General features: G+C 59.7%; 203 protein-coding genes and 3 pseudogenes (1 of these 206 cut by a window edge). 105 read left to right on the top strand and 101 right to left on the bottom strand.

The annotated features are described in order from the left end of the window. Both lspA and CTR2_RS13380 read right to left on the bottom strand, forming a co-directional pair. On the bottom strand, positions 1-234 hold the 5' end (the start) of the coding sequence (gene lspA / locus CTR2_RS13385) for a signal peptidase II (protein WP_041744141.1). The gene continues 273 nt to the left of window position 1, outside the view; the window shows 234 of its 507 coding nt (coding positions 1-234); the start codon lies at positions 232-234; its stop codon lies beyond the left edge, outside the window. Beyond that, complete coding sequence (locus CTR2_RS13380) at positions 224-3,151, bottom strand: heavy metal translocating P-type ATPase (protein ID WP_176391720.1); 2,928 nt, start codon at positions 3,149-3,151, stop codon at positions 224-226. Before CTR2_RS13380 ends, lspA begins: the two co-directional genes overlap by 11 nt. Before the next feature lie 186 nt (positions 3,152-3,337). On the opposite strand from CTR2_RS13380, the gene cadR reads away from it, so the two are divergent. Then, a complete protein-coding gene (gene cadR / locus CTR2_RS13375; RefSeq protein WP_012838500.1) occupies positions 3,338-3,757 on the top strand; it encodes a Cd(II)/Pb(II)-responsive transcriptional regulator in 420 nt (139 codons plus the stop codon). Between the two features lie 229 nt (positions 3,758-3,986). Here cadR and CTR2_RS13370 read toward each other — a convergent pair. Next, positions 3,987-4,516: pseudogene (locus CTR2_RS13370) on the bottom strand (IS110 family RNA-guided transposase); the annotation flags it as partial. A 59-nt stretch (positions 4,517-4,575) separates the two neighbouring features. Beyond that, positions 4,576-5,509: pseudogene (locus tag CTR2_RS13365) on the bottom strand (IS5 family transposase). Positions 5,510-5,764: 255 nt separating this feature from the next. Between CTR2_RS13365 and CTR2_RS13360 the strand changes: the two are divergent. Then, positions 5,765-6,109: a CzcE family metal-binding protein gene (locus CTR2_RS13360; RefSeq protein ID WP_176391648.1), complete on the top strand. Its 345-nt coding sequence runs from the start codon at positions 5,765-5,767 to the stop codon at positions 6,107-6,109. Positions 6,110-6,274: 165 nt separating this feature from the next. Here CTR2_RS13360 and CTR2_RS13355 read toward each other — a convergent pair whose 3' ends face one another. Further along, positions 6,275-7,678, bottom strand: coding sequence for a heavy metal sensor histidine kinase (locus CTR2_RS13355; protein ID WP_087083417.1), 1,404 nt, complete (start codon positions 7,676-7,678; stop codon positions 6,275-6,277). Next, on the bottom strand, positions 7,675-8,349 hold the full coding sequence (locus CTR2_RS13350; protein ID WP_087083419.1) for a heavy metal response regulator transcription factor: 675 nt from the start codon (positions 8,347-8,349) through the stop codon (positions 7,675-7,677). The genes CTR2_RS13355 and CTR2_RS13350 overlap by 4 nt, the downstream gene beginning before the upstream one ends. Before the next feature lie 193 nt (positions 8,350-8,542). On the opposite strand from CTR2_RS13350, the gene CTR2_RS13345 reads away from it, so the two are divergent. Further along, positions 8,543-8,815 (top strand): hypothetical protein, encoded by a 273-nt coding sequence (locus CTR2_RS13345; protein ID WP_087083421.1) that lies wholly within the window; start codon positions 8,543-8,545, stop codon positions 8,813-8,815. Between the two features lie 258 nt (positions 8,816-9,073). On the opposite strand, the gene CTR2_RS13340 is transcribed toward CTR2_RS13345, so the two are convergent. Then, positions 9,074-9,508, bottom strand: a complete 435-nt coding sequence (locus tag CTR2_RS13340; RefSeq protein ID WP_000414383.1) for a mercury resistance transcriptional regulator MerR — start codon at positions 9,506-9,508, stop codon at positions 9,074-9,076. 71 nt (positions 9,509-9,579) lie between these two features. Between CTR2_RS13340 and CTR2_RS13335 the strand changes: the two genes are divergently transcribed. From CTR2_RS13335 to CTR2_RS13295, 8 genes are all read left to right on the top strand, one after another. Beyond that, complete coding sequence (locus CTR2_RS13335; protein WP_001294666.1) at positions 9,580-9,930, top strand: mercuric transport protein MerT; 351 nt, start codon at positions 9,580-9,582, stop codon at positions 9,928-9,930. A gap of 15 nt (positions 9,931-9,945) precedes the next feature. Further along, entirely contained in the window at positions 9,946-10,221 is a 276-nt protein-coding gene (merP, locus tag CTR2_RS13330; protein ID WP_087083423.1) for a mercury resistance system periplasmic binding protein MerP, read from the top strand. Between the two features lie 71 nt (positions 10,222-10,292). Further along, positions 10,293-11,978, top strand: a complete 1,686-nt coding sequence (gene merA / locus CTR2_RS13325; protein ID WP_003090700.1) for a mercury(II) reductase — start codon at positions 10,293-10,295, stop codon at positions 11,976-11,978. 17 nt (positions 11,979-11,995) lie between these two features. After that, the gene (gene merD / locus CTR2_RS13320; RefSeq protein WP_003090698.1) at positions 11,996-12,361 is read left to right on the top strand and encodes a mercury resistance co-regulator MerD; all 366 of its coding nucleotides are present in this window, start codon (positions 11,996-11,998) and stop codon (positions 12,359-12,361) included. Then, positions 12,358-12,594 (top strand): broad-spectrum mercury transporter MerE, encoded by a 237-nt coding sequence (gene merE / locus CTR2_RS13315; protein ID WP_003090697.1) that lies wholly within the window; start codon positions 12,358-12,360, stop codon positions 12,592-12,594. Before merD ends, merE begins: the two co-directional genes overlap by 4 nt. Further along, complete coding sequence (locus tag CTR2_RS13310) at positions 12,591-13,580, top strand: DUF3330 domain-containing protein (RefSeq protein ID WP_001276635.1); 990 nt, start codon at positions 12,591-12,593, stop codon at positions 13,578-13,580. The genes merE and CTR2_RS13310 overlap by 4 nt, the downstream gene beginning before the upstream one ends. A gap of 130 nt (positions 13,581-13,710) precedes the next feature. Next, a complete protein-coding gene (locus CTR2_RS13300; protein ID WP_003124096.1) occupies positions 13,711-14,271 on the top strand; it encodes a recombinase family protein in 561 nt (186 codons plus the stop codon). 2 nt (positions 14,272-14,273) lie between these two features. After that, entirely contained in the window at positions 14,274-17,240 is a 2,967-nt protein-coding gene (locus tag CTR2_RS13295) for a Tn3 family transposase (protein WP_001138070.1), read from the top strand. A 145-nt stretch (positions 17,241-17,385) separates the two neighbouring features. Here the strand turns inward: CTR2_RS13295 and CTR2_RS13290 are convergent, their stop codons facing one another. Continuing rightward, a complete protein-coding gene (locus CTR2_RS13290) occupies positions 17,386-18,183 on the bottom strand; it encodes an IclR family transcriptional regulator (protein ID WP_087083425.1) in 798 nt (265 codons plus the stop codon). Between the two features lie 286 nt (positions 18,184-18,469). Here CTR2_RS13290 and CTR2_RS13285 point away from each other — a divergent pair, with 286 nt between their 5' ends. The 22 genes and pseudogenes from CTR2_RS13285 (at position 18,470) to CTR2_RS13175 (ending at position 41,438) form a co-directional block, all read left to right on the top strand. After that, positions 18,470-19,447 carry a tripartite tricarboxylate transporter substrate binding protein gene (locus CTR2_RS13285; RefSeq protein WP_087083427.1) on the top strand — a complete coding sequence of 326 codons (978 nt, stop codon included), beginning with the start codon at positions 18,470-18,472 and terminating at the stop codon, positions 19,445-19,447. A gap of 34 nt (positions 19,448-19,481) precedes the next feature. Beyond that, a complete protein-coding gene (locus CTR2_RS13280; protein ID WP_087083429.1) occupies positions 19,482-20,273 on the top strand; it encodes an enoyl-CoA hydratase/isomerase family protein in 792 nt (263 codons plus the stop codon). Between the two features lie 4 nt (positions 20,274-20,277). Beyond that, positions 20,278-22,371: an acetate--CoA ligase family protein gene (locus CTR2_RS13275; RefSeq protein WP_087083431.1), complete on the top strand. Its 2,094-nt coding sequence runs from the start codon at positions 20,278-20,280 to the stop codon at positions 22,369-22,371. Further along, the gene (locus CTR2_RS13270; RefSeq protein ID WP_087083433.1) at positions 22,371-24,425 is read left to right on the top strand and encodes a 3-hydroxyacyl-CoA dehydrogenase NAD-binding domain-containing protein; all 2,055 of its coding nucleotides are present in this window, start codon (positions 22,371-22,373) and stop codon (positions 24,423-24,425) included. The genes CTR2_RS13275 and CTR2_RS13270 overlap by 1 nt, the downstream gene beginning before the upstream one ends. A gap of 72 nt (positions 24,426-24,497) precedes the next feature. Next, positions 24,498-25,514, top strand: coding sequence for a tripartite tricarboxylate transporter substrate binding protein (locus CTR2_RS13265; protein WP_087083435.1), 1,017 nt, complete (start codon positions 24,498-24,500; stop codon positions 25,512-25,514). Next, positions 25,511-26,341, top strand: a pseudogene (gene pcaD / locus CTR2_RS27540) (3-oxoadipate enol-lactonase). The gene CTR2_RS13265 and the pseudogene pcaD overlap by 4 nt, the downstream one beginning before the upstream one ends. Positions 26,342-26,554: 213 nt before the next feature. Further along, the gene (locus tag CTR2_RS13250) at positions 26,555-27,556 is read left to right on the top strand and encodes a tripartite tricarboxylate transporter substrate binding protein (RefSeq protein ID WP_254913348.1); all 1,002 of its coding nucleotides are present in this window, start codon (positions 26,555-26,557) and stop codon (positions 27,554-27,556) included. Positions 27,557-27,588: 32 nt separating this feature from the next. Then, positions 27,589-28,380, top strand: coding sequence for an alpha/beta fold hydrolase (locus tag CTR2_RS13245; protein WP_087084603.1), 792 nt, complete (start codon positions 27,589-27,591; stop codon positions 28,378-28,380). A 14-nt stretch (positions 28,381-28,394) separates the two neighbouring features. Then, the gene (locus tag CTR2_RS13240) at positions 28,395-29,729 is read left to right on the top strand and encodes an MmgE/PrpD family protein (protein WP_087083437.1); all 1,335 of its coding nucleotides are present in this window, start codon (positions 28,395-28,397) and stop codon (positions 29,727-29,729) included. A gap of 396 nt (positions 29,730-30,125) precedes the next feature. Then, the gene (locus CTR2_RS13235; RefSeq protein WP_087083439.1) at positions 30,126-30,857 is read left to right on the top strand and encodes a DUF3577 domain-containing protein; all 732 of its coding nucleotides are present in this window, start codon (positions 30,126-30,128) and stop codon (positions 30,855-30,857) included. A 388-nt stretch (positions 30,858-31,245) separates the two neighbouring features. Continuing rightward, positions 31,246-31,920, top strand: coding sequence for a DUF3275 family protein (locus tag CTR2_RS13230; RefSeq protein WP_087083441.1), 675 nt, complete (start codon positions 31,246-31,248; stop codon positions 31,918-31,920). Positions 31,921-32,374: 454 nt separating this feature from the next. Beyond that, positions 32,375-32,665 (top strand): hypothetical protein, encoded by a 291-nt coding sequence (locus CTR2_RS13225; RefSeq protein ID WP_087083443.1) that lies wholly within the window; start codon positions 32,375-32,377, stop codon positions 32,663-32,665. Between the two features lie 208 nt (positions 32,666-32,873). Continuing rightward, the gene (locus tag CTR2_RS13220) at positions 32,874-33,107 is read left to right on the top strand and encodes a hypothetical protein (RefSeq protein WP_087083445.1); all 234 of its coding nucleotides are present in this window, start codon (positions 32,874-32,876) and stop codon (positions 33,105-33,107) included. 194 nt (positions 33,108-33,301) lie between these two features. Next, positions 33,302-33,769, top strand: a complete 468-nt coding sequence (locus tag CTR2_RS13215) for a hypothetical protein (protein WP_254913349.1) — start codon at positions 33,302-33,304, stop codon at positions 33,767-33,769. An 86-nt stretch (positions 33,770-33,855) separates the two neighbouring features. Further along, a complete protein-coding gene (locus CTR2_RS13210; RefSeq protein ID WP_087083448.1) occupies positions 33,856-34,974 on the top strand; it encodes a DUF6094 domain-containing protein in 1,119 nt (372 codons plus the stop codon). A 115-nt stretch (positions 34,975-35,089) separates the two neighbouring features. Continuing rightward, the gene (locus tag CTR2_RS13205) at positions 35,090-35,416 is read left to right on the top strand and encodes a hypothetical protein (protein ID WP_087083450.1); all 327 of its coding nucleotides are present in this window, start codon (positions 35,090-35,092) and stop codon (positions 35,414-35,416) included. Positions 35,417-35,776: 360 nt separating this feature from the next. After that, complete coding sequence (locus tag CTR2_RS13200) at positions 35,777-36,124, top strand: hypothetical protein (RefSeq protein ID WP_254913350.1); 348 nt, start codon at positions 35,777-35,779, stop codon at positions 36,122-36,124. A gap of 222 nt (positions 36,125-36,346) precedes the next feature. Next, entirely contained in the window at positions 36,347-36,694 is a 348-nt protein-coding gene (locus CTR2_RS13195; RefSeq protein ID WP_029158312.1) for a hypothetical protein, read from the top strand. Next, complete coding sequence (locus tag CTR2_RS13190) at positions 36,687-36,938, top strand: hypothetical protein (RefSeq protein WP_087083457.1); 252 nt, start codon at positions 36,687-36,689, stop codon at positions 36,936-36,938. The genes CTR2_RS13195 and CTR2_RS13190 overlap by 8 nt, the downstream gene beginning before the upstream one ends. A 60-nt stretch (positions 36,939-36,998) precedes the next feature. Next, positions 36,999-37,595 carry a hypothetical protein gene (locus CTR2_RS13185; RefSeq protein ID WP_087083459.1) on the top strand — a complete coding sequence of 199 codons (597 nt, stop codon included), beginning with the start codon at positions 36,999-37,001 and terminating at the stop codon, positions 37,593-37,595. Positions 37,596-37,697: 102 nt separating this feature from the next. Continuing rightward, positions 37,698-40,091: a DEAD/DEAH box helicase family protein gene (locus CTR2_RS13180; protein WP_087083461.1), complete on the top strand. Its 2,394-nt coding sequence runs from the start codon at positions 37,698-37,700 to the stop codon at positions 40,089-40,091. 300 nt (positions 40,092-40,391) lie between these two features. After that, entirely contained in the window at positions 40,392-41,438 is a 1,047-nt protein-coding gene (locus CTR2_RS13175) for a CAP domain-containing protein (protein WP_140401037.1), read from the top strand. A gap of 472 nt (positions 41,439-41,910) precedes the next feature. Here the strand turns inward: CTR2_RS13175 and CTR2_RS13170 are convergent, their stop codons facing one another. From CTR2_RS13170 to CTR2_RS13115, 12 genes are all read right to left on the bottom strand, one after another. Further along, a complete protein-coding gene (locus tag CTR2_RS13170; RefSeq protein WP_087083463.1) occupies positions 41,911-43,275 on the bottom strand; it encodes a methylation in 1,365 nt (454 codons plus the stop codon). 44 nt (positions 43,276-43,319) lie between these two features. Further along, complete coding sequence (locus tag CTR2_RS13165) at positions 43,320-43,964, bottom strand: prepilin-type N-terminal cleavage/methylation domain-containing protein (RefSeq protein ID WP_254913351.1); 645 nt, start codon at positions 43,962-43,964, stop codon at positions 43,320-43,322. Continuing rightward, positions 43,939-45,063 (bottom strand): general secretion pathway protein, encoded by a 1,125-nt coding sequence (locus tag CTR2_RS13160; protein ID WP_087083465.1) that lies wholly within the window; start codon positions 45,061-45,063, stop codon positions 43,939-43,941. Before CTR2_RS13160 ends, CTR2_RS13165 begins: the two co-directional genes overlap by 26 nt. Further along, positions 45,063-46,853 carry an ATPase, T2SS/T4P/T4SS family gene (locus tag CTR2_RS13155; protein ID WP_087083467.1) on the bottom strand — a complete coding sequence of 597 codons (1,791 nt, stop codon included), beginning with the start codon at positions 46,851-46,853 and terminating at the stop codon, positions 45,063-45,065. Before CTR2_RS13155 ends, CTR2_RS13160 begins: the two co-directional genes overlap by 1 nt. Positions 46,854-46,863: 10 nt before the next feature. Continuing rightward, positions 46,864-47,184 (bottom strand): hypothetical protein, encoded by a 321-nt coding sequence (locus tag CTR2_RS13150; RefSeq protein WP_254913352.1) that lies wholly within the window; start codon positions 47,182-47,184, stop codon positions 46,864-46,866. Between the two features lie 118 nt (positions 47,185-47,302). Then, positions 47,303-48,646 carry a type 4b pilus protein PilO2 gene (pilO2, locus tag CTR2_RS13145; RefSeq protein WP_087083471.1) on the bottom strand — a complete coding sequence of 448 codons (1,344 nt, stop codon included), beginning with the start codon at positions 48,644-48,646 and terminating at the stop codon, positions 47,303-47,305. Between the two features lie 7 nt (positions 48,647-48,653). Then, entirely contained in the window at positions 48,654-50,444 is a 1,791-nt protein-coding gene (locus tag CTR2_RS13140; RefSeq protein ID WP_087083473.1) for a hypothetical protein, read from the bottom strand. Next, on the bottom strand, positions 50,441-51,079 hold the full coding sequence (locus CTR2_RS13135) for a TcpQ domain-containing protein (RefSeq protein WP_254913353.1): 639 nt from the start codon (positions 51,077-51,079) through the stop codon (positions 50,441-50,443). Before CTR2_RS13135 ends, CTR2_RS13140 begins: the two co-directional genes overlap by 4 nt. Before the next feature lie 173 nt (positions 51,080-51,252). Further along, a complete protein-coding gene (locus CTR2_RS13130) occupies positions 51,253-51,765 on the bottom strand; it encodes a lytic transglycosylase domain-containing protein (RefSeq protein WP_254913354.1) in 513 nt (170 codons plus the stop codon). A gap of 76 nt (positions 51,766-51,841) precedes the next feature. Further along, a complete protein-coding gene (locus tag CTR2_RS13125) occupies positions 51,842-52,738 on the bottom strand; it encodes a hypothetical protein (protein ID WP_087083480.1) in 897 nt (298 codons plus the stop codon). A 2-nt stretch (positions 52,739-52,740) separates the two neighbouring features. Then, entirely contained in the window at positions 52,741-53,214 is a 474-nt protein-coding gene (locus CTR2_RS13120; protein ID WP_254913355.1) for a hypothetical protein, read from the bottom strand. Between the two features lie 95 nt (positions 53,215-53,309). Beyond that, entirely contained in the window at positions 53,310-54,071 is a 762-nt protein-coding gene (locus CTR2_RS13115) for a DsbC family protein (protein ID WP_087083483.1), read from the bottom strand. A gap of 216 nt (positions 54,072-54,287) precedes the next feature. On the opposite strand from CTR2_RS13115, the gene CTR2_RS13110 reads away from it, so the two are divergent. Further along, positions 54,288-55,256 (top strand): tyrosine-type recombinase/integrase, encoded by a 969-nt coding sequence (locus tag CTR2_RS13110; protein ID WP_254913356.1) that lies wholly within the window; start codon positions 54,288-54,290, stop codon positions 55,254-55,256. A gap of 97 nt (positions 55,257-55,353) precedes the next feature. On the opposite strand, the gene CTR2_RS13105 is transcribed toward CTR2_RS13110, so the two are convergent. After that, positions 55,354-56,244: a LysR family transcriptional regulator gene (locus tag CTR2_RS13105; RefSeq protein ID WP_087083486.1), complete on the bottom strand. Its 891-nt coding sequence runs from the start codon at positions 56,242-56,244 to the stop codon at positions 55,354-55,356. 102 nt (positions 56,245-56,346) lie between these two features. On the opposite strand from CTR2_RS13105, the gene CTR2_RS13100 reads away from it, so the two are divergent. The 10 genes from CTR2_RS13100 to CTR2_RS13055 all read left to right on the top strand — a co-directional run bounded on the left by CTR2_RS13100 (position 56,347) and on the right by CTR2_RS13055 (position 67,934). Then, the gene (locus tag CTR2_RS13100) at positions 56,347-57,327 is read left to right on the top strand and encodes a Bug family tripartite tricarboxylate transporter substrate binding protein (protein ID WP_087083488.1); all 981 of its coding nucleotides are present in this window, start codon (positions 56,347-56,349) and stop codon (positions 57,325-57,327) included. Positions 57,328-57,625: 298 nt separating this feature from the next. Further along, complete coding sequence (locus tag CTR2_RS13095; protein ID WP_087083491.1) at positions 57,626-59,350, top strand: tannase/feruloyl esterase family alpha/beta hydrolase; 1,725 nt, start codon at positions 57,626-57,628, stop codon at positions 59,348-59,350. A 65-nt stretch (positions 59,351-59,415) separates the two neighbouring features. Next, entirely contained in the window at positions 59,416-60,513 is a 1,098-nt protein-coding gene (locus CTR2_RS13090; protein ID WP_087083493.1) for a porin, read from the top strand. A gap of 286 nt (positions 60,514-60,799) precedes the next feature. Beyond that, positions 60,800-61,777, top strand: a complete 978-nt coding sequence (locus tag CTR2_RS13085; protein WP_087083495.1) for a PDR/VanB family oxidoreductase — start codon at positions 60,800-60,802, stop codon at positions 61,775-61,777. A gap of 23 nt (positions 61,778-61,800) precedes the next feature. Next, positions 61,801-62,910, top strand: a complete 1,110-nt coding sequence (locus CTR2_RS13080; protein WP_087083497.1) for an aromatic ring-hydroxylating oxygenase subunit alpha — start codon at positions 61,801-61,803, stop codon at positions 62,908-62,910. Between the two features lie 8 nt (positions 62,911-62,918). Beyond that, positions 62,919-63,758 (top strand): gallate dioxygenase, encoded by an 840-nt coding sequence (locus tag CTR2_RS13075; protein ID WP_087083499.1) that lies wholly within the window; start codon positions 62,919-62,921, stop codon positions 63,756-63,758. After that, positions 63,755-64,126, top strand: coding sequence for a protocatechuate 3,4-dioxygenase (locus CTR2_RS13070; RefSeq protein WP_087083501.1), 372 nt, complete (start codon positions 63,755-63,757; stop codon positions 64,124-64,126). The genes CTR2_RS13075 and CTR2_RS13070 overlap by 4 nt, the downstream gene beginning before the upstream one ends. A gap of 93 nt (positions 64,127-64,219) precedes the next feature. Then, the gene (locus CTR2_RS13065) at positions 64,220-65,572 is read left to right on the top strand and encodes an MFS transporter (RefSeq protein WP_087083503.1); all 1,353 of its coding nucleotides are present in this window, start codon (positions 64,220-64,222) and stop codon (positions 65,570-65,572) included. 185 nt (positions 65,573-65,757) lie between these two features. Further along, on the top strand, positions 65,758-66,954 hold the full coding sequence (fdhA, locus tag CTR2_RS13060; RefSeq protein WP_087083505.1) for a formaldehyde dehydrogenase, glutathione-independent: 1,197 nt from the start codon (positions 65,758-65,760) through the stop codon (positions 66,952-66,954). A gap of 263 nt (positions 66,955-67,217) precedes the next feature. Beyond that, a complete protein-coding gene (locus tag CTR2_RS13055; RefSeq protein ID WP_087084604.1) occupies positions 67,218-67,934 on the top strand; it encodes an alpha/beta fold hydrolase in 717 nt (238 codons plus the stop codon). A 348-nt stretch (positions 67,935-68,282) separates the two neighbouring features. Here the strand turns inward: CTR2_RS13055 and CTR2_RS13050 are convergent, their stop codons facing one another. After that, positions 68,283-69,107 (bottom strand): SprT-like domain-containing protein, encoded by an 825-nt coding sequence (locus tag CTR2_RS13050; RefSeq protein WP_087084605.1) that lies wholly within the window; start codon positions 69,105-69,107, stop codon positions 68,283-68,285. 85 nt (positions 69,108-69,192) lie between these two features. Here CTR2_RS13050 and CTR2_RS13045 point away from each other — a divergent pair, with 85 nt between their 5' ends. The 8 genes from CTR2_RS13045 (at position 69,193) to CTR2_RS13010 (ending at position 76,707) form a co-directional block, all read left to right on the top strand. Next, complete coding sequence (locus CTR2_RS13045; protein WP_087083507.1) at positions 69,193-69,408, top strand: DUF2191 domain-containing protein; 216 nt, start codon at positions 69,193-69,195, stop codon at positions 69,406-69,408. Then, a complete protein-coding gene (locus CTR2_RS13040) occupies positions 69,408-69,794 on the top strand; it encodes a type II toxin-antitoxin system VapC family toxin (protein WP_080750557.1) in 387 nt (128 codons plus the stop codon). Before CTR2_RS13045 ends, CTR2_RS13040 begins: the two co-directional genes overlap by 1 nt. Positions 69,795-69,984: 190 nt before the next feature. Beyond that, positions 69,985-70,785, top strand: a complete 801-nt coding sequence (gene imuA, locus CTR2_RS13035) for a translesion DNA synthesis-associated protein ImuA (protein ID WP_254913357.1) — start codon at positions 69,985-69,987, stop codon at positions 70,783-70,785. Continuing rightward, entirely contained in the window at positions 70,730-72,040 is a 1,311-nt protein-coding gene (locus CTR2_RS13030; RefSeq protein WP_254913358.1) for a Y-family DNA polymerase, read from the top strand. Before imuA ends, CTR2_RS13030 begins: the two co-directional genes overlap by 56 nt. A gap of 15 nt (positions 72,041-72,055) precedes the next feature. Continuing rightward, positions 72,056-75,169, top strand: coding sequence for an error-prone DNA polymerase (locus CTR2_RS13025; protein WP_087083511.1), 3,114 nt, complete (start codon positions 72,056-72,058; stop codon positions 75,167-75,169). An 83-nt stretch (positions 75,170-75,252) separates the two neighbouring features. Beyond that, positions 75,253-75,963, top strand: a complete 711-nt coding sequence (locus tag CTR2_RS13020; RefSeq protein WP_140401038.1) for a hypothetical protein — start codon at positions 75,253-75,255, stop codon at positions 75,961-75,963. A gap of 101 nt (positions 75,964-76,064) precedes the next feature. Beyond that, positions 76,065-76,274, top strand: coding sequence for a hypothetical protein (locus tag CTR2_RS13015; RefSeq protein ID WP_140401039.1), 210 nt, complete (start codon positions 76,065-76,067; stop codon positions 76,272-76,274). 196 nt (positions 76,275-76,470) lie between these two features. Further along, the gene (locus CTR2_RS13010) at positions 76,471-76,707 is read left to right on the top strand and encodes a hypothetical protein (RefSeq protein ID WP_254913359.1); all 237 of its coding nucleotides are present in this window, start codon (positions 76,471-76,473) and stop codon (positions 76,705-76,707) included. 7 nt (positions 76,708-76,714) lie between these two features. Here the strand turns inward: CTR2_RS13010 and CTR2_RS13005 are convergent, their stop codons facing one another. From CTR2_RS13005 to CTR2_RS12900, 22 genes are all read right to left on the bottom strand, one after another. Beyond that, positions 76,715-78,331, bottom strand: coding sequence for a conjugal transfer protein TraG N-terminal domain-containing protein (locus tag CTR2_RS13005; RefSeq protein WP_087083515.1), 1,617 nt, complete (start codon positions 78,329-78,331; stop codon positions 76,715-76,717). A 5-nt stretch (positions 78,332-78,336) separates the two neighbouring features. Next, complete coding sequence (locus CTR2_RS13000; protein WP_087083517.1) at positions 78,337-78,750, bottom strand: hypothetical protein; 414 nt, start codon at positions 78,748-78,750, stop codon at positions 78,337-78,339. Continuing rightward, positions 78,747-80,129: an integrating conjugative element protein gene (locus tag CTR2_RS12995; RefSeq protein WP_087083519.1), complete on the bottom strand. Its 1,383-nt coding sequence runs from the start codon at positions 80,127-80,129 to the stop codon at positions 78,747-78,749. The genes CTR2_RS13000 and CTR2_RS12995 overlap by 4 nt, the downstream gene beginning before the upstream one ends. A 20-nt stretch (positions 80,130-80,149) precedes the next feature. Next, positions 80,150-81,379 carry a TraU family protein gene (locus CTR2_RS12990; RefSeq protein ID WP_087084607.1) on the bottom strand — a complete coding sequence of 410 codons (1,230 nt, stop codon included), beginning with the start codon at positions 81,377-81,379 and terminating at the stop codon, positions 80,150-80,152. A 62-nt stretch (positions 81,380-81,441) separates the two neighbouring features. Beyond that, a complete protein-coding gene (locus CTR2_RS12985) occupies positions 81,442-81,888 on the bottom strand; it encodes a TIGR03757 family integrating conjugative element protein (protein WP_087083522.1) in 447 nt (148 codons plus the stop codon). Beyond that, entirely contained in the window at positions 81,885-84,734 is a 2,850-nt protein-coding gene (locus CTR2_RS12980; RefSeq protein WP_087083524.1) for a conjugative transfer ATPase, read from the bottom strand. Before CTR2_RS12980 ends, CTR2_RS12985 begins: the two co-directional genes overlap by 4 nt. Beyond that, positions 84,731-85,216, bottom strand: a complete 486-nt coding sequence (locus CTR2_RS12975; RefSeq protein WP_087083526.1) for a TIGR03751 family conjugal transfer lipoprotein — start codon at positions 85,214-85,216, stop codon at positions 84,731-84,733. The genes CTR2_RS12980 and CTR2_RS12975 overlap by 4 nt, the downstream gene beginning before the upstream one ends. After that, the gene (locus tag CTR2_RS12970; protein WP_087083528.1) at positions 85,203-86,621 is read right to left on the bottom strand and encodes a TIGR03752 family integrating conjugative element protein; all 1,419 of its coding nucleotides are present in this window, start codon (positions 86,619-86,621) and stop codon (positions 85,203-85,205) included. Before CTR2_RS12970 ends, CTR2_RS12975 begins: the two co-directional genes overlap by 14 nt. Positions 86,622-86,628: 7 nt before the next feature. Beyond that, positions 86,629-87,717, bottom strand: coding sequence for a TIGR03749 family integrating conjugative element protein (locus CTR2_RS12965; protein WP_087083531.1), 1,089 nt, complete (start codon positions 87,715-87,717; stop codon positions 86,629-86,631). 5 nt (positions 87,718-87,722) lie between these two features. Then, positions 87,723-88,463, bottom strand: coding sequence for a PFL_4703 family integrating conjugative element protein (locus tag CTR2_RS12960; protein WP_087083533.1), 741 nt, complete (start codon positions 88,461-88,463; stop codon positions 87,723-87,725). Continuing rightward, complete coding sequence (locus tag CTR2_RS12955) at positions 88,463-88,891, bottom strand: TIGR03750 family conjugal transfer protein (RefSeq protein WP_254913360.1); 429 nt, start codon at positions 88,889-88,891, stop codon at positions 88,463-88,465. Before CTR2_RS12955 ends, CTR2_RS12960 begins: the two co-directional genes overlap by 1 nt. A 1-nt stretch (position 88,892) precedes the next feature. Next, positions 88,893-89,276, bottom strand: coding sequence for a DUF2976 domain-containing protein (locus CTR2_RS12950; protein WP_003055198.1), 384 nt, complete (start codon positions 89,274-89,276; stop codon positions 88,893-88,895). Positions 89,277-89,302: 26 nt separating this feature from the next. Further along, a complete protein-coding gene (locus CTR2_RS12945; protein WP_087083535.1) occupies positions 89,303-89,545 on the bottom strand; it encodes a DUF3262 family protein in 243 nt (80 codons plus the stop codon). A gap of 18 nt (positions 89,546-89,563) precedes the next feature. After that, entirely contained in the window at positions 89,564-89,878 is a 315-nt protein-coding gene (locus CTR2_RS12940; protein ID WP_087083536.1) for an integrative conjugative element protein, RAQPRD family, read from the bottom strand. A 23-nt stretch (positions 89,879-89,901) separates the two neighbouring features. Beyond that, on the bottom strand, positions 89,902-90,678 hold the full coding sequence (locus CTR2_RS12935; RefSeq protein ID WP_176391650.1) for a DUF4400 domain-containing protein: 777 nt from the start codon (positions 90,676-90,678) through the stop codon (positions 89,902-89,904). Then, complete coding sequence (traD, locus tag CTR2_RS12930) at positions 90,675-92,906, bottom strand: type IV conjugative transfer system coupling protein TraD (RefSeq protein ID WP_087083540.1); 2,232 nt, start codon at positions 92,904-92,906, stop codon at positions 90,675-90,677. Before traD ends, CTR2_RS12935 begins: the two co-directional genes overlap by 4 nt. A gap of 11 nt (positions 92,907-92,917) precedes the next feature. Further along, the gene (locus CTR2_RS12925) at positions 92,918-93,088 is read right to left on the bottom strand and encodes a hypothetical protein (RefSeq protein ID WP_176391651.1); all 171 of its coding nucleotides are present in this window, start codon (positions 93,086-93,088) and stop codon (positions 92,918-92,920) included. After that, the gene (locus tag CTR2_RS12920) at positions 93,085-93,624 is read right to left on the bottom strand and encodes a PFL_4695 family integrating conjugative element protein (RefSeq protein ID WP_087083542.1); all 540 of its coding nucleotides are present in this window, start codon (positions 93,622-93,624) and stop codon (positions 93,085-93,087) included. Before CTR2_RS12920 ends, CTR2_RS12925 begins: the two co-directional genes overlap by 4 nt. Position 93,625: 1 nt before the next feature. Beyond that, on the bottom strand, positions 93,626-94,156 hold the full coding sequence (locus tag CTR2_RS12915; protein ID WP_087083544.1) for an integrating conjugative element protein: 531 nt from the start codon (positions 94,154-94,156) through the stop codon (positions 93,626-93,628). 3 nt (positions 94,157-94,159) lie between these two features. Next, on the bottom strand, positions 94,160-94,861 hold the full coding sequence (locus tag CTR2_RS12910) for a hypothetical protein (protein ID WP_254913362.1): 702 nt from the start codon (positions 94,859-94,861) through the stop codon (positions 94,160-94,162). Between the two features lie 665 nt (positions 94,862-95,526). Then, the gene (pilL2, locus tag CTR2_RS12905; protein WP_087083546.1) at positions 95,527-96,033 is read right to left on the bottom strand and encodes a PFGI-1 class ICE element type IV pilus protein PilL2; all 507 of its coding nucleotides are present in this window, start codon (positions 96,031-96,033) and stop codon (positions 95,527-95,529) included. Positions 96,034-96,559: 526 nt separating this feature from the next. Further along, positions 96,560-100,828 (bottom strand): hypothetical protein, encoded by a 4,269-nt coding sequence (locus tag CTR2_RS12900; RefSeq protein WP_087083548.1) that lies wholly within the window; start codon positions 100,826-100,828, stop codon positions 96,560-96,562. 300 nt (positions 100,829-101,128) lie between these two features. Here CTR2_RS12900 and CTR2_RS12895 point away from each other — a divergent pair, with 300 nt between their 5' ends. The 3 genes from CTR2_RS12895 to CTR2_RS12885 are packed head-to-tail and all read left to right on the top strand — an operon-like array spanning position 101,129 to position 105,475. Then, entirely contained in the window at positions 101,129-101,677 is a 549-nt protein-coding gene (locus CTR2_RS12895; protein WP_087083550.1) for a hypothetical protein, read from the top strand. Further along, positions 101,674-104,361 (top strand): MobH family relaxase, encoded by a 2,688-nt coding sequence (gene mobH / locus CTR2_RS12890; RefSeq protein ID WP_087084610.1) that lies wholly within the window; start codon positions 101,674-101,676, stop codon positions 104,359-104,361. The genes CTR2_RS12895 and mobH overlap by 4 nt, the downstream gene beginning before the upstream one ends. 1 nt (position 104,362) lies before the next feature. After that, on the top strand, positions 104,363-105,475 hold the full coding sequence (locus CTR2_RS12885) for a hypothetical protein (RefSeq protein WP_087083552.1): 1,113 nt from the start codon (positions 104,363-104,365) through the stop codon (positions 105,473-105,475). A 635-nt stretch (positions 105,476-106,110) separates the two neighbouring features. Here the strand turns inward: CTR2_RS12885 and CTR2_RS12880 are convergent. Next, positions 106,111-106,749: a hypothetical protein gene (locus CTR2_RS12880; protein ID WP_140401040.1), complete on the bottom strand. Its 639-nt coding sequence runs from the start codon at positions 106,747-106,749 to the stop codon at positions 106,111-106,113. A gap of 376 nt (positions 106,750-107,125) precedes the next feature. Between CTR2_RS12880 and ilvD the strand changes: the two genes are divergently transcribed. Further along, positions 107,126-108,823 (top strand): dihydroxy-acid dehydratase, encoded by a 1,698-nt coding sequence (gene ilvD, locus CTR2_RS12875; RefSeq protein WP_087083556.1) that lies wholly within the window; start codon positions 107,126-107,128, stop codon positions 108,821-108,823. Between the two features lie 139 nt (positions 108,824-108,962). Beyond that, the gene (locus tag CTR2_RS12870) at positions 108,963-109,982 is read left to right on the top strand and encodes a Bug family tripartite tricarboxylate transporter substrate binding protein (protein ID WP_087083558.1); all 1,020 of its coding nucleotides are present in this window, start codon (positions 108,963-108,965) and stop codon (positions 109,980-109,982) included. 59 nt (positions 109,983-110,041) lie between these two features. Here the strand turns inward: CTR2_RS12870 and CTR2_RS12865 are convergent, their stop codons facing one another. The 7 genes from CTR2_RS12865 to CTR2_RS12835 form a co-directional block, all read right to left on the bottom strand. Beyond that, a complete protein-coding gene (locus CTR2_RS12865; RefSeq protein WP_254913363.1) occupies positions 110,042-111,031 on the bottom strand; it encodes a tripartite tricarboxylate transporter substrate binding protein in 990 nt (329 codons plus the stop codon). 97 nt (positions 111,032-111,128) lie between these two features. Beyond that, on the bottom strand, positions 111,129-112,268 hold the full coding sequence (locus tag CTR2_RS12860; RefSeq protein WP_087083562.1) for a porin: 1,140 nt from the start codon (positions 112,266-112,268) through the stop codon (positions 111,129-111,131). 255 nt (positions 112,269-112,523) lie between these two features. Then, positions 112,524-113,510, bottom strand: a complete 987-nt coding sequence (locus tag CTR2_RS12855; RefSeq protein WP_087083564.1) for a Bug family tripartite tricarboxylate transporter substrate binding protein — start codon at positions 113,508-113,510, stop codon at positions 112,524-112,526. A 189-nt stretch (positions 113,511-113,699) separates the two neighbouring features. After that, the gene (locus CTR2_RS12850) at positions 113,700-114,155 is read right to left on the bottom strand and encodes an aconitase X swivel domain-containing protein (RefSeq protein WP_087083566.1); all 456 of its coding nucleotides are present in this window, start codon (positions 114,153-114,155) and stop codon (positions 113,700-113,702) included. Then, positions 114,152-115,435, bottom strand: a complete 1,284-nt coding sequence (locus CTR2_RS12845) for an aconitase X (RefSeq protein WP_087083568.1) — start codon at positions 115,433-115,435, stop codon at positions 114,152-114,154. Before CTR2_RS12845 ends, CTR2_RS12850 begins: the two co-directional genes overlap by 4 nt. Further along, complete coding sequence (locus CTR2_RS12840) at positions 115,432-116,292, bottom strand: IclR family transcriptional regulator (protein WP_176391653.1); 861 nt, start codon at positions 116,290-116,292, stop codon at positions 115,432-115,434. The genes CTR2_RS12845 and CTR2_RS12840 overlap by 4 nt, the downstream gene beginning before the upstream one ends. Before the next feature lie 125 nt (positions 116,293-116,417). Next, positions 116,418-117,869 (bottom strand): FAD-dependent oxidoreductase, encoded by a 1,452-nt coding sequence (locus CTR2_RS12835; protein ID WP_087083572.1) that lies wholly within the window; start codon positions 117,867-117,869, stop codon positions 116,418-116,420. Between the two features lie 267 nt (positions 117,870-118,136). Here CTR2_RS12835 and CTR2_RS12830 point away from each other — a divergent pair, with 267 nt between their 5' ends. From CTR2_RS12830 to CTR2_RS12820, 3 genes are all read left to right on the top strand, one after another. Further along, positions 118,137-118,283: a hypothetical protein gene (locus CTR2_RS12830; protein WP_176391654.1), complete on the top strand. Its 147-nt coding sequence runs from the start codon at positions 118,137-118,139 to the stop codon at positions 118,281-118,283. A gap of 195 nt (positions 118,284-118,478) precedes the next feature. After that, the gene (gene gloA, locus CTR2_RS12825) at positions 118,479-118,895 is read left to right on the top strand and encodes a lactoylglutathione lyase (protein ID WP_003070839.1); all 417 of its coding nucleotides are present in this window, start codon (positions 118,479-118,481) and stop codon (positions 118,893-118,895) included. Between the two features lie 147 nt (positions 118,896-119,042). Next, positions 119,043-119,570 carry a nuclear transport factor 2 family protein gene (locus CTR2_RS12820; protein WP_087083574.1) on the top strand — a complete coding sequence of 176 codons (528 nt, stop codon included), beginning with the start codon at positions 119,043-119,045 and terminating at the stop codon, positions 119,568-119,570. A gap of 85 nt (positions 119,571-119,655) precedes the next feature. Here the strand turns inward: CTR2_RS12820 and CTR2_RS12815 are convergent, their stop codons facing one another. Next, positions 119,656-120,180, bottom strand: a complete 525-nt coding sequence (locus tag CTR2_RS12815) for an OmpA family protein (protein ID WP_087083576.1) — start codon at positions 120,178-120,180, stop codon at positions 119,656-119,658. A gap of 300 nt (positions 120,181-120,480) precedes the next feature. Here CTR2_RS12815 and CTR2_RS12810 point away from each other — a divergent pair, with 300 nt between their 5' ends. Together CTR2_RS12810 and CTR2_RS12805 are read left to right on the top strand one after the other, a co-directional pair. Then, the gene (locus CTR2_RS12810; protein WP_087083578.1) at positions 120,481-121,110 is read left to right on the top strand and encodes a gamma-glutamylcyclotransferase; all 630 of its coding nucleotides are present in this window, start codon (positions 120,481-120,483) and stop codon (positions 121,108-121,110) included. A gap of 93 nt (positions 121,111-121,203) precedes the next feature. Then, entirely contained in the window at positions 121,204-121,815 is a 612-nt protein-coding gene (locus CTR2_RS12805) for a superoxide dismutase family protein (RefSeq protein WP_087083580.1), read from the top strand. A 142-nt stretch (positions 121,816-121,957) separates the two neighbouring features. Here the strand turns inward: CTR2_RS12805 and CTR2_RS12800 are convergent, their stop codons facing one another. Further along, positions 121,958-122,626 carry a nucleotidyltransferase family protein gene (locus tag CTR2_RS12800; protein ID WP_087083582.1) on the bottom strand — a complete coding sequence of 223 codons (669 nt, stop codon included), beginning with the start codon at positions 122,624-122,626 and terminating at the stop codon, positions 121,958-121,960. Between CTR2_RS12800 and pdxH the strand changes: the two genes are divergently transcribed. Both pdxH and CTR2_RS12790 read left to right on the top strand, forming a co-directional pair. Next, a complete protein-coding gene (pdxH, locus tag CTR2_RS12795) occupies positions 122,625-123,272 on the top strand; it encodes a pyridoxamine 5'-phosphate oxidase (protein ID WP_087083584.1) in 648 nt (215 codons plus the stop codon). The two genes, CTR2_RS12800 and pdxH, sit on opposite strands and share 2 nt — an antisense overlap. Positions 123,273-123,415: 143 nt before the next feature. After that, a complete protein-coding gene (locus CTR2_RS12790) occupies positions 123,416-124,495 on the top strand; it encodes a tyrosine-type recombinase/integrase (RefSeq protein ID WP_087083586.1) in 1,080 nt (359 codons plus the stop codon). A 60-nt stretch (positions 124,496-124,555) separates the two neighbouring features. Here CTR2_RS12790 and CTR2_RS12785 read toward each other — a convergent pair whose 3' ends face one another. The 3 genes from CTR2_RS12785 to msrA form a co-directional block, all read right to left on the bottom strand. Then, the gene (locus tag CTR2_RS12785; RefSeq protein ID WP_087083588.1) at positions 124,556-126,691 is read right to left on the bottom strand and encodes a TonB-dependent receptor domain-containing protein; all 2,136 of its coding nucleotides are present in this window, start codon (positions 126,689-126,691) and stop codon (positions 124,556-124,558) included. Positions 126,692-126,850: 159 nt separating this feature from the next. Continuing rightward, positions 126,851-127,276 carry a hypothetical protein gene (locus tag CTR2_RS12780; RefSeq protein WP_087083590.1) on the bottom strand — a complete coding sequence of 142 codons (426 nt, stop codon included), beginning with the start codon at positions 127,274-127,276 and terminating at the stop codon, positions 126,851-126,853. Positions 127,277-127,448: 172 nt separating this feature from the next. After that, positions 127,449-127,985 carry a peptide-methionine (S)-S-oxide reductase MsrA gene (msrA, locus tag CTR2_RS12775; RefSeq protein ID WP_087083592.1) on the bottom strand — a complete coding sequence of 179 codons (537 nt, stop codon included), beginning with the start codon at positions 127,983-127,985 and terminating at the stop codon, positions 127,449-127,451. Between the two features lie 197 nt (positions 127,986-128,182). Here msrA and CTR2_RS12770 point away from each other — a divergent pair, with 197 nt between their 5' ends. From CTR2_RS12770 to CTR2_RS12750, 5 genes are all read left to right on the top strand, one after another. Continuing rightward, on the top strand, positions 128,183-129,469 hold the full coding sequence (locus CTR2_RS12770; protein WP_087083594.1) for an efflux RND transporter periplasmic adaptor subunit: 1,287 nt from the start codon (positions 128,183-128,185) through the stop codon (positions 129,467-129,469). Next, a complete protein-coding gene (locus CTR2_RS12765) occupies positions 129,470-132,724 on the top strand; it encodes an efflux RND transporter permease subunit (protein WP_087083596.1) in 3,255 nt (1,084 codons plus the stop codon). A gap of 22 nt (positions 132,725-132,746) precedes the next feature. After that, a complete protein-coding gene (locus CTR2_RS12760; RefSeq protein WP_004340917.1) occupies positions 132,747-133,457 on the top strand; it encodes a protein-L-isoaspartate O-methyltransferase family protein in 711 nt (236 codons plus the stop codon). A gap of 117 nt (positions 133,458-133,574) precedes the next feature. Continuing rightward, positions 133,575-133,922, top strand: coding sequence for a rhodanese-like domain-containing protein (locus CTR2_RS12755; protein ID WP_087083598.1), 348 nt, complete (start codon positions 133,575-133,577; stop codon positions 133,920-133,922). A gap of 72 nt (positions 133,923-133,994) precedes the next feature. After that, on the top strand, positions 133,995-135,461 hold the full coding sequence (locus CTR2_RS12750) for a TolC family outer membrane protein (RefSeq protein WP_087083600.1): 1,467 nt from the start codon (positions 133,995-133,997) through the stop codon (positions 135,459-135,461). Between the two features lie 81 nt (positions 135,462-135,542). Here CTR2_RS12750 and CTR2_RS12745 read toward each other — a convergent pair whose 3' ends face one another. From CTR2_RS12745 to CTR2_RS12730, 4 genes are all read right to left on the bottom strand, one after another. Next, a complete protein-coding gene (locus CTR2_RS12745; RefSeq protein WP_087083602.1) occupies positions 135,543-136,847 on the bottom strand; it encodes a 3-deoxy-D-manno-octulosonic acid transferase in 1,305 nt (434 codons plus the stop codon). Positions 136,848-136,865: 18 nt separating this feature from the next. After that, on the bottom strand, positions 136,866-138,254 hold the full coding sequence (locus tag CTR2_RS12740) for a phosphomannomutase/phosphoglucomutase (protein ID WP_087083604.1): 1,389 nt from the start codon (positions 138,252-138,254) through the stop codon (positions 136,866-136,868). A 244-nt stretch (positions 138,255-138,498) separates the two neighbouring features. Next, complete coding sequence (locus CTR2_RS12735; protein WP_087083608.1) at positions 138,499-140,391, bottom strand: propionate--CoA ligase; 1,893 nt, start codon at positions 140,389-140,391, stop codon at positions 138,499-138,501. 363 nt (positions 140,392-140,754) lie between these two features. Continuing rightward, the gene (locus CTR2_RS12730) at positions 140,755-141,357 is read right to left on the bottom strand and encodes an isochorismatase family protein (protein ID WP_004340903.1); all 603 of its coding nucleotides are present in this window, start codon (positions 141,355-141,357) and stop codon (positions 140,755-140,757) included. A gap of 374 nt (positions 141,358-141,731) precedes the next feature. Here CTR2_RS12730 and CTR2_RS12725 point away from each other — a divergent pair, with 374 nt between their 5' ends. The 6 genes from CTR2_RS12725 (at position 141,732) to CTR2_RS12700 (ending at position 146,874) form a co-directional block, all read left to right on the top strand. After that, on the top strand, positions 141,732-142,358 hold the full coding sequence (locus CTR2_RS12725) for a C40 family peptidase (protein WP_034349623.1): 627 nt from the start codon (positions 141,732-141,734) through the stop codon (positions 142,356-142,358). Between the two features lie 186 nt (positions 142,359-142,544). Beyond that, positions 142,545-142,796, top strand: a complete 252-nt coding sequence (locus CTR2_RS12720; protein WP_003079200.1) for a GlsB/YeaQ/YmgE family stress response membrane protein — start codon at positions 142,545-142,547, stop codon at positions 142,794-142,796. A gap of 66 nt (positions 142,797-142,862) precedes the next feature. Further along, a complete protein-coding gene (locus tag CTR2_RS12715) occupies positions 142,863-143,468 on the top strand; it encodes a hypothetical protein (protein WP_087083612.1) in 606 nt (201 codons plus the stop codon). Between the two features lie 30 nt (positions 143,469-143,498). Then, on the top strand, positions 143,499-143,987 hold the full coding sequence (locus CTR2_RS12710; RefSeq protein WP_087083614.1) for an EVE domain-containing protein: 489 nt from the start codon (positions 143,499-143,501) through the stop codon (positions 143,985-143,987). 288 nt (positions 143,988-144,275) lie between these two features. Next, entirely contained in the window at positions 144,276-145,688 is a 1,413-nt protein-coding gene (locus CTR2_RS12705) for an APC family permease (protein ID WP_087083616.1), read from the top strand. 115 nt (positions 145,689-145,803) lie between these two features. Further along, the gene (locus tag CTR2_RS12700) at positions 145,804-146,874 is read left to right on the top strand and encodes an FUSC family protein (protein WP_254913365.1); all 1,071 of its coding nucleotides are present in this window, start codon (positions 145,804-145,806) and stop codon (positions 146,872-146,874) included. Between the two features lie 65 nt (positions 146,875-146,939). Here CTR2_RS12700 and CTR2_RS12695 read toward each other — a convergent pair whose 3' ends face one another. The 3 genes from CTR2_RS12695 to CTR2_RS12685 form a co-directional block, all read right to left on the bottom strand. After that, complete coding sequence (locus tag CTR2_RS12695; RefSeq protein WP_087084611.1) at positions 146,940-148,685, bottom strand: amidohydrolase; 1,746 nt, start codon at positions 148,683-148,685, stop codon at positions 146,940-146,942. A 166-nt stretch (positions 148,686-148,851) separates the two neighbouring features. Continuing rightward, positions 148,852-150,072: an MFS transporter gene (locus CTR2_RS12690; protein ID WP_087084612.1), complete on the bottom strand. Its 1,221-nt coding sequence runs from the start codon at positions 150,070-150,072 to the stop codon at positions 148,852-148,854. Positions 150,073-150,316: 244 nt separating this feature from the next. Further along, on the bottom strand, positions 150,317-151,171 hold the full coding sequence (locus tag CTR2_RS12685; protein WP_176391655.1) for an aldo/keto reductase: 855 nt from the start codon (positions 151,169-151,171) through the stop codon (positions 150,317-150,319). A gap of 200 nt (positions 151,172-151,371) precedes the next feature. On the opposite strand from CTR2_RS12685, the gene CTR2_RS12680 reads away from it, so the two are divergent. The 3 genes from CTR2_RS12680 to CTR2_RS12670 all read left to right on the top strand — a co-directional run bounded on the left by CTR2_RS12680 (position 151,372) and on the right by CTR2_RS12670 (position 153,440). After that, the gene (locus CTR2_RS12680; RefSeq protein ID WP_087083620.1) at positions 151,372-152,223 is read left to right on the top strand and encodes a DUF2167 domain-containing protein; all 852 of its coding nucleotides are present in this window, start codon (positions 151,372-151,374) and stop codon (positions 152,221-152,223) included. Positions 152,224-152,311: 88 nt separating this feature from the next. Further along, on the top strand, positions 152,312-153,064 hold the full coding sequence (locus CTR2_RS12675; protein ID WP_087083622.1) for a hypothetical protein: 753 nt from the start codon (positions 152,312-152,314) through the stop codon (positions 153,062-153,064). 61 nt (positions 153,065-153,125) lie between these two features. Continuing rightward, positions 153,126-153,440, top strand: coding sequence for a DUF2322 family protein (locus CTR2_RS12670; protein ID WP_004340880.1), 315 nt, complete (start codon positions 153,126-153,128; stop codon positions 153,438-153,440). Positions 153,441-153,446: 6 nt separating this feature from the next. On the opposite strand, the gene CTR2_RS12665 is transcribed toward CTR2_RS12670, so the two are convergent. The 5 genes from CTR2_RS12665 to CTR2_RS12645 form a co-directional block, all read right to left on the bottom strand. Further along, a complete protein-coding gene (locus CTR2_RS12665) occupies positions 153,447-154,676 on the bottom strand; it encodes a GGDEF domain-containing protein (protein ID WP_087084614.1) in 1,230 nt (409 codons plus the stop codon). Between the two features lie 172 nt (positions 154,677-154,848). Beyond that, positions 154,849-156,009 (bottom strand): YbdK family carboxylate-amine ligase, encoded by a 1,161-nt coding sequence (locus CTR2_RS12660; protein ID WP_087083624.1) that lies wholly within the window; start codon positions 156,007-156,009, stop codon positions 154,849-154,851. Beyond that, positions 155,999-157,282, bottom strand: a complete 1,284-nt coding sequence (locus CTR2_RS12655; RefSeq protein ID WP_046462436.1) for a cation:proton antiporter — start codon at positions 157,280-157,282, stop codon at positions 155,999-156,001. Before CTR2_RS12655 ends, CTR2_RS12660 begins: the two co-directional genes overlap by 11 nt. A gap of 400 nt (positions 157,283-157,682) precedes the next feature. Beyond that, positions 157,683-158,858, bottom strand: coding sequence for a M20 aminoacylase family protein (locus CTR2_RS12650; protein ID WP_087083626.1), 1,176 nt, complete (start codon positions 158,856-158,858; stop codon positions 157,683-157,685). A gap of 15 nt (positions 158,859-158,873) precedes the next feature. Continuing rightward, entirely contained in the window at positions 158,874-160,217 is a 1,344-nt protein-coding gene (locus CTR2_RS12645) for a DUF3100 domain-containing protein (RefSeq protein ID WP_087083628.1), read from the bottom strand. Positions 160,218-160,421: 204 nt separating this feature from the next. On the opposite strand from CTR2_RS12645, the gene CTR2_RS12640 reads away from it, so the two are divergent. From CTR2_RS12640 to CTR2_RS12630, 3 genes are all read left to right on the top strand, one after another. Continuing rightward, positions 160,422-161,333 (top strand): LysR family transcriptional regulator, encoded by a 912-nt coding sequence (locus CTR2_RS12640; protein WP_012838320.1) that lies wholly within the window; start codon positions 160,422-160,424, stop codon positions 161,331-161,333. An 80-nt stretch (positions 161,334-161,413) separates the two neighbouring features. Next, on the top strand, positions 161,414-162,481 hold the full coding sequence (locus CTR2_RS12635; RefSeq protein ID WP_087083630.1) for an AAA family ATPase: 1,068 nt from the start codon (positions 161,414-161,416) through the stop codon (positions 162,479-162,481). After that, positions 162,481-164,337: a vWA domain-containing protein gene (locus tag CTR2_RS12630; protein WP_087083632.1), complete on the top strand. Its 1,857-nt coding sequence runs from the start codon at positions 162,481-162,483 to the stop codon at positions 164,335-164,337. The genes CTR2_RS12635 and CTR2_RS12630 overlap by 1 nt, the downstream gene beginning before the upstream one ends. 9 nt (positions 164,338-164,346) lie before the next feature. On the opposite strand, the gene CTR2_RS12625 is transcribed toward CTR2_RS12630, so the two are convergent. Together CTR2_RS12625 and CTR2_RS12620 are read right to left on the bottom strand one after the other, a co-directional pair. Beyond that, the gene (locus CTR2_RS12625) at positions 164,347-164,748 is read right to left on the bottom strand and encodes a hypothetical protein (protein WP_087083634.1); all 402 of its coding nucleotides are present in this window, start codon (positions 164,746-164,748) and stop codon (positions 164,347-164,349) included. Continuing rightward, the gene (locus tag CTR2_RS12620) at positions 164,745-166,094 is read right to left on the bottom strand and encodes an MFS transporter (RefSeq protein ID WP_087083635.1); all 1,350 of its coding nucleotides are present in this window, start codon (positions 166,092-166,094) and stop codon (positions 164,745-164,747) included. The genes CTR2_RS12625 and CTR2_RS12620 overlap by 4 nt, the downstream gene beginning before the upstream one ends. Before the next feature lie 88 nt (positions 166,095-166,182). Here CTR2_RS12620 and CTR2_RS12615 point away from each other — a divergent pair, with 88 nt between their 5' ends. The 3 genes from CTR2_RS12615 to CTR2_RS12605 all read left to right on the top strand — a co-directional run bounded on the left by CTR2_RS12615 (position 166,183) and on the right by CTR2_RS12605 (position 169,813). Then, on the top strand, positions 166,183-167,094 hold the full coding sequence (locus tag CTR2_RS12615) for a LysR family transcriptional regulator (protein WP_087083638.1): 912 nt from the start codon (positions 166,183-166,185) through the stop codon (positions 167,092-167,094). Positions 167,095-167,289: 195 nt separating this feature from the next. Further along, positions 167,290-167,646, top strand: a complete 357-nt coding sequence (locus tag CTR2_RS12610) for a zinc ribbon domain-containing protein YjdM (RefSeq protein ID WP_087083640.1) — start codon at positions 167,290-167,292, stop codon at positions 167,644-167,646. Positions 167,647-168,442: 796 nt separating this feature from the next. Next, positions 168,443-169,813 (top strand): MFS transporter, encoded by a 1,371-nt coding sequence (locus CTR2_RS12605; RefSeq protein ID WP_087083642.1) that lies wholly within the window; start codon positions 168,443-168,445, stop codon positions 169,811-169,813. A gap of 143 nt (positions 169,814-169,956) precedes the next feature. Here the strand turns inward: CTR2_RS12605 and CTR2_RS12600 are convergent, their stop codons facing one another. From CTR2_RS12600 to aceE, 9 genes are all read right to left on the bottom strand, one after another. Then, the gene (locus tag CTR2_RS12600) at positions 169,957-170,433 is read right to left on the bottom strand and encodes a GFA family protein (RefSeq protein WP_087083644.1); all 477 of its coding nucleotides are present in this window, start codon (positions 170,431-170,433) and stop codon (positions 169,957-169,959) included. A gap of 231 nt (positions 170,434-170,664) precedes the next feature. Then, on the bottom strand, positions 170,665-171,948 hold the full coding sequence (locus tag CTR2_RS12595; protein ID WP_087083646.1) for a type II toxin-antitoxin system HipA family toxin: 1,284 nt from the start codon (positions 171,946-171,948) through the stop codon (positions 170,665-170,667). After that, on the bottom strand, positions 171,938-172,198 hold the full coding sequence (locus CTR2_RS12590; RefSeq protein ID WP_087083648.1) for a helix-turn-helix transcriptional regulator: 261 nt from the start codon (positions 172,196-172,198) through the stop codon (positions 171,938-171,940). The genes CTR2_RS12595 and CTR2_RS12590 overlap by 11 nt, the downstream gene beginning before the upstream one ends. A 928-nt stretch (positions 172,199-173,126) precedes the next feature. Then, positions 173,127-174,170, bottom strand: coding sequence for a DUF262 domain-containing protein (locus CTR2_RS12585; RefSeq protein WP_087083650.1), 1,044 nt, complete (start codon positions 174,168-174,170; stop codon positions 173,127-173,129). Position 174,171: 1 nt separating this feature from the next. Beyond that, positions 174,172-174,939: an FRG domain-containing protein gene (locus CTR2_RS12580; RefSeq protein WP_087083652.1), complete on the bottom strand. Its 768-nt coding sequence runs from the start codon at positions 174,937-174,939 to the stop codon at positions 174,172-174,174. Positions 174,940-175,149: 210 nt separating this feature from the next. Then, complete coding sequence (gene lpdA / locus CTR2_RS12575) at positions 175,150-176,988, bottom strand: dihydrolipoyl dehydrogenase (RefSeq protein ID WP_087083654.1); 1,839 nt, start codon at positions 176,986-176,988, stop codon at positions 175,150-175,152. Positions 176,989-177,079: 91 nt separating this feature from the next. Continuing rightward, positions 177,080-177,955, bottom strand: a complete 876-nt coding sequence (locus CTR2_RS12570) for a hypothetical protein (RefSeq protein ID WP_087083656.1) — start codon at positions 177,953-177,955, stop codon at positions 177,080-177,082. Positions 177,956-178,069: 114 nt separating this feature from the next. Beyond that, positions 178,070-179,764, bottom strand: a complete 1,695-nt coding sequence (gene aceF / locus CTR2_RS12565) for a dihydrolipoyllysine-residue acetyltransferase (RefSeq protein ID WP_087083658.1) — start codon at positions 179,762-179,764, stop codon at positions 178,070-178,072. 18 nt (positions 179,765-179,782) lie between these two features. Further along, entirely contained in the window at positions 179,783-182,497 is a 2,715-nt protein-coding gene (gene aceE / locus CTR2_RS12560; protein ID WP_012838308.1) for a pyruvate dehydrogenase (acetyl-transferring), homodimeric type, read from the bottom strand. A gap of 309 nt (positions 182,498-182,806) precedes the next feature. Between aceE and CTR2_RS12555 the strand changes: the two genes are divergently transcribed. The 5 genes from CTR2_RS12555 to CTR2_RS12535 all read left to right on the top strand — a co-directional run bounded on the left by CTR2_RS12555 (position 182,807) and on the right by CTR2_RS12535 (position 190,189). Then, positions 182,807-185,374, top strand: coding sequence for a PAS domain-containing sensor histidine kinase (locus CTR2_RS12555; protein WP_087083660.1), 2,568 nt, complete (start codon positions 182,807-182,809; stop codon positions 185,372-185,374). Beyond that, positions 185,371-186,024, top strand: coding sequence for a response regulator transcription factor (locus CTR2_RS12550; RefSeq protein WP_003055354.1), 654 nt, complete (start codon positions 185,371-185,373; stop codon positions 186,022-186,024). Before CTR2_RS12555 ends, CTR2_RS12550 begins: the two co-directional genes overlap by 4 nt. Before the next feature lie 148 nt (positions 186,025-186,172). Then, positions 186,173-187,027, top strand: a complete 855-nt coding sequence (gene folD / locus CTR2_RS12545) for a bifunctional methylenetetrahydrofolate dehydrogenase/methenyltetrahydrofolate cyclohydrolase FolD (RefSeq protein WP_087083663.1) — start codon at positions 186,173-186,175, stop codon at positions 187,025-187,027. A 199-nt stretch (positions 187,028-187,226) separates the two neighbouring features. Beyond that, the gene (locus CTR2_RS12540; protein ID WP_087083665.1) at positions 187,227-189,278 is read left to right on the top strand and encodes a M3 family metallopeptidase; all 2,052 of its coding nucleotides are present in this window, start codon (positions 187,227-187,229) and stop codon (positions 189,276-189,278) included. Between the two features lie 212 nt (positions 189,279-189,490). After that, complete coding sequence (locus CTR2_RS12535; RefSeq protein ID WP_254913367.1) at positions 189,491-190,189, top strand: glutaredoxin family protein; 699 nt, start codon at positions 189,491-189,493, stop codon at positions 190,187-190,189. 119 nt (positions 190,190-190,308) lie between these two features. Here the strand turns inward: CTR2_RS12535 and rpiA are convergent, their stop codons facing one another. Next, a complete protein-coding gene (gene rpiA, locus CTR2_RS12530; RefSeq protein ID WP_087083669.1) occupies positions 190,309-191,007 on the bottom strand; it encodes a ribose-5-phosphate isomerase RpiA in 699 nt (232 codons plus the stop codon). Between the two features lie 34 nt (positions 191,008-191,041). Between rpiA and CTR2_RS12525 the strand changes: the two genes are divergently transcribed. After that, entirely contained in the window at positions 191,042-192,100 is a 1,059-nt protein-coding gene (locus CTR2_RS12525; protein ID WP_087083671.1) for a quinone-dependent dihydroorotate dehydrogenase, read from the top strand. 78 nt (positions 192,101-192,178) lie between these two features. Here the strand turns inward: CTR2_RS12525 and CTR2_RS12520 are convergent, their stop codons facing one another. Genes CTR2_RS12520 through CTR2_RS12510 form a run of 3 tightly spaced genes read right to left on the bottom strand, consistent with a single transcriptional unit; the run spans position 192,179 to position 193,293 of the window. After that, positions 192,179-192,553: a hypothetical protein gene (locus CTR2_RS12520; RefSeq protein ID WP_087083673.1), complete on the bottom strand. Its 375-nt coding sequence runs from the start codon at positions 192,551-192,553 to the stop codon at positions 192,179-192,181. A gap of 1 nt (position 192,554) precedes the next feature. Continuing rightward, positions 192,555-192,956 carry a phage holin family protein gene (locus CTR2_RS12515; protein ID WP_087083675.1) on the bottom strand — a complete coding sequence of 134 codons (402 nt, stop codon included), beginning with the start codon at positions 192,954-192,956 and terminating at the stop codon, positions 192,555-192,557. A gap of 25 nt (positions 192,957-192,981) precedes the next feature. Beyond that, positions 192,982-193,293, bottom strand: coding sequence for a DUF883 domain-containing protein (locus CTR2_RS12510; protein WP_004340823.1), 312 nt, complete (start codon positions 193,291-193,293; stop codon positions 192,982-192,984). A 595-nt stretch (positions 193,294-193,888) separates the two neighbouring features. Here CTR2_RS12510 and dsrO point away from each other — a divergent pair. The 6 genes from dsrO (at position 193,889) to CTR2_RS12480 (ending at position 202,169) form a co-directional block, all read left to right on the top strand. After that, a complete protein-coding gene (dsrO, locus tag CTR2_RS12505; protein ID WP_087083677.1) occupies positions 193,889-194,737 on the top strand; it encodes a sulfate reduction electron transfer complex DsrMKJOP subunit DsrO in 849 nt (282 codons plus the stop codon). A gap of 13 nt (positions 194,738-194,750) precedes the next feature. Then, positions 194,751-195,791, top strand: a complete 1,041-nt coding sequence (gene nrfD / locus CTR2_RS12500; protein WP_087083679.1) for an NrfD/PsrC family molybdoenzyme membrane anchor subunit — start codon at positions 194,751-194,753, stop codon at positions 195,789-195,791. Positions 195,792-195,898: 107 nt separating this feature from the next. Next, entirely contained in the window at positions 195,899-199,093 is a 3,195-nt protein-coding gene (locus CTR2_RS12495) for a tetrathionate reductase subunit A (protein WP_087083681.1), read from the top strand. Positions 199,094-199,816: 723 nt separating this feature from the next. Beyond that, on the top strand, positions 199,817-200,491 hold the full coding sequence (locus tag CTR2_RS12490) for a hypothetical protein (protein WP_087084615.1): 675 nt from the start codon (positions 199,817-199,819) through the stop codon (positions 200,489-200,491). Positions 200,492-200,570: 79 nt separating this feature from the next. Further along, positions 200,571-201,278, top strand: a complete 708-nt coding sequence (locus CTR2_RS12485; protein WP_176391657.1) for a hypothetical protein — start codon at positions 200,571-200,573, stop codon at positions 201,276-201,278. Positions 201,279-201,629: 351 nt separating this feature from the next. Further along, positions 201,630-202,169: a DUF1697 domain-containing protein gene (locus CTR2_RS12480; RefSeq protein WP_087083685.1), complete on the top strand. Its 540-nt coding sequence runs from the start codon at positions 201,630-201,632 to the stop codon at positions 202,167-202,169. Positions 202,170-202,257: 88 nt separating this feature from the next. Here CTR2_RS12480 and CTR2_RS12475 read toward each other — a convergent pair whose 3' ends face one another. Further along, the gene (locus tag CTR2_RS12475) at positions 202,258-202,887 is read right to left on the bottom strand and encodes a DUF2625 domain-containing protein (protein ID WP_087083687.1); all 630 of its coding nucleotides are present in this window, start codon (positions 202,885-202,887) and stop codon (positions 202,258-202,260) included. Positions 202,888-203,002: 115 nt separating this feature from the next. Then, on the bottom strand, positions 203,003-203,428 hold the full coding sequence (locus CTR2_RS12470; RefSeq protein WP_087083689.1) for a VOC family protein: 426 nt from the start codon (positions 203,426-203,428) through the stop codon (positions 203,003-203,005). 421 nt (positions 203,429-203,849) lie between these two features. Here CTR2_RS12470 and CTR2_RS12465 point away from each other — a divergent pair, with 421 nt between their 5' ends. Continuing rightward, the gene (locus CTR2_RS12465) at positions 203,850-204,752 is read left to right on the top strand and encodes a LysR family transcriptional regulator (protein WP_087083691.1); all 903 of its coding nucleotides are present in this window, start codon (positions 203,850-203,852) and stop codon (positions 204,750-204,752) included. Between the two features lie 168 nt (positions 204,753-204,920). Next, positions 204,921-206,552: an ATP-binding cassette domain-containing protein gene (locus CTR2_RS12460; protein WP_176391658.1), complete on the top strand. Its 1,632-nt coding sequence runs from the start codon at positions 204,921-204,923 to the stop codon at positions 206,550-206,552. Between the two features lie 182 nt (positions 206,553-206,734). Here CTR2_RS12460 and CTR2_RS12455 read toward each other — a convergent pair whose 3' ends face one another. The 4 genes from CTR2_RS12455 to CTR2_RS12440 all read right to left on the bottom strand — a co-directional run bounded on the left by CTR2_RS12455 (position 206,735) and on the right by CTR2_RS12440 (position 208,567). Continuing rightward, complete coding sequence (locus CTR2_RS12455) at positions 206,735-207,145, bottom strand: hypothetical protein (RefSeq protein ID WP_087083695.1); 411 nt, start codon at positions 207,143-207,145, stop codon at positions 206,735-206,737. 160 nt (positions 207,146-207,305) lie between these two features. Beyond that, on the bottom strand, positions 207,306-207,563 hold the full coding sequence (locus CTR2_RS12450) for a hypothetical protein (RefSeq protein WP_140401043.1): 258 nt from the start codon (positions 207,561-207,563) through the stop codon (positions 207,306-207,308). An 18-nt stretch (positions 207,564-207,581) separates the two neighbouring features. Beyond that, positions 207,582-207,863 (bottom strand): YkvA family protein, encoded by a 282-nt coding sequence (locus CTR2_RS12445; RefSeq protein WP_087083697.1) that lies wholly within the window; start codon positions 207,861-207,863, stop codon positions 207,582-207,584. A 170-nt stretch (positions 207,864-208,033) separates the two neighbouring features. After that, entirely contained in the window at positions 208,034-208,567 is a 534-nt protein-coding gene (locus tag CTR2_RS12440; protein ID WP_087083699.1) for a GNAT family N-acetyltransferase, read from the bottom strand. 145 nt (positions 208,568-208,712) lie between these two features. Between CTR2_RS12440 and CTR2_RS12435 the strand changes: the two genes are divergently transcribed. Continuing rightward, the gene (locus CTR2_RS12435; protein WP_087083702.1) at positions 208,713-209,138 is read left to right on the top strand and encodes a TOBE domain-containing protein; all 426 of its coding nucleotides are present in this window, start codon (positions 208,713-208,715) and stop codon (positions 209,136-209,138) included. Beyond that, on the top strand, positions 209,138-209,620 hold the full coding sequence (tsaA, locus tag CTR2_RS12430) for a tRNA (N6-threonylcarbamoyladenosine(37)-N6)-methyltransferase TrmO (RefSeq protein WP_087083704.1): 483 nt from the start codon (positions 209,138-209,140) through the stop codon (positions 209,618-209,620). The genes CTR2_RS12435 and tsaA overlap by 1 nt, the downstream gene beginning before the upstream one ends. Before the next feature lie 81 nt (positions 209,621-209,701). On the opposite strand, the gene CTR2_RS12425 is transcribed toward tsaA, so the two are convergent. Genes CTR2_RS12425 through CTR2_RS12415 form a run of 3 tightly spaced genes read right to left on the bottom strand, consistent with a single transcriptional unit; the run spans position 209,702 to position 215,078 of the window. Continuing rightward, entirely contained in the window at positions 209,702-210,829 is a 1,128-nt protein-coding gene (locus CTR2_RS12425) for a suppressor of fused domain protein (RefSeq protein WP_087083706.1), read from the bottom strand. Positions 210,830-210,885: 56 nt separating this feature from the next. Beyond that, positions 210,886-213,321, bottom strand: a complete 2,436-nt coding sequence (locus tag CTR2_RS12420; protein WP_087083708.1) for an ATP-dependent DNA helicase — start codon at positions 213,319-213,321, stop codon at positions 210,886-210,888. Beyond that, positions 213,318-215,078, bottom strand: coding sequence for a VRR-NUC domain-containing protein (locus CTR2_RS12415; protein ID WP_087083710.1), 1,761 nt, complete (start codon positions 215,076-215,078; stop codon positions 213,318-213,320). The genes CTR2_RS12420 and CTR2_RS12415 overlap by 4 nt, the downstream gene beginning before the upstream one ends. 126 nt (positions 215,079-215,204) lie before the next feature. Between CTR2_RS12415 and CTR2_RS12410 the strand changes: the two genes are divergently transcribed. Continuing rightward, on the top strand, positions 215,205-215,534 hold the full coding sequence (locus CTR2_RS12410) for a carboxymuconolactone decarboxylase family protein (protein ID WP_004340750.1): 330 nt from the start codon (positions 215,205-215,207) through the stop codon (positions 215,532-215,534). A gap of 51 nt (positions 215,535-215,585) precedes the next feature. On the opposite strand, the gene CTR2_RS12405 is transcribed toward CTR2_RS12410, so the two are convergent. Beyond that, positions 215,586-217,499: a potassium transporter Kup gene (locus CTR2_RS12405; protein ID WP_176391659.1), complete on the bottom strand. Its 1,914-nt coding sequence runs from the start codon at positions 217,497-217,499 to the stop codon at positions 215,586-215,588. A gap of 219 nt (positions 217,500-217,718) precedes the next feature. On the opposite strand from CTR2_RS12405, the gene CTR2_RS12400 reads away from it, so the two are divergent. The 3 genes from CTR2_RS12400 (at position 217,719) to CTR2_RS12390 (ending at position 220,143) form a co-directional block, all read left to right on the top strand. Beyond that, positions 217,719-218,501 (top strand): type 1 glutamine amidotransferase, encoded by a 783-nt coding sequence (locus CTR2_RS12400; protein WP_087083712.1) that lies wholly within the window; start codon positions 217,719-217,721, stop codon positions 218,499-218,501. Between the two features lie 126 nt (positions 218,502-218,627). Then, positions 218,628-219,392, top strand: coding sequence for a YwqG family protein (locus CTR2_RS12395; RefSeq protein WP_087083714.1), 765 nt, complete (start codon positions 218,628-218,630; stop codon positions 219,390-219,392). Between the two features lie 37 nt (positions 219,393-219,429). Beyond that, a complete protein-coding gene (locus CTR2_RS12390) occupies positions 219,430-220,143 on the top strand; it encodes a ribosomal protein L7/L12 (protein ID WP_087083716.1) in 714 nt (237 codons plus the stop codon). Positions 220,144-220,189: 46 nt separating this feature from the next. Here CTR2_RS12390 and CTR2_RS12385 read toward each other — a convergent pair whose 3' ends face one another. From CTR2_RS12385 to CTR2_RS12355, 7 genes are all read right to left on the bottom strand, one after another. Continuing rightward, complete coding sequence (locus CTR2_RS12385) at positions 220,190-221,638, bottom strand: efflux transporter outer membrane subunit (protein WP_087083718.1); 1,449 nt, start codon at positions 221,636-221,638, stop codon at positions 220,190-220,192. Further along, on the bottom strand, positions 221,635-222,858 hold the full coding sequence (locus tag CTR2_RS12380) for an HlyD family secretion protein (protein ID WP_087083721.1): 1,224 nt from the start codon (positions 222,856-222,858) through the stop codon (positions 221,635-221,637). Before CTR2_RS12380 ends, CTR2_RS12385 begins: the two co-directional genes overlap by 4 nt. Before the next feature lie 16 nt (positions 222,859-222,874). Beyond that, on the bottom strand, positions 222,875-225,055 hold the full coding sequence (locus tag CTR2_RS12375) for an efflux MFS transporter permease (RefSeq protein ID WP_087083723.1): 2,181 nt from the start codon (positions 225,053-225,055) through the stop codon (positions 222,875-222,877). A 5-nt stretch (positions 225,056-225,060) separates the two neighbouring features. Beyond that, positions 225,061-225,609: a TetR/AcrR family transcriptional regulator gene (locus tag CTR2_RS12370; RefSeq protein WP_034352504.1), complete on the bottom strand. Its 549-nt coding sequence runs from the start codon at positions 225,607-225,609 to the stop codon at positions 225,061-225,063. 84 nt (positions 225,610-225,693) lie between these two features. Next, a complete protein-coding gene (locus CTR2_RS12365; protein ID WP_087083725.1) occupies positions 225,694-226,611 on the bottom strand; it encodes an RluA family pseudouridine synthase in 918 nt (305 codons plus the stop codon). Between the two features lie 85 nt (positions 226,612-226,696). Further along, positions 226,697-227,692: a Bug family tripartite tricarboxylate transporter substrate binding protein gene (locus CTR2_RS12360; protein ID WP_087084617.1), complete on the bottom strand. Its 996-nt coding sequence runs from the start codon at positions 227,690-227,692 to the stop codon at positions 226,697-226,699. Between the two features lie 29 nt (positions 227,693-227,721). After that, positions 227,722-228,837, bottom strand: coding sequence for an aryl-sulfate sulfotransferase (locus CTR2_RS12355; protein ID WP_087083727.1), 1,116 nt, complete (start codon positions 228,835-228,837; stop codon positions 227,722-227,724). A gap of 112 nt (positions 228,838-228,949) precedes the next feature. Here CTR2_RS12355 and CTR2_RS12350 point away from each other — a divergent pair, with 112 nt between their 5' ends. Further along, on the top strand, positions 228,950-229,900 hold the full coding sequence (locus CTR2_RS12350; RefSeq protein WP_087083729.1) for a LysR family transcriptional regulator: 951 nt from the start codon (positions 228,950-228,952) through the stop codon (positions 229,898-229,900). The last annotated feature ends 196 nt before the right edge of the window (positions 229,901-230,096 follow it).

The raw sequence follows: 230,096 nt of genomic DNA, 5'->3' as shown, positions 1-230,096 counted from the left end.
AGAAGCAGCGATGCCAAGAGCAACTAAAAAGCTGCGTTGCCATCCACCCGCCTGCGCCAAGAAGCTGAAGGCCGCACCTGGATTCAGCCAATGCCCGATGTTGAACCATGGTGTGATTTCATGGGAGCCATACAAAGGAATCCACGCGACGATGGCCGCCTTGGTCGCTATGTCGGCGGTAAGCACAGTCACGGCCAGCAGGTATACCCACAAATTAGTCCTCTTAATGGCCATGGGGCTTGATTTCCTCAGACGACCGCAGCAAGCGCATCCCATTGAAAACGACGGCCAGGCTAGCCCCCATGTCGGCCAGAATCGCCAGCCACAGACTTGCATGTCCAGTAAAGGCCAAGGCCATGAACACCGCCTTTGTCCCAAGCGCAAACACGATATTGGCCGTCAAGATGCCCGCAACGCGTTGCGATAGCCGGATGAACTCCGGAAGCTTACGGAGGTTGTCTTGCATCAATGCGACGTCAGCCGTTTCGATCGCTGTATCGGTGCCAGCAGCGCCCATCGCAAAGCCAATGCTCGACTTGGCCAACGCTGGCGCATCGTTAACGCCATCCCCCACCATACCGACTGGCCCGCGCGCGAGTAGCCCTTCGATTGCCAACAGTTTGTCCTGCGGAAGTAGTTCGCCCTTGGCGTCGGTGATGCCCACCTGCGCAGCCACGGCTTGCGCGGTTTTCGAATTATCGCCAGTCAACATGACTGGCTCGATCCCCAGCGACCTGAGTTCGGCGATCGCTTGCCGGCTGGTGTCGCGCACCGTGTCGGCCACGGCCAGCAGGGCGAGTACTTGCTGGTCAGTTGCGAGGAGCACAACGGTCTTGGCCTCGTTCTCCAACGCATCGAGCTGAGTCTCGATCTCGAGTGTTGAAAGTCCCAGCTCTTTGATCAGCCGGTGGTTGCCGACGTAATAGACATCTCCATCGACGTTGCCTTTGACGCCTCGTCCAGGGATCGCTTCGAAATTGCCCACCTGAGCATGCGGTTGGTTGTAGCCGGCCACGATGGCAGTGGCCACAGGATGCTCCGACAGCGCATCGATGCTCGCTGCAATGCGCAGAACTTCTTCCGTCGGCTGGCCACGCAACGGTATGACATCGGTCAGAGAAGGGCGACCATGGGTCAGGGTCCCCGTCTTGTCCAAAGCCACCGATTTCAGGTGCCGCCCCTGTTCGAGGTAAAGACCGCCCTTGACGAGGATGCCCCGGCGTGCGGCAGCTGCCAGGCCGCTGACCACGGTAACCGGCGTGGAGATCACCAATGCGCAGGGGCAGGCAATGACCAGCATCACCAGCGCTTTGTAGACCCATTCGAACCAGGGCTGCCCGAAAGCGAACGGAGGAATGACTGCAACGGCGAGAGCAACCGCGAAGACCGCCGGTGTATAGATGCTGGCGAACTTGTCCACGAAGCGCTGCGTGAGTGCGCGTTGCCCCTGCGCTTCCTGCACCGATCGTGCAATACGGTCGAGGGTGGTTTCACCCTTTCGAGAGGTGACGCGGAACTCCAGCGTGCCGCGCTCGTTGATGGTGCCGGCGAAGACCGTGGCACCGGCGGTTTTCTCCACGGGCATGCTCTCACCGGTGATCGGCGCCTGGTTTACCGATGATTGGCCCGCGACGACTTCACCATCCAATGCGATGCGTTCGCCCGGACGCACCCGCACAACACTGCCGAGTGGCACGGAATCCGCCTTGACTTCACGCCATTGCCCGTCCGGCTGGCGTACCAATGCGTTCTCCGGCGCCAGATCCATCAGCTTGCGGATGGCATTGCGGGCCCGATCCAGGCTCAAGGCCTCAATCATCTCAGCGATACCGAAGAGCCAGATGACCACCGCCGCCTCAGGCCACTGGCCAATCAGGGCCGCACCGATGACGGCGACCGTCATCAACAGGTTCATGTTCAGCGAGCGCGTCTTCAGCGCAATCCAGCCCTTCTTGAGGGTCTCGACCCCACCCAAGCTGATGGCCGCGAGGCAAGCAAGAATGATGGGCCAGGAGGCCTCGGATGCCCCCGCGAAGACCATGGCCTCTGCGCCGAGCGCTAGTACGCCGGAGACCGCCATCCGAATCCATTGCCCGCGCGAGATACTGGTGCCGAAATCACGGGGCGCGGATGGCTCTGGGTCGGAGGTGCTTTGGAGCACTGGAGCCATGCCGAGTCGCTCAATCGCGGTCGTCACCGGAGCCAGATCGGCAAGATCGTGGCTCACCGTGAGCATACGGCCCATCAGATTGAAATTCAGGGCTTTCACCCCTGGCATGCCTTCGAGCGCCTTGCGCAGCAGCCCCTCCTCGGTTGGACAGTCCATTTTTTCGATGAGGTAGACGGCCTGGCCCTGCGGCGCGGTGTCGCCGCTGCGCTCGATGCTGGCCTTCATGCCGACATCGTTCAGCGCCTTGAGGATCGGCGCAGGGTCCGGCAAATGATGCAGCACATCGAGCCGTCGCCCCATCAGGTTGAAATCCAGTCGCTCGATACCGTTGATTGCACCCAGGCGCTTGCGGATCGTTGCCTCGTCGGTGGGGCAATCCATATTCGGAATAAGGAAGCGTGTACCGTTTCCTGTCGCCGGTGTCCGGATTGACGACGCCACCATGCGAGGGGTGAGGGCTTCGACAGCGATTGGCATGCTACCCGCCGTCTTTTCTACCGGCTGCATACCCAGATTCACGATGGCCTGGGCAATCGGAGTGGTATCGGTGAGCGTATGGGATACCGTCAACGTGTGGGCCTTCAGGTCGAAGTCCAACTTCTGTACCTCCTCCAAAGGCTCCAGCGTTGCGCGCAACTGGCGTTCTTCGCTGGGGCAATCCATTTGCTGGATGAGATAGACAAGCTGCGAAGACCTGGGTTGCACGACCGCCTGCATGCCAATGTCGTGGAGTGCACGCAGGATTGCATTTTGGCCGGCAGGTTCATGCACTACTTCCAAGTAATGACCGGGTAAGTCAAAAACTACATCTTGGATGCCATCAATTTGCGCTAGCCGCTTGCGGATCTGGGCTTCCTCACTAGGGCAGTCCATATTGCGGATGAAAAAACCAGTCACGAGCGATTCAACTGTCGCTTTCATGGTTCCTGAAGAGCACCCACATGCTGAGCCGCAAGTTGCTTGCGTCATTGCATTTTTCATAGTCAGTTGTCCTTGAATTTCTGATCTTTGGTTCGCTGCACGAAGCAACGGCATCTGGTGCGGCTGCGCACTCTGGTAGGTCATCACGCCGTCACTTGACCTCGGAGGCCATCTAGCGCATGATTAAAAACCCTAAAGTAGATTGAGAGTCAAGGGAAACCCGCAATTAGCGTCTGGGAATACATAATGAAGATCGGTGAATTGGCCAGTGCGACTGGGGTGCAGATCCCAACAATTCGTTTCTACGAGCAGGAGGGATTACTGCCGCTTGCAGCGCGCACGGCAGGCAACTACAGGCGATATGACGAATCGCACGTCCAGCGACTAGCGTTTGTGCGAAATTGCCGCTCGCTGGATATTGGGCTGGACGATATCCGGTCTTTACTTCAATTGAAAGATAGGCAGCGTGAACCTTGTGGCGAGGTAAATGAGCTTCTGGACAAACATATCCTCCAGCTAGTCAAACGCATTGAGGAGCTGAAGGCTCTTGAGGGACAGTTGATCGCCCTCAGAGCGCAATGCTGTTCCGGGCAGGTCGTCGAGCTGTGTGGAATACTCGATGGCCTGTCGTCGGCGTTGCAAAGTCCGGAGCCAAGGATGTTATGAAAGATATCGGTCGTCTACTCAGCGAACCCAAGAGTTCTACTCGGAAGAGATTTGTACAGACGAGGTTAGGCACGAGGTGTGCGCCCCCAGAAACAAACCGCGCAGCAGGGCTCCATTCATATCTCGTGACGTCTTGCGACTCACAATGCAACAACCGAGCTTGCCTGCTGCTGGTCTAACCTGTTCATTGCATCTTTGATTTCACGTCTGGCATGTTGAAGTGCCTGTCTCAGGCAACGGCAGAGACGGGTGGCCTGGGACTTTCGCTGATATGGGCTGCTTCGTAGGTACGCTCCTGTGTCATGAGCGCCCACAGGATGCGTGCATTTTGTTGGCTAAAGCCACGACGGCCTTTTGCCAGCCACTGCGCTGCCTCAAGGCCATCACCCATTGAGAGATGGGATCAAGGTTGTGTTTGCCGGTCAGCACTACGGCCTTGGCTCCTTGCACCAGTAAAGTGCGCAGGTAACTATCGACTCGTTTGGTGATGGCACCTAGATTGGATTTGCCCCCGCTGGAGTTTTGCCGAGGTGTCAAGCCAAGCCTGGCGGCAAACTGTGCACCGTTCTTAAACTGCTTGAAGTCGCCCACAGTGGCGACCATCGCTGATGCAGTGAGTGGCCCCAAGCCCTTGATGGCGGCAGCTCGCTGCACCTGTGCATCTTCTTTACAGTGAGCGGTAATACGATGCTCACACCAGTGAAGATGTTCATCGAGCTCTTTCCAATGCATGAGTGCACGCTGCAGCGCAATGCGGGCTGCGCGGCGCTGTTGCACAAATCAGCTCGGGGCCAGATTTCCCCTAACCCCAGACGTGGCTATGCCACAGCCACCGTCTGGGGACAGCCCAGTTCAGTGAATCGATTCAGTATGGCAACTCGGACATGTAGTTCATTGACTTGGCGTTCGAACGTTCTGGACATCACCCGCTCGCCCAGTCGCTTGATTCAGTACATCTTGGTTTCCACCAAACTGCGGCGGTGATACCCACTCCAGCTTTTCCATAACTTGCGTCCGAAGCGCTGGCATGCGGCGATAGCCGCATTGCGGTGAACAAAGGCAGCGCCTTTGCGCATCCGGGCATTCTTTCTCGGAGGAATGATGGGCATGGCGTTGCATCCCATCACTGCAGCGTATACCGGCTGAGTGTCATAAGCACCATCGCCTGTGACACTCAGCAAGGGCTCATCTGTCGGCAGCTGCGCCAACAATTGCGGCACGACCGCAGCATCGGTCACGTTGTTGGAGGTGACGCAAGATAGCCCGCACCTGCAGTGTCTGAGCATCAATACCGATGTGCAGCTTGCGCCATTGACGTCGACGTTCTGCTCCATGCTTCTTGCACTTCCATTCGCCTTCCCCCAGGAACTTGATTCCCGTGGAGTCGAGCAGCAAGTTCAGTCCAGCCGAGCTGGGTCGGTACGCCACCTGTACATCCAGGCTACGCTGCCGACGGCACAGCGTGCTGAAGTCCGGAGCAAACCACGACAACCCAGACAAGGCCAGTAGAGATTGCACAAAACCGGTGGTTTGCCGCAAAGCCAAGCCAAACAGGTTCTTTATGGTCAGGCAAAACTGGATGGCGGCATCGGAGAACTGCGGACTGCGCCCGCGCTTGCCGCTGGCAGCGGCAAACCATGACATACCTTTGTCCAGCCAAATAGTCAGAGAGCCTCGCGCTTTGAGCGCAGCGTTGTACTGCTTCCAGTTGGTGGTGCGGTAGCGGGGCTTGGAATGCGGTGGCTGACTCATCACCCAAGGCTACCTGACGGCAAGTGACGATTTATGCAACAGCGCCTCTTGGCTCTGACACTCAGGAGAAGGCCAGAACATTCTCAACTCGTCGGTTGTTCATCTTTCACTGAATCTCTGGCTTCAAAAAAGGACGAATTTGTCATTTGACGGACTCCGTTTTGTTTGGGTCAGCAATCTAAAGTTCATTCCAGTGCCGTTACGGCTACTTTCCCCTCAGCAATGAGGCCACCTGACCAACCAATGGGAGTTTCCATGAACAACTTTCACATCATTCGTCAAGCCGCCTTCGCAGTAGCGGTCGCTGCTTCCCTTGGCAGTGCTGCCGCCGCCGACACGTTTCGAAACGGTGAGTCGCTTTATGGCCAACCGGCGACTGCCGGCGCCACTGCCCGTGTGGTCGACTTGAATACCACGAAATACGCCAACGTCAACTATGGCGAAACGCTCATCTTCCGCGCAGATGGCGCCAAGCAATTTGCGTGGACCTTCAATGGCCTTCCTAGCCGCGCGTTGGATTTGGCAAAAATTGCACCGGCCGGATTCAGCGCCAAAGACTACAAGGTGTATGTGGGCCGCAACGTCCTCAATCGTCACTGACACATCCGGCGCTGACGAAAACCAAACGGCCCTTCATCTGGAGCGCATCCACCGCAGGGCCAGCCCAAAAGTTTAGTTGGGAGGGTCTCTTCGCATGCAGCGCTACTTCTCGATTCGACTCGGGCTGGTATGTTCCTATGCGAAATACATAAGCCCGAGGATCGGTCACAGACCCTGGTTCCCCCGCGGAAGGTAGAGCGTGAAGCGCGTTTCGCCACTGGCACTGCTGTTGGCCGTAACCCTCCCGCCATGAAGTCCCATGATTGCTTTAACGATTGCCAGCCCGAGTCCGGTGCCGCCCAGATCGCGGGCACGCGAGTTGTCCACGCGGTAGAAGCGATCGAAGAGCCGCTCCAGCTGTGCGGGCGGGATCGGTTCCCCGTAATTGGTCACCACCAGCACCGCATCGAGATCGTCGGCATAGGACACATTTACGGTCACCGGCATGCCCAGCGCACCATGGCGCACGGCATTGGACAGCAGGTTGGTGATCGCCCGTTGCACCAGACCGCCGTCGACTATCACGCGCGCGCTACCTTCCACCAAGATCTCGATGCCGCGCTCGTCGGCCAGCAGTTGCAGAAACTCGGCGACGATGCGCGCCTGGTCAGCCAGATCAAGTTCGCGCCGCTCCAGGGCCGTTTGCGCATTGTCGGCCTGTGCCAGAAACAGCATGTCTGAAACCAGTCGCCCGAGCCGCTGCAATTCGTCGACGTTGTTTTCAAGCAGGTTCGTCAGTTGCTCGACTGAGCGCGGATGCGACAGCACGACCTGAGTGCGCCCCAGCAGCGTTGCCAGAGGCGTACGCAGCTCATGCGCTAGGTCTTCCGAAAACTCGGACAGCCGGTGCATGCCGTTATCCAGGCGCTCCAGCATGGTATTGAACGCGTGGCAAAGGCCTTGCAGCTCGGTGGGCAGGCCCCTCGAGTCAATCCGCGCCGAGAGGTTGCGGGCCGTGATGTCGGTGGCAGTCTTCTGGAAGCGTCGCAACGGCCGCAGGCCAAAAATGACGATGGCCAGAGCACTGCCGATCACCACAGCCAAGCCGAATGGTGCCGCGGTCAGCGCGGTGACCAGCAAGCTGCGCAACAGCCGCTGGTCTTCGCTGCGCTCGACGGTGACGACGATCTCGTAGGCTTCACCACTTTTAAGTTGCACGGCTCCGGCCTGCGACAGCATCGGCGCACCGCTGGTTTGCGCGCGCCATTCCAGGAATGCGTCGGTTCCCCAGATGTCGTCCTTCAACCGCTTCAGCGATTCACTGGCTTCGCGGCTGAACGCGACCGTCGGCTCGGTGGACCCTTGTCGCGCAATCGCCAGATGCAACTCGGCGTGTCCAGTGACGAGATCCACAAGCTCGAAGGCCTTTCCGCGAATGGCCGCATCGTCAGGCATGTCGCCGATCAATTGTTGGGCCTGGTCGACCTTGTCACGCAGCACGAGCCGCCGTTGCGACCCCAGCTCCTGCTGCATCGTGAGATAAGAAAACCACAGAACACCGGCCCCCTGCAGCAGGCCCAACAGGCCGACCCACAGCGCGAGCCGTACCGACAGGCTTTTTAGCCTCATGACCGAGGCTCGAAGACATAGCCCACGCCACGCACGGTATGGATCAGTTTCGTCTCGAAGGGGTCGCTGATCTTGATGCGCAGGCGTCGCACCGCCACGTCCACGACGTTCGTGTCAGAATCGAAGTTAATGTCCCATACCAGCGAAGCAATCTGCGTTCTGGATAGCACCTCGCCGCTCTTGCGCATGAACAGCACTAGCAAGGCGAACTCCTTGGCCGTCAAATCGATGCGCTGGCCGGCCCGGGTCGCGTGGTGCCTGACGGAATCGACCTCTAGATCCGCGATGCGCAGTACGTCGTCGAACGCCACCTTGGTCCCGCGCTTGAGGAGTGCGCGGATGCGCGCGATCAGCTCCGGGAATTGGAACGGCTTGACCAGGTAGTCGTCGGCGCCGAGATCGAAGCCCTTGAGCTTGTCATCGACCTTGGAGCGTGCAGTCAGCATTAACACCGGTGTTTGCTTGGACGTTCGAAGCGCGGACAGCACCGCGAAGCCGTCGATGCCGGGGAGCATCACGTCCAAGACCACCAGGTCATGGTCGCCGGTCATAGCTGCGTGCAGGCCATCGCTGCCATTGGTGGCAACCTCCGCCGTGAATCCGCTCTCGGTGAGGCCCTGCTTCAGGTAGGCCGCGGCACTCGCTTCGTCTTCGATCAACAGGATTTTCATGTTCTTGAACGGCTTTGCGGGCGCTCCCAAAGCGGAGTTTTCCCAGATTACAAAAATGTCATCGACGCATCACATTCTGGTGGCTCGCCGGATTCCAAACTTCCTCTCATCTCGACGCACACCAATCGCTTGGGTCCGAGTGAGGTCGTCAGTCTGCTGACGTTTTCGTCAACCAATGATGAGGGTTGAGACCATGTCCAACAAACTTTTTGCTTCCATCCTTGCCGCGGCACTGTCGCTGGCTTCCGCGGCATCTTTCTCCGCGCCCACCGACAACGAAGTGCGCGATCAAGCGTCTCCGGCCAAAGTGCAGGCCGCGAAGGGAAAGGCGCGCTACTGGAGCCACCCCCGGCTCGGCCTGGTGAAGGTCGACGCGGCCGGTCGCATGCTAACCGCGCGCTCAGCCGCAGATGACGCCGCACGCCGCGCTGCACCATCCGGACATCCCTCCACCCGCACGCCTTAAGCCGTCGATTCGAGACCGTCGAGCGTTTGTCCGACGCCCAAGCTCGCAGCCAGGGCGCTTGATCTGCCTTACAACCGTGTGGCAGCATGCGCGGCGGACGCGGCGAGTTCCAGTCTGAGAGGTGGACCGGAAGGCGCCGCGGCTCGATCATTGTTCTTACTTCACTGAAGTAATGACGTATTTTCCGCCTTCCTGAACAAACTCGGGGTCGTCTCAGAAAACGGAAAATAAAGCACGCTAAGGCGTAACTACCCTCGGCTACACCGCGTCGGCACCACGCGGCTCTTTCTCCCCTTGCAGCGAAGCAATCAGCGGGCAAGAAACGTTCCCTTGCCGCGCATGGCAGGCGAACACAAGTTCGGATAGCACGGTTTCCATGCGCGCCAGGTCGGTCATTTTTTCGCGCACGTCCTGAAGCTTGTGCTCGGCCAGGCTGCTGGCTTCCTCGCAGTGGGTGCCGTCATCCAGCCTCAGCAGCTCTGCGATCTCGTCGAGGCTGAATCCGAGCCGCTGGGCTGATTTCACGAAGCGCACCCGCGTCACATCCGCCTCGCCATAGCGGCGGATGCTGCCATAGGGCTTGTCCGGCTCCGGCAACAAGCCCTTGCGCTGATAGAACCGGATTGTTTCCACGTTGACCCCGGCCGCCTTGGCGAAAACGCCAATAGTCAGATTCTCCAAATTTTTTTCCATATCGCTTGACTCCGTACATTGGTACGGAAGTAAGCTTAAGCTATCCAATCCAGATTTGAAAGGACAAGCGTATGTCTGAACCTCAAAACGGGCGCGGGGCGCTCTTCACTGGCGGGCTAGCCGCCATCCTCGCCTCGGCTTGCTGCCTGGGGCCGCTGGTTCTGATCGCCCTGGGGTTCAGCGGCGCTTGGATCGGCAACTTGACGGTGTTGGAACCTTATCGCCCGATCTTCATCGGCGCGGCGTTGGTGGCGCTGTTTTTCGCCTGGCGGCGCATCTACCGACCGGCGCAAGCCTGCAAACCAGGGGATGTGTGTGCGATTCCCCAAGTGCGCGCTACTTACAAGCTCATTTTCTGGGTCGTGGCCGCGCTGGTTCTGGTCGCGCTCGGATTTCCCTACGTCATGCCATTTTTCTATTAATCACAGGAGTTCATCATGAAAAAACTGTTTGCCTCTCTCGCCATCGCTGCCGTTGTTGCCCCCGTGTGGGCCGCCACCCAGACCGTCACGCTGTCCGTACCGGGCATGACCTGCTCCGCTTGTCCGATCACCGTCAAGAAGGCGATTTCCAAGGTCGAAGGCGTCAGCAAAGTTAACGTGACCTTCGAGACACGCGAAGCGGTTGTCACCTTCGATGATGCCAAGGCCAGCGTGCAGAAGCTGACCAAGGCCACCGAAGACGCAGGCTATCCGTCCAGCGTCAAGAAGTGAGGCACTGAAAACGGCAGCGCAGCACATCTGACGCCCTTGTCTGCTACCACAAACGAAAAAGGATCTGTCGCATGACCCATCTAAAAATCACCGGCATGACCTGCGACTCGTGCGCGGCGCACGTCAAGGAAGCGCTGGAAAAAGTACCCGGCGTCCAATCTGCCATAGTGTCCTATGCCAAGGGCGCGGCCCAGCTCGCCCTTGATCCAGGCACAGCGCCGGACGCACTGACCGCCGCCGTGGCTGGCCTGGGCTACAAAGCGATGCTCGCCGATGCCCCGCCGACCGACAACCGCACTGGGCTGTTCGACAAGGTGCGCGGCTGGATGGGTGCCGCCGACAAGGGCAGCGGCGGCGAGCGCCCGTTGCAAGTCGCCGTGATCGGCAGCGGTGGAGCCGCGATGGCGGCAGCACTGAAGGCCGTCGAGCAAGGCGCGCAGGTCACGCTGATTGAGCGCGGCACCATCGGCGGCACCTGCGTCAACGTCGGTTGTGTGCCGTCCAAGATCATGATCCGCGCCGCCCACATCGCCCATCTGCGCCGGGAAAGCCCATTCGACGGCGGCATGCCACCCACACCGCCGACGATCTTGCGCGAGCGGCTGCTGGCCCAGCAGCAGGCCCGTGTCGAAGAACTCCGTCATGCCAAGTACGAAGGCATCCTGGACGGCAATTCAGCCATCACCGTTCTGCACGGTGAAGCGCGTTTCAAGGACGACCAGAGCCTTATCGTTAGTTTGAACGAGGGTGGTGAGCGCGTCGTGATGTTCGACCGCTGCCTGGTCGCCACGGGTGCCAGTCCGGCCATGCCGCCGATTCCGGGCCTGAAAGAGTCACCCTACTGGACTTCGACCGAGGCCTTGGTCAGCGACACCATTCCCGAACGCCTGGCCGTCATCGGCTCGTCGGTGGTGGCGCTGGAACTGGCGCAAGCCTTCGCCCGGCTGGGTAGCCAGGTCACGATCCTTGCGCGCAGCACGCTGTTCTTCCGCGAAGACCCTGCCATCGGCGAGGCCGTCACAGCCGCCTTCCGTGCCGAAGGAATCAAGGTACTGGAACATACGCAAGCCAGCCAAGTCGCCCATGTGGACGGCGAATTCGTGCTGACCACTGGACAGGGCGAAGTGCGCGCCGACAAGCTGCTGGTCGCCACCGGCCGGACACCGAACACGCGCAGCCTGGCATTGGAAGCGGCGGGGGTAGCCGTCAATGCGCAGGGGGCCATCGTCATCGACAAGGGCATGCGCACCAGTAGCCCGAACATCTACGCGGCCGGCGACTGCACCGACCAGCCGCAGTTCGTCTATGTGGCGGCAGCGGCCGGCACTCGTGCGGCCATTAACATGACCGGCGGCGACGCCGCCATCAATCTGACCGCGATGCCGGCCGTGGTGTTCACCGACCCGCAAGTGGCGACCGTGGGCTACAGCGAGGCGGAAGCGCACCACGATGGCATCGAAACCGACAGCCGCACGCTGACGCTCGACAACGTGCCGCGTGCGCTCGCCAACTTCGATACCCGCGGCTTCATCAAGCTGGTCATCGAGGAAGGCAGCGGACGGCTGATTGGCGTACAGGTGGTGGCCCCGGAAGCGGGCGAACTGATCCAGACGGCTGTTCTCGCCATTCGCAACCGCATGACGGTGCAGGAACTAGCCGACCAGTTGTTCCCCTACCTAACGATGGTCGAGGGCTTGAAGCTCGCGGCGCAGACCTTCAGCAAGGACGTGAAGCAACTGTCCTGCTGCGCCGGATAAGGAAAAGGAGGTGTTCGATGAACGCCTACACAGTGTCCCGACTGGCCCTTGAGGCCGGGGTGAGCGTGCATATCGTGCGCGACTACCTGCTGCGCGGATTGCTGCGGCCAGTCGCCTGCACCACGGGCGGCTACGGCTTGTTCGATGACGCCGCCTTGCAGCGGCTGTGCTTTGTGCGGGCCGCTTTTGAGGCGGGCATCGGCCTGGACGCATTGGCGCGGTTGTGCCGGGCGCTGGATGCGGCGGACTGCGATGAAACAGCCGCACAGCTTGCCGTGCTGAGTCAGTTCGTCGAACGCCGACGCGAAGCGTTGGCCGATCTGGAAGTGCAGTTGGCCGCGATGCCGACCGCGCCGGCCCAGCAAGCGGAGAGTCTGCCATGAACAGCCCCGAGCGCTTGCCGACCGAGACACACAAGCCGTTCACCGGCTACCTGTGGGGTGCGTTGGCGGTGCTCACCTGTCCCTGTCATTTGCCGATTCTCGCCATTGTGCTGGCCGGCACGACGGCCGGCGCGTTCATCGGCGAGCACTGGGGTATTGCAGCCCTCACGCTGACCGGCTTGTTTGTCCTGTCTGTGACGCGGCTGCTGCGGGCCTTCAGAGGTCGATCATGAGCGCTTCCCAGCCAATTGAATGGACAGTGGCGCAACTGGCGCAGGCGGTCGAGCGCGGGCAGCTTGAGCTGCACTACCAGCCGATTGTCGATTTGCGCAGTGAGCAGATTGTCGGCGCGGAAGCCCTGTTGCGCTGGCGTCATCCGACGCTCGGACTGTTGCCGCCGGGCCAGTTCCTGCCCGTGATCGAATCGTCCGGCCTGATGCCGGAAATCGGCGCATGGGTGCTGGGCGCAGCCTGCCGTCAAATGCGCGACTGGCGGGTGCTGGCATGGCAACCGTTCCGGCTGGCCGTCAATGTTTCGGCGAGCCAAGTGGGGCCAGATTTCGACAAGTGGGTAAAGGGCGTGCTGGCCGATGCCGGGTTGCCCGCCGCGTATCTTGAAATTGAGCTGACCGAATCGGTTGCGTTCGGTGATCCGGCGATCTTCCCCGCCCTGGAAGCTTTGCGACAGATCGGTGTGCGCTTCGCCGCCGACGACTTCGGCACCGGCTATTCCTGCCTGCAACACCTGAAATGCTGCCCCATCAGCACGCTCAAGATCGACCAATCGTTTGTCGCCGGACTCGCCAACGACCACCGCGACCAGACCATCGTGCGCACCGTGATTCAGCTTGCGCATGGGCTTGGCATGGAAGTAGTGGCCGAAGGCGTGGAAACATCGGCGAGTCTTGATTTGTTGCGACAAGCGGACTGCGACACAGGACAAGGCTTCCTGTTCGCCAAGCCGATGCCGGCGGCGGCATTCGCCGTCTTCGTCAGTCAATGGAGGGGTGCCACCATGAATGCAAATGATCCGACTGCCACCAGTTGCTGCGTGTGCTGCAAGGAAATCCCGCTCGATGCCGCCTTCACCCCGGAAGGCGCGGAATACGTCGAGCACTTCTGCGGGCTGGAGTGCTATCAGCGCTTCCAGGCGCGCGCCAAGACCGGGAGCGAAACCGATGCCGATCCGAACGCCTGCGACTCATCACTGTCAGACTGAGGCATACCCTAACTTGGCGTCAGACCATCCGGCGCTAAATCGTCAGAATAGAGTTGCCTTCCGAATTGATTGACATACGCCGTCAAGGGTCATAGATTTCTTCCTGACACATTTCCCTCAGGAGGATACCTTGCACGGTCAGCGCATCGGTTACGTCCGCGTCAGCAGCTTCGACCAGAACCCAGAACGGCAGCTCGAACAGATCCAGGTGGATAAAGTGTTCACCGACAAGGCGTCGGGCAAGGACACACGGCGGCCCGAACTGGAACGGCTGCTCGCCTTCGTGCGCGAAGGCGACACGGTCGTGGTGCACAGCATGGATCGTCTGGCGCGCAACCTCGACGACCTGCGCCGCCTGGTGCAGGGCCTCACCCAGCGCGGCGTACGCATCGAGTTCCTTAAGGAGCATTTGACCTTCACCGGCGAGGACTCACCGATGGCGAACCTGATGCTGTCGGTAATGGGCGCGTTCGCCGAGTTCGAACGCGCCTTGATCCGCGAGCGGCAGCGCGAGGGCATCGCGCTCGCCAAGCAGCGCGGGGCCTACCGTGGCAGGAAGAAATCCCTGTCGTCTGAGCGTATTGCCGAACTGCGCCAACGTGTCGAGGCTGGCGAGCAAAAGACCAAGCTGGCTCGTGAATTCGGAATCAGTCGCGAAACCCTGTATCAATACTTGAGAACGGATCAGTAAATATGCCACGTCGTTCAATCCTGTCCGCCGCCGAGCGCGAAAGCCTGCTGGCGTTGCCGGACACCAAGGATGAGTTGATCCGTCACTACACGTTCAGCGAAACCGACCTCTCCATCATCCGGCAGCGGCGCGGCCCGGCCAACCGGCTGGGCTTCGCCGTGCAGCTCTGTTACCTGCGCTTTCCTGGTGTCATCCTGGGCGTCGATGAGCCGCCGTTTCCGCCCTTGTTGAAACTGGTCGCCGACCAGCTCAAGGTCAGCGTCGAAAGCTGGGACGAATACGGGCAGCGGGAGCAGACCCGGCGCGAGCACCTGGTCGAACTGCAAACGGTGTTCGGCTTCCAGCCCTTTACCATGGGCCACTACCGGCAGGCCGTCCAGTTGCTGACCGAGATGGCCTTGCAGACCGACAAGGGCATCGTGCTGGCCAGCACCTTGATCGAGCACCTGCGGCAGCAGTCGGTCATTCTGCCTGCCCTCAACGCCGTCGAGCGGGCGAGCGCCGAAGCAATCACCCGCGCCAACCGGCGCATCTACGATGCCTTGGCCGAACCGCTGTCGGACGCGCATCGCCGCCGCCTCGACGATCTGCTCAAGCGTCGGGACAACGGCAAAACGACCTGGCTGGCCTGGCTGCGCCAATCGCCCGTCAAACCGAATTCGCGGCACATGCTGGAACACATCGAACGCCTCAAAGCGTGGCAGGCGCTCGACCTGCCTTCTGGCATCGAGCGGTCGGTGCACCAGAACCGCCTGCTCAAGATCGCCCGTGAGGGTGGCCAGATGACGCCCGCCGACCTGGCCAAGTTCGAGGCGCAGCGACGCTATGCCACCCTGGTGGCGCTTGCCATCGAGGGCATGGCCACCGTCACCGACGAAATCATCGACCTGCACGACCGCATCCTGGGCAAGCTGTTCAACGCCGCCAAGAACAAGCATCAGCAGCAATTCCAGGCGTCCGGCAAGGCGATCAACGCCAAGGTGCGGCTGTTCGGCCGCATCGGCCAGGCGCTGATCGAGGCCAAGCAGGCGGGCCGCGATCCGTTCGCCGCCATCGAGGCCGTCATGTCCTGGGATGCCTTCGCCGAGAGCGTCACCGAAGCGCAGAAGCTTGCGCAGCCCGAGGACTTCGATTTCCTGCACCGCATCGGCGAAAGCTACGCCACGCTGCGCCGCTACGCGCCGGAATTCCTTGCCGTGCTCAAGCTGCGGGCCGCTCCCGCCGCGAAGGACGTGCTCGACGCCATCGAGGTGCTGCGCGGCATGAACAGCGACAACGCCCGCAAGGTGCCCGCCGACGCGCCGACCGAGTTCATCAAGCCGCGCTGGCAGAAGCTGGTCATGACCGACACCGGCATCGACCGGCGCTACTACGAACTGTGCGCGCTGTCGGAGATGAAGAACGCGTTGCGTTCCGGCGACATCTGGGTGCAGGGGTCGCGCCAGTTCAAGGACTTCGAGGACTACCTGGTGCCGCCCGCGAAATTCGCCAGCCTCAAGCAGGCCAGCGAATTGCCGCTGGCCGTGGCCACCGACTGCAACCGGTACCTGAACGACCGGCTGACGCTGCTGGAAACACAGCTTGCCACCGTCAACCGTATGGCGACGGCCAACGAGCTGCCGGACGCCATCATCACCGAGTCAGGCTTGAAGATCACGCCGCTCGACGCGGCGGTACCCGACACCGCCCAAGCGCTGATCGACCAGACGGCAATGATCCTGCCGCACGTCAAGATCACCGAACTGCTGCTGGAGGTGGACGAATGGACGGGCTTCACTCGGCATTTCGCGCATCTGAAATCGGGCGACCCGGCCAAAGACAAGAACCTGTTGCTGACCACGATCCTCGCCGACGCGATCAACCTGGGCCTGACCAAGATGGCGGAGTCTTGCCCCGGCACGACCTACGCCAAGCTGGCTTGGCTGCAAGCCTGGCACATCCGCGACGAAACCTACGGGGCGGCGCTGGCCGATCTGGTCAACGCACAGTTCCGCCATCCCTTCGCCGAGCACTGGGGCGACGGCACCACCTCATCGTCGGACGGCCAGAACTTCCGCACCGGCAGCAAGGCCGAGAGCACCGGCCACATCAACCCGAAATACGGGAGCAGCCCAGGGCGGACGTTCTACACCCACATTTCTGACCAGTACGCGCCATTTCACACCAAGGTCGTGAACGTCGGCGTGCGCGATTCGACCTACGTGCTCGACGGCCTGCTGTACCACGAGTCCGACTTGCGGATCGAGGAGCATTACACCGACACGGCGGGCTTCACCGATCACGTCTTCGCCCTGATGCACCTCCTGGGCTTCCGCTTCGCGCCGCGCATCCGCGACCTGGGCGACACCAAGCTCTACATCCCGAAGGGCGACGCCGCCTATGACGCGCTGAAACCCATGATCGGCGGCACGCTCAACATCAAGCACGTCCGCGCCCATTGGGACGAAATCCTGCGGCTGGCCACCTCGATCAAGCAGGGCACGGTGACGGCCTCCCTGATGCTCCGAAAGCTCGGCAGCTACCCACGCCAGAACGGCCTGGCCGTGGCGCTCCGCGAGCTGGGCCGCATCGAGCGCACGCTGTTCATCCTGGACTGGCTGCAAAGCGTGGAACTGCGCCGCCGCGTGCATGCCGGCCTGAACAAGGGCGAGGCGCGCAATGCGCTGGCCAGGGCAGTGTTTTTCAACCGCCTGGGTGAAATCCGCGACCGCAGTTTCGAGCAGCAGCGCTACCGGGCTAGCGGCCTCAATCTGGTAACGGCTGCCGTCGTGTTGTGGAACACGGTCTATCTGGAACGGGCTGCGCACGCGCTGCGTGGCAACGGCCATGCCGTTGATGACGCGCTGTTGCAGTACCTGTCGCCGCTCGGTTGGGAGCACATCAACCTCACCGGCGATTACCTCTGGCGCAGCAGCGCCAAGATCGGCGCGGGCAAGTTCAGGCCGCTACGACCGCTGCAACCGGCTTAGCGTGCTTTATTTTCCGTTTTCTGAGGCGACCCCTGCTTGGAAATAGCGGCTTTTCTTCGCTGGATTTTTGGGATAACTCTAGCTTTGGCACTGTCGTCATCGCAATGGCTTCGATGCAGAGCATAAGCATGATGAAAAATCCCATTTACATCGATTGCAGAGCGTTCAGTCTTTTCTGGATTTCGTCTCGTAGTGCTATCAACGGGCTCCACAGGTCCTCCACGACTTTTGCCAGAGCCTCCTCTGTAGAGATGCTAAGGTTTAGAACATAGATTGCATCCGGCGTGACCAAGGGCGTTGCCAGGGCAACCACCTCAGGCTGCCATGCTGCGGCACAGAAGCCTCGCGCTCTCACGCTTTGGCGCGCGTCTTCGATCGCGTGCTCAAGGACTTCCCACTGTGCTGCTCTGCGGTGTTGAAATGTGGCTAGCAGTGCCTCACGTTTGGGTTCGGACGCGACCGCCAGATAGGCACGCCCCAAGGAAGTGAGCTCCATGGGGACTCGCTGGCCTGAAACCACATGGCGAAGCACCACGCGCCGGCTGTAGCGGATGGATTCCAGGTAGACCATTTCATCTCTGTCGGGGGCGGCTAGGCCAACGTTGATGCGTTGGGCCTCTGCAAGCGTCCGCATCAGCGGTGCGGCAATGGCTAGGACCTGCGAGCCGGTACGCATGGCATGTGCCAGGCTTAGAACAGCCGGCGCCAGGCGGTAGGCGCGCACAGATGTGTCTACCTGCAGCATCCCAGTTCCGACCAGCGTCTGAGTTAGTCGACTGACGGTAGACCTCGATAGCCCTGTTCGCTCTGCAATATCGCCATTTCCAAGCAGCTCCGATCCAGGTCGGAAAGCGCGAAGTATTTCTATTCCTCGCTCAAGCGATCGATTGGAGGGCGATTGACCCGGCTTGTCATTAAGGATGGCAGAGCGGCTTTTGATCATTAGCTTTTTGATGGTTCGGAGTTCACACCGGGATAGCGTCGGTTCTCAAGGAGGGCGCTGAATTAGTGCAATTTTGATCGCTCTTGCACCCACCCAACTGGCAAGGAGTGTTCCATCCCGTGGAATTCGAGACATGCCAACTTTGCCTGCAAATTCCATCTGTTGGAAATAGGGGGGTGCCAGGATTGCTATCTCTCCCTAAGCTTTAAAAGACCGACATCGAGAGCCGCGATGTTCCGGCTTTGAGAGACAGGCGGCAGATGCCGCATAACAAGGAGACAACTCAATGACTGCTTCCCTGGTTCGCCGAGGTGCGAGATCCATTGCACTTTTCATGGCCGTTGTTGCTTCAGCAGGATCTGCTATGGCAACGTTCCCAGATAAAACCATTCGCATGGTTGTTCCGTTTGCACCGGGAGGTGGCACGGATTTGATCGCTCGCACATTGGGGGCAGAAATGTCCAAGGACTTAGGACAGCCCGTCATAGTGGAGAACAAGCCTGGCGGAGGAACCATGATCGGAACCGACAACGTTGCCAAGAGCGCTCCTGACGGATATAGCATCGTCGTTGCATCATTCGCGCATGCGGTGAATCCAGCACTGCAACCCAGGCTTCCATATGGAAGCAACAAAGCATTTGCGCCGGTGATGCTCATTGGTAAAGGGCCCAACGTACTGGTTGTGCGGCCCAACAGTCAATTCAAGTCAGTAGCCGATGTCGTAGCAGCTGCCAAGGCTAGCCCGGGAAAACTGACGTTTGCTTCCCAAGGGGCTGGCACTTCAGCCCATCTCGCCGGAGAGCTGTTCGCCAATCTGGCCCAGATAAAGATCAACCATATCCCTTATCGCGGCGCAGGGCCGGCACTGACCGATCTGATGGGAGGTCAGGTGGACATGATGTTTGCAACAGCAGCTGCAGTTTCGCCATTTGTGGACGGTGGAAAGCTTAGAGCACTGGGTGTCACAACTTCTGAGCCTTCGCCGGCGTTCAAGGGAATTGCGCCTATTGCTGCCACGGTGCCTGGTTATGTCGTCGATAGCTGGTACGGACTGTATGTCCCCGCAGCCACCCCTCCAGCTGTGATAGAGCGCCTGAATGCAGCAGCTCGGAAGGCGGCGCGCTCACCTGATTTTGTCCGCAAGGTCGAACACGAAGGTCTGATTGTCAGCGCGGGCACTCCAGCCGAATTGGATGCATATGTACAAGCCGAGGAGCAACGTTGGGCTCGCGTGATCAAGGCAAGCGGCATCAAGCCGGACTGATCGGCATTGTGTCGAGTAATTTTTGGAGAAAACAATGAGCTATTCCCTAATAGAACTTCAAGTCAATGACGCGGTGGCAACGCTTACGTTGAATCGTCCGGACAAGCGCAATGCGATGAGCGATGACATGCGCACGGAGTTTATCGACGCGCTGGAACGTGTTGCAGCCGATAAAAGCATCAGGGCGTTGGTTCTCACCGGAGCAGGAAAAGGCTTCTGTGCAGGTGGAGACATCAGTGGCATGCAAAAGCGAATGAATGCACCGGCCGGCGAAGTTGGCTTTAACGGTTGGCATCGTCAGCAACGTGTGCACCGTACTCAAGCGCTGCTGCACACAATGCCTAAACCGGTGGTTGCCGCTGTCAACGGAGCAGCTTCTGGGCTGGGGGCCGACACTGCGCTGGCCTGCGATTTCATCATCGCCAGCGAGTGGGCAAGCTTCACCTGGTCTTACATTCACCGCGGCATCATTCCTGACGGCGGCGGCATGTATTTTCTGCCGAGACGCGTAGGTCTTTCAAAGGCCAAGGAACTGATCTTCACTGGGCGCCAAGTCAAAGTGGACGAAGCCCTCGATTTGGGCATCGTCGATCGAAAAGCCAGTGCCGACACCTTGCGGACCGATGCGCAGGCATGGGCTGCGGAGCTTTCCAAAGCCTCATCGACCGCATTGGCATTGACCAAGACCATCCTCAATCAAAGCTTCGAGTTGTCGTCCCACGACGTGTTCGCGCAGGGCAGTCAGGCACAAGGTATCTGCTACACGAGTAGCGAACACCGCGCCTCGGTAGAAGCCTTTTTAGCTAAAGCTGCAGCGAAGGAATGATTGTATGAACAGCGCCATTTCAAAGCTGCTTTCTCCACGAAGTGTTGCCGTCATCGGAGCCTCGGCTGACCCGAAGAAAACTACAGGCCGACCTGTCGCGTACCTGCGAAAGCATGGGTACTCCGGTCGAATCATGCCCGTGAACCCCAAGGTCGAAGCCATCGGTGATCTGCCATGTTACCCAGATGTTGCCTCACTTCCCGAGGTTCCTGATGTCGCAGTTGTGTTGCTGGGCGCAGAGCGAGCGCATCTTACGGTAAAGGAATTGTCGGAGCGCGGTTGTGCTGCGGCCATCGTGTTGGCCAGTGGCTATACCGAAACCGGTGAAGAAGGCGCTCGCCGTCAGCAGCAACTGGTCGAAGCGGCCGGCACGATGCGAATTCTGGGGCCCAATACGATCGGACTAGTCAATCTGACTGACAAGATAGTGCTTTCGCCTTCTGGTGCGTTGGAGATGGACGACTTTAAGGCCGGAGGGATCGGCGTCGTCTCGCAAAGTGGCGGCATCCTTGGGTCACTGCTGTCGCGTGCTTCAGCTCGCGGCATTGGTCTTTCCAAACTGATCTCTACCAGCAACGAAGTTGATCTGGAGCTTGCTGATTTTATTGACCACCTGGTCGATGACCCTGCCACCAAAGTGATTGCGCTGTACGTGGAGACGGTGCGCAATCCGTCGAAATTCCGCGCTGCCTGCCTGAAGGCAGCGCATGCGGGCAAGCCAGTCGTGGCCTTCAAGATTGGTCGCTCCGAGGCTGGCGCCCAAGCCGCTGTGTCGCACACAGGAGCGATGGCTGGTGCCGACAGCATGTACGACGCGCTGTTCAAGCAGGTCGGTGTGATCCGCGCACAGACTTTCTCCGACCTGCTCGACATCTCCGCCGCACTGACCACCGGCCGTCATCTGCGCGGTAAGCGCGTGGCAATCCTCACCTCCACCGGCGGTGCCGGCACGCTTGTTTCCGATGATTTGGGCGTGGCCGGGTTCGAGACGCCCGCGCCCGACCTTGCCACGGCCGACGCGCTGCGGGCGCTGCAAACCGGCAGCGAGGCGGTGCTGGACCGAAACCCTATAGACGTGACCCTAGCCGGGTTGCGGCCTGACCTTCTGCGCGGAGCCATCAATGCGCTGCTGGCCAGTCCGAGCTACGACGCTTTGGTCATCATCGTCGGATCGTCCAGCCTAGCTATGCCTGAGCTACTAGTGGGCGCCATTCAAGAGTGCTTGCCGAACTCCGACAAGCCTGTCTTAGCGTACGTAAGCCCGCACGCGCCCGAGATCGGTGCACTGCTGACAGAACGCGGGGTGCCGGCGTTCGGAGCAGCGGAAAGCTGCACTGCGGCGCTGGCAGGAATGTTGCGCGTGGCTAACTTCCAGGAACCAGCTCCGGCCGACGGTTGCGAGGCGGCTAAACCCGTTGCACTCGATACTCTACCGAGTGGATCACTGGACGAGGCCGAGGCCAAACAGCTGTTCACCCGCTTCGGCTTGCCATGCGCGGCTGAGCTAGTGGTCACCACTGCCGAAGAGGCGCAGGCTGCCGCACGCACCCTGGGTGGCCGCGTTGTACTGAAGATTCTGTCCGCCCAGATCACGCACAAAAGTGACGTAGGTGGTGTAGCTGTAGGCCTGTCACCCGAGACCATAGGAGCACGGCTCACTCAGATGGCCGCCGAGGTCGAAACCAAGGCCGGTGTGCGACCCCGGCGCTTCCTAGTACAGAAGATGGTCAGTGGCGGCACTGAGCTGATCCTGGGCATGCACCGCGACGCTCTGGGAACCGCCATTATGTTGGGTATGGGCGGCGTGGCGGCAGAGCTGTTCAAGGACACCACGCTGCGCCTGTTGCCGCCAAGCGGCGGCCTTTCGCGCGCCGACGCACTGACTATGGCCCAGGATCTCAAGACCTGGCCGCTGCTGGATGGCTTCCGCGGCCGGCCCAAGGCTGACGTGGAAGCGCTGGTCTCGGCCATCGTCGCCTTCTCGGAGATGGCGGCGCAGTTGGGCGACCGCTTGGTCGAGGCCGAAATCAACCCAGTGTTCGTATTGCCGCAGGGACAAGGTGTGTGTGCAGCAGACGGCGTGGTGGTACTAGCGTGATGGATCCCGCAGCTTTGGGCCAGGTACGCCTGGAGCGCGACGGCGACGTCGCCATCATCGGCATCGACAACCCACCCATTAACGCCGGTTCTGCGACTGTCCGTGCTGGACTTCTACAGGCCATTGATACAGTGGCACGCGACGACAGCCTGGTGGCCGCCGTACTAATCGGCGTCGGCACCACTTTCATGTCCGGCTCGGATATCCGCGAGTTTGGCCAGCCGCTTGCCGAGCCTCAGTTGCCCAGCGTGATAGCAGCCATCGATGCCTGCAGCAAGCCCTTTGTGGCCGCGCTGCACGGCGCGGCGCTGGGCGGCGGCTTTGAGCTGGCTCTGGGTTGCGATGCGCGCATCGCAGCGCCCGACACCGTCGTCGGCCTGCCAGAGGTCACGCTGGGCATCATTCCGGGCGCGGGCGGCACCCAGCGCCTGCCGCGTCTGGTCGGCGTACCTAGCGCCATAGAAATGATCTGCAGCGGCAAGCGGGTTAAGAGCCCATCCGCCTTGGCTGCGGGCCTTATCGACGCCGAGGCCATAGGCGAGCTTCGCTCTGAGGCGCTGGCCCTGGCACGAAGCCTGGTAGGGCGTAAGCGGCGCTTGCGAGATCGTTCCGTGCCTCCGGCCGATCCCAAAGCCGTGGAAGACGCTTCCACAGCCGCACTGAAAGCTGGCAAGTACCGCCCTGCCGTAGTTGCGGCGATCGAAGCCATCAAGGCCTCGGTTGTGCACGACTTCGACACCGCGCTAGCCGACGAACGCGCAGTGTTCCAGCAGTTGCGCAGGTCGCGCGAGGCCTCAGCTCTGCGCTATCAGTTCTTCGCCGAGCGTGAGAGCGCCAAACATCCTTCGCTGGCCGGCGTAACACCGCGTTCAGTGCGGGTCATTGCAGTCATCGGCGCCGGAACCATGGGCTCCGGCATTGCCATCGCGGCACTGGATGCTGGCTACGAAGTGCTGCTGCTGGAGCAGGACGGTGTGGCGCTGGAACGTGGAACAACTCGCATCCAGGACCACTACGCTGGCCGTGTGCGCGCAGCCAAGATGGCGTCCGATACAGCCCTGGCGCGCCAGGGGCGTCTACGCAGCAGCTTGCGATGGGACGACCTGGCCTCAGCAGACATTGTGATCGAGGCCGTTTTCGAGGATCTGGACGTCAAGCGGCAGGTGTTCGAGCGCATCGATTCTGTGGCCCGGCGCGGTGCTGTGCTTGCAAGCAACACGTCATACCTGGACCTGGACGCCATCGCTGCAGCTACGTCGCGCCCACAGGACGTGGTTGGTCTGCATTTCTTCAGTCCGGCCAACGTCATGCGGCTCATGGAAGTGGTGCGCGGCCAGGCGTCGGCGCCTGACGTTCTAGTCACAGGACTGACTGTGGCCAAGAGGCTCGGTAAGCTGCCGCTGCTGACCGGCAATGCCTTCGGCTTTATCGGCAACCGGCTGTATGCCGCTTACCGGCGCCAGTGCGAGTTCCTAGTCGAGGAGGGCGCTTGGCCTGAGCAGGTGGACGCAGCACTGCAGCGCTTTGGCTTCGCCATGGGCCCATTTGCGGTGGCCGACCTGTCTGGACTGGATATTGCTTGGCGCATGCGCCAGGCCCAGGCAGCAACACGTGATCCGCAAACGCGCTACGTTGACATAGCCGACCGGTTGTGCGAGACCGGGCGGCTGGGACGAAAGACTAACGCTGGTTACTACGCTTATGCAGAGGGTGGTAAGCCGGCGGTGGACCCGGAAGTGCATGCGCTAATCGAGCAGGCACGGGCTGATAAGGGTATTGCACCGCGTGTCATTACTGACGAAGAAATCGTGCGCCGTGCGCTACTGGCTCTGGCCAACGAGGCTGCACTGCTCCTGGCCGAAGGAGTTGCGGTCTATGCCACCGATGTGGACCTAGCTCTGGTCAATGGCTACGGCTTCCCGCGTTGGGAAGGCGGCGTGGTTTTTTGGGCCCGCGAACGCAGCGAAGCCAGCCTACGAGAAGATTTTGCCTGGCTGGCCGAGATCAGCGGCCCCGCAAGTAGGGTCGGTGACCCGCGATACCTACTGCTGTGACCAACTAACGCGGGCAGTCCCCGTGCTATTCCCATCAGACTGCCTTAAGGCAGCACAAATCCAGGAGACAACATGTCCTACACCTCTGTTCATACTCCGTCGCGCCGCGCACTGCTGAAGTGCGTACCGGCGGGCCTCGCCTGTGCCGCAGCTCCGGCTTGGGCGCAGTCACCTGCCGGCAGCGAACTTCCGGCGCCGGCTCTAGCCAGTTACCGCTTCATCGTGGGCTTCGGCGCGGGCGGTGTGCCCGATGCGGCTGCACGCTTGATCGCGGCGACCCTGTCCGAACGCTGGTGGCTACCAGCCATCGTGGAGAACAAGGTAGGCGTGGGCGGAACGCTGGCGGCACGTGCCGTACTGGCCGCGCCGGCCGACGGCAGTACTTTGCTCAGCGTGTCGCCCGCCCATGCGACGGCTCCGGCCGTTTTCCGCAACCCGGGCTACGACACGCTGCGCGATTTCGCCCCGGTCACGCTAATCGGCGAAGGCCCAGCGCTGATCGTGGTGCCCAAGGACCTTCCCGCCAAGAAGCTGTCGGAGCTAGTGGCGCAGGCCAAGGCGCGCCCTGGTTCGGTCAGCTACTCGTCGGCCGGAGTGGGAAGCAGCTCGCACTTCGCAGCCGCGCTGTTCTGCCAACAGGCTGGCATCGAGGCCGTGAACATTCCGTACAAGAGCGTGGGCGAGGCGATGACCGAAACCATCGCCGGGCGCGTGCAGTTTCATATCGCGCCCTACGTCTCGGCTGTCGGTATGGTTAAGGACGGGCGGGTGCGTGCGCTGGCGGTGACTTCAGCCTCACGCATCGCCGAGATGCCGGACGTGCCCACCACTGCACAGGCCGGCGTGCCAGGCTACGAATGGAGCTTCTGGTACGGGTTGCTGGCCTCTGCAAAGACCCCTGCGCCGGTAGTCGCCCAACTGAACAAGGACATCAATAACGTCCTGCGCCTGCCGCAGGTAAAGGCGCAACTGGCAGACATGGGCGTGAAGGTGGCGGCCGGCACTCCCGCCGAATTTCAAAAACTAATTGAATCGGAAGTGGCTAAGTACGCACGCATCGCTAAGGCAGCAAACATTACCGCGCAATGAAAGCAGACCCAATGAGCATGTTCGAACCGGCCGGTGCACCGGCCATCCACTACACCATCGACGGAACGCAAGGCCCCTGGCTTCTGCTGTCTCACTCCCTCGGCTGCGACGTTTCCATGTGGGATGCTCAGGTTGCGGCACTGGCCGGGCGCTATCGCGTGCTTCGTTACGACGCGCGCGGGCACGGACGCAGTGGTGCTGGCCAGGCTCCCTACACGTTGGACCAGTTGGCCGATGACGTCGCACAACTGATGGACCATCTTGGCATCACGGCGGTCACTTGGATCGGCTTCTCCATGGGTGGCATGATTGGCTAGACCTTTGCGCTCAAGTACCCGCATCGCGTGCAGGCACTTGTGCTTGCTGATACCACCAGTCAGCACGACGCAACACCCCAATCGGTCTGGTACGAACGCATCCGTGTCGCTCGCTCGCATGGCATTGCGCCCCTTGTGGATCCGGCCATCGGGCGCTTGTTCACGGCCGCATTCCGCGAGGCCGAGCCCGCTGTTGTGGCGGACGTGGCGCGCGTCATCGCGTCTACCACCATTGAAGGCTGGACCGGTGCCTGCGCAGCCATTGCCTCGGTGCATACCACGGAGGACCTCCCCCGGATCGACTGCCCGGCGCTTGTGATCGTTGGCGAGCACGACATCGGCACGCCTCTGGCTGCATCACTAGAAATGCACCGGCACCTTCCCCGATCCACGCTCGCCGTGATCGCTGACGCAGCACACATGACCTGCATTGAGCAGCCCGAGCGCTTCAACCGGGCGCTACGCATGTTCCTGGATAGTACGGTCGGTGCGACGTCCGAGGCCATCTGACGCTGAAGGTGCACAAGTGTCACTCCAGTACCTGCATCGAGTAGGCACGGGCAGAACTGAGGACGACACTTGCCTCGAACATCGCCGTGCAGAGGATGCATTGCGTACATGTGTACCGACGACAGCACCGGGATTCTCGCTGCGGAGCTGGATCATGCCTGAACAGGCCTTGACGCCGCTGCGTGCAGTCCCAGAAGTACAGGAAACCCTTGAATGAAACGAAACTCCACACAAACCGTCTCGACACTGCGTCGTAGCCTGTTGACGGGCACCGCTGCCAGCATGGCGTTGTACTTCACCGCACCTGCTAACGCACAGTCCTTTCCCAACAGGCCGCTGCGCCTTGTTGTTCCTTTTCCCGCTGGCGGCGGTACCGATGCGATGGCGCGAGCACTGGGAGACGCTCTGACGCGCGATCTGGGGCAGTCCGTGATCGTAGATAACAAGTCAGGCGCAGGTACCGTAATAGGCAATGATTCAGTCGCAAAGAGCCAAGCGGATGGCTACACGCTGCTCTTAAACACCAGTGCCATCGCCATCGTGCCCAGCCTGCACCCGAAACTTCCTTACCCATCAGAGTCGGCATTCGCGCCGGTCATTTTGCTCGGGCGTGCTCCCATCGTAGCAGTAGTTCGTACCAACAGTCCTCTCAAGTCGGCCGAGGACTTCTTGACGCAGGCCCGGGCCAAGCCTAGTCAATTTTCCTACGGGTCCGCCGGCAACGGAACCTCTACCCACTTGGCCGCTGAGCTGCTCAAAAGTACAGCGAACCTGTTCGTGCCACATGTCCCCTACCGTGGCGCGGCGCCTGCGATGAACGATGTAATGGCAGGCCAGATTGACCTGGCCTTTGGCACACTACCCAGCGTAGCGCCGCTGCTCGCCGGCGGCAAATTGCGAGCGCTGGCGGTGACGAGCAATAAGCGTTCGCCGTTGCTTCCGAACGTGCCGACTTTCGCCGAGGCCGGCGTAACAGGCTACGACGCCGACGTTTGGTATGGCGTGTTCGTGGCAGGCGCTACGCCTACCTCCATCGTTGAGCAGTTGCACGCCGCCGTCCGACGTGCAGCCCAGACCGATGCACTGCGGCGCCGAGCCGCCGCCGAGGGGTTAGCATTGACACTGGACGATCCACAGGAAACGGCTCGCATCGTGCGCGCAGAGGAAGCCAAGTGGCGCCAGGTGATCAAGTCACAGTCCATCAAGGCCGTATGATGGACGCGCTCGAACGGCTGCAGGAGCTCCAAATGGTGGACAGCCACGGTGGCCGTGTGGCATGGCGAATGTTTGGCCATGGCCGTCCTTTGGTACTGTTGCATGGTGGCCATGGGACATGGAGGCACTGGATTCGAAACATCCATGCTTTAGCCGAGCAGCGTATGGTCTGTGTGCCCGATATGCCTGGCTACGGAGATTCTGACCCGACCGATGAGTCCACGGTGAAGGCTCTGCTGGAACGTCTGGAAAGCTCTCTGACCATTTTGCTAGGCGCTGGTACGCGCATCGACCTGGGAGGATTTTCCTTCGGCGGCTTGATGGCGGCACACCTGGCTGCAAGCCGAGGCGACGTGGACCGACTGGCGCTTCTGGGTGCCGTTGGTCACGGCGGCACTCGTCGTCCTAGGGCTCCGTTGCTGGAGTGGCGTGCCCACGCGCAGACGGGCGACACGCAGGCTTTGCAGCAAGCTATGCGGCACAACCTGCTGGCCCACATGCTGCACGCAGAGGCCAGCATCGACGCGCAGACCCTGCAAATCCATACAGATGCTTGCCTGCGTACGCGCTTTCATAGCAAGCCCATCTCCCGATCTGGTGGCTTGCAGGCTCTGTTGAGCCGCACGGCGCCCAGACTGCTGCTTGTCTGGGGAGAGCATGACGTGACCGCCGATCCGATATCGCTTGCACCAGCCTTGGCTGCCTGCCACCCACACTGCATCACCGCCACCCTGCCAGACGCAGGACACTGGGTTCAGTACGAATCCGCCACCGCCATCAACACGCTACTTAGCCAATGGCTCGCAACCCCTAGCTCCGATTGAAGGAAATCCATCCCATGCACGCCACAGAAGTCTTCGGCCAGTATGCCGAGCAATTCCACAGCACCCGTTTGCCCGACGAGGTAGTTCACCACGCCAAACGTGCCGTAATCGACTGGTACGCCTCCCTGTTCCCCGGTCTGGCGGCCGCCCCTCTTGCTCAGCTCGAACAGGTTTTGGCCGAGGATCTGGACCATGGGCGCGCTCGACTGGGCAATGGCCGCACCGCCACGGCTCGCGCTGCCGCACTGTACAACGGCACAGCAGCCCATGCAGCTGAGGTGGACGACAGCTTCCGCGACGCCATGTACCATCCCGGCGCAGCGACCATCGCCGCGGCCCTGGCGGCCAGCCAGGACGCCGGTGTCAGTGGTCTGGACTTCCTGCGTGCGCTGGTGCTTGGCTACGAGGTCTCAACCCGCATTGGTGTGGTGATGGGACGTCCGCACTACCGCTTTTGGCACAACACAGGTACGGTTGGCACCTTCGGCGCGGCCGCAGCTTCCGCTGGCGTGTTGGGCTTGGGTGCGCTGCCTTTCGCGCATGCCTTGGCCACGGCCGCAACATTCGCGGCGGGACTACAGCAGGCCTTTCGCATGGATTCCATGTCCAAACCATTGCATGCGGGTCGTGCAGCCGAGGCGGGATTATTGGCTGCGCAGATGGCAGCGCGCGACGTGACGGGTTCGCTGGACGTGCTGGACGGAAAGTCAGGCCTGGGTCAAGCCATGAGCAACGGTCCGGACTGGTCAGAGGTCGGCGCCACGCTTGGGAGCGACTTTCACATCACGCGACTGACCTTCAAGAACCATATCGGCTGCGGCCACACTTTCGCTGCCATTGACGGCGCATTGGAGCTACGTGAGAAGCACGGCCTGCATGCAGAGGACATTGCCCACGTTCGTGTGGACACCTACAGGCCTGCACTGGACATAGCCTGTTACGAGAAACCGGCCAGCGCCAACGAAGCCCGCTTCAGCCTTCGTTACGTCGTCGCTACGGCGCTGACGCGTGGGAGCGTACGCTTGGCTGCCTACGAGCCTGCACAACTGGAGGATGCGCGTGTGCGCGAGCTGATGACCCGCATCGAACCGCGCGTGGACCCCGTGATCGACGCTGCGTTCCCGGGCCAGCGGTCGGCGCGCGTTGAGATCACCACCCATAGTGGTGCTAAGCTAGTGCATCTGCAGCCCAACCGCAAAGGTGACCCGGAGTTGCCGCTGTCCGATGCAGAACTAACAAGCAAGTTCCTGGAACTGTCGGAGCCGGTAATCGGTGCTGCGGGAGCCAAGAACCTGCTTGCTCATCTGTGGACGCTGGAACGTGCAGCCAGGCTGTTCGATATCCATTGACGCGGTACTATAGGCTGATCAGATCAACCTATAGTAGTCATCTATAGGGATGCCCTTGGGGACTGCTCACAGCCGCTCGCATCCGGTCAAGATCAATAGCCTAGTCACGCGTAACCTGCGCAAGTGGTCATTTCAACCGGAACACGGACTGGTTCTAAAGCCGGTGGGGCGCCAACTGTCAACACTGTTTGACGAGTTGAAATCCACCGTTTATTCTCAAGCCTGTGAAAGCCCTAGGGCACACATAGACGACTGAGCTTTTGAGAGTCGTTAGCCGATCCCCCAAGGATTGGTCAAAGCATTACCTCGCAACCCGGATGGGGATCATCGCCCCATCCAGACCTTGCGGTCAGGTGTGGCTGTGCTCCGTCCAAACTTTGGAAATTTGGAGTCATCATGCAGCAACAACAAGCACCTGCTCAACGTGAGTTTTTCAACCTGCACGCTAACGGCATTGGATATTTGTCCCGTGTTCGTTGGGTTACGCCCACTGGTCGTGGTCGCAAGGCTGAACCGTTCCTCGCTTGCGCTATCAGTGCGCTGCGTGGGGCAACGGATTCTCCCGACTACACCTACTTCGATTTGCGCGTGTCCTCTGCCGAGGCCATCGAGCTCATCGAAAGTCTGCAAAAGGAAGTTGATGAGCGCCGCAAGGTGCTGATCTCTTTCCGTATTGCTGACCTCTACGCTCACTCTTACGAGCGAGATGTGCGAGATCAAGGTGGACGCCCCACGGGGCAGAAGGAACTAGCCGGCCTCATCAAGGGCCGTCTGATACTTGTCAACTCCGTGAGGGTTGAAGGCGAGCTCGTGTATCAACGTGCCGAGTCGAATGTGGAGGCTGCTCATGTCGGCAGTCAACCGCATGGCGATGAGGCGTTCTACGAGGAACATGCTGGCAACTCTGAACAGGGTGGCCAAGATGAGCAACCACATGGACCTGCATCGCAGGAACGTGTACCAGCTCAAGCTCCACGTCAGCAACCTCAGTATCGTGCTCCTGCTCCGCAGGGCCGTACACCTTCGGCGCCTACGCGCCAGCCAGCTCGCTCAGGCGGGTACGGCAGTACGTCTGGCCAGCAACGGCAAGGCGGATATGCTGATCGACGCGAACATGATTACGCGTAATCAGCAGTAGCCACCCACCCCTGAATTGCGAAAGCAATTCAGGGCGTGATTTGTGGCCCGAATACCCTGGAATTGCGCTATGCTCTCAGCCTTTCCAAGTGTTTGCCGGTATCACTCAAACCAAACCGGATGCTAGGCAACTAGCGAAGCAGGTGAGCCTCTGAAACTTGCGCGCCCTACGGGCCGAGGCACTTATAGACCGTACACACTTCACTCGTTGACGCACACCTCGAACCGGTGTGTTCTGTCTCATTCCCAAAGGATCGGAAGTCCTTTGGTAATTCCAAACAGCACTCCACAGGCGCATGCGTGTGGAGTGTTTTTCTTTCACCCACGCGGGCCTGGCCCCGCGTTGGACTGGTGCTCCGCAATCTGATGGAGCAAAAGCTTGATAAAGCTCGAAAACGTGACGTTGCGTGTCAAACAAATTAGAGGTGGCCGCTACGGCGATTTCTGTGTCGGGGAGCTATTCCACGAGTGCTGCGAACTCAAGGTCAAGGATTCATTCCTGGATCAGTTCGCAGAAGGCGAGTATCACGGTACTGTGTGGATCAACAGAATCTTCCTGCATCAGTACATTGCGTACGGAAAAGCCGTGACGGAGATGAGAGCAACGCTGCATGACATGCAGCTCGATAGCGCTTCCGATGCTCCCGTCGAGACCGAATTGGCTGAGCCCGACCCACTACTTGAATCGCCATCCCTGGCGTCTCAAACGCCTGTGTGGCCAGCTCCGTTGCCCGCGCCGCGTACCCAGTCGAAGACAGAAGGGCCCACACGGTTGGGTGACCAGATGCGCGAGCGCATTGAGAGAATAAAGCGGAACACTGGGCAAACAACCCAAGCAACTGCACAAGCTTCATCAGTCGACGACGTAGGTCAGGTCGACACACCTGAACTTCCTGAAGTGCTTCGGGAATACTGGGCGCAGATCCGCAGTCTTCAACCAGTGAAGCTCGATCCCACTGTCGATCGCTCGATGTTGCGGGAGCAGACCAAGGCCATCGGCCAACTGGGCAGCTATCAATTCGGATTCCAAGATCAAACTTGGCGTCCAAAGTAAAGCCCATCGCCCGCATCAGCGGGCTGATCCATATGCGTGATCGCGCGTCTATGGATCAGCCTACTGCCTGGTAGCCAGGCAGCGGGAAAGTGGAATTAGGGTGGCTGCGACCTGATGCGCAGTGGCTTTGCGATAGTGCGTGTCCGGTGAAAGCCAAGCCGGCCTCGTGACCGCGCCGTTCCTTGGCTGTCTGAGCCCGTTGTGACAGCCGGCCAGCCTATAGGCGGCCTGGGTACTGTAATCTGGCAATGCCGGGAGCCCGATGGGTTCCCAGAGTGTCTGCAGCACTTGCGGATCTTCTGGGAAACCATCTGACCATCAATATGGTTTCGCGCACTTTGAGCCCTTGAAAAGTGCAGGCAGCAATGCCCTGGGCATCATTTTTTCTATAACCCTCGCGGGCACAACTGTCCGCAAGGGCTGGCGTGCCCGCTCCTTATCGGGAGGAGTCTCCATGGGCACACCTTCCAGTCTGAAGCTCATTGCTTGGTCTGAGGACCAGCGCATGCAAATGCATGACGCCTATCGCAAGTTCGTGGCGATGTGTACCGAGCAGGACTACGAAGCACTGATGCGACTGCGCGAGCAGGTTGCACCGGGGCAGGTTTGTTCGATCGTGACGCTGATCAGTTCTTGCTATCAAAAGCCGGAACTGCTTGACGGGATGCCGTCGAGCTTGGTTCAACTATTGAAAGAGCGGAATTTGCCGCCGCCGTCTGCTGGCGCATCCTCGTTCGAAGAATAGGTAGCGCATCTCGCGCATCCATTTCCTCGAAAAGATGCACAAGGTCCAGAGGCTCCTCATGGCGAGGAGTCCCTGTTATCACTCTCAACTGGGGACGCTTTTCAGTCATCTGGAAAGTGTCTCACGTTTTCAACCTCTCTCAACCCCGGATGGGCCGTGTCCCATTCGGGCGCGCTCGTCCTTTTCCCCCATCAACAGGAGAAAAGACATGACGCAAATCGTTCAATCGCAAGCAACTACTGGTGTGACTTTCGGCGTTCTCGCTGCTAAATGTGGCGAGGTTCTGCCGATGCAGGTTCTCCGTAGTGGAGGCGGGTTCTATCTCGGTACTTGTACCGAGCGTGGCCCGTTCACCCGTGAATCTCTGGAGACTTGGAATACCCAAGCCAAGGCTGAAAAAGCCTGGGCGAAGGGTCACTGGTCTCAGAAGGATCACCTTTAAACCCATGCCAGTCCCTGAGAAATCAGGGCTGGCATTTTCTTTCCCTATGGGGCTTCGGTCCCATTGGGCTGGAGTTCCCTGAGCCTAGTTTGGAGGACTCTATGTCCATTTGTGCAAATGAAGCTGCGTTCAAAGAGCTTCTCCTGTGGACTCAGAATGAGCCCGCACATCGGTATGAGGTCTACGACACGCGTATGGAGGTCACCTACCGGCTCTATATCGCGAAGGACGCTATTGCGAAGGCAACTGAGCTGAGCTCAACCGCATTCCAGTGTCGTCTCATGGACCGTACCGTGGAGCAGATCAGATGTGTCAATGGCATATGGATGCACGAAGGGGGCAACATGCTCTCGACCGTGCAGACGCTGTTCGATCATGAGGCGCTCTTTCATATCATGCGTCGCCTAGAGCTGCGTGCTGAGATTGACGAGCTGCAGTCGCCAGACGTAGAAGAAGTGATGGCGCTTGCCGATACCGTGGCCTTTCGCCGCATTCAAGACTTGCCTGCTCAGCAGTCGGCTGCGGCCGTTATCGCCGTGCATGCACGTTCTAACCCTCTCTATCGAGATGCTTTGAAACGCGCATTGCCGCGCCTCGACATCTACGGAAGGGTGCAAGAACTTACCGGCGTGGGCCTTGATCCCGACGAGATCCCGTTCTAAGCGGTACTGAAGTACCACCTCTTTAACCAAGCCAGTTCTCCATAAGGAGACTGGCTTTTCTATTTCTGGAGCTGCCCTTGGCCCTAATGTTTTCGCGCCTGGCGCACAACTATGTCAAAAACGGCTACTACCCCACGGACGAGGAGTCCATACGCCGGATCTCAAACTTGCTGCAGATGCCCGAGAAGGGTGGCATTCGCATGTTTGACCCTTGCTGCGGCGAGGGCAGCGCGCTCGCCGATGTACGGCAGCTTCTTACCGTCGATCGTGGCCACTCAGGTGGTGCCGAGGCCTTCGGCATTGAGCTCGACCGCGACAGAGCGCGCCACGCGAAGCGAATCCTTGACCGTGTGATTCATTCGGACGTGCACGATGTGGTGCTCAAGCCGAGAAGCATGGGCCTGCTGTTTCTAAATCCTCCATATGGCTTCGGCGTTGCAGATCAGTCAGCCCAGCGTTCGCTGTTGGCTGAGCCTGACAAGGCCGAGCGCCTGGAGCGAACCTTTCTGCGTAAAACCGTGCCTTACCTCGCCTACGGCGGTGTGCTGGTCTACATCATTCCGCACTACGCGCTCGACGACGAGATACGCAGCTACCTGGTGCGCAACTTCGAGGATCTGCAGGTTTTCATGGCACCAGTGCAGCAGTTTCGACAATGCATTGTGATTGGCAAGCGATGCCGAGCAACTCATGCCACCAAAGCGGCCCTGCAGCCACTGATAGAGGCCCAGGCCTCGGAGGAGGGCGCCCCTGTCATTCCAGACTCCTGGGAGTTGGAGCCATATGTCATTCCTGCCCTGCAGGCTGATCAGGAATTCGACTTCCATGCTGTGCAGATCGATGCCGAGCAGCTCGGCGACGAGCTGGCCAAGTTTGAATCCAGTCTCCTGTGGAGTGGGCTTTCCTCTCAGTTCAGCCAAGTCGGCGGCGCTTGTCGACCGCCGTTGCGCGATCTGACTCCATGGCACCTTGCGCTTGCACTTGCGGCTGGCCAGGTGGTCGGAATGATCCACGGCGCCGGCGGCAGAACTCTCCTGATAAAGGGGGATACCTACAAACGCAAGGAGCGCAAAGTGTCCGTTGACTTTGACGAGAAGGGTCAAGCCTCGCAGACCACGGTGATGTTGGACCGATTCGTCCCCGTCATCAATGCCATTGAGTTCACCCCCGATCACCGGCTGGGCCACATCGTCAACATCGCATAGCCATTCTGTAACCACTGCTGGCCTCGGCCAGCGCACCAGAACCCCCTGGGGACACTTTCCCAGGGAAGGTCGTCCTCGTTCATTCACTTGATTGGAGATGACTTTGAGAAATGCTGTGAAGCCAGCACAACCATCGCAGCGCTATGACACACCGCTGTTTCGACCGGGCCGATGCGTAGCAACGCTGGGTCTGGACAACCTAATTTGCCAGGGGACCATCAATCCCCACGAGCTGCTGCAGCGGCACATCTGTGGCGATCCAGGCGAGCTGGCCAACACCAAGTTGGTCATGCTTACGCGCGACTTGGAAGAAGCGCGTGGCCAGCGACTATCTGCATTCATCGTCAACAGCGAGTATGTATGGGTCGTGACAAGCGCTGACTGGTCGGTAACAAAACTGATGCTTCCATCCGAATGGCGCGCTGAAGCGCGCGCTGCGTAGTTCTATATCGAATTCACGCCGCACATCTTTTCAACCCTTGGGGACACCAGCCCCCTAGGGCCGGTGGTACCCGATTTACCAAACGAGATCCACCATGCAAACACATTTACAAGCAGCTACTACGGCAACAATTCCACTTTTTCAGTTGGGCCGCTGTGTGGCCACAGTTGGAGCCGACGATCTACTTCGTCGTCTTTCTCTCAATCCATACGACCTGCTGTCTAGGCATGTGTGCGGAGATTGGGGGGACTTGGACGAGTCAGATAAGTCATTGAATCAACGGGCGCTATTGGACAGAAGCCGTCTCATGTCTTCCTACTTGATAGGAGATAAGAAGGTCTGGGTCATAACGGATGCAGATTGGGCGGTCACCACCATTTTGCTGCCTTCGGAATATTGATGGTGAGCTCGATAAATACCGTCCAGCTGCTTGAACACATCCTCAGCCTCCATCTGCAGGGGCTGACCATGCAAGACGAGCCCATGCTCACCGCAATCGCCGAGCTGCCCGCCAAGATCCCCCAGATCCTGGATGCGCTCAACAAGGCGTGTGATGCATCTGCAAGTCTTGAGAACGTCATGCTTCACCTCGGGGAGCGCATGACGGAATCGGACCGGACGTTTCGCAATCTGGTTGCACTCGATCTCTCACTGGCGCTTGGCCTGCTTGGTTCCTCCAGCCAGCCATGCACCAGTGACGGTTCGTAAAACGCCCCATTAAACCCACGAGAACCGGCTGCAGCCGGTTTTCCCCAGCCCACCTGTAGGGTGAGCTGCGGAAAACCGTTTGACCTATCAGAAACGGTTTTAAGGCGCGCTGAGCCATGAAAGCGCACCAGGTCGAGAGACCTTGGCATTTCTTCAACCACCCGTGCGGGCCTTCCCCGCAGGGGAGGGGCTCGCTCTATCCACTTCAACCAGGAGCGATCCATGAATACATCTTTTTCTAACAACATCCGTGATGGTCACCGTGGGAACACCGAGATTGATCTCGGCGACCGGCGTGTGCTCACCGTCTCAACACGTAAGTTGAATAGCTCCCTCGTCACATCGGCCTCTGTGTCATTGGTAGAGGGAGGTTTCAAGCGCTTTGTCATGGGCTTCGGCGGCGATGGCGATTTCAGCAAGACGCTCGTGGCTTCAAAGCCTAAGCGTGTGACTGAGAAGGTTGTCCGCGAACAGCATACGCAAGCGTTGACGCAGATCGAGGACCTCAAACTGCAGGTCGAGATGCACTACGACGCTTTGGAAAAACGAAAGGCGGCTGCCCATGCATGAGCTGGAGGAAACAGCGCGGGATGTCGTTGACTCCTGGGAGTCGGGCGACCTTGCCGGTGCTGTCACACAGCTAGGCAGGCTTCTCAACAACCAGGATCTGAATCGCGCTGAGTGCGCCGATGCAATCGCCCGTGCCAGGGAGATCCACGCCGATGACCAATGCGTAATCGATCCCTTGCCGCTGGTTGCGCCGGCGGAAGACGGTACCTACGTCGCCGCCTGGCTCTGGATACCGAATCCGTAGTCTTTCATCAACCCACATGGGGCACGCCCCTTGTGGGCTGCTCCATAAATGGAGCATTTCATGCAAAGAGCGCTTCACCGTATAGAGGGTTTCGCGGATCTATGGGCCGACGCTTGCCTGCGCAACGATGAGGGCGAGCTCATGTTTCTCTCGTTCTATGGGCGCGATGCTTCTGCCATGCAGTTCATCGCGGCTATGGAGCTGGGCAGGACTGAGCACGGAATCACGGATTTCACGTTGGTGAGCCCTGAAGGAACGCGAAACCATGTCCAGGTTGGATCTGCGGAGCGCCTGGGAAAGTTCACCGGCCGTCTGCCGCGTCAGAACCTCTTTGGATCTTTGAACCATCTGTTCGTCTACGACAAACGCTTACAGGAGATCGACAAGCCCAACCGCATTGGCTGGATCGTGTCCAACGTCGACGCCGGCATCGAGGAGAAGGTGTGGGCCCTGGTGAAAACCTTGGCTCCCATTGCGCTGCTCGATCACTGGCAAGCACCCTTGATTGCCTGGTGTGGAGAGAAGGGCGCTGTCCACGAGCTCGGGGGGGGCCTCTATCCGCGGATCGGAAATCTTCGCGCAATGCGTGTGAGTATTTCTGATCACTTCATTCGGCATGTGAGCGAGGGCGTACGCAACCGCGTTCTCCTTCCTTAACTCCGTCAAGGCCTCGCCAGAGGCCTTTCTTACCCTCATTCATCTAACCGTTGAGCGCGCACTCCTTTGTGGGGTGTGCGCTTATTTTTTTTGGATCAAACTATGAACGATTTGGCAATTGCTGAGACCGCTGCGGAAGTGGCATCTACTACTTTGGCAGAGGCCGCCCCGGCGGTACAGGAAGTCGCTGACGAACTCGGCGCGATCGAGGGCGCAGGTTTTCTGGCCGAAGTGATTGATGAAACCCTGCCCCTTGGAGATTTCATCCGCGAGTTTGGCCAAGGCCTGCTCGATCAGGTTCGGTCACAGAACCCGCCTGTCTATCTACCGCAGCGCGATCAGCTGTCCGAGGCCTGGCAGGCCCGCCAGCAGATCCTAGACCATCTAAAGCGCAAGCCATTCAAAGAGCAATCCGAAGCGGTTCAGGCCATCGTGAAGCTTCTGGCTGATCGAGGCGAGCCAGCTGCTGTCCTGAACGCGGAGATGGGCACGGGCAAGACCATGATGGCCATCTGCGTGTCGGTGCTGCTGCAGCAGCTGCAGCGACGCAATCCGCGCACGCTTGTGATCTCACCTCCGCACCTTGTCTACAAGTGGCGGCGCGAGATTCTTGACACGGTACCCGGCGCTCGGGTCTGGATCTTGAATGGCCCGGACACGCTGCGCAAGTTACTGCAGATGCGTGCCCGCTTGGGCATTACAACAAGCCAGCCGGAGTTCTTCGTGCTTGGCCGTGTGCGGATGCGTATGGGGTTTCATTGGCGTCCGGCCTTCATCGAGCGCACCATCCTCGTTGGCGGCCAGCGTTTCGTGGCTGCATGCTGCCCTTGCTGCATGCGGCCGCTCGAATCGAAGGGCAATGACGACGAGACCTTGCCCATGTCCGTGCCCTTGGCCAAGCAGATCCTCAGTGACCGCCGGCGAAAGTGCGAACACTGCAACTCGACGCTGTGGACGCTCATTCGCAATGGGCGGCCCATGGACTCCATGTCCGACCTGGTGCTGAACGCACTACAGCAGATGCCAACCATCGGCCCGGTTTCTGCCAAACGGCTGCTCGGCAAGTTTGGGGAGAACACCCTAGCTGCGATGCTGGAGGACAACGTCTACGAGTTCTTGAACTTGATGGACGAGAACGGGGAGCTGGTATTCAGCGACAAGCAGGCGAAGCGCATGGAGCGCAGCCTGGCCACGTTCGAGTTTTCAATCGGGCAGGGGGGATATCAGCCCACCGAGTTCATCAAGCGCTATCTGCCGACCAACTATTTTGGTTTGCTGGTGGTCGATGAAGGACACGAGTACAAGAACGAGGGCTCGGCCCAGGGCCAAGCAATGGGCGTGTTGGCCAGCCAGTGCGAAAAGGTGCTGTTGCTGACGGGCACGCTTATGGGCGGCTACGCGGATGATCTTTTCCACCTGCTCTGGCGCGTCAATCCCAAGGTGCTGATCGAGGACGGCTTCAAGCCATCCAAGACCGGCTCCATGGCAGCCGCAACCATGGGTTTCATGCGCGTGCATGGGGTGCTCAAGGACATCTACAAAGAGACCGCAACGACTTCCCACCGCACGGCCAAGGGCAAAGGCGTGACTGTGCGTACAAGCAAGGCTCCAGGGTTCGGCCCCGTGGGTATCTTGCGCTATGTGCTGCCAATTACGGTATTCCTAAAGCTGCGGGACATTGGGCAGAAGGTGCTGCCGGCCTATGACGAGTCCTTTGTTGACGTGCAAATGCGCGATGACCAAGCTGAGGCATACGCCGATATGTCGAGGAAATTGGTGCAGATCCTGAAGCTGGCCTTGGCCATGAAAGACAGCACGCTGTTGGGGGTGGTCATGAACGTGCTGCTTGCTTGGCCAGAATGCTGCTTTCGTTCGGAAACGGTGAGGCATCCTAGAAGCAAGGAGCTGCTGCACATGCAGCCGGCTCTGTTCGATGATGTTGAATGCACTCCGAAAGAGGCCAAACTCATTCAGCTCTGCATGGACGAGAAAGCCCTCGGCCGCAAGGTTCTGGTCTATTCAATCTACTCAGGCACCCGCGACACCACGGCCCGGTTGCGCATGCTGCTCGAAGCCAGGGGGTTCAAGGTAGCTGTGCTGCGCGCCAGCGTGGATGCGGCCAAGCGTGAAGACTGGGTAGCCGACCAGGTAGAGCGGGGCATCGATGTGCTTATCACCAACCCCGAGCTGGTGAAGACTGGCTTGGATCTGCTGGAGTTTCCTACGATTGTTTTCATGCAATCGGGATTCAACGTCTACACGATGCTTCAGGCTGCCCGGCGCTCCTGGCGCATTGGTCAGAAGCACGATGTTCGCGTGATCTTCCTTGGCTACGCCGGCACTTCACAAATGGAATGCCTGCGACTCATGGCCAAGAAAATCGCAGTATCGCAGTCCACCTCTGGCGATATGCCCGAAAGTGGACTGGACGTTCTCAACGATAACGAGGGCGAAAGCATTGAGATGGCTCTCGCGAGAGACCTTTTGACGATGTAGCCCATTTTGACCACAAGCTGTTTTCACAGCTTGTGGCCATTTTTTTTATTTTGGAGTCACTTGACAAACATACAATTGTCACGCACAGTTACAAAAGGCTTCGTTGGAAATCTTCGCGTCACCCCTTGTGAGAAGCCCACAAGATATGTCCCACGCGGAGTACCAATGAAATAACGCCATATCGTTACCAAGCACAGTCCATACAGACTGTCGCATCTCTTCCAAGATTCCCATAAGTTCTTAGCACTCGATTACTTGATACATCGAGTGCGGCTTCCATATTTGAAACAGAGGTTCCATATGAAGATTTCTAGCACATTTTCCCTTGTCGCAATTGCCTGTGCACTCGCTGCATGCGGTGGTGGTGGTGGTGATAGTGGTAGCACTCCTTCTGAAGCCAAGCCGATCCCGGAAACTCCTAAAGCAAACTACCCAACGGAGATTCCTTCCAGCAATTATTCGGATGTGAATCGTGCGCAAATCTTCGACATTATCAACAGGAACCGCACGACATGCGGCTTCAGTTCCATCAAGCAAAACTCCTTGCTGGATATTTCTGCCCAGGGGCACGCCGGTTATTTGCAAGCAAATAAGACGATGGGACATAATCAAATTAGTACCAACCCAGGATTCACTGGGTCTGATCTTTTGGCGCGTGCGAAAGCTGCGGGATACCAGCCGAGCGTCTTGGGTGAGATTGCCGGCGGTGGTGACAGTGGGTCCTTGTTTGCAGGTACGAGTAACTCAGGGATTGAGGCGCCGGTTAACCCGGCTGGTCGAACCTATATTCGAGGGCTGTTTGCGACCGTCTATCATCTGGCAGGGGCGGTTAGCGAATGGAACGAAATGGGTGTGGGATATTCGATGTCCTCCAATCTGACCTCCATCCCAGGGAAAACGGTTTTCTATTCGGCAGCAGTAGTCAATTTTGGTACTCCTTCCGGCTCCAGTTCCCCGGTGTATGGCGGTGGTGAGATTCGATCGTTCCCTTGCGATGGAATCACAGACCTGTCACCAATCTTTACGTCAGAAGCACCGAACCCTTACCCAAATCGTGACTTCAATGTGTCTCCGATGGGGCATCCTGTCATCCTCACCTCAGGCAATGGAGGTGAGATCACTGTGACTTCTGCAAGCATGACAGATGTAGCATCTGGTGCTCTGGTTGATACTAAGATCTTTAACGCGTCAGATGATGTGCACAAGATGCTGACACTGGATCAAGCATTTGTGATCCCCAATCAGCCGTTAAAGCCGAACACTGCCTACAACGTGTCCGTTGACGGATCATCGGATGGCAAGAGCTTTAGAAAAGCAATCCGATTCACAACAGGTAATCAGAGCTAGTTTAGATGAAAAGTTCCCCCTTCAACAAGGGGGAGATTTTGTCAGATCTATTTATGAGGACTTAATTGCAGACGCCATGCCCACCGAGGGTTGTAATTGCATAACCTTCTGTATTCATGGGGCATGACGGTCCTTCTGGGTACTTCCGCCAGCCGTTAAACTCGTTTGGACCAGATCCAATAAACGTTTTTTTCAAGTATCCTTGAGCTCCTTGTTTAGCCGTGCAGACGCCTCGCTCGAATAGATTTCCACATTGTCCATCTTGGTAAAATGCCTCAAAGGTACTAACAACAGATCCTTCAGCGTAAGCACCATATCCAGGCACTACTATTTTTTCAGGGACGTAAGGTGGCGGATTTGGAGCCCATAATCTTGCTGACCCAGTCGAGTCATAATTTTGCGCGATAGCCAAGCCAAAGGCTCCAAAAGACGCGAACAGAATTATATATTTTCTAAATTTCATAGATCACCTTTAATATACGCAGTAGGTCTGTGCAATGGCTTCTCCTGATACTGCAATTCCGTTGTTATCGACAATAGATACAGCCCATGCCCATCCATAGTCCATTGCGTAGTGATTTAGTTTGAATGAGTCGGTACTTTGATTTTTAGGGGTAAGAATAATCATTGCGCCTCTTGTTCCAGAGGTACAAGCTGGCTTACTGATCCAGCTTCCATTCCATGCCGAATAGGAGTCAAAGAATATTTTTCTTCCAAATCGGTCAGCAAGCGTGACCCATTGATTCCCTGAGCAGTAAAGGGCGACATCTTGGCTATTCCAAGCCACGGCTTCGTTACTCGGACACCATCCTCCAGCAACGGCATCTTTTTGCGGGGATACTCCGATCCAATAACTACCGTTACACATCACCAAACCCATGCCATTCGAGTCCTGAGCGATATCGCCTTGCTGGTGTGTGCCTCCGCACCAGTTGCCCTTGATTTGAATGCTAGTTGGCTTGATGACTTGGCCATAGGCTCGACCAGATCCATCGCTCATCGAGATTCCGGCTGTGGGGACACCAGAGCCATTCTTAACAGTCAGGTCGCCGCTGCTGTTGATACTGGTGGTCTCGGTTGGTCCATTGCTGATTGACAACGACTGAGACGCGAGCGAACCTGATTTCACTTTCCCCACTACGCTCAGGTCGCCTTGCAGATCGGGATCGCGGTCGTCACGGATGCGTACAAATTGAGAATAGATCGCTGCAGTCCTGGTCGTGCAGACGCCATAAGTGGCTGGGCCAGCGCCCCCTGGAGCCGGATAGTCACAGCTGCTACCACGCAGGCGAGTGGGCGCAAGCAAGGTCACAGTAGTGCCATACCCCTGGCTTGCGGATCTGATCTCTTCTGCTTGCACATGCCAAACGGAGCCCGTTGCAGTCGCGCAGGCTCCATCGGTTGCATATCCGTTGCAGCTGGCGGTCAGTGGTAGGTGGCTATACGAATACGCGGTAAGCGAGCATGTCGATCCTGGGCAGCCAGATCGATCCACCGTGATGAGTTGCCTGCGTCTCATGGGGTCGATGAGAGGAAATGAGGCAGGCAAATACTTGGCAGTGCGCAACTCGTCGACCGTGGGGGCGAGGGGGTCGGAGAAGCCGACCACAACTGATCCCATGGCAAGGGCCTGGGCATTGAGGTTCAGGAATTTGTCCAGTCCATCCTTGAGCGTCGAAAGGTAGACGCCGGAGGCTTCTGCGCGGCCGCTGTTGATCTTGTCGATTGCCTCCTTGGATGCATAGACGCCAAGTACGGCGGTCAAGCCGAGCACTGCGACGAGCTCAAGCATGAGGAAGCCAGCCTGTTGTTTGCGATGAGGGCGCTTGCGCAGCATAGTGTCCTTTCGCCGTGCCAGATGCGGCACGGCGTGCAGGGGAGTTATTGGAAGGTGTACTCAATGTCGACGCCCGCCGGCACCGCGCAGCTGCTTTGCAGCGTCGCGATAGCAGGTTGGCCACCAGCGGCCTTTACGACGACCGTTCCCACCTTGATGCTTTCAGCAGCTCGTACCATCTGCGTAATCATCGGCATGCAGGCCTTTTCGTGAACCTTTGAGACCGTGACCAGCAGGTTGGCGCCAGGCGTGCCGGTTACGGCAATAGCCTGGGGGTTCAATCCGGTAGCTTGTATGGAGTGGGTCGCAGTAGCGCCGGAAACGCTGAAAGCAGAGTCTTTCAGTGCGCTGGCCAGCGTGGCCGTTGTCACGCCCGTATACGGCGTCGCGGTGGCCACGGTGTTTGCTGCACCCTGGATCGACGCCACGGCCTTGGCTAGATCACGTGCAAAGTAGGGCGCCCGGTATTCTCGATAGAGTCCTTGCAGCGCTGGAAATGCCAGCACCGCGAGGATCACGATAATGCCCGCAACGACCATCAATTCGATCAGCGTGAAGCCATCTTCTTTTCCTTTGCGTCGAAACGACTTGCGCAGGCGACGAGATTGATTGATAAAGCTTTGCATAGTTTGTTGCTCCTTGATAAAGCGGGTTGAAATAGACTTACAGGAAAACCATTTTTGCGGCATCGGTCATTTCCTGAATGGCAGAAAATGTGTTGAAAACAACCCAGCCGACTATTGCTAACGATACAAATAGAATGCTCCATCGGAGGATGAATGCGCGCTTTTTAATGCTCTTGCCCATATCTCGCTCTGTGCGGCGGCCTGTTAATTGAAGGCCGGCTTCTAAAGACTTTGCTTCAGAAATATCGAACAAGTAATAAAGCGCATCCGGCTCCATTAGGCCTACATCGAATAGCCTACCATCCACAAAGCCGAGCTCAATGTTTTCTTGAATGCGTTGGCAATACCATTGCAACCAAGGCTCAGCCTGCAATGAAATTGCCTGAATGCCTTCTCGAAGATTTAGGCCTGAGCCGCGCTTCACCAAAGTAGATAGGGTCGAAAGAAACATCGCGCCGCGATAATTTCGGTAGACGCGATAAATAATTATCTTTTCCGCCCATTGACGAGAACGACCGCTCCAGCGTGTCAAGGACCAACTAAATGCGATGCAAAGTATTAGTATTCCTATTGCTAGAGGAATGATGTATGAGGCGAAGACCTTGGAGAAATGATCCAGATCCAATGCATGCGGACCATATAGTGTTTCAGGAACAAAGTCGAAGGTCGCCTTAATTTGCGGCCACACAAAAGCAGGTACGCTTGTGAGAGTTGCAAGGACAACAATAATCGCGAATATTGCAACAGCAATGATTGAGAGAAACAGGCTGCGGGCCTCATCAACCACTCTCACCAAGCGCGCAGCCTCTTTCAATGCATCTGGTACTGATCCAGTGCCTCCGTGGTTAGCTGCTGAAGCAATAATCAGCATGTCTGCATCGGGCAGCGTGCCTCGCCAAGTTGCGCCAATGTCTGTGCCTGTGTCCAAAAATTTGCCTGCCCAGTATTCAGAAAGCACTGCTCGCGGATGGGGGCGGAGCTTCTGCCAACGGTTCTTTGGCGCGTAGCGTTGAGCATCCTTCACGAATATGTCGTGCATCAGGATTCGGCCATCGGAATCTGAAAGCACGTCTGCGAGATACTCGTAATAGTCCGCACGATGCCTTCTAAATTGACGTGCAGCGCGATTTAATGGCGAGAAAAACTCAAGTATGGAACGCATCACACAGCCTGCAACTTCTTGTTGGATGGAATATTTTTTGTGTGAACTGCAGCCATTTCGCGGCGTCTTTCTACTGTGACGAATGACATAAATCGAGGCTCGATCTCTCTAGGGTCTATTTCGCCTCTGCTCATTTTGTATATGGCGCAGTCCATTGCAGATTTTCCGGTCATATCTGGATCGTCATATCGCGAGGTGCGCAATGACGCCAGATACCGGCTCAGTTCAATTGTTTTCGAGTCGCGGATACATTCCAGGAAATAGTCGTCCGGCTCGACCAACTCGGCGACTACGGTGCGGCCAAGTAATCCATTCAATTCAGGTAATCCATCACGCCGGCATTGATCGCATCCATCGGGGTTTCTGACATATATTCCTTCTGGATCGATGTCGTAGAGACGTTTGATGCGCGAGAAATAGTCTTCCCACTCCATTGCGTCTTCACCTCGGAGGAGCTTTGTGGCCTTTAGCTTGCAGCCTGGGCAGTTTTTCGGAAGTAGCGCCTGATATCCCAGTAGCTTGAGGTTCCCTGGGGTGGAAACGACATCGATGTCAATGCCAATACCTGGCGATATCAAGCGTGCTGGTATACCCATGCAATTACGAGCGTGCACAGTCGTGTAGCAGTTAGTACCCGATTCGATAGCATCTTGAAGCAGTGCTGCGGTTTGCTGGTCACGAATCTCGCCGATGAATAGATCGTTAAGAGCGGTTCGCTTTAATGTTCTCTTCTTTGGCTTGAAAGGGTCCTCATCGCTTTCAAGGTCGCGACTCACTGTGTTCTGGTGGAAGTGACTGCCAGGCAAGATGTTTTCTCGCGGGTCTTCCACTGTCATCACTTTGCGCGTGCTTGGAACACCACTGAGTAGTGTCGATATCGTTGTCGATTTGCCCGAGTCAACGACCCCCGAGAGGATGATTGCACCGCCCTCGGATCGCATGGCTCGCATCAGCATGGCGATCTGCGTAGGGAGGTAGCCAAGTTGTTCCAGCGTCAGCGGTTCTTTCTTGGCATTAATGGGCGTGATCCGCATGGTGATCTGCGGGCCTTCGTCACAGGCCATCGACGCCCAGCGCAGCATGAACTGTCCAAGCTCGGCCAGATCGATGAAGATCCGGCACTGGGATTCGACAGTGCCATTGAAAACGGGGTCTTTGACGCCCTTGGCAGTTTGGTACGCGACTCCAGCGATGGACAGTAGCGTTGCAGTTGGCAAGTGGAAGCGTGGAGGGGCTACGTACTTGCCCTCGATGGTGAACCGGACCTCGCTGCGTGTTTGGGCAGTGAAGATGTTCAGGTGAATGTCAGAGGCGCGGTTGGTTACGCCGTAACGCACCAGTTCCTCGAACGACTGGTAGTAGCCGGCTTTTGCCCTGTCGCCCAAGATGTTGCGAAGGCGCTCCCCCTGGGTCCCGTCGATGTGGCCACGCGAGACGGCATGGATGATGGTTTCACTCTCGACCAGATAGACGTTGGCGCCTGGTGCGAGACGGTAGTTTTTGGACAGAAGGAGCTCGGTCGTAGCCCGTAGTTCCTGCGAGCTTCGGTGGCGGTTGCTCACGAGCAGAATGAACTGTTTGCTGTCTTTTCGTGTTTCGAGAGGACAGATGTGCTGGGCCAGACTTCCCGCCAGGTTGATGTCCTTGTCCTTCCCGAGCGGGCGATGGAAGCTCACTTCCTTGAGCAGCTCGGTCTCGGTCTTTATGACACGTTGACTGAGGACGAAAGTGGTCGCAGTCGGTGGAGCTGGGACTGTTGAGCGTTGACGTGAGAAGAATGGCCACTGCATCTTTGGTTCCTCAGCGGTCGCTGCAGAGCTTCTGCGGGAACTTGCTGTGCTGCAGTTCGATGCACCGCGCATCAATGCGCTTCGCTGTGTAGCCTGCCTTCGTCTCTGCAGGCATAAAGGCGTAGATTCGACCGTCGATAGCGACCTCGGCCGTCCAGCGGCCTCCGCGCCCGTAGATGCCATTGAGGGTAAGAAGTGGGCGAGGCTCCGGCGGGACTTCTACGGCTGGCTGCACCGTTGGTGCCGATGCTTGTGGAGCCGCGGCTGAAGGAGTGGAGCCGCCCGTTTGGCCGAGCGCAGCCTCAACGGCTTTATCGGCTTCGAGTTGCATGAGCTTCTTCACGGTTGGAGCAAAGCCATAGCCTGGCTGTGGCTGCGATGCGGCCGCAGCGAGATCCTGTGCGGCAGCATGCATAGCGAAGCCAATCAGCGCGGCTGCAACGGCGGGCTTAGTTCTTTGCATAGATTTCTCCGGCCAATGTGGCCGTCATGAGGCTTTTCTTGAGAGACGCTTCGCCGTTGGCCTGCCAGTCGTTGGGCAGTCGGGCAAAGTCAACCTTGAAAGAGGTCCATGCCACTGGCACCTCTGGAGCGATCAGCAGGTCCACGCTGAGCAGGGGGCCGCTAAGGTTGGTCAACGCAGCTTTGTAGATGGCCAGCCCTAGCTCTGCAGGCATGGACACGGGCTCTCCGACCTTGTTGAGCGGTGCTGGAACGGCTTCCGGCTGGAAGGGCCCAATGGTTTTTCCGCTGAAAGCGCGCAAGATCAGTTGCAGGGAACTGAGTCCACGTACTTGCTGGATGGCCAGCGGGGTCAGCTCATCGAAGTTGAGGCGACGTGCAGGGGCTGAAACTTGCATCACCGCCTCTATTTCATCCACTGTGGAATAGCGGACCGTCCACTCGCGAGGGCGCAAACGATCGAAGTCCTCGTTGGTGGGGTCGAGACCCACATCAGCGGTGCGCTCGAATTTCAGCGTGCAGCCCCAAGTGCTGCCAGCGCCTGGCTTGCAGTCCGTCTCCTTTAGGCGCCACCCGGCGATGCTGGTGGGTAGTTTTTCGGTGGCTTCGCGCAATGCACGTAGCGCTTCGTGCCCGTAGGAAGATTTCTCCTGTGCATATGCTTGGAAGGCTTGAGTCCATGCGGTCTTGGGGTCCAGCTCATTGGCGTTGGCCAAGAGCTCTGCTTGCCGTCTTTGCTCTAGTTGCCAATAGTCCCAAGCGCGTACGCCTCCGAGCAAAAGGAGCGCGCCGGCGACGGTGTAGAGCACAGCTGGAGGGATGCTGGTGCCGACCTTGGCCAAGGGCTCGCTGGCCTCATTACTGGCTGCTGCGCTGATGACCTGGCTCAGCGTTACGGGCTGAACCTGTGGGGCAGGGTAAAGTAAATCTGGCTCACTCGTGAACAGTGAGATGGACGAGGTGGCCAAGCGCTCAAATGCAGCCAGCCGCGCGCGAGCCGCTTCTTCGTCCGTCACAAGCGCATCGAAGCCAGTCGCTGGTGCTCCGTCGATTGCGGCGCAGATCCAGATCCCTTGCGGGAGCCTGATGGCTGCAAACACATGGCCATTGGCGAAGGCGGCCACGCCGGCAGCCAAGGCGATAAGCTTTTCCCCCTGGTTGGAGACTTTGAGTTTCGCGGTGCCTACGGTGGCTGGTGCGACCGTGCAGTAGTAGTCTGCCTTCGCCTTGCGAGCAAGTTGTTGTGCGTGCTTCTTGAGATTCACGGCTTGGACGGTCTGCTGCCAAGTCACGCCGATCACATAGCGCCGTTCGATGAGGTATGCGCTCATGGTGGCCTCAGTTCATGAGCACAGGACGAACCACAACGAGGAATTCCTCACGTTCCAGGCTTTGCGCGTCAGAACCACCAGCGAGCAAACTCCAACCTTCAGCCAGACGGCGGCGGTTGTCTTTGGCCTTGTAGCGGGCCATGCCGGTGAGGACCATGACTTGGCCAGCTTTGAGCATGACCGTCGATTGATCGTCGATGCCTGACCTTTCTGGGTTTTGGACCCTTGAGATCGAAGTTCCCTGGCCCGAGGTCGTCTCAGTCATCGCCACCAGGTTGGTCATGCTGATGCCGAATCTCAACTGCACTGAGCCGTCGTCCAAGATCGCGGGTTGGATCATGAAGCGATCGCCCGTAGTGACATTGGCAGTCTTCATGCCCACTGACCCTGAGCCGGCTGCAGTGGAGGTCGACGGCAGCGTCTCAGACACGTATGAACGGTCGTTGAGGTTGGTCTTTCGAGCCCATTGGCGGTTCATCGCCTGCATTTCAATGGGGCGATGCTGGATGTTGGTGCCATACTCGTTCAGCGCCTGAATGGCCGCCTGTGAGCCTCCCCAGCGTGCTACCGTGCCGCTGTTCGGGTTGCCTCCATTTGCCAAAGAGAGGATCGTCATCCCGAATTGGCCAGCCGTGTCGCCCACCAGCGAAGTGGGCGAATCAATGGTGGCGCCCCATTTGGAGGTCAGCGAATTGAGCACCACGCCCCAGTTCACGCCTTTCTCGTCGCCGTCTTTCGTCGTGATGGAGTAGATGTCCATCTGAATGCGGACCTGGCGTTTCAGTGACTCGTTCTCGGACTTGACCACTTGGCGAATGCGCTGCATGGCCTCCTTGGTCGTGGTCACGGCAAATCTACCGGTACCCTGGTTGACGGCGATGGATGATCCGGGGACTGCAGCCACCATCTGCTGCAGGCTATTCATGAATGAATTGAAGATGTCCAGTGATCCAGCTTCGTCGATGCGGAAATTGGACTGGGAATTGCCGGTGGCGCCGGTGGTGCTGCTTGCACCCGATGTTGAGCCGCCTTGCAAATTCATAGCAAAGTCCTTGCTTCCTTCAAGAGCTGCGATCTCAAAGGTTTCGGTGACGTAGCGCTCGATGATGATCACGCCATCGCGATACGCATACGACAGTCCCAGCCTGGCTGTCACGAACTCGGTGATGCCGCGCGGCGTGTTGTTCTTCCAGTCCATCTCAACCGTGTCGAGCATGAGGTTTGGACCAGGGCGAATGACCTCGACGCTCGCCTGGCCTGCAGCTGCCAGAGGTGCTGGCATGCTCATTCCTGCAACTGTGGCTGTCGCGGGTTTGGCAGGCTGGGCGGTGCTTGGGCTAGAGGCGACTGCCGATGACGCCGGGCTGTATACGTCCTGCTTGATGCGAAACGGAACACCCGTGATGCGGGACATGCGTTCGGCCCAAACTGCGATGCTGACCTTGCCGCCAGTGCTTTTGTCTTCAAAGCTGATGAGCTTGAAGGTTTCATCGAAGATGGCGGGAAGGGAGTCTTCGGAACTGATCTCGATCATCTCGGAGCCGATCCATGGACGCGAAGCACGGCGAGCAACGATGGGCGAGAGCTGACGGGCGGCCGCTGCATTTGTGGCAGCCTTGTGGCCCTGTGTGGACTCTTCGACGCGCAGACTCCGATTCATGACACCTGCGGCCGCCATGGAGCTGTCAATGTGGCCACGAACTTGCTGGGTGACTGCGGGCGAAACACATCCTGCGAGCAGCAGAGCAGAAACGAGGGCCGTGGGTACGACGCTGTGCTTTAGGTTGGCCAGAATCATTGGGTGCATTCCTTGTCTTGCTCGCCACGGCGGGTGATACGGGCCAAGGGCGGGTTATTTGGGTAGAAGCAGACATCGAGCGGGTATTCGCTCGCTTGAATGCCTGGTGACGACAGAGCGGCGGTCACGGCCTGCTCGAATGGCATTTCGTAGGTCTCGGGGCTTCCGATCACGACATGCTTGCGCGCATCCCAGCGCACCCGATAACCTGCTTCTGCGGCCCAGCGTGTGAAGGCCTTGTTCAGCGTTACGTCCTGGAGCTTGAGCTCCCAGCGACGTGCAGGCTGTCCAGAGCCTTCAGTGAAGGAGGCTTTCCAGTGTTGGCGTGCCTGGTCCACCCACGAGCCCGAGCCTGGAACTGCGCTGGTTGTGAACAGTCCCTCAATCTGCGTGCGCGATGGTGCGCTTCCCTGTACCACTGCAGTGGCCACCGCTGTAGTCGGCGCGCTCGCGGCTACTGCTTCCAGCTTGGTGCCGGCAGCAGTCTCCGTGAGCTGAAGCTTGATCCCAGGGGGGAGTTGGCTGTTGACCGTCGAGATCAGCGTGGCGACCGTGGAGCCCCCTGCCTGTTTGACGGACACCTGAGTGTCCAGTGGCACTGGGCTGGTGAAGGGAACGCCCAGTCGATCTGCCAAGAGTTGAGCCAGGCCTTGCGCCTTGTCCTGCCATGTGACTTCGATTTCTGATTGCAGGAGCGTTGACTTGGCGCTAGTGCCTTCAGCTTCCTGTGCCATGGTCGGCCAGGCAGTAAGCGCAACAGCGACAGCTGCCACACATCGTCCTAGGTGATGAAATTTCATTGCGTTCCTCATTTGCTTGCTCGGGCCATGGCGTCTGCCCAGGCAAACTCGCGGTACAAAGCGAGAACCATGGGGACGTAGGCTTGTGTTTCGCGGTACGGCGGAATGCCTTTGTGCTTACGCACGGCGCCAGGGCCGGCGTTGTATGCGGCGAGTGCCAGCTCCCAGTCTCGAAACTCGAACCACATCTTTCGCAGGTAGGCTGCGCCGGTGGCCAGCCCAAGCTCGGGCTGATACAAGTTCACCTTTGGGTCCTGCAAGCCTTCGCCACGGGCCGTATCTGGCATGACTTGAGTGAGGCCGAGCGCACCTGCAGGCGATCTCGCACGCGAGTTGAATTGGCTCTCGATAGCCACGAGAGCCATTAGCAGCGCAGGCTCCAGTCCGTAATGAACAGCGATCGCGCGAATGGCCGGCTCGTGCTGCCAATAGTTGCGGAGCAGTTGCTCACAGTGGGCAGACCTGGAGTTTCCGCGAAGGCAGTCGTAGGTCGGGAGCTTTTTCGGCGGCACCTGGGCCATGGACAGGCCAGGTGCGGCGACGAGGGCTGCTAGTAGCAGATTGCGAGTGATGTGGGCTAGGCTAAACATCCGCGCCTCACAGCATCGAGAGGGCCAACAGCCCAATGAGCAAGGTTGTTGTGCCTTTCACGAGATAGTGCACAAGCTCGCCCGTTGCAACACGTCCCGAGGTGTAGCGACCGTAAAGGCCGCTGAAGGCACTGGCTGTGACAAGAAAGAAAAACGCGCCGCTTCCTGCAAGGAGCATTTGCTTGAGGCTGGGCATCTGCATCCCGGAGCCCTGCAGGAAGCCTTGCTGCATTGCTGCCGAGACTTCCATGCATGCACCGGTGGCGTCTCGCGGGCAGCTGTTCCCCCCCAACCCGGTGCCACCGTTGCCACCCGTGCTTCCAGAGCCGTTTCCGGGCGGGTTGGTGTTGCCTGGGTTGGTAGGTCGTCCATTGGCCATCCTGTCGGCCATGTCGCATATAGATGTGCCATTGCTGTCGGCAAAGCCACGGCAAGACCCTGAGTTAATCATTCGCTGGCAGTTGCCGATGCCAAGCTGCACGCAAGCGAGCACCAGATTCCCGTCAACGGCGCGCCCATCAAAAGTGCCCAAGCCAATCAATTGGCGGACCACGCCGGAGCGCATGGCGTCGGCGGTCAGTTGGGACCAAGCATCGATCTGGGCCTGCAGGGGCAGTTGGCGATACTGTTCAGGTGTCACTCCTGCATACTTGGCGATGTTTGTCCTGTTCATCTGCAGGACGCCATAGCAGCAGCTGCCGTTGAATGCGCTGGTGTTGCCGCCCGATTCAACGTTGATAGCAAGGTTGGCCACGGCCTGCGCGTTCTGCTTGAGCCAGGCACTCGCATTTGGCGAGTTTTGAATGGCTTGGGTAATGTCTGCAGAGCTGACGATGGCGGCCAAAGCCACGGCTGGCAATAGCCACGCAAGCTTGGATAGACGCAGGAAAAAGCGGCAGCTCATGTCTAGCTCAGGCGCATAGCGCGATTACATGCGGGAATGACTTTGCCGAACTGCCATGCCCGGAATCGAATCGTCAGGGCTGGCTGGGACTGCTCTATGCGGTACTCGACGCGGTTCTGCGATCGGTCGGTATTGGCGTACAACATGCAGTAGCCGGGGAGTTCAATGGCGCGCAGTCCAGGTCTTGGCGGCCAAGCGATGACACGCATGGTGCAGACGCTGTAGATGTCCATGGCTGCCGCGCCATTTGGTGCATCCAGGCAAAGTGTGTTCCCCGCAGCGGCGAACATGCTGAAGATGACTTTGCCCTCAGCGGTTGCGGTGTCACCCAGCAGCGCGAACGCAGGCATGCGCTTTCCTGCACTGCCCAGTCGTGAAGCGGAAAGCTCTGTTGCCCAAACTGTCTTGAGGATCTCCCGGTCCTCCGCTGTACCCGTGGACGAAAACACCGAGCCGTCGAAGACGACTTCTCGCATGGTCTCCCAGGACTGCGCGTGAGCGCTTGTCGCCATGGCAATGGCAAGCGCAGGGAATAGGGCAGAAATGAGGGGGCGAACGGAGGCGGGCGCGATCATCGTTGGTCCGCCTTCAAACGACCGCCACGCTCCAACTCATCCATGAATTGCTCGGGCGGTGTGGCGCCAACCAAGCGCTTGCCGCTTGCCAGCACCACGGTGGGCGTGTTGTTCATGCCATAGCGCTCACCGAGCTTGAGGATCTCTACCAAACCGTCGGTGTTGCACGACTCGGGCAATTGCGGCCGTGCGCCGTCCATGATGGCTTTCCACACGCCGGCACGGTCGCGTGAGCACCAGGCCATCCGTGCAAGAGATTGACTTCGCCGATCAGTGATAGGGAAGATGAAGCGACAGATCGTCACGTTGTCGATCTGGTCGACAAACTTTGTGAAGACTCGGCAAATGGGGCAGAACGGGTCTTCGAAGAGCGCCATCACACGGCTTCCATCTCCGTGCACTTCCTTAATCGCGTGCTGCAGGGGAAGCTTGTTGAATGGAATGACCATCCTCTTGTCTTGTTGCAAGGCGGTCAGGTCTGTTTTGCTCTTCAAATCCATCAACGAGCCGCCGACAAAACTGTAACGACCCGTTTCATTCACATAGAATATCTCCCCTTCGGAAATCACCTCATAGATGTTGGTGAGCGGTGTTGTATTGATTTGCTCTACACGCACCGCTCCGTTCGTGTTTGCGTTGACGCCGGCCTTGATCTGCGCCGCAACCTTCTCTGATACGTCTGCAGCTATTGCTCCAGCGGTCAGGCCAACGAACAAAGCCGCGGCTGCGGCAAGCCTGCCTCTCACTACGCGAGGCATTGCTTTGATATGTGATTGCTTTTGCATGGACCGCACTTTAGGGAGCGGTCGGCGTTGCCTCCAGCGGAAACCGTGCGTTACATACATCATGGTTTCCGCTTGACATATCAATTCCGAATTGATCTATATTTTGAACTGTCGAGGTGTGTGTCTCGCCAGCCAAAGAAGGCGCCGATGAGGCGGCTTCTTCGTGCGGGCATTCACACGGGTAGATGAATGAATAATTTGCTTGTTGCCGGCACGATGGATGTTCCCGCCGGCTGGGATTTCCGTTTTGGAGATTTTCTAACTGATCTTTTTTTTCAAGATGGGCTTGCGGAAAGCACGCTCCAAGTGCTTCAGGTTCAGTTGAGGGCTTTCAACAATTGGCTTTTAGAAGCAACCGGACGATCTTGGGATCATGCTTCTGTCGACGATCTGCAAGTCTTCTTACTGAGCTGGAGGGGTATTAGATCTGTGTCGGCACTTCGACTAAAGCAATGGATGCTTCAACGACTATATGCTTGGGCGAAGGACACTGGCATTGTGGATCTCGGTATCCAACGCGCGCTGCTGCCTCTTCGTGGTGGCCTACGCCGTCCAAAGGTGCCGCCATCGAGTGGTGACATCGCGCAGTTGATGGAGCTGCCTGACACAACAACCGCCAAGGGCATGCGAGATCGAGCGGTTCTGGAGCTGCTTTATGGGTCGGGTCTTCGCGCGGCAGAACTGCTGAACCTCACTCTCGACCAGGTTCCTTCAAGGGGAAAACCCATGCAGATCTGGGGGAAGGGGTGCAAAGAGCGCCTGGTTGTCGTTGGAGAGCATGCATATTATTGGATCGCTCAATACAAAGCAGCGCGACAACTGATACTCAGGGCGGGAGGACACGGCAACCGGTCGACGGCGAAGTTGTTTGTGAGTAGCGGACGCTATCCTGACTACCGATACTACCAATTGCGACGTATGGTTAGTCGGTATGGACGCGAATGCGGTCTGCAACTGACGCCTCACACACTGCGCCACGCGTTCGCGTCTCACCTATATCAGGGCAGGGCGTCACTGCACACCATCCAGTTGTTGCTTGGCCATGAACGCCTAGAGACTACGGCACATTATGTCTCTCTCTTTCACAAGGACATTCATGCCATGGTGGAGCATCATCATCCTCGCAGTTCTAGCTACAAGCGCTATGTTCGCTGGTAGCGTTGCATCGCGTTGCGGTTGAATTGTTAATGTTGAAGCCGATTTGCAAAGGTGGGTTCATGCAAAAACGCTTTGCAAGTGGGGTCGAAGATGAAACTCATTGAGTGCCCACGTTTGACCAGTTGGCCTGAAGGTAGTCTAGCAACGCCCGAACTCTGGTAACACTCATCTTGCGACGTGGTACATAGGCCTTAAACCAATTCTCCTGGAGGGGGAACTTCGGGAGAACTTCGACTAGTGCACCACTATCAAGCGACGGGCCTGCAATGTATTGTGGAAGAGCCACTACACCCAGCGCTTGAAGCGCTGCCCTTAACAAAGTGCGGTTGTCATCAGCGATCAGACGCGGTCGCACATCGATCGTCAACGCGCCGCGATTACTCTGAAATGCCCAGGTCAAGCCGGTGGCCGAAAATGCCAGGCACGCATGGTCAGCCAGGTCCCGAGGATGGTTCGGCATGCCAAATTGTTCAAGGTAAGCAGGTGCCGCGCATAGCGTGAGGTTAACCGGGCACAGCGGTACATCTACGACTCCCTCATAGCTTGCAGCTCGACCGCTTATCGCTATGTCAAAACCGCTTTCGGCAGGGTTGGTCGAGCGGTCAACCAGCGAAATTTCCATAGTGATACGTGGATGGGCGGCTAAGAAGCAGCAGAAGACGCCCCCGAGTTGTTCCATTGTCAAAGTTGTTGGTGCCATCACGCGCAGATGCCCTTCCGGTTTTCCTTCGTCTCGACGTACGTCGTGCATCAATTCCTCGAATTCAGCTACAACGCTCGCTGCACGTGCGTGCAGGCGTTCACCAGCCTCCGTGAGCGTTACTCTGCGGGTGGTTCTGTCGAACAGCTTGATTTGTAGTTCCTGCTCCAGCTGAGAGACACGCTTGGCGATAACCGATGGCACTACATGCAACTGTCTTGCGGCTTCGGAAAAGCCGTTGCATCGAACCACTTCGACAAATGTCTGGATGTGGGTTGTGATATCCATTTGTTCAAAAAAGCGTTAATAGAAAACCAAAAAACAGTTTAATTGTGTTTGATCTCGATCAATAGAATTTTCTCACCGTAACAACAATTCCACGAGACAAATATGAAGAGACAAGGATTTTTCGGCGCAGTCCTATGCGCGCTGATCGCTCAAACAGCGCCCTCGCTGGCACAAGCGCAGACCTATCCCGTAAGGCCCATCAAGATCGTGACACCGTTCCCTGCGGGCCAGGGGCCCGACGTGTTGTTGCGCAACCTCGCGGAAAAACTCGGTCCTGTACTGGGGCAGCCCGTGGTGGTGGAAAACAAACCAGGAGGTAGTGGCTTCATCGCTTTCCAAGCTGCCAGGACGGCAGCTCCTGACGGCTACACACTGGTGCACATGGATAGCTTCCACATCGGTACTCAGCCGCATCTGTTCGACAAGCTTCCCTACAGCGCAACGCGTGACTTTGATCCAATCACTCCATTGGTGCGGAACTACTTCTTTGTTGCCGTGTCTGCAAACTCCAAGTGGCAGACCATGAGCGATCTAATTGCAGCCGCAAAGGCCAAACCCAAGAGCGTTTCCTATGGGTCCTGGGGAGTCGCCAGTCCCGCTCACCTGGGAGGGTTGATGTTGGAGGCTTCAACCGGAATACAGATGACCCATGTGCCTTATAAGGAGTCTTCACAACTCTATACGGGCCTCGCGATGGGAGAGACAGATTGGGCGATCGCCTCAGCAGCTACAGCTGGCCCTATGTTGCAATCTGGAAAGGTGCGATTCTTGGCTGCGGCAGGTCCACGACGCATCGGAGGCTACGACAAGGTGCCAACAGCCGCAGAATCGGGAGCCCCCAAGGACTGGACTGTTGGCGGCTGGAACGGCCTGCTGGCGCCAAAGGGCACTCCCAAAGACGTTATCCAACGCCTCAATACAGAGATCGCCAAGGTGATGCAGTCGCCAGAAATACGTGAGAAGCTCACGATCTTCACCTACGAGCCCTACACCATGTCTTCCTCTGAAATGTCCAAGCTCATGGAACAAGAGCAGGCCTACTGGGGCCCACTGATTCAGAGGTCGAAAATTAAGCTGGACTGACCCTCTTTTGGGTGCGCGGGAGCCTCCGCGCAGCTCCTCCTAAATAGCTGTAGAAACCCGCGCAAATGTTGCGCGAAAGAAATTCGGTTGGCTACACCGGAGGAGCTTGCTTGCGTCAAATTTGCCTTCCTCTTGGGCGCGCAAGTGCATCGACGCAGCACTCCAAAAATCCCCATATATAGACGCGCAAATGAGGCGCGACAGACTTCCGGCTGGCTGCACCGGAGGGGGTTGATCGCACCTAATTTACCTTCCACCGAATCAATCAGCGCAATGCATATAACAAAAGGAGACACTCATGAAACCAATCCACGTTGCAGTTGCATCTGCAATGGTCGTAGTTGCCGGATGCGGCGATGGGAGCGACGACCGGGGGGCCAGTCAGGACACTACAGGGCCGGCGCTTGCAAATGTTGAGCAGAAGCTTGCATGCAGCTCGTTGCGCGGCGCATTCATCCCGGCGGCGTTAATCGGTCTTCCCACCAAAGGAGCAAACGTAAGCGATGCCGTCGACACAAACGATGTGGATTCAGGAGGACAATCGCGAACGTATTGCTTGGTGACAGGCACTATTTTGCCGGTGGACTCGGCCGCTCAGCCGATTCGATTTCAGGTCAATTTGCCCAAAAGCTGGAACCAGCGGGTGCTTCAGTTTGGCGGTGGCGGCCTCAATGGATCGGTGGTAACGGGAACTGGCTCGTCATCTGGTGAACTGCCCAGCACACCAACTCCTCTGGCCCGTGGCTATGCGACCTTAGGCTCTGATTCTGGCCATGACGCAGCTTCAAACGCCAACGCGTCCTTTGCACTTAACCAAGAGCAATTGCTCAATTTCGGCCAGCATTCAATCAAGAAGACGATAGACGTCGCCAAGTACCTCGTGGACAAGATGTATGCGCAAAAGCCCAAGTACACCTATTTCAACGGAGGCTCGCAGGGAGGGCATGAGGCAGTGCAAGCTGCCCAACGCTATCCGGACGACTATGACGGAGTGATCGCGCAGTATCCAGTATTCAACGTTGTCCATATGTGGTCAGGACAGAATGCCACAGGAAAAGCCATCCACTCAGCAGGCTTGGGCGTTCCCAGCCCTTCATGGCTTTCTCCTAGCAAGGTGGCTACGCTGTTCAATGCGGTATTTGCGGCTTGCGATGGACTAGATGGTGTTACCGATGGCATTGTTAGCAATATTTCTGCCTGCAACAGCGCTTTCAATATCAACACCATCAAGACCACGATGCGCTGCGCGGGCGGTGCTGACACGGGAAACACTTGCTTTTCCGATGCCCAGATCACCGCGATTGAGAAGATCTCTTCGCCCGTGACTTTTGACTTCGCATACGCCGGTGGCTGGACCACTTTTCCGAAGTGGAACATCCTTGAGGGGGCGAACTGGAACGCGTCCTGGTTTGGCGCCAGTGATACTGTGACGATGGATTCAACGACGTTTGCGCTGAACGGGGCGTCCACGCCGATGGGACTGTCGACTGCTACTGTGCGCGGCATCATGACGCAAAACCTTGCTCTTGATCCTTTCACGTTCAATCCAAGCGACTACAAGGCGCGGATTCAGCAAGTTTCCGGTTGGCTGGACGACGTCAGCCTCGATTACAGTCGCTTCGCCGCAAAGGGCGGAAAGATGTTGATGAACCACGGGACCGTGGACAACTCCATCACTGGCGTCACCAATGTCGAGAACTGGAATCGCCTGGTTGCCGCGAACGGCCAGGCCGAAATGGATCGGTTTGCCAGGTTCTATTACATCCCTGGCTATGGTCACGGAAGTGGCCAGTTCAGTGCGCGTGCTGGTTGGCTAGCTGCTTTAGAGGAATGGGTGGAGAAGGGGACTGCACCTCAACGCATCATCGCAACCGACGGCAACTCGGCAGCAGCTACTGCAGCAACCAATGGCCGCACCCGTCCACTTTGCGCCTACCCCAGCTACCCACGCTATACAGGTCCAGCGAACGCTAATCAAGCTCAGGCTAACGACGCCGCGAATTTCACCTGCACACAGCCCTGATGGGTTGACGGATGACATCACACGCAACCCTCTCGAATGATTCCAAGACAACAGGAGACTCCTTTATGAAGAAAATCGCCTTGCTACCGCTTGCGGCAGCTCTTTGCGTGGCGTATACGTCCGCACATGCCCAAAGCAGCGTCACGATGTACGGTTTGGTTGATACCGCAGTAGAGCACTTAAGCAATACGCCTACTGGTAGCCTCACCCGAATGCCCAATCTCAGCGGCAGCCTGCCGTCTAGATTGGGATTTCGCGGGGCCGAGGACCTGGGCAATGGCATTCGCGCGATCTTCACTCTTGAGATGGGGTTTGGAGTGGACTCCGGGACGCTTAACCAGGGCGGCCGAGGTTTCGGCCGACAAAGTTTCGTCGGTGTCGCAGGCCCATGGGGTACGGTGACACTGGGTCGACAGTACACGATGCTGTATTGGTCCATGCTTGACTCTGACCTTCTGGGTCCGAATCTCTTTGGGTCAGGATCGCTGGACAGTTATTTTCCTAACGCCCGCGTGGACAACTCAATCGCCTACCGAGGAAAGTTTGGCGGTTTCGATGTCGGCGCAACTTACAGTCTGGGACGCGATACAGTCAACGCTGGCCCGAGCCCCTCAGGAACAAACTGTGCTGGGGAAAGCAGCACAGACAAATCTGCCTGCCGTGCTTGGTCTGCGATGGTGAAATACGACACAGAATCATGGGGCGTGGCAGGCTCGATAGACGAATTCAAAGGTGGTGCCGGTGCATTCGCAGGGCTGACCAGCAGCTCAAAGACTGATCGCCGGGCAATGATCAACGGGTGGGCAAAGATCGCTGGCGCAAAGCTTGGTGTCGGCCTTGTTGACCGGCATAACGACGGCAGCGCAGCCACGCCACGTAGTAAGTTGTGGTGGGTAGGTGTAGGGTATCCGATCACGCCACAGCTGAATGTTGAAGCTCAGTACTTTAAGCTCGACTATCGCAACTCTGCTAACCAAGCAAATCTGTGGGCAGTGCGTGGCACCTATGCTCTGTCCAAACGTACGGCGGTGTATGCAACTGCTGGACGTATCAGCAACGATGGAAGTTTGGCTCTTTCAGTGAGTGGCGCTGCAGCAGGCGGCGCACCAGCAGCTGGTGCTGGGCAGACGGGCATTGGCGCAGGCATTCGCCACTCGTTCTGATTTACCGTCTTATCGAGAAAGCATCTCCAAGGTTAATGGCGCCGTTCGCGGCGCCATTTTTTTATAAATCTCGCAGACGGGCCGCTTGACGTGCATAAAGATGCGTCATTGATTCTTTTTGTCGATAGCTGAAAACCAAAATTCAGTTTAATTATCTTTGATTTCGATAATTAGAATTCTGTACAGCATCACTACAAACACGAGACAAGCATGATGAAACTACGCATGAACTGCGCGGGCCACTTCCCACGCCATGTAATCACCTGCCAACGAGGCTGAGGCGCACATGGCAAGTCCAAATTTTGAAGTCCAGGTCGCGGCCGTTCGACAACTTACTGATCGCGTGCGTGAGTACCTGTTGATAAGTGTTAATGGTCGTGCATTGCCAACCTATTCGGCTGGTTCGCATATCGCAGTACACACGCATTCCCCAGAGAAGGGGTTGATAGTGCGGCATTACTCATTGGTTGGTGGCCCGGACCTGCAAGATGACGCCCGCAACATCTACCGCATTGCCGTTCAGCGTGAAGATCACGCACGAGGTTCGGCACACATCCATGCGACATTTGAGATCGGAACCCGCTTGCACATTGGTCCACCGATCAACAACTTTCCGCTTGATCGCCGCGACAAGAATGTGCTACTGATCGCGGGTGGCATCGGCATCACACCGATATTCTCGATGGCGCGAAGCCTTGCGCGTCGACGCTGCGATTACCGGGTGTTTTATTCAGGCCGCAACGCGGGCAGCATGGCATACCACGACGCCTTGCACCAACTGGCCGGCGAGCGCGCTCATTTTCATCACAGCGACAGCCACGGGCAGCCTGACCTGCTAGCGCTGCTCAGTACACAGCCTGAAGGCACCTCGGTCTACATCTGCGGCCCTAAGCCCATGATTGATGCAGCCCACGCAGCAGGAGCCGCGCTCGGGTGGGCTGCTGAGCGTGTCCGCAGTGAGATGTTCACTGCCTCAATTTCAGGCGATGCAAAGCCGTTTGAAGTGCATTTGCAGCGCTCCAATCGAACCGTGCACGTAGGCAGCAATGTGAGCATTTTGGATGCGCTACTGGCTGACGGAGTACCTGTGCTTTGGGACTGCCGGCGAGGCGAGTGCGGTCTGTGCCCTCTGCGCGTAATAAAGGCCGAAGGCGGAATCGAGCACCACGACCACTATTTGACAACCGAAGAAAAGGCCACTGACGAAAGCCTTTGTATCTGCGTATCCCGCGCACGCGGCACATCGCTGGTACTCGACGCTTAAGTGCTTTAAAGAAGGAGACCCACATGGACTTGATCGTTGAACGACCTATCGAATTCGAGATTCAGACGGAACGCGAATTCAAACTGGGCGGCTTTGCCGACCACACCACACCTCTCGTGCGCAACTGCTGGTACGTCGCTGCACTGGCTAGCGAAGTTTCGCGCGACATCATCAGCCGACGTCTGCTGGGCGTCGATGTCGCTCTCTACCGGACGCTGGCCGGTGAGCCAGTGGCCGTACGCAACCGTTGCCCTCACCGTTCGTTTCCTTTGTCTAAGGGCACTCTTGTTGGTGACGTTCTCGTATGCGGGTACCACGGCATGCAATTTGACCCGTCTGGTCGCTGTGTCAACATGCCGGCTATGCCTATCGTGCCGACGAATGCAAATGTTCGCAGCTTTCCGGTTGTTGAGCGCGGCGCACTCATATGGATTTGGATGGGTGATGCCGACCATGCTGACGAAGCAATGGTGCCAGACACCAGTTGGCTGGCCAGCCCAGAGTGGAAATCCGTAAGCGGCTTTTTCCACTTGAAATCTGACTACGTGGCCATGCATGAGAACCTACTGGATCAGACTCATTTCCCGTTCCTTCATCCCGGTGCTATCGGAACGCCCGAATATGCGCGCTCACGGTTGAAGGTCCGCGAGGAAGGCAATGCGGTCATCATTGATCGGGAGTTGCGTAACTCGCCACCGCCTGGTGTCTATGCCATGCCTACCGGCCTGACAGGCAAGCCGGTCGACCGCTTCTCCGACGCACGGTTTGTCTCACCTGCGCTGCATACAGCCTACGCTCGTATCGTGGATAACAACGACCCAAGTGGCACGCCGCGTACCTACCGTTTCAACATTAGTCACATCTTTACGCCCGAGAGCAACAACGCTATCCACTATTGGTGGTTTTGCAGCAGAAACTTCAAGCTTGAGGACAGCGCCGTTGATGAACATTTGCATAGTGCCTCTACCAAAGCCTACAAAGAGGATGTAGACGCACTTGAATGGATCATGGAGGGCATTCTGAATGATAGCGAGCCACAGTTTGACCTGAATTTCGCACCGGATAAGCCTGGCTTGATGATGCGCCAAATCCTGTACCGCATGGCAGCGGTTGAAGCGGGCGTGAAGCTTTGAGGCACGAAATGGCACAAATCATCGGCTGTATCGGCACATCACACGTGCCCACTATCGGAGTCGCTTACGACAAGGGCAAGCAAGAGGACCCGGCGTGGAAGCCTTTGTTCGACGGGTACAAGCCCGTGGCGCAATGGTTGAAGGAGCAAGAAGTCGACACACTGGTCGTCTTCTATAACGACCACGCCTCTGCCTTCTTCTTTGATCTGTATCCCACTTTCTCTGTGGGGATTGGCGAGCAGTTCGAGGTAGCGGACGAAGGGGCAGGGAAGCGTCCCTTGCCACCGATTCGCGGCGATCTCGATCTGCAGATGCATATCGCGGAATCGCTGGTAAATGACGAGTTCGACATTGCAACGTTCCAAGATCGTCCGCTTGACCATGGCTGTGCGTCGCCATTGCCGCTCTTGTGGCCGCATGCGCAGGGTTGGCCAGGTCGCGTTGTCCCAATTGCGATCAACGTGCTGCAGTTTCCGCTCCCAACCGCTGCACGTTGCTGGAAGCTTGGTCAAGCCGTTCGTCGCGCCGTCGAGAGCTTCAGTGGAGCGCGCCGTGTGGCTATCGTGGGCACGGGTGGTCTATCGCACCAGGTACATGGTGAGCGCACCGGATTCAACAATGAGGAATGGGACCACCAATTCCTGGATATGTTGCAGCACGATCCTGAAGCGCTGACAAAGATGACCCATGCCGACTACATGCGTTTGGGAGGCGCTGAGAGCGTTGAGCAAATCATGTGGCTTGCAATGCGCGGAGCCATGAAACCCAAGATCGAGCTGCTTCACCTCAACTATTACTTGGCGACCACGACTGCCATGACGGTAGCTTTGTATGAGGAGCGGGCATGACAACAGCCTCCAACCCACAACTGGCCGGCGCAGAGCATTTACAAGGTACGTATGCCTTCGACCTGCGCGCAAGTTACCGTGCGCTTCGCTTGAACCGCTTCTTCTGGCGCTTCACTGATCCCGTGTGGCGCGGGCGCTTCGCAGATGACCCCGAAGACCTGATGAAGGAGGCTGCTCTGACCGAGGAGGAAATGGATCTGATGCGCCGACACGATTGGATCGGCCTGATCCGCTATGGCGTCAGCTTCTTTCTACTGGAGAAGTACGCGCGCATCTCCAAATGGACGAACCTGGAAGTCTATGCCGCGATGCGCGGTGAGAGCTTCGAAACATTCATGCAGACCCGGCGGGTGCCTGACGCACGCTGAGCCGAATCTAAGACAAGAAGCGCTGAGGCGCACGCAAAAGTCATCCGTGAGGTATGGCTGGCTTGCGCGTGCACGACAGCAGAAGGAGACAAATTGAAAGCATCTTCAACAACGGTGAACGTTAAGGCGTTCATTGACGATCGAGGCATCGCACCGCGGCAATGGCTGTTGGTGGCGCTTTGCTTCCTAATAGTCGCCGCAGACGGCATGGACGTCGCAATCATGGGATTCTTGGCACCCTCCATCATCCATGAATGGGGCATTTCACGAGCTGGCTTTGGCTGGGTCATGACTGCAGCCCCCGTGGGATTGGTCATCGGCGCGCTCGCCGCAGGGCCTCTCTCAGATCGAGTTGGACGCAAGACCATGCTTCTGGCTTCGGTGTTTGTATTCGGCTTGTTCAGTCTACTGACCGCATTCACTCAGAGCGTCGAATCAATGGTCGTCATGCGGCTTCTGACAGGCATTGGACTCGGTGCGGCAATGCCCAACACTTCAACTTTGCTCTCCGAGTACCTTCCAGAGCGTCGCAGATCGTTGCTGATCACAGTTATGTTTATCGGCTTTGGTGTTGGTTCTGCCGTCGTTGGGTTTGCCGCAGGTTGGATGATTCCACACTGGGGATGGCGCTCTGTGTTGGTTGCCGGAGGAGTGCTACCTCTCGTCCTTCTTCCATTTCTTGCAATCTACTTGCCTGAGTCAGTTCGGCTCATGCTTGTTCAAGGGGTTTCGGCAGAGCGCATAGCCAAGACGTTGAGCAAAGTCTGCCAAGCGCGATTTGAACCGTCCACCGCGTTCTTCGCACCTGAACCTGCAGTCAAATCTCAAAAGCCGATCGGGGTGTTGTTTTCGACGGGCTATAGATTCCTCACGGTGTCGTTGTGGGTCACTTACTTCATGGGCTTGTTGGTGATCTACCTAATCACTGGGTGGTTGCCTACCCTGATGAAGGACGCTGGGCTGCCTATCTCTCAAGCCGCCAACATCGTAGCCATGTTCCAGACAGGAGGGATTGTCGGTGCTGTGTTAACCGGCTGGGTTATGGACAAGCTGAAACCGAGTCTCGTGATTGGTGCAGCATATGTCGGCGGAGCGATCTGTGTATTAGGCATGGGTAGCGCTGGAGCTACGTCGGATGCAATGCCACTTTGGATGTTGGCAGCGGGGTTCTTCATGAATGGTGCACAGACTGGACTCAATGCGTTTGCACCAGCGTGCTACCCCACCTTGGCACGTGCCACAGGGGTTAGTTGGATGCAAGGCATGGGACGCTTCGGCAGCATCCTCGGATCTGCGGTGGGCGGCATTTTGCTAAGCGTTGGCTGGGGCTTTGGTGGCATCGTGTCCGTGCTGGCAATACCCGCCGCATTGGCTGCTGTGGCCATGTTGGCAAATCGTGGGGCATCGTCGCACAGCGGCCGTACAAAAAACGAACTTGCACACTAGTTACGCTCACAGAAATCAGCGCTGTGCTCATCTACTGCGTCGTAATTGAACTCACCGGGAAGCGCTTCAACATCCTAGAAAGCTTCTCGGCCGTCTGAGTTCGAGCTGGCAGGCCAACAGGCTTGCGTGAGGGAAGTTGGACGCGCAATGCGTCCAAATCATTCAATTCAATCTGAAAGGCAACTATGACAGGAAATCGTGGAGTTGTGTACGCTGGTCCTGGCAAGGTCGAGGTCCAAACAATCGACACCCCCAAGCTTGTCAATCCAAGGGGGCGCCGCATCGAGCACGGCGTAATCCTCAAGGTGGTGTCGACGAACATTTGTGGCTCGGATCAGCACATGGTCAGAGGACGAACAACTGCGCCGTTGGGCCTGGTTCTCGGCCATGAGATCACTGGTGAAGTGCTTGAAGTAGGTCGCGACGTCGAGACATTGAGTGTTGGCGACTGGGTGTCAGTACCCTTCAACGTTGCTTGCGGTCGATGCCGAACGTGCAAGGAGCAGCACACTGGCGTCTGTCTAAGCGTGAACCCTGAGCGACCAGGTGGCGCCTATGGCTATGTGGACATGGGAGGATGGGTTGGAGGTCAAGCGGAATACGTAATGGTCCCTTATGCTGACTTCAACTTATTGAAGTTTCCGGATCGTGAACAAGCGCGTGCGAAGATCCGCGATCTAACTTGTTTGTCCGATATTCTTCCGACCGGATACCACGGCGCAGTGACGGCAGGAGTCCGCCCCGGCAGCACTGTGTATGTAGCAGGTGCTGGCCCCGTTGGCCTTGCAGCGGCAGCATCCGCACGTTTATTAGGCGCTGCGGTGGTCATCATTGGCGATGTCAACCCGGCTCGATTGATCCATCCCAAGAGCCTCGGATACGAAGTCGTCGATTTGTCCAAGGACGCCTCACTTGGAGAACAGATCGCGGAGATCCTACGCACCAACGAAGTGGATTGCGCCATTGATGCTGTTGGATTCGAGGCACGTGGCCATGGACATGAAGGTGCGCAACATGAGGCGCCAGCAACTGTGCTTAATTCACTTATGGAAGTGACCCGAGTTGCTGGAAGCATCGGGATTCCTGGGCTGTACGTCACAGACGATCCGGGTGCCAAAGACAAAGCTGCGCAACTTGGTTCCTTGAGCATACGGCTGGGTCTGGGCTGGGCAAAATCTCACAGTTTCTTTACGGGCCAAACACCAGTAATGAAGTACAACCACGCTCTTATGCAGGCCATCCTGTGGGACCGCATCAAGATCGCTGAGACCGTTGGCGTCGAAGTGATATCGCTGGATGAAGCCCCGCAAGGTTACGCGGCGTTCGATGCGGGCGCACCGAAGAAGTTCGTGCTTGACCCTCACGGGATTTTGCGAACTTAGTTGCAGCGATTCAATGCAAGTGACCTTTGAGGAGCTGTAAGCGCTTTAGAGGAGTACATGTGCATCAGCAACTGAGCTACGTTCAGCTTATTGATGCAGTTGATTCATTGCATCGACTCAGGTAAAGAGGTCACTCACGCCCGCATGTGAGTGACCCTTTGGTAAACCGTAGGGTGCGCTAAGTTATAAATAGATTGGAGATGATGGGAATGAGTCAATTGCTTGAGTCCCAAGGTAAGTTCGTGTCCGAGGTTCCGGTACAAATGACTACTTCCAGCACTTGCCTTGTTCTATTGCCAGGTTTGCTATGTGATGCCTTCGTATGGGAGGCCCAGTGTGAAGCGATCAGCTTCGTTGACTGCTTCATACCGTCCTATGGGGATCTATCTTCAATCACGAGTATGGCTAGACATGTTCTGGACACAGCCCCTGCCGAGTTGCTCTATCTTGCGGGGCATTCAATGGGCGGACGTGTTGCACTGGAGATTGCACGCCAAGCACCAAATCGAGTCCAGCGGATGGCTCTGCTCGACACCGGAATGGACCCCATTGTTCCCGGAGAGCCAGGCGCTGCCGAACGCGCAAAGCGGATGGCTTTGCTCGAGGTTGCCAAGTCTCAAGGGATGAGGAAGATGGGCCGTGATTGGGCGCGAGGAATGGTGCACCCAAGCCAGCTTGATTCACCACTGTTTGAGCAGATTCTTGAGATGATCGAGCGCCAGACACCTGAAACCTTCTTGTCACAAATCACTGCACTATTGGGGCGACCGGACGCGCGCGCCGTCCTCGCGGGACTGCAGTGCCCAACAATGTTCCTGTGCGGCCGCCAAGATGTCTGGAGTCCACTATCCCGCCATGAGGAGATGCATGCCATGGTTTCAGGATCAAGTCTCGTGGTTATTGAGGATAGCGGCCACATGACTACGATGGAGCAGCCCCTCGCTGTGTCCCGCGCACTGATCAACTGGTTGAGATCTTGATTGAAGAAAGGCCTCCATTTCAATAATGGTTGGGGTGTCAAAAGCTGGTGCTAAGTGCAAGGCAATGATTTCAGCATTGATCACCAAACTATTGCGAATCTGCAAACACTCGGTGAGGTCCTTAGACGTGATGGCTGTCGATGTATGAACAGCAGATCAACTCGCCCAAACGTCGGTCTTCATGTTGTAGGGTGCATGGCCGGATCATGGAGTCACTTTGCAGGTCAGCTCAACTTTGATAGGCACTTGAGATACCTCCTGTAGCCATTGCTGAGCTGTCTTTTCAATGCGTGGAATCCATTGACTGATATGAAGAACACCGCAGTCAGAAGCTTCCAACTATGGTCGTCACTGGGCGGTAAAGGATTGCTGGCACACTCCACAAATTATCCTTAGACCCGGTTTGCCCCAAACCGAGATTGCGTCTTGACAGCCTGTGCAGCTGTATTTCGCCCGGTTGGATTTGTTCTCGGGCGCGGCCAGCACTCCTCCGTGTTCCCCTGCTGTAGCAGCCATAGTAGCGAAGCCCGTTGGCCTAACGGCCTCAGCGAGGGCCGTGATACTTGCCATAGGCGGCTTGGTGCCCTCAATACCTTGAATATGGTTGGCCATGCTCGCTTGGCCGGCGAGAACATGATCTGCAGAAGGAAATCGGTCGTACCAGCTGAGCTTGAACTTTGCAGTCAGCAGCTCCTGGCATGCAGCCAGGAAGCGACCACCCTCGACGGCGTAGTCCGCCATGTAATCACCGGTTCGCGCACCACCAGGTTGCCCGGTGGAAGAGGGCATGAGCCCAATGCTTTCCATCTTTCGTGCCCATTCCTCGTTGTGATAGCGGCCGCGGCCCGGCTTGCCGAAATGGTGCTGCCACAAGTGCGTCATTTCATGGACTTGGGTCTGGAGTGTTTCGATGATGGGGACCACTGCAAAGTAGGTCGGGTTCAATGCAATCTCGTCGGTCGTTGAGCCGTCCACCGAGGCAAAGCGGGCGGCCGAGAAATACCCGAAAGTCCGCTTTTCCCGCTGCAAGGTGATCAAGCAGCTTGGAAGTTGTCCATCGAAAAGCCGCTCGTTGAAATGATCGTAGGCCATCTGTAGCTCGTTGTAGGTTTCCAGCGTTGGAGCCAGGCGGCGTGTATGCGCGAGGTCGAGCTCAGTAGACTTAGGTTGCATATTTGTATTGTGCAATACAAAACATGATTCACAAACATCGATCTTGATGCGAAAATGCATCAGTTTTGATGTTTAAGGAGTAGTTATGAGATCGACTTTCACGATCGATGACGATGTCGTAAACCGCGCACGCGCAGTCGCCGCGCCCGGTATTGCTGTGCCGGAACTGGTACGACTGGCACTGGAAACCTTCACACGTGTCGAGGCAGGTAAGCGTTTGGCTGCGCTCGGCGGTGCCACGCCAAATATGCCTGATGTGCCGCGCCGTGGCAGTGAGGCGGATGCAGAAGGCTCTCGCTGATGCCGGTGTCCGTTTTAGTCGATACATCGGTGTGGGTGAGGCATTTTCGGGAGGCCGACATTCACCTGCAGGAGCTCCTGGTGCAAGACAGCGTGCTGATGCATCCCATGGTGCATGCAGAGTTGGCCTGCGGCACGCCGCCAGCGCCGCGTGCCGATACGCTCGCAGCCCTGGCCATGCTGCGGCCGAGCCAGGAAGCTTCAATTCCCGAGACTTTGGCCTTCCTTGAGAAGAACAAGCTATTCGGTAAGGGCTGCGGCTTGGTCGATCTATCGCTGCTGGCCTCGACGCTAATCACACCAGGCGCTTTGCTTTGGACGGCAGATCGACGCCTCGCAGAGTTGGCCGCTCAGCTTGGCGTGGCCTATGCCATACCAACGCATTGAGAGTCGGGGAAGCCCTTCTTGGGCTCTCGGATAAGCAGAGACCGCCATGCACTGCCTCTTGAACTCGCGCGGACAACAGCTAGACCTGCAGTGCTGCTCCTCAATCCGCAGCACTGATTAAGCGCCGCCAACATCCAGGTGCAAATCTGCATCAAGGCTTTTATACTGTATGCCCATACAGGTAAAAGCCATGAATGCCGCAACCCACTCCATCACACACGATCCCGGTGACTTTGACCGCTGGCATCTGCCGTCGCACCTTGCGCAGGCGGTTTGGCGCGGCACAGAGGTAGCACGCTCGACCGGGCGAGCTTTCCCTACTGGCTTTACGGAGCTCAATGCCGCGTTGCCCGGTGGGGGCTGGCCAACTCATGGCTTGAGCGAGTTGCTGCTGCCCCAGGCCGCGTTGTGTGAATGGCGGTTGCTCGGGCCAGCCTTGCCTGAGTTGCTGGCGGACAAGGGTAGTCGGGTCTATCTGGTTGCTCCTCCGAAGACTCCACTCGCAATGGGCCTTGCTCAGCTCGGCCTTGCCCCAGAGCAACTTGTCTGGATTGATGCCAAAGGGCCGGCTGAACGGCTGTGGGCCGCAGAGCAACTCATTAAATCTGAGCCAGACGGTGCTGTGATTGCCTGGCTTCCTCAAGCAAGGCAGGACCAGATCCGACGCCTGCAGGTTCACGCGCATGCATGCGATGCACCAGTGTTCTTGATTCGTCCCGAGTCAGCCCTACGCGAGGCCTCTCCAGCACCGCTCCGGCTCTCTGCAGCTCTCGGCCAGGGCTGGGACATTGATGTGCAGATCCGCAAACGCCGAGGTGGTGCTGCCGTCGAAGTAATGCACCTGAATGCTGTTCCAGGCAATCTGAATTCCATCATTCCGCCTCGTATGCGCAACCTTGGCATTCCAGTGCCAAGCATTTCACAGGAGGTGCACCATGCATTGGGCAGCTCTCATACCCATATCGCTTCCAAGCTCCGCATCGCCCATTGATCTGCAGTCGTTGGCGGTCTGGGCTTTGCAGTTCACACCGCGCGTGGCCATGGTCGAAGAGGGCGTATTACTGGAGGTCGAGGCAAGTATGCGGCTATTCGGCGGCACAGCGGCGTTGCATTCGCTGGTGGAGGCCGGGGCGCAAGAACTCGGAGCCAGTGTTGCATGGGCACCGACAGGCCTGGCAGCCCTTGCGTTAGCACGACAAGGTATGAGCGATGGGTTCCACGAGCCGTTGGTGCGCCTGCTCGATCGGCTGTTGCTGGAGCGAATTACCGCAGTGGCCAAGCATCAGCCGACCCTGGCGAGGGTTGGATGCAGAACCCTTGGCCAAGTGCGTGCGCTGCCACGTGGCGGCATCGTGCGTCGCTTCGACAAAGAGCTTCTTGAAGCAATGGACCGCGCATATGGCCTGCGGCCAGAGGCTTACGCCTGGGCTACTGTGCCTGAGACCTTTCGAGCGCGACTGGAGCTCATGTGTCGCGTGGATCTGGCACCTGCCATGCTTTTCGGGGCGCGGCGGCTGCTTCTGCAGATGGCGGGCTGGCTCAGAGCTCGTCAGCTGGGAGCTACTGCGTTCACATTGCGGTGGTGTCATGACGACATGCGTGCTCGCGATGCCGGTACCGGAGGTGAGCTGACCATCCGTACAGCGGAGCCAACACAGAACGTCGAGCACTTCGCTCGGCTGCTCGGCGAGCATCTGGCCAAGGTCGAGCTGCTCGCACCAGCTGGTGAGCTGGAGATCCTGGCTACCGAGGTGCAGCCCATTGTTGAGGAAAGCCGCTCGCTGATCCCGGAGGTTGCAAATAGAGCTCAATCCACCAAGTTGGCCCTAGAGCGCATCCAGGCACGGCTGGGCGATGGCGCGGTGCGTCGGCCACAGCTGGCTGCCGATCATCGACTCGAATGGATGCAGGAGTGGGGCTCGACCGAAGCTCGCCGAGCTTCCAGGTCCCATCTAGTGCACGAGCTGCCGCTTCCCAGCTGGGTGCTGGACAAGCCCCTACGTCTTATAGAGCGTGCCAATCGCCCGATCTATCAAGGGACCCTGCAGCTCTTGCTTGGCCCTGATCGGGTAGAGGGAGGCTGGTGGCATCGTGGCCATGAAGAGGGAAATGAAGAAGAAATCCCACTGAACGTGCAGCGGGACTACTGGGTTGCCCGCAGCGATCATGCAGGTCTGCTCTGGATCTTCCAGGCACGCCTCGCCGGCGACCAAACCGCCTGGTTTCTGCACGGGCACTACGCCTGAGAAAGTGCGGCCGTCATGGAAAACGTCCTGCCTGCCTATGCGGAGCTGCGGTGCATCTCCAATTTCACCTTCCTGCGTGGAGCCAGCCGACCGGAGGAGCTCGTAGAGCGTGCCCAGGAGCTTGGCTACAGCGCACTGGCCATTACAGACGAGTGTTCGATGGCTGGCGTGGTGCGCGCACACGTGGCAGCCAAGCAAGCGGGCTTGCAGCTGCTACTGGGTTCTCAGTTCAGCATCCAACCGCGCGATAGCAGCGAAGCACCATTCACCCTGGTGGTCCTGGCCCAGAATCTCAACGGCTACGGCAACCTGTGCCAGTTCATCACCAAGCTACGCCGCTCTTCCGAAAAAGGGACCTATCGGCTAAATCTCAATGAGATCGACGGGAAGGAGCTTCGAGACAACCTGGTGCTGCTGTGTCCAGAGCGCTGCGCGACCGACCCACAGCTGGCAGCCATGGGCGGCTGGGCTTTGACACATTTCACGGGCCGCTGCTGGATCGGCGTGGATCTGGTGCGCCGACTGGATGATGAGCTGTGGCTCCATCGCATGCGGGAGCTGTCCGATCTGACCGCATTGCCGCTCGTGACCGTGGGCGACGTGCACATGCATGTGCGCTCGCGCAAACCCCTGCAGGACGTACTGACGGCCACACGCGTCGGCAAGCCGCTCACTGAATGCGGCTACGCGCTCCAGCGCAGCGCGGAGCGGCACTTGCGCAGCCGGCTTCGGCTGGCCCAGACATTCCCCGCCGAGCTGCTTGCTCAAACGCTTAGGGTCGCTGAGCGCTGCAAATTCAGTCTGGACGAACTGCGCTACCAATACCCAGATGAAGTCGTGCCTGCAGGGCACACGGCCGCCAGCTATTTGCGCCAGGCGACCTACGAGGGGGCAGGGCGGCGCTGGCCAGGCGGCATCCCAGAGAAGGTTCAGCATCAGATCGAGCACGAGCTGGAGTTGATTTGCGAGCTGAAGTATGAACCGTACTTCCTCACGGTCTATGACATCGTGGCCTTTGCCCGGTCGCGCAACATCCTCTGTCAAGGCCGGGGCTCTGCAGCCAACAGCGTGGTCTGCTACTGCCTGGGCGTTACGGAGGTAGATCCCGCGCGTATGTCTGTGCTTTTCGAGCGTTTTATCAGCCGGGAGCGCAATGAGCCACCCGATATCGATATCGACTTTGAGCACCAGCGCCGGGAAGAGGTCATTCAGTACCTGTACCAGAAGTACGGCCGCGACCGCGCTGCATTGACGGCTGCCGTCATTTCCTATCGGCCTCGATCCGCCATCCGCGATGTGGGCAAGGCCTTGGGCTTCGAGCTCGAAGTGGTCGACGCCATTGCCAAGGGGCAACAGTGGTTTGACGGCCGCAGCATTCGTCAGGAGCGTTTCGATGAGCTCGGCATGGACACGAGCTCGCTGGCCGTGCAGCAGCTCATCACGTTGACGGAGCAGCTGATCGGCTTCCCACGGCATCTTTCCCAGCACACGGGCGGCTTCGTGCTCACGCGAGATCTGCTGTGCAGGATGGTGCCGGTAGAAAACGCCTCGATGCCGGATCGCACAGTGATCGAATGGGACAAGGATGATTTGGATGCAGCAGGCCTGCTCAAGGTTGATGTGTTGGCCCTGGGTATGCTGTCGGCCATCCGCCGAGCATTGGAGTTCATCAGTCGGCGCCGTAGGTTCAATTTTTCGATGCAGGACATTCCTGCAGAGGACAAGGCTACCTACGACATGATTTGCCGTGCAGACACGGTTGGCGTGTTCCAGATCGAGAGCCGCGCGCAGATGACGATGCTGCCACGCTTAAAACCCAGGCGCTTCTACGACCTGGTGATCGAGGTGGCCATCGTGCGGCCTGGCCCGATTCAGGGCGGCATGGTGCACCCGTATTTGCGCCGACGCCAGGGCATTGACCCCGTAAGCTACCCGAGCGAAGCGTTAAAGGAGGCCTTGGGCCGCACCTTGGGCGTGCCCGTGTTTCAGGAGCAGGTCATGCAGGTGGCCATACTTGCGGCAGGTTTCACTGCAGGCGAGGCCGATGGCCTGCGCCGAGCCATGGCAGCATGGAAGCGCAAAGGCGGCCTCGAAAGGTATTACGACAAGATCGTGCGTGGCATGACCTCACGCGGCTACGAGCGCGAGTTCGCTGAGCAAATTTTTGAGCAGATCAAAGGTTTTAGCGAGTATGGCTTCCCTGAAAGCCACGCGGCCAGCTTCGCTCTGCTGGTCTATGCCAGCTGCTGGATCAAGCGCCATGAGCCTGCCGCCTTCCTTGCGGCCATGCTCAATAGTCAGCCGCTGGGGTTCTATTCCGCCAGTCAGCTGGTCCAGGACGCGCGCCGCCACGGCGTCGAAGTACTGCCCGTCGACGTGATGCACAGCGAGGTGGACTGCACGATCGAAAACATCGACACCAAACCAGCTGTACGGCTGGGCCTGCGCCTTGTCTCCAGCCTGCGCAGCAGCAGCGCGCAGCGCATTGCAGAGGAGCGTCATCGAGCACCATTCGACACCGCTGAGCAACTTGCCATGCGTGTGCGTCTACAGCAGCACGAGATGAAGGTTCTAGCCGCTGCGGGTGCCCTGGCCACGCTATCTGGGCACCGTCGCCAACAGGTGTGGGATGCGGCAGCCATGCACGCCGCGCCCGAGCTGCTGGAGGTGGCCACCGTTGACGAAGCTTTCCTTGAACTGCCGGCGGCGCCGGAAGGAGAGGAGGTGCTATGGGACTTCGCCTCGACAGGCTTGACGCTGCGCAGTCACCCCATGCGTCTACTGCGGCCGCGGCTGAATAGATACAAGCTCAAGACTTCCAGGCAACTGCGCACTGTCGTCAGCGGCGAGCGGGTACGAACTGCCGGCATCGTGACGCTACGGCAACAACCCGGCACGGCCAACGGCACTGTATTTGTGTCGCTCGAAGATGAGGAGGGCTGCACCCAGGTCATTGTCTGGCGCGATGTGCGCGATGACCAGCGGCAAGTGTTGCTGGGCTCTCGGCTACTGGCGGTCGAAGGCCGTTGGCAGCGGCAAGGTCAGGTATGCAACCTGATCGCTGAGCGACTGGCTGACCTGTCTCACTTACTAGGACGACTCGCAACGGAAAGCAGGGAGTTCAGGTGAGAGCCAATTGGAACCGGGACTTCCCCAGGGAACACCATCCTTCGGGCATGATCTCTGGTTTGCCTCATATCCTAGGAGATAAAGTGAAACCTACCTACGAAAATGTCTACATCGGAACCTTTCTCTTTACGCTTGGCTATATGTTCAGCGCAGTCTCAAAAGGGGCAAAAACTGCGGTCGGTATCGAGCTATATCAGCAAACACGAAAAGGCGAAAAAACCATTGGTGACCTTTTGACCTCTGTCGGAGGGCGGAATATTATTATTGAGTTCAAAAGAGAGTTTAAAGAAATTGCTGGCGAAAAAACCAAGGCAAGTAAAAAATCTCTCAGAGATAAATTGGAATCTTTCAAAGATTCACAGTTCAATGATATTTCAAAACGCTGCCATTTTTTGAGCGTTGCAAGCGAATATTCCGATAGTAAAAAGAAATGTCTTGCATTCTTGCCATATATTGAAATTATTACTAAGCCAGCCACAAATCATAAATGGATTGGCGATGGTAAATTTTGCTTAGACTACATTAGTACGGCGTCAACTGAAATTGGTGTTGATCACGAACAATTTAGATATTACGTCGACCAGTTAACGAAAGTGTCAAACGGAACGTGTGGTGGTCTTGCCGTTTCCGTTGATGCCGAAGGTTTGAAAGCTGCTGTTGTTTTCGACGACATTCGAGATCTACAGCGATCTATCTCCGAGGTGGAGCTGGCAGCGGAGAGGGAAATTCAAACCCTAGAAAAATCTATCGAGAATGAGCTGAATAAAACGAAAAGTAGGGGTTACGAGCGATAACCATTGTCAGAAAATAAATATAAGACGCAATTCCGTCAATCTACACTCACTCGCTATGGTTAAGCCGCTTCACAGCACCTACGGTGCATGATCGAGAACTCATGAAAATCAAAGCAGATACAAGCACATTCGTTCCTTCAGCGGTACTACGCTATGAGACATGGCTGGGCTACCCAGAAGAAATGGGCCTGCCGCTCACCGTTGAAAATTACCAAGTCACTCAAATGGACAATGACCGCTGGTCGGTCACCGACATAGCAGGTACGCAGGTCTACCTCGGGATTGGCCCAGTGGAAATTGCCGGTGCTTAGTTCACCTTTACATCAGTCATGGAACCCGTTACCATCTGACACGCTTGCGCTTTAACGGCCAAGATTTGGACTCGCCAGGTATGTGATCTGCTTGGCGCACATCCAGAAGGATGTGGAGGCCACTCAATTTGGGTCGTGTGTGATGCACGATCGCACAGGGAGCCACGAAGATCCATTTCACTTCGATGGAGTCCCTATGCTCAAACTCTTTACCGCGCTCATCGGCCTGCTTTGGCGAGTCTTCCTCATCGCTGGAGGTCTAGTTCTTGGTTCGCTCTGGAATGCTGCTTGGGCCTTCTTCACTTCGCCCATGACGGATGATGAGGAAAGCACCTCGATCGCCTGCGCTTACGATGCCCATACTGCATTCCAAAATGGCGAAATTGGTATGGGTGAACTTCAGTATTGGTGCGAACAAGAAGAAGACCTTTAACAAGCTGTCAACGTTTTAATCGAACGCCAGATCCCTTACCAGCTTTGTTAGAGAGGTTGTCTGCTTTATTAATGCTGTAGTTTTCAAACCCAAGGCGATAGCCCGCCCACGCCATCATGGAACTCCAGATGAGTGGAAGTGCAATGAACATCATTGCCAATAAAGTGTTAAGAATCATGCGCTTGTATAGTTGCGGCTGACCCGAACTCACGCTTTGCGTAATCTCTTGCATCAATGCAGATCCGGTCAAACCAGGGTACATCGCATCGATTAAATGGGCGTCAAGCCATCGGGCCACATACCACATGACGGCCCAAAACTTAACCGTGAATATTGCTAATCCACCAACCACCATCACTTTCAAATCGTAGCAACTAATCACTACGATCAATGGCAGGAACATATACAACGCCATCAGTACAAGTGCTTGGAGCATGGGAAGCATATTCAACAATGGGACCATGCCGAGTGAGGATTCAAATGCCTGTTTACCCACCCCGATGGTACTAATCCCCCCTGTGACAGTACGCCACGCGTTCGTGCCCTTGCCATAGTCATCGCCCAGCATCTTGTCAGGACTCACAAATGTCGGGTTGGCCTTCTCAAAGGCTAGCTTTGCCATGGCATCCTTGGCCTCATCTGTCGAACTAAACGTGATAGTGTTTTGGGCGACTTGCAAGAGACTCCGCCATGTCGAGGTGTTGCTGGTGAGGCGCTCTCGCACTCCTCCTGTAGAAGCGTCAGCTTCCCACCATTGCTTGCAGGTTGGGCGCCCCCAGTCCGGGTTCATAAAGCCCTGATCCGAAGCGCCACCTTGCATGTATTCGCTGTCGCGATTGAAGTCGATGCTCCAGCCAGGCACCGGGTTATAGGAGCGCATCACGTCATAGAAACCGGGCTCTGTTCGGAAAAACTGGCTGCCGACCCAGTCCACATCCGTGGGGCCATAGATGCTCCCCTCAGCGAGAATGCCTCGGCCATTTGCTGAGATCTGATTCTTGTCCATCGAGAAATACTGGCTCCGCGCCGGCACAAAGCACTCGCTGTAGAAGCGCTGCACATCGTGCAACAGAGCCGGATCTTCAATCGTGGCCATCCTGGCCAGATCTGCTACGACGCGCAGATCGCGTTCAGAGCTGGTCATGCCCGCCCGAAAGGCGCCATTGATGCCAGAGGACAGCCCCATGACGCTGTACCACCACAAAGGAACATAGGACAGGTTTCCAGATCGGGCAAAAGACCCATTCACCGCATCGGCCATCGCTCGGTCGTAGCCCGAGTTCGTCCCGCCCTGTGTCGACACGACCTGGGGCTCAGAACCATCTGCAGCTCTCTCTGGTTTGTAGCTGAGATTGATGTTGTGCAGCGACGTGAGCGGCGTGGTAGCGAAGCACAAGGCCATGACCAGCAATGCTGTAATCAGCTTGGTCTGTATGGACTCGATGAGAGCCAGCACGCCGTTAAACCCTGCGCCTTCTTCTTTAGCGCTATGCCACGCGCTAAACGCGATGAGCGCGAAGGGAAGGGCGGCCAGCCCTGTGCCCGTGAGGATCTCGCCAAGAAGGTTGGCGAATGCCCAGCCGTAGAGCGTCGTAAAAAGTTCAAGATAGCTATCGAGCTGCATATCGATCAGGAGATAAGGCCCATGATGAATCGGGCAATATTGCCCGCGCCTATTGGCACGAGTGCCAGGTACATAGCCAGCATGCCGGCAACGCGCCAGCGCATAGCCAGCACCGCCCGCAGCTCATGCTTGGCCACGTAACCGCGTCTGAGTCCCCAGGCCACGATCGGACGCCAGCTGACAATCACCCAACAGCACATGGCGGTCTGAGTAAGCGTCCCGAGTTGTGCGCCCTTACGAAACCACGCCGAGACAGAGACGACCTGAGAGGGCTCCAGCTTGAGCAGCCAGGTCAATAAGGTGCCGCCAATCAAAACGATCAAAGCACCGTAGATGAGCCAGGGCAGCCAACGACGAAGCCGCCCCTTACGCTTTGGAGCCGGCTCAGACGCTTCCACGACTTTTTCGGTGTCGGTCATCTTGTGCTCACACGTCCATCGACCAATGGCGCAGGATCTGCACGCGTGCCGCCTTGAACATCCATCGACGCGGCCCCAGCTTGCTGCTGGTTGCCCATGATCGACAAGGCTGTCTCGCCGGTCATTTCTTTGCGTATGCGGAACTCAAACATCATGTCGTTGATGTACTGAGTCAGGCGGTCAATCTTCGTCTGCACCTCGGATCGAACGGGCGCAGCTCCCGTGGCCTCTGGCAGGCTCATCCCGGAGATCAGCGCGTTACGTGCGATCAATGCCTTGTCGATGGTCTTGTAGACCGCAACCTCCTGGGCCAGGCGGTTGATGGCCACGGAACGCACATCGGTCGGCAGCTTGCGCACGGCATCCATCAGCTGAGGGCTCACGGCCATGCCGGGAGCGCTGACCTTGGCCAGGTCCGCATGGCTGCTGGAAGTGCTAAAGCCCATATTGCGCATCGTCGGCAGCACCTCGTCCAACTCTCGCTCAAATTTCGGAGCAAGGCCGGTGGCCGTTGATGTGATGGTGGGGCTCGGGCAGTCGGAGCCTTGGGTGCACATATAGATTTTCTGGTCGCCAAGGACTTCGGCACTCCAGCGAGCCAGGTCGTCCGGGGTCTTGAAGGCCTGGACCAGGCGCGTCGATGCCAGCGAGGAGCTGCCATAGTTCGCCGTCGACAGGGAGTTGGCTGCCTTGTTGATGGTGACGTTGTAGCCGGCGACGGCCAGGTCGCGGATTGGCTGGATAGGTAGGGTGCCAGCCCCACCAGCACGGCTACCAAATACCCATGGCAATCCAGCACGCTGGCCCGCCTCGTTCTTGTTGATATCGAGCTTGGCATTAACCACGCTGCCGCCCGTATTGGCCTTGACTTTCCAGGCATCGCCCTTGGCCAGGGCTATGTACTCCTCATACGGGTCCTGGCCGTTCTTAATCATCGCCTCCATGTCCTCACAGGTCTTCAGCGATGCAGAGACCAGAAGATCGGCCTTCTGGCTGAAGTTTTGGAACAGCTGGTAGAGGCCGGGCTGCGCGCGCTGGAGGAAATACAGCGGCAGGGCCGAGATACCTGCTTGCACGGCCCCGGTGATCGTCGCACCCAGGTTCTGGATGCTATTCATGAGATCCGACCAGGAGAGCCCGATGTCAAACTTCCCGCAGGAATAGTTCGCGCGGACGCCGGCACCCAACTGCATCGATAAGGCGCTGCGATGGGGGGCAGCGCTGATCGGCGAGCCCCCGCCCATCCGGTAGTAAAGGCCCGACGAGGTAATCGTCTGGGCGGCCGCAGGTGTCACGACCGAGGGAGCCAGCATGCAGGCCAAGGTCACGGCCGCGCAGATCCGCTTAAAGCGCAGGGAAGAGGAGTGTGCGATTGTCATAGTGAAATTGGAGTGGGAGGTCAGGGCACGGAGTAGAGATACACACCACGACGCCGGCAGCAGGTGTACTTTTGCCAAAGGTTCCAGGCATAGCCGTCATCGGAGCTGGTTGCACCGTCCCCGAAGGAGGCCAGCGACAGGGAGTCGTTTTGCCCAAACTGCTGGCACCCCGACCAAGCCTGCGGATACAACATCTGCCATTTGCGCTTCTCGCCATAGTTGAAGTAGCGATAGCCCCCGGAGGGCTGGACACGCGAGTAGATATGAGGCTGAGCTTCCTTGTAGATGATCGAGGCGACACGCTCAGCCAGCACTGCAGAAGCCTTCACGGGATGCGACTGGATGATTTCTCCGGTACGTGGGTACAGGTTGCCCCAGGTCTGCGTATAGCCCGAGCCGATCTCGCCCAGTCCGGGTACCCAGGCCTGCGGATAGATCATTTCCACAGGCACGATGCCGCGCCAGAAAGGCGCATCGAGCTCGCTTTGGAAGTGCAGGTTGAAATAGCTGGCTCCTCCAGGGCAGAAGAGTGCGCCCCCCGTGCTACCGGAGAGGATTTCGGAGAGTTGCTGCAGACCGGCGATGCCTGCCTGGATCTGCTGCACTGTCTCGGCGATCTCCATCACCTGCTTTACGCCCTCGATGGTCTTGAGGATCGTTCCAAGGCTGGCCAGCAATGATTCCGAGCTCAACAGGCTCTTGGCATCAGATGCCACGGTCTCCGCAATGCTGGCTGGCACTTGGGTCCACTGGCGTCCAATGTTGGGCAGCTCCTTCGACGGGAACTTGGCCAACTCGCTGACCGTGGGAAATGCGATGGACTTTGGCATCGTGAACATGCCGCCAGATGAGAGCATGCTCGCAAACATGCCGGCCGGATTGCCGATGGCATCGGCCCCCTTGAAGTTCGCCATAGCCGAATTGCTGTCCAGCCCGCCGGCGGACGAGTCCAGCAGTCGTCCCGTTAAGGCAGATCCAGCAGTGGTCAACGTGGTGGCCACGACCGTGCCGATGTCGGTCCAAGGGTGGCGCAGCGGCTCGTTGTATGTGCTGACCACCACGTCTGGCACATAGTGGGAGATCTTGATCGATGTCCGAATCCAGCATCCGGTCCAGCCGCAGCTCAAGAAAAAGCACACGCCTTCGACGGAGTACGACACACAAGACAAGGCAGCCTTGGCCGTATTCGCGATGATGGCCGGGGTGGTGGTTCCGGCCAGGGTCGTGGCCGGTGTGAGCACGGCGCACATCGAGGCCGTACTGACGGCCGCGACGAGGCGGCGCAGTCTGAGATTGAGGGAAGCTCGTTTTTTCATCGGGAAGGCCTTTGCTGAGCCGCGGCGAACAGTTCGATGGCGCGGTCCACATCCGCAACTCCATAAATGACTTTGGCGCGATTGATGACGATGGCCGGGAGCCGGTCCAATCGGTACTGGACGGCCAGCGTCATGCCGGAAGCCGCATTGGTGATCTGGTCCTTGTAACGGCGGCGGATCTCGGCCTCGTGCTGACGCATATAGGCCATGGCGTCGGCTTCGTTCTTGGGCAGCCCTGCATTGAGCTGCTGCTCAAGCTGAGCCATGGCGTCCACGCGATAGACCTTGAGCACGTAGCCAGGCTGGCGAAACGGCGGCCGCACCATCGTGGCCGAATTGGCGAAGACTTCCACGGTCGTCACCGAAGGACCGATGGAGCCTTGGGCCAGGGCGCTATGTGAGCAAAGGCCCAGTACCAGGGCAGTGAGGGATGACCGCATCATGCGCGCGCCTCCTGCAGGCGTGCCGCCACGCGGTAGGCTGCTTGAACCTCGGTGCATCCATGCTCGTCCATGAGACGGCGGCGTTCAGCCTTCTCGTGGCCTTCCGTCATCGCCAGCGCAATTGGCAATGCCGGGGGCACGTTTCGGAACAGCCACTGATTGTTCGCGCTGATGAGCACACCTTCGGTGTACTTCGCCGGCTCCTTGACGGCAGACTCCATCATGTGGCGTTGCTCTGGTGTGAGCGATCGAAAGCGCGCGATCTCCTCGATCTCGTTCTTGTCCATGGTCAGCAACATCCAGAACTCGCACATGGACAGCACGCGGGACATGCTGCCTGGGAAGTCCTTCAAGTTTTGCGTGGCCAGCCAGAACCAGGCATTGAGCTTTCGCCACATCTTGGTGCCCTTGGCCACCTTCGGGCCAAGCAGCTCGTTGGTGGTAATCAAGTGCCCTTCATCGGTCAGCATGATGAGGGGGCGATCCTCATGCTGAGCGGCCTCTGCGCGCGACTGCACCGAGTCCAGCAGGCTCGTGTAGGCCACAGCAAGCGCATCCTCATAGCCGTCTTTGGTCAGTGTGCCCATTTCCACGAGGGTCACATCGGCATCGGGCCAGTCCTGACCCAGGCGGTTGAAGAGTTTGCCGCGCAGGCCCGTCGTGAAGCTCATCATCGAATGGCCCATCTCTTCGGCGCGCGCGCGGCGGTGTTCCGACAGAGATACGTCCTTGACCATGGCCGTCAGCTCCAGGGCAACGTCTTGTGTCAGAGGATGGGGCTTGCCTTCCTTGGATACGCGCACTGCGGCTCGAATAATGGCTCTGGTGACCAGATAGCGGTCGGCGCGCGTCATTCGTTTGAGCTCGGCGTCTTCGCCACCCGTAATCATCATGATGGCCGAGATGAGCATCTCGCCCAGGTAGTCGCGCTTCTCTTCGTCCGAGTCATCGTCGGCGTCAGCCGGCTCCATCACTTCATTGACCGACTCCATCAGTCGTTCGGCACCGACGAGCTCAGCCTCCTCTTCGGTGGGAATACCCGCTCCAGCGCCGAAGTATTCCTCCGCAGCCTTGAAGGACTCCATGATCTCCACGTCCTGCAGCAGCTCGCTGGCGTATACGAATGGAGGCAGTGATACATCAGTGTCACCGCTCAGGTTGACGCGATACACGCTCAAGCCTTTGGTGGCCATGTCCTTGACCATCAGATCGAAGGACTTGCCTGCATCCGCGATCACCAGGCGTGGGCGGTGGATGGCCATGACCAACATGGACAGGTAACTCAACGTCGCCGACTTGCCCGCTCCTGTGGGGCCGAACACCACCATATGGGCGTTCTTCTTGCGGTCGATCTTGTTGAGCGGGTCGATCCACAATGGCTCGCCGCCCCGATTCCAGAACCAAAAGCCGGGGTTGGCCGTGCCGCGTGAGCGCCCATAGACCGGCAAAATGGCTGCGATCAGGCTCGCAAACGTCAGGCGCGACCGCCGCATGCTGCGAAGGTCGAACGTGGGATCGAATGCGAATGGCAATGCACGCAGGAAGGCGTCATGCGGCACCAGGTCCTCTCGGGATTCGATAAAGCGCATCCCGGTCGGCGTCAGCTGGGCATTGACCTCGGAAACAGCCGCATCCAGATCCGCATGGGTCTTACCGCTCAGGTACAGCCCCATGAACATCGGATAGAGCTTGTCCCCCGTGGCCATGTGCTGGAGCACTTGCTCCGACTCTCTATGGGTCTCCTGCGCCACGGCGTTTTGAGCACGGGAAGCCCTTTTGATGTCCTCGACGTGGCGCTCGACCTGGTACTGCGCTGCAATCGTCACCGTCACGGACAGCATCGATCCAGGCGGCAGTCGGTCAAACCGCGCATAGGCTTCGTTCCCGATCCGGCTTTCTGCGGAGAAGTGCCCGATGCTAGGGTGAGCACGAAGGTTTTGCAGCGTGAGGAACTTCACCGGCTGGCCATCGAACTCGAAGCAGCCTTGTTCCTGGTTGCACGAGGGCTCCGAAAGGTTCAGCGACTCGGAAAAATCCCAGTCATAAATGCCCTCTGGAGCTTCATCACCCGGATAGGGCGCGCCGCGGAACAGCTCGGCGCCCGTGCTGGCCCAGGGCACATTACGGTTGAAGAATGGAAGCATCCACTCGTAGAAGTCCTTGCCGTTGGCACGCCGCGCCGTCACGCCGGCTTCGTTCAGCGTGGCCAGCAAGGTTGTGGCCACCGCCTCCATCTGCTGTTCGGCCATGCGGCGCTCATTCACCAGGTCATCAAACTGGCGATAGATGCAGCAGCGTACCCGCCGCTGCTGGCCTCGCCAGGTCTGGCCCGTCACCAAGGTGTCGGTAAACAGTCCTTGTTCTCGGGAAACCTGCGACAGGTGACTGCGAAACTCTTTCAGCACGGACTGCGTGTATTCCGAGTTGATGATGGCCTGCGCGCGCTTGGCGTCCTTGTGCTGGGACAGGATGTAATCGTGAAGGTATTGGTTCAGCCCGTCGATGTTTCGGTCATCGCTCAGGAAGAACTGGACCACCCAAGGAGAAGAGTCGACCTCGGGAATCGCCTGAATGGCTTCTTGAATCTTGCGGCAGTGCTCTTGCAGGTACTCCAGCGGCTGCGCCTCCGTAGCGACAGCGCCCAGCTCGAACAGCGCGCCCAAGGTCTTGCCGTCGCGCATCACAAAGTTGCGGTCTTTGCGTGAAAACTTGACCCAAGGCAGCAGCTCAGTGAAGGAGGGCGGACGAGCAGCCATCTGCCTGCGGTCCGCGGCCGTCATGAGCCGGCGCTTGTGCTTGCCTTTGGTGCCCCCAGACAGGCCCAGCATTTCCAGCAATCCGCTCATTGGCCATCCTCCCGAGCAGTGCGGCCGCGCGAGAACGCTGCGCGGCCTTGCTGAAGTTCTTCGGCCACTTCACCGGGCATGGCGTACTCCGTTGACTCATACATTGGGAACACCGTGACATATCCAGGCACGGGGTAGCGGCCCTTGGCCAGGTGGGGATACACCACCATGACCAGATCCGGGTTGGGCACGCGTGCAAAGCGCTGTTGCATAGGCTCCAGAGCAGACCAGTAGCGCTGAGTCATCTCGTCGCCGCGAGCGACCGGACGGGCGCTCGATGCGCGCTCAAGGCGATCCCGAGCTGTCTCACGGACCGATGCCGCAGACTGAGGAGGCTGGAACTTGCCCCGGTACACATCCACCAGGGTTGGGCTGCCAGCAGTTGCCTCCTTGAGCGGTGACTCGCGCGACCCAATAGCCGTGCAACCAGCCAGTAGCGCGGGAAGCACGATGGCAAGAAGAAGGGTGTTATTCGAGGCCATAGCGGGCTCCAGACAGGACATTGGGGGACTGCGTGCGATGCACGATCTTTCTTGGGTCGGCGGGCTTGTCGATTTCGATCTGGCGGTCGAGGTGCACGACCAGTTGCTGGCCAGCGGGCGTGACCACCGCGTCAAACGAGCTCTTGAGGCGCTCGGTCAGCCAGCGCACCAGCTCATCGGTGGCGCCCGAGCCCATGCGGCCTAGTGCGAAGCTGCCGGCGTTTCCGGTGATCGAGGAGGTGGTGCCATTGCTGCTGGCCATGGTGGTGGTCTGGGCCTGCGCCAAAGCCTCGGCGGCCACGCCCAAGCCCTTGGCACCGATGATGTCGGTCAGGTAGGCCGGTGCATTCGTCACGAACTTGCCTTGAATGCAGGGGTTGCCGTACAGATCGCTGATAAATCCCAGATCCGTCGAACCATTGGTGGCGATGGCCGTGACACCGGCACCTGCCTGGGTCTGCGGCGCACGACGCGCCGACACCGTATGGATCGCACCATCGTTGAACACGAAGGTCATGCTGCGGATCTTTCCCTCGGTGCACGACAGCGCCATATCGCCTACGGCCACGCCGGTAACGATCATTCCGGCAAGGTCTTCGGGCAACTCCCAGCCGTTGGCGGCCAAGTTGTCGCGCCCGACCATGGCTTTGAATTGCATGGGGTCCGTCACACGGCCATTGACCGGCACACGGCCAATCAAACTGGTCATCGCGGTGACGCCCGCCAGCGTGGAGTTCTCCGGCAGCGTGAAATAAGCCACGGGTTGCGGCTTCGTGGCCGCCTGAGTGGCCTGAGCAGCTTGTGCGGCCTGGGCAGCGCTGACCGCACTGGGCATGGATTGCGTGCCGTCCGGGGCTACCCGCACATAGCGCGTAACCATCTTCCCTTGATGCTGAGTTGTCTCGGTGGTGTAGCCCATGGGCGGAACCACCTTGTAGGCAGTACTGCCACCGGACAAGCCTAGATCCTGGGAGCCACCAACGGGACGATGACCTCCGCCGGCGCCATTCGAGCCAAGCCCTGTAACAGAGTCGATGGCGTCGCCAATGGGCTTAAAGACATCGACTGGGGCTGGATCTGTGTCATTGCTGGTACCACCGACAGCACCAGCAGAAGAGGTGCCTGCGGGTGCACCTTTCTCCAAGCGTTCCAGGCGCTTGCTGAAATCCTGGTTAGCACGGAGCACGTCCTGAATATCTGCTCGCAGATCCTTGTTGGCCGCGACCACTGTGGCCAGTGTCTCGCTTGGCGTGTCCTCATCTGCGCCTGCCGTTTTGGGCAGGGGGGCCGCTGCCATGGGCGCAGCGGACGGTGTATTGTTCTGGCGCATGACGATGACCGAGCCGACGATGACGAAGGCCACGATGACAAGAACAGGGGTGAGTTTGTTGCTTTTCACTGCCATGGGTGCCTCACAGACAAGACTCGAAAGTGCGATCGCACACCAGGTAGACCGCCGTGGTGTCGGTGTCTGTACCGGCAGCACCGATCCGGCCATGCTGGGCCGTGGCCGAGAGCCAGCGCCCGCGCAAGCTCTCCAAGGGCAGCTCCAGGGCAAAGCGCGAGCGGTTGGTGACGCGCACCGCAGTCACATACAGGTTTCCCGACTTCCACTGGCCTACGGGCGCAGCGTCCACGGCAGCGCCACGGAACAGTGTCGGCACGGGTTCGGTTCCTACGCCAACCTGGCTCACACCTAGCGTGCCACCAGCCAAGCGTCGAGGTGCGTAGAGCTGGCGGGCAGCATGTCGAGTGAGCTGCACCATATCCGCAGCAACGCTCTCTTGCTGTTGAGACTGGCTTCCAGACAGTGCGGCTCCACCAATGGGGTTCGGCACGGTCGTGGGCTCGATCACAGAAACCTGCAGCTCGCCTTTAGCGGACTGCGTGGACACGACCTTGCCCTTGGAGTCTTTGGCGTCTGGAGCGGCTACCGCAATCAGATCCATCGGAATCTGCTGGCCGCTATCCACCAGCTCGGCAATGATTCGGATCGCCGTGAATGGCACGAGCGCAGTCACATAGATAGTGCCGGCGATCGTCTCGATACGCGCCACGCTATCCATGTCACTGGGCATGCGCAGCAACGCATCGGCTGGCAGGGTCACAAGCCGCTCCTGGCCGACCGTCAGATTCACCCGGACTGGCTCACGCGCAAACACAGCACGCTCGGCGGGGCCAGAAGTCAAAGGAGCTGGCCCAACGCGGCGTAGAGACGCTTCGGCAGCTGCTCGCCTGGCGGAACCCACGGCTGTATTCGCCAGCGGTGCGGGCACGCTAACGCCTGCCACCATGCGCCCGCCAGCTGGGGCACGTCCTGCATTGGCTCCAGCAGCTGGTGTTGCAGCTGCTGCACCCGTCTGGCCCAGGTCAATAGGCTCATTGAACTCAGGCGTCTCGGAACTACCCGCCAGCGATTCGACCTGCTGAGCAGCGACGCTGCCATGCAGTAGCTGCAGGGCTACCAGGAGACAGACCGGGAGAGAACGACGTTGGATCATGTGGATCAATCGACAGAGGTATCACGAGGCAGGCTCGAAGGGGCAATAGTTCCGGGCAGACGCGGCGCTTTGAGATCCGCTTGAACTGGGGCGCCAGGCTTGAGCTCCGCAGGATTGAGGCGTGCGGGCTGGCTGCTACCGAAGCAATCCAGGCCCAGGCGCCATGGGTTGCGCTCACGGTCGACATCGAAGCGCACCACGCGCAGCGGATACCGAATGAACACGTCCTTGACCGGCTGCCCAGCAAAGGTCTCCTGAACTTGCATGTCCAGAAGCACAGTCCAGGCGTCCGAGCCTTCACGGATCACGCGGTTTTCGCTGTACGAAAAGCCGGGGATCTCGCTGATCTGACGAGTACGGCGGCGCAACTCGCCTTTGGCGTGACGCTGCTGCATATCGGTTTGCAGTTGCGCCTGGCAACGAGGCGTCAGATAAAACTGCATCGCGTAAATCTGCTTGCCATAGTCTTGAGAGCCATCGCTTTGCCAGCGATTAATCTGCTGCCAGATGTAGTATGCAAAGCCGTAGGCATTTGTAGACGGTACTGGAGACTGCCCATCGATAACCCGTATCGTGTCACCCGCCTTAATATCTGGCGCGACGTGCAAGTCGATATTCTTTGGAACGCGCGAAGCGAACCACATGCCAGCCACTGCCAGCCCCACTATGCCAAATATGATTTTGGTAAGCTTTGCGCTATGGCTGCGCTCGGACGCAAGTGCGTCCAGATAATCACCACTGCTCATTATTTGGTTTCCGATGATTTGGCTTCAGCACTGATCGAATTCAAGCGATAGCTGCAACCCAATTGCATCCGGCCGTCATGGACCAGAAATTTTGGCTTGGCCAAGTTGTGCGACACAAGAAAATAATGCATCCAATGAAGGTAGTAGCCTTCAGGGCGGTTTCTCTTTACTTCTTGCAGGTACAGTGATGAATACCACAGCACTGTGAAAGGCACGATAATGCATATAACTGGAACAGTGATCCAAAGTCCAGAGATATATGCAACCACGCCTCCGACAAACAGGCTTGCAGCGAAAGACACGGCCCCAATGTACCCAGCTTCGCTTGCTGCCATGCCATTGATAATAGGTGGCTCAGAGTTCACGCGATCGGTCAGCGGAGCCGAAGCAATAGGCATGCCTTGAGGACGGGTGTCTTTCGCTGTCATGTCAGGCCAGGGTCTGAGTAGCGTAATTGACCATCAACACCACGAGGCTGAGAATAATGACGCTAACAATTACGTGCTCTTTTAGATCGCCAAGCTGAATAGTGCCTTTGGTGTAGTCGCGATAGCGTTGCAGTGAAGCAATTACCACATATAAAAATGCGGCAACCGCAAGGACCAACCCCAGGATGGTAAATCCGAGTTTCAGATAAGCGCCTATGATCCCAAGAATATCGCCTTCTTGTGTAGTGCCGCCGCCGATACTTCCACCTGCAGGAGGTTGAATTGTTGGCAAAGCGCTAAAAGCAGGGCAGGTTGCAAGCAGCACAACCGGAGCCAAGGCGATAGATGCGATGCCAGAGTTAATTTTTTTCAAATGTTTCTTCATGATTTCTCCAGTCGATTAATTGATTTCTATAGGATGATTGATCCAAGCACTCCGGTCACTAATAGAACGGTAATGGCGACACCAATACATGCCCTCATGGCCTCCGATGTATCTAGCTCTCCATCCCCAAAGGCCTTCAATATCAGTGTCCCGAGCCATGCAGCGACAGAAAAAACCATCGCAAACACCAAGACAAAAATCAGGTACTTCAAGCTTTGAGGATTGAAGCCGGCGCCTTGTACGAATGCCGTCGCCATTTCTGAACGCATGGTTTGTTTTTCTTTTGGTTATTGCCGATAGTCCCCACGCAATGGGGCGACTGGGCGAGGCTGGCGAGGTGCATCCACGTGGTTCGTTACGCCCAGGCGCAGCAGCTCGAGGTCGCGCTGCAGCCAGTCGTAGCGGAATTTCACGCGCTGGCCGGTCGGCGCGGCTTTTTCAGCTTCTGAAACCATCATCTGCACCTGCTCAATCTCGCCAGCGATGCGCGCCAGGCGCTCGCGCTCCAGCTCGTCGTCGGCCACATCAGCCCAGGCCGATGCGGTCGTGGCAAGCACCCCGATGACCAGAACTGCAAATAGCGAATGTCGAGAGCGTTTCATCAATATCTCCTTCAAAATCAATGTCATGCGTATTTCTTGAACGCGCCTACCGTTGTCGATAGCGTGAATGCCACCAACATGGTGAACACCAGGACCATGTAGGCCGGGTTGAAGCCGCCGAATGGCCAGGACAGGTACAAGCCAAAGCCGCCTGTAAGCGCCCAGCCCACATAGCGCTTGGAGTGGTGGTAGACGAACGAGGACTCGCGGCCGCCTTGCCAGCGGCGTCGGTCCCGGCGCACCAGGCCGTCGATCACTCCCATCAGGCAGGCAAGGGCAAATGCAGGGAGTGCGAAGACTGCAGTGCAGAGGCGCAGCAGAACGTCCTGCAGGACAAACATGCTGATGACCACCCATTCGCTGAGCATGTGGATGAACGACGCACCAGCCTTGGCCAACCCTTTGAGTTGAGGCTGCACGCTTTGACCCAGAAAGCTAGGCAGTGCGGCATCTGCACCAGCCTGCTGGGCGGCCAAGTTGCGCTGATACCAGCGCAGCGCGCCAAGACGCTCGTAGGGCATACGAACCCACTTCACGATGCGCAGCGAAAAGTCCACGGTGTCCGGCACCAGCAGACTGCGTGGAGCGGCTGCGATATAGCGCAGGTCCTGCTGCACCATCTCCTGGGCATGGCGGAAGCCCTGGCCACGCCAGAGGAAGTAGCCACCGCCGATTTCAATCACCAGACCGATGAGCCACGAGGACACTGTCACGCTGAATAGTCCAAAGCCAACCAACACGGCCACACCCACAGGGCCGTGTGTGCTTGGCTTTCTGGCGGGCGAGTTCGGAGCCGTCATGAGTGCGGTCCCATCACGTTGCCGGCTACGGCGGATGAAGTTGCGCCTGCCATGGCGTAGCCAGGCATATCGTCATCAAAGGCAGAGGCGAGATCCGTGTCGATCAACCCACCTGCACCAGCGCCCAAGGGCTGTGTACTGAGCCAGTCGGTTTCTGCGGCCCACGTCTCACTCGTGCGATAGCGGCGCTTCATGTCCTCAGCAACCGCCTTGAGCGAAGCTGGGATGAACGGGTCGTCCTTGGTATCAGCCAGAGGAATACGAATCTTGTGGCAGCGATTGCCTTCCAGCAGCGCAAACGCTTGACCCTGTGGCAATGAGAGAACATCAGAAGGCTCGATCAGCGGTGCCTTCGACTTGTTCGCTATGTCGTTGTTCTGGCTAGTGAAATCGACGCCATTGCCCTGGGCAGCCGTATCCGACACGCCCGATACCGGCGTAAGCACCGTCACATTGACCTGTGGCACCTGGTCCGTCAGGAGGCTCGCGGTCGCCTTGCTGCGCACCCGGAGCATGCAAAGGTGGTTGAAGTTGTCGAGGATCTGGCCAGCCTTGGCCTTGTCACCCACCTTTGCCTCGATGTCGAACATCGACTGGGTGTACGCCGTGATCCGAAAGCCAGAGCCACCCAGCTTGTTCACCATGGGAACGAACTCGGGGCCGGCAATCTCGTTGACCTCATCGAAATGGCAACACACAGTCGGCAGCTGGAGCTTGCCGTCACCGTGAGGGTCGAGGCCTGTCTTGTAGAGCTTGCCGCCGGTCGAAACGAGATCGGACAGCATGGAATTACCCACGGCAGACGAAACCACGGAGTCAGACAAGGCATCCAGGCCCGCATACACGATGCCACCTTGGCGGAACACCGTCATCCAGTCGAAGATCGGCCGCTTGTCGTTCGGGTCAAAGTAGTCAGGGCTGATGAGCTTGCCCACCGCGCCGGAGGTGAGCTTTTCGAGGAATGGCCCCAGGCTGGCGATGATCTTCTCGTAGAACGAACGCTCGTAGCTGAATGCGGCCGCAAGGCCGACCAGTACCTTGTCGTCCAGTCGTGCTTCCTTGATGAGCAGATACATCGCCACCTGATCGGGCGAACGATCCTGCAGGCTTCGGGGGACCGGAGCCTTCTTTGCCACAATAGCGCGCTCCAGCTCCACCAGGCGGTCCTGATAGCTGCCAAAGCGTTGGGGATGGTCAATCGCGAGCTTGCGAAATGTCATGCCCGCGTAGTCCATGAACAGCGGGTCAATGCCAGTCACGTCCTTGAGCAGCGTCTCGTAGGTCGGAATGCGGCCGAGTGCCACCTGGGCCTGAGCCACGATGTTGGTGAACCGCCAGCTGAACTCCTTGAAGGCAGCCGAGTTGCCCGAGGAGGGCAAGGCATTCGTGGCACGGCCAGCGACTTCGGTGATACGAGCGAAATTGCCAATGCCGTTGTAGCGTGCAGAAATCTCCGGGTAGCCCAGATGGAACATATAGAACTGATCCAGGCGGCCAGCACGTCGTGCCTCAGCGTGCATGCGTAGCATCAGCTCCGCGTCGCCCTTGGGGTCGATGACGATCACCACGTGGCCGGCATGAATGTCCTGAGAGCACAGAAGCTCCAAGAGGCGCGTCTTGCCCACGCGAGTCGTGCCCATCACCAGCAAGTGGCCAGAGCGCGAGCCTTGGCGCAACACCACTGGCTTTTCGTTCTGCACTCCGACGCCATGGAGCACAGGGTTGCCGCCCAGGTCCACGCCCGTGGCGAAGGGGTTGGCGGTACCGCCGACATCGAGCGCACGCTCCAGTACTCTGGCCAGCAGGCTGTCGGTCTTGGCCTGAGCCCACTTGCGCATCTTTTCGCCGGTGGCGGCGAGCTTGAGCTCGGTTGGCGAGGCCTTCACGAAGCGCTGCACATCTGTCTCACGCGCGTCCAGCAAGCGCTGCGTGTGCAACTGCGTCCACTCAAAGCCTTCGCCTAGGTAAAGATGCTCCTTGAGATTGACCGGAAGCTTGTGGGGGGCAAGCCGCGTCATCTTGGTGAACTTCAGCCCGCGTTGATAGCTATAGACCTGGAAGGCCTGGCGCGCTCGCACGCAACCAAAGCCGGCAGCGATAGCGCCCGAGACTGCGCCCAACGAGTGGGGCATCATCAGCGCCCATGGCGCGCCTGCAGCCACGCCAGCAATACCAAAGGCTGTGACAGCGCTCAAAGCTTCGACTGGCGGCCTCAGCACGCCTTCCATGGTCCCGTCGCTCACTGCATGCCCTCCAGCTGGAACATGCCGTGATGGCTTGGAACATTTTGGGACCGTGCACGCACAAAAGCCGTTCCAAGCTGGTCCAGCTCAGCGCGCAACAGCCGAGCACTGGCACATGCTTTCACAGCGCCTTCCGATCCAATATGCACCAGGCCGAGTCCGATCATGGAGCCTCTCCAAACGTGCGCTGAGGCAGGATCTGGTAGGCGCGGCCATTGCTGTGCACCAGTAGGGGGAAAACTGGCGCACCCTTGGCGATCAACGTGTTGGCGAGGAATGCCCCTGTGTCAGGAGCCAATTGGAGGGGGCTGGCCACTTGCTGCAGCAGCTTGAATGCGGATGGCGTTGCTGCCTGCACCACAATGCCGACGGCATTGAGCTGTATCAGCTTCTTGTGGTTGAAAGCCACCCAGCGCAAAGACGCGTCGTCCGCGCCGATCACGAACATGGGCTGAGTCAGCCATTGGCCATTGAAGACCTGAACGCCATCTTGCTTGAGCACACCGCCGCGCAATTGGCTGCGAAACGGGAAACGCAGGCCATCGAGCACATTCGCCTCATCTGTGCCGCCCACGATCTGGGCCAAATAGGGCGCCAGCGGCACAGACTTGCCGCTGTCGTGGATCATCTCCAGCTCCACGCCGGCCAGGGCCGGCGCGCTGCAAGCGAATCCAAGGGCGAAGATGGCGAACAGGCGGCGCATATCAGCGCTTTCCGCGGTTGGCAGGAGCTGGCGAAGCGCGCTCGATGATCTGCGTGCGCGGCACGTTCAGCATGTCGGCTGCACCTACAGACGACTGCACGCGCGGCAGGCCGTCATAGTTCACCATCGGCTCGTTGGGATACAGGCGGGCCATAGCCGCCTGCATTTCTCGGTCCCACAATATGCTTCGCTCCACGTCCTGGTGGAAGATCCGCGCCATGCGCTCGGCATACTGACGGCGCTCTGCATCGTTGCGAGCATGAATGCCCAGCACCTCAAGGGGCGAGAGCTCCTTGACCGAGAAATTAGCACGAGGTCCCAGCGACAGCACCTTGGCGCGCTGCATCTCCTCGGCAGTCAGACCCCACATCTGTTGTACAGCACGTGCTGTCTCGTCCAGTTGCGAGCGGCCCTGTTGAGTCGTGCTGGGCAGCGAGCTCGCTTCGGCAGTGCGGCCAGTGCGCAGCTGCGCAAGGGCGCCCGTGCTCAGCTGCAATGCGACCACGGTGGCAATAAAGGCAGTTTTTTTCATGAATCAGCCTCCATTGCTCACTGAGAGGGTCAGTCCTTGGCTGCCGGGAGCCACAAATGTGGCTGTGCGAGACACGGGATCTGCCGACTTGAGAGACAGGCCATTGACCACATCACCTGGGCGCAAGACACGCACTCGGCGATCACCGGGCACGCCCGACGCGACCACGACCGAAGGCTCGCCGTTCCACATATCGACGGACACAAGCTGCGCACCTGCAGGAGCTGCAGCTGGCTTTGCGGCAACGACCTTTGCTGCTTGGCGAGGAGCCGGCGGCTTCGCCTTCACCATTACGCGCTTGGGCGCTGGGCGCGGCGACGGCTGGTCGACGGGGGCGGCCTGTGCAGCTGCCGGAGCCACTGCAGGCGCTACCGCAGGAGCGGGAGCCGGTGCCGCAGAGGTCTTGCCAGCAAGCGCGTTGGCCTGCTGCATCGCGGCCAGCTGCTGGGACATCAGCAACATCATGTCTTCCATGCGCTTCATGCGGTCGAGCATCTGCGGATCGACACTCACTGGTGTTGCAGTCGCCGCTGCCGTGGGGGCCAAGGCCATGGTCGGCGCGGGTGCGGCAGAAGTGGGGGAAGTACCAGCCGGTGCTACAGCTGAGGCCTCTATTCGCTGGCGTGCGACGTTGGCCACTGGTTCCTGCATCGTGCCTACGTCTGTCAGGCCGGTAACGCCTGCGTCCGCTGCAGATTGCCGCATAACCGCCTCTGGATCGAATTCCTGTTGCAAGCCCACTGGGATTGGGTCCGCAACGCCAGCTGGTGCTCCGCCGATAGGTGCCGCAGCCGCATCTGCCAAGGACGGAAGGGGCAGCGGGGACGTATCAGCCAGGCGGGGATCGAACTCGGAAGGATCGAACGCAGGCTGTGGCGTCACCAAGCCGGCGTCAGGAAGCGATGAGCCAAGCAGATCCAGTGCCGGCAGACGCTTTTGCCCATATTGAAGGTAGCCCAGTGCCAAGATCCCCACGACACCCGCAATGCCGACTGCGCGCAGTACCCATGGGTTCGTCGCCTTGCGGCGAGATGGAATTTCGCTGGATTCAACACTTACAGGCACCTCGGCCTTGCGTGGCTTTGCTGCAGCTGGTGCGCGGCCAAAAACGCGGGCAAGGAATCCCGGCCGTTTTTCGGCCACAACAGGCGCAGCAGCAGCCGCCGCAGTTGCAGTGGCAGCACCGAGAGGAGCGGCAGTCTCAAGCTCGCTCAACCAAGAATGGTCGACAGCTGAATCATCGACACCAGTGACCTCGGGGGCAACAGAAACCGCTGGCGGCAAATCTGCCACATCAGGAGGCGGCGGCGGCGGCACGCTTGGCTCAGTCACCTGTACTTCTGCATCGACAGTGCTTTGTTCCGACATGCTCACTCCTTGGCGGACGCCTTCGGCAGAGGCGTACTGCTAGGGCTGACGATGGGCTCCAGGCGGCGTGGCTTGGGGGCGTTGGCCAGGGTGAACCACACACGGCGAGTGATGTGGTCGGTGTGCCAGCGCCATGCTGTGCCCACCAGAACATTCAGAACGTCCTGAACAGAAAACGGGCCCAGCGTGCGCTGAGCCTCGGGCAGCGGCAGACCGAGAAAGCGCCGCGCATCCGAAGTTAGGGACTGCGAATCCACCAGGGCGTAGCCGGTACGCAGTAGCGTGTATTCGATGGCTTCCCCAACCGTTGTCACCTGTTCGCGAGGAAACGTGAGCTGAGCCACGAGGGCGAGCGGCTCATTCAGGTTCAACTGAGGCTGAGCTTCAGCAGTGGTGTAGCGGCCCAACTGCAGACGCTTGTTTCCGTCGACAAGTTGAGGTGTGGCCTGGGCTGAGCAGGCCATGACCAGCAAAGCCATGCTGGCAAAGAATCTGGGCATGCGGGTCATGGACCGTAGGAACTCCAAAAAAGAGCCTGGGCCACAACCATGAAGAGGGTGTGCGTGAGGATCTGTGGCCCAGGAAAGATGACGCACTGCGTCAGTCACCGGGCCGAATCTTCTAAGACATGTACCTTTATCTCCAGCGTAAACCGTGCGTTACATACCTAACGGTTTACGCTTGACATATTTGGAAATAAATGGTTGTTAATTAAAGGTTCAAAAGGAAGGCGAGCGGCAGGGGCCGACTCGCGTACAGGACAAACGGCTTTACTGGATACAGGGCCTACTCAAAGGGCGCGCATGCTCGTCAAAATCGGAGCATGCGCAAAGGATTTACGGGTATGGGTAAAACAAAGGCTCTACTGGAACGGGAAAGTGTCATGCACTCAGGTAGAGCAGGACTCCCTGTAAAGAAGCAGGCATAGTTCAGTTCCGTCGCTCCAGAACCAGATGGCAAGCGCGCTTGTACCGACCTCAACTCGAACCGAAGTAAGAAGTGGCCCTGGCTCATTTCCGCATGCGCAGGAGCTAATCAGCCTGAGCGCTTCGTCAAGTCAATCCCAATTACCTTGATCTCCTCGACGTGAGGATTAGCATTCGCCACGTAGTTTCCATGTGCCTGCAGAGCATCAAGCAGTTCCTCGAAACCGACGACGCTGCCAGAGGGAAGCTGCCAGTTCTGTCTTTCTTCTCTCCGCCGCAGCAACAGGTAGATACCTCTACTGGAGCCGCAGTCACGTAAGTAGTCGCCTGCCAGTTGCCCTTCAAGCCGTTCGAACAGGGCTGGCCCCGTCCATTTGTTGGCGATCTTCAACTCTGTCGGTACTGCACCTCTGAACGTCGTGCACATCCATCGAAGGTCCGGACGCTTTGCATCTGGTAGCTCGTCCTCCTGAGGTATAACGAAGCGACCATGAGCATGCCGACTGCACCACTCAGCGATCCAATTGCGTAGCAGATTCTCCCGCGCCGCGAGGATTGCCACCGATGCTGTACTGAGGTCTCCATCTTCCATCGCATGCTTGAGGTCGAGCAGGCGCATCACCGCCAGGTCAAAAAGCTCGCGGTGATTGGCCGGTGCACGCTCATAAGAGTCGTTAAATTCATTAACCTGCTTCCCGCTCCATGCAGGTCGCTCGCTGTCCGCTTCCGCCTTGGAGTGAGCTTGCTGTGCAAACCACGGACGCAAATCGGGTTTGGGGTGCTCCTGGGAAATGGCCTGCAGCGCCAGAAAGGCTTCGCGCCCCTGAATAGTCGCAAGTATGCGCACCAAGCGTTCGCGCGCCTCTTGCGCGTTGTCACGCAGGCCTGGAGAGTACACGCCCTTGCCCGATCGGTCGATGTCTTCATCAACTCGCACGTAATGATGGATAAGGAGATAAAGACGCTTGAGCGCTGCGGGGCTTTGAAACGCAGTGCGCATGCGCGACTGTGTTGTACTGCTTCCAAGAAGGTGTGCAGCAAAGGCCATGGCGAATTCGGTGCGCTGCTGCGCATCACTCAGCGTTTGCACGTACTGCTCAACTGCATCGATGGCAGGGTGCGGCTCGACGCTTGTCCAAACAGCCGCCCATAGCGAACGATGTATTGGATCCCCGCCAGCCATCTGGCTTGAGGCAAGCGCGGCGATCTCGGCATCAGGCACCGCGGACATCAAGATGATGTCCACCAGATCACATAACAACTGAAGACGTTGGACCCGATGCATAGTCAACAATTGAAAGAGATGCGGAGCCAGACAGCTTCCCAACCACTCGCCTGAGTGGCGGAGATCCGCAATCAAGTATTGGCTGCCAGACTCCGACGCTTCCATTTGCAGTTCGAACTCAACCTCGGTCAAGACCATAGACGTGACGACGTCCGGGTGAGCGGTGTAGAGATCCGAAAACCAGTGCGGGAACCCATTTAGTTCTCGCATGGCGTAGCGAAACGCGACACTGGCCTCTGCAGCTGAGAGAGTCCTCATCAGCCCAGGCGTTTCAGCAGCCTCGATCGTCAGTCCCGCAAGGCCGAATATATCGGGTAGGGGCACGCTGCTGATTAGTGCTCCTTCGGAGATCAACTGAGGAGCATGCTTGCGCCAGTAAGCCACTATGCCATCACGAAAGGCCTGGGCAGTTTCGAAGCCAAACTCTGCTTCGAGGCCACGCCAGTGACCGAGCGTCCAATGAGACCCCTTGTCTTCTTCCAGGACTCGCATCTGCTGCAGCAGATAGTTTTGAGACTGGGAGATGACGGTAGGATCGTCGAAGCCTGGATCGCGAAGTGTGTCTAGTTGTTTTGCCAACTGTTCTACAGCTTTAAGGCGCTGACGCTGGAGTAGTTCTGTGCGCCTCTGGGCACGCAGCCCCCATTCATCCCTTTCGCGCTCCAGCTTCCTTAGAGATTCGTCCAACTCCGGTGGGTTCTGAAGCTGCAGCAGATGCCCCTGTAGCACGGCGTCGCTGCCGACTGCGAGCTCCATTTGTTGAAGGTGCGCAGGCTGGCGCTCAGCTTGAACATAAAGTCGAAACGCGATGAGCAGCGCAACCAGTTTGTCGTCAGCCAGTCGACGTTCAGCGATAGCTCTGAGCGCAAACCCATAGTCGTCCTCACCCCAGGAGATTCCGGGCATGTGGGCCCAGGCCAGCCAGGGGGTCGTGACTCGATGTACCTCACCCGAATTATCGGCACGCTGACGCTCAATGTTGTGCCAAAACCAGGCCCATTTGACCTCTAGCCAGTCCTGCACTAGTTGCGCAAGACCCAGCTTTCTCACGTCATGATCGGCGAGATCGTAGGCGACATCCTGGGCCAGCGCGTGCAGTGCCGCGACAGCACTAGGACGCAATGCCGCGTCATGGCGGGCCTTAAGGAGCCGACTTAGCACTGCACCCGTCGGCCGACGCAACCATTGGTAGCGGACAGAGAGGCAATAAGAGTGCCGGTCAGTCACAGGCGGATCGATCAAAAAAGCCCAAAGCCGATCAATAGCAAGCACACTGAGGTTAACGTCAGCGTACAAAAAAAAGCGGGCCATTTCCCTGGATAGCCCAGAGCTGTCATGCTCGTTGTATTCGGCCAGCCTGGGGACGCAATCCATAATCCACTGCAGAGTTGCAGCGTCCGGCACCCGCACAAGCCTCAAGAGCTCGGCCATACACCTGCGGTTTAGTTCGTGGCCATCGACAGCGAATCGCGCCCGCAGCGAAGACATATCTGCATGCGATCCGACCGCATCCACTGCCTGGAATGCCGCGAGGCGTGCATCCAAGAAGGAGGCATTTGACAGTGCCACCTCCAAAGTTTCGGGGAGCGCTTGCGCGATGTTGCCTTGCCACACCATCTGCATAAGGAAGAAGACAACTGCTCCATGATCCTTATAACTGTGGATCAGCCGTCGAACCGTATCTGCAACATCGGGAGCTGCAAAGCGCTGAATGGCGCTACGGTGGACCAGGGAGCGCTCCGAGATACCGGCGGCAAGTTGCTTGCACACTTGTTCTAGTATCGAGCTACGCAGGGGCATCGGAAAACGTTGCGGATCCCCGCCCTCAAACACAATCTCGGGAGCGACTCGTCGTAACCTCGCAAGAATGCGGTCGTCTTCAATTGCAAGCCAGGGCAAGAGCGGCCTCAGGGAGGGAACTACGACCTGCAGACCGTACTGCTCACGAAAGAATAGCTCTTCTACCCGCTGGCGCGAAACTTCTTGCTGGAGTAACCGGAGAAACCACTGCGCGGCAAGATACTCCAAGACGGACCGATGGTGGAATCGGACAGTGCCGTAGATATCCTGATCAAACAGGGGCCTCTGAAGTAGCGGTGAGATCTCGGAGTCGTCCCATCCCAGTACCTCGCGAGCGTTCAAGCCCGTCCCTGGAGCCGGTCCATCGAGCACCTGGATGTTCTGCAGGCGGGTGAGGATCAACGCGGCTGCTAGCATTTCAGCCCCCTCTCGTGCCCGAGTAGGGCTCAGAGGGCGCGCTTCGGCGCGATCCTGGCTTTCCTGCAAGCGACGGTCTACGCTGGCGGTCATCCATTCAATGCGCGAGCCCAATTTTCCCTTGTCTATCCAGTATCCCACCAGGTCTTCTAGGTCCTGCGGTCTCTGGGCAAATGACCACGCGTCGCCTCGTTCGATGGCGTCCAGGAACGGCTTGATGTTATGGATTCCTTTTGCTACTGCGAACGTCTCCACTTGCGTCTTGGACAGACTTTCTAGCGCTACGACCTTGAAGACATCGCCCGCCGCAGACGTTTCCGTGATGAGGTGCTGGCTCTGGGCTGCGTCCTGCCCTGCAAGCTCGGATCGACCGCTGTTCAAGGGGAACAATCGGACGCACAACTCCAAGTCCGTCTTAGGTCGCCAGGCAGAAGGTCTACCAGATATCAGCACGTACGTTCTGTCCTTAGCCTTGGCTACCTGGGTACTGACGACGCGCATTGCTGCTTGGAAATCTAGCGGAGAGCGCAGCCGCGATTCGTCGACTGAATCAAGCAACAGCCAGCCGGGCTCAGTCGAGGCCAACCATGCGTTGAATTCGTCCATGTTACCTGCATCGAAGGCTCCGTCGAACCCATTCACCACATGCTCTAGGCGCAGGAAGAAGGCTGCCTTGCCTCCGCATCGCAGCCGCTTCGCCGCCTCCTGCAATTCCCATGTTTTGCCCGAACCACCTTCCGAGAGAACAACCACCCTGCGCTCCAGAAGCAGCTCAGGCAAGGTCAATCTATCGCTACCTTCCACGAGCGCAGTCTCACCGTCGGTCTGCTTTGTGAGGCGTAATTCACGAAAGGTGCGGTGCAGTTCTATGTACATAGTTCGCAAGAATATCTCGGGCAAATTCCTGACCCGTATTAACGAGCAAAGACAGGCTTTAACCGCGCAGACCATAGCCGGCTAGCCATCACGATCAACATCCACGTTAATCTTGACCTAATCGGAAGTGACGAAGCTTTAAGCCCCATGCGTGCATTGCAATCAGTGGGCTTAAGATAAATGTAGCAACTTGTAATTTTACTAGCATGTTTCACTACAAGTTTCAAGCGAAAAGCCTCCGGTCATCACCACAGGGTTTCGCGCTGACAGCTGAGGGCGCACTAGGTACGGTTGCGCCCCATGGACGACCTCGCCCGCGCACCGCACCTACATAGTCAGCACATCCAGCAGAGAGCCAACAGTGATCCACCATTTCTAGGCAGAGATCCGCTTGATCGAGGCTGTTCGATATTCGCTATCGCAGACAGCCTGCAGCTGCTGGGCCTTGCCAGCAAAACCAATCCGCTCATGCGTTGGTTAGGCCGCTTCGAGGGGCTGGAGCAGTATCTGGAAGAGGAACTTGATCCAATCTTCTGCGTGCGCTCAATCCTGCTGCAGCTGGTTGCTGACCATCCCAAAATGCCGCATGTGCCCAAACCTCAGCAAGAGAAGAATTGGCACAGCTTCGTCATGCGAGTCGTAGCGCAGCCGTTCGTACAAACATGCGGGGACTGGGGCCGCGACGGCATCGCCTCACGCATCAAATGGAACCCGCTGCAGCAGAGTTTTATGGACTTTCTCGCGCTGGGCCAGCCTGGGGAGGAGCTGTCTATCTGGACACCCACCGATGGCAAGTCAGCGCGTGCCCAGCACTTCGCTCGAATCCTGCTCCAAGAGGAGTGCGCGTGAAGAGTATTGCTTCAAAGTTGCTTGCGATGGTGCCCTGGAGCAAGGCCAAGCCCGTGCAGTCTGCGCCTGCAGGCCCGCTGCCGCTGCCCGACGCGCCAGTAGCGACGGGCGCTCAACATCTGCCACTCAAGCCGGACGAGATCCACATCGCGGGCAGTGAGCCCGGATGGTTGCGCGTGCTCAATGCCCAGCAGCTGCTGGCCACGGTCCGCGCAGAGCGGGCTATCACCCAGATCTGGAGCCAGTCGCACCAGTCCCAGGCCATTTGGGAACGGGACCTGCTGCCGGCTATTCGGCGGTACGCCGAGTTCGTGCAACTCATGCCTGCCTCGGAAGCGCACCACCACGCCCACGCAGGCGGCCTGCTGTCACACACCATCGAAATGCTGCTCGCGGCCATGACCTGGCGCAATGCCCATCTGCTGCCAGGCGGAAGCCAGATCGAGGTCGTTGACGCCCAGCGCGACCAGTGGACCTATGTGGTGTTCTTCTGCGCTTTGCTGCATGACATCGCCAAGCCGATGACCGACCTGCGTATCGCGTGGCGTCCAGTCGGCGAGAACGATCCAATCCGTTGGGCACCTGCAGGCGGAAGCCTGTCTCAGATCGCAGGCCAGCGCACTGCCGAGTACCTGGTGGACTTTGCACCCAAGGGGCAGCGCGATTACAGCGCCCATGCCAAGCTGGCCCAGCTGCTGCTACCCCGCATTGCGCCAGAAAGTGCGCTGCGATTCCTGGCGCACACGCCCACAGCCTTGGATGCCCTGGAGCAATACCTCACCGGTCAGGACAAGGACAGTCTCGTTGCCAAGATCGTGAAGCGGGCCGACCAGCTTTCCACGCAACGCGCCTTGCAAAAAGGCTCCAAGGCCCGCTTCGCCACGGCCAAGGCCGTGCCTCTCATCGAGCTGCTGATGCAGTCTATGAGGACCATGCTCCAAGCTGGCACACAGCTTCCCCTGAACCGCAACGGTGCCGCAGGTTGGGTGTTCGAGGGGGCGATCTGGTTCGTGGCCAAGCGCCTCGCCGATACCGTGCGAGAGCACATCCAAGCAAACGAGCCCGATGAAAGCGTGCCAGGCTACGCAAAGAATGACCGGCTGTTCGATACCTGGCAGGACTACGGCGCGATCGAGCTCAACCCTGCCAGCGGCCAGGCAGTCTGGCATGTCACGGTGCACGGTTACGCCGAGGATGGGTCAGAGCAGGGGGGCTACATGCATGACTTTGCCATGCTCAAGTTCCCCCTGGCCAAGCTGTTCAACCACGAGAGCAAGTACCCGGCCGCGATGCGCGGGCGGCTGGAGATCCGCGACCGTCGCAAGGATGGAGCAGGGCAAGACGAGCACCAAGCTGCTGCAACGCTCAGTGCATCGGAATCTGCGGCAGCAATCGATGCCAATGCGCACCCAGCTGCGGCATCCTCAACCCAGCCAACCCAAGCTGCGCCAAAGCCTGCGAAGCAACGCCCCCAGGATGCGGCAGAAGCAAAAAAGCATGCCGCCATCATGCGGGAGCCTACTTTCACCAAGCCGCCGAATGCTGCGGCAAAGCCGAGGCCTGCGGCAACCACTGCGGCAGCAGCCAAGACCACTGCACAAGAAACCCCATCCCAAACTGCGGCAGTCTTGGCAGTTGGGGCGCCTACGGCGCCAGTGCAACAGACCCAAGCTGATACAGCCTACGAGGAGTTTGAAGCTGGGGCAGCATCGAGATCCGGCGTGCCCACACCATTGAAGCTGGACTACGACAGCCTCGACAACGGCGAAGCAGCGTATTTGCTGGGCGACAGCGAGGGCATCTACTTCCTCGATCCATCCGAATCTGCAACAGCATCCGACAGGCCTGGCAAAAAGAACATGCCGGCCAAGAATCCACAGCCGGCAGAGAAGGGCGCAGCGCCCTTGGAGCAACCATTCCAAGATGCCGCAGCGCTGCCACCACCAGTTGCGCCTCCTCAGCCCGCCACCTTGCACCAGCCGCCCCAAGCTGCCGCATCTACGGCCGCAAGGCCGCCTTCTGTCAAACCTGCAGCAACTCAACCACCGCCGCCAAGCACACCGAGCAAGCCCGCCCACGAGCTACGCCATGACCAGATGCCACGCTCTCAAAGCGTGAGTGCCGAGTTCAAGCGCATGGCCGCTGAGCTGGACGAGCTCGATGACCTGCCCGTACTCAAGGGACGCACCATCACTCCGAGTCCGCCGGCGGCGTCCGCAGCAACACCAGGTCCGGTACTCCTGCTACAGCCACTGCCTGAGATCGACTCCAACCCCGACAAGCCGCCGCCAGAGCCGAGCCCCCTGGCCTTGGCTTTCATGCAGTGGGTCCAAATGGGCCTGGTCAGCCGCGAGCTCAAGTTCAATGAGACCGGCGCAGCGATTCACTTTGTGGAGGAGGGCATGGCCCTGGTGTCGCCCAAGATCTTCAAGGAGTACGCACGCCATGGCGACCGTGAGGACGGCCATGAGGATCTCACCGTCGACGAGCTGAGCACCAAGACCCAGCGGGAGGTCATCAAGTGTGGCTGGCACCTGCCAGCCGCAAACCGCACAAACATCGTCCGCTATGAGATCCACAGCCGCGGCACGGTGGTGGCCCATCAGTCCTGCGTTGTTCTCACCAGCCCAGGCCGGTGGGTCCAACCCATCCCCCCCAGTAATCCCGCATTGAAGATGGTTTGATATGAAATCCACCTGCTCAACTGATTACGAGATTGGCGACAACACCGCGCCAGACAAGCGCCTAGAGCTATGGAAATCGCGTAGCTTCTGGTTTCGGCTGCGGCACCGATGGAACGTGCTCAGTGCTTTTGCCGAAGGAAGTTTGACCTGGCACCACGCGAAACTCGGCCTCAAATACCCGGATCAGGTCATGTGGCTGCAGCGCTGGCCACCAGGCAATGGATTGATGCCGGTCTGCCCAGCCGTCATTGCCGAGCTTGAGCACATCGATCGCACCATGATGGACTCCGACCAGCCCACGCCACGGGCCACTGTTTTTTCACTCCACAGCATCGGCCACGATCGTACCCAGTGCAGGAACTGCGGCGGATCTGGCGGGGCCTTGCCCACGCAATGCCCAGGTCGCCCCATGACTAATGACGAGAGGCAGGCCGTCCTGGAGGGGCTACTCGATTACGTCGATGGCCAATGGCTTGGACAAGTCATCAAGCAAGCCCCAAAGCCGCTTGCCGGAACCTGCAAACTGGAGCCTAAACTGGCTGCCGAAACCTGCAAACTAGAGCCAAAAACGTCTGCCGAAACCTGCAAACTGGATTTGCCGTTTCCTGCACTCTATATACAAGGGTCTTCTATACAAAGAACTACTACTACGTCTCCAAGCGTCGTAGCGCTCGAAGTGGCACCAGCTCGCGAGGCGGAAGTCTTCTCGGAAAACGACTGGGCAGCGAAGTGCGCAGCCTTGTCGGATGCTGCCAACCAAGGCTGTGGCCAGGTGTACGAGACCTACGAGCTACGCGTGGGGGCCAGCATTGACCTGGCGCTGCTGCAGGTGCCCGAGCTGCAGCTCGATCGCGCTATCGAGATCGCTGTTCAACACGGCTACACAACGCCTGCTCAACGTGCGAAGACCGTGCAGATGCTGCGTGACGATGGTTCTTGCAGACATGGGTTCGATCCACACACGTGTCCAGTTGGATGTGGAGACGTCGACAATGTGAACGATTCAATGGTGGACTCAGACTGGATGCCGTGCGGCTCCTGCGGGGGCTCGGAACGGGTCCAGTGCTTGCGACTTTGTAGCAGCGGACGCAGCGCCGATGCCGGAAAAAGATGACAGGTCAAACAAAAATGTTTGACAGTTGGCAGCGAAGTCCTTAGAGTCCGAACCGTGCGTCAACGGGAGCTATTTGTAACTCTCGCGGAATTGGTTAAGAGGAAGAGGTAAAAACGTAGTCCCATGGGTCTACTGAAAGCCGCAAAAACTGGAGCTTTAACGCTCCTATTTTTAGAGCATTTCTACTAGACACGATGTATATTATGTTAAATATCTTGGCCGTCAGGCTCAGAGCCAAGCTGCTTAAACGTAGATCGCTCCAGTTTGTATAACGATAGCTCGAACGTCATGTGATGTTTCGTGCACCATCTCAAGCCAACCTCCCCCATCTCCACACGCTGCTCAACGACGTCCATGGCGATATCGACCAGATAGCCCGTCACCTTGGAATCAGCGCATCAACGCTCAGAAAGTACCGTGCCCAAGGGCAAGCGCCACGCTCCGTGATGCTTGCCCTTTTTTGGGAGTCCACCTGGGGCCGCATGACAGCCGACGCCGTTACGTTCAATCACGCTGCAGCACACGCAGCACTGGCCGAAAGCCTAAAAGCGCCTCATGGCGCAAATCGAGCTGCTAGAGGCCAAACTAGCCCAGACCGAGGGCCACGCTGCCAATGCTCCGATATTCCGAGTTGGCTAAAAACGCGGTGGCATCTCGCCGTAGATTTCCATGAACCTTTTATGCGCCGCTGCATGGGCATTTGCGCATGTCAGCGTCATCTGATCTGCCTGACATGCAGGAGATGGCCTGTAGATCTGACTCCATGCCGCCCGCATATCGGCCTCATGTCGTTGCCTTTGAGCCGCATCTGTCGCTCGCTGACCTTCTCTAGCTGCTCTCTCACTTTCAGCAGCCTCACGACGCTGACGCTCTTCTTCAGCTTGCTTTCGTGACAACTCAGCTCTCTGTTTCGCCTGCTTCTGCATTTCAGCTGTAGCTTGACGAAGCGAGTATTCGACTTCCCAAGCCATGTACTTGGTGTATGCCAATGCGGCCAGCAGTCCACCGATGAAAACGCCCAGTGCAATCTTGAAAACGTCAGTCAGAAAACCACTATCCGATTGCTCAGCCATATAACGAGCCATTTCTACACCCTCCTGTAAGGGAGTGTATCCAAGCGCTGCAGCGGCTTCGCCGGTTTGTATTTCAGGACACGGAGCGAAGGCCCGATATTTGCCAGAAGCGCGCCACGCGAGCCAGCTCCATGTAACTGCGGAAGGTGCCACGTGCAGCCAGTTCGATGTAACTGGCAATGCCTGATCAACGGTTGACATCAGGGGCGCGGCCTCCGATACCCCCTACCGTTGCATCAAATCGCGACGCGCGACCTTCAACAAGGTGCGCACCTCAAGACGGACGGCGGAGAGACTCCCCGTGCGCAGAAAAAGGCCACATGCGCTGATGAGGTCGCGGACGAATGATCGGCAAACGGTTTTTATAGGGCAATCAAATATGAAAGCTTGTTGCCTTTGTTGTTCTCGGCTCCTAGCTTGTGTGGAACTTGAAGTGATTCTCCTTTCATCCTTCTAGGTGCTACTACTGTGGGCTTTTTTTGAAATTTAATTTCATAATTTTGATTTATGGCTCAGATGCACCTGTGTCTAGCCTTGCTGCAGCTCATAGCGCCGACTCCCATTTCAGAAAGACTCCATGAATCGTCTCAAAGTCACCCAGCTACGTAGCAACTTCCCTCGCGGCTCCTATCTTTGGTCGGTGCGCAACGCGCACTGGCGTGCTCTAGGGATACCCGAGGAGGATTGCGAAAAGCCGAAGATCGCCATAGTCAACAGCAGCTCGGAGCTCGCTGCCTGCTTCAGCCATCTGGACCAAGTCGCTGCGGTCATCAAGCAGGCCATACGCGAAGCGGGCGCCGTGCCCTTCGAAATACGCACGGCAGCACCCAGCGACTTCATCACCGGCGCGGGCGCTCGGGGCGCCTACATGCTGGCCGCACGAGACCTGGTTACCAATGACATTGAGGTGGCCATTGAAGGTGCACAACTCGACGGTATGGTGTGCCTGACCTCCTGTGACAAAACGGTGCCTGGCCAGCTCATGGCGGCCGCGCGGCTCAATATTCCGACGCTTATGGTTCCCTGCGGCTACCAAGCCAGCGGCGAGTACCAAGGCAGGCATACCGACATTGAGGATGTATTCATCGGCGCCATGCATGCAGTCACAGGAAACATGCCAGTACAGGAGTTGGTATGTATGAGTCGCGAGGCCATACGCTCGCCGGGCGTCTGCTCTGGCCTGGGCACGGCCAATTCCATGCACATCGTCTGCGAGGCACTAGGCATGGCCCTGCCTGGCAGCGCTCCAGTGGCTGCACTGAGCGCCAAGATGATGGACGATGTGCGCGCCGCAGGATCGCGCATCGTGCAAATGGTCTGGGATGATCTGCGCCCGCGCGAGATCCTGAATGAGCAGGCTTTCGAGAATGCCGCCAAGGCCGTGCTGGCCGTGGGGGGCTCAGTCAATTGCATCAAGCATCTGCAGGCTGTGGCCCGTGAAGCGCAGAGCCATGTCGACATCTATGCCATGTTCGAGCGTTTCCAGCATCAGGTGCCCGTGCTGGCAGCTCTTCGTCCCGTGGGCGAGCGCCTGATTGAGGAGTTCGAAGCTGCTGGTGCGGCACGTGGCCTGCTGGCGCAACTGCGCCCTCTGTTACGACTCGATGCTCTGACCGTAACCGGCCACACGCTTGAGCACAATTTGCAGGGGGTTGTAGTCGCCGACGAGGAGGTCATACGCCCTCTGGCCCGCCCTGTCGCCACCTTACCCGCCATCACCATGCTGCGCGGCAATCTCTGCCCGGACACAGGCATTGTCAAAACCGGAATTCACGAACGCAAGTCGCGTCGCTTCACCGGCCCGGCCATCTGCTTCGAAACTTCGGACGCCGCTGTGGCAGCCCTGAAGAACGGCAGCATACGCGCCGGCCATGTGGTGGTGATGCGTGGCGCAGGCGTCAAGGGCGGGCCTGGCATGGGCGGCGGTGCTTCGCGCGTGGTCTTCGGCATCGATGGAGCGGGACTGGGCGAGCATGTCGCGCTGCTGACAGACGGCCATCTGTCCGGCCTGGTGTGCAAGGGTCTGGTCGTGGCCGAGGTTTCTCCCGAAGCTGCAACCGGAGGTCCCCTCGCCCTGGTGGAGGACGGCGACACCATCACCGTGGACCTGGACAGCCTGCGCTGCGACCTGCATGTGGACGACGCCGAGATGGCCGCCCGCCGTGCACGCTGGCAGCCGGCTGCGCCCTTGTTCGACGGCGGCTGGCTCAGACTCTACCGCAGCAATGTGGCACCGGTCACTCAGGGCGCAGTGCTCGCCGCCCAGGACAAATAGGTAGTCAGTGCCGGGCACGTGGCGTCCACGCCGCGAACTCCGACCCCGGCCCGGCCTCACAGGGCAGCGGGTGCGATCTTGGAAAGCGCCGCCTGCCACCTGCCCCTCTTTCGAATCCGCTCACAAAAAAAGGAAGGCCATGGAGACAAGACCAGAACTGAATCCCGTCCGCGAATCGGGCGAATATCTGCTGCGCAGAACACTGCTGCAATGGCTAGGCGGCGCGACAGCCGCTGCCTGCGGTTCGGCCTGGGGCCAGCCCTCCGCAGCGTTTCCATCACGGCCGCTGCGCATGGTCGTTGGCTTTGCGCCCGGTGGCGCGGCAGACGCCTTAGCGCGCATCATCGCCCAGGGACTGTCCTCCGAGTTACGCCAGCAGGTGATCGTAGACAACAAGCCTGGTGCCGAAGGCATACTCGCAGCGCAGGCACTCCTGGCCGCGCCAGCCGATGGACACACGCTGATGCTGGGCACCAATACCGCTATGGTGTCCGTGCCCTTGCTCAAACCTTCTGCGCCATATGATCCGTTCAAGCAATTCACGCCGATCAGCACGGCCGGGCAGTTCTCCATGTTCCTGCTGGTCCCGTCCAGCTTTGCGGCCCACAATATCAAGGAATTCCTCGCCGAGATAAGCCGCAAGCCGGGTCAATACAACTCTGCCTCAAGCAACAGTGCATCGGAGTTGGCCATGCTCCAGTTGCTGGGCAAAGAGCGCCAAGTGACCAATGTGCGCTACAAGGGCGATGTTCCCGCCATGACCGATCTGGTGGGAGGACAGATACAGATGCTGTTCACCACCGGCACCACGGCCCCAGGCTTTGTCAAGGATGGACGCGCCCGCGCGCTGCTGGCCCTGCAGAACGAGCGCAGCGTGCTGCTGCCAGAGGTTCCCACTGCGCGCGAGGCCGGGCTCGGAGCGCTGACCATTCTTCCCTGGGCGGGCTTCTTCGGACCGGCCCGCATGCCGACTGCCGTCACCGACAGCCTGTCACAGGCTTTGCAGAAAGTGCTGCAGCAGCCCGCTATCAAGCAACAGCTTGCCCAGCAAGGCTTTGACGGTTACGGCATGGCGCCAGAACGCTTCATGGCATTTTTCCGCAGCCAGTACGACACCTTCGACAAAATGGTGCGCGAATTCAATGTGAAGTTCGAGTGAGGTACCGGGCAGGCCCGCGGACAGCCATATTGCCGTCTCGCGGACCGCCCTTCACGCGCTCAGTCCAGCTTGACACCGGCCTGCTTGATCACCTGTGACCAGCGGAGCATTTCCTTTCGGATCAGGTCATTGAACTCCCTGGGCGTTGAGCCCACCGGGGTCAGACCGGCCTCGGCCATGCGCCGCTTCATCTCGGGTGTGGCAAGAATGCGGGCAATCTCGGAACTGATCCTGTCCACCACGGGTGCCGGCGTGGCAGCAGGAGCAACCAAGCCGAACAGGCTTTCCACCGAAAAGCCGGCCAGGGTTTCGTTGGCGGCGGCCAGATCGGGGGCGATCGGTGAGCGCCCGGGACCGATGACTGCGATGGCCTTCATGCGTCCCGACCGGATGTGGGGCAGTGACGAGAACAAGGGGTCGAATATCAGGTCCACGCGCCCGCCGAACACGTCCTGGTAGGCCCCTCCATTTCCCTTGTAGGGCGTGTGCAGCATGTCGATCCCTGCCGTGAGTTTGAGCAGCTCGGCCGCCAGGTGCATGGAACTGCCGGCGCCCGGCGAAGCGTAGCTGAGTTTGCCCGGTTGCTGGCGCGCATAGTCGATCAGCTGCTTGAGATTTGCGACCGGCAGGTCAGCCCTGGCCGAAATCGCAATTGGAGAAGTCGCCAGCAGGCTCACTCCAGTGAGGTCCCGCGTGGTATCGAACGGCATCTGTGGACGTAGTCCGGGATTGATGACATGCGAAGTGACCACCATTCCCAACGTATGTCCATCGGGCGCTGACTTGGCGACGAAGTCCGTGCCCATCACCGTTCCGGCTCCGGGCTTGTAAACCACCAGAATGGGCTGACCCAACGCTTGCTGCAGGGGCTTTTCCAGCAAGCGCGCCAGCAGATCCACGGCACCACCCGGTGCATTAGGCACGATGAGTGTGATAGGTTTGCTGGGAAACGCTGCAGCGGCTTGTACTGCGGAAGGCGCGGCAAACGCGGCAAGCGCGGCAAGCGCGCTGCCAATGGCCGCTAGCAAGTGACGACGTGGCATTGTCATGATGTTGACCCTGTATGAATCCGTTAGCGGAAGCCGGCACCGCCGCCTCCGCTTGGGCGTCGCATTCATGCGACGCCCTTACGAATGGAGTTTGTGGTTAGAACATGTGGCGCAGGCCTATTTCAAGGCCTGAGGAGTTGCGGCCGGCCAATGGCGAACGTCCGCCGCTGACGGCATAGCTGGCCTGCCCGCGGTTGCGGATATGAGCATAGGTGCCATACAGCGCCGTGCGCTTGGACAGATCGTGCACGTAACCGATACCAACTTGACGAGCATCGTTGGTGCTGCGGGCCGAACCATCCGTATTGAGCAAGCCCCCAGAGCTGCCGTCATTCAGCATGGCATAGCTCAGGCGCACCTTGCCCTGCGTGGAAACGGGGATGTGCGCGCCCAACTCATAGCTGCGCTTTCGAACCTTGCCGCCTGACAAATCCACGTCCACTTGGTTGTATAGGGCAAACAACTTGGCAACGCCGAGGTTGTAGCTGGCACCAATATTGGCATGGATGTAGTCACCGATAGTTGCAGTACGCGCGTAGCGGGTGCGGCTGATGCCTGCGGCCACATCTAGCGTACCCTGGGCATATCCCAGGCGGCCGCCAGCAAAGTTGCCGTCGTTCTTCTGTGGCGAGCCGGAGCCGTTCTCACCAAAACCCACCATGGCCATGCCGTACCAACCGCCCAGATCCTTGGGTAGCCAGTAGCTGACGGCATTGCTCACCACGGTGGTGGTGTAGAGCGATCCGCTGCCCACCGCCGCGAAAGTCAGATTGCCGGCTCTGGCCACCCCATTCTGGTTGAAGGGGTCGAAATAGATATTGTTCCAGTGCGTGGGCGCGAAGTCGTGCCCAAGTCGCACTTCGCCCATGGGGCCGGCAAGGCTCACATAGGACTGGCGGTCGAAGGTCAGGCTGGTGGTCGACTGAGCGCCGCTAGCTTGGTTGTTGGTATTGCTGGCGCGGCCCGTTCCGGTATCTGGGTTGAGACTGCCTTCGAGCACGAAGCCCGCACTCCAGCCGCTGCCCAGGTCCTCGCGCCCCCGAAAGCCCAGGCGGCTCGTGGCGTAGCCGCCGTTGGAGACACCAGTCACGCTGCCTACGCCGCCTGCACTGGTGCGCTGCAGCCCGACATCCATGATGCCATACAGTGTGACGCTGCTGCTTTGTGCCTCAGCCAATTGCGGCAGTGCACCGGCGCAGGCCAGCGCACACGCCCATTTCCATGATCCGTTCTTCATATGCCTCCTCCAGGTTCCAAAAATCCGCCGTGATGGCTGGATGTGCCACGGGTGTGGCTGTTGCAGTCCCGCTGAAAGCCGGCAAGGGCCTGGCAACGGTCCTGATACGCTTGCAATGCCCCTACCCTCACGGCACACCAGGCCATGCGGCAGCCCGACCCGCTGCCTGAGGCGGGCCTGAGTAGTGCATGGCTTGAAATAGAGAGGTTGCGTCCGGTTGCGCCCTGAGCAGACCTTGGGGCTCAGGTGGGAAACCTACTGCTTGGGAATACCGGCTTGTTTGATGAGACTGCCCCAGCGCTCATAGCTGTCGCGTACCATGGAAGCAAGATGCTCAGGTGTAGAGCTTTCTGCGGTGTAGGCTCCGTTACGGTAGAACTCCTGCACCTTGCCGTCGGCAATGGCCTTGACGAGTGCGGAATTCAAAGCCTTGACAATTTCAGGAGGCAGCTTGGCTGGGCCGAACCAACCGAGCCAACTGGTCAGATCCATGTTCTTGAGGCCTTGTTCGGCCAGGGTTGGCACGCCAGGGAGCAGCGCCGTGCGCTGCGGCGCCGCCACGCCTATGATGCGCACCTTGCCGGTGGCCGCGTTCTGCAATGCCGCTGGAGCCGCATCGAAGGCCATCTGCACACGGCCGGTCATGAGATCTGCCGCCATGTCCGCACCGCCGCGGTAGGGAATGTGCACCAGGTCCAGCCCTTGCTGCTGGGCGAACACCTGGCCGAACACATGGGCGGAAGTGCCCGTGCCAAATGATGCGTAGCTGATTCCACCCGGTTGGCCCTTGGCGTAGCTCACCAGTTCCTTCACGCTATGCACGGGCAGGGCAGCGTTGACCACAAGCACCAACGGCCCTGCCCCACCCAGCGACAGCGGCGTGAAGTCCTTCTGCGGATCGTAGGTGGCAGCCTTCATGGTGTGCGGGTTCTGCGCGAACGTGGATGAGGCTGCGTAGAACAGGGTGTAGCCGTTGGGTGCGGCCTTGATCACCTCCTGTGCGGCCACCAACGTTCCGGCACCTGGGCGGTTGTCGACAACCACGGTGGCGCCGAGGATCTCCCCCAACTTCTGGGCCACCACTCGGGCCTGGCCGTCAACGCCCCCCCCTGGAGAGAAAGGCACAACTACCCGTATAGGACGCTGAGCTTCGGGGAAGGCAGGGGCTGCGGCCAGGCTGCCACAGCCTAAAGCCATGGTCAGGGCGGTCAGGGAAAAAGCGCGTCTGTTCCAGAGTTTCATTTTTTGTCTCCTTGTCTTTGTTCTGGGGATGCTGCATGGCTCGTCAAGATCGAGGGGCATGCATCATCCCTGCGTGTCGTGGCACGCATTCATCGGTAATGGATTGGAATCGGGGCCTGGCCGGTGCAGCCTAATGACTGTCTTGCCCGTTCGCCCCGGTCGTCTGCGGCCCAGTGCCGGGCCTGGCGGCTATGGGGCTGTCGGCTGCTCTTGCGCTCGCCTGAGCAACTGCACGATGCCCTTGTCCGCATCCACGCGAACCCAGTCACCGGTGCGCAGCACCGTAAGCGGGTCGGCATCGAAGTCGGTCATTGCTGGCGCTCGTGTGACCACAGCCCCCAGAGCGATCTTGGTGCTCATCTCCGTGAACAGCATGGCCGCCGGAGCCACGCCCATGGAGCGCGTCAGATGAAAGGCATTCGACCAGCCCGACGAGCCCTTGGCGCCGGGAAACACCAGCACCTTGCCCGCAAAGCTCTGCCCCCTCAGCGGGTGCCGGGTTTCCACGATCGTGCCGGTGCGTGAATCGATGCCACCCCAACCTGAGATATGGGCTTCGGTGCACAGCACCTCTCCCTCCACGCAGCCTCCCACCACCTTGCGCCCGCGTAGGACCTGCTGATCCATGGTGTCCACCGTCGTCATGCGTAAGCCCCCTTCCACTGGCCCGTGCATGCGGCATCGATGCATTCGGCCGTTGTTCCAAACCATGCTTGCACGCCCAGGATGGCGGGCAGGTAATGCGCCTGCTTGGCCGAGTCCAGCGCCACGACCTTGGTGCCCTGAGGCGTGGCCCGGCTCATGGCCGAGCAGCTGTCGGACATGAGCGCGCCGCCCGCCTCCTCGATGATGCGGGTGTAGCCGTTTTGGTCGGCCAGCGCCTTGATGGCCCTCGGCGTGAAGATCCACAGTGCGCTGTTGTCATGCACCTTGCGCCCTTTCAGCAGCATGGCGGCTTCCCATATCTGCTCTATCGTGTAGTGGGGGCATCCCAGCATCACATAGTCCACATGGCTGTCGCGGGCCGTGTGATTGAGTTTTTCATAGGCCTGGCGGCGTTCTGCCTCGCCATAGCGCAGTACGTGCCGCGCCGACCTGCCGCCCAGAGCCTGCTCCAGCGTGTTGGCCTCGGGTGTCGTGCCCACCAAGTGATACATCTCCACACCTCCCGAAGAAGCTGCGGCAGCACCGAAATGCTTGAGCCGGGCCAGGTCGGGCGTTGACCTCAGGCCGCTGACCACGGGAACGCTTTCCTGCACCAGCTCGCCGATGTGATAGCCCAGCAAGCCCCAGTCGGCCGTGGTTTCCACGGGTACCTCAAGCTGGATGTGGTGGGTGGCCAATCGATGCTGGTCAAGATGAAAGCCCCAGTAAGGGATTTTTCCGGTCAGCGAAGCAGCTCCAGTGCTTTCACGCCCTTCGGTGTTCGTGCGCGCGCCCAACACCGAGTTGCAATAGACGACCGCCGAGGACTCCATCCAGGCACAGTGCTCACCGCGCGTGGGAATGTTGCCGACCTGGTAGGGCGTGCAGGTGTTGAGCAGTTGTATGCCGTGCTCTGCCGTATAGCGCTCCCCCTGCTTGTAGAAGTGGATGATTTCCTCGCTCAGTCCCATGCGCTGCGGCTGTTGCGGATCGAAGCCCAGTTGAAGATGGCTAGTGAAGGCCTTGACGGGCGGAATGCTGACCACGTCGTCGCTGTCGAGGTTGAACTCGGAAAACACTGCATCCATCCCGCCTTTTTGCCGCGCATAGTCCCTCATGAAAGGCGTGGAGGCACTGACGGTGCCACAGACATTGCGTGTATCCACCAGACGTTCCGCGCCCAGTGCTTCACCGTAGCGCACCAGCAAATCCATGGCACGCTGCACTGCTGGGCCGTCATGGCCGTCGTACATGGCTTTCTCTTGGTCGGTCAATCTCATGGGGTCCTTCTTTGTAATGATTGGGACAGGGGCAAGCCGCCTCCGATGTCCTGGGCAATGCTGGCTGCCGTGGCCAGCAGCGGCTTTGCCACCTCGCCGTGCAGCTTTTCGGCATTGAAAGCAAAGGCCGGACCTCCGCAGTTCAATGCCATCACTTCCCCGTTCGGGCCCTGTATGGGCGTGGCCAGGGAGCCAATCTCACGGTGCCACTCGCCGAAAGAGCCCGCGTAGCCGCACCGGCCGGCTTCGGCTAGTGCGCTGTCCAACCCCGGCAGCAGGCGCGGCCATTCGGAACCGCGCGACAGATGCAGGGTCTCGATCAGCTGCGCACGCTCACGTTCGTCGACGCCGGCCAGATAGGCTCGGCCCAGTGCCGAATTGGGCAGCGGCACCCGCGAACCCACATCCAGCGTGCTGGAGATCATCGACATGCGCGGTCGGCTGACCTCGATGAGCACCATCTCCAGACCATCACGCACCGCCAGCAGCACGGTTCCTCCCGTAAGGTCTGCCAACGTCTGCATATGGGGCCGGGCACGCGCACGCACGTCCAGTCCCGAGAGAAAGGCCTGAGCCATTGAAACCACTCCAGCCGCCAGTTCAAAGCTCTCAGTGGCGGCGTTCTGACGTAGCAGACCCAGCGAAACCAGTGTGGCTGCCAAGCGCGTGACCGTGGGCTTGGGTATGCCGGTGCGCTCCGACAACTCGGTGTTGCTGAGCACTCTGTCCGTACGGCTGAAGCAGCGCAGCACGGCAATTCCGCGCTCCAGGGCACTGACCGTATCGCCCTTGCTCAAGGCGGTCTGGCCCAGGTCACCGGCATGCATGGAAGAGGAGGCTTTGGAAGGTCGGCTCATGTGTACTCGTAGATAGTCAATTGAAGATGCACAGTGTGGCAGTTCCCGGCCCCGACGTAGCGAGGACCTGGCATTGCGGCTCTCCGCGATGGCGTCCATTCCTCGCATGCCGAAGCCTGTCACATTCAGGCCAAGGCTGTGACGTCGGCTTGACCTACCCGCTCATGTGCGCCGGGTCTCAAGAACACGTTCTGGCGCAGCAGCGCTGTCTGCAGTTTCGCAATATCCACCTGACGCGGCTCCACCTGGGCGCTGACTGCCAATGCGGCAGCCGTTCCTGCAGCCTGTCCGGTCGTCCAGCATTGGGGAATTTCTCGCATGAAGCCGTGGGAGTTGGCATCGCAGGAAAGATGACGCCCAGCAACGAGCAAGCCATTGAGTGCCTGCGGCACCAGGGCACCATACGGGATGGATATGTTGGGAAACTTGGGCGAGACAGCCGGCGTGACACCCACCTCATCGGGCAGAGGCTGACCGGAATCCCATTGGCTGCGGAGCATCTTGCCGACCCCAACCAGGCGCCGTGTATGCCTTACGCCGATCTGAGGGGCGCTGGTCAGCATGTAGGCATGCTCAAACCCTGGCGCGTTGTTGCGGAAGAACTCCAGATGCGCGGCCATGAGTCGATGCGAGCGAATCTCCACCTCAGTGAGGTCATCCACATTCAAGGCCGAGTAACCCGACTGTCTCGGCCCCATGAAGAGGGCCACATCGTTTCGCCATGAGACAAACGGGCGCTCAAACAAGCCCACGCTCTCCCTGCCCCGGCGCATGAATTCCGTGAACTGTTCGGGCTGGCCCGCCTTGAACTCGATCCAACGCGCCATGTCCACACCGCCAAACAACCACGAGGTGTTCATGCAATGGTGCACATCGTTGGCTTCGATATCGGTTTCGAATTGCTGGCCCGCACGGGCGAACACATCTCCATCTCCCGTGCAGTCGACAACCACCCGAGCGCGTATTGCCATGCGCCCTTCCTTGCTCTCGAAGACCATTCCACGCACTGCTCCGTCCTGAACAATGGGCACCGAGCCCCAGCCGTGGAACAACAGGCGCACCTTGCTCTCCAGCACCATTTCTTGGCATGCCAGCTTCAGCCGCTCTGGATCGATGGTGGGAGACCAAGTGACGATTCCGTGATAAGCGGCCGTCCGCTGGGCCCAATAAGCAGCCCGGGTGGGATCCTGGATGCCCCACTCTTCCGGCATTGGTCCGGCGATGGCATCAGATGGCAGACGCCCCAGAACATCCTCCGCAAAGCCGCGGATGGTTGGAACCCCTGCCCAGTCAGTCATGCGGTCTATCCAGATCACGAGTCCGCCCGTGGACAAGCCTCCCAGATGGTTGTAGCGCTCCAGCAGCGTGACGCGTGCGCCCTGACGCGCAGCGGATACGGCCGCTGCCGTTCCCGCAGGACCTCCTCCGACAACCAAGACATCGCAATCGTGGTGTACCGGAATGCTTCTGCCTGGCTCTTCGTAGCACTGGGCAGACCGCTGCCCCACATAGCTGCGCTCGCTTTCAAAGATGTCCGAGGAAAGAATACGCTCATCCGAGCGCTCAATGGTCTTCATATGCCGTGCCCCTTGTTGATTTGATTATTTTGAAATTGAATTCCAAAATAATCAATACGCATTTGCATGACCAAGGGTTTGCACGGAAGGCCGGACCGTCAAGGCTTTGTTGCTCTGCGACAGGCACGATAGTCTTCCAAAGCCCGAAGGAGCTGAGCCTCCTCAGGTATGACGCTCGCCAGACTCGAGATGAGCAAGGCTCCACTGAATCGGACCGGGTCAAGTAGACACCTTCGAGCCTCAATCTGAGGCCTTATAGGAGGAGCCATGAAGTCCAACCAACCTTATCCCGAAGAATTCAAGATCGAGGTGCTCAAGCAGATCACCGAGCGAAGCCACAAGGTGGCCGAGGTGTCCGCTCGAATCAGCTCAGCCATCTTTGTAGCCATCTTTGAGTGGGGCCGTATGACATAGGAATCAGCTATCCAGATCCCGCGAGATTGCTCTGAAACAGATCACGGGCTTTAAGGGCAGCGTTGTACTGTTTCCTGTTGGTGGCTCGGTAGTGGGGCTTGATGGACTGGTTCAGGCGACAAGGCTACAACTTGCCGTGCGTAGATTTGTGCAACAACGCCATGCAACTCAGAACCTGCTGGCAAAATAGTGACCATGCGATTCCTCCACACGATGTTGCGCGTTGGCAATCTCCAGCGCTCTATTGACTTCTACACCAACGTCATCGGCATGCAACTGCTGCGCACCTCCGAGAACACCGAGTACAAGTACTCGTTGGCCTTTCTCGGCTTTGAAGGCGGCAACCCGGGTCAGGCGGAGATCGAGTTGACCTACAACTGGGGCACTGAGAGCTACGACATGGGTACGGCTTACGGTCATATTGCTCTGGGTGTGCCCGATGCCTATGCCGCCTGCGAGAAGATCAAGGCCGCTGGCGGCAATGTGACCCGCGAAGCAGGCCCCGTCAAAGGCGGCAGCACCGTGATTGCTTTTGTGACGGACCCCGACGGCTACAAAATTGAGCTGATCCAACGCAAGGACGATCTGGGCACCGGCACCGGTCTGCGTTGATTCTTCCTCTCCGGATTCCTGGAACGAGCGGCACCTGGTTGCCGCTTTTTTCATGCCTGAACGGGCTACCTATCGTCCAAACAGGGGTTTTCAGGCATAGGCCGGTACTCAAGACTCAGTACTCCAACACGAATCAGGAGACAGGCAATGAGTGACTCGGTTCTGGAGCAACTCCAGCAGCGTTTGCAGCATCTTGAAGATATTCAGTCGATACAGGCCTTGAAGGCTCGGTACTTGCGAGCCTGCGATCAGAAGCAGCCGAACGCCATGCGTGAGTGCTTTGTGGAGCATGGTGCGGTCATCGAAGCCGATGGTTTCCCGGCTTTTACGGATCGAGAAGAATGGGTTGAAACCTTCACCAGGCTGGCGGTTGCCAACCCGTCCATCCAGGACATGCACCACGGCCACAACCCTCAGATCCGCTTTACGGGAGCTGATAGTGCGAACGGCTTGTGGGATCTGGAGTTCTGCCAGATCAATGTCAAGGAACGCACCATCGTCAATCTCTCAGGTCAGTACAGCGATGAGTACGAGCGCATCAACGGGTGCTGGCAGATCCGTTCCATGCGCTTTGCGCGGGGATCGTTTGTCATGCGCCAAGTCGATGCGGGCGGCATTGAAAGAGTCATTGCCCTGGGCAAGCCTCCGGTAGCTGGATTCATTGAAAACAACTGATCCTTGCTCTGCAGTAAACAGCAAAAAGCAAAAAGCCCGATACAGCGAATGCCATATCGGGCTTTTTGCAAGAGAACTGGGTTTATCAGTCGGCCAGAATCACTTCCACACGGCGAGCTTCGGCATTGGAGCCGTCGGCCTGAGATTGCTCGGGCTTCTTCAGCTCGACCTTGTTTTCTGCCACGCCCAGTGCCACCAGAGCGGCCTGGACGGCTTGCGCACGTTGCTTGGCCAGCTCCGCGTTGATTTCAGCACTGCCGGTTGCATCATGGAAGCCGGAAATCACAGCGCGCTTGCCTTCAGCCACGCCCTTGACCACATCGCTCAGCGCTTCGTTGGCGCCAGCGGCCACTTCCGCCTTGCCCGAGACAAAGTAGAACTTGACCACACCGTTTTCCACGATCACGCGGGCAGCCTCTTCAACCACTACCACAGGCACGTTGGTCGCGCTGGGTGCGGACGCTGCGGCTTCAGCCTTGGGAGCATGGGAAATGCCGCGCTTGTAGACGACGGTGCCAACGACGGTGGAGACAACCAGAGCGATCAGGGCAAACAGAAAACCCAGGGCAAAGCGTTGCTGGCTATCGTCGTCAGAGCTGTTGAAGGACATGAATGAAATCTCCGTATTTGCGGGTGATTATGAAAGTACGAAACCTGTATTTATGACACTTGCTTCCTGACTGCATGCTTCAGGCTGACAAAGCGACAAAACCACGCATTCTAGAGGTTTGCCGTGAAACGCCTTAACGACTGCCTTCACGGCAATCGCAAAAAAGATTCAAATCTCAGCCGCTTCACAGTGGGAAAGCGTTGCTTTTACGCCTTCGTGCGTGCACAGGTGCACCGACGGCGCGCCCGCGCGTTATATATCAAAGTCAATTCAGCTCTGAATCCGGTTTGAGGAGTTTCCATGTCCGCCCTGCCTTTGTTGAATCATTCCATGCGTGATGCTGACCAGATGCTGGAGCGGGCTCTGGTGCAGTGGGGAGGTGACGAGGATTTGTGGATTTTTGGTTATGGCTCCCTGATCTGGCGCCCTGAATTTGACTTCAGCGAACGCCGTTCGGCCCATGTACATGGCTGGCATCGTGCTCTGAAAATGTGGAGCACCATCAACCGTGGCACGCCCCAGGTGCCAGGCCTGGTGTTTGGCATGCTCTCGGGCGGCAGCTGCCAGGGCATGGCCTTCCGTATTCCGCGCAACCAAGGCGATACCGTGATGCGCAAGCTCTGGTTGCGTGAGATGCCCAATGCCGTCTATGACCCGCGCTGGCTGCCTTGCCGCACCCCGCACGGAGCCGTGAAGGCCCTCGCATTCACGCTCTCACGCCAAAGCCCGCACCATACCGGCGAGCTGGCGCCGGATGAATACCGGCGCATCTTTTCTGAGGCCCAGGGCATATACGGCACAACGCTGGACTACGCCCAAGCCACTTTTGACGAGCTGCAACGGCTGGGCATCGACGACAAGGCGCTCAAGCGCCTGCTGGCCTATGCGGACTTCCAGCAAGCCAGGTGCTCAGCTGTTGCTGCTATTTGAAACGTAGCTAACATCGCTCTACTGTATTGGGATACAAGCTTGAAATTCCGGCGATCCGGGGCACAATGGCCTTTTGATTTCGGAAAGACCGCCATGCTCCCTAACCGTGTTGCCGCCCTCTTTTCGCGCCCAGCCTGGACAGGTCTGGCGCTTGTCGCAAGTCTGGCCGTGACGGCTTGCTCCACAACCAGCAACACGGCCGCACCCTCTTCTTCGGAGACGATCCCTGCTGCAACTCTCAGCAAAGGCGTGCAATCGATTGCACGTCTGGAAGCCACCAAGGGCAGCCAGGTAACGGGCACGGTCCAGTTCTTCCCGCAGCCGGACGGCAGCGTTCGAGTACAAGGCCGCGTGGAAGGGCTGGCGCCGAATAGCGAGCATGGCTTTCACGTCCATGAAAAAGGCGACTGCTCCAGCGGCGACGGCTTGAGCGCCGGCGGCCACTTCAATCCTGGACAACAGGCGCATGGCAAATTCGGCGACACCAAGGCCCATCACATCGGTGACCTGCCCAGCCTTGACGCCGATACCCAGGGCGTGGCGACTATCGATTTTGTGAGCAAGGAGTTCAAACTGGACAGAGGCGGCAACGGCATTCTGGGTCGATCGTTGATCGTGCACAACGATCCGGATGACTATACGACCCAGCCTACCGGCAATTCAGGCGCGCGCCTGGCTTGCGCCGTGATCGAGCGCGGCGCGTAAAGCCGTCGCTCTCGCATGGAAAGAGCCGCGATTGCGCGCCAGCAAGACAAGGTCTGATGGTCGACCAAGCCTTGACCGAGGCACAGCGACAAACCTAGGCGAGCTCGGCAAAGTCAATGGTTGTCGAGTCCTAGCTCCTCCTTCAGGGGCTTTTTGACGACCGTGAATTGCGGTCATGCCAGATCCTGCGCGCTTCCTCCAAGGCCTGCACGGTGTCCACATCGAGCACGCAGCCTATGTCATCGCAGTCCCAGCATTGCAGACGCTGATTCTCCGCCGCATTGCGCACGATGGAGGCCGCGCCCTGATCGCCGCTCAACAGGGCGAGTGCCTGAGCTGCTGCTCGGCTGAAAGCCACGGGATGACCCTTCCGTCCCTGGTAGAAGGGTTGAATCACATGCAGCTCACAGCTATCCAGCCGCGTTAGCTGCCAGGCCAACTCGTGTAGCGTGGCAGCCTGAACCAAAGGCAAATCTGCTGGCAGGATCAGCCAGCCATTGGCGCCGGCTGTGGCCTTGACGGCCGCAGCAATGCTGTCGCCCATGCCGGGATGAGGTCCGCACTCCAGATGCCAGGGAAGGCCGGAGGCCTGCACTGCCTCCAGAGTAGTTTGCAGAACGGTTTGCGGGCCCAGCATGGCCTGGAGCTTGTGGCTGGAGCCGCCCGATGCGAGAAATCGCTCTCCCCTGCCCGCAGCGAGAACCAGCACACAAGGCCGGTCCGGATCAACCATGGGAGCGGGCAAAACTTCTTGATTCATATTGCTGCCGAGCATAACGCCGGCTTTGGCTGCGCGGCACAATGTGAACATGAGCAGCCTATCTTCATCCATTGCCGATCTGCGCAAAAGCTATGAACGCGCAGAGCTGAGCGAATCCGCTTCCAACCAGAATCCCCTGCAGCAGTTCGACCAATGGCTGCAGGAAGCCGTGAGAGCCCAGGTACCCGAGCCTAATGCCATGACTGTGGCGACCGTGAGCGGCGACCTGCGACCCAGCACGCGCATCGTGCTGATCAAAGGCTATGACGAGCGTGGCATTGTCTGGTACACCAATTACGACAGCCGAAAGGGCCAGCAACTGGCGGGCAATCCATTTGCTGCCTTGCAATTTCACTGGGTAGAGCTGGAGCGTGTGGTGCGCATCGAAGGCCGTGTGGAAAAAGTCAGCGCCGAGGAAAGCGATGCCTACTTTGCCAGCCGCCCGCTGGACTCCAGGATTGGTGCCTGGGCCAGTCCACAAAGCCAGGTCATCAGTGGCCGCGGCGTGCTGGTGACCAATGCCGCCAAATACAGCGCGCAGTTTTTGCTCAATCCTCCCCGGCCTCCCCACTGGGGCGGTTTTCGTCTGGTGCCCGAGCGCTGGGAATTCTGGCAGGGACGCAAGAGCCGGCTTCATGACCGCCTGAGCTACCGCCAGGAAGGCCAGCACTGGATTCGTGAACGACTGGCTCCCTGAGTTTTGATGGATCCGTCATTGAAATGGGAGGGCGCAGCGACGGAAAGCGCCCTCTTCGCTGATCACTTTTGGCTTGTGGTTAAGTGAATGAATTTATGTCGGTGGTGATAGATAATTCATGTAAGTTACATTAATATTGCCATATGCAAGACAAAAACAATCCGGATCAGCAGTCTCCAGATCCATCCGCACTGCCAACTGGAAACCAGCTGTTTCGCGACTGGCTCGAGCATGAGGGCAGCAAGAGCTGGGATGCGCTGGACACCTCTCCAGACGGCAACTATGAAAAGGTCTGGCAGGCCTGGTTGATGCATCTGTCCGGACAGGCTGCTATTGCAGGCAAGGAGCGCCCTGCCCGCAGGCCGCGTTCTTCAAAGTCCTGGTATCAGGCAACCGAGTTGGATGTGCAGAGCTTCCTGCAGATACGCGACGGACAACGGGCGCACCACCACCCCGAACGCAAGATCAGTCCGGTCACCCGCCGCCGCTACTGGCGGCTGCTGGAGCGCATCTATGACCATGCGATGGAGCATGGCTGGATCGGCTCCAACCCCGCAACCGGTCTTGAGCCGGCCGAACGCCCGCCCTCCGAAGACGGCAAAGGCCATTGCCTGCCCCCCCTGCTCTGGCAATCGCTGCCAAGGCATTTTCCCAGCGCAGACGGCTACCAGGACGCACGCGACCGCGCCATTGTGCTGTTGCTCTACGAGATGGCTCTGGCCCCAGAGGAAGTGCGCTGTCTGCTTTGGAAGAATCTGCATTCAAGCGCCGATCAGGTCTGGGTTGGGTGCTCGGAAAGCATTGCGAATGGCGAGTCGCCCCTGCCCCGCTACCTGAAGATAGAAGGCGGCAGAAATGCTCAGCAACGGCTGCTTGAGCTGCCCGACTCCGTGGCCCAGGCCTTACAAAGCTGGAGAAGATTCAGCGCCGCACAGCGCGGGCCGTCTGTGATTGACGGCAACCATATCGTCTTCTATTCGCGCCGTGGCGGCGAATTGTCGGTACGCATGCTGTTCCATGTGGCCTCGCAGATCATTCAGCGCGCCCATCAGGCCCAGCCCGAGAACAGCCAGAAATTTCCGCTGCAGCGCGTGGGGCCGCAGGTCTTGCGCAACACGGCCATCGTGCAATGGCTGCGTGCCGGCGTGCCCGAATCGGAAGTGATTGCCAGGATAGGCGTGGACAGCACTCGTTCCCTGCGCCATCTGCAGCACTATCTATAGCCATGGCTCCAGCCCAGAGCAAACCTGGGCTGGATGCCATTTAGCTCACAAAGAGCTGCTTCAGAAGTCCATTCTCAGACCGACCACCAGATTGCGACCCGTCAACGGGGCTGCACTCTTGATGAACGAGGTTGCAGCGTAGGCCAGACGGTTGGTGAGATTCTGGCCCTTGACATAGAACTGCCACTGGTTGCCACCACTCTTCCAGAGGTAGCTGGCGCCCAGGTTCAGCATGCCGTAGCCCGGCGTCTGGGTTTCGTACTGGGCCGTGCGGTTCTGGCGCAGCACCTGGGTCCATTCAGCCATGGTGTCCCAGCCAGCCAGACGTGCATTCACACGCAAGCCGGCACGCAAAGCCGGAATGCGGGGCAGCGCAGAGCCGTCTTCCAGACGCGCACGCACGCCGTCGCCAAACACACTCAGGCTCAACTCGCGGCTCAGCCGCTGGCTCAGCTGAGCCTCCCAGCCTGTAAAGCGCGCATTGCCCTGGGTGTATTGCAGCAGCTGCAGCCCTTCGTGGGCATCCAGCGTGGCACCGTAGATATAGCCTTTGATGCGGTAGTGATATGCGTTGAGCTTCCAGGTCGTATCACCGGCCGTCTTGGCCAGGCCCAGGTCCAGCGCCTGCGAGCGCTCGCGAGACAGATTGGGATTGCCGATCTCGTAGGTTGCCGTGGCCATGTGCAGGCCGTTGGCAAACAACTCTTCGGCCGTGGGCATGCGGCTGCCGCTGGTGAACGAGGCCGATGCGCTGTAGCCGGGCTGGAACTTCCAGACCGTGCCCAGCGACGCCGAAGTGGCGCTGTGGCTGCGACGTTCGTTGCTCAGCTCGGCTTCCACGCGCTGGCGGTCGTGGCGCAAGGCCCCCTGAAAACTCCAATCCTGCCAGCGGTATTCCTCCAGCAGATAGAGGCTGTGGCGCTGGGTATCCGTGGGCTGCACATAAGCCTCTTCGCCCGTGGCGCTGAAGCGGCGCTTGAGGGTCTGCAGACCCAGCGTGCCACGCCAGCCGGCGATGGGCTCATGCTCCATTTCCAGGCGCAGGTCATGGGCCTTGTTTCTGAACTGGGTGGCCACGCTGCCGTCCTCGATCTCGTCGTGACGGTAATTGGTCAGGCCGCCGCGCAGACGCAGCGCGGCAATACCGGCGGTGGGCTTGCGCCATTCACCACGCAGATCCCAGCGCTCACTGGTCAGGTCGACCACAGGCACACTGCCGCTTTCCTCGTGATCATGGTCGTGGTCATGCCCGTCGTGGGAGCCGCAATGCAGGTGATCGCCATGTGCGTGGCAGCCTTCGAAGCTGTGCTGATGGCCGGGCAAGCCGTACTTGGCCTGCTGCCGCGTGTAGGCCAGACCCAGATAACCCTGATTGCCCACCCAGGACAGACCCACGCTGCCCGTGTTGCCGCGGCTGAAGCTGCCCGGAACCTTGCTCTGGCCCCAGCCGCTGCCCACGCGATAGTCTCCCGCGTTGCGCGCCACGCCTTCGGCATGCAGCACCAGCTGGCCGTTATCGTTCTTCAGCGGTGTGGCCGTGGTCAGGGAGAACGCGCCTGCAGACATGCCTGCAGCCGTGCCGGCCTGCACCTCGGCCGAACCTTCCAGGCCCTTCTCGGGCGCCTGGGTCGGAATCTTGCCATCCAGCACATTTACCACGCCTCCCATGGCGCCGGGGCTGTAAAGCAAGGCCGAAGGGCCACGCAGCACTTCGATCTGCCTGGCCAGCAAAGGCTCGGTGGTCACCGCATGGTCGGGGCTGACGGTCGAGGCGTCGAGCAGCTCCGAGCCATCGCTGAGCACGGAGACTCGCGCACCATCCATGCCGCGAATCACCGGCCGGCTGGCTCCCGCGCCGAAATGGCTGGCATTGATGCCGGGCTCGGCCGCCAGGGTCTCGCCCAGGGTTGCAGCGCGGCGCAGGCGCAGTTCCTCTTCGCCGAGCACCTGGACGGGCGTGGCCATATCGCCGGCGGCCATGCCGGTCGCCGACACCGTCACCTCAGCCAGGCTGGACTCCTGCTTGGCAGCATCCGACTGCGCAAAGGCCAGAGGGGAGCAGGCCAGCAGGCCCAGGCCTGTGCCCAGGGCCAGTCCGCGCCTTGCCGGCTGCAGCGCCTCGATGGCGCGGGCCAGAGCCGACTTGGGGGAGCGGCGCAAGGAATGGGCGGAAGAATTCGAAAAACGTTGAGACATCTCAGTTCCACAAACAACCGTGCGCACGCAGACGATCAAAGAAAGTACGCACGGATATTCAATAAAAACAGCCTGAATCGCTTATATATAAAGCGCTTATAGCTATCAATTATGAAGTTCTGGCCTGGGCAGCAAGCCATGCCGCAGCATGGCTCCTACCTAGACCAGGGAGCTGAGAGACAGAGGGGGTGCGCGTGCAGCCAGCGGTGCTGCAATAAAGACGGCTCTGGGCGCGGGAGCAAAAGGCCGGGGGATGAAACTGTCGGGTGGCGGCGCACTGAAAGCGAGCACGGCCACAGGCCCTGCATAGCCATGATTGGCCTGGTCCAGCAACTGGCATTCTGCCGGTCCATGACCGGCAAACAGTGCATGCACCCAGGACAGGTCCGAGGCGCAGCTGCTGCTGTCGGCCGGGCAATTTCCCACCACTTCGGCAGAGGCTGCCGATAGCGCGGGTGCCGCATGGCTGTGCACCGCATAGATCTTGCCCCCAGGCGCGCTGCCCAGATGAACGGCACGGTGCATCTGGCCCAGCGTCGGCCCCAGCACCATGGCCAGGGCCAGCAGGCCCATCAGCCAGCGCATCACCCAGATTTCGCGCAGGCACAGGCGACCGTCAGCAGGTGCTGATCGGCTGGGTCGGCGCAGATGGGAGTGAAGTGACACGTTATGGAGCTAGATCGGCTTCGGACGGTGCGAAATTGGCCAAGGGTTGCAGAGTGTATCTGCACTCCAGGCCATACGCTGAAAGACAGGCTTAATCCTTGAGCCAGCGTGAGAACGCTTTCTGAAATTTCTGCACCTTGGGGCCCACCACGAAAGCGCAGTACCCCTGGCCGGGGTGCTGCAGAAAATAGTCTTGGTGGTAGTCTTCGGCAGGCCAGTAGTTGGTCAGGGGCTCGATCTGGGTGACCACGGGCGCATCAAATGCTTTTTCGTTCTGCATTTCCTGCAGCAATGCCTGTGCCTCGGCCGTTTGCTGCGCATGGGTGGTGAAGATTGCGCTGCGGTACTGCGTGCCCACGTCGTTGCCCTGGCGGTTCAGCGTGGTCGGATCATGGGTGCCGAAGAAGATCAGCAGCACATCGCGCAGGCTGATGACCGCGGGGTCGAAGTCAAGTTTCACCACTTCGGCATGGCCGGTCTGTCCGGTACAGATATCGTCGTAGCTGGGATGATCCAGGTGACCATTGGCATAGCCGCTCTCCACATCGACAATGCCGCGCACACGGTCGAAGACGGCTTCGGTGCACCAGAAGCAACCTCCGCCCAGATAAATGGTTTCCGCTGCCATCACCGGCTCCTTGTTTTTAAGACGCGTCAAGCGTAGCTCAAATCAACTACCCATTTTCACCAATGACAGCGATTGCGGCCCCGCTATGCTGCAGGGCGCCCACTACACTGCTTGCTGCTTTGCAATACAAGCCGTGTCCGACGCACCTACCATGTGGCGCATAGAACAGAAAAACCTGCATCAGAGGGATACACACCATGAAGCGTTCCGGCCGCTGGGCCTTGAGTCTGGCCCTGATCGGCTTGCTGGTTGTCATAGGCTGGCGCGCAGTCGTCAATCTGCAGCATAAAAAACAGGCAGCGAACCATGCTGCGGTTCCGCAGGAACTGCCCATACAACTGGCTGCCCAGGAGGTTCTGACGGTCCAGCCCCTTCAGCTTGCTTTGAGCGTTCCGCTCAACGGAGTGGTTCAGGCGGTGAACTCGGCCGTGGTCAAGGCCTATGTCGCGGGCGAACTGCGCGGCCTGACCGTGCGCGAAGGCGATAGCGTTCGCAAGGGCCAGCAGTTGGCGCGCGTTGATGCTACGGAGGCCGAGGCACGCTGGCGCCAGACGCAGCAGCAGGCCGATGCTTCCAGAGCCCAGCTGGCGATTGCCCAGCGCAACCAGGACAACAATGCGGCCCTGGTGCAAAAAGGCTTTATCTCCACCACGGCGCTGCTGATCTCCCAGGCCAATCTGGATTCGGCCCGTGCCAATCTGGCCGCCGCCCAGGCCGCCGCCGATGCGGCCCGCAAGGCCGTCACGGATGCCGTCATCAACAGCCCCATGAGCGGTCAGATCGCCCAGCGCTTTGTCCAGAACGGCGAGCGCGTCGGTGTGGAAGCGCGCATTGTCGAAGTCGTCGATCCAGCCAAGCTGGAAATAATGGCCCAGCTCGCTCCCGCAGATTCGGTACAGGTCCAGGTCGGCCAGATGGCCGAGCTGCAAGTGCCAGGTGCCCCCCTGGACATGCAGGCCATCAGCGCCAAGGTGGTACGCATCAATCCCAGCGCCCAGACCGGCTCGCGCACCGTGGCGGCCTATCTGGCGGTACAAGAGGACGAGGTCGCCAAAAACAATAGCAGCCAGCGCCCACCCCATTTGCGCCCCGGCCTGTTCCTGCAAGGCAGCATACTGACCGGCATGGACAGCCAGCTGGCCGTGCCTCTGGCCGCCGTGCGCACCGACAAGCCCCAGCCCTATGTGCAAGTGCTGCAAGCCGGCAAGCCGGCCGTGGTCGCAGCCGCACCGGAGCCGGCCCAGGAGATGGCCGGCCGCACAGAGCTTCGAGTAATCCACAAGACCGTGGAACTGGGGCGCCAGTCCGCCCATGAAGGCGCAACCTGGGTGCAGATCCTCAAGGGCCTGAATGCGGGCGACCGGATACTGGCCGGCAGCACCGGCGGTCTGCGCGAAGGCACGCTGGTTGAAGCGTCGAGCCCGGCTCCGGCTGCTGCCCCCGGCGCCAAGGCAGCGGATGCAGATCGTCCCGGGAGCCCATAAATGTGGTTCACGCGCATCAGCCTCAAGAACCCGGTGCTGGCCACCATGCTCATGCTGGCCTTTGTGGTGCTGGGCGTTTTTTCCTACCAGCGGCTCAAGGTCGACCAGTTCCCGAACATCGAGTTTCCCGTGGTGGTGGTCACGGTCGAGTATCCAGGCGCCTCACCCGAGATCGTCGAGAGCGAGGTCACCAAGAAGATAGAGGAAGCCGTCAACTCGGTCGCCGGCATCAATGCCCTGACCTCACGCAGCTACGAAGGCACCAGCGTCGTCATCATCGAGTTCCAGCTGCATATAGACGGCCGCCGCGCTGCCGACGATGTGCGCGAGAAGGTCGCCTCGGTGCGCCCCACTCTGCGTGACGAGGTCAAGGAGCCGCGCGTCATCCGTTTCGACCCGGCCAGCACGGCTGTCTGGTCGCTGGCCGTGCTGCCAGACCCCCATGCCCTGCACGGCGAGACCGCCCCCGATGGCAAGAGCGTGACGCCGCCCGATGCGATTGCACTGACCAGCTGGGCCGACCAGGTGCTGAAAAAGCGGCTGGAGAACGTGCGCGGCGTGGGCGCAGTGAACATGGTGGGAGCCACCAAGCGCGAGATCAATGTCTATCTGGACCCGCAGGCGCTTGAGGCCTACTCCATCACCCCCGAGCAGGTTGCCCAGGCGGTGCGTGCCGAGAACCAGGATCTGCCAGTGGGGGCGATCCGCTCCAAGGCCCAGGAACGCGTGGTGCAGATCGATGCCCGCATTCAGCGCCCCGAGGAATTTGCCCGCATCATCGTGGCCCACCGCAACGGCGCCCCGATCCGCGTCGGCCAGTTGGCCCGCGTGCAGGACGATGCGCAGGAGCTGCAGACCCTGGCGCTGTACAACGGCAGCCGTACGCTGCTGATGTCCGTTCAAAAAGCCCAGGACGAGAACACCATCGAGGTGGTCGACGGCCTGAATGCAGCGATCAAGGCCATCGCCCCCGAGCTGCCGCCTGGCGTGCGCCTGCAGGCAATCGCCGACAACTCACGCGCCATCCGCGTGGGCGTGGACAACGTGCGCCAGACACTGATCGAGGGTGCCTTGCTCACGGTGCTCATCGTGTTTCTGTTCCTGAACTCCTGGCGCTCCACGGTGATCACGGGGCTGACACTGCCCATCGCGCTGATCGGCACTTTCCTCTTCATGTACTGGTTCGGCTTTTCCATCAATATGGTCACGCTGATGGCGCTCTCGCTGTGCGTGGGTCTGCTGATCGACGATGCCATCGTGGTGCGCGAGAACATCGTGCGCCATGTGCAGATGGGCAAGAACGCCTATCAGGCAGCCATGGAAGGCACGCAGGAGATCGGGCTGGCCGTGCTAGCCACCACGCTTTCCATCGTCGCCGTATTTCTGCCCATAGGCTTTATGGGGGGCATCATCGGGCAGTTCTTCCATGAGTTCGGTATCACCATCGTGGCAGCCGTGCTGATCTCCATGTTTGTCAGCTTCACGCTGGACCCCATGCTTTCCAGCGTCTGGCATGACCCGGCGATTCACGCCCATGGAGAGCATGGCCGCAAAAGCCTGTACGACCGCACGCTGGGACGCGTGACGGCCTGGGTGGAGCGCATGAGCGACCGGCTCTCGGACTTCTACCAGGGCATACTGCGCTGGTCGCTGGCCCACAAGCTGCTCACCCTGGCGCTGGCATTCATTATTTTCATAGCAAGCATCGCTCTTGTACCCTTGCTTGGCACCGAGTTTGTGCCCAAGGCGGACTTTTCGGAAACTTCGATCAGCTTCAACACCCCCGAAGGCTCCTCGATCGAAGCCACCGAAGCCAAGGCCAGACAGGTGACGGACGTATTGCGCGCCTTGCCCGAGGTGCGCTACACGCTGACCACCATCAACACCGGCGTTGCCAACGGCAAGAACTACGCCAACATCTATGTGCGCCTGGTTGACCGCCACCAGCGCAGCCGCAATGTGGACGAGATTTCGGCCTATCTGCGCCCCAGGCTGCAGGCGATTGCAGGCATCAAGCTCACCCATGTGGGTCTGCGCGAGGCTGTGGGCGGGCAAAAGCAGGTCGAGTTCTCGCTCATGGGCCCGGACCTGGACGAGCTGGCCCGCCTGAGCCAGATCGTGCAGGAGCGCATAGCCGATATTCCGGGCCTGGTCGATCTGGACTCCAGCCTCAAGCCCAACAAGCCCATGGTCAATATCGAGGTCCATCGCGATGCCGCGGCCGATCTGGGCCTGTCGATAGGCAATATGGCCGGCGCACTGCGCACCTGGGTGGCCGGCCAGACCGTGGGCAACTGGCGGGCCAGCGACGACCAGACCTATGACGTGAACGTGCGACTCGAGCCCGAGGCCCGCACCACGCCCCAGGACCTGGAGCGCCTGCCGTTTGCACTGGCGACCGGAGATGGCGGCATGCGCATCGTGCGCCTCAACCAGGTTGCCAGCGTGGTGGACAGCACCGGCCCCAGCCAGATCAACCGCCGCAATCTCAACCGCGAGGTCGCCATCAACGCCAATGTCTATCTGCGCAGCACGGGCGAGGTCACGGCCGATATCAAGCAGGCGCTGGCCACCATTCCCATGCCGCCCGGCTACAGTTACCAGTTCAGCGGCGCGGCCAAGAACATGGCCGAATCCTTTGGCTACGCTATTTCCGCGCTGATGCTGGCGATCATCTTCATCTACATGATTCTGGCCAGCCAGTTCAAGAGCTTTCTCCAGCCCCTGGCGCTCATGACCTCGCTGCCCCTGACACTGATAGGCGTGGTGCTGGCCCTGATGATGTTCGGCTCGGCCCTGTCCATGTTCTCCATCATCGGCGTGGTCATGCTCATGGGTCTGGTGACCAAGAATGCCATTTTGCTGGTGGACTTTGCCATCCGCGCCCGCGAACCCCGCACCGACGAGGCCAGCGGCCAGACCGCTCCGGGCCTGCCGCGCAACGAAGCGCTGCTGCTGGCCGCCCGCGTGCGCCTGCGCCCGATCCTGATGACCACGCTGGCCATGATCTTCGGCATGGTGCCGCTGGCCTTTGCGGTCACCGAGGGCTCCGAGCAACGCGCCCCCATGGGCCAGGCGGTGATCGGCGGCGTCATCACTTCCTCGCTGCTGACCCTGGTCGTGGTGCCCGTGGTGTACTGCTATCTTGATGATTTTGCCAATTGGATGCGCCGTAAATGGTCCGGCGTGCCCTCAAAAAGCGATGAGCCGCCGCACGAAGCCTCCGAGGCTCGTAGAATCGATGGTTTGTCCTGATAAGTCTTTCCCCGGAGATACCATGGCCCTGCCAATGAATGCCCAAGTGGACCCGCGCGATGTGCACGCGCAGGCTCGTTTCAACATGATCGAACAGCAAATCCGTCCCTGGAACGTGCTGGACGAGTCCGTGCTGGAGCTGATGGGCAAGGTCCACCGTGAAGACTATGTGTCGCCCGAATACGCGAACATGGCCTATATGGACATTGAAGTCCCCCTGAAGGGCACTGCCGAAGAAGCCGCCGCCAAAGGCTGGCACATGCTGGCCCCCAAGATCGAAGCGCGCATGCTGCAAGACGTGAAGATCAAGCCCACCGACCGCGTGCTCGAAATCGGCACCGGCTCCGGCTATATGGCAGCCCTGCTGGCTGCCCAGGCCAAGGAAGTCGTGACACTGGAGATCGACCCCGAACTGGCCGAAATGGCCCGTGAGAATCTGCTCAGCGCCGGCGTCAAGAATGTCGAAGTCAAACTGGCCAACGGTGCCACCGCTTCCCTGGCTCAGGGCGCGTTTGACGTGATCGTGCTCAGCGGCTCGGTGGCCCAGGTTCCCGACGCGCTGTATGCCCAGCTCAACGAAGGCGGCCGCATTGCCGCCATCGTCGGTCACATGCCCGTGATGCGCTTCACGCTGGTGACCAAGAACGGCAACAATTTCGAAGTCCAGCAACCCTGGGATACCGCTGCCACCCGCCTCGTGGGTTTTGAAGAGCCTTCGCGCTTCTCGTTCTAAACGCTTGCTGCGTTCGCCCTGCTTTCTGCGCTGCGACTCGGCGGTGCAGCGATCAGGGCCTGTCTTTCAGTGTCAGGGCTGGCCCGCAGATTCGTCGGCCAGCCGCCAGGAGTTTTTATGTTGACCCAGGTCTTGCCCGCCCAGTTCCAGCAATGGCTGGCTTCTCATGCCGCGAATGGCGTCAGGCCCGTGGTGCTGGATGTGCGCGAACCCTGGGAAGTCACCCTGGCCAGCATCCAGCCCGGCGAAGGCTTCGAGCTGCGCTGCATTCCCATGCACGACATCCCCGGCCGCCTGCAGGAGCTGGACCCCGACCACCCCATCGCCTGCCTGTGCCACCATGGCGCACGCAGCATGAGCGTGGCCGCATTTCTGGTCAACAACGGCTTTGAGGACGTCAGCAACGTCACCGGCGGCATTGACGCCTGGTCGCTCAGCGCCGATCCCAGCGTGCCCCGTTATTGAGACCGTCCGGCATCCCCGCCTCCTGCCTGTTGAGTTCCCCGTTGTGATCGAGACCGCCCAAACCTGACATCTATGACCAAGCTGCCCAGGCCCCTGCAAGCCCCCTCCGCCCACGCTCTGCGTGCCATTTCCTTGGGAGTTTTGCTGGCATGGGCCGGCGCTCAGACACAGGCGCAGACCTTGTCAGAGCTGGTGGCCCAGGCCCGCGGCTATGACGCTTCATGGCAGGCCCAGCAAGCCGATGCGAGAGCGGCTGCCAGCCGTGCCGATCAGGCCCTGTCCGGGCTGCTGCCCAACGTGGGTCTGTCGGCGGGTGCCAACCGCACCCATGTGGACATCCATACCTCCGTGCCCATACCCGGCATGGCCAGCAGCTTCAACAACACACAGCAGAACGTGCAGCTCAGCGCCCAGCAGCCGCTGTACCGTCCTGCCAACAAAATTGCCTACGAGCAGGGGCAGCGCGGCGTGGATGTGGCCCAGGCTCAGCTGGATGCAGCTGCACAGAACCTGATCGTGCGTGTGGCCCAGGCTTATTTCGATGTGCTGGCGGCCCAGGACAGCGTGCAGGTGGCCCAGTCGCAAAAGCAGGCCATCAGCACCCAGCTCGAAATGGCCAAGCGCAATTTCGAAGTCGGCACGGCCACCATCACCGATTCTCGCGAAGCCCAGTCCCGCTTCGATCTGGTCACGGCCCAGGAAATCGCTGCACAAAATGACCTGCAGGTCAAACGCGTGGCCCTGGATCAGCTCGTGGGCCGCGTCGGCATTCAGCCCACGCCGCTGGCTGCGCCGCTGACCCTACCCAGGGTGGAGCCCGACAATATGCAAGACTGGGTGGACAAGGCCCTGGCCGCCCAGCCCCAGTTACGCCAGGCTCAGCTGGCCCTGGACATCGCCAGGCTGGACACGCAGAAGGCCGAGGCCGGCCACAAGCCCACCGTAGACCTGCAGGCCGGTTATGTGGTCAACCGTTATCCCAACGGCTCCATGACTCCATCCATTCCGCTCAGCTATCGCACCAACGCTGCCCAGATCGGCGTGGTCATGAACATGCCGCTGTTTGCGGGTTTTGCGGTGCAGAACCGCATCCGGGAAACCGTGGCGCTGGAGGAAAAAGCCCGCGCCCAGCTCGACGATGCCCGCCGCAACGTGGAGCAGGCCACGCGTACCGCCTTCCTGGGCGTGCAGTCCGGCCAGGCTCAGGTCAAGGCGCTTGAAGCGGCTCTCGCCTCCAGCCAGAGTGCGCTGGAAGCCAACAAAATGGGTTATGAGGTCGGGGTGCGTATCAATATCGATGTGCTCAATGCCCAGAGTCAGGTCTACCAGACCGAGCGCGACCTGGCCAATGCGCGCTATCAGGTGCTGCTTGGGCAGCTCAAGCTGCGTCAGGCCACGGGAGTGCTCAGCGACGATGATCTGCGCATGATCGACGCACTGACACGCACACCCAGCATTGCCCCTGCTGCCGCAGCCAGGCCAGCCGTCACAAGCAGCATGGCTGCCGCAAAGCCCGCAGCCAGAACGTTCAAACGTTAAGACCGGTTGAGAAGCAGGCTTTCAGGGTTTAACGTCATATCGACCTCAAACCCTTATTCACAGTGCACTATACGCTCCTGATCAAGGAGCATTCATCAACACTTGGATCGCCTCGGCCGTGGCCGCGGCCGCACCGCGATTGCCCTGTACCATCTGCCGGCAGCTTTGTACGGCAGCCTGCAGACGATCCGGTCTGGCCACCAGGTCCAGAGCCTGGCCCAAGCCTGCTCCCATATCCTGCACGCCCAGGGCTGCGCCGGCTTGCAGCGCCTGCTCGGAGGCCTGGCTGAAATTGAAGGTATGCGGCCCCAGTATCACGGGACAATCACAGGCCAGCGCCTCGATCAGGTTCTGCCCGCCCAGCGGCGCAAAGCTCCCCCCCATCAGGGCTGCCGCTGCCAGGCCGTAATACAGGGGCATCTCGCCCAGCGAATCGCCAAGCCAGATCGCGCCGGACTGCACGGGAGGCATCTGCTCCCACTGGCTGCGCCGCGAAACAGCAAAGCCCGCTTTACCCAGCAAGTTCTCCACCTCGTCAAAACGCTGAGGATGACGCGGAACGACCAGCCATTGCACCGCCGCTGCAGCATCGCCCAGGGTCTTGAGCGCATCGATGAACATCGCTTCCTCGCCCTCGCGGCTGCTGGCAAACAGCAGCACGGGGCGCGCCAACGCTGCACGCCATTGCACGGCCCGGGCGATCTGGGCGGCATCGGGCAGCACATCGAATTTGAGATTGCCCAGCACCGCATCCACGTGGGCGCCTACATTGCGCAGGCGCTTGGCATCGGCCTCGGTCTGCGCCCAGACTGCAGCCAGTGCGCCGTATGCTGGGCGAGACAGGGGCCTGACTCTCAGAGCACCGGCTTCGGATTTCTCGTTGAGACGTGCATTGGCCAGGGCCAGAGGAATGCCCGTGTTGGCACAAGCCGCAATCAGATTCGGCCAGATCTCGGTTTCCATCAGCACGCCCACTGCAGGCTGGAACTGCGCGACAAAACGCCTGGTGGCGCCCAGGGAGTCCCAGGGCAGCCAGACCTGCACATCGCCCGGCTGCAACAGCTTTGCGCCCTCCTCTCGCCCGGTCGCAGTGCTGTGCGTCAGCAGCAGACGCATAGCCGGCATGCGCTCGCGCAAGGCCTTGATCAGAATGGCGGCAGCTCGGGTCTCGCCCAGCGACACCGAATGAATCCACACCCATCGGCCGCGTCCGTCGCGCCCCAGATCTGCAGGCTGGTAATGGCCGAAGCGTTCAGGCACGGCCACGCCGTAACCCGGCTCAGCCAGCGCTCTGCGACGCAGCTTGCGCCGCAGTAGCGGCTGCACCGCCCAGGCCAGCGCACTGAACAGCGCACGGGCAAAGCTCATGGGAGCCGGCTTGGCCATGCTTGAGCGCTGCTTCGGTCAGTGCGCGGAAGCGCCTACCTGAGCGTCAGGCTTGACGCGCTTGAGCAGAGCCAGCATCTGCGCTTCTATGCGCTGCAAGGCTTGCTGTGTATGGCCTTCAAAGCGCAGCACCAGCACCGGCGTGGTGTTGCTGGCGCGAATCAGGCCGAAGCCGTCGGCCCAGTCCACGCGCAGGCCGTCAATGGTGCTGACCCGGGCAGGTTCGGCAAACTCCGTGGCAGCGAGCGCCTGCAACTCGGCCGCCAGACGATGAGGCTCGCCTTCGGCACAGGCCACATTGAGTTCGGGCGTGGAAAAGCTGGTGGGCAATGCGTTGAGCACTGCGCTGGGGTCGGTTTCGCGGCTGACGATTTCGAGCAGACGGCAGCCGGCATAGGTGCCATCGTCAAAGCCGTACCAGCGCTCCTTGAAGAAGATATGGCCGCTCATCTCGCCTCCCAGCGGCGCACCCAGCTCCTTCATGCGAGCCTTGACCAGCGAATGGCCGGTCTTGTACATCACGGCCTTGCCGCCTGCAGCTTCGATCTCGGGGGCCAGACGCTGGGTGCACTTGACGTCGAACACGATGGAGCCGCCGGGCACGCGCGAGAGCACATCCTTGGCGAACAGCATCATCTGACGGTCGGGGAAGATGTTCTGGCCGTCCTTGGTCACAATGCCCAGGCGGTCGCCGTCACCGTCAAAGGCCAGACCCAGCTCGGCATCGCTGGTCTGCAGGGCCTGGATCACATCGCGCAGGTTCTCGGGCTTGCTGGGATCGGGATGATGATTGGGGAAGTTGCCGTCGACTTCAGAGAACAGCTCAATCACCTCGCAGCCCAGCTGACGGAAGATGGCGGGAGCCGATGCACCGGCCACGCCGTTGCCGCAATCCACCACAATCTTCATGGGCCGCGCCAGCTTCACATCGCCCACGATGCGGGCGGTGTAATCGGCCAGCACATCGGCCCGGCTGATCTGTCCGGCACCGGTAATCGTCCAGTCCTCGGTTTCCATGCGCACGCGCAGGGCCTGGATTTCCTCACCATAAATGGCGCGGCCTGCCAGCACCATCTTGAAGCCGTTGTAATCCTTGGGGTTGTGGCTGCCAGTGACCTGAATACCGCTGGTGCACAAGGTGGCAGCGGCAAAGTACAGCATGGGCGTGGTGGCCAGACCGATGTCGATCACGTTCACACCCACCTCGGTCAGGCCCTGCATCAATGCAGCCGACAGCGCGGGACCCGACAGACGGCCATCACGGCCCACCGCCACGGTTTTTTCACCGGCGACCAGCGCTGCCATGCCGAATGCGCGGCCGATACCGCGGGCGACTTCTTCAGTCAGTGTCGACGGCACGATGCCGCGAATGTCATAAGCCTTGAAGATGGAGGATGCAACTTGCACGACAGCTCTTTCTCGAAGTTTTTCAATTCCATAGCGCCAGGCAGCGGACTGCGCGGCGCGATCGGGCGATTTTAGGCTGCAAACAGCAAGGCCTGCGCCTTGATGGTCGCAGGCCTTGTATTCAAATGTCCCCCGAGCTGCTTCGCGCCTTCACTGAGGGGACGACTGACTTTGCTGCTGGGTGGCCCTTGCTTGGACTGTGGTGATTTTGAGAGCCATCACCACAGGCTACGGCTTGCTGAAGTTACAAGCGTTGCTGGACCTGAGCCAGGGCCGCCGGATCCTCCATGGTGCTCAGGTCACCGGGATCACGACCTTCGGCCACGGCCTGCAGGGCCCGGCGCAGCAGCTTGCCACTGCGCGTCTTGGGCAGAGCCGTGACGAAAATCACGCGAGAAGGACGCGCAACCGCACCCAGACGCGAATCGACCAGCTTCATCACATCGGCTTCGAGGGCCTTGCTGGAGACCTCATCTGCCACCAAGGCGGCATCGCGCACCACGGCAAAGGCCAGCGCAGCCTGGCCCTTGAGATTGTCGGCAACGCCGACCACGGCCACTTCGGCAATCTGGGCATGGGCAGAGATGCTCTCCTCGATCTCGCGCGTGCCCAGGCGATGGCCCGCCACATTGATCACGTCGTCGGTACGGCCGAGGATGAAGTAGTAGCCGTCCTCATCGCGGATGCCCCAGTCGAAGGTGCTGTAGATCAGCCGACCCGGAATGCTCTTCCAATAAGTGTTGACAAAGCGGTTGTCGTCGCGCCACACCGTCTGCATGCAACCGGGCGGCAGCGGACCTTCAATCGCCAGCACGCCCTTCTGATTCGCCTGAGTCAACTCCTCGCCGCTGGCGTCATCAATCAGCTTGACGTTGTAGCCGTAGACCGCCCGACCCGGACTGCCAAAACGCGTGGCCTGCTTTTCCACGCCGTTGCACAGCGTCATGATGGGCCAGCCGGTCTCGGTCTGCCAGTAGTTGTCGATGATGGGCTTGTTGATGGCCTGGCTGATCCAGGTCGCAGTGGGCTCGTCCAGCGGCTCGCCGGCCAGCCACAGGGCCTTGAGGCTGGAGATGTCGTAGCGCTTGAGGTAATCCGCATCATGCTTTTTGAGCACGCGAATCGCGGTCGGCGCCGAGAACATGTGCGTGACCTTGTATTTCTCGACAATGCTCCACCAGATGCCTGCATCAGGGTTGACCGGCAACCCCTCGTACATCACCGTAGCCATGCCCGCAATCAGCGGCGCATAGATGATGTAGCTATGACCCACGACCCAGCCTATGTCGCTGGTGCAGAAAAAGGTCTGCCCCGCCTGGGCATCGAAGATATGCGGCATGCTGGCCGCCAGTGCCACGGTATAGCCGCCCGTATCACGCTGCACGCCCTTGGGCTTGCCCGTGGTGCCGCTGGTGTAGAGGGTGTAGCTGGGATGGGTTGACTCCACCCAGACGCAATCCACCTGCGCATTCATGTGCCGGGCACGCAAGGCCGACCAGTCATGGTCGCGGCCCGCCTTCATGGGCATTTCGGCCAGTCCGCGGTTGACCATCAGCACGGCAGCGGGCTGGTGGCTGGATTGCCTGAGCGCTTCATCCAGCAAAGGCTTGTAAGCCACGACACGGCCGCCACGCGAGCCCGCGTCGGCGCTGATGATGACCTTGGGTTCGGCATCATCGATGCGCGACGCCAGTGCGCCCGAGGCAAAGCCGCCAAACACCACGGAGTGAATGGCGCCCAGACGCACGCAGGCCAGCATGGCAAAGCAAGCCTCGGCCACCATGGGCATATAGATCTGCACGCGGTCGCCTTTTTGCACACCCAGCGACTGCAGCACGGCGGCCATGCGATTGACCTCCGCATGCAGCTCGCGGTAGCTGTAGACCTTCTCGGTCTGCGTTTCGGTGGAAATGGCGATCAACGCGTTCTGATCGCCGCGCTCTGCCACATGGCGGTCAATGGCGTTATGGCAAAGATTCGTTGTGCCGCCCACAAACCATTTGGCGAACGGCGGGTTGCTGTAGTCGCAGATCTGCTGCGGCTTCTGCTGCCAATCGATCAGGCCGGCCTGCTCCGCCCAGAAGCCGTCGCGGTCATCAATGGAACGCTGATAAAAATCTTCGAAACGCGTGGTCATGAATATGTCTCCTTGACTCTCCGTCTTTTGCAGAGAGTTTTCTGAATTCATAATTATTCATAACGCGCTTGCCAAAAACTGACAGCACTTGACTACCGCACCAACGCCGCGTCAGGGCACAGGCCCAAGCACGTTCAGTTCCAGGGTCCTCCTTGAAGCCCTCTTCTCGGATATCGTGTCCGCCCAGCCACGGTGTATGCGTAGCGCTCCTGACTCCTCGGTGGACACCCCATGGAGACGGAGTGCCAAGCCGGGCAGCAACTCTTGAGGCCTGAGTGCCACCAGGCGAAAGTGTGACGGTCGACGCACAGCCCAAAGAAAAAGCGCCCGGAAGGCGCTTATTTCCTGAATGGCTGCCAGCAATTACTTGACCAGAGCCAGCATCTCCTTGAAGGCGGGGTCTTCGCAGGTGCGCAGCCACTCGAACATCACCATCTCGGTGGTCACCAGTTCGGCGCCAGCGCCCGCCAGACGGTCAAACGCCGCATCCCGGTTACGCTCGGTGCGCGAACCGCAGGCATCCGTCACCACCCACACATCGAACTCGTCTTCCAGCAGCTCCAGTGCCGTCTGCAACAGGCAGACATGGGTTTCGCAACCGGCAATCACCACCATATTGCGCTCGGGCGCCTGCTGCTGGGGCTTTTGCAGATGTTTGGGCAGGCTGCGCGCATTGCCGCCCTGCGGCTTGGCGGGAGGACGCAGCCATTCCCCCAGCCCCTCCGGCACGGCGCTGAAATACATTTTCTCCAGCGTCTTCTGGCACAAAGCCTTCAGCTCCGCATTATTGGCGCCAAGGCGCGAGGGGTTCTGCTCCGTTCCCCAGACAGGCACATCCAGCAGCTGCGCCATCTTGGCCAGCTTGACCGCATTGGCCAGCGCTTGCGCGCCTTCGTGAATGACGGGCATCAGCTTGTCCTGGTAGTCCACCAGAACCAGTTGCGACTCGGAAGCTTCTAACAACATGGCAAATCTTTCTTAAAACTGTGTCAAGCCGCTGCTAAAAAGCGCAGCGCTCGCGCAGGACAGACGCGCGGCGCGCTGACGAAGCGTGTCTCATCGGCTGCATTCGATGGCGCTATTGTCGCTGCAAGCGCATGCCGGGGCAGAAAGTCCGTCAATGCAACGCCTTTTTCGTGTCAATACCATGAATTGGTGCATTCCCGACCCGCATTCACCAGAATAGGGAAATTACGCACTTCAATACGCTGCAAATTTGAGAGCAGCTCACGCAATAAGCTTATGCCCGCAGCTCACTTGCTATGCTGCATCAAAAACCAAGAGAAAAAATTGGAAATAGAGCCCCCATCCTACAAATGAACGTGTTACCCTCACGCCCCATGTCCCGATGGCTTATTGCACTTCTATTTGTCGGCGTTACCTCAGCGCACGCGGCGCCTAGCGAGCAGCGTGACGACGACATGGCCCAGTTGCTGGTCAACCGCGGCCTCATCACCCAGTTGCGTGAAGCTCGACACTCCGTGGCCGAGAAGACGACTGATTTCGTGCGCGAAGCACGTCAGAACGTGGCCGAAAAAACCTCCGATCTGGTGGTGACGGCCATGGGCTTCCTTGGCGTTCCCTATCGCCTGGGCGGCACCAACGCAGAAACCGGCTTCGACTGCAGCGGTTTTGTGCGGGCCATCTACTCCCAGACCATGGGCAAGGTTTTGCCTCGCGTCTCTGCCGAACAGGCCAATGCCACTCAGCAGATTGACCGCAGCGACCTCAAGCCTGGTGATCTGGTGTTCTTCAACACCATGCGCCGCACATTCAGCCATGTGGGCATCTACGTGGGTGACGGCAAATTCATCCACGCACCGCGCACCGGTGCCAGCGTGCGCGTGGAAAGCATGCAGACCTCCTACTGGGCGCGCCGCTTCGACGGTGCCCGCCGCGTCGAAGGTGCTGACGCCTCGGCCACCACGGCTGCTGCCTACAGCGCCCTGGGTCCTCTTCAGCCCTGACCCTCCATCAGCGCCCGCAAGAAATGCCTGCTCTAAGCAGGCATTTCTGCTTTCTGTCCTAGCCGCCGCGCCCGTCTACTTTCATGAAAGCAACCCTCTCGCGCCGACATTCAGAATCGTCCGACAGAGTCGGGCTTTGGGCCCGCGTAGAGTGACTTTCGTCAAAGCACCAACAGGGAACAGAATATGTCCATCATCGGAACCATCATCGTCGGTCTTATCGTCGGCTTGATTGCGCGGGCCATCAAGCCCGGCAATGACAGCATGGGCTGGATCATGACGATTCTTCTCGGTATCGTCGGCTCGTTTGTAGCGACCTATCTGGGCTCGGCCATGGGCTGGTACCAGCCCGGGCAAACCGCAGGCTGGATCGCATCTGTCATTGGGGCCGTGATTCTTTTGTTTATTTATGGCATGGTGCGCGGTAAGGCCAACTGAATCTGAATTCCGACCAAAAGGGGCCGACAAGCCCCTTTTTCTATTTCCGTCATCTCCTTATCGAATATGTGGAAAAAAGACCCGAGCTTCAGAAACCTTAGTGCGACCAGAGCGGAGCGCAAAGACATTGCCCAAGCCGCTGAACGGGCCCGCAAACTACTGAGAAGACGGGCTCTCGTCAGCGCTGCCGCCAGTGCCATTCCCATACCCGGTCTGGACTGGGCTGCAGATGCCGCCCTGCTCGCACAGCTCTATCCACGCATCAACCAGGAGTTCGGGTTGACGCCAGAGCAACTCGACCAGCTCACGCCAGGAAAGCGCGAGCAAGTCCAGAAAGCCATCGCCATGGTCGGCTCCGTGCTGATCGGCAAGTTCATCACCCGCGACATGGTGCTGCGCCTTGGCAAAGCCATGGGTTTGCGCATGAGCACCAAGCAGGCCGCCAGATATGTGCCTCTGCTGGGTCAAATCGCAGCTGCATCCATAGGCTACGCGACTCTGCGCTATCTGGGCGAGCGCCATATTCAGGACTGTATGCGCGTGGTGGAAGAAGCCGAGTTGGACATTCCGGGCCGCTGGCTGGACACCCGAAATCTGCTGCAACGCAATAGCGATCTGGTGCGCAACTGGCAGCAGGATCGCGGCCCCTGGCAGCGCGACCGTGATGACTGAGACAGCAACCTCCTCGCCGACAATGCACCTATGAACGACAGCAGCCTCCAAGCCCATCGTTACTGGCTCATGAAGAACGAGCCCGACGAGTACTCCATCGACCATGCTCTGGCGTCCCCCGAGCAGACCATTGCCTGGAATGGCGTGCGCAATTACCAGGCACGCAATTTCATGCGTGACGATATGCAGGTGGGCGACGGTGTGCTGTACTGGCATTCCAGTTGCGCAGAACCTGGGATTTACGGCATTGCCCGCATTGCCGGTAATCTGCGCGTAGACCCTTCCCAGTTCGACCCTGCAGACCCCTACTACGACCCAAAGTCCCAGACAGACAAACCGCGCTGGCTTATGCTGGATGTGCAGGCGCTGAAAAAGATCCGCCCCCTGCTAATGCCGGAACTACGCGAGCAACCGCAACTGGCGCAGATGCGCGTGCTGCAAAAAGGCAATCGTCTCTCCATTACCCCGGTGACCGAAGCCGAATGGCAATGCATTCAGTCTCTGCGGCAAGGGAGTTGAGGCTGAGCATGTGCATGCTCTTCTAGTCATAGCAAGCTGCGCTGATACCGCCTTGAACTCAATGCGATTTTCATCATAAGCAACCTCTGGAGCAACAAAAGCCGATAATGCCGGCTTTTCGCTGTTGCCCGACCTGAGGCGCAGCGGAACCCAAGAACGGCGCCCTGCTTCGGGTGTGCCCAAACCATTGACAACACAGTGGCAACCACGCGGGGAATCATCTCTGCGGCGCGTTGCCACGCGCAGGCCGGTGCAAATTTTGCGTCGGCTCTCCTGTTCTTGTAGAAGATGACTGCACTGACTGATCGCCCTCCCTTGTCAGCCTCGACCACCTCCCCTGCTCGCCTGCAAAAGACTCTGCTGCTATGGCATGTGGTCATCATCGGCCTGGCCTATATCCAGCCGATGACATTGCTGGACACTTTCGGCATGGTCTCGCGCGATTCGCTGCAGCATGTGCCTTCCTCCTACTTCGTCGCCTTGCTGGCTGTGCTGCTGACCTCGCTGAGCTACGGCCACATGATCCGGCGCTACCCCTCCTCGGGTTCGGCCTATACCTATGCGCAAAAGGCCATTCACCCCAATGTGGGCTTCATGGTGGGCTGGTCGTCGTTGCTGGACTACCTGCTCTCGCCCATGGTCAATATCCTGCTGGCCAGGATCTATCTGGCATCCATGTTCCCCGAGGTCAACCACTGGGTCTGGATCGTCGGCCTGACCGCGCTGATGGTCTGTGTGAATCTGCGCGGCATTCGCTTTGTCGCCCATTTCAATGGCTTGATCGTCTTCTTCCAACTGCTCATCATCGCCATCTTCACCTGCATGGTCTGGCGCGATCTGCATGCAGGCCGCAATGCCCTGGGCGCGATTGCCGAACATGGCGGCCAGGGCCCGTGGACGCTGTCGCCCTTCTGGAGCGCCCAGGCCGAAATCGGCGCGCTGATTACGGGAGCCACCATTCTCTGCTTTTCGTTCACGGGGTTCGACTCGCTGAGCTCACTGGCCGAAGAAACTCACGACACCCGAAACACCCTGCCCAAGGCCATTTTTCTGACGGCGCTGATTTCCGGCCTGATCTTCATCGTGGCCACGTATTTTCTGCAGCTCTATTTCCCCGGCGACCCCGGTCAGTACTTCGAGGCCGTGGACGAAACCCAGCCCGAGATCCTCCATCTGGTGGGCGGCGCGCTGTTCAAGTCAGTGGTGCTGTCATTTGCCATCGTCACCGTCATGGCCTCGGGCATCGCGGCTCACGCTGGTGTATCTCGCCTGATGTATGTGATGGGCCGCGACGGCGTGATCCACCAGCGCTTCTTCGGCCACATCAGCCCCAAGTCCTTCACGCCGTCCTACAACATTGTGCTGGTGGGCGCGGTGGCGCTGACCGCTGGCTTTCTGAGCCTGGAATATGTGGTCGCCCTGATCAGCTTCGGCGCGCTGACGGCTTTCAGTTTTGTCAATCTGTCGGTGCTGGTCGAATATATGTGGCGCCAGGGCCGCTGGCACAGCCCGGGCGACCTGCTGCGCTATCTTGTCACCCCGGTGCTGGGCTTCATCAGCGTAGGCGCCATGTGGCTGGAGGTGGAGCCCAGCTCGCTGAGCTCGGGCCTCATCTGGGGCAGTATCGGCCTTGCCTATCTGGCCATCATCACCAGTGGCTTTCGCAAGACCCCGCCGCAGTACGACGACTCGGCAGACTGATCCGCTGGACTGCATTTTCGGGTTGCGTGGCGTATTTCCCACAGGGCGATCTCATAGAGCCCTCTAACATCCTTGGATCAGAGTCTGATCGACCGCCATAACAAGGAGTTTGAGATTGCGCTGGAGCACCCCGTTCATGCTGGCCTGGCGCCGTGCCAAGACCACTTTTCCATCGCGGGCCAGGCTGGCCCTGCGTGATGCGATTGCCGCTGCACTGGCCAGCATGCTGGCCTGGGTCATCGCCCAACAGCTTTGGGGCCATCCCAAGCCCGCCTTCGCCGTGGTCACCGCCGTGATCTGCCTCGCACCGGGACTGCCCAGCCATCTGAAACAGGCGCGCAGTCTACTCATAGGCTGCACACTGGGCATCGTGATCGGTGATCTGCTGTGGCAGTTGCCCGAGCAGCATCTGTTGCTGCGCATGAGTCTTGGCGCATTCCTCTCCATCCTGCTCGGCGCCATCATCGGCCCCGCGCCCGTGGTGCCGATTCAAGCCGGGGTCTCGGTGATTCTGGTGCTGGTGCTCGGCCCCAGCATGGCGGGCGGAGCCCGTCTGCTGGATGTCACGGTCGGTGCAGCGGTCGGACTTGTCTTCAGCCAGGTGTTGCTGACCTCCAACCCCATCAAGGATATGGGCCGGGCCGCCTCGATCTTTCTCAAGCAGCTTGCCAACGGTCTGGATCTGATTCTCAAGGCCTGTCAGCAGCAAAAAGCCGATGCCGCAGAAACCGCTCTCGGCCAGCTATCACTGGCCCATGAATCACTGGCTGCCCTGCGCGCCGCCGTAGGCCAGGCCCATTCCTCGCGCCGCTGGTCCCTGCGCGGACGGCTCAATGCAGAGAGGCTGGCCTTTGTCACCCGTCGCTATGACCGCCATGCCGTGCGCGTCTATGCCACGGCTCTGCTGCTGGCCGAAAGCCTGAATCGCGCCACCGCCCACACCGGGAAGCCACCACCTGCGGCAATGGCGGACTACTGCCGCTGGCTGACGCATGCCTGTCTGGATCTGGCCAACCAACCCACCGTGGTTGCCCTCAAGGCCGATGATCCTCTGGCGACCATGGATGACTGCCCTGCGCCACCGGCACCTGAGCCAGTGCAGCAGCCCGAATGGCAGCTGGTGCATGAGAACGCCCGGCAACTGGAGCACGCTTTGCGCGCCTTGATAGGCTCGCGTGATGCATGAAAACCGCATCAAAATACGCCAAATCGCTTACCGACAAAACGATCAACGCTCTCAAATAAGGAGCATCAGAGAGCACGCTTGTATACCCTGCGCCCTTCCTTGATGGTCTCCAGCACCTGCAGGCTGGCAAGCTGATGCGGCGGCACAGTCAGCGGGTTGTCCGACAGAACGGCCAGGTCGGCCAGCTTGCCGACCTCGATGGAGCCCTTGCGGTCTTCCTCGAAATGCTGGTAGGCCGACCAGATGGTCTGCGCCTTGAGCGCCACCCAGGGCGAGACGCGATGCTCGGGTCCCAGCACACGGCCCGAACGCGTCGTGCGATTCACCGTGGCATCGAGCACACGCATCGACGACGGCAGGGCCACAGGCGCGTCGTGATGAGACGTGAACACCATGCCCTCGCCCAGCACCCAGCCAGTCGGCGAGATGTTCTGCGCGCGTGGATCGCCGAGCACCGAATCATGGTGCCAGTCGCCCCAGTAGAAGGTATGCATGGGAAACAGCGACGGGAAGATGCCCAGCTCCTTGAGCTGGCTCACCTGGTCGCGCCGCAGCGTCTGGCCATGGATCAGCACCGGGCGCACGGCACGCGCCTGCTCCACGGGGCCGCTGGCACGCACAGCGGCGATGAACTGGTCGATCGCCGCATCGCCGTTGCCATGCACAAGAATCTGCCAGCCGTTGTGGATGGCCCTGGCCACCTGCTCGTTGGCCCTGGCATCACTGAGCACCCCATAGCCCCGATAACCGGGCTGCTGACCATCAGGCGGCACCAGATAGGGCTCGGTCAGCCAGGCTGTCTTGCCCTGGGGCGAGCCGTCGAGCGTGAGCTTGACGCCGCCAATGCGGAAGCGGTTGGTATAGCTGCGGCTGAACCTGAGATTGTTGGCCAGCGCGCCGTCCCCCAGCTGCAGGATGTCGGGATAGGACACCACGTCGATGACCAGCCGGCGCGACTCGGCAGCCGCCATGGCCGAGGCAATGGCTCCCGCATCGGAGCGTCCGTCCTGCACCGTGGTGTAGCCGAACTCCAGATAAAGCTGCTGGGCTTTTTCCAGCCAGTCCATGGATTGCTCAAGGGTGAGTTTGGGCATGATCCGGCCCAGGCTGTGGAAGAAGGCGTTCTCCTCCAGCACCCCGTTGGGCACCGGGCTGCCCGCACGGCGGCGGATCACGCCGCCCTCTGGATTGGGAGTGCCGGGGCCGATGCCGGCACGGGCCAAGGCCGCAGAATTGAGTGCACCGAAATGCCCTGACTGATGAATCACGGCAATCGGCAAATCACGCGAAACGGCATCAAGGTCGTCACGTGTGGGATGACGCCGCTCCTGGAGCTGGGAATCGTCATAGCCAAAACCCAGCACGATGCCCAGTTGCTTGACCTCGGGCGAGGTCTGGATGTACTCGCGCAGCGTCTGCTGCAAGTCGGCGATAGAGGCATTGCCGCCATCAGGCGGTGGCAGCAGATTGGCAGAAATGGCCTGCAGCCCCACGCCGCCGATATGGCTGTGCGGATCCACAAAGCCCGGAATCAGCGTGCGCCCCTGCAAGTCCACCATGCGCGTAGCGGGACCGCGCAAGGCCTCCAGCTCCGGCAGCGAGCCGATGGCGGTAATCACCCCGCCACTAACGGCCACGGCCTCCACCTGAGGCTGTGCGTCATTCATGGTGAGAATCGGGCCACCGTAATAGATCAGCTCGGCAGGCTTGACCACCGTCTTGGTACGACGCCAAGCACAGCCCGCGAGCCAGGGCGTTGATGACAATGCCGTCAGCGAAGCTGCGGTGGCGAGAAACTGGCGCTTTTGCATCATGAACCTCCACAAGACTGCAGCCTAACCGCAGTTCAGACTCTGATAATGCTCGAACTGGAACTCGATCCCTCTGCGCCAGCTCAAAACAACGCACCCAATCGAGCTACAGCACTTACCCACCAAGAACTGCACGCTCACAAATACAGAGCATCACTCCCAAATCTCAGGCTCTGAGGCTGCTCCAGCAACGGCCCACTCCCAGCGCCAGCAACCAGCCCAGCACGCACATGCTGCCCGTCACCATCCATGTGAACTGCCAGCCGCCCATCTGCATGGCCACGGCCGCCACCAGCGGCGGACCCGCAAACTGCCCCACGCAAGACCATTGCTGCATGAAACCCACGGTGGTTGACACCGTGGCCTGGCTGGGCGCCAGATGCATGGCCGTTGTGAACAAGGTCGCCGGTATCAGGCCTCCCGTCGCAGAGAACAGTGCCACGGCCACAAAGCGTAGCCACAGCGGCGCCAAAGGTTCGCCTCCGATCTGCACATAGGCCAGCAGCGCCATCAACCCCATCAGCACATAGCCAGTCTGCAGGCAGCGCCCAGGACTCCAGCCGCGGTGCAACAACCTGCCAGCGGCCACATTGCCCAGCATATTGCTGGCGGCGACCACGGCCGTCAGCAGGCCTGCCAGCTTGGCACTGAGTCCTGCTTCCGAATAAAGCGTGGGCAGAAAGCCGACAATGCCCATCCACTGACCCGAATACACCATAAAGCCCAGCGACACCAGCCAGGGACCGGGGCTGCGCAATGTGAGCGCCAGACGCGGACGCCATCCTTCATCGGCAGTGGCTGCCACCGCTGCTGTTGCAGCAGCATCCGCAGGCACCATGCGCCATACCGCATAGGCAGCCAAGGCGGAGGTACAACCCAGCGCAAGCCACCAGGTCTGCCAACTGGTCGCCTGCAGCACCCAAGGCCCAAGCAGCAAGCCCATGGCGCTGCCAATGGGCATATAAGAGCCCCACCAGCCCATTCGCGCCCCCAGTTCCGACGGCTTGACGCTGCGACGAATCAGCCCTGGAGCAGGCATGGCGACCAGCAAGAATCCCAGACCTTCCATAGCGCGCAGCGCCAGCAACCAGGCAAAGCCCGTGGCCGCAGCACCCACCATGCTGGACAGCGCCATCAGCAACAGTCCCATCAGCAAGCTGCGACGCAGACCCCATTTGTCGGCGCCCAGTCCGACCACCAGGCCCAGCACCATGCCGGCCACCTGAACGGTGGAGAGCAGAAATCCGGCCTGCACCAGGGACACGCCCAGCTGCTGCTGCAGCAAGGGCACGGCGGGCGGCAGCTTGCCCACATGCAGCGAGGCACTGACGCCCGCAGCGACGATGATCCATGAGGGGTTCAGACCCCGATTAGTCACAGGCTCCACCACGTTGTCTCTTTTTCTCAGCTAGGTGATATGTCAACTATCTAGCATATGACAAAACATGAGGCCGATCGACAAGCTGGCTCGCAAGCACTGTCAACGCAGGCAGCGCCTAGCCCGGGTCATGTAAGAACACGGCCGAGCATGATGGAGCCGGAACGCTCTGCAAATCCGGAGAACGTCAGGGTGCTGGCGACCGTGGTGGCGCAGGCGCCAGCAGCGCCACCTCGTCTAACACCCTCCTTGCTCAGAGAATGTCCAGCGGCTGCTTGGAGCGCGGCGGGGGCGAGGCCGCGTCGATCAGTGCCAACTCCTCCGCACTGAGCCTGAGTTTCAGTGCGCAAACGTTGTCTCGGATATGGTCTGCCGAGCCGCTCTCGGGAATTGGCAGCACATGGCCGCTGCGCAGCGCCCAGGCCAGAGCCACCACGCTGGCACTGACACCATGGCGAGCACCGATTTCGGCCAGCAAGCTTTGCTCGATCAGCTCACCATGTCCTAGCGGGCAATACGCCATCACGGTCACGCCGTTCTTCAAACACCAGGGCAGCAAGTCATATTCGATACCACGGCTGAAAACGTTGTAGAGCACCTGATTGACCACGCAGTTGCGTCCGCCCGGGACTTGCCACAGCTCCTGCATATCGTCGGTGTCGAAGTTGGAAACGCCCCAATGGCGAATCTTGCCCTGCGTCTTCAGGTCCTCGAACGTAGCTACCGTCTCGGCCAGCGGCGTATTGCCGCGCCAGTGCAGCAGATAGAGGTCGATACAGTCCACTCCCAGCTTATGGGCACTGGCCTCGAACGCGCGCATCACTCCCTTGTGGCTGGCATGCATGGGTAGCACCTTGCTGACCAGAAAAGGCCGGGGCCGGCTTGGCGGCAGGTCGCGCAGCACATCGCCAATCAGTTCCTCGGAAAGGCCGTCGCCATACATCTCGGCGGTGTCGATCACGCTCAGACCGAGTTGCAATCCGGTGAGCAAGGCCGCTTTCTCCTCGTCCCAGCCACGACGCCCCTGGCCAAGGTGCCAGCTGCCCATGCCCAGATTGGCATGCCCCTGCAAGAAAGATATGGCACTGTGCATATGATCGATCTCCATGAAAAATCCTTAAAACATGCTTTTTGTCCAATATTACTGACGCTTTGCGCCATCGATCCTGCTACTTTTGTCAGCTCAGTTTGAGCCGCGTTATGCTTCACCTGCGAATCAACGACAGATGATTCGAATGCGTATGCGAAATCAAGTTCGCTATTCCCAATAGCTTTCCTCAATATATTCATAACACGGGAGTTCATTGAATGTTCAAGTCCATCGCGGCCGCCGTTCTCGGCCTGTCAATTTCTCTGGGCATCTGGGCCAAGACAGAAGCCACTCAGGAGTTACCTCCTGAAATCAAGGCCCTGCATTGGCAAGAAAGCGGCAAGGGAGAAATCGCCGACAAGGCCAGCGTCAAGATTCCATCGGGCTATGCCTTTCTCGGCGAGGCCGACACCTCCAAGCTGTTGCAGGCATTTGGCAACCCCCCCAGCAGCGATCACTTTCTGATAGCCCCCAAATCGCTGGACTGGTTTGCCGTGTTCTCGTATGACGACACTGGTTACGTGAAGGACGACGAAAAGATCGATGCCGACGACCTGCTCAAATCCATGCAGTCAGGCGACAAGGCCGGCAACGAGCAACGCAAGAAGCTGGGTCTTGAAGCGCTGTACACCGATGGCTGGCAGGTTCCCCCACATTACGATACAGCCACCAAGCGACTGGAATGGGGTCTGCGTCTGCGCGGCGAGTCGGGCGAGAAGAATGTCAACTACACCTCGCGCATTCTGGGTCGCAGCGGCGTGATGACTGCTACCCTGGTCTCCGACACGGCCACACTGGCCCAGAACACCGATGAATTCAAGAAGGTACTCGCCGGCTTCGACTACAACAGCGGCCAGACCTATGCCGAGTTCAAGAACGGTGACAAGGTCGCCGCCATCGGCCTGGGTGCATTGGTGCTCGGCGGCGCTGCCGCAGTGGCCACAAAGAAAGGCCTGTGGGGTGCGATTGCAGGCTTTCTGGCTGCAGGCTGGAAGATCATTGCAGCCGCAGCGGTCGCGCTGTTCGCAGGCATAGGCAAATTGTTTGGCCGCAAGAAAGCCGCAGAATAAAACAGTCGGTCGGTCACGGCTTCACCCCCTGTAACCCTGCCCCGCGCATCGCTAAGATCGCGGGGTTTGTCTTGTCTCGAAAGCCGTCTTGTACTTCACGATCTCCACGCAGCTGCAGGTAGTTCTGGCCATTGTCCTATTCTATCTTTATGACGCGGCCTTGCTGCTCAAGCCGGAAGAGGGTTTGCTGCGCCCGCTACGCTCGGGATGGCGGGCACAGTTGGCCAGCCGGGGCTTCGAGCTGCGTCAGAACCGCCTGCTATGGCTGCCTGTTTTTGCACTGCACCAGCCCGTCTACCGGCAGCGCTGGAGCGCCACGCGGATTCATCTGCCCGGTGACGCGGCATTTTCAAAGGCAGTGGAGGCACATGCCCGCAGCTTCAAGGCCTTTGCGCTGCCGCTGTATTTTCTGGCTGCGCTGCTGTTTCTCGCTCTTCCCGCCGCCTTGCTGGTGCTGCATTCCGAACTGCTGCAGCTGATCGCACTCGCGCTGATCTATCTGAGCACGGCCTGCCTCAGCTGGCTGGCCCTGCGCCATGGCAAGCAGGGCCACAGCAATCGGGCCTTCGCACGCTCCACGGCGTTTCAGATTCTGCTGTGCCCGCCATTTGCCCTCAATGTGGTGCGCAAGCTTTCGCTGTGCTACGAGACTAAAGCCGATTTGCTGCAGGCGGCGCAGGCCCTCATGAGCGCCGCGCAGTGGCAGGACCTTGCAGCACAAGTTCAGCAACTGATGCAGCGCGAAATGGATGAAATTGCCGAGTTGCCCGAATATGCGCCAACGCTTGCGCAGATGCAGCAGGCGCTGCGGGTGCTGGAGCAAAACAGCGCCCACAGCTGAACAGGCCATCAGACTGCCTCACAATAGCGGCTTCCATCACAGCGACCATCGCGAGCACACCATGGCCTTTGCCGACAACCTCAAGCAACTTCCCTCCATCGCCCATGTCGCCGAGCTACAGCTGATCGACTCCGACGGCAAGCTTGCCGCAAGCATTCCGAATGCGCCTGGCAAGGCCGGCTCTGTCACGGTCTACAACGCGCTCTATGCAAAACATGGCAGCATCAATGTCGCCGCCGCCGAAGAAGGTCTGCAGCTGTTTGCAGAGCACACCGAAGACGCCAAGGCACGCCCCGGCGCTCACCCCAATATCGATCGACTGCTGGAGGTGATTGCAAGCGGCAAGGGTTATGCCGTAACGGTGATTGCAGCCTGAGCGTCTTCAGGCCCTTTCCCGGTTGGAAAGGCTTGATCTTCTTGCCTTGCTTTCTGGCGCCCGAGGCAGAAGGTATTCGGGGTCCGCACGCTGAACGCGGTTGCGCCCGGCGCTCTTGCCTCGATAAAGAGCCGCATCGGCCTGCTGCAGCGTGATGTCAAATGCTTGAGCAGTGATGAACGGATTGGAAACACCAATCGTCGCCGTGCAAGTGACAGAGCCGTGCAGGCTGATGCCAGGTATCGCGATTTCTGCAATCGCCGCACGTATTCTTTCGGCCAGTTGCAAAACCTCATCCCCCTTCAGGCCAGGGCAAAGAACCAGAAACTCCTCGCCGCCCAGACGACATTTCAGATCACTCCTGCGCGTGCTTTGCTGAATCGCTTCTGCCACACGACACAGCACGTTGTCGCCAAACTGGTGCCCATAGTTGTCGTTGATGCGCTTGAAATGGTCAATGTCCACGATCAAGAGGTGGACCGGAGCGGCTTTCCTGACTGCAAAATGCGCATCCAGCCCATCCAGCAAACCACGACGATTGAGCAGCTTGGTCAGCGGATCCTGCGCGGCCATGCTGCCCAGCTCGTCGGTGAGACGGCGCAACGCCAGCCAGACAGCGCCTGGCGGAATCACCGTGCCAAGGAAGGACATATAGATATAGAACACCATCTGGAAACGGCTGTTCATGTCCAAGGCCTGCAATCCACCCTGCAGAATCAGCATGAGCTTCATGGCATTGAGAACACATATGCCGGCGATCAGGATGGCAAACACCACCATTTCCACGGCCATATCCCTGGCAAAGCTGCGCGTTCCCCAAAGCAAAGTGATCGTCATGCAGAGAAACAGCAAAGTGCATGCTGCAGCCAACATGGCCTGACGCGCCTCCAGACCAAGCGTAGACTGCACCAGCACCTGAGCCGCACTGTAGGCTAGCGCCAAAATCAGCAACGGACGCCATACCGGCGTCGGCCGATTGAAAAACCGCATCGCACCCAGCACATACACTACCGGCGCACAAAGCGTCAGCGTGTGATTGACGAGGCTCATCACACTCCAGCCAGGCTTGCCGCCCAGCAACTGCAATATATAGGCACAACCAAGCAGCAGATTGCCCAGCGCAAAGACCTCCATGCCCATTTTTCTGCCGGGCAGCCTGCGGCTGATCAACATGAACAGAACGCCAAAACACAACAGATGCACGCAGAGCATGCCAAGGATGACGGTCGCAACCATGAAATCGCTCATATCCGATAAAGCTAGGCGCCGCTTGGCTCAGGCGATGAGAACAGCTGGACCTGCGGATCAACAAAGCAGGTCTGGTCCAGGCTTTACTCAAGCCTTCCCACCCACTCTCAAGTGTTGGCAACTTTAATGCCTTGCGCCGAGCCGATAATGTCAACGCCAGTCAGGGTCTGCCGGCGAATCTGAGCGAAGCCTGGCGCACCACCTCCGGCAACTGCTGCACCCGGGCATAGCTCTCGCGCAGCCAGCTCGCATCGTTGCCGCCCTGCAGCACCCGGGCCAGCTCCTGCAAAGCGCTCTTGCCGGATGCCGGCGCATGGCTGGTGATACGCCCCAGCGTCTGCTCAATATGCTCGCGCAGCGGCAGTTGCTCGCTGGTGGCAGGGTCCACATAGGTGCCGTCCAGGCCAAAGCGGCAGGCCTGGAAGCGGTTATAGGTATAGACCAGATAGTCGTCTTCGCTGGGCTCGAAGGGCTGTTCACTGAGGAACCAGGCGCCCAGTGCCTGAACATAGGCCGCCAGTTGCGCCGCGCGATGGATGGACAGCGGCGTATCGAAGACACGAACCTCCACGGTACCGAACTCGGGCTTGGGACGGATATCCCAGTAAAAGTCCTTCATGCTGTGAATCACGCCCGTGGCAGCCATCTTGACAAAGTAGCGCTCGAAGTCTTCCCAGTGCAAGGCAAATGGCGCACGCCCCGAGAGTGGAAATGCGAACACCGAGTTCAGGCGCGCGGAGTCAAACGCCGTGTCCTGCCCCTGCACAAAGGGGCTGGATGCGGACAGTGCAATGAAATGCGGGATATAGCGCGAGAGCCGGTGCAGCATCATCAGCGCATCATCGGCACTGGGACAGCCCACATGTACATGCTGGCCGAAGATGGTGAACTGCTTGGTCAGATAGCCGTACAGCGCCGTCAGCTCCTTGAAGCGCGGCTTGTCGTAAATACGCTGCTGATGCCATTGCTGAAACGGGTGCGTACCGCCACCGGCCAGCGCGATATTGAGCCGGTCAGCCGCCTTGACCAGGGCATCGCGCGTGACAGCCAATTGCTCATACGCGTCCTGTGCATCGCGACAGATTCCGGTCGAGATTTCGATCATGCTGGCCGTCACCTCCGGAACGATGGAGCCCGGGACCTTGGCGTTCTTGAGCAGCGCCAGCATATCGGGCGCATAAGGCGTCATGTCGTAGTGATGGGTGTTGAGCAGCTGCAGCTCCAGCTCCACGCCCAGCGTCAGCGCCTGAGATGGCGCGAATTCGCCCAGACCACCGGCCTCTGCCGCTACCGGTTGAATGTGTTCGACTTCATGCGTCATGGCGTCTCTCCCCTCTTTGCAAGGCTGCGCGGCCCACGCCGCGATGGGCATCGCCACTGCGCCACAGCGCCGTTGCAGCCAGCAGCACACCCAGTACCTCACACAAGGCAATCATGGGCAAGGCAATGGCCGCGAGCTGCTGGGCCACGCTGGCATTGAAAGCAGTCCACTGCGACACCAGAGCAGAGACCATAAGCAGGGCCACACCCGAGAGCGCAAACTGTCCGCAGGCCACGGGCCACTGCCTGCGCCATCCTATGGCCGTACCGTGTCCCAATAGCAAAACCGCAGAAAATTTGCCAACTGCCCGTGCCAGTACAGCGCTAGCCACTACCGAAACAAGAGCGAACGACATGCCGACCTGGGCTGCCATACTGGCAACCAGTACAAACATCAGCAGATTGAGCATGGCATTGGCCGCCTGAAAGGCCTGCGGCCAGATCAAGGGCATGGGACTGAGATTGCGCAGCATCAGCCCGGCCACCATAAAGCCCAGCGCAGCCGAACCACCCCATTGCTCGGCGAGCAGACAGACCGCAGTCATGGCCGCGAGCAGATAGAAGGCCGTGCTGTCGCTGCGCGATGACTGCCAACGCAGCACCGGCCAGAAAGCGGCCGTGACCAGCAAGGCCCAGAACAGGGTCAGCAGCAGGCTGAGCAGCAAACGCCCCAGTCCCGCAGCCGAGAACTGCAGGCCGCCGCCCGCCGCAGCTGCGGCAGGAACAAATACTACCGTCAACACCAGCGCCCCCAGCAGCGCCAGCAAGGTGCTGATGGTTGCCAGCAGCAGACTGCGATCCGTCACTGCACCGCTGGCACGCAAATCATCGGCAATGCGCAGCAGTACGGCCGGCGATGCCGCCATGGATATCACGCCGACGGCCAGCGCCACGGCCCAGCCCCAGCCGAGCGCCAGCAAGGCGGTGGTCACCACCACCAGAGTCAACAACGACTCGCCCAGGCTTTGCAGCAGCAGCCAGGGCTGACGCAGCAGCCAGGGAAGGGAAACTTGGGATGCAGCCAGCAACAGGCTCGCGCCCACGGCCAGCTCCAGCAGCAGCGCCGAACTGCCCTGCAAAGGCCAGGGCAGGTCACCAAACCCCACCCAGCCGGCCACCAGGCCGACCATGGTGTAGCCCAGCATGCGTGGATAGCCGGTAAAGCGATGAACCAGATGACCAAGCAAGGCGGCGGCCGAAACCAGCACGCACCAGCTCAGCAGCGGTGGAAAGCCGGCAGGCCAGATGCCCGCCTCCAGATTGCCGAACGGCATATAGCGCCCTCCTGTATCAAGACCCGGACAGTGCAACAAGTCGCGTCACCAGGGTTGGTGCAGGCAGCGTTGCGAAAGAGATGCGGTCAGCGCCGCGTGAAATCCCGGCCATGCTCCGGAATGCAACACCTGCTATTGCGCAACCAACTCTTCACCCACAGGATCAAGGCGGCCGCCACGCACGCCCCAGTTCCTGTTCAGATAACGACAGAAACTATCTCGGAGCGCTACAAACATCATAGAGCCCCTGCATCCAATGGCGTTACAGGGTGTCAGCCTTCCGACATTTCTGTGACCGAATGCATTGCTTGGTGCAGTTTTGCAAACCTCCGGATCATGAAAAACGCCGGGCTCAACTCTGCGTTGACCCGGCGTAGGCATGTATGGCAAAGCTGCGCTGTCAGGCTGGCAGCTTGCCGTCCTTCAGCAGACGACCCACCAGCGCCACCCAGTAACGCATACCCAGCGGCAGATTAGCGTCATTGAAGTCGTACTTGGGATTGTGCAGCGAGGCACTGTCCTCGCCATTGCCCAGCCAGATATAGACGCCCGGGCATTCCTGCGCCATGAAGGCAAAGTCTTCCGAGGCCATGCTGGGCACCATATCGCGGCGCACCTTGCCCTCGCCCAGCACGCTGGTCAGCACCTCGGCGCAGACTTCGGCATGCTGGGGGTTGTTGATGGTTGCGGGGTAACTGACGCGGTAGTCGAGATGGGCTTCCAGGCCGTGCAGCGCGCAAGTCGCGGCAATCGCATCGCGAAAACGCTGTTCGATGCGTGCACGCTGAGGCATGTCAAAGCAGCGCACGGTGCCACGCAGCTTGATGACTTCGGGCATCACGTTATAGGTATCGCCGGCGTTGAAGCTGGTCACGCTCAACACGGCCGGCTTGTGAACCTCCTGCTCGCGCGCAATCAGCGCGGGAAGATGAGTCACCAGCTGACAGGCAGCCAGCAGTGCGTCCTTGCCCAGATGGGGCATGGCGGCATGGCAACCCTTGCCGGTCAGCGTCAGGTCAAAGATGTCGAAGGCCGCCATCACGGCCGTGGAATGCAGCGCTGCCGTTCCCACAGGCAGGCCCGGCCAGTTATGCATGCTGTAGACCGCGTCCATGGGGAAGCGCTTGAACAAGCCGGCTTCGATCATGGCTCGCGCGCCACCTTCGTTTTCCTCGGCGGGCTGGAAGATGAAATGCACGGTCCCCGCAAAATCGGGCGCCGAGGCCAGAGCCTGGGCCGCCCCCAGCAACATGCTGGTATGGCCGTCATGGCCGCAGGCATGCATACGGCCGGCGTGCGTGGACGCATGCTCGCACTGGTTGAGCTCCGTCACATTCAACGCGTCCATATCGGCGCGCAGGCCGATGGATGGGCCTGCGCCCATATTGCCCTTGAGCACGGCAACCACACCCGTACCGGCCAGGCCGGTGTGCACTTCCAGACCGAAGCTCTTCAGCAGTTCGGCCACGCGTGCGCTGGTGCGGTGCTCCTGAAACGCGGTTTCGGGATGACGGTGAAAGTCATGGCGCCAGGCTTGAAGTTCCTGCTGGCCGGGCCACTTGATGGTGTTCATCATGGTCGTGTTCCGGCTTTACAGCGTATGGACAAAGGTCTGGGCGATCAGGGTCGCAGCCAGGAACACACCGGCATTGGCCAGCAGCGAAACCACGACGATGCGCCAGCCCAGGCGGCGGAAGGCTGGGATGTCCTTGGCCAGCGACAGGCCCGCGAACGTCAGCATGGGCGTGATCATGGCCAGGAAGTTGACCTTGCTGGTGAGCGCAGCCACTTCGGCGGCATAAGGCGTGAGCGGGAATGTCATGGCCATGGCGATGAACGAGATCCAGCACACGGCAGGCAGTATGCGGCGCGTGCCGACATAGATCAGATCACCGACAAACACTGCAGCAATGATGAGCAGCACGCCGGGCAGCGCATCCATCACCGGCACGCCATGGCCGATGCGGTTGCCGATCAGCACCATGGCGCCGACCAGAACCCAGGAAGCGAAGCGCATGCCCAGACCCAGCGCCGGAACCTGCGCCTGTTCTTCATCTTTGGCGGCAGACAGGTCTACGGCCTGCTCCACAACGGCCTGCTTGCGCTTGCGGCCCAGAATCGGCTCCAGCCATTGATAGGCACGCAAGGCCAGCGGCAGCGAGATGAACAGCGTCAGATAAGTGCCCACCGTCGTCGCAATCAGGTTGGCGGCAGCGGCAAAGGTGGCAATCTGGTCGCTCATCTCGGGATGCTGGGCGGCGATCGCGCCCACGGCGGCGGCCGTCATGCTGCCCGAACCCACGCCGGCGCCCATGCCCAGGGCCAGCGGGTGGAAGATATTGAGGCTGGAGACAAAGCCGGCCAGCAGCGAGATGAAGATGGCGCCGATCAGAGTGCCTGTGATGTACTCGGCCAGCACGCCGCGGCCTTCGGGCGAATCCATGCCGAAACGCTCGCCGATGATGGCCAGGCCCGGTTCACGGCCGATGGAGAACGTCGCGCCAATCGCTTCGCGCTTGATCCCCAGCAGCAGCGCCACGGGCATGCCCAGGGCCACGCAACCGACCAAGTTGCCCAACTCCTGCAACACCAGTCCCCAGCCGACTTCCGCCAGCTTGGGCAGCGAACTACCAACCAGCAGGCCCAGCTTGGCAATGAACAGGAACAGCGCGCAGGACAGCACGGCGGCGGCCAGATTCTGGCTGTACAGGCTCAGCTGCAGCGGGCCGGGCATGCGCTTGCGCAGCAGACCCAGCACCAGGCCGATGAGCAGCGCCCAGATCATGGGCAGCAGCACCACCTTGCCCACGCCCAGCGCAATGGGCAGCGGCCCCAGCCACTCGGACAATGCCGCGATCACCAGCGCCAGCGCAAATACCTGCACCACGCTGCCCACATTCAACGCGGCCTTGGCCGGCTGCACCTCTGTACGCATCAACTTTCCTTGCGCACGACGGCCGCTGCCGACGCGCTGAAATAGCTTTGAACCCTGAAAATGGGCACGGCCAGCCCAAGCTGGCGCTCACCCATGCGGGCGCTGAATATAACAATGCATTTATTGCATACGCATTCTTTTTCTGTTCTAAAAAAGTGAACATACGTATGAATACAGATGTAATTTGGCGACGACAATCACAGCATGTCCGCCTTTCAAGACTCCCGTGCCCGCTATCTGTTTGAAGCCGTCTACTGCGGCTCTGTCCGTGCCGCCGCCGAAAAACTGGGCATCGTGCCCTCGGCCGTCAGCCGCCAGATCAGCCTGCTCGAAGAGGAACTGGGCCTGGCTCTGCTGGAGCGCCATCGCAACGGCGTGGTACCTACCGAGGCCGGCCAGTTGCTGCTCGACTATCATCGCGAACACACGGCCCACCGCCACGACATGCTGGCCAAGGTCGATGCGCTGCGCGGGCTGCACAGCGGCAGCGTCAGCGTGGTCAGCGGCGAGGGTTTTGCACAGGAGCTGATCGACGGGCCCATACGCAATTTTCGCCAGCAATATCCGGGCGTCAGCATCTCGCTGGAAATCTACGGCACGACCGAGATCATGCGCCGGATTCGCGAGGACGCTGCCGAGATCGGCCTAGTCTACTACCCGCCCGCCGACAGCCATATCACCGCACGCGGTACGGCGCGCCAGCCCATGCACGCCATCGTCCACTCCCAGCACCCGCTGGCCAGCGCTGCCCAGACTTCGCTGCAGGAGCTCAGCCAATGGCCTATTGCCATGCTTCAAGGTGTGTATGGCATTCGCCAGCTCGTGGAATATGCCGAACGCAAGGACAAGATCCACCTCAGCCCCGCGCTGACCAGCAATCTCATCAGCGTGCTGCTGGCCTTTGTCACCAGCGGCCAGGGCGTGACCCTGCTGCCGCCCTGCTCCGTCACGGCCGAGCTGGCAAGCGGGCGCCTGCGCGCCATTCCCATTCACAACCCTGCATTTCAGGATGCGGAGATGCAGCTCATCACTCGCACCGGCCGCCATCTGTCCCCTGCTGCCAATCGCTTTCTGCTGTATTGCATGCAGGGCATGCAGGCGTTCCAGGAACCATGAGCGGCGACCCGTAAGACTACAGGTCAGGCCGCCTGAGCATGCTGAGGACGCTGCTGCACTTGCCTTAGACTGCACGCAGCATGCAAACCAGTCTGGCTCTCACCCCCTCGCAACTGAGCGAATTCCTTCTCAACGTCGCAACCGTACGCCCCGTGTTCATCTGGGGGCCGCCAGGCATAGGCAAATCGGCACTGGTACAGAACTTTGCGCAAAGCGTGGGGCTTGATTGCGTGTCCCTGCTGGGCAGCCAGCTCGCACCCGAGGACTTGCTGGGCGTGCCACAGATCATTGACGGCGTGACCCGCTTCTGCCCGCCCGCCATGATTGCGCGCGAGCAGCCTTATTGCCTGTTCCTGGACGAACTCAACGCCTGCAGCCAGGATGTGCAAAAAGCCTTCTACAGCCTGATTCTGGAGCGCCGCGTGGGCGAGTACCTGATGCCCGAGGGCTCCATCGTGATTGCGGCTGGCAACCGTGCCCAGGATTCCGCGATTGTGCGCACCATGTCCTCGGCGCTGATCAACCGCATGATTCACGTGCAGCTCAAGGTCAGCGCCAGCGAGTGGCTGCAATGGGCGCAGCAGGCCCAGTTGCATACCCTGGTGCTCGAATACCTGGCCCAGCGCCCCGATCACCTGTGGAGCCAGCCACCCAAACATGAAGAGGCGTTTTCCACGCCGCGCTCCTGGCATATGCTCAGCGACGCCTTGCTCTCCTATGGCGATGCGCTGAACCTACAGACGCTGGAAGCCCTGAGCAGCGGCTGCCTCACGCCCCAGCATGCGGCGCAGTTCAAGGCCTTCTACAAGCTGGCCGACGACCGTCACCGTCTGGACGCCATCTTCAAGGGCGACGCCAACTGGCCCCATGCGCCGCAGGACAGGGATGTGCTGTATTTCCTGGCCCAGGCCTTCCGTGCGCGTCTGCTCAAGATCCTGCCCGCCGACAAGCAGCAAAGCGGCGGCGAGCTGCAGCAAACCGTGCACCGCTCCAAGGCCATGCTCAAGGAGCTGGCCCAGATCAGCCTGGAAATGGCCCAGATCGTCACCGCCGAAAGCGACGGCCAGACCCTGCCCGCCTGGTATATGGTGGAAATCGTGCGCGACCTGCCGCGCCTGGTGGAAGCGCGCGAAGCGGCCAGAGCCTGATGGCCAAAGCTCCAACGCGCGAAACGCCGGCCACCCTGGCCTATACGCAGGGCCTGGCCATGCTGCAGGCACACCCCATCTTTAGCGAACTCAGCCGCAGCCTGGGCTTTGTGCGCGGCGCCCAGTCAGGCTGTCCGATCCATGGCTGGGCGCAGGCCAGCCTCAACCACCAGCGCTTTACCGGCCAGATCGACATCCACCCCAAGCGCATGGCCAGTCCCGAGGAATGGGCGTATTGCCTGGGGCGGGCCACGCTCAGCTTCGCGCTGGAGCTGTTTCAGCGCGACCGCAGCCACTGGGCGCAATGGAGCGCGGCCTGCGATGTGGTCACGGCCCGCTTCATCCAGACCATCAAGCTCGGCCGTCCGCCCGAAGGCATGGAATTACCCGACGGACTGCCCCAGCGCGACGAGGCACAGTGGTATGCCCAGTTCTGCGAACAGGGCATACCCGCCTGGGCGCAGGCGCTGAGTCTTGCCGGTCCCGGCCAGGGCGGCGCTCACCCCAGTCTGGCCTTGCCAGAGCAATGGCCTGAGCCGGCCTCATCCACCAGCAAGCCTCAGCCGTACTGGCGCAGGTACGGCAACTGGCCCGAAATGTTTGCTGCGGGCCTGGCTCGCTCCGTCACCCAATCCGTGGAAATGGCTGCGGGCGTGCGCCGCGAGTTTGGCCAGAGCCGCCCTGCCAGCAGCGCGCTGGACCGCGCACGCCACTGGTTTATGGACAGCTTTCCGCTGCTGGGCAGCATGGTCGCGGCGTTTGACATCATTGAGGACGCCAGCATCTGCGAGCGTGAGGACATTGCCGTCGCCGCGGTCGACGAAATGCTGCGCACCATCTACATCAACCCCGGCCCGCGCCTGTCCGAGCTGGAACTGCGTTTCGTTATCGCCCACGAAGTGCTGCATGTGGCCCTGCGCCACCTGCCGCGCCGGCGCGGGCGTGAGCCTTTTCTGTGGAACGTGGCCTGCGACTTTGTCATCAACGACTGGCTGATCCAGATGGATGTAGGCCAGCCGCCGGGCATTGGCATGCTCTACGACCCGGAGCTGCGCGGGCTCAGCGCCGAGGAGGTCTACGACCGCATCGCAGGCGATCTGCGCCGCATGCGCAAGCTGCGCACCCTGGCCGGTGGCCAGGGCGACATGCTGGAGCGCAATGTGGGCGGCCAGCGCAACGCGGGTGACTACACCGATATCGACGAGTTCTGCCGAACCCAGCTGGGCAAAGGCCTGCTGCGCCACGAGCAAGACGCACGCGGCATGCTGCCTGCGGGATTGATCGAGGAAATCCGCGCTCTGCTGCAGCCGCCGATTGACTGGCAGGTGGAACTGGCACGCTGGTTCGATCACCACTTCCCTCCCATAGAGACGCGACGCAGCTATGCCCGCATCAGCCGCCGCCAAAGTGCCACGCCCGAGATTCCCAGGCCGCGCATTCAGGCCGACAGCCGCTGGCTGGAAGGCCGCACCTTTGGTGTGGTGCTGGACACCTCGGGATCGATGGAGCGCCATGTCCTGGCCAAGGCCCTGGGCTCCATCGCAAGCTACGCCGAGGCCAAGGATGTACCCGCCGTGCGCCTGATCTGCTGCGACGCCGCGGCCTACGACCTGGGCTATCTGCCCGCTGCCGACATGGCCCAGCGCATCGCACTCAAGGGTCGGGGGGGCACCGTGCTACAGCCCGGCGTGGATCTGCTGCTACAGACCGATGACTTTCCCAAGGACGGCCCCATCCTCATCATCACCGATGGTCAATGCGACCAGCTACGCGTGCCGCGCGAGCATGCCTATCTGCTGCCTGCAGGCCGCAGGCTGCCATTTCGCACAACTGCGCCCATCTTTGTGATGGGTTGAGATTCAAGATCAAGCAATAGCTGTCTCGTGCAGCGCATGCCACAGCACGCCGCCAGCTGCGACTTCCAGAATCGCCGTGGAATAGCGCGCCGTGACCGCGCCCGCCAAGCTATGCGTTTCACGGTAGCGCAATGCCACATGCGGGCCTGCATGCAAGACGGTTTTCAGCTCATCCACGGCAATCTGCAAACCGGGCCTGCCGCCAGCAGCGCCCTCAAACATCTGCTGCACCGGGGCGCGCGTCACGATCTGACCGCCGGTGGTGACCATGCTGAAGTGCTCGGCAAACACCGGCATCAGCGCATTGAGGGCGGCCTGGGCGGCTTCGCCCTGTTGGGTAAAGACGGTCTGGATCAGCACATGCACATCTTGAACGCTTTTTGCGGCGGCTTTGAGATTCTGGTCGTTCATACGTGTTTTTCTTTCAGAGTGTGTAAACAGGTCAGCGGCAGCAACCCGGCCAAAGCGGCAACGGCAAAGCTTGCGTGATAGGCCGCCAGCGCACCGGTATGCGACTGCAGCAGGTTGAAGATCATCAAAAACAGGGCCGCGCCCACGCTGAATGCCATCTGGCGGTTGATGTTCCAGATCACGCTTGCCTGCGGCATATCCGCCCCGTGAAAATCCATCAGCGCCGTGGTTTGCGCGGCATTGGCAGCCAGACCGCCGCCCAGGCCCATCAGGGCATAGGCCAGCACTAGGCTTAGCAGATCGTCCGCCCTGTTCACCGCCATCAGGCAGGCAATACCCAGGCTGTGCAGCAGCAGACTGACCACAAACAGCGGCCTCGCCCCCACGAGGTTGTAGATACGGCCGCACAGCAGCATGGCCAGCAGCGCGCCGCCGGCATAGACCAGCATGAACATGCCCGAGCGCTGGGCGCTCAGTGCCAGCAGGTCTTGCAGAAAAAACAGGCTCAGCAGATTGACGCCGGTAAACACACCGGGCACGGCGTAGTACACGGCCATGGACACCCGCAGGCGTGGGCTGCGCAGCAGGCGCAGCTCGACCACTGGGTCTGCCGCTTTGCGCCAGTGGCGCAGATAGAGCGCGCCCGCCACCAACCCAACGGCCAGACACAGCAGCGCCCCGCCCCAGCTATGGCCCGCGCCGTAGAGCGACATGCCCAGCAGCACGGCCGCCAGCGCGGTGCTGATCAGCAGCAGCCCGGTGATATCAGGCTTGGCCACAGCCGATGGCTCGGACGAATCGCATACCCAGAGCCATGCCAGCAGCGCGGCAGCCAGAGCCAGCGGAATATTGGCAAAAAAAACCCAGCGCCAGGAACTGCTGTCCACAATCAGTCCGCCAAGCCCAGGCGACAAGGCCGGTGCAATCAGGGCCACGGCCATGACCAAGGTGGAGATCCGTGCACGCTCCGCCCCCTGAAACAGGGCAAAGGCCATAGCCTGCCCCACGGGAATCAACAGCCCACCGGCCATTCCCTGCACGAAGCGCCAAACCACCACGGCCGTAAAACTGCCCGCCAGGCCGCAAGCCGCCACGGCCAGTGCAAACACCAGCATGGAAGCCGCCAGCAAACTCCGCGCGCCCCAGCGGCTAGCCAGCCACGTGCTGATGGGAATCACCAAGGTCAGACCCAGGATGTAGGCATTGCCCACCCAGGCGGTGTCCAGGCTAGCAGTCTCAAACTCGGCAGCCAGGCGTGGCAAGGCAACGGCGGGCATGAAGATATTGATGCAGTCGATAAAAAACCCGGTCAGAAACACCAGGGCAATGCGGTAACGGTAGCTCATGTCTGTCCTTTGAGCTGCGCATGGTAGGCAGCGCGGTTGCCCGCGTCGATACCGCTATGCTTGATACTTTGTTTGACTGAACTGAACAATGGCCGCCACCACAAGCACTGCCATCCACACCCAGCTTCACCGCGTGCAGACTTTTCTGGCCGTGGTGGAACTGGGCAGCTACACCAAGGCCGCCGACTACCTGAACATCAGCAAAGCCATGGCCAGCCTGCATGTAAAGGCGCTGGAAGAAGCCCTGTCCATTACCTTGCTGGTGCGCAGCACGCGGTCGGTGGCGTTGACGGAAAGCGGCCAGCAGTTCTATGACGAGTTCAAGCAGATCTTCGGCCATATCGAAGCTGCATTTGACAATGCCCAGCACGGCAGCCGCCGCCTGCGCGGACAGTTACGTATCAGCACCACGGCCGAGTTTGGCGAGCGCTATGTGCTGCCGCTGATCCCGCAGTTTGTGCAGCGCTACCCGGGCATTGCCATCATCCACGATGCCAACTCCTCGCTCAGTGATCTGGTAGCCGAAAAGCTCGACCTGGTCGTGCGCCTGGGCAGCCTGGCCGATTCCAGCCTCAAAAGCCGCAAGCTGGCAGATTATGAAATCTGGCTGGTCGCATCGCCCCGGTTGACTGGCCTGCAAGCCGTGCAGCAGCCGCGAGACCTGGTCGATCTGCCCTGGATTGCCAACAGCAATCTGGACAACCCCACGCACTGGGTGCTGGAAAGCGCCCAAGGCCAGCAGGCCGAGGTGCTGGGCCGCGCGGCCCACCAGTCCAATTCATCGAGCGCGATTCGTGCGCTGGCGCTGGCGGGTCTTGGTGTGGCCGTGCTGCCCGACTGGCTGGTGCAGGACGATGTGCGCAGCGGCCAGCTGCAGCGCGTGCTGCCCGAGTACGCCCTGCCCAGCCAGCCGATTCATCTGGTCTTCCCCGGCAGCCGCCACCTGCCGCGCAAGACACGGGCGTTCATCGACTTTCTGGCCGAGCATCTGGTGCGTTGATTTCCCACAAAAACTCAAGACAAAACAACCTCTGATGCTTACCCAGAAAGCGCCAGCAGCTATCAAAAACATAAAATTCATGCCATGCGGCTGCGCCCTAGCCTCGGGCATGGCCGTCTTGCAATCCGCACCAATCCGGGACACTACTGTTTAGCAGCTAGGCTTGGTGCTTACTCTTTGAACGGAAGCGAATCCTTGAGCACAGCCCCCCTCCCCTCTTGCCCCCAATGCGGTCTGGACAACACCTATCCCGATGGCGATCTGCTGATCTGCCCCGACTGCGCCCATGAATGGTCGGCCCATGCAGAAACCATTGCCGATGAAGACAACGGCCCGCGCATCATCAAGGACGCCAACGGCACGCCGCTGGCCGACGGCGACAGCGTGTTGCTGGTCAAGGACCTGAAGGTCAAAGGTTCCTCTACCGTCATCAAAAAAGGCACCAAGATCAAAGGCATTCGCCTGGTCTATGACAACGGTGACCATGACGTGGATTGCAAGACGGACCAGGGTCCATTCATTCTCAAATCCGAGTTTCTGAAAAAGGCCTGAGGCAGCGCTCCCCATCGCTGAACCCCGCGACCCACCAACGCCCGGAGCCATGCCGGGCGTATCCGCAAACACAATGCGGCGGCTCAAAAGCTCTGGCAACCCGCTTGTGCGCATAAAAGCCCAACTGGCTCCTATCCCCATACTCAAAGCGCTGGCCGTTATCAAAAAGACATACTCGGCCACATCAGCTATCTGCAGATGAAACGGCTGTCTGCCCCCGTGCAAGTGCAAGTGCAAGTGCAAGTGCAAGTGCAAGTGCAAGTGCAGCATGGCTCTCGATCGCGCACGCCATCGCCGCTCAAAACTGCAGCATCTCCCGCTGCCTTGCCGCAGCAAGGCCGACCCTAAGGCTTACCCTCGGATGTCATGATCTGGCAACTAAATTGCGGCATGCGTTAAGTCCATTCAGGGCACCAGCCCTACATTGCCCCCTCGAACTCCTTGATTTCTGCCCCGCAGAGGTCAAGACAGGCTGATGCATACCTGTGCTCAGCCAGGTCCAGGCCATGAAGGGCAATAGCAGGAAATGAACCGGGAACTCGAAGGCAAGCAACCCAATCACTGGTCACAACCACAGTCTCCGCCGTGACCTCGTGAGGTCCTGGCACCAAGACTTGGCAGCCTATGCCCTACGGCTTGATGCTGTGGGCCTCTGCGCAGTTCCCCCTGTATTCAAGACAACAAAAAAAGTCCGGCATAGCCCTAGCACAGCGGCTTGCAGCGTCTACGTCGTGATGTTGCAACCCGTGCCGCAAGGAGCCGCCCGGCGCCCCATACCAACTTCCAAGAGACAAGCATGACCCCAAGCGCGACGACCATTTCGGGCGCAACGCCCAGGCAGGACACCAGCCACGACATCGATGCAGACAACGCGCTGTATGCCAAGGTCAGCTGGCGACTGCTGCCCCTGCTGCTGATCTGCTATATGGTCGCCTATCTGGACCGCATCAACATCGGCTACGCCCAGATCCAGATGAAGCAGACGCTGGATTTCGGCGACGCCGCCTACGGCTTTGGCGCGGGTCTGTTCTTCATAGGCTACTTTCTGTTTGAAGTGCCCAGCAATCTGCTGCTGGAGAAGATAGGCACGCGCAAGACGCTGATGCGCATCATGCTGGTCTGGGGTGTCATCGCCACGGCCATGGCCTGGGTCTCGACTCCCATGCAGTTCTATGTCGCACGCTTTCTGCTGGGCGCGTTCGAGGCCGGCTTCTTCCCCGGCGTCATTCTTTACTTCACCTACTGGTACCCCTCAGCCCGCCGTGGCCGCGTGATCTCCATCTTTCTTTCAGCCGTCATGGCCATGGCCATCGTGGCCGGACCGCTGTGCGGCGCCATCCTCAAATATATGGATGGCATCGACGGCCTGCATGGCTGGCAATGGCTGTTTCTCATCCAGGGCCCTCCCGCCTGCATGCTGGGTCTTATCCTCTACTTCTACCTGCAGGACAAGCCGGCCGACGCAGGATGGCTGACAGACGCCGAAAAAGCGCGCCTGCAACACAACATCGCCAACGACAGCGGCCAAGTTGCTCACCACGGCGGCCACGGGCAAAAGGCGGCCCACAGCAGCGCCACTCTGGGACAGTTGCTGCGCGACCCCAAGGTCTATGCCCTTTCACTCGTGTATTTCATGATGCACGGTGCCACCTATCTGTTTGTCTTCTGGATGCCTACCGTGATTCAGGGCCTGGGCGTGCAGGACGTGCTGCATGTCGGCATCTACTCGGCCATTCCCTTTGTGGCGGGCTTCTTCGGCATGATTGCCTTCGGTATCAGTTCCGACCGCTTCCGCGACCGCCGCAGGCATTTGTTCATCGCCACCGGCATGGCCATTGCCGGCCTGATCGTCACCCTGCAGATGCACGGCCATCTTGAGGGCTCGCTGATTGCCCTGGCCTTCACGCTGATCGGACTTGCGGCCCTGCCCCCGCTGTTCTTTGCCCTGGTCAGCGACTATCTGTCACCGGCCGTGGCCGCCGGTGGCATCGCCCTCATCAGCAGCCTGGGCAATCTGGGTTCGGCCGCCAGCCCCTCACTGGCGGGCTTGATGACCCAATACACAGGCAACAAGCAGTACAGCATTTATCTCGTGCTGGTGATGCTGATCCTCTCGGCACTGGTGCTGATGCTGGCAGCGCGCGGCTCCAAGACTAGGCGCGGCTAAGCCATGCCGGGCGCGCTTGCCAGGCAGCGCCCCACCTGCACTGCCCGCCGGTCTACTGGCTGGCAGTTTCGATGCCGGACGCAGAAGATTTCATTAAAAATGACCGCTAACGCTACCCTTTGAAGCACTAGCAGCTATCAGAATCATTCCTCAAGCTGCGCTTCGGCCAAGGGATTCGCCTTGTAACTCAGCCAGCCTGCCGCCACAGACTTGCCCGCAGCAGTGCCTGCGCGGCGGTCGCTGGGGTGCGAGCGCCCCTCGCTCACCACCACTTCGGCAAAGTCAAACGGGCTCATGCCCGCTATGCAAGCCACATTCACACCATACTGATGCGGCGACGAGCGTCGCTGATGGAAGGTATAGATGCCGCAATGCTTGCAAAAGAAATGCTTGGCCTGCCCGGTGTTGAACTGGTAGAGCGTCAACGCATCCTGGCCCTGCAGCACCTCGATTCCGCTGAGCTCTGCCGACACGGCCACCGCCCCACGCATGCGGCAAAACGAACAATTGCAGCGCCGCGCGGTGTTCAGACCGTCGCTGAGCAGCACGGTAAAGCGCACTGCGCCGCAGTGGCAGGCGGCTTGGAGCGGTCGGGAAAAATCAAGGCTGGGGGTTGGCACGGGTTTGTCTCCATCAATACGGTTCTTATCGGTAGTGCTGAAACCAGCGACATTCAATATCCATCAAATCAGACTCAAGTGCTTATGCAGCAAGCACAAGAAGCTATGAAGTATAAAATTTCCCGATCAGGAAATTCTTGACTTGCAGCACCTGATTTCAATCAATATTTCCCGTTCGGGAAATTAAATTGACATCGCTACGCTCCGATCTAGGCGTGAAATCGCGCGCGCTCAGGCCATGCGCCGCAGCGTCAAGGCGCAGCGCTGCTCTATCAATTGCACAATCTGCTCCACCACCGCATTGCCCGCAAAACCATGCTGCTGCGCGGCCTGAAGTTTGCGAGCAGTGATGGGAAGCTCGTTCGCCAGCTCCTGCAAACGCTTGCGCGTCGCGGCCTTGGCTAGGCCTGCTTCTTCGGCAAACTGCTCCCAATGCCTGGCCTCCAGCTCGCAGAACTTGTATTTGCTGCCAATCTTCATTGTCATCTTGGGCATCAGCTGGGGGTAGATCGCCGTAGCCAGCAGGTCGTAGAACGGTGCCAGCACAGGGCTACGCCCGCCATAAAGCAGAGAGAAATTCTTGCCATGCGCATCATGGTTGCCTATCAGCGCGTTGAAGATCACCCCATCCAGCAACCTCAACACCTGCGGCGCGCTGGGGCGGGTCACGCTGCGCAGCAAGGCAAAGCATTGCGCCAGGCCTGGCCCGCCCTCGTTCTGGTACTTCGTCTCGGGCACCACGCACAGCGCCTGGCAAAAGTCTTCCTGATGCATTCGCTGCAGTTGCGGCGAATGCTGTGCATCATTCTTCAGCACGCGGTCGTAGCGCGCCACCAGCAAAAACGAGCGACCCAGCACGCTATGGACTCGGGCATTGGCAGGCCTCAGCCCCATCACCTCAGCCAGCAGCATGCAAAAGCCTTCATTGGCCACGCTGTCCTCCACCATATGGATGGCGGGCTTCAAAATATGCGAACTGGGCGCGCCGTTGCGCGGCAGGCCAAAGCGCTGACCATCAAAAACCACGGGCAACTTATCCTGCGCGCCGGCCAAAGATAGCCGCAGGCCGTCGTCTCCCGCCAGCATAGGGCGACGCGGTAGCTCGTCCAGCAGAGCGAGCAGCTTTTCATCGCTGAGCCAATCCACATCGGCCGCTGCCCCGGTCGCCCCAGTCCCGTTAGTCTGCGGCAAGGCTTGCCCCGGCTCCAGAAAAGTCACCGCCCCCGCGCACTCGCCGCCAATATAGTCCAGCAACGCAAAATCATTCTGGCCCGACACCTGAAACTGCTGGGCAATCAAGCGGCGCATCTGCCCCTCGGGCAGCAGACCGGCGAAGAAAGGCCGGGTCTGATGATCGCCAAAGGGTTCGGCCTGCAAGGGCAACGACTGCGACAAAGCCGTAGCCTGCGGCAGCGCCAACCAGGCGGGCGCATAGGCAAAGCTCAGCCGTCCATGCACCAGTGACAGGCTGCCGACGCGCCGCTCAAACAGCCAGACGTCGAGTTCATGCGCCATGGCCTGCACCCTCTGCTACACCCTCAGAAGCTGTATCCGGCAAGCCTCCCAGCTGCAACTCCCCGCCCAGCGCATCGATCACGCGTAGCACATGCTCCAGCCGTACCGTGGGCTTGCCAGCCTCTAGATCCACAATAAATCGCGTGCCCACGCCTGCGGCCAAGGCGAGTTGAGGCTGGGTCAGGCCCAGTTGTTTGCGGGCTGTGCGCAGAGCGGTGCCTAGTTGGTCGGTGGTATGGATCGTGGACATGAGGTGACTGAGTCTAAAAATTCCCGTTCGGGAAATTATGCGCCAGAGCACCGTGAAAAGGAATCTATATTTCCTGATCGGGAAATTACCCAACCAGCGCGCCCTCTGTTGCTGGCGACAAAGCGATACTGATTTGATAGCTTCTTGTGATTATTTTGATTAGGGATGAAAAGGTTTTGGCTTGTTATTTTGTTTTAGCCTCATGCCTGATTGAAGGACAGATACCGGGTTTCGCCCCGACGAGCAACCTACTTTCTGTGGCCAGAAAGTAGACAAAGCGCCTGGCTCTACTGCCGCGTCCCCCTTCGCTGCACCATGGGGCAAACCTGCGCCGCCAACCTCTTGTTGCCGTGCTGCAAAACTCACTGCTGCTCAAATAAATTGGCACAAATTTGATAATGATGCGTTTGCACTCTGCAGTGCAGCTGCCCGCAACAAGAGGCAGCCATCGCAGGCGCGGGCGAAAGGGCAAGGGAGGCGGGATAGCTTCTTTATCAAAATAGATAGGTGCTACCGCTTGATAAGTAAGTGCTAGAAGCCATTTCGTCACAAATCAGGCAAGCCGCCCAATCCCGGCTCCTCACCCTTGTGTCTACGCCTGCGGCTGCTGTTCAGGCAGCAGGCATTGGTACCGAAGAGCGCCCATGCATCATTATCAAATTTTTGGTACTTTGTTTGAGCGACGCACCCAGCGCCAAGCGAGTTTTTCCGCACCTCAGTCTGAATAGCGTGACGCAGGTTTGCCCGTAGCGAAGTGTAGGGACGCGGACAGTAGGGGCGTATCTTTTGCCTTCTTTGCTTGCACGAGCAAGAAAAGAAAGTCGCCTATCCGGGCGCGCCCCTGCATCTGTCGCTTGCGACGATATATCACTAAACGGCAAAGTCCCGAGTTTCTTCAATTTTAAAAACCAATTTAATTAAATAGATACTAAAAATCATAGTAATTATCCAACAGCCCGGTCTTAACAAAACGATCCAATATTAAATATCGAACACGATAACTATGCTCATCATTAGTGCTTCGACTTGCATTAATATAAGAGATGATATCCGGGTTACTTAAATCCGTTTTCTTAAGAACTTCAAAGCTTTCAATTCTATCTCTAATATCATTAATTTTTTGATTATTTCTAACAAGCCAATAATAAACTGGTATTACGCCAGAATTTTTCAAAAGATCATCTTTAACATCAAATCTTTTAGCTAACAAGTCTAGATTTCTCTTAACAGTATTTTCAATTTCCTTAAAATCTTTCTCCGCACTTACGGCCTGCAAAACAAATCTATCAAGATTTACTTTCTTTGTCTCAACAAAACCACCTCTATGCTCAAAAAGTACAATTTTTGCCGCAGCATTTTCATGTTGTTTTCTCAGATTACTGAAATCAACATTATTTGTAAAAAATTTATGAGCAGCAGCCTCTTTTATTACGCGACCAGCCTCGCTCACAATAGCGCTTCTCACCTCCGATCCAGTTAATGGCTTACTTTTGTTTAAACGAATAAATAATTCATTAATTCTCCCCTCTCTATTTGTCAAAACAGCCATCGCTGAAAGATTAAAGCTTTCGAAGCGCTTGAATATTTTAGGATATCGATTATTAATTTCAACTGCATTCAAACCCGCAATTTTCACACTTGGATCAGCAAAATAAATAAAATCTTTATCTAATTTTAAAGACCCATCCATAAAATCAAAAATAGCTTCAAAACGCTGTCGCCCATCAATCACAGCATACATTTTCCCAGACTTATTCAGCTCACTGCTGTAATAAGAAAAATCAGCTATGTAAAATTTAGGCATATCAAATCCATTGATTATTGAATCGATAAGATAGGCCTTATCCTTAGTATTCCATATCCCAGATTTCCTTTGATAAGGAGGAGATAAATCAAGCATATCTCTCTCTGCATACCACCAACCTATACTCGTTGTAGAAAATGGTCTAACTACAAATTTTTCTTCGCTCATTTTAGAACCCAAAATAAGTTTTCAACTCAACACTTAGACCAGAGAAATCTGGATATATAACGGAATGCGTATATCCAATAGAAAGCATTTTTTTATAAAGATTGTCTTTCTCTGAAGAAGGAATTAATATCTTAATTAAAGAATCTCCCGCATACCCGATATCTTCCATTGGAGTTAGTGATTTACAAAACATTGTAAAATTACCTCTCTGGGCCGTTATTCTTGAGTTTATATGATCACCATAAATCGCAATAGGATCAGACATCGCAAAATCGTCCCCCGGATTAGAAAGAAACCTCCTCGCATTTTCGAACGAAGTATCCGGTATTCTATCGAGACCTTGATTATTTAAAGATTTTTTATTCCACTTTATTGGATCAAGCATCCAAACCACTGCATCTTTATCTTTTTCAGAAGAGGACAAAGCAAAATAAAGAGCAATAAATGGATTTTCACTCCAATCAAGCAACCTAGTTGGCACGCCAAAATGCTGCTGCATGAATATTGCATCAAAGTCGTTTGATGCAATTCTCCCTTCGTAGAAAGGGGGGCTAGTCTGGGCAAACCTTCTTTTAATATTTGCCTCTAAATCAACCACATCTATTTCAGAGTTTTTAACCTTTTTGTGCCTAAAAAGACTTGGCTCAAGCTTATGCTCCTTAGCATTACCAGACCCCCTAAACCATTTAATATTTGGATCTATATTCAAATATTCTTCAATTGCATTCGTGAAGCTTGTCAAAGAATTTATATTTATTTCTTTAATCATTCGAAAATCTTTTTCCAAATAAAAATTTGGCTCCATTATTTCAGCAAGAAAAAATCCTGTCAAACATCACAGATAAATCTTAAGAACAAGAAATGAGCAACAATATTGCTATTTGTATAAACTAGTACTCACTTATAAAACGCAAGCAGCTAAAAAAAGGCAGCCCAAAGGCTGCCTTTTTTAGCAAGCGATAACGCTTGATCGATACGCTTACTTGCGTGTGGGTGGCACGTCCGTGCAGGAACCGTGCGCCACTTCCGCCGCCATGCCGATGGACTCGCCAAGGGTTGGGTGGGGGTGGATGGTCTTGCCGATGTCCACGGTGTCCGCGCCCATTTCGATGGCCAGGGCGATTTCGCCGATCATGTCGCCTGCGTGTGTGCCGACCATGCCGCCGCCCAGGATACGGCCGTGGCCGTGGGCTTCGGGGGAGTCATCAAACAGCAGCTTGGTGAAGCCTTCGTCGCGACCGTTGGCGATGGCGCGGCCGGAAGCAGCCCAGGGGAACAGACCCTTCTTGACCTTGATGCCTTGTGCCTTGGCCTGGTCTTCTGTCAGACCCACCCATGCCACTTCAGGGTCGGTGTAGGCGACCGAAGGAATCACGCGGGCGTTGAAGGCGGCAGCAGCCAGTTCCTTGTTGCCTTGCAGTTCGCCGGCGATGACTTCAGCAGCGACGTGCGCTTCGTGCACGGCCTTGTGTGCCAGCATGGGCTGACCCACGATGTCGCCGATCGCGAAGATGTTGGGCACATTGGTGCGCATCTGGATGTCGACGTCGATGAAGCCGCGATCGGTCACAGCCACGCCAGCCTTGTCGGCGCTGATCTTCTTGCCGTTGGGCGTGCGGCCCACGGCTTGCAGAACCAGGTCGTAGGTCTGGGGTTCGGGCACGGTGACGCCGTCCTTGGCAGGAGCGAACGTGACCTTGATGCCTTCGGGCGTGGCTTCGGCACCCACGGTCTTGGTGTTGACCATGATGTTGTCGAAGCGTGGCGCGTTCATCTTCTGCCAGACCTTGACCAGGTCGCGGTCGGCGCCTTGCATCAGGCCGTCCATCATTTCCACCACGTCCAAGCGTGCGCCCAGGGTGCTGTAGACGGTGCCCATTTCCAGGCCGATGATGCCGCCGCCCAGAATCAGCATGCGCTTGGGCACTTCCTTCAGGTCCAGAGCACCGGTGGAATCGACCACGCGGGGGTCCTTGGGCATGAAAGGCAGGTGCACGGCTTGCGAGCCTGCAGCGATGATGGCGTTCTTGAATTGAACGATCTTCTTGCTGCCGGTCTTTTCCTGGCCTGAACCGGTGGTTTCTTCGACTTCGATGTGGTTGGCAGACACGAAGTTGCCGTAGCCACGCACGACGGTGACCTTGCGCATCTTGGCCATCTGGCCCAGACCGCCGGTCAGCTTGCCGATGACCTTTTCCTTGTGGCCGCGCAACTGGTCGATGTTCACTTCAGGAGCGGCAAACTTCACGCCAGCCACTTCCAGATGTTTGACTTCACCCATCACGGCAGCCACGTGCAGCAGGGCCTTGGAGGGGATGCAACCCACGTTCAGGCAGACACCGCCCAGGGTGGCGTAGCGCTCGACCAGCACGACCTTCAGGCCCAGGTCGGCTGCGCGGAAGGCGGCGGAGTAGCCGCCAGGGCCACCGCCCAGAACGACCACGTCGCAGTCCATGTCCACGGTGCCGGCAAAGTTGCTGGCCACGGGAGCTGGAGCGGCAGCCACGGGGGCGGCCACAGGTGCGGGAGCGGCTGCGGCGGGCGCAGGCGCTGCGGCTTGTACCGGTGCGGCAGCACCGGCTGCCACTTCCAGCGACAGCACGACGGAGCCTTCGGCAACCTTGTCACCGACCTTGACCTTGATTTCCTTCACAACGCCAGCGTGGCTGCTAGGAATTTCCATGGAGGCCTTGTCGCTCTCCACGGTGATGAGGGACTGGTCCACGGACACGGTGTCGCCGGCGTTGACCAGCAGTTCGATCACGCCCACTTCGGCGAAGTCGCCGATGTTGGGTACCTTGATATCGATGAGGCTCATATGCGCTCCTATCTTGGTTTTGTCTCTGCGCCGCCTGAAGGATCAGGCAGCAAAAACGATTTTTCTCGGTTTGAAGCCGGACGGTGACGCCTTAGCTCCAATCAAAGGTCTGCAGCACGGTACGGCTTTGGGGCTCGTAGAACAGCAGGATTTCGCAGTCATGCCCCGTGAACTCGTTGGCATAGGTGCTGGTGATGAACTCGAACGCAGCGCCCGTTTCCGGGTGAATGGGGTGAATACCGTCATCCGTACCAATGCCGCTGAGCAGCGGGTTGGTCAGATTGCTCCAGTTACCACCCCACGCAGGCCCGCCCAGCACGCCGAGCAGATAGCGCCCTGAAGTGGAGTCATAACAGTCCGTGCCTGGCTCATACAAAGGCAGCTTGGCAACTTCAGCAGCGTCATTCCAGGGCTTGGCGGCATTCCAGCCATGGGCCAGAAAGTCCCGCCTGGCCTGCTCATAGGCCGCGTGCTGGATTGCGTAATGCAGCTCCATCACATCGCGCCATGAGTACTTGGCCTCGTGGTGCAGTTCAAACGGCGGCACAACCCCAAGTTTGACCAGTTCACGATGCTGGCTGCGCACCTCGCGCCAGTCGAGCGATTTTTCCGCCCAGTCGGCCCGATCCTGCTCCAGCATGAAGTAGCGCCAGTCGCCCAGCAGCTCGTACCTGCCTTGTTCGTTGAGCTTGAAAGCCAGCCAGTCAGGCTTGAGCAGCGCGTTGCCAAACTCCTCACCGCCCCACTCCCCGACTTGCCCTTCGTAGGGCTCGCAAGGGGCGACGAGATGAAGCGGCCCGCTCCAGGCATCGTCGAGCAGCGCCAGGTCGATGCTGACCAGCGGCAAAAAATGCCGCGCGTACTTCTCGACCGGCTCGGCGAAGACGTCAGCCACATCCGGAAAAGGCCGGATGCCGGGGATGACGCCACGCAGATGCTCGATGGGATGCTGTCTCAGGTTCTTCATCTCACTCATGGGCTGGCAAGGTGAAGCGCAAAGCATCTAAAAAGATAGCTGCTTGCGCAGTTCAGATAAGCGCTACAGGCCGATTTCACTAAAATCGGCCTGCCTGTCAGCTGCTTAGAGCAGGATGCGGCGGTAGTCGGCCAGCACAGCGCCCAGATAGGCGTTGAAGCGTGCGGCTGCTGCACCGTCGATGACGCGGTGGTCGTACGACAGCGACAGAGGCAGCATCAGGCGAGGCACGAACTGCTTGCCGTCCCACACGGGCTTCATGGCGCCCTTGGACAGACCCAGAATGGCGACTTCAGGCGCATTGATGATGGGCGTGAAGTTGGTGCCACCGATGCCGCCCAGAGACGAGATCGAGAAGCAGCCGCCTTGCATGTCCGCAGCACCCAGCTTGCCGTCGCGGGCCTTCTTGGCCAGCTCGCCCATTTCCTGGCTGATCTGCAGAATGCCCTTCTTGTCGGCATCCTTGAGCACGGGAACGACCAGGCCGTTCGGCGTGTCAGCGGCAAAGCCGATGTTGAAGTACTGCTTGTAGACCAGAGTGTCGCCGTCCAGAGAGGCGTTGAACTCGGGGAACTTCTTGAGCGCAGCCACCACGGCCTTGATCACAAAAGCCAGCATCGTCACCTTGACGTCGCTCTTGGCCTTGGCGCTTTCGGCATTGGTGGACACGCGGAAGGCTTCCAGCTCGGTGATGTCGGCCTCGTCATTGTTGGTGACGTGGGGGATGACCACCCAGTTGCGATGCAGGTTGGCACCCGAGATCTTCTTGATGCGCAACAGTTCCTTGCGCTCGACAGCACCGAACTTGGCGAAGTCGACCTTGGGCCAGGCCAGCACTTCCAGACCACCGACATTGCCGCCGGAGGACTTGGGAGCCACAGCCTGCTGAGCCAGGGTCTGCACGGCGCCAGCCATCACCGACTTGGTGAAGGACTGGATATCTTCGGCCGTGATGCGGCCCTTGTTGCCCGAACCCTTGACCTCTGCCAGAGGCACGCCCAGTTCGCGAGCGAACTTGCGCACCGAAGGCGAAGCATGGGGCAGCTGACCCGAAGGCGCCACCGTGGGGTTGTGGGCTGCGGGCGCTGCCACAGGTGTTGCAGCCACGGGAGCAGCGGCCACAGGAGCAGCTGCAGCAGCCACGGGGGCGGCAACAGCGGCTGCCACGGGAGCGGCGGCCTGCACGGGAGCAGCTGCTGCGCCCTGCACCGTCATCTGGCCGACCACGTCGCCCACGTTGACGGTATCACCCAGTTTGATGGTCAGCGCCGTGATGGTGCCAGCCGAGGGCGAAGGAATTTCCATCGAGGCCTTGTCGGACTCCACCGTGAACAGCGATTGCTCGACAGCCACGGTATCGCCCACCTTGACCAGCATCTCGATCACGGCCACGTTCTTGAAGTCGCCGATATCGGGGATCTTGATGTCCACGGTGGAAGACGCTGCAGGAGCCGCGGCCACAGGAGCTGCAGCCACGGGTGCAGGAGCAGCGGCCACGGGTGCAGGAGCAGCGGCCACGGGGGCAGCCACGGGTGCGGCGGCGGCAGGTGCGGGAGCCGCGTCGGCGGTTTCCAGCATCACGACCACGGAGCCTTCCTTGACCTTGTCACCCAAGGCTACCTTGATTTCCTTGACCACGCCAGCCTGGCTGGAGGGGATTTCCATGGAAGCCTTGTCGGACTCCACGGTAATCAGGGATTGCTCGACCTTGATGGTGTCACCCACCTTGACCAGCACTTCGATCACGCCGACTTCGGAGAAGTCGCCAATATCGGGGACCTTGATTTCTGTCAATGCCATGTTATCTGTCTCCCCTTCTTAGGCGTGCAGCGGGTTGATCTTGTCGACGTTGATGCCGTACTTCTTGATCGCTTCGGCCACAGTCGTGGCGTTGATCTTGCCTTCATCGGCCAGACCGCGCAGTGCAGCCACCACGATGTAGTGACGGTTGACTTCGAAGTGCTCGCGCAGCTTGGCGCGGAAGTCCGAGCGACCGAAACCGTCGGTACCCAGCACCTTGTAGGTACGGCCCTTGGGCATGTAGGGACGGATCTGCTCTGCGTAGGCCTTCATGTAGTCGGTCGAAGCGATCACAGGGCCTGGGTGGGCAGCCAGTTGCTGGGACACGAACGGAACCTTGGCGGCTTCCAGGGGGTGCAGCATGTTGAAGCGGTCCACTTCCTGACCTTCGCGGGTCAGTTCGTTGAACGACGGGCAGCTCCAGACATCGGCGGCAATGCCCCAGTCCTTTTCCAGCAGTTCCTGGGCGAAGAAGGACTCGCGCAGGATGGTGCCGGAGCCCAGCAGTTGAACGCGCAGGCCGCTCTCGGGCACCTTCTGGCCAGGCTTGACCATGTACATGCCCTTGAGGATCTGCTCTTCCGTGCCGGCTTCCAGGCCGGGCATGGGGTAGTTTTCGTTCAGCAGCGTGATGTAGTAGAAGATGTTTTCCTGGTTCTGCACCATGCGACGCAGACCGTCCTGCATGATCACAGCCACTTCGTGCGCGAAAGTGGGGTCGTAGGTTACGCAGTTGGGGATGGTGTTGGCCAGGATATGGCTGTGACCGTCTTCGTGCTGCAGGCCTTCGCCGTTCAGCGTAGTACGGCCCGAGGTGCCGCCCAGCAGGAAGCCGCGCGCTTGCAGGTCACCAGCCGCCCAGGCCAGGTCGCCGATGCGCTGGAAGCCGAACATCGAGTAGTACACATAGAACGGGATCATGACCCGGTTGCTATGGCTGTAGCTGGTGGCCGCAGCGATCCAGCTGGACATGCCGCCGGCTTCGTTGATGCCTTCCTGCAGGATCTGGCCGGCCTTGTCCTCGCGGTAGTACATCACCTGGTCCTTGTCGACCGGGGTGTATTGCTGACCGTGAGGGTTGTAGATACCAACCTGACGGAACAGGCCTTCCATACCGAAGGTACGGGCTTCGTCCACCAGAATGGGCACCACGCGGGGGCCGATGTTCTTGTCGCGCAGCAGCTGCGTCAGGAAACGCACATAAGCCTGGGTCGTGGAGATTTCACGGCCTTCGGGTGTGGGCTCCAGGATGGCCTTGAAGGTGTCCAGCGCAGGAGCGGTGAACTGCTCGTCAGCTTGCTGGCGACGGTGCGGCAGGTAGCCGCCCAGAGCCTTGCGGCGCTCGTGCAGATACTTCATTTCCGGCGTATCGTCGGCCGGCTTGTAGAAAGGAATGTCCGCGATCTGGCTGTCGGGGATCGGGATGTTGAAGCGATCGCGGAAGGCCTTGATGTCCTCGTCGCTCAGCTTCTTGGTCTGGTGAACGTTGTTCTTGCCTTCACCGACCTTGCCCATGCCGAAGCCCTTGACGGTCTTGACCAGCAGCACGGTAGGCTGACCCTTGTGGCCGTTGGCAGCGGCAAATGCTGCGTAGACCTTCTGCGAATCGTGGCCGCCGCGGCGCAGGTTCCAGATCTCGTCGTCGGACATGTGCTCGACCATCTTCAGCGCGCGAGGATCGCGACCGAAGAAATGCTGGCGAACGTAGGCACCATCGTTGGCCTTGAAAGCCTGATAGTCGCCGTCGTTGCATTCCATCATGATCTTCTTGAGCACGCCGTCCTTGTCCTTGGCCAGCAGCTCGTCCCAGCCCTTGCCCCACAGCAGCTTGATCACGTTCCAGCCGGCACCGCGGAATTCGCCTTCCAGCTCCTGGATGATCTTGCCGTTGCCGCGCACGGGACCGTCCAGGCGCTGCAGATTGCAGTTGATCACGAAAACCAGGTTGTCCAGGTTCTCGCGCGATGCCAGGCCGATGGCGCCCAGGGATTCCACCTCGTCCATTTCACCGTCGCCGCAGAACACCCAGACCTTGCGGTTTTCGGTGTTGGCAATGCCGCGTGCGTGCAGATACTTCAGGAAACGCGCCTGGTAGATGGCCATCAGCGGGCCCAGGCCCATGGACACCGTGGGGAACTGCCAGAAGTCGGGCATCAGCTTGGGGTGGGGGTAGCTCGACAGCCCCTTGCCGTCCACTTCCTGGCGGAAGTTCAGCAGTTGCTCTTCGGAGATACGACCTTCCAGGTAAGCGCGGGCATAGATGCCGGGCGAAACGTGACCCTGGATGTACAGGCAATCGCCGCCGTGGTTTTCGTTCTCCGCGTGCCAGAAATGGTTGAAGCCGGCCGCAAACATATTGGCCAGCGAAGCGAAGGAGCCGATGTGACCGCCCAGATCACCACCTTCAGGGGGATGAATGCGGTTGGCCTTGACCACCATGGCCATGGCGTTCCAGCGCATGTAGGCACGCAGACGACCTTCGATCTCGAGGTTGCCGGGGCACTTTTCTTCCTGGTCGACTTCGATGGTGTTCACGTAGCCGGTATTGGCCGAGAAAGGCATGTCCACGCTGTTTTGGCGAGCGTGTTCAAGCAGATCCTCGATCAGCTTGTGAGCATAGTCCGCACCTTCGCGGTCGATCACCGCAGAGAGGGCATCCATCCACTCGCGCGATTCTTGTTGGTCCAGGCCGGCAGGAAAGCCAGCGCCTTTGGGATCAGTCTGAGCTGTCATTGTGAGTGTCTCCTTCGAGAGGGGGTAGCTTTATCACGAAGCAGTGAGTGCGGCATCACACGGGTGCGGCAAGCGCCACACCGCATAACGCGTGGCACAGCACCTTCGGGTGCTCCCCGGATTAAACCGATTCACTGTGTCGATCGCTGGCGAGTTTCGCACATTTTTTTAAAATTTCAAATTGTGCTTTGTGATTTCACTATATAAAAAAATGCTGCAAATGCACATACAGTGAAGCCTCTATAGATTGTCTTTTACGCGACAGAAATAGTCGCAGATTCCACTAGGTCTCTCCCCTACACTGGAGGCATGCAAACAAGCAATCACGAACGAGAAAAAGAGGACGCAAAAAGCGCGCAATCCGTTGCATCCCCTGTGCGCTGGTGGCGTAGCTGGTGGCGCAGTCTGTCGCCGACTCGGCAGGATCGCTATGCCGCGCTCGCGCCGCTGGCATCGGTGCTGATGTTCATGGCTGCAATCATTGCGTCGTTCTGGTATTTGCGCACGGAAGAAGTGGATCGCGAGCAGGAGGCACTGCGCCGCGACGTGGAGTACGCCCAGCAGCGCGTGCGCCTGCGCTTGTTGGAGCGTCAGGAGCAGCTGATGCGCATGGCCCGTGATATCGGCAACCGCGAGATGCGCAAGGCCGACTTCGACGGCCGCACGGAAGCGCTGATCAGCCAGTACCCCGAGTTGCAATCGATTACCTGGATCAGTGACAAGCGTCAGGTTGTGTACAGCCAGTCAGCGCCGACGGTGGCCACTGACCAGTTGCGTGCCGTGGGCGAAAGCCTGCATCAAGGCGAGACTCTGCAAGCCTATGAGCAGGCTCGCGAGATGCTGCAGCCCATCTATGTGCAGGAAAAAGCCCAGCCCAATGAGTTGCCGCCACTGCTGCAGCTGCATGTGCCAATCAGCGCCAACAGCCGCTACCAGGGCGAGCTGCTGGCCGAGTTTTCGGTGGACAGTCTGCTGCGCTATGGAACTCCCACGGAAGTGATGGCCCGTTATGCCATCACCATGCGCGATGCCGACAACCATGTGCTGGCCGGCACTCCGCTGGCGCCGCGCAAGACGCCTACCGAGCTGCTGCACTGGCGTGCCATTGCGAATGAATACGAAGTGCCCGTCTCCCCGGTGGGCACGGCGCTGATGATGCGCGCCCAGGCCTACCAGACTTCGCTGGGCGTAGTCGGTAGCGGCCTGTTCTGGCTGGTGGGCACGCTGTCGGCCATGACGGCCTGGCTGCTGCTGGCCACCTGGCGCCACACCCGCCGCCGTCAGCGTACCCAGGAGGCCCTGGTGGCCGAGACCAACTTCCGCCGTGCCATGGAAAATTCCGTGCTGACGGGCATGCGAGCACTGGATCTGCATGGCCGCATCACCTATGTGAACGCGGCCTTCTGCCAGATGACGGGCTGGAGCGAGAAGGATCTGGTCGGCCAGGTTCCACCCTACTCCTACTGGCCCGATAACGACTACGACAATCTGCATTCACAGCTGCGCGAAGAGCTGTCGGGCAAGACCATCGTTGGCGGCTTTCAGGTACGCGTGAAGCGCAAGAACGGCAGCCTGTTCGACGCGCGCCTGTATGTATCGCCGCTGATTGATGCCCACGGCCAGCATACGGGGTGGATGTCGTCCATGACGGACATTACCGAGCCCAACCGGATTCGCGAACAGCTGTCTGCCTCGTACGAGCGCTTCACCATCGTGCTGGAAGCGCTGGATGCCTCTGTTTCCGTGGCCCCTCTTGGCAGCGCCGAGTTGCTGTTTGCGAACAAGCTCTACCGCCAGTGGTTTGGCTCGCACACCGAAGGACATCTGCAACTGGTCGCCCAGGCTGGCAAGCTGCCGGTTCGCCACCAGCCCGAAGCCGAGAACGAAGACGGCCTCATGGGCTTGCCCACGGACACGCTGACCGCCGCACGCAGCGAGAACGCCGAGATCTTCGTGCCCAGCCTGGGCAAATGGCTGGAAGTCCGCTCGCGCTATCTGAGCTGGGTGGACGGCCGTCTGGCCCAGATGGTGATTGCCACCGACATCACCCAGCGCCGCCTGGCCGAGGAACAGGCTGCGGCCCAGGCCGAAAAGGCCCAGACCGCCAGCCGCCTCATCACCATGGGCGAAATGGCATCCAGCGTGGCGCACGAGCTCAACCAGCCCCTGACCGCCATCAGCAATTACAGCTCCGGCATGCTGACGCGCCTGGAAAACGGCACGCTTACACCCGAACAGATGAAGTTCGCACTGGAAAAGACAGCACATCAGGCCCAGCGAGCCGGGCAGATCATTCAGCGCATCCGCTCCTTCGTGAAAAAGAGCGAGCCCAATCGCATGCTGGCCCAGGTAGGCGAGATGGTGAACGAAGCGCTGGAGCTGGCCGGCATCGAGCTGCGCCGCCGCAATGTGCAGCTGACCTCGCATATTGCCGAACGCATGCCGCCCGTGATGGCCGATGCCATCCTCATCGAACAGGTTCTCATCAATTTGATGAAAAACAGTGCTGAGTCAATTGATATGTCCGACCGCCCGCTGGGCCAGCGCAATGTGGAACTACGCGTGCGCCCCCAGGTCTTTGAAAGCCTGCCGGGTGTGGAGTTCACCGTGGAAGACACGGGCAAGGGCCTGCCGCCGGAAGTGTTGGAACACTTGTTCGAAGCCTTCTTCTCCACCAAGAGCGAAGGCATGGGCATAGGCCTGAACCTTTGCCGCTCGATTGTCGAATCACATCAGGGTCGAATGCATGCCGAGAACCTCTACAATGGAAGCGAAGTCACTGGTTGCCGGTTCTCATTCTGGCTGCCGTTGGCAACGGGTGTGGAGACGACGACACTCACCACGACAAGCGAACCCATAAAGAGGACGATTGCATGAGTTTGATTCCCAAAAAAGGCACTGTTTACGTAGTTGACGACGACGAAGCAGTCCGTGATTCGCTGCAATGGCTGCTGGAAGGCAAGGACTACCGCGTGCGTTGCTTTGACTCCGCCGAGACCTTTTTGTCGCGCTACGACCCGCGTGAAGTGGCCTGCCTGATCGTCGATATCCGCATGGGCGGCATGACCGGCCTGGAGCTGCAGGACCGCCTGATCGAGCGCAAGTCTCCTCTGCCCATCGTATTCATCACCGGCCACGGCGATGTGCCCATGGCCGTGAACACCATGAAGAAAGGCGCACTGGACTTCATCCAGAAGCCGTTCAACGAGGAAGAGCTGCTGGGTCTGGTCGAGCGCATGCTGGATCACGCCCGCGAAGCCTTTACCGGTCACCAGCAGGCCGCCAGCCGCGATGCCCTGCTGGCCAAGCTCACGGGCCGCGAAGCCCAGGTGCTGGAGCGCATCGTCGCCGGCCGCCTGAACAAGCAGATCGCCGACGATCTGGGCATCTCCATCAAGACCGTGGAAGCCCATCGCGCCAACATCATGGAAAAGCTCAACGCCAACACCGTGGCCGATCTGCTCAAGATCGCACTGGGCCAGGGCCAGACCAGCGCTGCGGCCAAAGCGGCGGCAGCCGTCAACTAAGTGCTCCCCGCGAAATCGGAAGCCACTCCAATCGCGAGATAATCCAGGGAGCACTGGCCAGGCCTCGCGCTTTAGCCAACTCCTATTCTGATAGCTGCTAGTGCTTGTTCATCAAGGGCTAGCAGCATTTTTTATTGGTACTCCAGCAATGACAGCCCAACTCATCGACGGCAAAGCCCTCTCCGAACAACTGCGCAAGGAAGTCGCCACACGCGCGGCAGCGCTCAAGGCCAAGGGCATCACGCCCGGGCTGGCCGTAGTTCTGGTCGGCGACAACCAGGCTTCACAGGTCTACGTGCGCAACAAGGTCAAGACCTGCGAAGACGTGGGCTTCCACTCGGTGCTGGAAAAGTACGATGCCTCCATGACCGAAGCCGAACTGCTGGCACGTGTCGAAGCGCTGAACAACGACCCCAGCATTCACGGCATTCTGGTGCAGCTGCCACTGCCCAAGCACATCGACGACCACAAGGTCATCGAAACCATCTCCCCCGCCAAGGATGTGGACGGCTTCCATGTCGCCAGCGCCGGCGCGCTGATGGTCGGCGAAGTCGGCTTCAAGGCCTGCACGCCCTATGGCTGCATGAAGATGCTGGAATCCATCGGCATGAAGGATCTGCGCGGCAAGCACGCCGTGGTCATCGGCCGCTCCAACATCGTGGGCAAGCCCATGGCCATGATGCTGCTGGCCGCCAACGCCACGGTCACCGTCACCCACAGCGGCACCGCCGATCTGGCTGCAATGACTCGCCAGGCCGACATCATCGTCGCGGCCGTGGGCAAGGTGGATGTGCTGACCGCCGACATGGTCAAGCCCGGTGCCGTGGTCATCGACGTGGGCATGAACCGCAATGCCGAAGGCAAGCTCTGCGGCGACGTCGACTTCAACGGCGTCAAGGAGGTTGCTGGCTACATCACCCCTGTACCCGGTGGTGTCGGCCCCATGACGATTACCATGCTGCTGGTCAACACCATGGAATCGGCAGAGCGCGCCGCTGCCTGACGCCCTCCGAGCCGCCCCGCGGCTTCTCCCTCTCCGGCTTTGATCGCCCGAGGGGGACGACAGCTTTGCTGCGAGGTGGCGCTTGCACGCTGTCCTGGCGCGAGCACGCTTCTGACCACAGGCTGACGCTATGAACGCGATAGCAATAAATACCCTGAGAGCGCTTGATTTTCCCGACCTTGCCGGCACTTAATACAGCATGAGCAATCCACTTCTCGAATCCTCCTCCCTGCCCTTGTTTGACCGCATTCAGCCTGCGGATGTGGCGCCCGCCATCGACACTTTGCTGGCCCGTGCCAGCGAGGCGCTGGAGACCGTGGTTGCACCGGACTTCCCCGCACAGTGGGAAGCCATCTCTGCCGTGCTGGACGTGGCGACTGAAAAGCTGGGCACCGCCTGGTCGGCCATCAATCACCTCAACAGCGTTGCCGACACCCCGGAGTTGCGCGCGGCCTATAACGAAGCCCTGCCCAAGGTCACCGAGTTCTGGACCAATCTGGGCGCCGATGAACGCCTATACGCAAAGTACAAGGCCATTGACCCGGCCAGCCTCAACAAGGAACAGCGCGCCGCATGGGACCATGCCATGCGCGGCTTTGTGCTCTCGGGTGCCGAACTGCAGGGCGCTGCCAAGGAACGCTTTGCGCAGATTCAGGCGCGCTCGGCCGAGCTGGCCCAGAAATTCAGCGAGAACGCGCTGGACGCCACCGATGCCTTTGCCTACTACGCCAGGATTGACGAGCTGGACGGCGTTCCGGCCGACGTGATCGCCGCGGCCAAGGCCGCCGCCGAAGCCGATGGCAAGGAAGGCTACAAGCTGACACTGAAGATGCCCAGCTATCTGCCGGTGATGCAGTTTGCCAAGAGCAGCGCACTTCGCGAGAAGATTTATCAGGCTTATGTGACCCGGGCTTCCGATCAGGCCGATGGCGATGGCAAACGCTTCGACAACACCGCCGTGATGAAGGAAATCCTCGCGCTGCGCCTGGAAGAGTCCCGGCTGCTGGGCTACAGCAACTTCGGCGAAGTCTCGATCGTGCCCAAAATGGCCGATTCGCCCCAGCAGGTCATAGACTTTCTGCGCGATCTGGCACAACGAGCCCGTCCCTATGCCGAAAAGGATGCTGCCGATCTGCGTGCCTTTGCCAAGACTGAGCTCGGCATTGCCGACCCCCAGCCCTGGGACTGGGCCTTCATCGGTGAAAAACTCAAGGAAGCCCGCTATTCCTTCAGCGAGCAGGAGCTCAAGCAGTACTTTCCGGCCCCCAAGGTGCTGGCCGGCCTGTTCAAGATTGTCGAGACCCTTTTCGAAGTCTCCATCCGCCGCGATGAAGCTCCGGTCTGGAACCCTTGCGTGGAGTTTTACCGTATCGAGCGCTCCACCGCGCAAGGCACTCAGCTGGTCGGCCAGTTCTACCTGGACCCGCAGGCGCGCAAGGGCAAGCGTGGCGGCGCCTGGATGGACGATGTGCGCACGCGCTGGCTGCGCCCCGACTCCCATCAGCTGCAAACGCCTGTGGCCCATCTGGTCTGCAACTTCGCTTCCGGCGTGGACGGCAAGCCCGCACTGCTCACGCACGATGATGTGATCACCCTGTTCCACGAAACCGGCCACGGCCTGCATCACATGCTCACGCAGGTCAACGAACGCGATGTCTCGGGTATTGCCGGCGTGGAGTGGGATGCCGTCGAACTGCCCAGCCAGTTCATGGAAAATTTCTGCTGGGAGTGGGATGTGCTCAAGCACATGACTGCCCATGTGGACACCGGCGAGGCCCTGCCCCGCGCGCTGTACGACAAGATGATTGCCGCCAAGAACTTCCAGTCCGGCATGCAGACCCTGCGCCAGATCGAGTTCGCGCTGTTCGACATGTTGCTGCACACCGAGCACAACCCGGCGGACGACTTCATGGCGCTGCTGAGCCAGGTGCGCACCGAGGTATCCGTGCTGCAATCGCCAGCCTACAACCGCATGGCACACACTTTCAGCCATATCTTTGCCGGTGGCTATGCCGCCGGCTACTACAGCTACAAGTGGGCTGAGGTGCTGAGCGCGGACGCTTATGCGGCTTTTGAAGAAACCATGTTGGCCGATGGCTCGCCCAACCCCGAGACCGGCCGCAAGTACCGCGAGTCGATCCTGGAAGCCGGCGGCAGCCGCCCTGCCATGGAGTCCTTCAAGGCCTTCCGTGGCCGCGAGCCACAGATTGACGCCCTGCTGCGCCATCAAGGCATGAGTCAGGCCGCCTGAGTCTTCTGCTGCCACCTCCTCAAAAGCGCCCTTCCCGGGCGCTTTTTCATGCCTGCCCTTGCCCAAGACTGACGCAAGCTGACTCACGTACCGAGGTCAGATCAAGACAAGCCGGAGCATGGGAGCAGACAGTCCTCCATGCAGGCTATGCTCTGCCCATTGGCGTTCGCGCCCTCAGACCTCTTCATTGCACTTCATTGATCAAGATTGAGATGCCACGATTTTTCATTGCCCGGCCTTCGGCCGAGAAACCGACGTCCCGCAGCGCGCTGCTGCTGAAGACGCTTGTAGCCGCCTTGGCCGCATTGGCCAGCGGAGTCAGCCTGGCTCAGAATCTCTACCGCAGCGTGGGCCCCGACGGGCGGGTCACCTATTCCGACCGGGCCATCGGCCCCAACGCCAAGCCCAGCGCCGAAGCCGTGGGCAACGCCGATGGCCCGGCGTCTTCGGCCAACGCACAACTGCCTTACGAGCTGCGCCAGACGGCCAACCGCTATCCCGTCACGATCTATACGGGCAAGGACTGCGAGCCCTGCGACGAGGCCCGGTCTCATCTGCAAAACCGCGGCATCCCGTTCAACGAGCGCACCATAGATACCAGCAGCGATGTGGCTGCACTCAAAAAGCTCAGCGGGCAGGACAGCCTGCCCTTTGCCACCATCGGCAACCAGCACCTCAAGGGCTTTGGAGCCGACAGCTGGGACCAGTACCTGAGCGCTGCGGGCTACCCCAAGCAGCCCCGGCTGCCGAAGAACTACAACGCCCCCGCCGCCAAGCCCTTGACAGCGCCGGCGCCAGCCACGACCGAGGCAGCCAAGCCTGCAGAGCGTCCCGCGGCACGCATCACGGCGCCCGCAGCCCCTGCACCCGGCACACCCACGCTCGACAACCCTGCAGGCCTGCGCTTCTAGGAGCCAGAAATCTTCAATAAAATCAGTCTCTAACGCTTACCAATAAAGCGTTAGCAGCTATCAACTTTATAAAAAAGCCACCTGCGCAAGCAGGTGGCTTTCCGTCAGCAACTGGCTGCTCAGTATTCCAGCGTCTGCACGCCTTGAGCGGTTCCCAGCAGGCACACCGCAGCCTTCTGGTGGGCAAACACGCCGACGGTCACCACGCCGGGCCACTGGTTGACTTCGGACTCGAAGGCCAGCGGCTCGGCGATCTTCAGGCCGCGAACATCCAGAATATGCTGGCCGTTGTCGGTCACCAGCGGCGCACCATCCTTCATGCGAATTTGCGCCGTCACGTCAGAGCCCATGGCTTCAAAGCGACGGGCGATCTGGGCAGCCGCCATGGGAATGACTTCCACGGGCAGCGGAAAATTGCCCAGCACCGGCACGCGCTTGGACTCATCGGCAATGCAGACAAAACGCTGAGCCAGCGCCGCCACGATCTTTTCGCGCGTCAGCGCCGCACCACCGCCCTTGACCATATGGCCCTTGCCGTCGATCTCGTCGGCACCGTCGATATAGACGGCCAGACTGGTGACTTCATTGGCATCGAACACCTTGATGCCCAGGGCCTTCAGGCGCTCGGTACTGGCCACGGAGCTGGAGACGGCGCCAGGAATCTGATCCTTGATGGTGGCCAGTGCATCAATGAACTTGTTGACCGTGGAGCCTGTGCCCACGCCCACAATTTCACCGGCGACCACATATTTCAGGGCAGCTTGTCCGACCAAAGTTTTCAGTTCATCTTGAGAAAGAGGTGCAGCAGATGTCGTCATGAGGGAAAATCCAGGTAATCCTGCGATTATCCCCATGTCTCTTATTCCTTACTCACTGACGCGTCCTATTCTTTTCGGCATGGACCCCGAAGCGGCCCACGACCTCACCATGAATTTCATGGCCAAGGGCCAAAATACCTTGCTCCAGAAGGCCTGGGCACGCCCTCTGATCAGCGACCCCATCGAGCTCGCCGGCCTCAAGTTCCCGAACCGTGTGGGCATGGCCGCCGGCCTGGACAAGAATGCACGCTGCATCGATGCGCTGGCGGCCATGGGTTTCGGCTTTGTGGAAGTGGGCACCGTCACGCCCCGCCCCCAGCCCGGCAACCCCAAGCCACGCATGTTCCGCATTCCTGAAAAGAATGCACTGATCAACCGCCTGGGCTTCAACAACGAAGGCCTGGATGCGTTCCTGGCCAATGTGCGTCGCTCCCAAGTGCGCGCAAAAGCAGGAGGCAATGGCGGCGCCATGCTGCTGGGCCTGAACATCGGCAAGAACGCCACAACCCCCATCGAAGAGGCCACCAGCGACTACATCAAGGCGCTGGACGGCGTGTACCCTCATGCCGACTATGTGACAGTCAACATCAGCTCACCCAACACCAAGAATCTGCGTGCGCTGCAAAGCGACGAGGCGCTGGATGCTCTGCTGGGTGCGGTCGCCAATCGCCGCGAACAGCTTTCCAGCCAGCATGGCAAGCGCACGCCGGTGTTCGTGAAGATCGCTCCCGACCTCGATGAAGAGCAGGTCGGCGTGATTGCGGCGACGCTGGAGCGCCACGGCATGGATGGCGTAATTGCCACCAACACCACCATCAGCCGCGATGCCGTCAAGGGTCTGCAGCATGCCGAAGAAACCGGCGGCCTGTCCGGCGCGCCCGTGCTGGAGGCCAGCAACCAGATCATTCGCCAGCTGCGCTCAGCCCTTGGCAGCCGCTTTCCCATCATTGGCGTGGGCGGCATCTTGAGCGGCGCCGACGCCGTGAGCAAGATCCGCGCAGGTGCCGATGTGGTGCAGATTTACAGCGGCCTGATCTATCGTGGTCCCGATCTTGTGACCGAAGCCGCCCAGGCCATCGCCCATATGCATTGAACTTGACGGGTGGCCTGGCTGCGCACAAAGAAACAGCCCGTCATGCCTGAGCCTGACGGGCTGTTTTTTTGGGACCCTTCAGCCGCGTGCGCGCTGCTGCAGCTTGAGAATCCAGGGCAGTGCTGCGCTGCCCCAGCGAATCAGCTTGCGCGGCCCGAGAACCATGAGCAAGCCCCCCGCTGCCGCCGTTGCCAGCGGATGCAGACGCACAAAAGACAGCAGACGTTCGGGCAGGGGAGCATCGGCGTCCACATGCGCAGGCTGCGTGCTGCGCAAGGCCAGCGCCTGCGCCTTGGCAGCGGCTCGGGCCTTGACACGCGCGCGCTGCTTGGCAATGCGCGACAACACCAGCTTTTGCTCGGTGGTCGCTTCATCCCAGAGCCGGGCATCCATGCCTGCGGGCTTGACGGGCTCCAACTCTGTGGATCGCGAATCGGGAGAGATGCTGTTCATGCTAAATCCTCTCCTTCAGCGCTTGCCAATCCGATTTGAGCTCGCGCCGCGTGAGCCTGAAAGGACTGGAGAGTTGATTGACAGCTGCCAGCAGTCGCCACAGCCCCAGGCCCCAGACCAGAACCCAGCCACCGACCAGCAGCCACGCCACCAACTGACGATGCTCGCTATCCCAGAACTGCACGAGCACAGCCATGGACAGGACAATGAGCACGACCACGGTGAGTGCGCCGAGCACAATGGCCAGCACCGCCAACGCTTGCATGCTGCGCTTGTGCTGTTGCCACTCAAGCTGCGCAAGATCAACACGATCTTCGGCCGCGATCGCGGCCTCGTTCATATTGGCACGCCAGCGCTCCAGCAGGGAATCAAGACCCAGTAGTGAAATCAGATTCACAGGCACTTGTCCTTTTGCAGCTCAGCAATGCTTAGCGACGGCCCAGCATGAAACCCAGCAGTGCACCCACTGCCAGCGCGGCACCGGCGACGCGCCAGGGTTCGTCGTGAGCATAACGATCCGCCACATCGGCAGCTTCGCGCGCCTGACGAGCGGCGTCCTGAGCCGCACGCACGGCAGACTCGCGCACGTTGGCCATGCCATCGTCGATGCGCTGACGAAGCACGCTGATTTCAGGAAGCTTGTCCAGTTCACGGGCAGACAGCAGACCGCGCAGATCGCTGACCAGTTTTTCCAGATCGTCTTGGGCGGTGGAAACGGCGTCGGAAACAGAGCGTGACATATCGATCCTTTCAATGTGACGAAATAGGAATATCGCATGCACTTGGCAGTGCACCAAGATAGCTGCGAGGCAGCAAGCATCGGGGCCGGCCGCTCATAAAACCTGCAGCATGTGAACATCTTACAGAAAACGCATCGCCTCCAAGAAACTCGCGGGCCTGCAGCACTGTCGGACAGCAGCGAAATTGCCCCATGTCAAGGACATATAAAGCCGTTCGAGGCTCCAGGCCAATCTGTTTGCTGCAGCAATCTTTGCGGTCGCGCAGCAGATCGACCTCGGCCTGCGCTCAGGCATGCCATGTATGCATAGCTTGATCTCCAGCATTTGCCACCAAGCAAAGCGGATTACATACGGCAACACACTGATTGCTTAACAGTTCATTAATAAAGTGGCTGCATGCTCGGCAACAAGTCATCTGCTTGCAGAGATTTCCATTCAGAAAACTCTTAAGCAAGCGAAGACTTGACTCAAATCAAGTGGCGCAAACGGCAACTTTCATATAGTCAATTAGACATAAAAGATATTAATTTAATACTCTTTTATGTTTAAAGCATCAGGGTTTTCTGGTGCCAGTGCGACGATGAAAGGAAGGGCCATGCCACTTCAGATACGAGAACTCTCCGACTGCGCAACCAGCAGTTCGGCCTGCGCCTGCAGCACTCCATCCATTACCCAGGCACCTCGGCAGGCAGTGACTGCACCCACCAAGCGCGGTTTTTTGCAGGATTTGATTGCCATGGCCGCCAGCCTCGGTGTTGCGGGCAGCGCCCGCGCAGCGCTGCCCGGCGACCCCAGCTTCCAGCCCCTGCGCCGACCCGGCATGGAAGGCAAGCGCTTCGGCATGCTGGTCGATATGCGCAAATGCATTGGCTGCCAGGCCTGCACTGTGAGCTGCTCGGTCGAAAACCAGCCTCCCATCGGCCAGTTCCGCACCACGGTGCTGCAATACGAAATCGACCAGGCCGGTGACACCGCTGCCGCCATGGTCAGTCTGCCGCGGCTATGCAACCACTGCGACGAGCCGCCTTGCGTGCCCGTCTGCCCGGTGCAAGCCACATTTCAGCGCACCGACGGGATCGTTCTTGTCGATAACGAGCGCTGCGTGGGCTGCGGCTATTGCGTGCAGGCCTGCCCCTACGACGCGCGCTTCATCAATCACGAAACGCAGACTGCCGACAAATGCACCTTCTGCGAACACCGCCTGGAAGCCGGTCTGCTGCCCGCCTGCGTGGAAAGCTGCGTGGGAGGCGCGCGCGTCATTGGCGATCTGAACGACGCGCACAGCGAAATCAACCAGCGCATCCATGCTCACAAGGACGATATCAAGGTCCTCAAACCCGGCATGAAGACCAAGCCGCACGTCTTCTACATCGGCCTGCCCGATGAGTTCGTGAACGGTGTCGATGGTCAGGCCACGGTTCGCCTTGTTGCCGAACACCTGTGAAAGGAGTGCCCTCATGCAAATCATTGAACTCCTGACCCCAGCCTACGAAGCGGCATGGCTGCCATGGGCCGTGCAGTATTTCTTTCTGGTCGGCATGGCCACGGGAGCCGCACTGCTGACTTCGGCCTGTGCGTTCGGCCCGGCCCAAGGCTTGCTCCAGCGCCTGCTGCCCACAGCGGTGCTGGTGCTGGCCATCAGTGCGATTGCCGCACCTGTGGCCCTGCTGGCCGACCTGCACCAGCCTGCGCGCTTCTGGCATTTCTATGCTCACCTCACGCCCTGGTCGTGGATGAGCCTGGGTGCCGTGCTCATGCCCACGTTTGTCGGGCTGTGCGTGTTGATGTGCGCGCTGTGGTGGCTGGGCAAGCAGCGGTTGATGCGCCTGCTGGTGCCTGTACTTGTGCTGTCCACGCTCAGCATCGTGGTCTACACGGGTGCCGAAATCATGGTCATCCGCTCGCGCCCGCTGTGGAACACGCTGTGGGTACCGATCAATCTGGCACTCAGCGGCTGGCTGGCCACCGTGGGCATGGGCTTTGTGCTCTACCGCTTTCTCCCCCGATCCTTGCAGCCCGATGCGGCAGCCCTGCAAGGGCTACGCAATCTGGGCCTGTGGCTGGCCACCGGCCTGATCGCCAGCGCCCTGACCTGGGGCATTGCCGGCATCGCGGGCCAGAGCCCTTCATTTGACATGGCTGTGCGCCTGTTCAATGAGTTCCCTGTCTGGCGCATCTCCATGCTGGGTTCGGCCGTGTTTGGAGCAGCCGTGGTGATGGCCCTGCTGCGCGGCGAGCATCGTCTGGCAGCCAAGGGCTACACCCTGGTGCTGGGCACCGGCCTGGCGGTATCTGCCTGGGCCTTCCGCTGGGCACTGTTCATGGGCGTGCAGGGCGTGCCCAAGTTTGGAGCAGGCCTGTATTTGTACAACATGCCTCTGGGCGGAGAAGGCCTGATGGGCATGCTGGGCATGGCAGGTCTGTGCGTGGCACTGGTTGCGCTGACCACCTGGGCGCTGGAGCTGTTCCCGGCCCGCAAGCCCGCCAGTGCCACCTAAAAACCAAGCCAAGTACGCATCTAACGCAATACCAGCAAGCGCCAGCAGCTCTCAAAACCATAGAAACGCTGCAGCGCTTGCCCTTCCCTCACACAAAGGGCAAGACCATGAATGACAAGAAACTCTCCCCTGGACAATCACAAGACGTCGAGGCCGATCGTACCGATGCCGGCCGCCGCCGCATGCTGCTGCGCGGCGGCGCCGTCGCAGGCGGCCTGGCGGCTTTTGCCGCTGGCTATGGCGAAACCGTGGCCAAGGGAGCCAAGGGACTGATCACCGGCAGCTCGGGCAAAGCCACCCAAAGTGCCACGCGCGGCAACTCGCTGACGCCCGAATTCCGTATAGACCCCGTCAGCGGCAAGCTGACGACCCAGCCCGGCCAGGTGGTCAGCCCCTCTTCTTGCCTGGGCTGCTGGACACAATGCGGCGTTCGTGTGCGCGTCGATACTGCCGACAACCGGATCATCCGTATCGCCGGCAACCCTTATCACCCGCTGGCCACCACCCACCCCGCGCCCATGGAAACACCGGTCCGCGAGGTCTATGCCATGCTGGGCGGTGACAACGGTCTGGAAGGACGTGCCACCAGTTGCGCCCGTGGATCGGCCATGCTCGAACACCAAAAAGCACCACACCGCGTTCTCAAGCCGCTCAAGCGCGTCGGTCCACGCGGCTCCGGCCAGTGGAAGAGCATCACGCTCGAAGAGCTGGTTCAGGAAATCTGCGAAGGCGGCGATCTCTTCGGCGAAGGCCATGTGGACGGCCTGCGAGCCATCCGCGACGTCAGCACGTTGATCGATGAAGCCAATCCCGAATACGGCCCCAAGTCCAACCAATTGCTGGTGACGGAGGCCGCCAACGAAGGCCGCACCCCGCTGGTCAACCGCTTTGCCAAACAATCGTTCGGCACCATCAATGTGTCCAACCACGGCTCTTACTGCGGCCAGACCTACCGGGTGGGCACGGGCGCGGCGCTGGGCGATATGGCCGGCATGCCCCACGGCAAGCCGGACTGGACGCATTCGCGTTTTGGCCTGTTCATCGGCACCTCGCCGGCCCAGTCCGGCAATCCGTTCCAGCGCGTGGGCCGCGAGCTGGCCGAAGCCCGCTCGCGCGGCGAGAATACCTATCGATACGTGGTGGTCTCGCCCATGCTGCCCACTTCGTCCAGTCATGCGGCAGGTGACAACAACCGATGGCTGCCCGTCAAACCCGGCAGCGACCTGGCACTGGCCATGGGTCTGATCCGCTGGATCATCGACAACGAGCGCTATGACAAGCAGTTTCTGACCCAGCCCGGCCCCGCAGCCATGGCTAGCGTCGGCGAAGCCAGCTGGAGCAACGCCACCCACTTGCTGGTCAACGAGCCCAAGCATCCGCGCTACGGCCAGTTCCTGCGCGGCGCGGACATTGGTCTGCCCATGCCAGACTCTATCGACGAAAAAACACCCGCCGAAGATGTGTATGTGGTGCAGCTGAGCGATGGCAGCCTTGCCGCTCATACCGTGGCCCAACCCGCCGAACTGGTTGCCGAGCGCGAATTCACACCCATCAAGGCTGCCGACGCCACCGAAGAGCCTGCGCCTATCGCCGTCTGCACCGCCTTTGTCAAACTGCGCGCCGAAGCACACAGGAAGACGCTGGAGGAATACGCGACCCTGTGCGGCGTGCCCGTCAAGGAGATCGAGGAGTTGGCGCGCGAATTCACCAGTCATGGCAAACAGGCCGTGGCCAACTCGCACGGCGGCACCATGAATGGCTCGGGCTTTTACACCGCCTATGCCATTGCCATGCTCAACAACCTCATCGGCAACCTCAATGTGCGCGGCGGCTGGGTCATGGATGCCGGCCCGTTCGGCCCCTTTGGCCCGGGACCGCGATACAACTTTGCGCAGTTTGAAGGCGCAGTCAAACCCCGGGGCGTGGCCCTGTCACGCACCCGCTTCCCTTACGAAAAGACCAGCGAATTCAAGCGCAAAAAGGAAGCGGGCCAGAACCCCTACCCCGCCAAGGCGCCCTGGTACCCCGCGCCTGGCGGCCTTTCCAGCGAGATGCTGGCCGCCGGCATGCTGGGCTACCCCTACCCGGTCAAAGCCTGGATCAACCACATCAGCAACCCCATCTATGCCATGTGCGGCTTCGAGAATGCCCTGGCAGACTCGGTCAAGGACGTGAAGAAGCTACCGCTGTTTGTCTCGGTGGACCCCTTCATCAACGAGACCTCTGCTCTGGCCGACTACATCGTGCCAGACACCGTCACCTATGAGAGCTGGGGCATTGGAGCGCCCTGGGCCGACGTCGTAGCCAAGAGCAGCACAGTGCGCTGGCCCACGGTAGAAGCCGCCACTGCCAAAACGGCAGACGGCCAAACCATCAGCTTCGAGACCTTCATCTTTGCCGTGGCCAAGCAATTGGGTCTGCCAGGTTTTGGCAAGAATGCGATGAGCACCAAGCAAGGCGAGCTGCTGGACCTGGAAAACGCCGAAGACTTCTACCTGCGCGGCATGTGCAATATCGCCTATCAGGCCGGCAAGCCTGTACCCGAAGCCAGCGATGACGACATAAAAATCACCGGCCTCGAGAAATGGATGCCATCGCTGGAGCAGCGTGTCGCCCCCGAAGAAGTGCGCCGCGTCGCCATGGTCATGAGCCGTGGCGGCCGCTTCGACAGGGTTGAAGACGCATGGAAAGACGACCAGCTCAAGCTTCAGGCCAAGTTCCCGGCCACTTTCTGGCACGAAGGTCTGTCCAGGATGCGCCACTCCATGACCGGCGAGCGCTACAGCGGCTGCCCCACCTGGTACCCCACGCGCCTGGCCGACGGCTCGGACATGCGCCAAGTGTTTTCCGAACAAGACTGGCCGCTGACCATGACCAGCTACAAGTCCAACTTGATGAGCAGCATGTCCATCGCCGCCTCACGCCTGCGCCAGGTGCACCCTCACAATCCTGTGAGCATCAACAAGGCCGACGCGGCAAAACTGGGCATCGCCAATGGCGACCACATCGAACTCAGCACCCCCGGCGGCAAACTCCAAGGCGTGGCCTTGGTACGCGCTGGTATTGCGCCCGGTGCGATCGCCATTGAGCACGGCTACGGTCACAAGCAACTGGGCACCGTGGCTCACAAGGTTGACGGCCAGCCCACCCATGCCAACCCACAGCACGGCAATGGCGTGAATCTCAATGCTCTGGGCTTTGTCGATCCAACCCGACCGGCAAAGGACAATGTCTGGATCGACTGGGTGTCGGGAGCAGTGGTCAGGCAAGGGTTGCCAGTGAAAGTGAGAAAGGCTTCATAAGGGCCTGAAGCTCTGGCGGGCGACCGGGACGGAAAATCCCGTCGCTCGCGCCTGCGAGGAATGACATTGAAACGACTGCCAGCAACTTGCGGCGATATCTTGAACTTGCCGAGGAGCAACCGTATTGCCGCCCATTGGCTTGCAACAAGAATCTGGGCCGGATTAGGCTCGTCCCGACATCGGACATGACAAACCACAAGCACCATTCCTGAGTGATCGTCTTTCGGCTTCCATGAAAACTCAAAAACGGCAATCAATTCATGAAGCACTATTCAATCAAATAGGACACTACATTCTTTACAATTAAAAACCACTCGATATCGGTATTAAAATCAAATAAAACAAGGATTTTTTCTTCTCAGGAATATTTTCCGCATACATCTATTCGAATACAGACGATTATATTGTTTTAAAAATTACACTTAAAAACAATAATGAAATCATCTGATTTAGCTTCATTGTTGATAGCAATGCAGTTCTAGATTTCAATAAATTGCACAAATAACAATAGCAGATCAACAGAATCCTATTTCGTGCCCAAACAAGGTATTTCTGTTTTCATCCAGCTTATTGAAACTGCCATTAACCGAAAGAACGTTTTGGAACAGACATCTGAGAAGCCAAAACGCAACTCCGGTTGGCATTGATCATTTTCCAATGACAAATGGTCTTCGCCTGAATTCATCCCCGTGGTCTGAGAAATCGCTGTTCAAAGGAATGATCATGAAAAAGTCTCTGATTTTCATGGCGGTTGCTGCCTTGGCTGGTGTGGCATCTGCTGCGACCAACACGGGGACCAATGCGTCCTCAGGAACTTATTCCTCGGTTGCCAGCTCCGGCACGGGCAGCGCTGTGAGCTTCAATAGTGCGAAGGCCAGCGCTCAAGCAAGCGGCTTTGGAACCAGCACCGGCACCACCGGCTCCTGGGGGCCTGTGGCCTCGGGCCAATCGAGTGTCGGCGGAAGCGCCTCCACCACAGGAACCGTCAACAGTCTTGCTGCGACCAGCGGAGGCGGCGTTGCCGGCGGCTACGGAACCACCAACGCCAACGCACATTCGGACGTAGGTAGCAATTACCTCGGCCACGCTCCCGGCAAGTTGGTCAGCGGTGGCGCCGGAGGCTACGCAAACTCGAGCACCAACAACGTGGCTGGAACTGCATCCATCGGCAACGGCATTGCGGCGGTGAACAGCACTGCCCATACCAACTCCAACTTTGGCGGGAACTCGCAGGCGATCTCGGGTCCGGGAGGAACCTCGACCAACAATAACTCTGGTGCCTCCTCTGTCGGCAACGCGACAACTACCGGCTTCAGCCTGGGCACAGCCTTCGGAGGCTCCAATGGTGGTGGAACTTCGGGCAATGCTTATGGATGGGCGAACTCGGCCGCCAACTAGATAAGGTCCGCGAACTCAGTTGTATTGCCCCCGAGTTGAGGCCTCCCAAGTCAAGACTCGGGGACAAAGGAGAAACAGCATGAAAGCCTCAATAGCCTTGCTAAGCCTTTGTGTCCCTTTGTGCAGCTTTGCGCAGAATGCCGATAGCAGTGCACAAAGCCTCTCCAGCTCCTCATCAGTGGGAGCACAACAGAATCAATCCATCACCATCGTGAATCCGGTTGCTGCGGCGGACAGCCGATCGGTATCCAGCATCGAAAGCAGGTCGACCTCAAGCTCGGATCAAAACATCACGACCAGCGGAACCACCACGCAGAACCTGAACAACACGGTATCCGGGACATCCAGGAACATCGTCGAGTACAGCGGTACCTACACCGTGAAGAACGTTCCCAGCGTGAGCGGTCCCAACCTCACAACCAGCAATGACACCTGCATGGGCAGCAGCAGCGGCAGTGCCAACGGCCCTGGCTTTGGCGTGAGCTTCGGCACAACCTGGACGGACGAGCATTGCAAGCGCCTGAAAATGAGCCGTGAGCTCTGGAACAAGGGCATGAAGGCAGCCTCGCTGGCTATGGACTGCATGGATCCTGCCGCTCGCGTGGCACTTGAGATCACGGGTTCGAAATGCCCTCAATCCATGACCGTAGAAGAGCGGCGCAACAACTACGGGCCGGATGCTTCGGCACAAGGCAGCCCTGCACCGTCTACCGCACAGGCCGTTTCTGGCACCAGTCTCGAGCAGACAATCGAGTCCAGACAAACGGCAAACCTCTATCCGAACTGACAAGCGCTCAGGCCAAGCCGAGCGGGCGGCACAAGGGCCGCCTGAGCCTGAGCCTGAGCCTGAGCCTGAGCGAATTCTGTGAAATGCAGGAGCAATCCGTGTGATGACCAGGGCTTTGCCCAAGCCAAGCCCGCTCGACGCTGCTGTGGAGTTTCTGTCTCGTGGAAGGGAGAATCCATCTCGGCCTGATCCATTGTGGACTGCAAGTCCTCCTGAATCCTCTCTATCCAGGCAACCCCAATCTCGCGCGCTGTTGCGATACGCTAGCATCCTCCTTCAAGCCTTGGCGCTCCGTCACATCGTGCGGGGTTTCTCCGCCTGTCCCTTCGAGATCCAGCCCATTTATCCGTCATGCCCATCTATGTCGCTCTGCTGAGGGCCGTCAATGTCGGCGGAACCGGCAAACTCCCCATGGCAGAGTTGAAGTCCATGTGCGAGGCCGAAGGTTTTGCACAGGTACAGACCTATATTGCCAGCGGCAATGTAGTACTGGATGCAGATTGCACCGAGCAGCAGCTCAAGTCGGCATTGGAGCGACGCCTGGCCAGTTACGCCGGCAAGCCCGTGGATGTCATCGTGCGCACGGCACGGGAAATGGCAGAGGTGCTGGCCAACAACCCCTTTCCCGAATCCCCGGGCAACCGCACTGTTGCCATCTTTCTCGATGAAGCACCACCTGCGGACGCACTGACCCAGCTCAAAGGTCGCAAGGACGAACAACTGCAGTTGGGACGGCGCGAGATCTATGTCGCTTATGGTGCAGGAATGGGCAGTTCCAAACTCAGGATTCCAGCAGCAGCCCAAGGTACGGCCAGAAATATCAACACGATTGCCCAATTAGCTGAAATGGCGACAGCACGCCATGAAGTTGCGACACGGAAAAAGCGCTGATACCCGCTTGAGCCGGTCACACGCAGGCGGTGAAAGCGACACAGCCACCTGATATCTCATCCTTTGTCTTGGCTCAGGCAGGCTCTTTCTATCCACCCTTGCTCATGAAGGCGTAGTGTTCTGCTGCCGGTACCGGCTTGCGCGCACTCGAATGTATGGAGCCCTGCTCCGTGAAGAGAAAAGGATAGAAGCTCATGCAAGCATCATTGCCCATGCCGGCCACCTCTGCTTCCCAGCCTTCCCAACGCAAATCACGGTAGAAGTCGCGCAGCCCCTCCGTGAAAGCCCATTGTACAAACGCCGTATGCCTCATCTCCAGCGATTCCCAGGCCCAGGTGTCTGGAGCCAGATAATGGACAGCCCCCAGATCCTCGCCCAGGGCCCCGCCATTGATGGCGAAGAATCCACCTACGGCATCGTCGGCAATCAGCAAAAATCCGCTGCTGCGCGCGCGATTCCACGCCGCGAGATCGCGCGTGAGCCTGGGATGCCCCGAGCCCAGCATTCTGAGCCAGCCCCCGTCAATGAGAATTCCACCGGTTCCATGGGCCATGGCCCCCAGCGGCGAGCGTGTCGTGACCTGCAACGCAAGCAATACGGAGTCTCTCTGGGCCGAGGGTGGAAGACATTCGACAGGAATGCTCGCATCCTGCGCCCAGGCTTGTATCAGCGACAAGGCCGGCTCGTCGCGCTCCAAAAGTTCTGCCAGTGCACGCATCGATCCTCCTTGATGCAAAAGTCAAAAACGTCGGAATTCTGACATTTGATCCTGGTATTCGGAAGCCTCGGGAAAGGCCTCAAATCGGTGCATGGCTCAACATTGACTTGATGGCTCATTCGCCAGGCATCGGCTCCGGCTGCTGGCTGGCGGTGCCTGGCAATTTCTGGACCGCTTGCGCGGAATGAGGGTGCGCCTGATGCAACCCTATGGAGCAGCCAAAGGGATCAAGCAGCATTGCCGCAGCTGCACCAAGGCTTGTGACGATAGGACCTCGGTACAAAACTGCGCCTCGTTGCTCGAGTTCCTGCCGCGCCAGATGCAGATCGTCCACCTCCCAGTAAACGGTTGTCCCACCGGCTCCGCCGGGGCACTTGCTATCAAGTGGGTGAAATCCGATCAGACATGCCGGCGTGCTGATAAAAGCGTAGTGATGATTCTCGTACTGCACCTGCACCTGAAACAGTTCGGCATACCAAATGGCCGCAGCGTCGATATCAGGGACGAACAGCACGACGGATTGAATTTGCTTGAGCAACATAAGCTCTCCAAGACTCTCTGACATAGCAACCCGCAATGTAACGCCGACCTAGTGCTGACAACAGGATTGCCGTCATCGCCTCCGCGCTTCAGCCATAAGCGGCAGCCCTTTGAAGGGCGTCCCGGAATCCTCTTCAGCCACCATTCGGAGGCACCCTGAACCCAGCCATCACTCGCGCCTCGGCGCGCTCCAGCCAATCCCGGACTTGTGCCAGCCAGCGCCGTGCGCGGGCCTCCCCGGATCCTGCGGCTTCAAGCCCGTGCTTGGGCTCAGTTGCAGTCCTGTCATCCAATGCGTCATAGCCTGTATCAGGGTCTTCAATTCGATGATTTTTCATGGTCGCCCAATGGTCTTTGGCCACCAAACATCTGTAAAGTTGAATGATCTGACTATTCAGTTCAGAAAATCTGATTCGAAACCCATGCGAAACCTGAATCTCGACCAATTGCAGACGCTGATTGCCATCGCCGATCTCGGCACATTTGCCGCAGCAGCCCAGGCGCTGCATCTGGCGCCACCCACGGTCAGCCTGCACATCAAGGAGCTGGAGGCACGCATGAACGCCACGCTGTTGCTGCGCGGCAGGCGCCAAGCAGAGCTGACTTCGGCCGGCCAGGTGCTGGTGCAGAAAGGACGCAAGCTGCTCGAGGCCGGCGACGACCTGATCGATCAGGTGCAGCGTCACGCCAGCGGCCGCGCCGGCCTGGTCAAGGTAGGCGTATCGGCCGGGGTCAATATCCGGCTGTTTCCGCTGATGCTCGACGCCCTCAGTCGTCACAGCCCGGGCATTGACATCAAACTGGAGGCTGTGGGCTCGGCCGACTCCATGCAGCGCCTCAAGGCCGGAACTCTCGATATCGGCCTGGTCGCCAGCCCGCAGGCGGAGACGGCCGAGATCATGCTCACGCCCTGGCGTAACGACCCCATGGTGGCACTATTGCCTGCCGCCTGGGAGGTCCCCGAACGGGTCAGCCCCGAATGGCTGGCAAGTCGCCCCTGGGCCTGCTTTGCTTCCGCCACGCAGATGCACGGACTGATTGCCGGCTGGTTCGGCCAGGCAGGACTGAGTCCTCGCCCGTTCATTGCGCTGACCTATACCGAGGCGCTCAAAAGCCTGGCGGCAGCCGGTCAGGCTGCAGCCCTGCTACCGCTGGAGGCCATGGAAGAGCAGCAGCAACTGAGCAGCGTTCAGATACGACATCTGTCGCCCACCTTGATGCGCCCCATGGCCATCGCCCATCGCCAGTTGCCAGCCCTGAACCCGGCGGTCGCCAGCGTACTGACGGTGCTGGCAAAGTTCGGCAATCAACCACACCCTGCTTGACCTCGACGCTGCACTGCTTAGAATCGAGCGCTTTCACTGTCCACCGAGGCTCTTCACCCATGCGCCATTGATGCCGCCGTCTGATTGACGGCCACCTCCCCTCCTCCCAATCGCTGCCACCGTTATGCGCAGCCGGGGATGTTCGGCATCAACCCATCGCATGGTTCTATGACAGAAGCTCGCCTGACGCTGCATGGCGTCTCCTACACGCTGCCCAATGGGCGGCCACTCTTTTCCAATCTTTGCGGCAACTTCGGCTCTCTGCGCTCGGCGCTGGTGGGCCGCAATGGCGTGGGCAAGACCGTGCTGGCCCGCATCCTGGCTGGAGAGTTGTCTCCCGGTGGCGGCAGCGTGACGCGTGCGGGCCGCATTCACTATCTGCCGCAAAACCCGCTGGCGTCCCGCCCAGACCTGAGCCTTGCTTCGCTCTCAGGCCTGAGCGGCACACTGCAGGCACTGGAGCGTATTGAACAAGGCAGTTGCGAAGCCAGCGACTTCGAACTACTGGCCGAGCGCTGGGATATACGTGAGCAGTTTCAGACGCAGCTCGAGCGGATCGGCCTGCCCCGGCTGTCACCGCAAACCCCTGCCAGCCAGCTCAGCGGCGGTCAAGCCATGCAGGTCGCACTGCTGGGCGCTCAAATGGCCCAGGCCGACTTTCTGATTCTCGACGAGCCCAGCAATCATCTGGACGCTGCCAGCCGCTCTGCCCTGGCACAGCAACTGCTCCAATGGCGCAGTGGCCTGCTGCTGATCAGTCATGACAGAGTCCTGCTGGAAGTCATGGACTCAGTGGCGGAACTGAGCTCCAGCGCAATCACTATCTACGGCGGCAACTACTCTTTCTATAGAGAAGTCCAGCGCCAGAAAAGCCAGAATGCACAAGACGAGCTGACCCGCCTCAAGCTGGAACGCAGCCGCGCCGAGCAGGCCTTGCGCACGCAGCAGGAACGCCAGAGTCGCAGGCAGGCACGTGGTGAAAAGCTGGGAAAGAACGGCAACCAGGCCAAGATTCTGCTGGACGCAGGCAAGGAGCGCGCCCAGAGTTCGGGCGGCAAGCTGGCGACCCAGCAGGCCGCAAAACGCGAAGCCCTGAACCAGGGCGTGCGCGAGGCCGCCCTGACGCTGCAGCGCCAGGTGGACTGGCAGGCTGAGAGCATTCACTGGCATCTGCCGCAAGGGCTGACGACCCTCGGAGATCGCATAGTGGCTGAACTGCACGAGGTGCAACTGCCTCATGTGGCAAGGCACTCACCCCTGAGCCTTGTGCTGCGCGCCGGTCAACGCATGGCCATCACCGGGCCAAACGGCTGCGGCAAATCCACGCTGCTGCAACTGCTGGCCGCTCGGCTGCAGCCGCTGGCTGGCGAATGCAAGCTGAATGTGACGCATGCCGTGCTCGACCAGCATCAGAGCCTGCTGCAACCCGCATCGTCGGTACTGAGCCAGTTGCTTGCCGCGAGTCCGAGCACGCCCGAGTCGCTGCAACGCATGCGCCTCGCACAGCTAGGGCTGGACGCACGCCATATCGATCAGCCTAGCGGGAAACTCAGCGGTGGTGAACGCCTCAAGGCCGCCATGGCCTGCGCGCTTTACCGTGACGAACCGGCGCAATTGCTGCTGCTGGACGAACCCGACAACCACCTGGATTTGCCATCTCTGCAGGCGCTGGAGAACATGTTGTGCCAATACGCTGGCACGCTGATTATCGTTTCGCACGACGCCATGCTGCTCCGTGCACTGAAGTTGACTCACCAGCTGGACTTTGCCGCTGAAACATGGACATTGACAGCGCTCTGATCGCTGCCACCGCCCCTGTCACGGTCATTTCCGGCTGGCAGGTCCAGCTCTCGGTTGAATCTCGGTTGTACAACGCCGTGCATCCTGCCCACGGTTCGGCAGTGTCCAGGGCACTTATGCATGCCATGTGTCCAAGCTCCCGACCATTCATCTACTTGCCCCCTGATTTCGACTTCAGGGGTTCAGAAGGTCTTTTTCCAGCTTCTTCCGTCCGTGGATCGATAGTCACCACCCGTGGCACAGCAACCGCCCGCACCAAAGGCCATGCGTCCCAGCGTGACCTGGAGCACGCCTGCCTCGTAGCGGATGGACTGACGCTGGCAGGAAGTGAAGAACGGGTAGGGCTCGGGAGTCAGCACTTTTTCCCAGTGGACTTCGCCCTTTTCCAAGGGCTCCACAAGAAAGACCTCGCAGTCGTGGACCAGGAGGAACACCGGCTGGCCTGCCAGCACGCCCTTGAAGACCTGCTCCGGCGCAGCATCACGCGTGGCCTGCGCCTGTTTGCTCAGAGGTGCTTGGGTTTCGCCAGAGTTGCAGCCCGCCAGACCTGTCAGCGCCAGCAGCAGAAAGGAGAACAAGGGCTTTGCGATCATGAGAGTTCAGTATGCCAGTTGCTTGCCATCGCCATGGCTGAAATCGTGTTGAAGAATCCAAGCAGTCATCATGCATATTCCGTGCGATCCGCAATGTCTTCGTGCCCGACGACACCGGCACGCGCGAGCAGCCCGATATCTCGCCTCCTGGAGCACGGTGTCAGATCACCAGCGCAAGCTGTGTTTTTCGAATCGGCCCACGCCCCATGTCCTCTGGGCGAATCTCAAGGCATTGGACTTCAACCCGAAAACCGACAAAGTCAAGAAGCTTGAGCTGGGCGCGGGCCAGAGCCATGAATCTTCCACCTCTGCCACGGCAGAACTCAAGCCCTTGGTACCGTTTCAATTTCTGGGCATTCAAGGTCTGGCAGACTTGTAAAAAAGCGACCAGCGCTGATGCATCAGCACTGGTCGCCATGGTTGTAGCGATTGCGACTTAGCCAGCCTTGGTGCCCACGCGTTCGCGCAGTGACGCCAGAAGCTCGGCCGGCAAAAACCTGAAGGCCAGTTGCAGCAGCAAAAAGCCAATCAAGCCATCGTCCAGCCAGCCCAGAACGGGAATGCTGTCGGGTACGAAATCTATGGGGCTGACGATATAGAGCGCCGCCAGCACGGTGACCAGCTTGGCCGCCTTGGGCGAGCGCGGGTCGCGCAGCACGACCCAGGCGAGCAGCAGCTCTTTGCGAAAGCGTGACAGCGCACGACCCAGTTTCCACATAGCAGTCACTCCGGCAAAAGTGAAAAAACCGAATCTTCAATTGCGGTCGAACCGGACGATGGCAAGAGCAAGGCATTGCCGGTCTGCCACAGAATGTATCCACGAGCCGAAACCCCAAAAGCATCAATCCTTTTATCGAAAAAGATTGATGCCCCTGATTTGACGGCAAATCAACCGTCGATCGGGTGTTCCGGCGTCTGCAGCGTGAGCTGGTAGAAGGCCAGATCCAGCCAGCGGCCGAACTTGAAGCCCACCTGGGGCATCAGGCCCACGGACTCGAAGCCCAACCGCTTGTGCAGTGCAATGCTGCCCGCGTTGGCGGCGTCGATGGCACCGACGAGCACATGCACATCTCCACGCTGCCTGGCCTCGGCAATCAGCAGCTCCATCAATTGCTGCCCCAAACCTCGACCCCGGTGCTGTGGATGAACATAGACCGAATGCTCAACCGTGTATTTGTAGGCGGGGTAGGCGCGAAAACCTCCCCAGCTGCAAAAGCCCAGCAACCGGCCTTGCTCATCCTCAATGCCGATGACGGGGAAGCCGCCTGCACGCTTGGCCTCGAACCAGCTGACCATGTTTTGTGTCGTGCGCGGCTGGTAGTCGTAGAGCGCCGTGGAGTTGACGATGGCATCGTTGAAAATATCCAGAATCGCAGCGGCGTGGCGTTCGTGCGTGCATTGCACGATGTTCAGATCACTCATTTCTTGGCCTCAGGCACCCAAATCAGAGTCGCTATTATGGGCAAGGTCCAAGCAGTCGTGGCCTGCGCAGCATTTAACTGCACAGGCCCGGGTGCTATAAGAATAGATTCAGCTTCCTTCCCGCCGGCATTTTCAGGAAACCCTCATGCAAAGCAGCGCACGCAACCAGTTCAAGGGCAGTGTCTCCCATATCAGCCACGGCATCGTCACCGATGAAGTCCAGATCCGTACCGAGCACAATGCGGAGCTGGTGGCGACCATCACGCATGGCAGCGCCGTCAGCCTGGGCCTGAAGGCCGGCAGTACGGTGATCGCCATGGTCAAGGCGCCGTCCGTGATGGTGGTGACGAATTGCGAAGGCGTGCGCTTCTCGGCGCGCAACCAGCTCACCGGCAAGATCACCCGAATCAAGCCCGGAGCAGTGAATGCCGAAGTGACCATAGACGCCCAGGGCCTGCAGGTGGTGGCCATGGTCACCCAGGAAAGCACCGAAAACCTGGGCCTTGCCGTGGGCAAGACGGCTACGGCCTTGTTCAAGGCTTCTCAAGTCGTGCTGGCGGTGCTGCCCTGATGAACGAATCCATTGTTCTGCAACCCATAGGCCGCGTACACAGCCCGTTCAAGCATGCCGTGGGCATGCCCATACAGACCGTGGCTGCCCAGCAGCATGAGGGAAAGATAGAGATCTTTGCACCTTTTGCCGCAGGCTTGCGCGATGTGCAGGAGTTTCAATACCTGATCCTGCTCACCCACCTGCATGAGGCCACGGAAAAGCTGGAAGTCGTGCCCTTTATGGACACCAGCAGCCATGGCGTTTTTGCCACAAGGGCGCCGGCAAGACCCAACCGCATCGGCCTGTCCATTGTCGAGCTGCTTGGCATGGACGAATGCTGGCTGCATTTCCGCGGTAACGACATGCTGGATGGCACGCCCGTGCTCGACATCAAACCCTATGTGCCGCAGCTGGATGTGCGCGAGACAGAACGCATAGGCTGGTTTGCCAGAGGGCTGGATCAGTTGCCGGGCAGGCTCTCCGACGAGCGCATGCGTTAAGAGCTATTTGTTTTCCGAGCTGGAGCAGCTGATGCGTCTATCTCCAAAGCGCATGCAGCTACTTGATGCATGGCATGGTACCTAGCGCTCTTCGTACCTGCCGGTCACGCGCCCCTGGCTATCCGTCACCACACTGCTCTTGACCTGCCAGACCAGACCATCGAGTCCGGGCACGGTGTACTCGCCGTCACGCCCCTTGACGGCCTGCTTCCAGGCCTGCATCTGAGCCGGGGTCAGGCTGAGCTTGAGCTCGTGGTCGCTATGCCAGTCCAGCATCCCGCCTTCACTGTCGCCGGCAGGCACCAGCTCCAGCGTGGAACCATCGCCTGCCAGAATCAGCGGGCGGCCATGAGGCAGGCGCGCCGGCAGCATGGCCTTGAGGTCGCGCACGCCCAGGCTTCCCAGACGTATCACGGTCTGCGGGCTGCGCAACAGGCGCTTGCGATGGCTGAAGCCAAGCACATCGTTGTAGAGCACGCCTGTCTTGGAGCCTTCTCGTGCAGCCCCCGCGTCGATGGCGAGCTGCACAGCGGGCAGGTCATGCAGACTGGGTCGGGCCAGATCCGTGATCCACAACGGCATATAGCTCTGCAGGGAATGCAGCGCTCCCTGCACATTCCAGCGACGTACCTCGCGCAACTCGTCACTGGTCAACCCCACCAACTGCAGAAACATCAGGTCGCCGTAGGGCGTGTGAATGGCCGGCAGTTCGGGATCCTGCACAAAGCCCATCTCGGTCAGCAGCGTGTCGGCATCGGCCTTGATCGGGCCGTTGGCCGTCATCCAGTGGCCTGGGGCCAGCACATTGCCGGTGCGAAACACATATCGAGCAATATTTTGCAAAAAGTTAACAGGCCAACTAGGTGGCTCCTGCTCGCTGGCGTCACGCATCAGCCTGAAACTCAACTCGAAACCATAGCCACTGGGCTTGCCTGGAGCGATGTCGTAACTGTCGTCCAGATCGCCATACAGGTCGCTGAAGCCATAGCTGACATAGTGCCAGTGCGGCGCGCCCTGCTCGCTGCGATAGACGTTGACGCCGTCCAGCGGCTCATCTCCTCCAAGACGAAATTTGATCAGCGTCCCGAAATGCGCGGGCTGCTGATCGCCATAAACCGTCTGCAGCGCCTCATCGATTGCATCCCATCCCTGGCTGCCCTCTTGCCCGTTAGCGTGGGTTTGAGAGTCGTAGGTTTCGCGGGAATTCATGGCCTTTTTCTCCTTTGCCCCAAGTATCAAGGCAGGCGAAAGCCGTTCGAGCAGGATTACAAACGGAGATGTGAGCGAGCGTTTCTGGCCACCATGCGTTCAGAAACCTCGGTCGCCCCCTCGATTTGCCACCAGGCAGGCAACAGTGCGCGCACCTCGGCGCGCGCGAAGCGGTCGTCCATCAGTACCAGAACGCCACGATCGTGCTCGCCGCGTATGACACGGCCAGCTGCCTGCACCACCTTGCGCAAGCCTGGATAAAGATAGGTGTAGTCATAGCCCAGCCCCACTCCCATGGCCTGATCCATGGCACGCTGCATGGCTTCGTTGACAGGATTGAGCTGTGGCAGACCCAGCGTGGCAACAAAGGCACCGATCAGACGGCTGCCGGGCAGATCCACGCCTTCGGAAAATGCCCCGCCCAGCACGGCCAGACCCAGGCCCTGACCTCCCTCGACAAAGCGAGCCAGGAATTCGGCACGCCCGGCCTCGTCCATGCCGCGCTGCTGCAGCCACAGCGGCAGTTGCGGCTGCAACCGCTCCAGGGTGGCGGCCAATTGCTGCAGATAATCAAAGCTGCTGAGAAAACACAGATAGTTGCCAGGCTGACGCGCATATTGCTGCGCGATCAACTCGGCCATGGGGATCAGCGATGCCTCGCGATCTCGCCAGCGTGTCGATATATGGCGTGCGATATGTACCTGCAGCTGCCGGGCCGCAAACGGCGACGGGACATCCAGCCAGGCAGTATCGGCAGGCAGTCCCAGCAGGTCACGGTAGAACCCTGGCGGACTCAGCGTGCCCGAAAACAGCACCGTGGTCTGTGCCGCCTCATGGCGTGGCGCCAGATGCGGCCCGGGCACCACATTGCGAATACACAGCGTGGATGCCGGCGTACGCACTCTGCTCGCACGCTGCTGCGGCGGCGTGGCCAGTTGAATATCAAACAGCGCATGCGGCCCGAACTGATCGGCCAGCGCCTGAAAGTGCAGCAGTTCCCAGTAAAAATCCAGCAATGCCTGGTCGGCAAGCGCGGGCGCCCCCCCTGCGGCCGCATGGCCGGTTATCTCCTGCTCAGCCAGCTGGTCCGCTATTGCACCCACTGTCCGCTGCACGGTGCCCAGCAGTGCGTCAGGAATGCTCTCGTAGCTTTGGTAACTGGCCTGATCCTGGGCCTTGTTCAGCGCCTGCCACTGGCGCTGCAGTGCATCGAGTGCCTTTTTGACAGCACCGGTCGCTGCCTGGCGGGCCTGCGCCAGATCAAACTGGGACAGCGGTGCCGTGTACATGCTGCGCGCGCGCTCCAGCAGATTGTGCGCCTCGTCCACCAGCACGCCCACGCGCCAGTCCTGCTGCAAGGCCAGCGCATAGAGCATGGCGGCACTGTCGTAGTAATAGTGGTAGTCGGCCACCACTGCATCGGCCCAGCGCGCCAATTCCTGCGACAGGTAATAGGGGCAGATGCCATGTTCCAGGGCCAGAGCCCGCAACGCTGGCGCATCCCATAGCGGCAGTTGCAGCGCCTGCTGCCTGGCCGCAGGCAGTCGGTCAAAGAAACCGCGCGCCAACGGACAGGACTCTCCATGGCAGGCCTTGTCGGGATGCTCGCAGGTCTTGTCGCGCGCCTGCATATCCAGGATACGCAGTGGCGCTGCCGATGCCGATGCCGGCAAGGCTTGCTGCAGCTGACCCAGCGCATGCAGTGCCAGTCCATGGCCAGTGCCTTTGGCGGTGAGAAAGAACAGCTTGTCCAGACCAACTGAATCCGTGGCCCCCTTGCCCATGGCGGCTCCCATGCTCTTGAGCAAGGGAAAAATCGTGGCCAAAGTCTTGCCGATACCGGTCGGAGCCTGGACCATCAGGCAACGACCTCCTTCGCTGGCATGGGCCGTGCGGTAGACGGCCACTGCCAGCTCCCGCTGCCCGGCTCTGAAGGCAGGCATGGGAAACTGCAGCTGCGCCATGGCCGCATCGCGCGCCCGGCGGTGGGCGGCCTCGCTGCGTGCCCAGTCGAGATAGCGGGCACATTGCGATTCGAAAAAGGCTTGCAGTTCGGCGGCAGAACACTCCTCCACCAGCACGGTCTCCTCTGCGCTGCCGATCTGGAAATAGACCAGCGCCAGCTTGAGCCGCTCAAGACCGCGCTCCTGACACAGCAAATGCCCGTAGACCCTGGCCTGGGCCCAGTGCAAGGTCCGGTGATTGGGACGCACGCCGTCGAGGCGACCCCGGTAGGTCTTGATCTCTTCGAGTTGCTGCTTCACGGCATCAAAGCCATCGGCCCGGCCGCGAACCTGAAGCTCTTCGAACTGGCCTCGGAGCGCTAGCTCCGTCTCGTAGCCGCCCACTTTTTCACGCCGTTTCTGCACCACGGCATGCCCTTCCATGCCCTCCAGCGCACTGGGCGCGGGCGTGAAGCGCAGATCAAGATCGCCGCCGCGCGCCGTGAACTCGCACAGCGCGCGTACTGCCACGCAGAGCGCAGGCTTCATGACGTGCTACCTTCATCGCGCCACTGCACATGACAGACGCGCACGGGAATGCCCTGCTCCTTGCAATAGGCCAGCCAGCGAATCTGGTTGTCCTGCAGCTTGTCACCCGGCGCTTTGACTTCCACCAGCTCGTAGCGTGAACCGGCATCGGACCGCTGGGGCCAGAAGCGCACCAGATCGGGAAAGCCGGTGCGGTTGGCCTTCACGTCCAGCAACAGCCGCGCGAACAGAGTCCTCAGATGAGTGGCGGGGATGCAATCCAGCGCCAGCTCCAGCAGCTCTTGCGTCAATGAGCCCCAGAACACAAATGGTGACTGAACCCCTTGCTTGTCGGCAAAACGCTGGCGAATCGTGGCCCGGTAGCGACCGTCCTCCAGTTCGGCCAGACAGGCATCAAACAGCGGCTGGCGGCGCAACGCAAAATCCGGTGCTCCCATGTCGGCCGGCCCACTCTGGAAGGGATGAAAAAACGCCCCCGGCAGCGGCGCAAAGATGGCGGGCCAGCACAGCAGACCGAATAGCGAGTTGACCAACGCGTTCTCCACATAGAACACCGGCGCATCGGCGCTATGCCAATGGGCTTGCAGCGCGTACTCCACCGCCATGGGCTGGGCGGGTCGGTCCAGCTGCACATCGCTGCGCAGGGCCGCCACGGCCGGTGCCAGAGCTGGCTGGCGCCCCACGGCCCCCAGTCCCAGGCTGCGGCTCAGACGCGGCAGCATGCGCGCCACGCGCTGACGCTCCTCCTCGCTTTCAGGCGCGGCTTGCGCCTGGCTGGCAAGGGCCAGGGCCTCATCAAAGCGCTGCATGCGCTCCAGCACCCGAATATGACGGTGGCGTGCACCCGCATAGCGGCTGGCCGTATAGGCCTGAGCCGCCAGCGGCCAGTCCTGCAGCCTTTCGCAAACTTGGCCAAACTTCAGCAAAACCTTGGCCCGGCGCATGTCCAGCCACGGGTTTTCGCTATGATTTTCAATGAGCGCAGGCAGTAATTGTGCGGGCTCCACACCTTCGTCGAGTGCCTGACGCAGTGCCGACATCTCCAGATAGAAGTCCAGATCTTCGCGGCGCTGAAATGCGCGCGAGTCAGCATCCAGCGCCACCGGCTCGTAGCGGAAAATACCGAGGTCGGCCAGCACGAACTCCGACCAATCCTGGTAGAGGTTGCCAAAGAACATCAGCCTCAGACGCTCTCCCAGCTCGCCCACCATGACGCGCCAGACAGGATCCACGGCCTCGGGATGCCAGACGGCATACGGCCGAGGCTCGGGTTGCCTCTCGGCCAGCCGCTGCAGCATCTCGGCCTTGCGCATAGAAGAGCACAGCTCAAAGCCAGTCAAGATCTGCAGCAGCTCGGGCTTGGTGTGCAGGCCGAATAGTTCGACCGCCTCCATGGGCTCGGTGGCACTGAGCCAGCCTCGCTCCAGCAAGGGTGCTGCGGCGTCGCCCGTCACAGGAATCTCCTCGTAGGTCAGCTTGCTGGCGCGAAACCAGGGTCCGCGCCGCATCAGCATGCGTACCAGCAGCGCCCTGGAGTTCTGCGGCAAGCGCGCAAAGCCGGCGATGAAATCAGCCTCCTGCTCGCTGAGCAGATCTCCATAGCGCTGCGCCAGCCAATCCAGCGCCTGCTGGAAGTTGTGCAGATAGTAGAAGCGGTGCGGCGGAAGAATGGCGGCCTGGGATGCGGTCACGGTGACGCTCACAAAATGCTCGGCGAAAAGACGGCTGGACGCCGACAATGAAACCTGTATTTTCATACAGCCCATAAATCCCTGCAGGCGCCTCCGAACCCAGGATTGCCGATCAGCGGGCGAAACGCTTGCGGCTTGAATGCCCGGTGGCAGTGGCACACAATCAATGCTTCATTCAACAAGGAGCAGGCAATGCTGGACTGGAACGAATACCGCAAGGAATTGGCAGGCAGGCTGGGAGAGTTTTCCGAGCTGAGCCCGGGCACCATGGAGGGCTACAAGGCCTTGTCCGGCGCGGGCAGGAAGACCGGCCATCTCGATGCCAAGACGCGAGAGCTGATTGCCATTGCCGTAGGTGTGACCACGCGCTGCGACGGCTGCATCGCCGTGCATACCAAGGCCGCCAAGGCTGCTGGTGCCAGCCGGGAAGAAATTGCCGAAGCCCTGGGTGTGGCCGTGGCCTTGAATGCGGGCGCCGCCATGGTCTACTCGGCCCGTGCTCTCGATGCCCTGGACGAGTAAGACACCCAAAGGACAGCCGCCAGAGATTCACTGGCTTGCCATCCCAATCCTTCAAAGCACGACCTGCGTGCCCAGTTCCACCACCTGGTTCGCAGGCAGCTTGTAATAAGTAGCTGCGCTGGCCGACTGGCGCGACATCCAGCCAAACAGCGCACAGCGCCAGGCGGAAAGACCGCCTGGCCCGTCCACCACCTGTACCCTGGCGACGAAAAAGCTGGTCGTCATGGGGTCGAGGTTCGGTATCTCGCCATCGACATCCGGTGTCATCCGCTTGAGTGCCGCCGGAATATCGGGCTGCTCGCGAAAGCCGAAATGCATGTCCAATGCCCAGACCCCATTGCACATGGGCTTTAGCTGCAGGCGCTCGCCATCATGCACATAGGGCGTGTTCTCGTTGATCACGTGGAGAAATACCGTCTGCTCATGCATGACCTTGAAATGCTTGAGATTGTGGAACAGCGCATTCGGCACCAGCTTGGGGTCGGAAGTCAGATAGACGGCCGTGCCGGACACCACCGGCACGCCGCTCATGGGCGAGCTCATCAGATCGCTCATGGGAATATCAAGGCGACGGCGATGTTCGGCCACCAGCTGGGTACCGTCGCGCCATGTGGTCAGCGCGATGAAGATGATGGCGCCCAGAGTCAGCGGCAGCCAGCCGCCCTGCTCCAGCTTGGTCAGGTTGGAGGCAAAAAAGCCTATCTCCAACAGCGCAAAACAGGCCAGCGCTGCCAGCGTCACGGCTCTTGATCGGCTACGCCCCAGATAGACCACAAAGCCCACCAGCATGGTGGTGATCAGCATGGTGCCCGACACGGCAATGCCATAGGCCGCCGCCAGTGCCCCAGAGGACTTGAAGGCCAGCACCAGCGCGATCACGGCCAGCAGCATCAACCAGTTCACGCTGGGAATATAGATCTGCCCCTGCTCCTGATCGGAGGTATGCAACACACGCACACGTGGCAAATACCCCAGACGGCTGGCCTGCAGCGTCATGGAATAGGCTCCGGAGATGGTCGCCTGCGAGGCAATCACCGTGGCAGCCGTGGCCAGCACCACAAAAATCAGCAACCAGGACGGTGAGGCCAGCAAGAAAAAGGGATTGCTGGCCGCAGTCGCATCGCGCAACAGCAAGGCACCCTGACCGAAGTAATTGAGCATCAGAGACGGAAACACCAGCCCGTACCAGCCCAGACGCACGGCCCGGCTGCCGAAGTGACCCATATCGGCATAAAGAGCTTCGGCACCTGTCATGGCCAAAAACACGGCCGAGAGCAGAAAGAAGGCCTTGTCCGTGTGTTGCACGGCGAAACGCAGCGCATGCAGCGGGTTGACGGCCTGCAGCACCATGGGCGTCTGCACAATGCTGGCCACGCCTGCCCAGGCAATGCAGAGGAACCAGACAATGGTGACCGGGCCGAACAGCTTCCCCACCACACTGGTGCCCTTCATCTGAATGGAGAACAGCCCGATCAGAATGCCGATGGTGATGGGGACGATGAAGTGCTCGAACTCCGGCGTGGCAATGCTCATGCCCTCCACGGCGGAGAGCACGGAAATCGCCGGCGTGATGATGGCGTCCCCATAGAACAGTGCGGCCGCAAACACTCCGGCAGCGACCACAAAGCGCGAGCGGCGCGACTGATCGCCCATCACGCGATGGGCCAGCGCCGTCAGCGCCAGCACGCCGCCCTCGCCGTCGTTATCGTGGCTGAGCACCACCCACACATACTTGATGGCGACGATGACGATCACGGCCCAGAGCAGGGCCGAGAGCGCGGCCAGCACATTCTCGGGCCCCACCGTCAGTCCATGGGCGCCGGTAAAAGCCTCCTTGAACGCATAGAGCGGGCTGGTGCCGATATCGCCGAACACCACGCCCAGCGCTGCCAGTGTCAGTGCCGACTGGCTGCTGCCCTGCCCTGCTTTTCCATCCCCCTGAAGCCCATGTTTGCTCTGTGACATAGCCATGCTTTTGCAATGATAGAGACCGCCTCACGCTAGGAGCCGGCAGCCCAGTATGGCACGCTGACGGAAATTGGAAAGCCTGGATGACGCCGGACCGAGCTGTCTTTCTTTATGCGATCTTGATAGCAGCAGCCACAATCCATGCAAGGGCTTGAGGCCTTTATTCCTAGATTCAAGGCTTCACAACAACCGGCTTGTCCTGCAAGCCCGCCTCCCATGAAGCCTGTCGCCATCCTCCAGCACGAAGCATCGCAAGGCCCCGGCATTTTGCTCGACCATCTGCGCCAGCAAGACATTGCCCATGTGCTGATAGATCCCTGTGCCGAAGACGCGGCACCGGCCAATGCGCGCGACTATCGCGGCATCATCGTGCTGGGCAGCAACCATTGCGCCAACGAGCATCTGCAATGGATCGATGAGGAACGCGGCCTGCTGCAAAGTGCACTGCTGCACGACATCCCCGTGCTGGGCCACTGCTTTGGCGCGCAGATGCTGGCCCGCGCCATGGGCGCACGCGTCTGGCGCAACCCCTGCCCGAACATAGGCTGGAGCGAGGTCCGCATCACTGCCTGCGCCCAGCAACTGATGAGCCTGCCCGCGCAAGCCACCATCTTCAACTGGCACTACGACAGCTTCGACATTCCCACGGCAGCCAGGCGCACCATGTACGGTCGGCATTGCCTGAACAAGGGCTTCGTCCATGGTCGGCAATGGGCGTTTCAAGGCCATCTGGAAGTGACCGCAGACAGCGTACGTCAATGGTGCGGCGAGGGCCATGACGAGCTGCTGCAGGCCCGGGGACCGGCCGTTCAGAGCGAGGCCCAGATCCTGGCTCGACTGCCGCAACACATAGGCCAGCTGCATGCCATGGCGTTGCGTACCTACAAGGCATGGACCGATCAGCTGGACAGGCCTGTTTCGGTGGCCTGCAGCGGCCCCTCGGAAACTCTGAACCGATTTCGCCTGCGCTCCGGCGAATACCTTCGCATGCAGCTATGAGACTGCACACTTGCCGCCCCTGGGCTGGCCAGGAGCAGACGTTTTGTTGCATCTGGCGGACGATCTCTGGCAAGGCCCGGCCGCTGTCTGGGTCAGAATGACCGGCAAACTCACTGCCCAAGCTTCATGGACTTCACAACGCTTGAAAAACACCTGGATACCTCGCCGCTGCTGAAGGCGCACAAGCAATACTTCCTGAATCTGGCCCAGCCCGCCGTCGCCATTCGCCTGAGCCCCACCATGGGCGAGCCCTTGCAAAGCCGCTTTGGCGGCCAGCCCATCGTGCCTGCGGGCTTTGTCTGGCCCGAGCATCCGGACGGCCACTACCTGTTTGTAGGTCAGATCAACTTTGCCGAACTCTCCGCCGGACCCGGTCGCCCTGCAGAGCTGCCGGCCAGCGGCCTGCTGTCGCTGTTCTACGGCTTTGACGAGGACGACGCCATCTTCTGGCGCGACCAGGACTATCTCAAGGCGTTCTACTGGCCGGACATCAGCGGCATGCATGAGATCCAGGCTCCCCATCAGTGGGTCACGGACAGCCGTGCGCTGCAGTTTGAGAACTGCATCGACCTACCTCGCCACGAGGAGCTGCGCAAGGACTGGCCAGTCGAGTTCGATGAACTCCAGGACTGGCTCCATGGACTTGAAGAAAGCGGCGAGCTGCCTCGCGACTATCTGCTGGGCCGCCCCTCCTGGGACAGTCTGGGCTACGATCCCACGCCCGAGGCTGAGGAGCACCCCGGCAGCTCGCACTGGCGCTCGCTACTGACGCTGCAGTCACACGAGGAATTCCACTGGTGCTGGCAGGACGGGGCACGCCTCATGGCCTTTATCGAAGATGCCAGGCTGCGCGCCAGGGACTTTAGCCATTTGCAGGTGGACTGCGGCTGATGCCGGGTTCAACCTCCCCAAGCACAAGGAGCCGCTCATGCCCACACAGATTCCGGCAGACATCCTCAAGCAATGGCAAAGCGGTCACAAGATCGAAGCCATCAAACAGCTGCGCGAGCAAGGCGGGCTGGGTCTGAAGGAGGCCAAAGACATGCTGGAAGCCAGCGACGAGCCCGACTTTGTCCAGCATGGCGCGACAGAGCAGACGCAAGCCATGCAGCAGTTGCGCGAGCAGCTGGAAAAACTGGGCATGAAAGATGCCACTTTGCTGCTGGACCAGCTGAATCGGGACGGCGCCGCGCCCGGCAGTTCCTTCTCCTCCATCAAGACCACCACCACGACCGTCAATGGCAAGACCACCACCAGCGTCACCGTGAGCGGGGATCATGCAGAGGCCATAGAGGCGCTGATGTCGGGCGCGAACGCAGTGCCCGCAAAGACCAGGGCCGAGGTGGAAGACGCCATGGCACGCGGCAACAAGATCGAGGCCATCAAGCTGCTGCGCGACGCCACGGGCCTGGGTCTGGCCCAGGCCAAGGACCATATCGATGCGGCCATGGACGGCATTGCGCTGGACTGGCAGATCCTGCAACGGCAATCGGCGCGGGCCAGCGTCCCCAACAGCTTTCAGCCCGGAGCGCCATCGCCGGGCGAGGTCCCCAGAGGGCAAGGCCGGTATCTGTGGCTGCTGGTGCTGGCACTGGCTGCCGTCGGCCTTTGGTATTACTTCAAGATGCCTTGGAGCCTATAGCAGACAGGCGAAGAAAGCTCACTTTTCAGACACTTTCGGCTCGGATTCAAGGTTGCGGGGCAGTTGTATCGGCCAACTGCCAGCCACCGCCTAGCGCCTGGTACAGCGCCACGGCGTTTTCCAGCTGGCTCTGACGCAGGCGCAGCACTTCCTGCTGTACGGCAAACAGATTGCGCTGGGCATCCAGCTCCTCCAGATAGCTAGCATAGCCGGCCTCATAGCGATCCTTGGCAAAGCCCAGGGTACGACCCAGCACTTTTTCGCGTTCCTTGGCATGCTCCCACTGGGCCTGCAGTTGCTGGGAACTGACCAGGGCTGTTTCCACATCGCCAAAGGCCTTGATGACCACACCGCGATAGGCATAGGCGGCCTGATCGCGCTGGGCAGATGCCGCATCGAACTGCCCCTGCAGGCGACCGCCGTTGAACAGCGGCGCCAGAATGCTGCCGCCCAGCGACCAGACCCGCGCCGGGTTGTAATCCAGAGCGTTGATGAACAGGCTGCCGAAGTTTGCACTCAGGCTCACATGGGGCAAAAAGGCCGCGCGCTGTGCCGCAAGATTGCTGTCGCTGGCCGCCAGCAGCAACTGGGCGCGCGCAATGTCGGGGCGGCGCTCCAGCAAGCCTGACGGCAAGCCAGGTACAGGCATGGCGGGCAAGCTCATGGACTCGAGCCCGGCATGCTCGCTCAAGCTGGAGCGGGCCAAGGCCTGTGCCTGGTCATCACCGCTGCCGCCCACCAGCTGCATCAGCGCTATGCGCTGGCGCTGCAGCGCCAGGGACATCTGCTGCACCGATTGCCGCACGCTTTCCAGCTCGGCCAGCGCCTGGCTTTGCTGCAGCTGCGAGATATAGCCCACACGCACCTGATCGGTGAGCAGGCGCACCGCTTCCTCGCGCGACTTCACCGTGTCCTCGGCCACGGCAAGCTGGGCCTGCAGCGAGCGCAGAGCGATATAGGCCTGCGCCACGGTCGCGGCCACCGTCAGACGTACCGCGTCGCGATCCACCTGGCTGGCCTGCAGGCGTTTATCGGCAGCCCGGCTCAGACTGCCCAGGCGATCCCAGAGATCCAGCTCCCAGCTCGCTTGCAACACGGGCTGGGCCGAACGCACATGCACCATCTGGCCGGTTCGCGCGCTCAGGCTACGGTTGGCCGAGCCCGGTGCGCTGAGCGACAGCTGTGGCGCCGCGGCAGAACCGGCCACATCGAGATTCGCGCGCGCCTCCTCCACGCGGGCCAGGGCGGTGAGGACATCGTTGTTGCGCGCCAGCGCCAGTTCCACCCAGCGGCTCAACTGCACATCACTAAAGGCCTGCCACCAGCCGACCTGGACTGCGCTGGCAGCACCTGCGGCCTGGTCCGCGCTCCAGCTGACCGGCACCGCAGGCCGAGCGCTGTCCGGAGCCCGAGTCAGGCTGGGCACGCTGCAGCCAGCCATCAGGAATGCAAGCGCCAGGGGCAAGGCACGCACGGTAGGGAAGGCGTTCTTCATGGCTTGGTCTGTTCGGGTGCGGAAGCTGCTGGCGCTTGAGATTTTTGAGCCAAATCGACATCAATCGCTTGAGGCGTCTGAGCTGAATGCTCTGCTTTTTGCGCAGTATCGAGGCGCACAATGACCGACATGCCGGGGCGCAGGCGCGCTGCATCGGCCTGGCCCTCGTCGATGGCAATCTTGATGGGCAGACGCTGAACGACCTTGGTGAAATTGCCCGTGGCGTTATCGGCCTTGAGCACGCTGAACTCCGAACCCGTGGCCGGTGCAATCTCCAGCACATGGCCCTTGAGGCGCAAGCCGCCCAGCGCGTCCACGCTGAAGCTCACGAGCTGGCCGATCTGCACCCGGGCGGTCTGGGTTTCCTTGTAGTTGGCCACCACCCAGTAAGTGGGCGGCACCACATACATGAGCTGCGTACCGGCCGCCACGTACTGGCCCTTGCGCACCGCTACCTCGCTGACCTGTCCGTCGCTGGGCGCATGGACCACGGTGTTGTCCAGATTGATCTGTGCCTGGCGCAGCAGCGCCTCGGCCATCTGCACCTGGGCCTTGAGAGAGTCACGGCCCACGGTCGTGGCCTTGATCTTTTCATGGTTGATCGCGATGTCTGCCTGGGCCTTGGCCACATTGGTCGCGGCCAGGCGCGAGGTGGCGCGCACCTTGTCGCGTTCGTTCAGAGACACGGAGCCTCGCTCGGCCAGCTCCTGCACACGCTTGAGTTCTGCCTGCGAACGCTGGGCCTCTGCCTCCACGGCAGCCAGACCGGCACGACTGGCGCTCAGGGTGGCCCGGTTCTGGGCCTGGGTCTGTTCGGAATTGCTCAGCTGCGCCTGGGCATTGGCCAGTTGCGCCTGCGCCTGCGCGACAGCCGCTTCATAGCTGCGGCTATCGATGCGCACCAGCGGCTGGCCGGCCTTGACCTGCTCGTAATCCTTGACCAGCACCTCGGTCACGTAGCCATTGACCTGCGGTGCCAGCACGGTGACGGCGCCGCGCACATAGGCATTGTCCGTGGTCACCACCGAGCTGTTGAAGGGCCACAGATTCCAGGCCCGCAGCACGAGCAGCATGCCTGCCAGGGCCACCACCAGCATGATGAGCACACTGCGCAAAGAAGGCTTGATCTTCTTCGGCGTGGGAGGCAATGCTGCAGCGGGTGAAGGGGCAGCTGTCGCCGCAGAGGCGGCGGGGGAATGGGGTTGTTGACTGTCGCTCATGCTCAATCTCTTGCTGTTATCGGTCTGAGTTCCTTGCCTGGGGGCCGGAGCCATCCCGGCCGCCATCGCCGGCCGCAGGGCTGCTGCGGGCATCCTTGTCGATTTCCTGCTCCAGCTCGGCCTCGAGCTCGAGCGCCTGGGCGTTGTCCTGCAGGGGATCGCGGCTGGCCAGCACGGCCTGCTCGCGAGTCTCGGCCGCCTGCGCCGCGGCAGCTAGGCGCCTGGCTTCCGCGCCTTCGATCACTACGGTCCGTGCCGGACTGGCGGACTCGGTCCGAGCGCCCTCTTCCACATCGCCATAGGCATCGGTGGCCGTGGGCTGCACCACCACCGTGACACGTTGCGATGCGTCGGGCTCATGGACGTTCGCTGCCTCAGGCTCTGCAACCGGAGCCACCGAAGGTGCGCGCTGGGGCGTACCGTCGGTCCCGGCAGCTGCCGCCACCTGGTTGCCGCTTTGCCGTGTCATGGCGCGCACCATGGCCGCAGCCTGGCGCACGCGCGCCGAGGCTCCCAGGCTCCAGAGCAGATACAGCAAGGCGATGGCGGCCGTCAGCGCAAACACATCGTTATAGGCACGCACATTGGCTTCGCGCCGCACGATCTGCGACAGCTGCAGCGTTCCCTGATTGACGCGCATGGAGGGATCGGGCGTGACCTTGCCGTAGATCTGGTTCTGTATCTTGAGCCGCTCGGCCACCACGGGGTCGGTCGGGTCTATCTGCGCCACCAGGGCCACGGAGTAGATCTGTTCACGGTAGGTCTGGTAAGTGCTCAGCAAGGCCGAACCCAGCAAGCCGCCCATGGCCTGCGTCATGGAAATCGTGACCACGGCGGTGAGCATGTGGTTGGCGCCGAATTTCAGCCCCTGGATGATGCCGGTCAGCATCAGCGGGCCCATGAAGACGCCCGAGCCCACCGCCAGCAGAAACTGGCTGAAGAAAAAGTCCGAAGGACGGTCCACGCTGCTGCGGTGGTGATCGAGAAACGCTGCCACGGCAAACAGCGCAATCGCCACCACGATCTGCTTGCCCATATTGGGTACACCGAAAGTAACAGCAGACAGCGCAACCCCTATAAGCGTTCCAAGCAGAATAACCATGAATAGCGGCTGCATCTGATCGGATGTCATGCCCAGCGTGCGCATCAGCCCCACCACGCCGTAGCTTTGCTCGGCCGTGAGAAAGCGCAGCAAGATGGCTCCGATCACGAAACGAATCGTCGGCATCTGCGCGAACCAGCGCGTGTGGAACATGGGATTGAAGCGATGGTGCTCGATGTAAAGCGCGACGCTGAGCAGCGCGATTGCTGCCACCAGCATCCAGGCCAGCCCCGGCGTATCAAACCACCAACGTGAGTAACCCTGAACCAGCACGGCAATCAACAGGCCCAGGCCCGGCACCATCAGGCAGAAAGTGACGAAGTCCAGCTTCTCGAAGGTCCTGATGTACAAGCCCGATGGCAGCTTGAGCAGCACCACGGCGGCAAAGGACATCAGTGCCAGGCCGGCTTCAAACAGATAGAGGTTGTGCCACTCGCTGTTATAGAGCAGACCCGGCGACAGAATCCAGGCCAGCGGCGTGGCCAGCTGGCCTACGCCCACGCCGATCACCAGCATCTTGAGCACATAGGTGCGCGGTGCCGACTGCAGCATGTAGAGCGTGCTCAGCGACGAGCAGGTCGCCGCTGCCAGGCCGCTGGCCGCGCGCAGCAGGATCAGGCTGTCGTAGCTGCCCAGCAGCAGATGCAGCACGCTGAGCGCGGCGTAGCAGCCCAGGCCGATCTCGGTGAACAGGCGCATGCCGAACTGTTGGCGGAATTTGTAGACCAGCAGATTGGCCGTCATATTGAACATGACGTAGGCGCCCGTCAGCCAGGCCGCCTCGACCGAGGTCAGCCCCAACTGCCCCTGAATCGTGGGCAGATTGGCGGTGAACAAGGCATTGCCCAGGCCACCGGTCAGCCCGACCAGAACAGCAATCAGCCCATAGCAGACGCGGACCCAGGGCTCGTGATGGGGCATGGCCGGCGAGCCGGGCAGCGCCGGCTTCTCATGCTCGGCCCAGTCCGGCGGGCGGCGCAGCAGGATGACGGGCCCTTGCGGAATGGCTGGAGGAGCTGTAGCCTGGCTGCTGGGAGGTTTCGGGCCTTCTTGATTGGCTTGAACCCCAGTGGCTTGTGCTGCAGCTTGACTCATAAACCTCAGGCCTTGATTCCGTCCAGAATGATTTGCAGGGCGCGACGCGCCAGTTGCTTGCGTTGTGCAGGAGTTTCACCACGCAGGGCACCGCCCAGCATGCCGAACACCAGGGACAGATCCTTGGCATTCAAGGCCTGCTTGCACAGGCCCTTGGCCACCGCACGCTTCATGGGCTCTTCGAACACCAGCCACATCTGCTGGCGCGCATGAATGACTTCTGCATCGCTCTGGTCCACCGTACGCCAGTAGTCCACCAGCGTGGCAGAGACAGCGATGCGCTCGCCCACCAGAGCCAGCAGCTTGAAAAAGGCCTGGTCGTCGTCGTGCCAGGCGGCTGCAGCGGCCCGGGTCTTCTCGACCGAGCGCTCCAGCAGCGCCAGCATGATGGCGCGACGGTCCGGAAACTGACGATACAGCGTGGCGCGGCCCACCTGGGCACGCTCGACAATGAGATCCAAGGGTGCGGTCACGCCATGCTCGGCAAACACGGCATCGGCCGCGTCCAGCAACTGGGCACGGCGTTCGGCGGATGGAGGACGGGTGGTGGACATGGCGCCAATTATCGGACAATTTTGTCCGATAATTGCAGCACTCAGCGTTTCCCCTGCCCTGGCAAGGGTCGGGCAAGACTGCTCTCAATCGCGCGGCAGCGCCTGCAGGCTGCGCCGGCTGATGAACTCGCGCCGCTGTCCGGTCAGGGGATCATCGAAGGCCAGACTGCGTGCCAGCAGCTGCAAGGGCCTGGAATAGTCGCCCGGTTCCGGGTCATTGACCACGGGATAGAAGGCATCGCCCCTGAGCGGCAGGCCCAGCGCCGCCATATGCACACGCAGTTGATGGCGCTTGCCCGAAACCGGACTGAGCCGGTAGCGCGCCCAGGCGCTGTTGTGCTCGATGATTTCCATCAGGGTGCGGCTATTGGGTTCGCCATCCACCTCATGCATGCGAAAGAAATGCCCGCTCTCCTCCATGCGGCTCGCGTGTTCGCGCGGAAATTTCAGCTCGGCACGGTAAGGCGCCACGGCCTCATAGACCTTGTGAATGGCCCTGTCCCTGAACAGTCCCTGATAGATGCCGCGCGTGGCGCGCTGCACCGAAAACACCACCAGCCCCGCGGTGTCGCGGTCGATGCGATGAATCGGCGACAGCTCGGGCAGATCGAACTCGCGCCTGAGCCTGACCAGCAGCGTGTTCTGCAGATACTGGCCGGCAGGCACCACAGGCAGAAAATGCGGTTTGTCGGCGACAAGCAGATGCGCATCGCGATGGATGACTTCCGCCGCGAACGGAATCTCTGGCTCTCCTTCCAGCTCGCGATAGTAGTAATAGCGCAGCCCCGGCATGAATGCAGCGTCCGGGCCAGCCATCTCTCCGGTTTCGCTGACCACTTGACCGGCTGCCATGCGGCGCAGCCAGTCTGCGCGCCCAACGGCAGACAGGCGTTCGCACAAGAAGTCGATCAGCAGCCCCCTACCCTGGGATGGCAACACCACACAGCTGGGGCTGACGCCATCGCGCACGGGCAGAACCTTGGGATCGTGGGAGTTATGCATGGCGCGGGATTTTAGTGGCTGGCCCGACTTCTGGCTTTCATGACCGCATGGGCCCTGCTCAGACGGTGATGCGACTTCGCGGTGACTAGTCCGCTCGGATATTGGCTTTGCGAATGGTGTTCTCCAGAACTCTTTTCTCCTGCTCCAGATAGGCCAGGAACTGAGGATGCCCCATGCGCATGGGCTTGAAGCCTGCTTCCGTCAGCTTTCTGGCCATCTCGGGGTCCGCTTGCAGGATCGCGATTTCATCGGCCAGACGCTTGACGATGCGGGCATCCGTATGAGCGGGAGCCAGCAAACCTTGCCAAGCCTCGACTTCCAGATTGCGAAGGGCCGACGTCTCAGAAAGACTTGGCGTTTGGGGCAGCGTGGCCACACGCTGGCGGGATGTCACGCCCAATGCCTTGACCTTGCCCTCCAGCACAAACGGTTGAGCCAGCGCAACAGGCAGCACGGCAAGGTCGATCTGACCACCCGCCAGCTCGGTCAGCACCTGCGGACCAGACCTGTAGGGAACATGTACCAGGTCTATACCGGACATTTGCTGAATGAGCTCCCCCGTCAGGTGCAGGCTGGTGCCGATGCCATCGGTGCCCAGGGTCAGTCGCCCAGGTTTCTGGCGTGCAAGTTCAATGAGATCGTCCGCACTGCCTGCAGCAAGCCCCGGGCGGGCGACAAGCGCAAAGACCGAAGAGGCCACGGGTGCCACGGGCTTCAACTCGTGCAGACCGTCGTAGCGGAACTTTGCCGGCGAGATCATGGGCGCGACCAGCACCGAGCTGGCCACACCGAAGAGCAAGGTATAGCCATCGGGCCTGGCTTTGATGACGCGCTGCGTGGCAATGGTCCCTGATGCTCCGACCATGTTCTCGATGATCACGGGCTGGCCCAGTCGCTCTGCCAGACGCGGCATCACCAGCCTGGCGGCTACATCCACACTGCCTCCGGGCGCGAAGGGAACCACCACCGTCAGTGCCTGGGCAGGCCAGGACTGGGAAGCCGCCTGGCTTGGCTGTGATAGCTGCTGCAGCAGCGGAGCGCCCAGCGCCCAGGCTGCAAACTGTCTGCGTCGTATTTGCATGATGATCTTTCTGCTGGGATTGGAATGACTCAGCGGGACAGCCAAGGCAGTTGCTCTGCCTGGTAGCGCCATGTCTGGAACACCGTGTTCAAGCGCCCCGGGCCTGTGCGTCGTGCAGCGGCATCGGGATACTCGCCAAACCAGGGCAGGATGAACTCCCAGACCACCTCGCCTTGCGGCGTCACCTCAAACAAGCGCCCGGTGGCCGACTCCGTGATGTGCGTGTTGCCGTTCCAGAGCCGCTGCGCGCTGCCCATGAAAGCGGTGTAGAAGGCATTGACCATCTCGTCCTGGTAGCTCCACGCGATCTCATGGGAGACAGGATCTATTTCCAGCACACGCGAGAAAGCCACATGGGATCCCTGGCGGAAGTTGCCGTTGTCAAAAGTCAGGACATGGCCGTTTGCCAGCGGAACCGGAGCATGCTGGTGCGAGACCACCGATGGCGGGATATGCAGCTTCACCCTGCCGCTGGCCTTGTCCACGCCAATGATTCCCGAAGTGGTGCGCAGGCTCATCAGCACTGTTCCATCGGCCACAAGCCCAAGGCCGTTGACCAAGGGCCAGTGATAGCGGCCAAAGCCAGGGTGAATGGGGAAATCCTCAGGCTCCAGATGCTCCCAGGCCTTCCATTCCCAGACCAATCGACCTGTGCGGTCCACTTCCCGGATCACATCGCCGTACATCACCTCGTCAGCACCAAGCGAGGTGCCGCCAGGCACCCGTTCGGCAAAGCCCAGGGGAACAGGGGCACAGGCTGCATAGAGCAGATGACCGTTGGGCAACCACTGTGCGTCATGGTGGTGTGTCGGGTCTTCATAGCGCCAGACCACCTCCCCGCCTGGCCTGACCTCGTAGAAATCACCGCCATGCCACATGGACCAGGGGGCATAGAGATCTGGCGAATCACGATGGTTGCCGTTGTAGCCCAGGTTGCCGTTCGGCAGGATGACGGCGTGGCGACCGGCACGCACGGGCAGCTTCCACTCATGAGCCACCTGGCCCCGGATATCTATGAGATAGACATGCCCGTCGGCCGTCTGGGGGGCGATCAATGTGTAGCCGCCAGCGCTGAGCGCGCTGTCATGAGCGATGAGACCTGTGCCGCGTCGGCGTTGGGTGACCTGGTCAACGGTGGTAGCCATGGGTTCTTTCTGTGACTTGAGGGATTGATGGCTGCCACTCTAGAAGTTCGACAGCGTCAGGAATAGCTATTTGTTTTTTAAGAGGTGTCAGAAAAAAATTTACACTCAGGACATGCCAGCAATTTCCCAGGCTTTTCGATGCTTTGACGAGGTGGCGCGCCGGGGTTCGGTGCGCAAGGCCTCGGCGACGCTGCACCTGACTGCCGCAGCAGTCAACCAGCAAATCCTCAATCTCGAAGCGCAGGTGGGTCAGCCCCTGTTCGACCGGCTGCCCAGAGGCATGCAACTGACGGTGGCGGGCGAGATCGTGCTGGCAGCAGTCAGGCGCAGCCAGCGCGACTTTGACAATGCACTGGCCCAGGTCGAAGACCTGAATGCCTTGCGCCACGGCCATGTCAGCGTGGGCGTTCCCCACGCAACCGCCGAATACCTCGTGCCCCAGGTAATTGCGGCAATGCATCACCGCTATCCCGATATCACCTTCAGCGTGCGTGCAGGCATTGGCGAAGAGCTGCTGCGACATGTGGCGCAGGGCGAGATCGATGTGGCCTATTGCCTGCGCCGAACGCCTCCTGCCGGGGTCGAGGAAATGCGCTCCTGGGCCCAGCCCCTGGGGGTGGTGATGGCTCCCGATCACCCTCTGCGCATGCGACCGCGGCTGCTGCGTCTGCGTGACTGCCTGGCCTATCCGCTGATCATGATGACTCCCGACATGGAGTTGCGCAGCATGCTGGAGCGCCTGGGCGACGGTGCGCTGAGCCGGACCCAGCCACTGGTGCAAACCAGCAGCATCCCCATGGCTCGTCGCCTGGTGGCAAGCGGCCAGGCACTGGCCTTCATGCTACCGGACAATGTGGCGGAAGACGTCGCCGCTGAGCGCCTGAGCTGGCGTGCGTTGCACGATGCCGGTTCGCTGTTGCACAGCTGCGCTTATCAGCGCACCGGCTATGCGATGGCGGCCGCAATGGATATGTTTCTGACCGAGCTGGAACATGCAGCGGACGAGTTGAAGGCAAACTTTGATACCGGTGTTTCCTGGTCCATCGGCAATCTTGCCGTTTAACAGCATGGAATCGGCAGGCACCGGATAGGCGCTGGCACCTCAACGCCGAGCGGAATGACTTTGCACAATGGAGCAACACTTCGCAGCACTTCATGAAGCACCGCAGTCATTGCTGCAGATGTTTGCATTCGCAGCAACAGCACTCTTCCAGCTGCAGCAGCGTTTCCCGGATCGGTCGCGAAGTCTGAGCTCATTG

The sequence above is a fragment of the Comamonas thiooxydans genome, assembly GCF_002157685.2.
Lineage (GTDB): Bacteria > Pseudomonadota > Gammaproteobacteria > Burkholderiales > Burkholderiaceae_C > Comamonas > Comamonas testosteroni_H.
Note: the sequence above shows the minus strand (reverse complement) of the source record. Positions and strands in the feature narration are given on the sequence as shown.

What these genes read in the sequence shown, in the direction of transcription:
- CTR2_RS13380 (WP_176391720.1), bottom strand. Translation starts at nt 3,151, where the DNA reads ATGAAAAATGCAATGACGCAAGCAACTTGCGGCTCAGCATGTGGGTGC.
- cadR (WP_012838500.1), top strand. Translation starts at nt 3,338, where the DNA reads ATGAAGATCGGTGAATTGGCCAGTGCGACTGGGGTGCAGATCCCAACA.
- CTR2_RS13360 (WP_176391648.1), top strand. Translation starts at nt 5,765, where the DNA reads ATGAACAACTTTCACATCATTCGTCAAGCCGCCTTCGCAGTAGCGGTC.
- CTR2_RS13355 (WP_087083417.1), bottom strand. Translation starts at nt 7,678, where the DNA reads ATGAGGCTAAAAAGCCTGTCGGTACGGCTCGCGCTGTGGGTCGGCCTG.
- CTR2_RS13350 (WP_087083419.1), bottom strand. Translation starts at nt 8,349, where the DNA reads ATGAAAATCCTGTTGATCGAAGACGAAGCGAGTGCCGCGGCCTACCTG.
- CTR2_RS13345 (WP_087083421.1), top strand. Translation starts at nt 8,543, where the DNA reads ATGTCCAACAAACTTTTTGCTTCCATCCTTGCCGCGGCACTGTCGCTG.
- CTR2_RS13340 (WP_000414383.1), bottom strand. Translation starts at nt 9,508, where the DNA reads ATGGAAAAAAATTTGGAGAATCTGACTATTGGCGTTTTCGCCAAGGCG.
- CTR2_RS13335 (WP_001294666.1), top strand. Translation starts at nt 9,580, where the DNA reads ATGTCTGAACCTCAAAACGGGCGCGGGGCGCTCTTCACTGGCGGGCTA.
- merP (WP_087083423.1), top strand. Translation starts at nt 9,946, where the DNA reads ATGAAAAAACTGTTTGCCTCTCTCGCCATCGCTGCCGTTGTTGCCCCC.
- merA (WP_003090700.1), top strand. Translation starts at nt 10,293, where the DNA reads ATGACCCATCTAAAAATCACCGGCATGACCTGCGACTCGTGCGCGGCG.
- merD (WP_003090698.1), top strand. Translation starts at nt 11,996, where the DNA reads ATGAACGCCTACACAGTGTCCCGACTGGCCCTTGAGGCCGGGGTGAGC.
- merE (WP_003090697.1), top strand. Translation starts at nt 12,358, where the DNA reads ATGAACAGCCCCGAGCGCTTGCCGACCGAGACACACAAGCCGTTCACC.
- CTR2_RS13310 (WP_001276635.1), top strand. Translation starts at nt 12,591, where the DNA reads ATGAGCGCTTCCCAGCCAATTGAATGGACAGTGGCGCAACTGGCGCAG.
- CTR2_RS13295 (WP_001138070.1), top strand. Translation starts at nt 14,274, where the DNA reads ATGCCACGTCGTTCAATCCTGTCCGCCGCCGAGCGCGAAAGCCTGCTG.
- CTR2_RS13290 (WP_087083425.1), bottom strand. Translation starts at nt 18,183, where the DNA reads ATGATCAAAAGCCGCTCTGCCATCCTTAATGACAAGCCGGGTCAATCG.
- CTR2_RS13285 (WP_087083427.1), top strand. Translation starts at nt 18,470, where the DNA reads ATGACTGCTTCCCTGGTTCGCCGAGGTGCGAGATCCATTGCACTTTTC.
- CTR2_RS13280 (WP_087083429.1), top strand. Translation starts at nt 19,482, where the DNA reads ATGAGCTATTCCCTAATAGAACTTCAAGTCAATGACGCGGTGGCAACG.
- CTR2_RS13275 (WP_087083431.1), top strand. Translation starts at nt 20,278, where the DNA reads ATGAACAGCGCCATTTCAAAGCTGCTTTCTCCACGAAGTGTTGCCGTC.
- CTR2_RS13270 (WP_087083433.1), top strand. Translation starts at nt 22,371, where the DNA reads ATGGATCCCGCAGCTTTGGGCCAGGTACGCCTGGAGCGCGACGGCGAC.
- CTR2_RS13265 (WP_087083435.1), top strand. Translation starts at nt 24,498, where the DNA reads ATGTCCTACACCTCTGTTCATACTCCGTCGCGCCGCGCACTGCTGAAG.
- CTR2_RS13250 (WP_254913348.1), top strand. Translation starts at nt 26,555, where the DNA reads ATGAAACGAAACTCCACACAAACCGTCTCGACACTGCGTCGTAGCCTG.
- CTR2_RS13245 (WP_087084603.1), top strand. Translation starts at nt 27,589, where the DNA reads ATGGTGGACAGCCACGGTGGCCGTGTGGCATGGCGAATGTTTGGCCAT.
- CTR2_RS13240 (WP_087083437.1), top strand. Translation starts at nt 28,395, where the DNA reads ATGCACGCCACAGAAGTCTTCGGCCAGTATGCCGAGCAATTCCACAGC.
- CTR2_RS13235 (WP_087083439.1), top strand. Translation starts at nt 30,126, where the DNA reads ATGCAGCAACAACAAGCACCTGCTCAACGTGAGTTTTTCAACCTGCAC.
- CTR2_RS13225 (WP_087083443.1), top strand. Translation starts at nt 32,375, where the DNA reads ATGGGCACACCTTCCAGTCTGAAGCTCATTGCTTGGTCTGAGGACCAG.
- CTR2_RS13220 (WP_087083445.1), top strand. Translation starts at nt 32,874, where the DNA reads ATGACGCAAATCGTTCAATCGCAAGCAACTACTGGTGTGACTTTCGGC.
- CTR2_RS13215 (WP_254913349.1), top strand. Translation starts at nt 33,302, where the DNA reads ATGGAGGTCACCTACCGGCTCTATATCGCGAAGGACGCTATTGCGAAG.
- CTR2_RS13210 (WP_087083448.1), top strand. Translation starts at nt 33,856, where the DNA reads ATGTTTTCGCGCCTGGCGCACAACTATGTCAAAAACGGCTACTACCCC.
- CTR2_RS13195 (WP_029158312.1), top strand. Translation starts at nt 36,347, where the DNA reads ATGAATACATCTTTTTCTAACAACATCCGTGATGGTCACCGTGGGAAC.
- CTR2_RS13190 (WP_087083457.1), top strand. Translation starts at nt 36,687, where the DNA reads ATGCATGAGCTGGAGGAAACAGCGCGGGATGTCGTTGACTCCTGGGAG.
- CTR2_RS13185 (WP_087083459.1), top strand. Translation starts at nt 36,999, where the DNA reads ATGCAAAGAGCGCTTCACCGTATAGAGGGTTTCGCGGATCTATGGGCC.
- CTR2_RS13180 (WP_087083461.1), top strand. Translation starts at nt 37,698, where the DNA reads ATGAACGATTTGGCAATTGCTGAGACCGCTGCGGAAGTGGCATCTACT.
- CTR2_RS13175 (WP_140401037.1), top strand. Translation starts at nt 40,392, where the DNA reads ATGAAGATTTCTAGCACATTTTCCCTTGTCGCAATTGCCTGTGCACTC.
- CTR2_RS13170 (WP_087083463.1), bottom strand. Translation starts at nt 43,275, where the DNA reads ATGCTGCGCAAGCGCCCTCATCGCAAACAACAGGCTGGCTTCCTCATG.
- CTR2_RS13165 (WP_254913351.1), bottom strand. Translation starts at nt 43,964, where the DNA reads ATGCCGCAAAAATGGTTTTCCTGTAAGTCTATTTCAACCCGCTTTATC.
- CTR2_RS13160 (WP_087083465.1), bottom strand. Translation starts at nt 45,063, where the DNA reads ATGCGTTCCATACTTGAGTTTTTCTCGCCATTAAATCGCGCTGCACGT.
- CTR2_RS13155 (WP_087083467.1), bottom strand. Translation starts at nt 46,853, where the DNA reads ATGCAGTGGCCATTCTTCTCACGTCAACGCTCAACAGTCCCAGCTCCA.
- CTR2_RS13150 (WP_254913352.1), bottom strand. Translation starts at nt 47,184, where the DNA reads ATGCAACTCGAAGCCGATAAAGCCGTTGAGGCTGCGCTCGGCCAAACG.
- pilO2 (WP_087083471.1), bottom strand. Translation starts at nt 48,646, where the DNA reads ATGAGCGCATACCTCATCGAACGGCGCTATGTGATCGGCGTGACTTGG.
- CTR2_RS13140 (WP_087083473.1), bottom strand. Translation starts at nt 50,444, where the DNA reads ATGATTCTGGCCAACCTAAAGCACAGCGTCGTACCCACGGCCCTCGTT.
- CTR2_RS13130 (WP_254913354.1), bottom strand. Translation starts at nt 51,765, where the DNA reads ATGGCCCAGGTGCCGCCGAAAAAGCTCCCGACCTACGACTGCCTTCGC.
- CTR2_RS13125 (WP_087083480.1), bottom strand. Translation starts at nt 52,738, where the DNA reads ATGAGCTGCCGCTTTTTCCTGCGTCTATCCAAGCTTGCGTGGCTATTG.
- CTR2_RS13120 (WP_254913355.1), bottom strand. Translation starts at nt 53,214, where the DNA reads ATGCGAGAAGTCGTCTTCGACGGCTCGGTGTTTTCGTCCACGGGTACA.
- CTR2_RS13115 (WP_087083483.1), bottom strand. Translation starts at nt 54,071, where the DNA reads ATGCCTCGCGTAGTGAGAGGCAGGCTTGCCGCAGCCGCGGCTTTGTTC.
- CTR2_RS13110 (WP_254913356.1), top strand. Translation starts at nt 54,288, where the DNA reads ATGAATAATTTGCTTGTTGCCGGCACGATGGATGTTCCCGCCGGCTGG.
- CTR2_RS13105 (WP_087083486.1), bottom strand. Translation starts at nt 56,244, where the DNA reads ATGGATATCACAACCCACATCCAGACATTTGTCGAAGTGGTTCGATGC.
- CTR2_RS13100 (WP_087083488.1), top strand. Translation starts at nt 56,347, where the DNA reads ATGAAGAGACAAGGATTTTTCGGCGCAGTCCTATGCGCGCTGATCGCT.
- CTR2_RS13095 (WP_087083491.1), top strand. Translation starts at nt 57,626, where the DNA reads ATGAAACCAATCCACGTTGCAGTTGCATCTGCAATGGTCGTAGTTGCC.
- CTR2_RS13090 (WP_087083493.1), top strand. Translation starts at nt 59,416, where the DNA reads ATGAAGAAAATCGCCTTGCTACCGCTTGCGGCAGCTCTTTGCGTGGCG.
- CTR2_RS13085 (WP_087083495.1), top strand. Translation starts at nt 60,800, where the DNA reads ATGGCAAGTCCAAATTTTGAAGTCCAGGTCGCGGCCGTTCGACAACTT.
- CTR2_RS13080 (WP_087083497.1), top strand. Translation starts at nt 61,801, where the DNA reads ATGGACTTGATCGTTGAACGACCTATCGAATTCGAGATTCAGACGGAA.
- CTR2_RS13075 (WP_087083499.1), top strand. Translation starts at nt 62,919, where the DNA reads ATGGCACAAATCATCGGCTGTATCGGCACATCACACGTGCCCACTATC.
- CTR2_RS13070 (WP_087083501.1), top strand. Translation starts at nt 63,755, where the DNA reads ATGACAACAGCCTCCAACCCACAACTGGCCGGCGCAGAGCATTTACAA.
- fdhA (WP_087083505.1), top strand. Translation starts at nt 65,758, where the DNA reads ATGACAGGAAATCGTGGAGTTGTGTACGCTGGTCCTGGCAAGGTCGAG.
- CTR2_RS13055 (WP_087084604.1), top strand. Translation starts at nt 67,218, where the DNA reads ATGACTACTTCCAGCACTTGCCTTGTTCTATTGCCAGGTTTGCTATGT.
- CTR2_RS13050 (WP_087084605.1), bottom strand. Translation starts at nt 69,107, where the DNA reads ATGCAACCTAAGTCTACTGAGCTCGACCTCGCGCATACACGCCGCCTG.
- CTR2_RS13045 (WP_087083507.1), top strand. Translation starts at nt 69,193, where the DNA reads ATGAGATCGACTTTCACGATCGATGACGATGTCGTAAACCGCGCACGC.
- CTR2_RS13040 (WP_080750557.1), top strand. Translation starts at nt 69,408, where the DNA reads ATGCCGGTGTCCGTTTTAGTCGATACATCGGTGTGGGTGAGGCATTTT.
- imuA (WP_254913357.1), top strand. Translation starts at nt 69,985, where the DNA reads ATGAATGCCGCAACCCACTCCATCACACACGATCCCGGTGACTTTGAC.
- CTR2_RS13030 (WP_254913358.1), top strand. Translation starts at nt 70,730, where the DNA reads ATGCATTGGGCAGCTCTCATACCCATATCGCTTCCAAGCTCCGCATCG.
- CTR2_RS13025 (WP_087083511.1), top strand. Translation starts at nt 72,056, where the DNA reads ATGGAAAACGTCCTGCCTGCCTATGCGGAGCTGCGGTGCATCTCCAAT.
- CTR2_RS13015 (WP_140401039.1), top strand. Translation starts at nt 76,065, where the DNA reads ATGAAAATCAAAGCAGATACAAGCACATTCGTTCCTTCAGCGGTACTA.
- CTR2_RS13010 (WP_254913359.1), top strand. Translation starts at nt 76,471, where the DNA reads ATGCTCAAACTCTTTACCGCGCTCATCGGCCTGCTTTGGCGAGTCTTC.
- CTR2_RS13005 (WP_087083515.1), bottom strand. Translation starts at nt 78,331, where the DNA reads ATGCAGCTCGATAGCTATCTTGAACTTTTTACGACGCTCTACGGCTGG.
- CTR2_RS13000 (WP_087083517.1), bottom strand. Translation starts at nt 78,750, where the DNA reads ATGACCGACACCGAAAAAGTCGTGGAAGCGTCTGAGCCGGCTCCAAAG.
- CTR2_RS12995 (WP_087083519.1), bottom strand. Translation starts at nt 80,129, where the DNA reads ATGACAATCGCACACTCCTCTTCCCTGCGCTTTAAGCGGATCTGCGCG.
- CTR2_RS12990 (WP_087084607.1), bottom strand. Translation starts at nt 81,379, where the DNA reads ATGTGCGCCGTGCTCACACCGGCCACGACCCTGGCCGGAACCACCACC.
- CTR2_RS12985 (WP_087083522.1), bottom strand. Translation starts at nt 81,888, where the DNA reads ATGATGCGGTCATCCCTCACTGCCCTGGTACTGGGCCTTTGCTCACAT.
- CTR2_RS12980 (WP_087083524.1), bottom strand. Translation starts at nt 84,734, where the DNA reads ATGAGCGGATTGCTGGAAATGCTGGGCCTGTCTGGGGGCACCAAAGGC.
- CTR2_RS12975 (WP_087083526.1), bottom strand. Translation starts at nt 85,216, where the DNA reads ATGGCCTCGAATAACACCCTTCTTCTTGCCATCGTGCTTCCCGCGCTA.
- CTR2_RS12970 (WP_087083528.1), bottom strand. Translation starts at nt 86,621, where the DNA reads ATGGCAGTGAAAAGCAACAAACTCACCCCTGTTCTTGTCATCGTGGCC.
- CTR2_RS12965 (WP_087083531.1), bottom strand. Translation starts at nt 87,717, where the DNA reads ATGATCCAACGTCGTTCTCTCCCGGTCTGTCTCCTGGTAGCCCTGCAG.
- CTR2_RS12960 (WP_087083533.1), bottom strand. Translation starts at nt 88,463, where the DNA reads ATGAGCAGTGGTGATTATCTGGACGCACTTGCGTCCGAGCGCAGCCAT.
- CTR2_RS12955 (WP_254913360.1), bottom strand. Translation starts at nt 88,891, where the DNA reads ATGACAGCGAAAGACACCCGTCCTCAAGGCATGCCTATTGCTTCGGCT.
- CTR2_RS12950 (WP_003055198.1), bottom strand. Translation starts at nt 89,276, where the DNA reads ATGAAGAAACATTTGAAAAAAATTAACTCTGGCATCGCATCTATCGCC.
- CTR2_RS12945 (WP_087083535.1), bottom strand. Translation starts at nt 89,545, where the DNA reads ATGCGTTCAGAAATGGCGACGGCATTCGTACAAGGCGCCGGCTTCAAT.
- CTR2_RS12940 (WP_087083536.1), bottom strand. Translation starts at nt 89,878, where the DNA reads ATGAAACGCTCTCGACATTCGCTATTTGCAGTTCTGGTCATCGGGGTG.
- CTR2_RS12935 (WP_176391650.1), bottom strand. Translation starts at nt 90,678, where the DNA reads ATGACGGCTCCGAACTCGCCCGCCAGAAAGCCAAGCACACACGGCCCT.
- traD (WP_087083540.1), bottom strand. Translation starts at nt 92,906, where the DNA reads ATGGAAGGCGTGCTGAGGCCGCCAGTCGAAGCTTTGAGCGCTGTCACA.
- CTR2_RS12925 (WP_176391651.1), bottom strand. Translation starts at nt 93,088, where the DNA reads ATGATCGGACTCGGCCTGGTGCATATTGGATCGGAAGGCGCTGTGAAA.
- CTR2_RS12920 (WP_087083542.1), bottom strand. Translation starts at nt 93,624, where the DNA reads ATGCGCCGCCTGTTCGCCATCTTCGCCCTTGGATTCGCTTGCAGCGCG.
- CTR2_RS12915 (WP_087083544.1), bottom strand. Translation starts at nt 94,156, where the DNA reads ATGAAAAAAACTGCCTTTATTGCCACCGTGGTCGCATTGCAGCTGAGC.
- CTR2_RS12910 (WP_254913362.1), bottom strand. Translation starts at nt 94,861, where the DNA reads ATGCGGCAATCTGCAGCGGACGCAGGCGTTACCGGCCTGACAGACGTA.
- pilL2 (WP_087083546.1), bottom strand. Translation starts at nt 96,033, where the DNA reads ATGACCCGCATGCCCAGATTCTTTGCCAGCATGGCTTTGCTGGTCATG.
- CTR2_RS12900 (WP_087083548.1), bottom strand. Translation starts at nt 100,828, where the DNA reads ATGTACATAGAACTGCACCGCACCTTTCGTGAATTACGCCTCACAAAG.
- CTR2_RS12895 (WP_087083550.1), top strand. Translation starts at nt 101,129, where the DNA reads ATGGACGACCTCGCCCGCGCACCGCACCTACATAGTCAGCACATCCAG.
- CTR2_RS12885 (WP_087083552.1), top strand. Translation starts at nt 104,363, where the DNA reads ATGAAATCCACCTGCTCAACTGATTACGAGATTGGCGACAACACCGCG.
- CTR2_RS12880 (WP_140401040.1), bottom strand. Translation starts at nt 106,749, where the DNA reads ATGTCAACCGTTGATCAGGCATTGCCAGTTACATCGAACTGGCTGCAC.
- ilvD (WP_087083556.1), top strand. Translation starts at nt 107,126, where the DNA reads ATGAATCGTCTCAAAGTCACCCAGCTACGTAGCAACTTCCCTCGCGGC.
- CTR2_RS12870 (WP_087083558.1), top strand. Translation starts at nt 108,963, where the DNA reads ATGGAGACAAGACCAGAACTGAATCCCGTCCGCGAATCGGGCGAATAT.
- CTR2_RS12865 (WP_254913363.1), bottom strand. Translation starts at nt 111,031, where the DNA reads ATGACAATGCCACGTCGTCACTTGCTAGCGGCCATTGGCAGCGCGCTT.
- CTR2_RS12860 (WP_087083562.1), bottom strand. Translation starts at nt 112,268, where the DNA reads ATGAAGAACGGATCATGGAAATGGGCGTGTGCGCTGGCCTGCGCCGGT.
- CTR2_RS12855 (WP_087083564.1), bottom strand. Translation starts at nt 113,510, where the DNA reads ATGAAACTCTGGAACAGACGCGCTTTTTCCCTGACCGCCCTGACCATG.
- CTR2_RS12850 (WP_087083566.1), bottom strand. Translation starts at nt 114,155, where the DNA reads ATGACGACGGTGGACACCATGGATCAGCAGGTCCTACGCGGGCGCAAG.
- CTR2_RS12845 (WP_087083568.1), bottom strand. Translation starts at nt 115,435, where the DNA reads ATGAGATTGACCGACCAAGAGAAAGCCATGTACGACGGCCATGACGGC.
- CTR2_RS12840 (WP_176391653.1), bottom strand. Translation starts at nt 116,292, where the DNA reads ATGAGCCGACCTTCCAAAGCCTCCTCTTCCATGCATGCCGGTGACCTG.
- CTR2_RS12835 (WP_087083572.1), bottom strand. Translation starts at nt 117,869, where the DNA reads ATGAAGACCATTGAGCGCTCGGATGAGCGTATTCTTTCCTCGGACATC.
- CTR2_RS12830 (WP_176391654.1), top strand. Translation starts at nt 118,137, where the DNA reads ATGAAGTCCAACCAACCTTATCCCGAAGAATTCAAGATCGAGGTGCTC.
- gloA (WP_003070839.1), top strand. Translation starts at nt 118,479, where the DNA reads ATGCGATTCCTCCACACGATGTTGCGCGTTGGCAATCTCCAGCGCTCT.
- CTR2_RS12820 (WP_087083574.1), top strand. Translation starts at nt 119,043, where the DNA reads ATGAGTGACTCGGTTCTGGAGCAACTCCAGCAGCGTTTGCAGCATCTT.
- CTR2_RS12815 (WP_087083576.1), bottom strand. Translation starts at nt 120,180, where the DNA reads ATGTCCTTCAACAGCTCTGACGACGATAGCCAGCAACGCTTTGCCCTG.
- CTR2_RS12810 (WP_087083578.1), top strand. Translation starts at nt 120,481, where the DNA reads ATGTCCGCCCTGCCTTTGTTGAATCATTCCATGCGTGATGCTGACCAG.
- CTR2_RS12805 (WP_087083580.1), top strand. Translation starts at nt 121,204, where the DNA reads ATGCTCCCTAACCGTGTTGCCGCCCTCTTTTCGCGCCCAGCCTGGACA.
- pdxH (WP_087083584.1), top strand. Translation starts at nt 122,625, where the DNA reads ATGAGCAGCCTATCTTCATCCATTGCCGATCTGCGCAAAAGCTATGAA.
- CTR2_RS12800 (WP_087083582.1), bottom strand. Translation starts at nt 122,626, where the DNA reads ATGTTCACATTGTGCCGCGCAGCCAAAGCCGGCGTTATGCTCGGCAGC.
- CTR2_RS12790 (WP_087083586.1), top strand. Translation starts at nt 123,416, where the DNA reads ATGCAAGACAAAAACAATCCGGATCAGCAGTCTCCAGATCCATCCGCA.
- CTR2_RS12785 (WP_087083588.1), bottom strand. Translation starts at nt 126,691, where the DNA reads ATGTCTCAACGTTTTTCGAATTCTTCCGCCCATTCCTTGCGCCGCTCC.
- CTR2_RS12780 (WP_087083590.1), bottom strand. Translation starts at nt 127,276, where the DNA reads ATGCGCTGGCTGATGGGCCTGCTGGCCCTGGCCATGGTGCTGGGGCCG.
- msrA (WP_087083592.1), bottom strand. Translation starts at nt 127,985, where the DNA reads ATGGCAGCGGAAACCATTTATCTGGGCGGAGGTTGCTTCTGGTGCACC.
- CTR2_RS12770 (WP_087083594.1), top strand. Translation starts at nt 128,183, where the DNA reads ATGAAGCGTTCCGGCCGCTGGGCCTTGAGTCTGGCCCTGATCGGCTTG.
- CTR2_RS12765 (WP_087083596.1), top strand. Translation starts at nt 129,470, where the DNA reads ATGTGGTTCACGCGCATCAGCCTCAAGAACCCGGTGCTGGCCACCATG.
- CTR2_RS12760 (WP_004340917.1), top strand. Translation starts at nt 132,747, where the DNA reads ATGGCCCTGCCAATGAATGCCCAAGTGGACCCGCGCGATGTGCACGCG.
- CTR2_RS12755 (WP_087083598.1), top strand. Translation starts at nt 133,575, where the DNA reads ATGTTGACCCAGGTCTTGCCCGCCCAGTTCCAGCAATGGCTGGCTTCT.
- CTR2_RS12750 (WP_087083600.1), top strand. Translation starts at nt 133,995, where the DNA reads ATGACCAAGCTGCCCAGGCCCCTGCAAGCCCCCTCCGCCCACGCTCTG.
- CTR2_RS12745 (WP_087083602.1), bottom strand. Translation starts at nt 136,847, where the DNA reads ATGGCCAAGCCGGCTCCCATGAGCTTTGCCCGTGCGCTGTTCAGTGCG.
- CTR2_RS12735 (WP_087083608.1), bottom strand. Translation starts at nt 140,391, where the DNA reads ATGACCACGCGTTTCGAAGATTTTTATCAGCGTTCCATTGATGACCGC.
- CTR2_RS12730 (WP_004340903.1), bottom strand. Translation starts at nt 141,357, where the DNA reads ATGTTGTTAGAAGCTTCCGAGTCGCAACTGGTTCTGGTGGACTACCAG.
- CTR2_RS12725 (WP_034349623.1), top strand. Translation starts at nt 141,732, where the DNA reads ATGTCCCGATGGCTTATTGCACTTCTATTTGTCGGCGTTACCTCAGCG.
- CTR2_RS12720 (WP_003079200.1), top strand. Translation starts at nt 142,545, where the DNA reads ATGTCCATCATCGGAACCATCATCGTCGGTCTTATCGTCGGCTTGATT.
- CTR2_RS12715 (WP_087083612.1), top strand. Translation starts at nt 142,863, where the DNA reads ATGTGGAAAAAAGACCCGAGCTTCAGAAACCTTAGTGCGACCAGAGCG.
- CTR2_RS12710 (WP_087083614.1), top strand. Translation starts at nt 143,499, where the DNA reads ATGAACGACAGCAGCCTCCAAGCCCATCGTTACTGGCTCATGAAGAAC.
- CTR2_RS12705 (WP_087083616.1), top strand. Translation starts at nt 144,276, where the DNA reads ATGACTGCACTGACTGATCGCCCTCCCTTGTCAGCCTCGACCACCTCC.
- CTR2_RS12695 (WP_087084611.1), bottom strand. Translation starts at nt 148,685, where the DNA reads ATGCAAAAGCGCCAGTTTCTCGCCACCGCAGCTTCGCTGACGGCATTG.
- CTR2_RS12685 (WP_176391655.1), bottom strand. Translation starts at nt 151,171, where the DNA reads ATGGAGATCGATCATATGCACAGTGCCATATCTTTCTTGCAGGGGCAT.
- CTR2_RS12680 (WP_087083620.1), top strand. Translation starts at nt 151,372, where the DNA reads ATGTTCAAGTCCATCGCGGCCGCCGTTCTCGGCCTGTCAATTTCTCTG.
- CTR2_RS12670 (WP_004340880.1), top strand. Translation starts at nt 153,126, where the DNA reads ATGGCCTTTGCCGACAACCTCAAGCAACTTCCCTCCATCGCCCATGTC.
- CTR2_RS12665 (WP_087084614.1), bottom strand. Translation starts at nt 154,676, where the DNA reads ATGGTTGCGACCGTCATCCTTGGCATGCTCTGCGTGCATCTGTTGTGT.
- CTR2_RS12660 (WP_087083624.1), bottom strand. Translation starts at nt 156,009, where the DNA reads ATGACGCATGAAGTCGAACACATTCAACCGGTAGCGGCAGAGGCCGGT.
- CTR2_RS12655 (WP_046462436.1), bottom strand. Translation starts at nt 157,282, where the DNA reads ATGCCGTTCGGCAATCTGGAGGCGGGCATCTGGCCTGCCGGCTTTCCA.
- CTR2_RS12650 (WP_087083626.1), bottom strand. Translation starts at nt 158,858, where the DNA reads ATGATGAACACCATCAAGTGGCCCGGCCAGCAGGAACTTCAAGCCTGG.
- CTR2_RS12645 (WP_087083628.1), bottom strand. Translation starts at nt 160,217, where the DNA reads ATGCGTACAGAGGTGCAGCCGGCCAAGGCCGCGTTGAATGTGGGCAGC.
- CTR2_RS12640 (WP_012838320.1), top strand. Translation starts at nt 160,422, where the DNA reads ATGTCCGCCTTTCAAGACTCCCGTGCCCGCTATCTGTTTGAAGCCGTC.
- CTR2_RS12635 (WP_087083630.1), top strand. Translation starts at nt 161,414, where the DNA reads ATGCAAACCAGTCTGGCTCTCACCCCCTCGCAACTGAGCGAATTCCTT.
- CTR2_RS12630 (WP_087083632.1), top strand. Translation starts at nt 162,481, where the DNA reads ATGGCCAAAGCTCCAACGCGCGAAACGCCGGCCACCCTGGCCTATACG.
- CTR2_RS12625 (WP_087083634.1), bottom strand. Translation starts at nt 164,748, where the DNA reads ATGAACGACCAGAATCTCAAAGCCGCCGCAAAAAGCGTTCAAGATGTG.
- CTR2_RS12620 (WP_087083635.1), bottom strand. Translation starts at nt 166,094, where the DNA reads ATGAGCTACCGTTACCGCATTGCCCTGGTGTTTCTGACCGGGTTTTTT.
- CTR2_RS12615 (WP_087083638.1), top strand. Translation starts at nt 166,183, where the DNA reads ATGGCCGCCACCACAAGCACTGCCATCCACACCCAGCTTCACCGCGTG.
- CTR2_RS12605 (WP_087083642.1), top strand. Translation starts at nt 168,443, where the DNA reads ATGACCCCAAGCGCGACGACCATTTCGGGCGCAACGCCCAGGCAGGAC.
- CTR2_RS12595 (WP_087083646.1), bottom strand. Translation starts at nt 171,948, where the DNA reads ATGGCGCATGAACTCGACGTCTGGCTGTTTGAGCGGCGCGTCGGCAGC.
- CTR2_RS12590 (WP_087083648.1), bottom strand. Translation starts at nt 172,198, where the DNA reads ATGTCCACGATCCATACCACCGACCAACTAGGCACCGCTCTGCGCACA.
- CTR2_RS12585 (WP_087083650.1), bottom strand. Translation starts at nt 174,170, where the DNA reads ATGAGCGAAGAAAAATTTGTAGTTAGACCATTTTCTACAACGAGTATA.
- CTR2_RS12580 (WP_087083652.1), bottom strand. Translation starts at nt 174,939, where the DNA reads ATGATTAAAGAAATAAATATAAATTCTTTGACAAGCTTCACGAATGCA.
- lpdA (WP_087083654.1), bottom strand. Translation starts at nt 176,988, where the DNA reads ATGAGCCTCATCGATATCAAGGTACCCAACATCGGCGACTTCGCCGAA.
- CTR2_RS12570 (WP_087083656.1), bottom strand. Translation starts at nt 177,955, where the DNA reads ATGAAGAACCTGAGACAGCATCCCATCGAGCATCTGCGTGGCGTCATC.
- aceF (WP_087083658.1), bottom strand. Translation starts at nt 179,764, where the DNA reads ATGGCATTGACAGAAATCAAGGTCCCCGATATTGGCGACTTCTCCGAA.
- aceE (WP_012838308.1), bottom strand. Translation starts at nt 182,497, where the DNA reads ATGACAGCTCAGACTGATCCCAAAGGCGCTGGCTTTCCTGCCGGCCTG.
- CTR2_RS12555 (WP_087083660.1), top strand. Translation starts at nt 182,807, where the DNA reads ATGCAAACAAGCAATCACGAACGAGAAAAAGAGGACGCAAAAAGCGCG.
- CTR2_RS12550 (WP_003055354.1), top strand. Translation starts at nt 185,371, where the DNA reads ATGAGTTTGATTCCCAAAAAAGGCACTGTTTACGTAGTTGACGACGAC.
- folD (WP_087083663.1), top strand. Translation starts at nt 186,173, where the DNA reads ATGACAGCCCAACTCATCGACGGCAAAGCCCTCTCCGAACAACTGCGC.
- CTR2_RS12540 (WP_087083665.1), top strand. Translation starts at nt 187,227, where the DNA reads ATGAGCAATCCACTTCTCGAATCCTCCTCCCTGCCCTTGTTTGACCGC.
- CTR2_RS12535 (WP_254913367.1), top strand. Translation starts at nt 189,491, where the DNA reads ATGCCACGATTTTTCATTGCCCGGCCTTCGGCCGAGAAACCGACGTCC.
- rpiA (WP_087083669.1), bottom strand. Translation starts at nt 191,007, where the DNA reads ATGACGACATCTGCTGCACCTCTTTCTCAAGATGAACTGAAAACTTTG.
- CTR2_RS12525 (WP_087083671.1), top strand. Translation starts at nt 191,042, where the DNA reads ATGTCTCTTATTCCTTACTCACTGACGCGTCCTATTCTTTTCGGCATG.
- CTR2_RS12520 (WP_087083673.1), bottom strand. Translation starts at nt 192,553, where the DNA reads ATGAACAGCATCTCTCCCGATTCGCGATCCACAGAGTTGGAGCCCGTC.
- CTR2_RS12510 (WP_004340823.1), bottom strand. Translation starts at nt 193,293, where the DNA reads ATGTCACGCTCTGTTTCCGACGCCGTTTCCACCGCCCAAGACGATCTG.
- dsrO (WP_087083677.1), top strand. Translation starts at nt 193,889, where the DNA reads ATGCCACTTCAGATACGAGAACTCTCCGACTGCGCAACCAGCAGTTCG.
- nrfD (WP_087083679.1), top strand. Translation starts at nt 194,751, where the DNA reads ATGCAAATCATTGAACTCCTGACCCCAGCCTACGAAGCGGCATGGCTG.
- CTR2_RS12495 (WP_087083681.1), top strand. Translation starts at nt 195,899, where the DNA reads ATGAATGACAAGAAACTCTCCCCTGGACAATCACAAGACGTCGAGGCC.
- CTR2_RS12490 (WP_087084615.1), top strand. Translation starts at nt 199,817, where the DNA reads ATGAAAAAGTCTCTGATTTTCATGGCGGTTGCTGCCTTGGCTGGTGTG.
- CTR2_RS12485 (WP_176391657.1), top strand. Translation starts at nt 200,571, where the DNA reads ATGAAAGCCTCAATAGCCTTGCTAAGCCTTTGTGTCCCTTTGTGCAGC.
- CTR2_RS12480 (WP_087083685.1), top strand. Translation starts at nt 201,630, where the DNA reads ATGCCCATCTATGTCGCTCTGCTGAGGGCCGTCAATGTCGGCGGAACC.
- CTR2_RS12475 (WP_087083687.1), bottom strand. Translation starts at nt 202,887, where the DNA reads ATGCGTGCACTGGCAGAACTTTTGGAGCGCGACGAGCCGGCCTTGTCG.
- CTR2_RS12470 (WP_087083689.1), bottom strand. Translation starts at nt 203,428, where the DNA reads ATGTTGCTCAAGCAAATTCAATCCGTCGTGCTGTTCGTCCCTGATATC.
- CTR2_RS12465 (WP_087083691.1), top strand. Translation starts at nt 203,850, where the DNA reads ATGCGAAACCTGAATCTCGACCAATTGCAGACGCTGATTGCCATCGCC.
- CTR2_RS12460 (WP_176391658.1), top strand. Translation starts at nt 204,921, where the DNA reads ATGACAGAAGCTCGCCTGACGCTGCATGGCGTCTCCTACACGCTGCCC.
- CTR2_RS12455 (WP_087083695.1), bottom strand. Translation starts at nt 207,145, where the DNA reads ATGATCGCAAAGCCCTTGTTCTCCTTTCTGCTGCTGGCGCTGACAGGT.
- CTR2_RS12450 (WP_140401043.1), bottom strand. Translation starts at nt 207,563, where the DNA reads ATGGCGACCAGTGCTGATGCATCAGCGCTGGTCGCTTTTTTACAAGTC.
- CTR2_RS12445 (WP_087083697.1), bottom strand. Translation starts at nt 207,863, where the DNA reads ATGTGGAAACTGGGTCGTGCGCTGTCACGCTTTCGCAAAGAGCTGCTG.
- CTR2_RS12440 (WP_087083699.1), bottom strand. Translation starts at nt 208,567, where the DNA reads ATGAGTGATCTGAACATCGTGCAATGCACGCACGAACGCCACGCCGCT.
- CTR2_RS12435 (WP_087083702.1), top strand. Translation starts at nt 208,713, where the DNA reads ATGCAAAGCAGCGCACGCAACCAGTTCAAGGGCAGTGTCTCCCATATC.
- tsaA (WP_087083704.1), top strand. Translation starts at nt 209,138, where the DNA reads ATGAACGAATCCATTGTTCTGCAACCCATAGGCCGCGTACACAGCCCG.
- CTR2_RS12425 (WP_087083706.1), bottom strand. Translation starts at nt 210,829, where the DNA reads ATGAATTCCCGCGAAACCTACGACTCTCAAACCCACGCTAACGGGCAA.
- CTR2_RS12420 (WP_087083708.1), bottom strand. Translation starts at nt 213,321, where the DNA reads ATGAAGCCTGCGCTCTGCGTGGCAGTACGCGCGCTGTGCGAGTTCACG.
- CTR2_RS12415 (WP_087083710.1), bottom strand. Translation starts at nt 215,078, where the DNA reads ATGAAAATACAGGTTTCATTGTCGGCGTCCAGCCGTCTTTTCGCCGAG.
- CTR2_RS12410 (WP_004340750.1), top strand. Translation starts at nt 215,205, where the DNA reads ATGCTGGACTGGAACGAATACCGCAAGGAATTGGCAGGCAGGCTGGGA.
- CTR2_RS12405 (WP_176391659.1), bottom strand. Translation starts at nt 217,499, where the DNA reads ATGTCACAGAGCAAACATGGGCTTCAGGGGGATGGAAAAGCAGGGCAG.
- CTR2_RS12400 (WP_087083712.1), top strand. Translation starts at nt 217,719, where the DNA reads ATGAAGCCTGTCGCCATCCTCCAGCACGAAGCATCGCAAGGCCCCGGC.
- CTR2_RS12395 (WP_087083714.1), top strand. Translation starts at nt 218,628, where the DNA reads ATGGACTTCACAACGCTTGAAAAACACCTGGATACCTCGCCGCTGCTG.
- CTR2_RS12390 (WP_087083716.1), top strand. Translation starts at nt 219,430, where the DNA reads ATGCCCACACAGATTCCGGCAGACATCCTCAAGCAATGGCAAAGCGGT.
- CTR2_RS12385 (WP_087083718.1), bottom strand. Translation starts at nt 221,638, where the DNA reads ATGAAGAACGCCTTCCCTACCGTGCGTGCCTTGCCCCTGGCGCTTGCA.
- CTR2_RS12380 (WP_087083721.1), bottom strand. Translation starts at nt 222,858, where the DNA reads ATGAGCGACAGTCAACAACCCCATTCCCCCGCCGCCTCTGCGGCGACA.
- CTR2_RS12375 (WP_087083723.1), bottom strand. Translation starts at nt 225,055, where the DNA reads ATGAGTCAAGCTGCAGCACAAGCCACTGGGGTTCAAGCCAATCAAGAA.
- CTR2_RS12370 (WP_034352504.1), bottom strand. Translation starts at nt 225,609, where the DNA reads ATGTCCACCACCCGTCCTCCATCCGCCGAACGCCGTGCCCAGTTGCTG.
- CTR2_RS12365 (WP_087083725.1), bottom strand. Translation starts at nt 226,611, where the DNA reads ATGCATAACTCCCACGATCCCAAGGTTCTGCCCGTGCGCGATGGCGTC.
- CTR2_RS12360 (WP_087084617.1), bottom strand. Translation starts at nt 227,692, where the DNA reads ATGCAAATACGACGCAGACAGTTTGCAGCCTGGGCGCTGGGCGCTCCG.
- CTR2_RS12355 (WP_087083727.1), bottom strand. Translation starts at nt 228,837, where the DNA reads ATGGCTACCACCGTTGACCAGGTCACCCAACGCCGACGCGGCACAGGT.
- CTR2_RS12350 (WP_087083729.1), top strand. Translation starts at nt 228,950, where the DNA reads ATGCCAGCAATTTCCCAGGCTTTTCGATGCTTTGACGAGGTGGCGCGC.